This is a genomic window from Hyphomicrobium nitrativorans NL23 (genome assembly GCF_000503895.1).
Lineage (GTDB): Bacteria > Pseudomonadota > Alphaproteobacteria > Rhizobiales > Hyphomicrobiaceae > Hyphomicrobium_C > Hyphomicrobium_C nitrativorans.
In genome coordinates this window covers 2,352,699-2,581,499 of record NC_022997.1, presented here as the reverse complement: position 1 = coordinate 2,581,499, position 228,801 = coordinate 2,352,699, and the positions used below count along the sequence as shown (strand labels likewise).

Below are 228,801 nucleotides of genomic sequence, written 5' to 3'. Positions count from 1 at the left end.
ATGTTGAGGCCTTTGTTCTCCATCGCGCCCATGTTGAAGTCGGACACGGCGACGATGTTGAACACTTCGAGATCGTATTCGCGCCCGAAGCGGACTTCGTCCCACCGCATGGAGCGCTTGAGCGAATCCATCGCCCAGGCTGCACGCTCTTCCTTGCCGTGCTCCACGTAGATGTTGAGGTCGACCTTGCGCCCCGATGCGGTTTTGAATGTCGAGCCGATGCGCCCGAGATCGCCGCCGACGAGCGCGAAAAGATACGAGGGCTTGGGATGCGGGTCGTGCCACACCGCGAAATGGCGGCCTCCCTTGAGACGCCCGCGTTCGACGGGGTTGCCGTTCGCGAGCAGGATCGGCGCCGTCGCACGATCCGCTTCGATGCGGCAGGTGTAGGTCGCGAGCACGTCGGGACGGTCGGGGAAGAAGGTGATGCGGCGGAAGCCCTCCGCCTCGCATTGCGTGCAGAACACGCCGCGCGAGCGATAAAGCCCCTGCAGCGCTTTGTTCGCTTCCGGGTCGATCGTCGTCTCGACGCTGAGCGTGAAAGGACGAGCCGGCACCTTATGAATGACGAGTTCCGTTTCGGTGAGATCGTAGGCGCGCTCGGGAAGCGGCTTGCCGTCAAGTGTGATGGCGTCGAGCACGAGGTGCTCGCCGTCGAGTGCGAGCGCTGCAGCGCCCTTTTCCGCGGCCGGATTGCGCCGGATCTTGAGCTGGGCCTTAACGCGCGTCGCTTCCGGATCGAGCGCGACGTCGAGGTCGACGTGATCCACCAGATAGGCGGGCGGCCGGTAGTCTTTGAGGCGGCGGGGCGTGGCGGCGCGGTCTTCATCGGAGCTCCGGAACGACGACGTGAGAGTGCGACGTCATCCGCGGATCACGAAAAACGATGGCGTCGATTTCGCGACCGACATGACATGAGCCGGAGCACGAACGCAATGCTGGATAAAGCCGCGGCTTTCGCGTTGCCGTGAACTTATCGGTTGAGCGCGAGCACCAGTGTGCGCGGGTTGCCGCCGTTTTCGGAGATGTAGTTCTGGAACAGCGTGTTCAGGAACGAGGTCATCTCGAAGCCGATGATTTCCGCATCGCGAACCTTGTAGGCGCTGCCGCGCCGCACGATGCGCCAGCGCACGTCGTAGCTGGTGCCGCTCGAAAGCGTGATGCGGCTGTCCACAAAGGTACCCTGGGCCGTTTCCCTGGTCTGGCCCGTCATCACGGCGCGTGCGACCGGGTACTTCGGCCCTTCCGTTGCTGCGTAACGCGCGATGAAATTGACCATGCCAGCGTAATAAGCGGGCCGGTCGGACTTCTTGAGGCTGGCCGCGTAGGAGCCGAGCGCATTGATCGCAATGGACGGCACGTCGGCATGGCTGCGAATGACGCGCGCGAAATCGGCCTGTGATCCCGAGCGCTGGGCGGCGATCAGTTCGTTGGCGACGCGCTGCATGTAGGCGGCGGGCGACTGTTGTGCCGAAGCCGACATCGTGCTGGCCACGAGAACGAGAAGCGCGAGCGCCGCCGCTCCAAACACGTATGCCGCTCTGCCGTGAAACCGGCTCTGGCCAACCATCGTCATCAAATGAGCTCCCGCTGTTTCGGCGCGAACCGGGTGCCTTCCTGAGGCATACGGCTACCCCTCAATCTCTCAGCCCGCATGCGTTGTCCAGTCAAAGCCGCGCGAGCCGCGATCGTAGATCCGGGTCGGGCTTGGCTGAAGGTCCGAACGTGGAACCACCCTGTCGAGCTGCACGAGCCTAGCGGCGTCCCGGGACGAAATTTCGGCAGCCGTGAAAAGTCTTGGGTGAGCGCGCGCGTGACGAGCGGGAGAGCCTCGGCCGACGCTGGCGGCGAGGTCGTGCCGGGAGTCGAAGGTCTGTCGGGTTCGACCTCCACATCGGGGCGGATCGAGCCGTTCCGATCCGTCGCGCCCTCAAAAATCCTTCGGCAACGATAAAAAATCATGCGCTAATAATAGGTTAGGGATGAGTGCTGACCAAGCCTTCGCCCTCAAGATATCGACCGAATGCCTCTTGACACATAAACATATCTTTATATGTTTTCGAGAAACGCGGAGCAGCGCATGTCTGGAACACTCGATACGCAGGAGCTGGTGGGCGCCCTCAAGGCCGCCGCCGAGCCCACGCGTTTGCGCATCCTGCTCCTGCTCGCGGCAGGCGAGCTCAACGTCAAGGATCTCACCCAGATCTTGGGTCAAAGCCAGCCGCGCATCAGCCGGCATTTGAAGCTGCTCGCGGAGGCCGGTCTGATCGAGCGCTTCCGCGAGGGAAGCTGGGTCTATTTCCATGTCTCCGACCGCACCGAGGGGGGGCGCCTCGTTCGCCGCCTGCTGGACACCGTCGACCCGCGCGACCCCATCCTCCTGCGCGACGGCGAGCGTGCCGACTCCCAGAAGCGCGAGCGCGAGGCGACAGCGCAGGAGTATTTCCGTGCGCACGCCGCCGACTGGGATCGCATTCGCGCGCTGTATGTGTCGGAACATGCGGTCGACGCCGCCATCGTGAAAGCTTTCGACGGCGCGACGTTCGACGTCTTCGTCGATCTTGGCACCGGCACCGGCCGGATGCTCGAACTCTTCGCCGGCCGCTACACGCGCGGCCTTGGCCTCGACGTCAACCAGTCGATGCTGGCCTACGCCCGAAGCCGTCTCAAGACGGCCGGGCTTGCGGCCGCCGAGGTGCGCCACGGCGACATCTACGATCTCGCGCTGCCGGATCGTGTGGCGGACGCCGTCGTGATGCACCAGGTGCTGCACTATCTCTCGGAGCCCGCGCTCGCCGTCCGCGAAGCCGCGCGCATTCTGGCCCCCGGCGGCCGCCTGCTCGTCGTCGACTTCGCGCCGCACGAGATCGAGGACTTGCGCGCCCGCCACGCCCACGAGCGGTTGGGCTTCGAGGATCGGCAGGTCGTATCCTGGCTCAAGGATGCGGGCCTGTCCGGTGTAGAGGTGCAGAGCCTCGCGCCCGACGCCACCGATGCCCGCCAAGCCCTCACGGTTTCGCTCTGGCGGGCATCGAAACCAGACGTTGCCGTGCAACCGGCATCCAAGTCGCAGAAATTGGAACGGATCGCGCCATGACCCCGCAAACCAGCGAACGCAAAAGCCGCCTCCTCGGCGCAGGTGAGATCGACGTCTCGTTCGAGTTCTTCCCGCCGAAGTCGGAGAAGATGGAGCAGGCCCTGTGGGCCGCCATCGAACGCCTGTCGCCGCTCTGCCCGTCGTTCGTCTCCGTCACCTACGGTGCGGGCGGCTCGACGCGCGAACGGACGCACACGACGGTTGCGCGCATCATCAACGAGACGGCGCTGAAGCCTGCAGCCCATCTCACCTGTGTGGATGCAAGCCGCGAGGAAGTGGACGCCGTGGCGCAGGCCTACTGGGACGCGGGCGTTCGCCATATCGTGGCGTTGCGCGGCGACCCTGCGAGCGGTGTCGGCCAGAGTTACATCCCGACCCCGGGTGGGTATCAAAACGCGGCCGATCTCGTGGCGGGCCTGAAGCGCATTGCCAATTTCGAAATCTCCGTGGCGGGCTATCCCGAGAAGCACCCCGAGAGCGCGTCGCTCAAGTCCGACATCGACAACCTCAAGGCCAAGGTCGATGCGGGCGCCGACCGCATCATCACGCAGTTCGGTTTCGACAACACGCACTACCTGCGCTTCCTCGAACGCGCGCGCGCAGCCGGCATCTGGGTGCCGATCACGCCCGGCATCGTGCCGATCCATAGCTTCCGTCAGGTCGCGGGCTTTGCCGTGCGTACGGGGGCGAGCGTGCCGGCATGGCTGGCGCGGCGCTTCGAAGGTCTGGACGAGGATCCGGCGACAACCCATCTCGTGGCGGCAGCCGTCGCGACCGAGCAGGTGATGGACCTCGTCGACGAAGGCGTGAAATCGTTCCACTTCTACACGCTGAACCGCGCCGACCTCGTGTATGCGATCTGCCACCTTCTGGGCCTGCGCCCGCTGCGGGCGGCACCGCTCGAAGCCCGCAAAGCCGCGAGCTGAACGTTTCAGAATGTCCCGGCGCGCCGCCGCTGCGGGCAAGTCCTTCGTTTCGAACCTGAGTGGAAGACCATGAAAGTCATCGAGAGCGCGGAAGCGCTCGAAAAAGCAGCAAGCGAGCGCATCCTGATCATCGATGGCGCCATGGGCACGATGATCCAGCGCCACAAGCTGACCGAGGAAGATTATCGCGGCGAGCGCTTCAAGGACTGGCCGCGGGACGTGAAGGGCAACAACGACCTTCTCGTGCTGACGCAGCCCGCGATCATCCAGGAGATTCACGAACAGTATCTCGAAGCCGGCGCCGACATCGTCGAGACCAACACCTTCAACGCGCAGGTGATCTCGATGGCCGACTACGGCATGGAGGAGCTGTCCTACGAGATCAACGTCGCGGCGGCGAAGCTCGCGCGCGCGGCCGTCGACAAGTACAACGCGAAGACGCCGGACAAGCCGCGCTTCGTGGCGGGGGCGGTCGGTCCGACCAACCGCACGGCCTCCCTCTCGCCCGACGTGAACAATCCAGGCTACCGCAACGTCACGTTCGACGATCTGCGCGAAGCCTACAAGGAGCAGGTGCTGGGCCTGATCGAGGGCGGCTCGGACATCATCCTGATCGAGACGATCTTCGATACCCTGAATGCGAAGGCCGCCGGCGTCGCGACGCTGGAAGCGTTCGACGAGAAGGGTCTGACGCTCCCTATCATGATCTCGGGCACCATCACCGACCGCTCGGGCCGCACGCTCTCGGGCCAGACCGCGGAAGCGTTCTGGTATTCGATGCGCCACCTGAGGCCGTTCTCCATCGGTCTCAACTGCGCACTCGGCGCGGAGTTGATGCGCCCGTACGTCGCCGAGCTTTCGCAGGTCGCGAACGTGCGCATTTCCGCATATCCGAACGCCGGCCTTCCGAACGCGATGGGCGGATACGACGAGGACGCGCAAGAGATGGCGGATAAAACCGAGCCCTGGTCCAAGGACGGACTGATCAATCTGATCGGCGGCTGTTGCGGCTCCACGCCCGACCACATTCGTGAGATTGCCGCGCGCGCCGCCAAGTATCGCCCGCGCGAGATCCCCGAGATCGCACCGAAAATGCGGCTTTCGGGTCTCGAACCCTTCGTGCACGGGTGACGCAATGACAACACTCAAGTTCGAGGACCAGAAGTTTCCCGAGAACGTGACGCTCGACGATTACGCGAAGCTGGCCGAACAGTTCATTCCCGGCCGGCGCGCCATCTTCTCGATTGTCGAAGCCGCACTTCTTGAGCTTCTTGCCGACGGCCCGTCCAAGATCCTTGTCGTGGGCGCGGGCGGCGGCGAGGAAATCCTGCGCCTTGGCGCGAACAATCCGAACTGGTCGTTCGTGGGCGTCGACACCTATCAGCCGATGGTGGAACTCGCGCATCGCCGCCTCGCCGAAACGCCGGTCGGGGCCCGCGCCCGTGTGGAGACGACAACCATCGAGGCGCTCGAAGACGACGGCTTCGATGCCGCGACGTGCATTCTGACGGCACACTTCGTCCCTGACGACGGCGCGAAGGCGGCCTTCTTGAAGGCCATTCACAGCAGGCTGAAACCCGGGGCACCGCTTGCGATCGTGGATGGCGTCGGTGTCGCGGGCGAAGACAAGACCGAGCTTCTACGCCGCATCTGGAAGCGCCATGCCGTCTGCAACGGCGTCTCGCCCGACGTGGCGGAAAGCAACGCTGAGAACTTCAAAAAAGTCGCCGTGGTGTCGGAAGAGCGTGAAGAAGCGCTGCTTGCAAGCGCAGGCTTCGAGCGCTTGACGCCCATCTTCCGCGGCCTTGCCATCAAGGGCTGGCTTGCCTTCGCATAAGGCAAGCCCCTCTCGCTTTCTCCTATGAAACCAACACGGAATACCAGCCGATGACCTCTTCCGCAGCGCAATCCTTCATCAACGTCGGCGAGCGCACCAATGTTACGGGCTCTGCGAAGTTCAGGAAGCTCATCGAAGCGAATGACTACGCGGCGGCCCTGGCCGTTGCGCGCCAGCAGGTCGAAGCAGGCGCCATGGTCATCGACATCAATATGGATGAGGGCCTGCTCGATTCCGAAAAGGCAATGACGACGTTCTTGAACCTCATCGCCTCCGAGCCCGACATCGCCCGCGTGCCTGTCATGATCGACAGCTCCAAATGGACCGTGATCGAGGCGGGTCTCAAATGCGTGCAGGGCAAGGCCATCGTCAACTCGATCTCGATGAAGGAAGGCGAGGAGCAGTTCGTCGAGCAGGCGAGGAAGGTTCTCCGTTACGGCGCGGCCGTCGTCGTCATGGCCTTCGACGAAGTGGGCCAGGCCGACACCATCGAGCGCAAGGTCCAGATCTGCGAGCGCGCCTATAAGATCTTGACGGAGCAGGTCGGCTTTCCGCCGGAAGACATCATCTTCGATCCCAACATCTTCGCCGTCGCGACGGGAATCGAGGAGCACAACGGTTACGGCATCGCCTTCATCGAGGCCGCGCGCCAGATCCGCGAAAAGATGCCGCTCACCCACATTTCGGGCGGTGTCTCGAACCTGTCGTTCGCGTTCCGCGGCAACGAGCCCGTGCGCGAAGCCATGCACGCCGTGTTCCTCTACCACGCCATCAAGGCTGGTATGGACATGGGCATCGTCAACGCCGGACAGCTCGCGCTCTACGACGACATTCCGGCCGAATTGCGCGAGCTGTCGGAAGACGTCATCCTGAACCGCCGTCCCGACGCGACCGATCGTTTGCTCGAAGCGGCCCCGCGCTTCAAAGGCGACGGCAGCGGCGCTAAAGCGAAGGAGAAGGATCTCTCCTGGCGTGAGGGCACGGTGCAGGAGCGCCTCACGCACTCGCTCGTCCACGGCATCACGGACTTCATCGAAGCGGATACCGAGGAAGCCCGTCAGCAGGCCGAGAAGCCTCTCCATGTGATCGAAGGCCCGCTGATGACGGGCATGAACGTCGTCGGCGATCTCTTCGGCGCGGGCAAAATGTTCCTGCCGCAGGTCGTGAAGTCCGCGCGCGTGATGAAGCAGGCGGTTGCCTACCTGCAACCCTACCTGGAGGAAGAGAAGCGCCTTTCCGGCGTCGACCAGATGCCGGCCGCCGGCAAGGTCGTGATGGCGACCGTGAAGGGCGACGTGCACGACATCGGCAAGAACATCGTCGGCGTCGTGCTCCAGTGCAACAACTACGAGGTGATCGACCTCGGTGTGATGGTGCCGGCCGCCAAGATCCTCGAAGCGGCGAAGAAGGAGAAGGCGGACATCATCGGGCTTTCGGGCCTCATCACGCCGTCGCTCGACGAGATGTGCTTCGTTGCGGCCGAGATGGAGCGCGAAGGCTTCAGCGTGCCGCTGCTCATCGGCGGCGCCACGACAAGCCGCGTCCACACCGCCGTCAAGATCAGTCCCAACTACGAGCGCGGCCAGGCCATCTACGTACTGGACGCGAGCCGCGCCGTCGGCGTCGTCTCGAACTTGCTTTCGGAGACCGAGAGCAAGCCCTACATCGAGAACATCAAGACCGAGTACGTGCAGGTGCGCGAAAAGCACCTTGCCAACGAAGCGAGAAAGCAGCGCATTCCCATCAGCGCGGCACGCGCCAACAAGTTCGACATCGACTGGTCGCAGTATGCGCCGCCGAAGCCGAGCTTCCTCGGTACGCGCACCTTCAAGAACTACGATCTCGGAAGCCTCGTCCCTTACATCGACTGGACGCCCTTCTTCCAGACGTGGGAGTTGACGGGCCGCTATCCGGCCATTCTCGACGACAACAAGGTGGGCACCGAGGCGCGCAAGCTCTTCGCCGACGCGCGCGAATTGCTCGACCGCATCGTCGCCGAGAAGTGGTTCACCGCGCACGCGGTCGTCGGCTTCTGGCCGGCCAACGGCGTGGGCGACGACATCGAGCTTTATACCGACGAGACGCGGAAGGAGCGGCGCGCCACGCTGCACACGCTGCGCCAGCAGATCGCCCGCGATCCGAGCCGCAATCGCGCCCACACCGCGCTCGCAGATTTCGTTGCGCCGAAGGAGAGCGGCCTTGCCGATTACGTTGGTGGCTTCGCCGTCACCGCCGGGCATGGCGAGGACGAGGCGATCAACGCACATATCAAGGCGACCGACGACTACAGCCGCATCATCGCCAAGGCGTTGGCCGATCGTCTCGCGGAAGCCTTTGCCGAGGCGATGCACGCCAAGGTCCGCCGCGAGCTGTGGGGATACGGCAAGGGCGAAAAGCTCTCGAACGAGGATATGATCCTCGAAAAGTATCAGGGCATCCGCCCCGCGCCCGGTTATCCCGCACAGCCCGATCACACCGAGAAGGCCACGCTCTGGGATTTGATGCGCGTGAAGGAGGAAACGGGCATCGAGATCACGGAGAGCTTCGCCATGTGGCCGGGATCGTCCGTGTCGGGTCTCTACTTCGCACACCCCGAAAGCCATTACTTCGGCGTGGGCAAGGTCGAGCGCGACCAGGTCGAGGATTACGCCCGCCGCAAGGGCATGAGCGTGGCGGAAGCGGAGCGCTGGCTCGCGCCCGTCCTCAATTACGACGCGGTCGCCGAAGCCAAGAACGTGGCATGAGGCGCCGTCCGCAATTCTTGATTTTCGCACCGTGGGCGGCCATGCTGCATCGCAAGCGCGTGGGACACCTCGATTCTCGTGCGTGATGCGATTGTTGCGCCCTTGACCTCATATCGAAGGTCGGGTGCGTGTGATGTCGGCAGGTGGGGAAGGCCGGCTCTCGAAACTGGGGGAGAACTCACGATGCTCGGACGTCTCATTCTTCTGCTGCTGCAGATCGCCGTCGGCTGGTTCGGCACGACGGCGCTCATGAACTACATCAAATTCGGCGAGTTCCGCCTGTTCATCTTCGCGGTGGTCGCCGCAGTCGTGATCTTCCTGATCGGGATCATCGCCGCCGTCATTCTGAAAGATGTCGGTTCGCCGTCGAGCGCGACACTGAGCTGGGCGCTGGGATTTGCATTGATCGCCGCCGTGCTGTGGACATGGGGTCCGCAACTCCCGCTGCTGTCTGAGATCCCCTGGGGCCGCATCCGCGCGGAGTACGCTGTGCTCGCCTTCGCGATCCTCGGCTATCATCTGAAAAGGTAGCGGCGGCACAACAAGCGCCGTCAAAGAAAAAGGCGCGGGACCCGAGGGTCTCGCGCCTTTCCTTTTGCGTGCCCCGCACAAGCGATGCGCGGGAATGAGCTGAACCGGCTCCTGATCGGCCTCGTCTGAGAGACAGGGAGTGCTCAGACCAGTCCGATCACGATTGCAGCGAGGAAGCCGAAGGACATGAGTGCGGCGAGCACCGTCAGTCGGATCGAGAGTTCCATGCGCGACCTCCTGCCGACGGATCGGCGTTGGGGGGGACTGCTCGTCAAACACGCAGATAAAGATGCGCCGGACACGTAGGTCGGAACGTGTCCCACACACCGTTTGCAGAGTGTGCTCCGCCCGGGACGAGGCGGCCCCGGCGAGGCAGGGACCCCGCCGAGGCATAAAGTGTACGGAGCAAGATCGTTCCCTGCCAAGCGAAAATGATCGTGCGACGCAGCATGAGTGCGGGGTGCGATCCCCAAATCTGGAATGAATTTGCGCGGTTGTGGCGCCGTCCTGCGACGGGATTCAAAATTCGCTGGCTGTGAGCGTCAGCGGCCCTGGAACGCGGGCTTGCGCTTTTCGAGGAACGCCCGGCGCCCTTCCGCATAGTCCGTGCTCTCGAAACACGCGAGCACGGCGGCATCGAGTTTCGCGAAGTCGGGCTGCTCGGGATGGCGGGTGAGTTCATCGATGGCGAGCTTGGCGGCGCTGACGGTGAGCGGTGCGTTGCCTGCGATCTCGGCCGCAAGCGTTCGGACCGCGATCTCCAGCGTATCCGCATCGGTCAGCGTGTTGACGATGCCGATCCTGAGCGCTTCCTCGCCCGAAACCCGCCGGCCCGTAAACAGCATCTCCTTCACGAAGGCGGGAGCGGCGAGTGCGAGCAGAGGTTGCACCCAGCGGGCATTGTAGCCGAGACCGAGCTTCGCGGCCGGAATGGCGAACTGCGCGCGATGGTCTGCGAGCCTGAGGTCGGCGCACGCCGCGATGCCGAGGCCGCCGCCGAGACAGAAGCCGTGGATCATCGCGATCACCGGCTTGCTCGCGCCGAGAAGAGCGTCGAACGCCTCGTGGTTGAGGCGGTCGTAGTCGGCGGCGGCGGCGCCCGTGCGCGCGCTTTCGAATTCAGAGATGTCGGCCCCTGCGGAGAACGCCCGCGTCCCCGCACCGCGCAGGATGATGACGCGTACGGCGGCATCTGCCTCCGCGGCTTGAATGTGTTGCGGCAACTTGGCCCACATGTCGGCTGTGAACGCGTTCATACGGCCGGGATTGTCGGCAACGATCCAGGCGAGGGGACCCTCGATCTCAAGCCTGAGATCGGGCGGTGTGGCGGGAGTATCGGTCATGTCGGCTGGTCCTCTTCGGTACCCTCTCAATGTGCCCTTCGATGCGCTCCCGAGCAACGCGGCGCAACGCCCAAAGTATGGGCCAGGACAAAGCGCTAAAGGATTGACTAGGCCCGCCTCGGCCGATAGGCCCTCCCCATGACATGGCGAGAACCGCCTGACGCGAGGATCGGTTTGATCCATAGTTCGCATGAGGGTCCGGTCGCACGACGGCCCGCGCGTGAGACGAAGGCGGCGCACACCCGTTCGGGTCGCGGCGTACGAAGGAACAGTGGACATGAACAGTGCCAAGCAGCCGGTCCAGGCCGGAAAGGGCGAGCGGCGCACGCCCTCCCGCCGCGCTGGCGACGATCCGATCTGGCTGGCGCTCCGCAGCGAGGCGGAAGCTGCGATGGCGGCCGAGCCTGCGCTGACGGGGTTCATCTACGCAACCGTCGCGAGCCATGAGAACCTGGAAGATGCGATCTGCCATCGCATCGCGCAGCGCCTCGGCCATGCGGACGTCGACGCGGGCCTCATCGTCCAGACGTTCCGGGACGTGCTCGCGTCCCAGCCGGAACTCGGCCGCGCGTTTCGCGCCGACCTCGCAGCCGTAATCGAGCGCGATCCTGCAACGGCGCGCTATCTCGATCCCTTTCTCTATTTCAAAGGTTTTCACGCCCTCGTCACGCATCGCTTTGCGCACGAGCTGTGGCGTCAAGGCCGGCGCGACTTTGCGCTTTACATGCAAAGCCAGTCGTCGCGCATGTTCTCGGTCGACATCCATCCCGCAGCGCGTATCGGCAAGGGGTTGATGCTGGACCATGCGACCGGCATCGTGATCGGCGAGACGGCGACCATCGGCGACAACTGCTCGTTCCTGCACGCGGTGACGCTGGGCGGCAGCGGCAAGCAGACGGGCGACCGCCATCCCAAGATCGGCTCCTGCGTGCTGATCGGCGCCGGCGCCAAGGTGCTCGGAAACATTCACGTGGGAAACAGCTCGCGCATCGCCGCGGGCTCGGTGGTGCTCTCGGATGTCCCACCGCATGTGACGGTTGCCGGCGTGCCGGCGCGCATCGTCGGCCCGGCTGGCGCGGAACCCGGACGAACGATGGACCAGACGTTCGAATCCGATCCCGGGATCGGGCCCGATGATTATGCAATGCTCTAGACCGCGATCGCTTCAGGCCCTATCAGCCTGAAGCGTGAATCGCCGGTCTAACTAACGAAACCGGAGGATGACAGAGTGAAGAAGGACGAGCTGGCCAAGGTCGAGGCGTATCTGAGGAAGACATTCGGGACGAAGAACCTGTCGGTGCGGGCGCGTCCCAAGAAGGACGATAGTGCCGAGGTCTATATCGGAGACGATTTCGTCGCCGTGCTGTTCCGCGAGGAGGAAGAGGGCGAAGTGTCCTATCAGTTCCAGATGGCCATCCTTGAGATGGATCTCGAAGAGGCTTGAGGGGCACTGACGGATGGCACTTTACGACCTCGACGACACGCGCGTCGAAACCCCGGCCGACGGCAACTTCTGGGTTGCGCCCAATGCGGTCGTGCTGGGCAAGGTGCGGATCGAAACCGACGCGAGCGTGTGGTTCGGGGCGGTGCTGCGCGGCGACAACGAGCTGATCCGCATCGGCGCGCGCTCGAACGTGCAGGACGGCTGCGTGCTCCACACGGACCCCGGTTTCCCGCTCGACATCGCGGAGGACTGCACCGTCGGCCACATGGCGATGCTGCACGGCTGCACCATCGGCCGGGGCAGTCTGATCGGCATCGGCGCGGTCATCCTCAACGGCGCCAAGATTGGCGAGGAATGCGTGATCGGTGCCAACGCACTGATCCCCGAGGGCAAGGTGATCCCGCCGCGGTCCATGGTGCTCGGCTCTCCGGGCAAGATCGTACGCGAGCTCACGGACGAGGATGTCGCCCGCTTCGGCAAAGGCGCGGGCCGCTATGTCGCGAACTGGAAGCGCTACAAGGCAGGTTTCCGCCCGGCACCGTAACACCTGCCTCCGCCAGCAGGGGGACGCAGCATGCGCACCTTAAGAAGAGACCGGCGCGATAGCGCCCGGGAGCAAAGCGACCCGGCGCAAGTGCGCCGGCTATCAACCGGCACCCGCCCGTTATCCGAAGCTTCTCACAGCTTGCGTACGAAGCAAAAAAATAGAGCCGGACACGAGGGAGAATCGCGTCCGGCTCAAGGGGGAGCCCGGTTGGGGGACAAGGGCAGGGTCGCCGGGCTCGGGGGGTCGTCAGTCAGGACAAGGGTCGTGAAAACGTGAAGCGTTGAGCGTGCCGGGCGTCTTAACGCCCGTCCTGCACGCCAGCGATGGCGTCCGGCGCCGTGCGGTCGTTGACGTCGAGCGACACCCACACGCGCGGATCGAGATACGATTGGCGCATCAGAAAGTAATAGCCGGACGCATTCCAGAGGCGCACATCGTCGATTTTGTTGTCGAGCACGAAGTCGCCCTGCGAGGTGCGCGCGGTGAGCACGGCATGGCCTTCACCCTTCTCGTCGCGCACGACCGTCAGCAGAAGCGAACTCTTGGGCCAGCCGCGCTGGATCAGGATCTTTTGCTTGAGGAGTGCGTAGTCCTCGCAGTCGCCGCGATCGACGGGGAAGGTCCAGAACTCGCTGACCCCGTAAATCTCCATGTCGGTAGCCGGCGCGATGGCGTGGTTGACCCAGCGATTGACCTCGTCGAGTTCGCTCAAGCGCTCGGGCGTGGGCTGAAAGCGGATGTCTTCGATGTGGCGCGCCCGGCAGGCATCCGGGTTGCGCTCGCAGAAGCGGACGAACCCGTAGGGCGGCTGCGCGGGACCGTAGACCCGCATGAACGGAGAACTGCTGGTGTTGGTCTCAGGCACGACCACGTCCGGCATGGCACCGGCCGGTCCGGCGAAAGCGGCCATTGCCGCGATGCACATGAAAATACGCTTCATACGCGTTACCCCTACTTCCCTGTCACGCCGACCACAGTACCCTTGAAGTTTCGCGGTCCCCTGAAGTACGCCGCCAGAAATCGAGCAAAATTTGAGCTAAACTGATGCTCATGAAGTGAGAGATCGGGGTGCCCCGTTCAGCCGAAATAGCGCCGCAAAGCCTCTGGATCTGGAATGTCGAGGAATTGCACGCCAATCCCGCGGTCGTGATAACGCATGACCTTGCACCGCAGTTTCCCGAGCATCACCACATCCCCGGGCGACGGCCGCGCCTCCGTTCCGATGGAGGCGCCCGACAGTGAAACGTCGAGCACCCGGCAATCGACGGAGGAGCCGTCAGGGAGCTTCAACGTTGACGTTTTGTTGACCAGTTCGAAGCGTTTGTGCTTGCGGCCGAAGCTGTCGCCGAGCTCGGCCTTGTTGACCAGCCATGTGATCTGAGCCGCGAGCTTCTCGCGTTTGTGCTGGCTCACGCGGAAGCGCATGCCGAAGCCACCGTCGAAAAGCCGGGCCACTTCGCCCTCCAGCCCGCCGATTTCGTCGAAGTAGGCAACGATGCGCTCGCCCATCTCAACCTCGACGGGCGACATCACGGCCGCACCTCCCACCGAGATATCGTTGAGCCTGCAAGGAAACTCCTGCTTGTTGGCGCGCATGAAACGGCCAAGAAGCGCGAGGTGAAAGCGCTTGTGGCGCCTTCTGTCGGGCACGATCCTCGTGTCGAGCCGGATCGAGGAACGGATGTGATTGGCTGGACTGGCGGACATGAGCGAATTCCGGGCGGTAACGTTTGACGGCACCCCCCATGACCGAAACGGCATTTGAGCCGTTTCCGCGCAGAGGGAGTCCTAGAATGAGACAACAGGTTTAAGGAACGCCTAACCGCTGGATCAAAGTCGCACGCAGGCATGCCCGGTGCGCGCTGCGGCCCGGTGCGAGGTCGATGTCGGCGATGTTAGGAAGGATCGCGGCCGGAGGTGCCCGGTGGCGGGTGGGATCGGCCCCCAAAAAAGGTTGCCGTGCTACGGCCGCTCGGCGTCGGCCTGCGGCGCCTCGCCCACGCGTCCGCCCTGATACACGCGGAACTGCCGTCGCCCCTGGCGAACGATCCGGGCCATGCGGACATTCGGATTGAGAGCGGGCGGCGGATCCATAAAGGGCTCCCGCGACACGCCCTCCGGCCAGATCTCTTCGGCCGCAAGAAGCTTGAGCCCTCGGCGCGGGCTATGCGCGTCGGCGGCCCTGTCGTCGAGGGGAACGAGAAGACAGAGCAAGCGGTCGATCGCGTGCCCCGTGTGCATGAGCGGCAACACGATCAGCTCGAAAGACGCTGCGGCGCGAGATCCGGCCGGGGCCGCGGTGTCGGAAAGATAGCCCTCGCCGGTGAACACGCCGACGCGTCCCAGTTCGGAAATTGCGGCCAGGTGGCGTTCCAGCATGGCCCGGTCCGCTTCGCCCCAACAGGAGAGAAAGTTGCGGGTTCTGAGATCCGCGCCGAGCCAGTTGGAAACCCGGGTGCCAGCCAGGCGGAACAGGTAGGTCGAGCGGTCCGTGCGCTCCAGAATGAAGGTATCGAGCAGAAGGCCTCCAAGCTGGGCTGGCTGGATTTCGAGCCGCCTCGGCGCCCGCCGGCCGGCCCGGACGTCGTTCCAATAGGCGTAAAGGGCCTGTGTGGCACGATGTTGAAACTGAGCGACCGCTTGCACGCAATACTCCTCCGGCGCCGCAGAAGACTGCGGCCCGTGCCTTACAAGAGCGGATGCTCTCGAAATGCGGCCTGCCGGGAGAACGAAAGCGTCCCGAAAACGGCCCATGCCGTCGACAAAAGCAGCTTCCGTGCCATATGCACGAGGGAGAGCCGGAACGGACGGCGACAGGCCGGCCGAAAGCCGGCTCGTAGAGCGAAGACCCCCAATGACAGGGGTCCGAGGCCCCATGAACTGAGGAGACCTGCGTGACCCCGACGGATACGTCTCAAGAGCCCGTATTTAATGTCCCGAATTGTGTCGTCGGCGTGTTGGCTGTCCTGGTGCTGGTCCACCTGGGCCGCACCGTGCTGACGTCCGAAGGCGATTTGTGGTTCGTGCTGGCCTCAGCCTTCATCCCCGGCCGCTACGGTCCGCTCGGCGAGGTGCTTCCGGGAGGCGAGTTGGCCAAGCTCACCTCGCCCTTTACCCACATGCTCGTACACGGCGACTGGATTCATCTCGCGCTCAATTCCGCCTGGCTTCTCGCCTTCGGCGGCGCAATAGCGGCGCGCACGGGGGCGGTCCGTTTCCTCGCGTTCTTCATCCTCTCGGGGCTCGGCGGGGCGTTGGCGTTCTACATCGCCAACGAGGGCCAGATGACGCCCATGATCGGGGCGTCCGGCGCGATCTCCGGCCTCCTAGGCGGAACGCTCCGTATTCTGTTTCCGGCCATGAATAACGGGGGCTTCCGGCGTTTGCGCGAAGCGCCGCGTTCGATTCCGCTGATGCCGCTCGGGGAGACTTTGACCGACCGTCGGGTGATCGTCACCAGTGCAGTTCTGGTGCTTATAAATGTTCTGACGATCATCGGTTTTGGCGCTGCACAAAATTCAGCGGGCATTGCTTGGGAGGCGCATCTCGGTGGCTATGCGATAGGGATCTTTACTTATGGTCTTTTCGACGATGTTTCCCGCTTCGCAGATGATCCGCAACTCGACACGGATTGAAACTCTTGCGCGTTTCGGAAGTTTGCCTCACTCTTGAGTTTGTCGAGGCACGATTGTGGCTCGGCCAAAGAAGACACGAGGAAAAAAACGCTCGTGGCAGTCAGTACGCGTGAGTGAGGACGGGAGGAGAACGTCCGTCGACGGCACGGCGCGCATTGATCGACAGCGAGCGGGAGGAAACGTCATGAACGTTGCATCGATACTGAAGGCGAAAGGACGCGCGGTCACGACAGCAAGGCCGAACGCCACATTGCTGGATGTCGCCAAGAAGCTCGGCCCGAAGAAGATCGGCGCCGTGGTTGTGGTGGGCGACAACGGCCACGTTACCGGTATCATTTCCGAGCGCGACATCATTCGTGCGGTGTCGGAGCACGGTGCGGCGGCGCTGAGTATGGTGGTGTCCGACGTTATGACGCGCAACGTCATCGCATGCGGCGAAACGAGCGAGCTCGACGAGCTGATGGAGATGATGACGAAAGGCCGGTTCCGTCATTTGCCGGTGATCGAGGACGACGCGCTCGTCGGCATCATTTCGATCGGCGACGTGGTGCACCACCACGTGGCCGAGGTCGAGATGGAAGTCTCCGCCATGCGCAATTATCTCGCGACCGGCTGACGACGCCACTCTCGCTATGCAAAGGAATAGAAAACGGCGCGTTTGCCAACGCGCCGTTTTTCATTTCCGAATTAAAAACGCCGCCCGCCACAGGGAGCGTCACCCGATTGAAACGTCAATGCGCAGGCATCGCCGCTCCGCTTTCGAGCGCGCGGCGCGTTTCGAGTTCGCGTGCGAGATCCTCGATCGTGCGCTGGGCCGCCGCTTCGCCGCGCGCGATCAGTTCCTCCGCCTTATAGAAATCGAACAGACCGATTCCGTGAAGCCGCGGGCTGATCATGGCGTCCGGCGGATCGCCCGCCAGCCGCGAGCGCGCAATGCGGTCCTGCACGATGTTGAACGCATCCACCATCACCGTCGTGATGCCCGGCGTGTCGTCGCCGCGTCCCAGAATCTGCCGCTGAAGCAGGCGCCGAACCGCGATGCCGTTATTGCCGGTGACCGGCGGAACGGCTTCCATTTCGCCGTCCGACTGCGGCATGGGGTTGATGTTCGAAATGGTGCCGCGGTTCGAGATGTCGATGTTGAGATTGACGGCGATCACATACCGCGCGCCATGAGCGCGGCAGACGGAGACCGGGATCGGGTTGACGAGCGCACCGTCGAACAGCCAGCGGCCGTCCACCTTCACGGGGCGGAACACGCCGGGTAGCGCATAGGAAGCCCGCACCGCATCGACCACGCTCCCGCGCGACAGCCACACTTCGTGCCCGGTGCCGATCTCGGTCGCAACCGCGGTGAAGCTGCGCGGCAGGTCCTCGATGCGCATATCGCCGAGGTGCTTGTAAAGGCGCTCTCCAAGGCGATGGCCTGTGATGAGGCCCGTGCCGGAAAGGTTGAAATCGAGATAGCCGAGCACACGGCGCCGGGTGAGCTCCCGCGCAAAGGCTTCGAGTTCGTCGAGATGTCCGGCGACATCGCAGGCGCCGACGACGGCGCCGATGGATGTGCCTGCGATGATGTCAGGTTGAATTCCGGCCTTCTTCAGCGCGCGCAGGACGCCAATATGCGCCCAGCCTCGGGCCGCTCCTCCGCCGAGCGCAAGACCGATCTTGACGTTGCCGGCACCGTTGGTGGCAGGCATGGGGCCTCCATTCCTCCAGCCCTTCCCCCAGAGGGCGAGGCCGGCGATGATGTCTCCCTTGGGACCCGCCGCGGAAGGCGACGAACACTCCCTCCATCATAGGTGGAGCCTATCAGATGCGGATTAAAGGCCCCCTACCGAGGGCGAGACTGGGTTAAATCTCGTCGCGCGTAAGAACGAGCGTGCCGTCGGCATCCGTCGAAATCGTCCGATAGAAGCAGGAATGCGCGCCCGTGTGGCACGCCACGCCCGCGCCCGCGACATCGGCGCGAATCCAAAGCATGTCCTGATCGCAATCGACGCGGGCCTCGCGCAGGTGCAGAGTATTGCCGCTCTCTTCGCCCTTCTTCCAAAGCCGTGCCCGCGAGCGGCTCCAGAAATGCACGATTCCGGTCTCGAACGTCAGTTTCAGCGCCGTCTCGTTCATCCAAGCGAACATCAGCACCGTACCTGTGTCGTAATCGGTGACGACTGCGCCGATCAGGCCATCGCTGTCGAGCTTCGGCAGAAAGCGCGCGCCCTGCTCGACTTCGGCCTTTGCGGCGTTGCGCGCAGGGGGTGAAGGGGATGTGTCGATCATGAGTATTCCGATGCAACTCGAACGGCTGGCTCAGACGGCATATATATAGACCAGGACGGCCGGGAGCCCTATGCCTCCGGTCGTGCGGCACGAAAAAGGCATCTGACGGGAAACCCATGGCGGATCTCGACGACATCTACAACCAGAGGATTTTCGAGCTGGCGGCGGCCATGCCGCGCGCCGTGCCCCTCGATCGTCCCGATGCCGCGGCGCGCGCCCACTCCAAGCTCTGCGGTTCGACCGTCGAGGTGGAGATCAAACTCGACAGCAACCGCATCGCGGACTTCGGTCAATCGGTGAAGGCATGTCTCCTGGGTCAGGCCTCCGCGGCCATTGTCGGGCGTGAAATCGTGGGCACGAGCGAAGCGGAGTTCCGCGCCGTGGCCGACGCCATGCGGCGCATGCTGAAGGAGGGCGGCCCCGGCCGGAGGGGCGCTGGGCCGATCTCGGCCTGCTGGAGCCCGTCAAGGACTATCCCCACCGCCACGCTTCCACGCTGCTCGTATTCGAGGCGGTGGAGCGGGCGCTCGACGAGGTCGAGGCGAAACGCGGAGCGGCCACGCCAAGGCCGGGTGTCGAGGCCTGAGAACGCGGACGAGGCGAGGGCGTGCTGACATGAGTTGGACCAAGCGGCTGCTCCAAGCCCCTATTCACGCGTATCGCTGGACACTAAAGCCGCTGATGGGGCTTGAATGCCGGCATCTGCCCACCTGTTCGGAATACGCCATCGGCTCCATCGAGAAGAACGGCGCATGGCGCGGCCTGTGGCTCACGGCATCCCGCCTTTCTCGGTGTCATCCTTGGGGCAGCTCCGGCTACGATCCCGTCCCCGACATTCAGGGTGAGCAGCACACGTTTGCCCCCTGGCGCTACGGCCGCTGGAGCCGCAAGCGGAGTGTCCCGCCCTCCGAGATCTCTTAGCGGTATCCTCGTCGGAGGCGACGGCATCGGGCGTTCGCCATGTTAGGGTGCCCGAGAGTGAAGAGGCTTGAGAGGCCGGCACGTCGCGGCTTCTGAGCCCGGACGCCCTTCGAGGACGAACCGTTGAAGCGCAAGATCAGAGCCGTCCTGATGGCCGACATCGCCGCCGCGCGTTCGTCCGGTAGCGCGGACGACCCCGGCGCTCCGGTGCGCCTCGACTCCTACCGCGCCGTCGTTCGCGATGTCGTCGCCCACGGCGGCGGCGAGATGCTGACGGCGAGCGATGAAGGCGCGCTGATCGCAGCCTTCCAAAGCGCAGTCGCGGTGATGCGCGCTGCCGTCGACATGCAGGAGACCCTGCGGGCGCGCAACAAGGCGCTGTCTCTCACCGAGCGAATGGACGTACGGATCGGCATCGCCATTGCCGAGGTCCCGGCAGGCGAGGGCGAGGTGCCGCCGGAAACGCACGCTGCCGTCCGCGCCCTCGCCGACCTCGCAGCCCCCGGCGGCCTCTGCGTGTCCCAATCGTTGCGCGAGGCCGTGGCGGGCAAGCTGCATCTCGCGTTTCAGCCGGTCACGCCCGATGGCGCCGCGCTCGACGGCTTGGCGCCCGCGACCTATCGCGTCGCTGTCGGGAGTGCTGAGCCAGCCCGTCGGAAACGGGCGCTTCCGCAATGGAGTGTCGCGCCGAAACATGCCGCGTCCGTTGCGGCAGCGCTCCTGATCGGCGCGTTGGCGTGGCTCGTCCTCCCGCGTTCGGAGCCTGCACCTGAGCCGTCTGCCGATGGGCCTGCTGAAGCGGGCCTGCCTCTCCCCGGGCCGTCGAGCGCCGATGTCACCGCTGCATCCACGCCGCCCGCAGACGCACGTCCGAGCGGGACGCTCGTCTTCAAGCCCGCGCACGCACCCAACCCCTCGGCCGTGTTATCGGCCAGGAAGATGCTGCCGAATGCCTGGCGTGATTGCGAAGGCGGCGAACCGTCGAAGGCCATCGAAGGCTGCCAGCTTCTCATCGACAGCGGACTGGCGCAGGACGCCGAGCTTGCGGAGTTCCACCTGCGCCAAGGCAAGGCGCTGCGCGATCGCGGCGACTTCGACCGCGCGCTGTCGAGCATCACGACCGCGCTTTCGATTGCGCCGACGCCGGCCGCTTACGCGCTTCGCGGCACCGTGCTTTACAAGAAGCAGAACTTCGACGCCGCGATTGCGGACTACTCCGAGGCCATCCGGCGCGACGCGCGCAACGGCGAGGCTCTCAACAATCGCGCCTGGACCTACTATCGCATGGGGCGCGCACGCGACGCGCTGCCCGATGCGGATGCCGCCGTGCGGCTCCTCGCGAAGCAGGCCTACGCATGGGACACGCGCGCTCACATCCATGCAGCCCTCGGCGACCGCGAGGCCGCGATCCGCGATTTTCGCGCGGCGCTCGCCATCGATCCGGCCTATGCGGACAGCAAAGCGGGTCTGGCCAAGCTCGGAGCCCACTGAAGGCAGCCCGCTTGACTCGGCGCCCGTTTCCGAGGAAGGAAGCGGCTCCATAATCTTACGCGGATCGGTAAGCCGCGAGTGAGAGGAGCCGAACCTATGTCGGAAGCATCCGAAATTACGATCACGTTCCCAGACGGCAAGAGCCGCCAGGTCGCCGCAGGAACGTCAGGTCTTGAGATCGCAAAGTCGATTTCGCCTTCCCTCGCCAAGCGCACGGTTGCGATGACCCTCAACGGGGTGCTCTCCGACCTCGCCGACCCCATCAAGCAAGACGCCGAGATCAAGTTCGTCGCGCGCACCGACCCGGAAGCGCTGGAGCTGATCCGCCACGACGCGGCCCACGTCATGGCCGAGGCCGTGCAGGCCCTATGGCCCGGCACGCAGGTCACCATCGGCCCCGTCATCGACAACGGCTTCTTCTACGACTTCGCCAAGGCCGAGCCGTTCGAACCCGACGACATCCCGAAGATCGAAAAGAAGATGGGCGAGATCATCGCCAAGAACGCGCCGTTCACGAAGGAATTCTGGTCGCGCGACGACGCCAAGCGCTTCTTCCGCGACAAGGGCGAGCTGTTCAAGATCGAACTTGTGGACGCGATTCCCGAGGGCGAGGACCTCAAGATCTACAAACAGGGCGAATGGCTCGACCTCTGCCGTGGACCGCACATGACGTCCACGGGCGCAATCGGCAAAGCCTTCAAGCTGATGAAGTTTGCGGGCGCCTATTGGCGCGGAGACAGCACGAAGCCGCAGCTTCAGCGCATTTACGGCACCGCCTGGGCCACCGAGGATGAGCTCAAGGCCTACCTCCACCAGATCGAGGAAGCCGAGAAGCGCGACCACCGCCGCCTCGGCCGCGAGATGGACCTGTTCCACTTCCAGGAGGAAGCGCCGGGCTCCGTCTTCTGGCACCCGAAGGGCTGGACGCTGTTCCAGACGCTGATCGGCTACATGCGTCGCGCCCAACAGCGTGCGGGCTACACGGAAGTGAACTCTCCCGACATGATGGAGAAGCACTTCTGGGAGCTCAGCGGCCACTGGGAAAACTACGGCGAGAACATGTTTACGACCACGCTCCCCGACGAGCGCGTGTTCTGCTGCAAGCCGATGAACTGCCCCGGCCACGTGCAGATCTTCAAGCACGGCCTCAAGAGCTATCGCGACCTGCCGCTCAAGATCGCCGAGTTCGGTAAAGTTCACCGCTACGAGCCGTCGGGCGCGCTGCACGGGCTTTTGCGCGTGCGCCACTTCACGCAGGACGACGCGCACATCTTCTGCACCGAGGATCAGATCAAGGACGAGTGCCTCAAGATCAACGACCTCATGCTCGCGATCTATAAGGACTTCGGCTTCGAGGACATCTTCATCAAGCTCTCGACGCGGCCTGAAAAGCGCGTCGGCTCCGACGAGTTGTGGGACAAGGCGGAAGCCGCACTTTCCGACGTGCTGGAGGAAGTGAAACGCGCCTCGAACGGTCGCGTGAAAACGGCGCTGCAGCCGGGCGAGGGCGCGTTCTACGGACCGAAGCTCGAATACGTGCTGCGCGACGCCATCGGCCGCGAATGGCAGTGCGGCACCACGCAGGTGGACTTCAACCTCGCGGGCCGCCTCGGCGCGTTCTACATCGACGAGAACTCGGAGAAGAAAACGCCGGTGATGATTCACCGCGCGATGTTCGGCTCGCTCGAACGCTTCACGGGCATCCTGATCGAGAACTTTGCGGGCCACTTCCCGCTGTGGCTTGCGCCCTTGCAGGCCGTCGTCGCGCCCATCGTGTCGGATGCGAACGAGTACGCGCTCGACGTGGTGGCTGAGTTGCGCGCGGCAGGCCTGCGCGTGGACAGCGATCTCCGCAACGAAAAGATCAACTACAAGGTCCGCGAGCACAGCCTCGCGAAGGTCCCGGTGATCGTCGTCGTCGGCAAGCGCGAAGCCGAAGAACGCAAAGTCTCCATCCGCCGCCTCGGCTCCCAAGCCCAGACGGTGATGACGCTGGATGAGGCGCTGGCGTCCTTAAAGGACGAAGCGACCGCGCCTGATTTGCGCAGCAACGGAGTGGCGGGCGAAGCCAGCGTAGGCACGTGAGACGAACCTACACCGCCGCTGCGGTCTTGGGCATCTCGGCGTCCGCGCCGCTGTCGTCCTGAACGCCGAAGGCCTGTTTCACCGCCGCGCGGATCTCGTCCTCGATTGCGTCACGCTCGGCCTTGGGAAGCTCTCGAAGGCCCTCTTCGTCCAGGCCCCTGGCTTTCAGGATGCGCTCGCGAATTTTTTCTGCGGGCGTTTTCTGCGCCCAATCGAGAAACTCCTGCGCGAGAGCTTCGTTGGCCGACCGGATCGGATCTTTCTGACCATCCGGCCAGAGGCTGCCTGTCGACTTTTCACGTGTCTCGGCCGGGTCGAGGAGCCTCGCGCCGAAATCCCGCGCATCGGCGGACGTGCCCCTTGCGCTCGCGTCGGGCGGCGCGAGCGAAGGGAAAGTTGTCTCGCTGATGCGCATGATCGCCTCCTGTTTCGAGGTCAGGCTACGGAGAGAGGCGTGCACGAAGCTTACGAGGGCACCCCAAAGATGCGATTTTCCCTCGTCGCGCGCGAATAATTCCCGATCTCTCCGATACGCGTGATTGCGCGGAACGAAGGGCCCGTCCGAGGCCTTCCAGCTAGAGCACGTTCAAGTCCGATGGGCTCGCGTTTTTTCCCCTCCCCCTTGTGGGGAGGGGGCAGGGGTGGGGGGAACCCCGACAGCGAACGGTTTGGAATCCCCCCTCCTAACCTCCCCCACAAGGGGGAGGGACTGCGTTGAGTTCAATTGAAATGAACAGGCTCTAGCGTCAGCACAACGAGAAAAAAGGAACGCCCGAATGAAAACGCTGCTCGCTTCCCTTGCAATCGCAGCCCTCACGTCCGCGCAAGCGCTCGCCGGTGCCGGTGCGCCGGTTCCAGAAAAGCCCGAGGGCGGCGATCCGTCCGGACGGCCTGGTGCGATCCTCGATGCGGCGCAATGCGACGAAGCCTGGAACAACGCAACGAACGACGCCGACCATCTGACGGCCGAACAGGCCGCGCCCGTCGTCGCGAACTTCGACATGGTCGACGCGAACAGCGACGGCCGCGTCACGAAAGACGAGTTCGACGAAGGCTGCAAGAAGGGCATGGTCCAGCAGCATGCCAGCAAGCCCGGCGAGAGCGAAGGCGGGCAGACGCCCGAAGCTCCCGAGAACAAGTAACGCCGAAGCGGCCGCTGATCGTACGACGCAACGGTCGCTTCTCTTTTGAAGCCACACATCCGACAGCATCCCAGACCGAATTGCGATATCGTCCCGCGTGACACGCGCATTCGCGAGACCAGGGAGCCAGCATTGCGGATCGAACGGTTGCTCGTCATGGTGTTGGCGTGGATGCTGGCGGCACCCGCCGCAGCCTCCGAACGCACGCTGACGCTGACCTTCGGCGACAGCGTGCGCCGCTTCACGGCCGGCGCCCTGCTCGCACGGCCCGACGCGGCGTCGCTCACCGTCCCGAACGATCTCTCCTATCGCCGCGAGATGACCTACCGCGCCGTACCGCTGCTGGAGCTGATTGGCGCAGCAACGCTCGAAGGCGTGGCGACGCTCGAACCCCGCGCGAGCGATGGCTTCGTCGCCCAGATCCCGGCCGAAGACGTGAGGCGTGCGGCCGGAGGCGGGTCCATCGCGTGGGTTGCGGTCGAAGATCCCGCCGCACCATGGCCGCCCCTGCCGGGCAAGGACAGGAGTGGCGGGTCGTTCTACCTCGTGTGGCAACACCCCGAGCGCTCGAACATCGGGAGCGAGCAATGGCCCTACGCGCTCGTCGCCATCGCCGGCGTTGCGGATCCCGCACGGCGCTGGCCGCAACTGGCGGTCGATCCCGCGCTGCCCGCTACGGCCGCAGAGCGCCTGGGGCAAGCCAGCTTCATCCGCAATTGCCTGCCCTGCCATCGCCTCAACGGAGCGGGCGAGGGCGACGTGGGCCCAGATCTCGGCCGGCCGATGAAGGTGATGGAGTATATGACGCCCGCAGGACTGAGGGCGCTCGTCCGCGATCCGAAATCGGTGCGCACGTGGCCCGGGCAGCAGATGCCGGGCTTTGGCGCCGAACAGATACCCGCTGCCGAGCTCGATGCGCTCGTGGCCTTCTTGGCGCACAAGGCGCACCATTGAGCGCGGCGGATCGGGTGCGCCCCTTGGCCTCTTGCGGTGGCGCGCCGCCCCCTCGTAAAAGCCCCCCATGATACATCTCGACAACATCTCCAAGCACAATGGCCACCAGATCCTCTTCGTCGAGGCGTCGGCCGCGTTGCTCCGTGGCGAGAAGGTGGGCCTCGTCGGGCCCAACGGCGCGGGCAAGACGACGCTGTTCCGCCTCATCACCGGGCAGGACCAGGCGGACGAGGGCCAGGTCTCCGTCGACCGCAACACCACCATCGGCTACTTCAGCCAGGATGTGGGCGAGATGGAAGGCAAAAGCGCCGTCGCCGAAGTGATGGATGGCGCGGGCCCCGTCAGCGAAATCGCGGCCGAACTGGCCGGGTTGGAAGCAGCCCTCGCCGACCCCGGCCGCGCCGACGAGATGGAGGCGCTCATCGAGCGCTACGGCGAAGTGCAGAGCCGCTTCGAGGAACTCGGCGGCTACGCGCTCGAAGGCCGCGCGCGCGAGGTGCTCGACGGGCTCTCCTTCACGCAGGAGATGATGGACGGCGACGTCGGCAATCTCTCGGGCGGCTGGAAGATGCGCGTCGCGCTCGCCCGCATTCTTCTCATGCGCCCCGACGTGATGCTGCTCGACGAGCCGAGCAACCACCTGGACATCGAAAGTCTCATCTGGCTTGAGGAATTCCTGAAGGGCTACGAGGGCGCGCTGATGATGACCTCGCACGACCGCGAGTTCATGAACCGCATCGTTACCAAGATCGTCGAGATCGACGGCGGCGTGCTCACGACATATTCCGGGGATTACGAATTCTACGAAGGCCAGCGCGCCCAGAAGGAAAAGCAGCAGCAGGCCCAGTTCGACCGTCAGCAGGCGATGCTGGCGAAGGAGCTGCGCTTCATCGAGCGCTTCAAGGCGCGGGCCTCTCACGCAGCGCAGGTGCAGAGCCGCGTCAAGACGCTGGAGAAGATCGAGCGTGTCGAGCCACCGAAGCGCCGCCAATCGGTTCTGTTCGAATTTCCGTCCGCCCCTCGCTCTGGCGAGGACGTGGCGACGCTCAAAGGTGTGCACAAGAGTTACGGCAGCCGCAGCATCTACGACGGCTTCGACTTCCAGGTGCGCCGCCGCGAGCGCTGGTGCGTGATGGGCATCAACGGCGCGGGCAAGTCCACGTTGCTGAAACTGATCGCGGGCGCCTCCGAGCCGGATCGAGGAACGGTGTCCATCGGTCCCAGCGTGAAGATGGGCTATTTCGCCCAGCACGCCATGGATCTTCTCGACGGCGATCTCACGGTCTTCGAATCTCTGGAGCACGCATTTCCGCAGGCAGGCCAGGGCTCGCTCCGCACGCTCGCCGGTTGCTTCGGGTTCTCCGGCGACGATGTCGAAAAGAAATGCCGCGTGCTCTCCGGCGGCGAGAAGGCGCGCCTCGTGATGGCGCAAATGCTGTTCGATCCGCCGAACTTCCTTGTACTGGACGAGCCGACGAACCATCTCGATCTTATGACCAAGGAAATGCTGATCAAGGCGCTTGCCGAATACGAGGGGGCGATGCTGTTCGTCTCGCACGACCGGCATTTCCTGGCAGCCCTTTCGAACCGCGTCCTGGAACTGACGCCGGAGGGCGTGCACCAGTACGGCGGTGGCTATACGGAATACGTGGAACGCACCGGCCAGGAAGCCCCCGGCCTCAGGAGCTGACGCGGGAAGGGAGACGGGCGTGCGCGGAAGTTTCGAGCGCTACAGCTATCGCGCCGATCCGTCCGTCCCATCGTTCGACGATGCGGCACCCCTCATCGTCTTCGACGGGCACTGCGTTCTGTGCGCGCGCGGCGTCCAGTGGATGCTGAAGCGGGATCCCAACGGCACGAGCCGCTTCGCCGCCGTTCAAGAGCCGATCCCGCAGGCGCTTTACCGCCACTACGGCCTCGACGCCGAGCGTTTCGACACCTTCATGGTGCTCGTCGACGGCGTGCCCCATCTGCGCTGGGCCGGTGCGCTGGCGGCTGCGCGCACCATGCCCGCGCCGTGGCGCTGGCTTGGGCAAATCGGCCGCATCGTACCCAGCGTCATCGGAGATGCGCTCTACAACCTCGTGCAACGCAATCGCATCCGCTGGTTCGGACGCCACGACGTGTGCTTCCGCCCGGATGCGCACCAGTCGAACCGCGTGCTGCGCGCCTGAGGGACGCGCCTTCGCACCACGAAGACGACAAAGCCCGGGCTCTGCGCGAGAGCCCGGGCCAAAACTTGTTCTCGATAGACGAGCGCGAGAGCTTACCTGCGGTCGCGGCGATGATGCCTGTGCTTGTGACGATGCGCGCGCGGCGGCGTGCATGCCTGGCGGCCCCAAATGTACGAACGGTGCCAGCCGCGCCGGTCGCGCTGACACGATGTGTGCAGGCCATGAACCTGGATGACTTCGGAGGGAAGGGCGTTGGACGTTGCCCCGCCGGTCACGCCGAGCGGCGCAGCCTGGGCCATCGACGCAAACAGGCCAAAACAAATCGCACCGGCAGCGCCGGCAAGAATTTTTTTCATGGTCGTCTCCCTTTGTGGTTAGCCCATGGCAGGAGGCGAATCCGTCGTGGCTTTCACCCCCGGACCAACGCGGACGAATCTAACATAGAGCGGCGCGTGCGCAGACGAAAAAGTGCGTGTGCTGCCGGAACGGCACGCAGCAGAAAATCCGCAGTCCTCAGCCGCTGCGACGGAATAACTGTGGGATCGGCAAGGCCAACGGCCCGGACTCCTTGAAGGAGCCCGGGCCTACTAAAACGGTCGCCGCCCCGATCGCTCAGGGCGGCAAGCACGGTAACGCGTGACGGAAGTCTGGAAGGGAGGAAACGCAAGGGACTTCCCAGTCAGAACGCACGCGGCCCGAAAAGGTTCCCTCGTGACGGATTGTTCTTCTGCATGCCCGATGATAAGCCCCCCACCATCTGACATTCCTCCAGTTTTTGGGCAGCCGTGCAAAAAATCAATCATCGCGCAGCCGTCGTCGGGGGCGGCCCTGCAGGGTTGATGGCGGCCGAAACGCTGGCCGCGGCCGGTGCGCCCGTGACGCTTTATGAGCGAATGCCGCGTGTGGCCCGCAAGCTTCTGCTCGCTGGACGCGGGGGTTTGAACCTCACCCACAGCGAGCCGCTGGAACGCTTCCTCAGCCGCTACCGCGAGGCCGAGCCACGGTTGCGCGCGGCGATAGAGGCCTTCCCGCCGGACGCGCTCCGCGCATGGTGCGACGGGCTTGGACAGGAGACGTTCGTCGGGTCGAGCGGGCGCGTCTTTCCGCGCGTCATGAAAACCTCGCCGCTCTTGCGTGCGTGGCTCGCGCGTCTGTCGGGCCACGGTGTGGACGTCCGGCTCGGCCATCGCTGGACGGGCTGGGACGATACGGGCCGTCTCGTATTCGGGACGGCGGACGGCGAGGTGAGGGGTGAAAGCGCCTGCACGATCCTCGCGCTCGGCGGCGCAAGCTGGCCGAAGCTCGGGTCGGACGGAAGCTGGGTTGCGCCGCTCGCTGGCGCAGGCGTCGCGATTACGCCGCTCGCCCCGGCGAATAGCGGTGTTTGTATCGCGTGGAGCGACGTGTTCAAGGTGCGCTTTGCCGGAAGCCCGCTGAAGCGTATCGCGCTCCGCTGCGGCGATGAGACGGCGCGCGGCGAAGCGTTGATCACGGTGGCCGGGCTCGAAGGCGGCGCCGTCTACGCGCTCTGTCCACGGATCCGCGCCGAGATTGCGTCGAGCGGTGCAGCATCGATCACGCTCGACTTGCGCCCAGACCAGAGCCAGGCCGACATTGCCGCCCGCCTCGCCAAGCCGCGCGGCAAGCAATCTCTGGCAACGTTTCTCCGCAAAGCTCTGCGCTTCGATCCGGCAGCCATAGGCCTCTTGCAGGAGACGGCGCACCGCGCGGGCACGCCGTTGTCCGGCCTCGCACCGGATGGCGTCGCGCATCTCGTTAAATCCGTCCCGATCCGCGCCCATGCGCTCGCGCCGATTGATCGCGCCATTTCGACGGCGGGCGGCGTGTCGTTCGACGAGATCGACGAGACCTTCATGTTGCGGCGCCGCCCCGGCACGTTCGTGGCTGGCGAAATGATCGACTGGGAAGCACCCACCGGCGGCTATCTCTTGCAGGCCTCGTTCGCGACCGGCCGCGCCGCCGCGAAAGGCGCGTTAGAGTTTCTGAAAACGCGTTAGCCTTCGATCTCGCTGCGCAGGATTTCGAGTTCGAGCCAGCGCTCCTCGGCCGCGGCAAGCGCCGCCTGAACCTCGGTTAGCTCGTCCGAGACTTTCGAAAACGTGGCGCGGTCGCGCGTAAAGAGATCCGGCGCGTCGAGTGTCTTCGCAAGCGCGGCTTGCTTAGCTTCGAGCGCGGCAATCTCGCCGGGCAAAGTTTCGAGCGCGTGCTTGTCCTTGAACGAAAGCCGCCGCCGCGCGGGCTGCGCCTCTGCGGCGGTCGGCTTCTCTTTGGGCTGCGACGGCAAAGACGTGCCCTTCTCCGCTGCCTGCTTCCGCGCGAGGTCGCTGCCACGCTGGGCCAGCATATCCGCATATCCCCCGGGATACTCCGTCCAGAGCCCGTCGCCCTCCGGCACGATCACGCTCGTCACGACGCGGTCGAGAAAATCGCGGTCATGGCTGATCAGCAGCACGGTGCCCTTGTACTCGGCGAGCACCTCTTCCAGCACGTCGAGCGTTTCGAGGTCGAGATCGTTGGTCGGCTCGTCGAGCACCAGCAGGTTCGACGGCGTCGCAAGCGCGCGCGCGAGCATGAGCCGCCCCCGCTCGCCGCCCGAAAGCGCGCTGATCGGTGTCAGCCTCTGCTCGGGCGCGAACAGGAAATCCTTCATATAGGCGATGACGTGCTTGCGCTCGCCTCCGATGGACACCGTCTCTCCGCTGCCGCGCGTCAGCGCTTCCGAGAGCGTCCAGGAGGGATCGAGGCTCTCGCGTCCCTGATCGAGCGCGGCCATTTGCACGTTGGCTCCCATCCGGATCTCGCCCGCATCCGGCGCGAGCGTGCCCGTCAGCAGCGAAATCAGCGTCGTCTTGCCCGAGCCGTTGGGCCCGACAATGCCGAGCCGGTCTCCCCGCATCAAGCGGAGCGAAAAGTCCCTGACGATGGCGCGGTCGTCATACGATTTTGAAACGCCCTTGGCTTCGAGAACGAGCGCGCTCGACGTCTCGGCTTCCGCGACGGAAAGAGACGCATTCCCCTGGACGCCCCGATGATCGCGCCGTGCCTGACGCATCTTCGAGAGTTCCGCCATGCGCCGCACGTTGCGTTTGCGCCGCCCCGTCACGCCGCCGTGCACCCAATGCTCTTCCGCCACGATCTTGCGGTCGAGCTTGTGCAGTTGCGTTTCCTCGTCGGCCAGTTCCTGGTCGCGCCAGGCTTCGAACTTACCGAACGGCAATTCCACGCGTCGCGCACGCCCCCGGTCGAGCCACACCGTGATGCGCGATAGCGTTTCGAGGAAGCGGCGGTCGTGGCTGATGATGACCATCGCCGCGCGCGATTGCTGAAGCCGCCGTTCCAGCCACTCGATGGTCGGCAGGTCGAGATGGTTGGTCGGTTCGTCGAGCAGCAGGATCTCGGGCTCCGACGCGAGCGCGTGCGCGAGGGCCGCCCGTCGCGCTTCGCCGCCCGAAAGCTGCATCGGGTCGGACGCGCCGTCGAGCCCCACTTCGTCGAGCAGCATCCGCGCGAGGTGAACGTCACCGCTGTCCGCAAGCCCGGCTTCCACATAGTCGAGCGTCGTCGCATGCCCCGAAAGATCCGGCTCCTGCGCCAGATAACGCACCAGCGCTCCGGGCTGCACGAAGCGGCGCCCGCGATCCGGTTCCACCAGCCCCGCCGCGATCTTGAGCAACGTGGACTTGCCCGAGCCGTTGCGGCCAACGAGACAGATGCGCTCTCCGGCGCCCACGGAAATGTCGACGCCGTCGAGCAGCGCGGCGCCGCCGAAGGTGAGCGCGATGTCGTTGAGCTGAATGAGGGGAGCGGCCATGACGATCCGGAAGGAAGGGAGGGGTTGAAACGTTTGCGCGTCTATACAGCATGACGCGCAAACCGGAAAACCGGCGCCCGAAGTGAGCGCGGCCAGTGACTCCGGCCAGTGAGCCTGGCCTGGGTAGGATTGCGGCGGTGGGGTGTTTACTGGGTCTCGACCATCCTGCTGATGGCATCCAGCGTCGACCGGCCGAACGCGCCGTCGAGCGCGCCTCCGTAGTAGCCGCCGCTCGCGAGGCGAAGCTGAAGCTCCCGGCGGAAATCGCGCGACCAGCTCTGGCTGTTCTGCGTCATCTGCTGGAAGGTGAAGGGATAGCCCATCTCCAGCGCCCGATAAATGTAGTCGGCCGCCGTCTGGGCGCTGCGGCTGACGCCGAGCCCCTTATCGTAGAGCACGGCGATGTTGTGGATGGCGAGAAGTTGTCCCCGCTTGGCGCCTTCGTCGTACCATGTCGCCGCCGTCACGTAGTCCCGCTCTACGCCGCGCCCCGTGGAATACATGGTGCCGAGCGCGGCCATGCCGTCCGCGTCGCCCGCGTCCGCGGCGCGCTTGTACCATCGCACCGCCTGCAGGTGGTCGGCCTCGATCCCGCTCCCGCCTTCGAGCATCAAGCCGACAGCCACCATCGCCGGCGTATAGTTGGCTTCGGCCGCTTGCTTGAACAGGTTGAGCGCCTCCAGCGGATCGCGCGGCCGCCCTTCGCCGTCGCGATACATTCGCCCCAGGCGATAAACGGCGGCCACGTTTCCGGCATCCGCCGCCTTGCGGATCCAGCGCTCGGCCTCCACGACATCCTTGATCGGTGCGCCGCCCGCGAGCGCATCGCCATAGAACAGCATCCCGTTGCTGCTGCCTGCGAGCGCGGCCGTCCGGTACCATGTCAGGGCTTCCGTCGCGTCGCGCGGCACGCCGGTTCCGTTGCTATAGAGCTTGCCGAGAAACAGCATTGCGGGCGTGTTGCCGCCCTCTGCGAGGTGCCGCAATTCTCCAAGGTAGCCGGGCGCGTCGTCGGCCACGCGCCAGACACTCAGCGTCCCGTCCGTCCCCGGCTGGCGGGCCTCGATTTCCTGCACGAGTTGGCTCGTTTCGGTCACTGCGGTGCCGTCGATGGCGGTGACGAAATCGCCGAACCTCAAGCCCGCGAGCGCCGCCGGCCCGCCGGGCGTCGTTTCTGTTACGAACACACCCGTGTGCCGTCTGAGGCCGAGCGTAAACGCGAGCGTCGGATCGGTGACGCTGTCGAAGCGGACGCCGATGTAGGAGAGCGTTTCGTACCCGGGCCACGGCTCGAAGCGGATTGGCACCTCGATCGAGCGCCCGGAGAGCCGCGCGCCCTGTCCTGATGGCCCGCCCGTATCCGTCGGCGGAAACGGCAAATCGGGCATCGCAGGCGTTTGACGGCTTGCGCCGCCGCCGGGTGGCGGGAGCAGGCGGATGATGTCCCGCCCGCCATCGGCCTCCAGCACCACGGACCGCTGCCCCCAGGTGACGGCGGCCTCCGCGCTCGGGTCCGTTGCGGAAACCGGGACAGAGAGGAACAAACTGGAGGCGAGCCAAATGGCCGCTGCCAGCGCCGTGATGGACGTTCCTCTCATGGATCGAAGGCCCCGCATGTCTGGGATTGGCCTATCTCTACCGTCACCTGAAATACGGAGCAACCGAGGCGGCCCACACACGCTCCAAAGCCTTGTTTTACGGGCCCGCCCCGCGGTGGACGATGCGGCACGCCCCCTCGATTCGGCCAAAGAATACTGTAGCATCAGCGTCTTGGGGTGTGCCGAATGAACCCTGGATGCTGCGGTGGGCTTGGGGTAGGAGAAACGCGAGAGGGTTTTGTGCCGCCAAGGACGATAATGGCGTTTTGGGAGCGAAGAACGCGCAGCGGGCCGCTGCTGCGCGCGCTCTGCGTTGCGTTCGGCGTTCTGCTGGCCATCGCCGGACCGTGGAACGCCTTGGCGTTCGATGCGCGCCATATCGAGCCCAGCGTCTACAAGATCTATTCCTTCATCCCGGAAGAAGGAAACCAGTACAGCATCTCGTCCGGTTCCGGTTTCCTCGTGTCCGGCCGGCGCCAGGTCGTGACCAACGTCCATGTGGTGGAGGGCGGCGAGCGCATCTACATCGCGTTTCTCGAAAAGGGAGAGGCCAAGCTCGTCGAGGCGCGCCGCACCGAGAGCCGTCCGGATGTCGACCTCGCCCTTCTCGAAGCACGCGAGGACCTGCCGGGCATCCCGCTGACGCTTGGCGAATACGAGCCGGACAAACTTGCCGAGGTGATCGCGATCGGCTTTCCGGGCGCCGCCAACCTCAACAAGGAACTGGTGCCGGAGACGGACGTGCGCGGCGTACCGCTGACCGATCTCGAATCCACCCTGACGACCGGCATCGTCTCGCGCATGACCTTTACGAACCTGAAGCTGAACCCCGGCCAACTCGTGAGCGCGCGGACCGTCCAGCATAACTCGGCCATCAATCCCGGCAGCAGCGGCGGCCCGCTGCTCGACGCCTGCGGAAATGTCGTGGGCATCAACACACTGCAGGGCGTCAACGCACAAGGGTTGTTCTTTTCCATCCATGTGAGCGAGCTTGCCCGCTTTCTCGGGGATGCGAAGCTGCGGTACGCGTCCACCACACGTCCCTGCGCCAAGGGAGCCTTCGCCAGCGCGTTCGCTCCTTTGTTCGTGGGGCTGACCGCCGCGCTCGCGCTCGCCGCAACCCTCTTCTTCTTCCGCCGCGAGAACGCGGTTGCGGTCATCGGAGCGGCTGCGGCAAGGCTTACGAGCCATCCGTCCGTCGTTGAGGCGAGGGAACACATCCGCGGATTGATGCTTCGATTGTCTTCGGCGGGTGGCGCGCCTGCCGCGCTCTATCTGCGTCGCGAGAACGGCGGCCCCTCCCTGCGCCTCGACGCGGGCGACCGGCCGCGCATCGTGGGCCGCGGCCCCGGTGTCGACATCGTCGTGGCGGACGACACGGTCTCGAAGGTCCACGCAAGCTTGGCGTACGATCGCGGGACGCGCCGGCTGCGCGTGCGCGACCTCGGTTCGTCGAACGGCACCTTCGTGGACGGCGCGCGTGTCTCCTCCGCTGACGCGTCCATCGGCGCGCATCTGCGGCTCGGTACTGTCGATTACACGCTCGCCTTCGAGCCTGCGGAAGAAGAGGACGCGGCGGGAGGCTGGATGCTCTCGGGCTTCGATGCCTCCGGCCGCGCGGTGCAGTTTACGCTTGAGCCCACCCGTGATCCGAGAGGAAGCGCCAAGACGACCGCTTGGACCCTCGGCCGCGATCCGTCACGCGCCGATTTCGTCATCGACGATCCGAGCGTATCGTCCTTGCACGCCGAGTTCGTGTTCGAATCTGGGGACATCCTGCGTCTGCGCGATGCGGGCTCCATGAATGGTACGCACATCGACGGACAGAGCATCGGGAAGAATACGGTGACACTCGATACCGCAGGACAGGACATCGCGTTCGGCGCGGCGCGCTTGAGGCTGTCGCGGCGCGCGAGCTGATCGGCGTGCCGAAGCGTGAATCATCGGTCTCGTCAAAAGACGTAGAGCGTCCGATCCGATTCTATCGGATCGGAAACCGCTCTAGCGGTTGAGCAGCGTCGCGATCTTCCGGCGGATGGGAAGCGGCATCGACTCCACGCCGTGTTTCAGCACGCCGCGCAGTCCGCGCAAATAAAGCGTCGCATACATTTTCCCAACGGCCGAAAGCGGCAATGCCCAGTCCCGGACCTCCATGGACGTGTCCGCCCATTCCAACTTGTAGTCGTATGCAGGTGGAAGAAAATCGAAGCCGGTCATGCCCTCGGCGAGGGCGTGGCGGATACTGTCTTCCATCAAAAGAGCGCCCGCTGCCGCTTTCTCGTAAGCGAGATCGTATGTGCCGATGTGAATGGCGGAGCGGCCCTTGCAGCGCACGCCAACCTCGACCGCCGCCGTATGTCCGCCGGATTCGAGGGCCGCAACGTAGCAACCCGCCGGGTGCGTTTCGGCGCGTGAGACGTCCGCAAAGAATTGAGCGGTTCTCGGGTCCGCGAACGCCCGGGAATAGAGCCCGCGCGAGGCAAGCCAGACGCGCTTGTAGGCAAACGCGAACGCGGTCAACGCGTCCGCCTCTTGACCATGCGTGCGGTAATCGAACGCCAGGGCGCCGCGCTCTGACAGCTTGCGGCGTTGCCGGCTGCGGTTTCGCTGCGTGCTGCGCGAGTGCCGCTGGAGGAGCGCCTCGAACGTCTCGACGCCCTTCAGCGAGAGATAGGGTGCTTGTGTCTCGCCCACCACCAGCGCACCGCGCTCCGCAAGTATGGGAGCGATGTTGGAATCCTCACGCACCCGCCGCAGCCGAAGGGCGCTCGCGCCCGTCTCGCGTGCGACGAAATTCAGCGCGTCCCGCATCAGCGCTGCCCTGTCGGCTTGGGGCATATCGTCGATCAGCGCGTCGCCGTACTGACCGACGGGCTCTCCCATCCATTCGAGTTGCGTCACCGGGCCGAACCGCTCTTCCACGAGCGGCAGGACCAGGACGAGTTGCCCGTCGAGATGCGCGGTGACGATGGCGAGCTTGGGCCCGCGCTCGCCTGGCGCGGGGAGGTAGTGATTGGCCCAGTGCCAAAGCCAGTTGAAGGTCTGGAACAGGTGAATATCGCGGCCTGCCCTCTCGAACAGTGCGTTCCACGAGGCTTCGAGCGCGTCGAAGCCGTCGCGGGTTGTGACGAGATCGAGGGTTGCGCGCGACACGGTGTGCGAGACGAAGGGCGCGGATTGCGCAGCTCCACCCAAGGCCGGCCTCTCGCATGCGAGGGCGATGACTGACATGAACTCAGAGTTCCTTAACTATAGCGCGAGGGGCGGACCCTGTGCCGGTGGGGACGGCCGGCGGGCTCCGTATTCTTCCTGAGTGTCGCGGAAAAAGGCTAACGTATTCGTTACGTCCGACGCGTCACGCCTGCGCGATTTCGACCAGCGACAGGCTCACCAGCAACGCGACGAGCACCCACAGTGCGAACGCTCCCCGCCGGGTCGGGGCCGCCCGGCCCATCAGGGCCGCAACGGCGACCACGAACGCTCCGGTGAGGTTGATAACGACGAGCCCGGCGAGGCCCAGCCCCCGCGAGCCGGCCCACGCCCCCTCGATATAGGTCGCGCCCGCGATGCCGATGAGAAGCGCACCGGCGATCCGCGGCCAGAAGCCGCTTGCCGACGCGGGAAGCCCGAAGGCTCGGATCGTACTCATGGGTGCGAGCAGAAGCAGGACGCCACCGGCGAGCTTAAGGAGCGTTTCGAGCCACAGGAGCTGCTGCACGGCGGAGCCCGGATGAAGAAAAGAGATGAACCAACGGACGAGAACAGCGAAGCGGGCGCTCAACCGCCGACTTTATCTTGCTGGCTTTCCCACCAGTCGCTGGAGCCGAACGAGGGCCCCGTGTCGCCGCCGCCGCCGTCCATCCAGCCGCTAAAGAGGCCCTCTTCCTTGACGACCTGCTTCTTGGGCGCCTCGAAGTTGCCCTCCAGAAGCCGCCCGAGTTCGGTCTTGATATCGCGCGTTCTGCGGTCGGTGCAGTAGTTGGCGTCCGCACCGGCGGCCTTCGCCACACCGTTATGCGCCACGTCGTACGTTTGCTGAAGCTTCCCCATCTGCTCCGGCATCGCGCCAAGAGCCATCTCGTGCGCAAGGTAGTTCGAGCGGACCATGGCGGGATCGAAATTATAGCCGCACCTCACGGCGCGCGCCGTAACCGCGCCTGCATGAAACGCCCGTTCGCCGGGGTCGGCAACCACGCTCACCTGACCCGGCTGAGGCGCGGGGGCCGCCTCGCCGCCGAGGATCGAGGCCGTCGACACGCCACCGCCGCCCGAGCATCCGGAGAGCCCGACGGCAAGCAAAAGAAAAGGTAGCGGACGGCGAAGCATGGGGTCCCCCGAGACTGCCCAAAAACAGCGCAGGTTTGCGCCCTTTTTGGGGTGAGGTCAATGTAAGGGGCCGGTAACCCTGTGGGCAGACTTGGCGGATTTGCGCAGGCAGGAAAGGCCCGCACGCCCAAGCGCTTTCGCTACCAGTGTGCTCAGGTCAGATGGAATCGCTCCGGTTCCCCTCCCCCTGGTGGGGAGGGTTAGGGTGGGGGGAGGCCCAACAGCAGACGGTCTGGAATCCCCCCCTCCTAACCTCCCCCACGTCATGTCGGAGACATGCCTCCGGCATGATGGGGGAGGGACAGTGTCGAGTTCGTTTAAAATGAACACGCTCTAACGCATCAGGGTCCGAATGGCGTCGTCCAGACCTCCCAGCGTCATCGGAAACATCCGCCCCTCGACCAGGCGCTGAACGAGCCCGATGGACGGCGTGTAGCCCCAATGCTGCTCCGGCACCGGATTGAGCCACACGGTCTGCGGATAGGTCGCCATGACGCGCTGAAGCCACGTGCCGCCCGCTTCCTCGTTCATGTGCTCGACGGCACCACCCACGTGCGTGATCTCGTAGGGGCTCATCGACGCGTCGCCCACGAAGATCACCTTGTAATCGGACGGGTACGTATTGAGCACCTGCCACGTGGGGATCGTCTCGCTCCAGCGGCGCGCATTGTTGCGCCAGACGCTCTCGTAGAGACAGTTGTGGAAGTAGTAATATTCGAGATGCTTGAACTCGCTGCGCGCGGCTGAGAACAGCTCCTCGGCCGTCTGCACGTGCCAGTCCATCGAGCCTCCGACGTCGAAAAACATCAGCACCTTGACGGCATTTCGCCGGGCCGGGCGCAGCGCGAGATCGAGATACCCTTTGCGCGCAGAGCCCTCGATGGTGCGGTCGAGATCGAGTTCTTCGGCCGCGCCCTCGCGCGCGAAGCGCCTGAGCCGCCGCAACGCCACTTTGATGTTGCGCACGCCAAGCTCGACGTCGCCCACAAGATCGCGAAACTCGCGCTTGTCCCACACTTTGATCGCGCGCCGGTGGCGGCTCTCTTTTTGTCCGATCCGGATCCCGGCCGGATTGTAGCCGTACGCGCCGAACGGCGAAGTCCCGCCCGTGCCAATCCACTTGTTGCCGCCCTGGTGGCGCTCCTTCTGCTCTTCGAGGCGCTTGCGCAGCGCCTCCATGATCTCGTCCCAACCGCCAAGCGCCTCGATCTCGGCCTTCTCTTCGTCGGTGAGATGGAGATGCGACAGCGCCTTGAGCCAGTCTTCGGGGATCTCCGCGGTCTCCGCCTCGCTCATCAGGTCGAGGCCCTTGAAGACGTGCCCGAACACACCGTCGAAGCGGTCGAGATAGCGCTCGTCCTTCACCAGCACCGCGCGGGACAGGTAATAGAAATCCTCCACGCGCCCGCCTGCGACGTCGGCGTCCATCGCTTCGAGCAGCGTCAGATATTCCTTGAGCGTAACGGGCACGCGCGCATCCTTGAGCGCGCGGAAGAATGTCGCGAACATGAGGCTTCTCCTTCGCCCAAGCATATAAGCCGGGGCCGCGGAAAGAGAAACAAAAACAAAGAAGCCGCCCCGAAGGGCGGCTTCCTGTTTGGTTCGTGATCTCGACTTCGATTAGAAGTTGATGAGAGCACCAGCCTTGACGTACTGGAAGTCTTCAACACCACCAATCGCAGTCGCGACATTGCCGTCGTACGACAGGTGACGATAGCTGACCCAGAGCGACATGGCAGCCGCGTCGATTTCCTGCACAATGCCGAGACCCCAAACATCCAGGTCTTCATCAGCGCCGGCAGCGAAGACGCCAAGCGCACCTGCACCGTTGTCACCCGAGACGTTCAGATATTCACCGTAGAACACGGTGGCGCCGAGCGGGTTCAGGTTACGACGGAGGCCAGCCTTGATGTAGTACGTATCGGACTCGTAGGTCAGACCGTTAGCGAAATCGAGTTCGTTGTTACCGTAAGCACCGTAGACGAAGAGACCCGTCGGGATGTGCTGCAGGTAAGCGCCGATCTGGAAGTACTGCGTCTCCGGAGCATTGAAAGCGCCGAAGAAAGTATTCGGGTCGCCGTTGCCGGTGATCTCGTTATAGGCAGCAGCGACGGCGAACTTGAAGCCGTGATGCTCACCCGCATAGCGGAGAGCGACGTCCCACATGTCGTCCTCGCCCCACGAAGCGCTGGCCGAGAAGCCACCGAACGTCGGCGTGTCGTAACGGACGACGTTCTGCGTCAAGCCGTTACAGTCGCCCCAGGCGCCGCCGCCGGTGCACGCGCCGGCTCCGCCCCACGCGCTACCCGCAATGAGGAGACCCGTAGCAGAGCTACGCATGTTGAACGAGTTAACGTCGAACGCCACCCAGTTGGCAGGAACGAGCGAGCCCGAACCGTCGACGAGGATCGCGGTGTTGTCAGACGCCTGCGACTGGCGGCCGACGCTGACCTTGCCCCAATGATCGCTCTTGATGAACCAGTAGCTCTGGAGGGCGTCAAAGCCGTTCCAACCCGGAGCAGCGTTATAGGCCTGGTTAAGAGCAAGGCTCTGGTTGTTGAACGCTTCGATGTGAAGCACGTAACCAGCGCTCCAGCCCGGCGCGATGGTGGCCTGGCCGGTAAACTTCACGTGCGACGAGAGCGTGCGGCCGAGATCGCCGACATAGGCATTGCTCTCACCACCATCGTCCCAGAACGTGATCTGCTGGCCGACCCAGCCGGAAACCGTGAGCGAAACTTTGCGATTGCCCTTGCGAGCGGTGGTCGCTTCGAGTTCGGCGACGCGCTCCTCAAGGTCGGCGCAGCAGTTGCCCCCAAGGTCAGCTGCATTCGCACTCGTGGCGAGGCTGCCGGCCAGGAGGCCCGCGGCTGCCAGAGCGCTGAGGCTCAATTTATTCATAGACCTTCTCCCAATCTGCGTTGGTAATCGAGATGGCGGACGCCCTGATACTCGGTGATTTACGCAAACTAGGCCGCGCTCTACGATATTGACGGCGCGAAGATTCCCTCGGAACCGCCGCTGGCCCTGAAAGTCTGCGATTCTCCCCTGCGCAACAATCGAGCAATGCCTTTTCGGCATCGACGAGAGTGCAACTGTTGCCGCGGTGCCACGAAAGCGTGCGTGAGGCCTGGAGACTCAAGGCTTTTGTTAGGGTCTCGGTAACGAACGGCCGTGTGAGCGGCGGTTGATGGATTGGGGATAAGGCATCGCCCAGCGAAACAATCCGGCGGTATTGGAGGGAAAGCGCATGCAACGCGAGTGACGCGATTCCACGACAGCCGTGTGACAGCCTCCGCTGTTCCACGCCGACAAGAAACGCTTTATGTTTCAGCGAATGTCAGTCGCCCACGTTAGCTCCTATTATTCCCACACCTTGAACGACGATACGCGCTATCCGCAACTCGAAGGACGGATCGCGGCAGACGTCTGCGTCGTCGGCGGAGGCTTCTCCGGCATCGCCACCGCGTTGAGTCTCGTCGAGCGGGGCTTCTCTGTCGTCGTACTGGAAGCGCACCGCGTCGGATGGGGCGCGTCCGGCCGCAACGGCGGGCAGATGATCGCCGGCATCAGCGGCGAACACTGTGTCGAGCGCCACCTTGGCGATGACGGCCGCCGTCTTTTGAAGGACATTCGCTATCTCGGCCATGAGATCGTCGAAGCCCGCATCGCCAAACACGCCATCGCCTGCGATCTGAAATACGGCTGGGCCGAAGTCGCCGCCCGTCCGCGCCACATGGCCGGACTGCGCTCTTATGTGGAGGAGCGCGTCGAAGCGGGAGACGGCGATCACCTCGAAATCGTGGAAGCGTCCAGTATGGATGCCGTCGTCGGCTCGCGCGCCTATCACGGCGCCATGATCGACCGGAAGAGTGGCCATCTGCATCCGCTCAACTTGTGCCTGGGTGAAGCCCGTGCCGCGGCGGCTGAGGGCGTGAAGATCTTCGAAGGTTCGCCCGTCATATCGTTCGGCGGCGGCGCCAAGCCCTTCGCGGAAACCGCCAACGGCCGCGTCGATGCCGCGTCGGTCGTGCTTGCGGGCTTCGCCGATCCGGCGTTGCAGCGTGGCGCCCTGTCGGGTCTCGTGTTCCCGACCGGCAGCTACATCGTCGCCACCGAACCTTTGGCCGAGCGCGTGGCGCGCGAGATCATCCCGCAGGACCTCGCCATAGCGGACAGCAACGTCGTGCTCGATTACTTCCGCCTGTCGGCCGACCGCCGCCTCATATTCGGAGGCCGCGCCAACTATTCCAACCGCGACCCGCACGACATTCGTGCGACGCTGAAGCCCCGCATGGTCGAAGTCTTCCCGCAGCTTAAGGACGTGGCGCTCGATTTCGCCTGGGGCGGAAAGATCGACATCGTCTTGAGCCGCGCGCCCGCCATCGGGCGGCTGGAGCCGAACGTCTACTACATGCAAGGCTACTCGGGGCACGGCGTCAACACGACCCACATCGCGGGCGAGGTGGTCGCGGACGCCATCGCGGGCACCATGGAGCGGCTCGACCTCTTCGAGCGCATCCCCCAGGTGCGGCTCCCGGTCGGGCAATTCCTGGGAAGCCAGCTACTCGCCCTCGGGATGCTCTATTACCGGCTCCGCGACATCTTATAGAGCGCGCCTTAACCGGCAGGTTTCGGATCCGGCTCGACGGCGCCTTTTTCCCGCGCGCGATCTTCCGCCAGCCGAGTGAGCGCACCGCGCACCACGTCGAGATCGCGCAGATGCACATCGTGCTGTGCGAGCGCGATCTCGATCCCCTCTTCGCGGAACGCCTTCAGAATTCGGAACCGGAGATCCGAGCGCGCGCCGCCCACCGCCGTCACGTCGCCAACCACCGCGATCAACAGGAACTCGAGTCCGTTCGGCCCGAAGTTGTCGAGCCCGACCCAGGGCGGAGGGTGCTGCAGGATCAGCGGACACTCGGACGCCACCTTGAGCAGGACGTCGCGCACCTGTTCGGGATCGGATTGGTAACTCACGTTGACGGTGACCAGCGCGCGCCCGAGAGAGTTGCGGTGCGTCCAGTTCGTGACCGTCGCCGTGATGAGCTCGGAATTCGGCACGATCAGGCTTGCCCGGTCGAACGTCTCGATCTCGGTGGAGCGCACGGAGATACGCCGGACGAAGCCATCCTGGTTGTTGACCGTCACGCGGTCGCCCACCTTGATCGGCCGTTCGACCAGGAGAATGAGCCCCGACACGAAGTTGTTGACGATCGATTGCAGGCCGAAGCCGATGCCGACAGAGAGCGCACCGGCGACGATGGCGAAGTTCGTGATGTCGAGCCCGCCGTAGGACACGGCCACCAGCACCGCGAGGATGAAGCCGATGTACCCCACCGCGGTGCGGATCGAATTCGCGATCCCCTGGTCGATCCGCTGCGAGCGGAGCACGCCCGTATCGAGCCATTTCTGCGCAAGACGGGTTGCGAACACGAGCGCGAGGAACAGCCCGACCGCAAACAGGATGCGCGCGAGCGAAATCCGCACTTCACCGATTTCGAAACCGAAGACAGCCGCCCTGAGCCAGGAGAGCGCCTCCTGCGTGGTGTAGCCCCACGTCACGAGCAAGAGCGGGAGGGCCACCAGCGCCAGCGCGGAGTTGAGAACGACCGACGCCACGCGCCGCAGCGCCGCCGCCTGGTGCGGATCGAGCCCGAAGCTGTCCTCCAGCAACGTCTTGAGAGGGCCATCCAGCAGCGAGCGGATTGCCAGATGGATGACGAGCACCACCGCGATGGTGCCGCCCGTGACCACGACGTGGGTCGCGATGAGTCGAGCCAACCCCACGTAGCCGAGCAACGCAGCCACGAGAAGCAGGGTCGCGCCCGCGAGCGCTGGGAGCTTGATCAGATAGGGCCTCAGCGGCGAGACCGGCACATGGGGCGCGGCCGGTTCGGCGGCCGTTCCGGCGCTCGTCTGCAATCCTGGTGCGGGCGGTTGCCCCTCGGCTGTCGGTGCTGCCGCGTCACCCATTTTAAAATCGAAGGGCGTGTTGACGAGCTTGAGCAGCAACAGCGCGATGGCGATGCTCACGAACACCGTTTCCATCGCATTGACGGACAACGGGAGATAGAGGCGGCGGATGACGTCTTGCAGGATGAGATCGATCGAGAAGACGAACGCAATGCCGGAAACGATGCGGTTGAGCCGCCGCGCGGCCGGTGTCGCGATATCGACGAGGCGCCAGTCGGGCCGCTGCGGTTGCAGGACCGCCTGCGTCAGCGCCCGCACGGCGGCGAACACGGCGAGCACGACGAAAGCCTGCTGCGCGATCACGCCCACGTCGAGTGCAAGAAGCCCGAGCGTATCGAGACCGGCGGCCAGAAGTCCGATTGTGCCCAGTCCCGGCAAGGCGAGCAGCGGCGCGACCCACCCCACCGTCGCCGCTTGCTCGACGAAGCCGGGAGGAGCGATCCGCGGCGCATTGAGTTGATACCCGACAAAGCGCCGAACCAGGGTCGCAACCGCGATATAGAAGAAGAAGCTGCCGACGAGGAGCGCGCTGACCGCGAACCACTGCTGGGAGGCAGCCGCCAGCCATCCCGAAGCCGCATCCGCGATCTGGCGCCACGCGCCGGGTGAATCGTAGGCGAGCTTGTCCCACGTGCTCGCCTTGAGGGGCGAGGGGCTGCGATTGAGGATTTCCTGCGTGAAGAGATCCTGGCGGAGCTTCTGTACGTCCGTTTGAAGCTGGCGGGCGCGCACCTGCACCAGCTCGCCCGTCTTTCTCGCGCCATCGATTTCGCCCAGCATCGCGCCGAGCCGGGCGCGCTCCGCGATCACCTGCTCCGTTTCCGGCGCGGCATCGACTTCCGCGGCCGGCTTGAGCTTCTCGAACAGCTGCCGCACCGTGTCCGTTTTCGTCTTCAGCGTCGCAAGACGATCTTGAGAGGTCTGCACGAGATCGACGAGTTCGGCCCTGAGCCGCGCCAGCTCTCCATCGTTCTCCTTGTTGCGCTCGATCGATCCTTCGAGCGTTTCGAGCAGGCCCTTGAGCTCCATCATGGGCTGGCGAAGCTCTTCGAGCGATTGCAGCTCGGCGGGCGTGAGAACGGGTGCGGGTGCGGGTTCGGCCGCGACGATGGGGGGCGAGGGCGCCTCCTCTTTCGGAGGCGCCTCGGCAGGGGCCTTCGGCATTCCCGGCAGTTGCAGCGGCGAGGGCAGCGTCTGGGCAAGCGCGCGATTCTCGGCCAGGCTGACGGCGAGGCCGGAGAAAAGAACCGCGACCCCCAGGACGGCCAAGGCGGAGCGGAGCAGGAGCCGGTCTCTATACATCAATGGTCCTCATGATCGTCTCGGTCGCCCCGAGCCGGTTTCCGGTCAGTATGCCCCGATGAGATCCCGTTGTCGGCTCTGTGCGCCTTACGGGCGTAACGGAATGTGCGACGGGTACGTCGCTGCGGTCTCTTCCCCGGAAGGAGACGCCTGAGGAACGGCCGCGCGGGCGGCGATCCCGGTTTCGATCACGACATCCACGGGCCCGCCCGTCATGATCAGATGCTCGACATCGTCGCGGCGGATGAGAACGAGACGCCGCCGGTTGTCGACGTTGTACTGTTCCACGACATGGACGCGGGGCTCCCGCTTCTGCGCGAACAACCGGCCGACCGCCTCTTTCGGACTTCCGCCAGCGAGAAATGTCCGCAGCAAAAACGCGCCGACGATCATGAAAACCGCGAGCGCCATCACAACCGCGAGATAAACAAAAACGTCCAACATGAATAGTCGTCACGGTTTTTTCCGTGCGTCCTCTCAAGCAGAATGCCAGGGTCCCGTATAGCGCGGAATTTATGGCATTTTAACTCTATTGATCGAAGTGTGAATCCCACGGCGCGGGCCTTCCGCGCCCGCTCGGCAACAGGGTTTTTCCCCCTTGGGCAGATGCCTCGCCGGACCACCACACGGGCGTAGTGTAGCGTATGAGTACCAGGGTTCACATGCAGGCAACCGACGCGGCGAGCGCCGAGAATCAGATAGCTTTCGCCTTCATGAGCGAAAGCGAGCCCCGCCAATCCAAAGCCGGCCTGGCACGCGCCCAAACCCTCGACGGTGGCGTATCCGAGCCTGGCATCGTTCCGATTCTCGCCGCTGCGCTGGCGGCAGGCGCGATGGTGCTTGCCCTCGTCGCTTCGCCCGCGGGCGAGCCTCTCTTGCTCACGCTTCTGGCCGTGCTCGCGATGGCGGGCCTGTTCGCGATCTTCGGTTATGCGGCAGGCCACATCCGCATCGGTGAGCGTGTGCGCGACAACGACATGATCCGCGCATTCGCCGACGGTCTCGACGACGGCCTTCTCGTCACGCGGCGCGACGGGCGTCCGCTCTACGCCAACCGCGCGCTTGCAGAGCTTGCCGGAGCCCACGGTGCGGATGAGGTCAACGCGCTCGAAGTGCTCCTCGGTGTCGATCCGCGCGCCGCGGCTGCTTATTTCCGCCTGGAGCGTGCCGCATCGCGTGGCGAATCGCGGCGCGAGGAAATCGAGATCGCAACGCCCGGCCAGCCGCCGCGTCTGCTGCACGTCGCCCATCGCCCCTGTACGGTGCCGGGATACGAGCGCGAGCTGGGTCCGCTCGTCCTCTGGACCGTTTCGGATGTCACTGCCGAGCGCGCCCGTCAGATAAGCGCGGCCCAAACCCTCGAAGCGACCCTCGAACGCCTCGACAGCGTACCGGCCGGCCTCATGGAGGTCGATGCGCGCGGCACCGTACGCCGCCTCAACGCCACGCTGCTCCGTTGGCTCGGCATCGATCCCGTCGGTCTCTCGCAGCGCGGTCTGAAGCTCACCGACATCATGCCGCCCGACGACGCCGAACTGATCGCGAGCGCCGCCGCGGCATTTTACACGCATGGCGCCGGCGTCGATCTCGATGTCGCGCTGGAGAAAGGCGTCTCCGTTCCGCTTCGCTTCTTCGCGCGCCGCGATGCCGAGGGCGGTCTGATGATCGCAGCCTTCCGCCGCGAAGGCGGCAGCGAAAACGGCGGACCGGACACCGCGGAAATCCGCTTCGCCCGCTTCTTCCAGTCGGCGCCGTTCGGGATCGCGACGCTCGGCCCCGACGGCCGCCTCATGAGCACGAACGCAGCCTTCGCCCGCATGATTCCGGACGGTCAGACGGCGATCGGTGAGATGGCGGCGGACGTGCTCTGCCGCACCGCGGACGCCGACACGTCGACCTCGGTCTCGGCCGCCATCAAGCAGGTGCTGGCCGGCACGCCGAGCCTGACCCCGCTCGACATCACCGTGGGGCCCGAAGGCAAGTTCTCCTGCCGCCTCTACCTCGCGCCCCTTACGCAAGCGCGCGATGCACGCGAAGCGGCCATCGTCTACGTCATCGACGCCACCGAGCAGAAAGCGCTCGAAGCCCGCTTCGCGCAGTCGTCGAAGATGGAGGCGGTGGGCAAGCTGGCGGGCGGCATCGCCCATGACTTCAACAACGTGCTGACGGCCATCATCGGCTTCTCGGATCTTCTGCTCCAGACGCACCGGCCGAACGATCCTGCGCACAAGGACATCATGAACATCCGTTCGAGCGCGACGCGCGCGGCGGGGCTCGTGGCCAACCTGCTCGCCTTCTCGCGCCGTCAGACGCTGCAAGCCGAGGCGCTGCAACTGCAGGAAGCCCTTGCCGACTGGAAGCCGCTGATCAAGATCAAGCTTGGCGAGAAAGTCGACCTGCAGATGCCGACGGCACGTGACCTCTGGTACGTGAAGACCGATCGGACGCAGCTTGAGCATGTGATCCTCAATCTTGCGAACAACGCCAGGGACGCGATGCCGGACGGTGGCACGCTCACCATCGCGACGAGCAACGTCACGGAGCGCGAAAGCCGCAAGCTCGCGCACGAAGGCATGCCGCTTGGCGAGTACGTGATGGTCGAGATCTCGGATACCGGCTCGGGCATTCCGCCCGAGGTGATGGCCAAGATCTTCGAGCCGTTCTTCACCACAAAGGGCGTGGGGAAGGGCACCGGCCTCGGCCTCGCCACCGTCTACGGCATCGTCAAGCAGTCCGGCGGTTACATCTACCCCGCGAGCACCGTTGGAGTGGGGACGACGTTCCGCGTCTACCTGCCCCGCTACCTGCCCGACAACGAGGAAGAACTCGCAGCCCAGAAGACGCAGCGGCGCGGGCCCCCTCAGGATCTCACCGGATCGGGCCGGGTGCTTCTCGTCGAGGACGAAGACGTCGTGCGCTCGTTCGCCGTCCGTGCGCTCAAGCGCCAGGGCTACGAGGTGCTCGAAGCCTCCACCGGCGTCGAAGCCCTCGAAGTGATGGAGGAGGTCGGCGGCAACGTAGACATCGTCGTGTCCGACGTGGTGATGCCGGAGATGGACGGGCCTACGCTCCTGAAGGAGCTGCGCAAAAAGAACCCGTCGCTCAAGATCATCTTCGTTTCGGGCTACCCGCACGAAGCCTTCGAGACCAGCCTCGACAAAAACGAGCAATTCGCCTTCCTGCCGAAGCCGTTCTCCCTGCCCCAGCTCGCCGCTAAGGTGAAGGAACAGCTCGGAAAATAGCGGACTTGCCGCGGTTCCGAAGTTACAAGGCCGCGGCGCACCCCTCGCGCCCGCGGCCTTTCTTTCTATATGATAGGGGAAATGCCGAACGGCCCGGCACGGCTGTGAAGCTGAGGCATCTTTGGAGCGAACCTTATGAGCCCCCGGCGTGAGCCCCCGGTTATCGTCATCGACAGGCATGGCAACACCGAAACCACCGAACAACTCAGCGGTTGGCGCCGCTGGGTCGCCATGGGTGCTGGCTACCTCGTGGTGGCATTGATGGTGCTTGTCGGACTCGCGGTGGCGCTGGGTCTCGCCATGACGGTGCTGATGGTGCTGGCCGTCGCCGTTCCGCTGGCCGCCGCTCTTTGGCTCATCGCCTACGTGACCGGATACACGAAGATGTTCCGCCGCGGGAGCACCCGCTATTCGGACATGGATTGACCCGCGGATAAGCCGCCCACTTCACCTCTCCCCGGCGGGGAGAGGTCGGCTTTCGAGCGAAGCGAGGAGGCCGGGTGAGGGGGGGGGGAAGCCCCGGTTCCATCTAAGCCGACTCTAGGGAGCCGGCGGCTCCGGCGCGGCCGGTTCCGCCGGCGGAGGCTCTGGGAAATCCGGAAAATCGCCGTCGTCGGCCTTTGCCGGCGCCGCCTCGATGGCGAGCGTCGAAAGCCACGGCACAGCCGCCGCCAGGATCTTTCCGAAGGCCGCATCGAGCGCGTTCACCGCCGATTGCGAATTCGCCTCCGGAAGCGGGGCGCTTGCTTTGAACACGCGCTGCTCCGTAATTTTTCCGCCCGGACTTGCGATCTTGAGCGCGAGTTCCACGGCCGCCGTTGGCGATGGCGTCATTGTGACCGCGAACTGACGGACTTCCGCCTGAAGTTGTGCGCTGGCGTCGGGCGAGTCGAACGCAGGCCGTCCGACGGCCGAAAAGCACTTCGTGCGCTCCAGGCTTTCGATCAGCTTGCCTTGGATGACGGCCGGCGCGTTGTCCGTGAACTGCGCTTGCGCGAACGGTGCATCCGCAGGCGGATCGCCCATCACCACCACGCGGTCTGAGTTGAAGGCCATCGGAGCTGTGGGCTCGGGAATGGCGAGCTGCGGCTGCGTTGGCGCGTCGCACAGCGCTTTGTCGAAGGCCGTCAGCGTATAGATGCCGGGCTTTGCGGCACCGCCGCCTGCAAAGCGTTCGAGCCCCGCCAGAATACCGTCGATGCGCTCCGAGTTGCGCGACAGCACACTGGCAAACGCACTGAATCCCGAGATCGCCTCCTTCAGCGCCGTGCTGTTCTCGTCCATGATCTTGTCGAGCCGTTGCAGTGTCCCTCGCGCAGACTGCGTGAGGCTGAGGCTCGCATCGGGGCTTGCGGTGAGCTGCGGGATATCGCCCTCGGCGCCGCCGATCATCGCCGCATCCGCTTCGCCCCCGGTAAGACCGATGACGGGCGCGCCCGTGAGCCCCTGGAAATCGACGCTCACGACCGTATCGTAACGGATGGGCGTCGCTGGATCGACGGCGATCGTCACGTTGACGTCCTTCGGCGCATCGGGCGACAGCGAGATTTCCGTCACTTCGCCCACGCGGATGCCGTTGAAGAGCACGCTCGATCCCTTCAGCAGACCCGAGACGGGCGCTTCGAAGCGGATGCGATAGCGCTCCCGTTCGCCAAGACCGCCGGTGTTATGCAGCCAGTAGATGAATGCGAAAATTGCGAGCGTTGCCGCGAGCACAAAGGACCCGACCAGGAGATAGCGCGCCTTCGTTTCCATGTTTCTCGTGCCTCAAGGCTCTGAATTGGCAAGACGGGAGGTGAGCGCCGAGGCGCGGCGCCCGCGAAAATAGGTGCTGACCCACGGATGATCGGAGGCCAGCATGTCGGCTATCGAGCCGGTGGCGACCACGCGTCCGTCCGCGAGCGCGCCCACCCGGTCGGCAATCGTATGCAGGCTTTCGAGATCGTGGGTGATCATGAAAACCGTGAGCCCCAGCGTCCGCTGAAGCGTCCGGATCAGCGTGTCGAAGTCGCCGGCCGAAATGGGATCGAGGCCGCTCGTCGGCTCGTCGAGGAACACGAGATCGGGATCCAGTGCGAGCGCACGCGCCAGCGCCACGCGCTTGGTCATGCCGCCGGAAAGCTCGGACGGCATCTTGTGATGATCGGCCCGGCGGAAGCCCACCATGTCGAGCTTCGCAGCCGCCATCTCGTCCATCAGCCGCTGTGGCAGATCCAGATATTCGCGCATGGGAAACTGCACGTTCTGCAGCGCCGTCAGCGACGAGAACAGCGCGCCCTGCTGGAACAGCACGCCCCATCGCCGCTCGACGCTTTGGCGCTGTTCGTCCGTCGCCTGGTCGAGGCGCGTACCGAGCACCTCGATGGAGCCCGCCCGGCGCGGAATGAGGCCGATGATCGTCCGCAGCAGCACGGACTTGCCGCTGCCCGATCCGCCGACGAAACCGAAGATTTCGCCCCGCTTCACGTCGAAAGAAACGCCGTCGAGCACGGTGCGGGGGCCGAAGCCGACCACCAGATCCCGAACGTCGATGATGGGGTCCCCGTTCATGCCTTACATGTCCACCGAGGCAAAGAAGACGGCGAAGAGACCGTCGAGCACGATGACGAGGAAGATCGACTTCACCACGGACGACGTGGTTTCGAGCCCCAGCGATTCCGCGCTTCCCTTCACCGCGAGACCCTGCGCGCAGGCTACCGCTCCGATGATCAGCGCCATGAAGGGGGCCTTGATCATGCCGACTTGGAAGTGCGTGATCGAAACGGCTTCGCGCAGCCGCTCGATGTAGATGTCGGGGCTCATGCCGCCGTAGGCCCAGGCCACCAGCCCGCCGCCGTAAAGCGCGCTCATGGCCCCGAGGAAGGTCAGGATCGGCAGTGCGATCACGAGGGCCACGATGCGCGGCAGGATCAGCACATCCATGGGATCGCGCCCCATGGTGCGCAGTGCGTCGATCTCCTCTCGCATCTTCATGGAGCCGAGCTCGGCCGTATACGCGCTGCCCGATCGTCCCGCGATCATGATCGCAACGATGAGAACGCCGATCTCGCGCAGCACGAGGATGCCCACCATGTCCACTACGTAGGCATCCGCGCCGAACTTCCGGAAATGGAAGAAGCCCTGCTGAGCGATGATCGCGCCGATCAGGAACGTAATCAGCAGCATGATCGGCACGGCTTGCCAGCAGACGCGGTCCAGGTGATGCACGGTCGAGGTGAAACGGAAGCTCTTCGGGTCGGTCAGCACGCGCCCAAGCGACGCGAAGATCGCACCCAGCATGGCCGTGAAGGCGAGAAGCTGCCGGCCGAAGCGGCCGGTAGCCTCTCCAAGCGCTTCCACCTGCGCCACGAGAGTGTTCTGCTCTTTCGGCACGGGAGCCGCGTCGTGTTCGGTTCCGCGGATCTTGTCGTAGAGGCTCTGGTAGCGTTCGGGCAGCCCGTCGACGCGGGTGCCGCCGGATGCGTTGCTGCGCGCACGCACGAGGCGCTCGATCAACCACGCGCCGTAAGTGTCGAGGGCGGTGATGCGGTGCAAGGCGATGGTGAGCGGCCGGTTCGGCGGCGTCTCACGCGCGGCCTTGTCCACAAGCCCGTCGAGGCTCTTGGCGTGGGAAACCGTCCACGCGCCCTCTGCCGCGAGTTCAACCCCGTCCGGTACGGCCCTTGCGGATAGCGAAGGCGGCGCGGCCATCGATCTCTTTCCTCCCCGGGTGTCGTCTTCTTAAGTGTTTGCGCTCGATGGCACCGAGGTATGACGAAACCCACGATTCGTACTCTAAAACATAATCATGGGGCAGGTGTGCAACTGTCTTGCCCAATTCCGGGGCGATCGGGCGGGTTCACGAGGGGCTCACAGGGCTCGATGAGGTATCGCGACGCTCGCTCGGGTCGAGCCGTTGCATCTGCGGCCCGCACCACGGCGGGTGCTGGCGTCAGGGAGAGACAGCAACCCGTCGGCCGATGCCGGAATGGGCAGCCTCAGGTGTGGACCGCACTGCCGGAGCGCGAAGGATTAAGCGTGAGGGATAAGCAGAGGCAACACTTGCGACGCCCCGGCGAAATATCGGCCGCGAAAATGCCGGACGCGCGCGCGGTTCGAGAAGCAGACGGGCAGGAGGCCTAAGCGGCGTACGCGACCCAGACGTTCGGTTCTTCGTAGCGGCCGTACTGGCAGGCAACGTCGATTTCCACAGGCGTCAAGACGCCGTCCAGGACATAAGCCCCCGTCTCGTCGAACGTCTGCTTGGCCCACGTCTCCCAAAAGGGAAGCGGCTCATGAACCACCATCGACCGCTCGCAGGGACCGACCAGCTTGCCGCCCGACGACAGGTGACTTCGGAGCCACGGATCGTAAATGCGCCCTTCGTGATCGGTCCACGAGATGTAGTCGTCGATGGACACCCACGGATGATGCGCTTTCGCCGACGGACGAACCGGGGCCACCAGCCCATGCAGGCCTTTCGCCTCGGCAAGATCGAGGAGCGCGCGGATCATTTTTCGCGCATAGCCCTTCGACCGATGGATGGCGGGGACAGAGATCGCAAGCGCCCCCAGCATATTGTGGGGACCCTTCGGCTTCGCAGCGGTTTCGAGCAGCCAATCCCACCCTTCCGGCGGCAGGTCGTCGGGCCCGGAGCAAGGAACGGGGACGCAATTGGCGACCGCGACGGGATACCCCGTCTCTTCATTGACGAGGCAGAGCTGGTAGTCGGCGTATTGCTCAAGCAAGTCGGCGTAAAGCTCGTAATGGGCCCGAGTATAGTTCAGGTATCCTAACTCTCCCCAGGCCGCTTGCTCGATTGAGAGCGCGGCCTTTCTCAGGTCTGGCCTGTCGGCACGGGTACGAATGACGAGGGGAGGAGTACTCATGAACCACGCCGCGTCCTCTGCAGCAAAGCATCGAGGCCGGGACGCCTCATATGAGTGCTTAATAAAGCGTTAATGGGTAAAAATCAATCATTAATAGACGTTGTGCAGTTTTGGCACAGGGGCGAATCCAATATTAAACGTAGTTTAAAAGAAGAAGAATGCGGGTACGCCTTTGAGGGGTCTGTAAATGCTTAAGCACTAGGATTTTCCGGTGATCCGTAAAGGGTGTATTCCTCAAATGTTTTCGGTGGATACAACGCGACCTTACGAGGATGATCTCCGCCGGCTGATGGTGGGCATCCGAAGCGCAATCACTTTCTTCGGAATACTTTTGCTCGCAATCGTTGCATTCGCAGGTTGGTCAGCGAACCGCGCCGCAACCGAGACGGAGCGTGCGCTGCTCGAAAACGCGATCAACAAGAGCGTCGGGAGTGTCCTCGACGGGTTGAAGAGCGTGGCCTGGTGGGACGAAGCCGTAACGAGGATCGGCGGCGACACGGTTGATCTTCACTTTGCCGACACGGAATTTGGTCTGTTTCTCACGGAGACCTACGGCCACGACGAAGTGTACGTGCTCGACGGAAACGATCGCCCGATCTACGCCTACAAAAACGGCGCGCGGGCAGAGCCTGGCGCTTATGATCTGCGGCGTGCCGAGTTGTCGCCCGTCGTTGCCGAGGTGCGCGGTCGCCCGGAAGACTCGGGGCTGAAGGAGCGTCCGGATGAATTCGGCAGGACGCAGAGCGACTACCGGACTCTTTCGCCGGCTGCCGACATCGCCCGATGGGCGGGCCACATCGTAACCGTGGGGGATCGACCCGCGGTGGTGGGCGCCATTTCGATCGTTCCCAACATCGAGATGGCCTTGCTCAAGGGCACACCGAAGCTTCTTGTCGGGGTCGTGTACATCAAGGAAGAATTCATCTCCAAGATAGCGCGCTCCATTTTGCTGTCGGATCTGGAGTTGTCGCCCCATGCGGCGGCGAAGAGCAGCGTGCTATCCGAGCCGTTCGTGGGCGACGACGGCAAGCATGCCGGCTATCTGTCATGGACGACGCGCCGTCCTGGCCACATTCTGTTGTCGGTGATCCTGCCGCTCGTCGCGTGCGGCGTGTTCGGCGCGGGCATTCTCTCCAATCAGATGTTCAAGCGTCTGCGGCGCGCTTCCGAGGAACTGGCCCAACGCGAGGCCAAATCGCGCCATGCCTCAAGGCATGACGCTCTCTCCGGACTGCCGAACCGGATGCACATGCTCGAAAAGGTCGGCCAGTGGCTCGCGAAGGCCAATCTCAGTCTCAACGGTCGCCGGGTCGTGGCGGCTTACGTCGATATCGACAAGTTCAAGGACATCAACGACACGCTCGGTCACGAGACCGGCGACAAACTCGTCCGCGCGGTGGCGGAACGTTTACGCTCAAGGCTGAGGGCGGGCGACTTCATCGCCCGCTTCGGCGGCGACGAGTTCACCATTCTCTGCCTTGCCGAGGGCGAGCAGGGCGGCAAACATCTCGCGGAACGGATCTCGGCGGCTTTCACCGAGCCGTTCTCCATCGACGGCCAGTCTCTGCGCGTCAAAGCCTCGATCGGCATCGCCATAGCGCCCGACCACGGCACGACGACGGATGAGTTGATGCGCCACGCTGACATCGCGCTCTACGACGCCAAGCGGCAGGGCCGGGATCGAGCCATCTTCTTCACCGCCGATATGGCGCGCGACGTGGAAACGCGTCGCGCGATCGAGGTCGATCTGCGCGCGGCCATTGAGCGGGACGAACTGCGCTTGCAGTACCAGCCGATCGTGTCCTGCCGCACGGGCGAGATCGTCGGCGCCGAGGCGCTCCTGCGGTGGTGTCATCCTGAGCGGGGAGAGCTGCCGCCGTCGACTTTCATTCCCATTGCCGAGGACTCGGGCTTCATGGCCACGCTCGGCACCTGGATGCTGGATCGCGCCGCCCGCGATGCGAAGCGCTGGCCCAATCTCGACATCGCCGTCAACCTGTCGCCGCTTCAGTTCCGCCAGACCGATCTTCCGAAGATCATGAAGGGCCTCGTCGAGGCCCATGGTCTCGTGCCGCAGCGTTTCGTGCTGGAGATCACGGAAGGCGTGCTGCTCGAAGCCAACGCCTCCACCATATCGACCCTGGACGCGCTGCAGGCTATGGGCTTCCAGACCGCCCTCGACGATTTCGGCACGGGGTACTCAAGCCTCCTCTACCTGTGCAACTTCAAGTTCCACAAGATCAAGATCGACCGCAGCTTCGTGGCCAACGCGTCGAGTTCGGAGACGTCGCGCGCCATCGTGCAGTCTGTGGCCTCTCTCGGGCGCGGCCTCGGCATGGAGATCGTCGCGGAAGGCGTGGAGACGGACTATCAGGCCCAGTTGATGAGCCTGTTCGGGTGCACCGAGCTTCAGGGCTTTTACTTCTCGCGCCCGGTCGAGGTCGACCAGCTCTCGGCGCTGGTGAAGAAGTTCAAGCCCTGGCAGGGGCCCGCACCCTCGAAGCCTGCGCTGATCGAGCACACGCCCGGACCGACGAAAGCCTCTGCTTGATTTTCCGTTTCGGTTTGGCTCTTCTCGGAGCGCAAGCGATGGAGATCGCGCGGCGCGAGGCAGGACGGCGATGCAGGATCGGGACGCAGCAAGCGGGCGTGGAAACGCGGACTACGCCTGGAAAGAGTTCGATTCCGAAGCTTACTTCCAGCACTATTACGGCGAGCCGCACCCCGATGACGATCTCATCGTTCAATTGGCCGTCGCGGCCCTGAAACGCGCCCGGCCGCTTGGCGACGACCTCGACGTCGTCGATATCGGCACAGGCCCCAACCTCATTCCCTTCTTCTGCGCGCTCCCGCGGGCGCGCCGGCTCACCGCGTGGGAGTTTTCCGGCAGCAACGTGGCCTGGCTCAAGCGCGAATTCGACGGCGAGGGTCTGCGTCCGCAATGGCGGCACTTCTGGGACATCGTGCGCGAGGCCTACGGCGAAGCGGCCCCGCTGCCGGACAATCCGCTTCCCGCCCTCCGGGAGAAGTGCTCCGTGACGCAGGGATCGATCTTCGATCTCCCTCCGCGCGCGTGGGATGCCGCGACCATGTTCTTCTGCGCCGAGTCGATCACCAAGCGGCAAGACGAGTTTGAGGCCGCGTGTGCAGCCTTCGCCCGGTCGGTGCGGCCCGGCGGGACGCTCGCCGCCGCATTCCTGGCGCGCTCTGAAGGCTACTTGGTGTCGGATTATCTCTATCCGGCGCTTAACCTTTCAGCCGACGGGATAGAGCAGGTTTTCGCAGCGCATGCCGAAGGAATAGAGACTCGCGCGATCGGCATCGTCGAGCGCGAAATCCGCAGCGGCTATTCCGGCGTCGTCTTTCTCACCGGCTTGGCTCGTTGAGGGCGAGGCCTAGTCTCTGATCAAGCGCGCGCCCGATAGGTCACGGCATACACCGGCCAGAGCCCTTTAAGGCCGGAGGGAAGCTGGTCGATCACTTGCGAGATCTCGCCCGGGTCGCAGTGGTGCGCGAGCAGCGCGAAAACGTCTTTTACGATCCGTTCCACCGGCAGTGCGCGCGGCAAGAGCTTGGTCTCGATCGCCTCCAGAAACTGGTCTTTGCTCCGGATGCGTTCCGGCGTCCGCGCGGGACGCCACCCCTCGTAGTAGACCCCACGGAGCATGGTCGGCAGTTGCGCGCCGAGCTGCACGGCTTCCTCCGGAGTGAGCCGGTCCCGAAGCTGATGGAGAACGACGCGCAGGACGCTGAGCGCAATCGTCTCCGTTTCGAAGTCGGCATTGTCCCTCAGCTCTTTCAGCCATTCCTGGGTTTGCTGCACGGTATGTGCGATCGGCGCGGGTATCGTCATGGATCGTCCTCCCAAAAGTGGCGCTGTGCAGGACGCTGCCCGGCGGCGGCCCGCGCAAAATAGGGAAGCGAAGCCGCCGCCGTCCGGTTCGGAAAAGTCGTATCCTGCAAACGCCGTGGACATGGGACGCGCGATTGCGTGCCGGATCAGGCGTTGGGCGCGCTCACCGCCGCGGTGACTTCACCCGTAAGCACATGAGGCGCGGCCTGCGAGACGTCTCCCAGGCTGAGCATCCCCACAAGCCGTTTCTGCTCGTTGATGACCGGCAGCCGGCGGATCTGTTTTTGTTCCATAATGCGCAGGGCGTCGTCCAGATCTTCCATGTCACGGCAGAAGACGATGCCGTCCGTCATCACCTCGCTCGCCGTTATCGTATCGCAATCGCGACCGTCTGCCACCGCCCGGCAAGCGATATCCCGGTCGGTCACCATTCCGACGAGGCGATCGTTTTCCCCCACGGGGATCGACCCCACGTCGAGCTCTTTCATCTTGCGGGCGACTTGGGTCAGAGGCGTATCTGGGCTCACCCATTCGGCACCCTTATGCATGGCGTCTTTGACTTTCACGGCACTCTCCTCCGTTGAGACGATGAACGCGCCGGATGCCGTGTCTTCGCGAGCGGGAATGATCGGTCTTATCGAAGGCGCGGGAGACGACCGCACGAGATCGCGCTCGGGTTCCGCGAGTGGCTGCCGATCGCGCAGGCGCGACACGAGGCCGACCTCAAAGGAAGCGACGAGCCCTACTTTGGTTCCGAGATTGACGAGATGCGGCGGAGGCGGAGAGGAGGGACGAACCGGCCGAAGACTGCTCAGGGCACCCGGCCGAGCCCAGGGAGCGAGGGCACTTCGTGCGCAGGCACGGCACGCGCGAACAGAAAACCCTGGCCCATGTGGCAGCCGCTGGCGGCAAGAATATCTCTTTGCTGCTGCGTCTCGATGCCCTCCGCCAGCACGGACAGGCCCAGACATTCCGCAAGCCGGATGATGGCCGTCACGATGGCCTCTGACGCCGGATCCTGACCGAGATCGGTGACGAAACTGCGGTCGATCTTGAGCGTATCGCAGGGCAATGTCTTGAGATAGGCAAGCGAGGAATAGCCGGTTCCGAAATCGTCAACCGCAAGCCCGACACCGAGCGACTTGAGCGCCGCGAGCGTTGTCCGCGTGGCGGCGAGACTGTCCATGAGCGTCTCTTCCGTGATCTCAAGTTCGAGAAGCTCCGGCGAAAGCCTGGTCTCGCGAAGCGTAGCTGCGAGATTGCCGGCGAAATCCAGGTGACGAAACTGGCGGGGCGAGATGTTGACGGCCATGAGGTCGAGTGCGAGCCCGGAGTGACGCCACATCTTCATTTGCGCCGCAGCAACCTTCAGCATCCGGTTCCCGATGGGCACGATGAGCCCCGTTTCCTCGGCAACCGGCAGGAAGTCTGCCGGCGAAATGAGGCCGCGTTCCGGATCTTGCCATCGGATCAAAGCCTCTAGCCCGAATACCCGCCCCGTCGTCAGCGACACGAGGGGCTGATAGTGCAGCACGAATTCGTCGCGTTCGAGCGCGCGGCGCAATTGCGCCTCCATCGTTAGCCGGGTGTTGGCCACAGCCGTCAGGTCGGAGGAATAGACGCGGTAGGTCGATCTTCCAGCCGATTTGGCCTGATAGAGCGCGGCGTCTGCGTGCTGCAGAAGCTCGTCGGCACGCGAGCTGTCATTGGGAAAGAAGCTGATCCCGATGCTGGCGCCGATGTAAATTTCCTCGCCCGCGGGCAGCAGGAACGGTTCGGTGAGGCGGTCGATCACGTGCTGCGCAACGATCCCCGCCCCTTCAGGCGAGGTCTGTTCGAGAAGCACGATGAATTCGTCGCCGCCGAAGCGGGCCAAAAGGTCGTTGCTCCGGAGGCTCTCCCGGAGGCGCCGCGTGGCGAGCCTCAGGAGTTCGTCGCCTGCGCCATGGCCGAGGCTGTCGTTGACCAGCTTGAAACGGTCGAGGTCGATGAAGAGAACCGCACCCATCGCACCCTGTCGTACCGCGCGATGGAGCGCACGGTCGAGATGCGTGATCAGCAACCGGCGGTTGGGAAGTCCCGTCAGATCGTCGTGATGGGCGGCGTGATCGAGTTCGAGTTCGGATTTCTTGATCCGGCTCAGATCCGCCGTGCTCCCGATGAAATGGGTAACCCGTCCGTTCGCGTCGCGGACGCTTGAGAGTGTAAGGAGCGCCGGATAAATCTTGCCGTTCTTGCGCTTGTTCCAGATTTCGCCTTGCCAGTAGCCGTGTTCCGCAACGTGCGCCCACAATTCGCGATAAAAGGCACGCCGGTGCCGGCCGGATTGAAGCGAGCGCATGCTGCGGCCCACGACTTCCAGCGCCGAATACCCAGAGATCGTCGTGAATGCGGGATTGACCGCGATCACCATCCCCTCGGTATCGGTGACGACGATCGCCTCCTGGCTACAGTTGAAAACGGCGTTTGCCAGATTGACGACGGTCTCTGTGGGGGCGCGGTCGCTCGCTTCCTCTGCATGAGCGCTCGCCCGCGGCGTACTTAACGAGAACTGAAGCATCACCAGACGTCCCCCCTCTTCCGTATGCGGCATTTTGACTGCCGCATCTCACGCCCCGGTTAACGGCCGGCCATTTTTTCGAGAGTTTGCACACCTTCGGATTGTTTATCCGTCTACGTCGGAAGCAACCGCTTGCGAAGCGAAATCATCCGTTGGCCAAGACTTGACGCCCAACGTCAGCTTTTCGATATATCAATGAGTTGGGGTGGGTTCTGTATGTTGGCACTTGAAATCGGAGAGCTGCTTTTGCAGCTCGGGCGCGGCATGCTCGCGGAGCGGGACGACGATGGTCTCACGTCGGCGCAATGGTTTGCGCTTCGCTTCTTTTCCCGTGCCAACGTTTTCAGCCGGACGCTGTCCGGGCTCGCGGCCTACCAGGCGACGACGCGCGGCACCGCGTCCCAAACCATCAAGGCGCTCGAAAAACTCGATTACCTCATGCGGGAGAAGTCGCCGTACGACGGACGAAGCTCGATCCTCACGCTGACCGCGAAGGCGCGTGCGCGCATCGCCCGCGACCCGCTGACCTCCGTTTTCAACGACATTGATACGCTCGACAAGAAGAGACAGGAAATCCTGCGGGACATATTGCGTCACCTCGTGGGCCAGCTCGGCATGAAGGCGCGCCGTCAGGCGGTCGGAAGTTGCGGAGACTGCATCTTCCTTCTCATCCGCCGTCTCAAGGTGCAGGACAACGGGCTGCAAACGAACTTCTTCTGCAAATGCATCGGCATGCCGGTGAGCGAGAAGGAGCTTGAACTCATTTGCACGTCGTTCCAGGCGAGAATGGCCGCGCCGAGCCCGTCCGAGTAGAACGAGCCGCGACGCGGCGGCTTCCTTATAGGCTCACGGCGTAATGGCGACCTTGAGCACGCCGTCGCGCTGGTTTGCGAAAAGGTCGTATGCGTCCTCGATCTGATCGAGTTTGAAGCGGTGCGTGACAAGGCCCGAAAGATCGACCCGGCCGGATGCTACAACCTCCAGCATGCGCCGCATCCGCTCCTTGCCGCCAGGACACAGCGTGGTGCGGATCGTCGTGTCGCCGAGGCCCGACGCGAACGCATCGAGCGGGATCTTGAGATCGGAAGAATAGACGCCGAGGCTCGATAGCGTGCCGCCGGGCCGCAGGATCCTGAGGCCGGCCTCGAATGTCGATTGCACGCCGAGTGCCTCGATCGCGACGTCGACGCCGCGACCGTCCGTAATGCGCATGATCGCTTCCACAGGGTCTTCGGCCTTGAAATCGACGACGACATCGGCGCCGAGCCGTTTGGCCATCTCGATCCGTGCGGGCACGGATTCGACGGCGATAATCTTCGTCGCGCCCATCAGCTTGGCGCCGGCCGTCGCACAAAGTCCGATCGGACCCTGTGCGAACACGGCCACGATATCGCCGATCTGGACGCCACCGCGTTCCGCGCCTGAGAAGCCGGTCGACATGATGTCGGGACACATGAGGACCTGCTCGTCCGTGATCTGGTCGGGGATCGCCGCGAGGTTGGCCATCGCGTCCGGCACGCGCAGGTATTCCGCCTGACTGCCGTCGATGGTGTTGCCGAACTTCCAGCCCCCATAGGGCTTCCAGCCATGCTTCGTGCCCGCGCCGTCCTGTGCGCCGCAGCCGCAAAGGCAGGCGTTGCTCCAGCCCGACGGCGTGATCGCGCCGACGACGACACGTTGGCCTTCCTCGAAGCCTGTGACGCCCGAGCCGAGCTTTTCGATGATGCCGACCGGCTCGTGCCCGATCGTGAGCCCATTGGCGACCGGGTATTCGCCCTTGAGGATGTGGACGTCCGTCCCGCAGATCGTTGTCGTTGTGATCCGCACCAACGCATCCGTCGGTGCGATGTCTGGGATCGGCTTTTCGTCGAGAACGATGCGTCCGTTTTCGACAAAGATCGCAGCCTTCATCGTCTTGGCCATGGCACTCGCCTCCTTTGAGCGTTCGGCTCGGCGCCATCGAACCCTGGATGCCGCCGCAGACGTCGCTGTTTTAGCGAACGCGGATCGACGCCGACGTGTTTCGGATCAAAGCAGACTGCGCTTCGTGCGCGGATCGGGCGAGCGTCATGCGCACGGCAACGGGCTGTCATGCCGAACGTGCTTACCGCGAGCTTAATGCGCCGCGCTCTCAGCTCGTGCGGTCTCTCGTCGAAGGCCGTGTCGTCACATTGTCACGCAACGCGGATGTTACGTCGCCCGGTTTCGGAGGGAAGGTGCGCGATGCCAATACGCATGAGTTCCGGCAAGCTGCCGGCGCCGAGCTTGACTTTGATTTGCGACGCCGTGTTTGCGACCGTCTTGTAGGACACGTGCAACTCTTCTGCGATCAGGCCGTAGGAACGTCCGTCCGCGATAAGAGCAAGCGTCTGCAATTCGCGTAGTGTCAATGTGCTGAGCGGGTTTGCGGTGCCCCTGAGTTCCATGAACGCGAGTTCGGAGGCCACCTCGTGGCTCAGATAGCGGACGCCCTGGCGCACTTTGTGAAACGCTTTGACGAATTCCTCGGCGCATGTCGTCTTCCACAAATACCCCGTCGCGCCGACCTCTAGCGTACGTGAGATGATCACGGGGTCGGTATGCATCGAGAAGACGAGGATCGGCGTCGTCTTGTCGTGGAGGCGAAGTCGCCGGATGAACGAGATGCCGTCGAGGATGCCTGTGCGAATGGTGAGATCGGAAATGATAATGTCGGGCTTCAGCGTCCGATAGGCGCGATACGCGTCAACCGGGCTCGACGCTTCGCCGATTTCCTTCACGCCCGCAGTGCTCAGGAGTTGCTTGCAGGCTTCCATGACGATCGGGTGATCGTCGACGATCAGGGCTGTGGTCACGGGACTGATTCAATCCTCTTCGCTGAAGATCTGTCGTTGGCCGCCCGGCACGTCACCCTCCAAGCTGAGCGAGCGGGCCGGTGCACGCTGCGCGCCTGCATGAGGTTTCCAGGAGCGGAGTGAAATCTCTCCACGCCGCATGCCATCGGCTCCCGCGCCGGATGCCTCACTGAACGAACAGTAGGAGGCGGGTGGCGGCTCCACCTAGCTCCGGGTGCCCGCAAAAGCGTGGAGCCGCCCGGGCAAGTTGGATCGCGACGTGGATTGCGGTGCGATGTCGAAATGGAAACGGACGAACGCGCGCAGCGCATCGAATTTGCGAGAGATCTTGCGGGCGATGCCGTGGCGCACGGCCGCGTGGCCCCATCGAAATGCTACGTTGCGGCCCTATCGATAGAGCCATTCTGGCATATACTATGGAGCCAGACCGCGACGCTAAGTCGGTGTTCTCCCGGGAGAAATTCCCAATGCCTTTGCCATTGAGGCTTCAGCCGACGAGTCCGGTCAGCCTTCAGACCCAAATCTTCGAGCAAGTGCGCGCCATGATCCTTGAGGGGCGTCTCCGCCCCGGCGAGCGTCTTCCTGCGACGCGCACGTTGAGCGAACAGATCGGCATCGCACGCAACACGGCAGCTCTCGCTTACGAGCGCCTGACCGCCGAGGGCTACATCGAGACGCGGTCGTCCGTCGGCACGTTCGTTTCGTTCCAGATCCCGGAAAGCGCGCTCTACGCGGCGAGCCAGAACAGCCCGCCATCGGCGCGCAAACCCCGCCGGGCCATCGGCAGTCCGGTCAACCCGACGTTTCGCTGTCAGGCGGTCGTGAACCCCCACAGAGGCCGGCTCGTTGCCGATTTCTGGGTTGGGCGGCCAGACCCGGACTCGTTCCCGCGCAAGACCTGGGCGCAATTGATCGTGAAACGGCTGCGCACCGCGGGCTCCGATCTGACGGAGTACCGGGCGCAATCGGGTCTTTTCGATTTGAGGCGTGCCATAGCCGATCGGCTACGTCCGACACGCAACATCGCCACCAACGCCGACGAGATCGTCATCGTCGGCGGCTGTCAGGATGGCCTCAGTCTGGTGAGCCGGTTGATGTTGGGCCCCGGCGCCACCGCCGTGGTCGAGCAGCCCTGCTATCAGGGTGCCGCGTTCCTCTTCGAAAGTTTCGGCGCCAACGTTGTCTCCGTTCCCGTCGACGACCGCGGTCTCGATTGCAGCCTCCTGCCCGATGTCAGAAACGCCGTTGCCTACGTCACGCCCTCGCATCAATATCCGTTGGGCGTGACGCTCTCTCTCGAACGCCGGCTTGAACTCCTGGCCTGGGCCGCAGAGACGGATTCCTACATCCTGGAAGACGACTACGACAGCGACTTCCGCTTTCACGGCGCGCCCATCGCAGCCCTCAAGGGGTTGGATCGCACCGGCCGCGTGATCTATCTCGGCACGTTCTCGAAGTCCCTCGGCGCTGGTCTCCGCCTCGGTTACGTCGTCTTCCCGCCGGAACTCGTCGAGCGCGCACGCGACATGAAAACGTTGATGAACAACGGCCAGCCGTGGCTGGAGCAGGCGACGCTCGCCGACTTCATGACGAGCGGCGGCTATGAGCGTCACGTGCGGCGCATTCGCAAGCTTTACCTCTCCCGGCGCAACGCTCTGCTGGCTGCGCTCGAAAAGCATTTCCCCGGCGGCGAGATCATCGGCGACGAAGCGGGAATGCACCTGGCATGGCGCCTTCCGAGCAGCTTTCCGCCGGCACGTGAGATTGAGCAGCGCGCCATCGAGGCGGGTGTCGGCGTCTACACGTTGACCTCCGGCGCGGCTGTCGGGTTTGATACGTCCCCCGAGAACGACCGCTATCTCGTCCTCGGGTTCTCGTCGTTGACCGAACGCGAGATCGCAGCCGGAATTGCGCGCCTCGCCGAAGCCTTGGCCCCCGTCACGGATCGCAAGCACCGCCCAAAACGCCTCGTTGTCGAATGCTGATCGCGTATTGCCCGCCTATCCAAGCACGCGATCAGTGCGACGGGTACAATGCGTCGGCCCGGCCATCCGGGCCCCTCATCAAGATAGGCTAGGCCGTCCTGCGCGGGATGTCCGTAACGAACTGTGCGCCCAATTCAGCTATGCGCCCACGTCGGTAGGGCGCAGTATCGAGACGCCGAACGACGGCTGTCGATGGGTATAGCGAGCCCCGCGTCCGCTTTGATGTGCCGCTTCTCTGCAAAGACGCCCCGCGCTCAGCAGCAGGGGACATCATGACCCTTGCGAGAGCACACCCGTCTCCAGTACCCAGAGAGATGACGGCGGGCGCACCTCGCGCCCCAGCACAAAAAGCCGCCAGGTGGCCCCCATCGCGGCGTCCGCGCGAACTTTGGAAAAAACACGTGACAGCTCGCTCCCATAGGTTCTGCGTGGCGCCCATGATGGATTGGAACGATAGCTGATTGTATTCAGTTAGTTGCCTGATTTCGTGAGTAATTTTTGTGCACTGCACTGTGCAAAACCTGTGGATAACTTCGAAAAATTTCGAAGCCGTTCGTGTGCAGTTTGCGCTCACGTGAGCGCGGCTCGGCACGGCGTGAGTAGAAATTATCAGTATACGCTTTTGACCTGCAAGGGATGGAAGCCCGAAGGGCCGAGACGCTGACAGCGGCTCGGCGCGCGACAGCCCGCCCCGCGCGTCATGCCGGAGGCATGCGCTAACAGCGAGCGCGGGTGCAGCCAAACCTCACGTCATCACTCCCCGCGACCACCGCTGCGCTTCTTGGCCTTCTCCGGCATGCCGCGCGAAACCACGCCCTGCGCTTCCAGTTCCGCAATGGTCAGCGTGGCATCCTGCTGCTCAACCTCGCTCTTGCCCGGCAGCGGATAGCTGGTGGCGCCGCCGAACATGGCGCGGCCGTAGCGGTCCTTGCGCAACCATGCGCCGATGCGAAGCACGGCGTCATTTCTCGTATGATTGTAGGCGCCCCAATAGTGAGGGCGGTCTTTCTCCGGTGCCTCGTCCTTGAAGCGGTTCGGGAACAGTACCAGTTGGCGAGGGCGCAGCTGCAAGCTGCCAACGGAAGCAAGGGCGGTGGTGGTATCGGCGCCTTTAAGCAGGGCTGCTATCTGATCCATCGGCGCGGCGTTCAACGACACCGGGTCGGTACTGCCGTTGAACATAGTCATCACCTCTCCGGTCTTGGGGTCGGTGTACTCGTGGCCGAACAACGGGAATGCGTACTCCACCTTGGGTTCATCAGGCAGGCTCAGGCGCCCTTCAAACATGGGTCGCTTGTCGCCCGGTTCTTTCTCGCGAACGAGGAAGGCGATGAAGTTGCCGTGCGGTTGGGGTTCTGTTGCAGCCATGATCGGGTTCCTTTTGTTCTCCCGAAAAGCTGCGGGCCGTTGGATACAAAGTCCATACGGGCTGCTTACGAAGCGCGCAGGAATATGCTGCCATGCCAGCCGTGTATCAGCGGCGGCCTACCAAGCAACATCGCCGGGATCGAGGCTGCCGCGATCAGCGCGCTGATGGAGGACGAAGTGGATTCGGAGTTCCGCCTCGTCGAAATCGTAGACCAGCGTGAAGGGTGTGTGCGTCACAGGATAAAAGTGCAGCCCAAGTTCGGGATCGCGGATGTGGGAAGCCGGAAACCAGGCCAGGTGATCGCGAATGATGGCGTAAACTAGCGTCTTCTTTTCCTCGGCCACCGCACGACCGAAGCGTTCCTCCCCATAGGCGAGAAGTGCGTTCAGTTGATCGTTGAACGTGCGGGAAACCCGGATGGATCTCATTCGCCGTTGCGCGCCGCGCGGCGGGCGGCGAGGTATTCGTCAGTGCGAGCTTCCGCTTCATCGAGCGTCAGCGTGCGACCCGCTGCAAAATCCTTCCGGGATCGCTCTACGGCGTCGCGTTCGGCAGGCGTCAGCGAAACCGTGCGCTCCGGCTGCGCCCACGCGGTGGTCACAGCGACAAGCGTCGCCAGCTCATCCTCCCGCAAACGGGGGAGGTTCTTGGCAATGGCGTTGATGGCGTCCGTCCGTGACATGGCTGGCATGATACCATATCCAGCCGCCCCGAAAAGAGGCGCCTGGTTATCGAGCCTTTGCAGGCTTATTCGGCTTGCCTGGGGATGAAAAACGCCGCTGCGGGCGTGCTGGACGCGGCGCCACATTTGTCAGTGCCGTGGATAGGCCGAGCACAGATGACTGCCACTGGGGGCGCCGCTGTTGCCGCTGGACGCGGGCGTCATCAATCGCTGCGCGCACGTCTTCCTTTGTAAGCAGGCCGATGCTGTGAAACGCACGCGCGATGTCCACGGCGTCCACGTCGAACACGGTGCTGCGGTGACGCTCTGAAGGCGTGAAGTATTGAAGCTGTGAAGGCAACGCGTCGACAGCGCGCGCGAGATGTTTGGCGGATGCCGTGAGGCCGAGGCTGGAGAGCTTGGCATAGCCGTGGGCGTTGCCGACGACGTGGCCCTTGCCCTTCGTTTCCAGCGCCACGCCGTGCTGGGCGAGGATGTCCTGCATATCCTCCGGCGTGGCGTCCATGGTGAGGTCTTCGGACAGGCGTTCGCCCATCACGCGGGCCTGGGCCTTTGACCATTGCGGCCGGAGTGTCGGCGCACCGCGTTTCCCGGCATAGGTAGCCGGTGAGTCCGGCAGCTGCGGAAGGGTGTCGGTCACGTCCGGGTTGAACGTGTGCGCCGGAACGAACGCGAAGCCGTGCGCGTCGGCTAGCTCCCGCATGATGCGGTCGAGGCGGGCGAAGTCCTGTGATGTTTTCCATGCCCGGCCGGTGTCGGGATGCACGCGGTTGAGCAGGATATGCAGGTGAGGGTGGGGCTTGTCGCCATGGCCCATGACAAGCGCCTGATGCTCGGCGAGGCCCGTAAGCTGTAAGGTCTGCCGGGCCACGTCCTGCATGGCCTCCGGCGTCGGCCGTTCGTTAGCGTGCCACGCAATCATCAGGTGATAGGCGGCCTTGCGCGTGCGCGCCGACAGCTGCGCGGTTGCCTCCATGTATTTTGCGGCCAACTCTGGATCGTCGGTTGGCAGGTTCTGTGTGAACACCCAAGCGACACGCTTGGGATGAGGGTTGCCGGACTTTCCGCGCACGAGGTAACGGGCCAACGCATGAAAATCGTTGGCGGGCGGCGCGATCTTGGCCAGCATCGCTCACAGCGCGCGGGCGAGTGTGTTGATACGGTCGAGGCAAGTGTGCAACTCGTCGGCGCTGACGGCGACCAATCCGGCGTTCGCTTGGCGCGTGAGCTGGTTGAGGTTGTTGCCGATGCGGATGAACTGCCGGAGCAGGGCCGCATCGGTGCCGCGTCGCCGGGGCAGCTCGGCCCGTTGTGCCTTGAGATGGGCGGTCAGGATCAAGCGCGCGAGCGCTGACACGGTGATGCCGCGCGTGGAGGCCTCGGCAGACAACGTCACGAAAGATGCCTCAGCCAATCGGATGCGCACATAGCAAGGCAGCGGTTCCTTCGCGTCATCCAATCCCTTGCGGTATCCGCGCCGTGGCATCCGTTGGCTTTCTCTTCGGGACGGGGAGTGGGGCCGTGGCCCCGCAGTCACGCGCGGCATCGGCGCGCCTTTGATCCCATTTTGTGGTCAAAGGCATACCTCGCCCCGTCCCTCCTACCCTTCCCGAACTGACCTGCTGCATACAAGTCGGCTGCCTGTGGCGTGTGCAATGCTTTGCCGCGACGTTGCCGAAACCGCTCATCCTGAAATCTGCCACCGGGGGGCTTCACGCCCCCCGAACCCCCCGTGGGATATTTGAAACCAATGAAGGCCCGCATTGTATACAGCGGAAGCTGTGGGCAGGCGGCGTGCGCGCGGTGCCCGTCGATGGTAAGATCCGGATGCGGTACAGCCGGGGACGGCGATGACCGTACCAATGAAACAGCGCCCGCTTGTTTTTCAGGTGGGCGCCTTTGATTTCGAGAGCGAAAGAGCCAGCGCGCCGACATGACGCTTTTCCTCGACACCGAGTTCAACGGCTTTGGTGGCGCGTTGATTTCGATTGCGCTGGTGTCCGACAACGGTGGGCGGGAAAGCGAGTTCTACGGCGTGCGGGAGTTGCCCGACCAGCTGGCGCCGTGGGTTGAGGCGAATGTTCTGCCCGTCCTCGGAAAGAAGCCGGAGCCGGACACGGTATTGAGACGGCGGCTGGTGGAGTTCCTGCACGGGCACGCGGGGCAAACAATCATCGCGGATTGGCCGGAAGACCTGATCCATTGCTTGGGGCTGCTGTGCCCGTCTCCGGGACGCGCCTACCGCATCAACTTAAATTTGCGCCTGATTAAGGCCACGGAGGAACTGCCGTCCGAGGTGCCGCACAATGCGCTTTCGGACGCGCGGGCCTTGATGCGCTGGTATCAGTCCGGCGCGACATGAGGTTCTAACGGGCGGTCTGGCGCCGCTGGCTTGTGAAATCCTTCCCTGTGAAATCCGCGCTTGGCCGTGTGATGTTTGGCGGCGTCGTCATGAACGCATGTGCGTAGGCTTGGCGTCGCGGGGCAGGCGCGCGGCCGAAGTCGGCAGGGTTGGCTGTGTGAAGCGCGGCGATGCGCTCGAACGGCACCGCCTTCAAGTCGTCAGGTTCCGCACCAACTTCGGCGGCAAGCTCCAGCAGCACATGCTTGGCCCATGCGCGCATCGTGTCGTCGGGCTGGGGATATGTCGTCGGCGCGGTATCCATATGGAACGACCACGCGATGCCATCGGCCGCCGGTTCAATCCAGCACTCTATGCTGGCCTTGCCGCCGAGATAGATGCGGCGGTGGCCCTGAGCATTGCGCGTGTGCGTGACAATCATGCTGTGAGTCTGGAACGGCCGTGGCGCGGGCGGCAATGCCAGATGGTCATTCGGTAAGCGGCGTGTAGTGGCTGGATATCGGTTCCGGCGGTGGCCTGTGGCAAGGCTGCACGCTTGCCGAAGCCCGCGCCTTGCCGGGCTGTTTCTTCGGAGCCGAACCGTCGCGGGGGCCATACCCTCCGGGGCGCCTCAGCGCGGCCCCCGCGAGGGATCGGCGGAGATGCAGCCAGCGGGGGTGTTTCTTTGGTGAGAGCCCGAGCGGAGGCGTGGGCGACAGGTCGCGCGTGTCTAGTTTGCAACAGGCCGATAGGAAGCGCGCTGACGAAGCGCTCGCAGGGTCGCACGACAACAACTTTCTTGTTAATAAGTTGTTAAGTTTCTGTGTGCGTTTCGGGGGTTGTTAGGTGGTAGCTACGGGATTTTATGGGGATGACGGATAAACGCTAAGTCATTGATTTTATGGCGCGCCGTACAGGACGAAACTGGGTACCGCTATGACATTGCAAGCCATTTATAATTTCATCTCACCTCTAAAGTGATGCCTCCGCCCGTGGGGCTCGCTTCCGGCGGACATCGGTTGGGATGTCCCTGAGGCATTGAATGCCGTGGCACAGCAGACCTGCTTCATGCGAGTGTCCTTCAAGAGCAACGCAACCAAAAAAACTTATGGGAATGAGCGACCGGATCGAGTGGATCAGCGTCGGCCTCAGTGCTTTGGCACTGGTTGGGGTCATGGTGGGCTTTGCTGGAGTCCACGTGGGTGTCGAGAGCCTAGCCTCGACCGGCTTTGGTCTCGTCTATCTCGCAGGTGGACTTCCGGCAACGTGGCGCGCTGTTGTTGAACTTTGGCGCGAGCGCACTCTTGATATCGATCTTCTAATGGTCATTGCGGCACTGGCGGCGGCAGCAGTGGGCGCACCGGCGGAAGGCGCGATCCTGCTGTTCCTGTTTAGCGTCTCGACCACATTGGAAACGCTGGCCATGGGCCGCGCCCGGCGCGAAGTCGCAGCACTCGTGGCGCTCAGACCCGAAACCGCGCTTCGTAGGACTGCGTTGGGCGGTATCGAGGAGGTGAGGATCTCGGGGCTCAGGGTCGGCGACGTGCTGGTTGTGCGGCCGGGCGCCAAGATCCCAGTTGACGGCGTTATCCTCAGCGGCGACGGCCACCTCGATGAATCGAACGTCACCGGTGAATCGATGCCGGTGCGCAAAGCCGCCGGGGCGAAAGTTTTCGAGGCCACGGTCAACCACAGTGCGGTCTTGGAGATGCGCGTCACCGCCACTTCCGGTGACAGTACGATCGCGCGCATGATCCGGCTTGTCACGGAGGCGCAAGCCGCACGCGCACCATCGGAGCGGTTCAGCGCGTGGTTCGGCCAGCGTTACACAGTGGCCGTGCTGGTCGGTTCAACATTGATCCTGGCTGTGCTCCTCGGCCTGGGGCGGGAATGGAACGAAGCGATCTATCGCGCGGCGGTGGTCTTGGTTGCAGCCAGTCCCTGCGCGATCGTCATCAGCGTTCCCGCAGCGATTCTCTCCGCACTCTCGGCGTCGGCAAGAGGCGGTGTGCTTTTCAAAGGTGGCGCGGCACTTGAGAGTTTTGCCGCGGTCACTCAATTCGCGTTCGACAAAACCGGAACGTTGACGACCGGCCGGCCCGAGGTAACTGCCATCGTCTCGCCGGTAATGCCGGAGGACGAGTTCCTGAGGCTCCTGGCTGGATTGGAGGCACATTCCGAACATGGCATTGCCGCGGCGGTTCGCCGTGAAGCTGAGCGGCGCGCGCTCACGCCTGCCGACATGGCGGACGTGACCGCACATCCGAGCGAAGGCATTACCGGACGGGATGCGGCGGGTATGGTCTGGGCCGGCAATCCGCGCATGGTGGCGCGCATGGGCGGCGATATATCGGGTGCCGCCTTCAACGCTATTACCGCCGGCGCGGAAACCGTGATCTGGATGGGGCGCGACACTAGCGTTCTTGGGGCCGTCACGGTCGCCGACGCCGTTCGAGGCACCTCGCGCGAAGCCCTTGATGCCCTTCGAGAAGCGGGGACTACCCGGATCACGATGATGACCGGCGACCGACGGCCTGTCGCCCTGCGTGTGGGCAAGGAGCTTGGACTGTCCGCAGAGGATATCGAGGCCGATCTCCTGCCGCACGACAAGGTCCGGCTTGTTGATGCCATGACGAGGGCGGGCAAGGTTGCCTTTGTCGGCGATGGGGTCAACGACGCGGCTGCTCTGGCGAGGGCGGACGTCGGTATAGCGATGGGCGCGGCGGGCAGCGACGTGGCTGTTCAGGCCGCCGATGTCGCATTGTTGTCGGAAGACATGGCGCGTTTGGCTGCCGCGCACAAGCTTGCGCGGCGGACGGCGCGTATCATTCGCCAGAATCTGACGTTCGCGATCGGGGCGATGCTGGTGCTGGTGTCCGGCGCGCTGTTGTTCGAGCTGCCGTTGCCGTTGGCTGTCGTCGGTCATGAGGGCGGCACGGTCTTGGTCGTGCTCAATGGCCTGCGCCTGCTTTTCGATCCAATCCGTGGAGATGGACGGTCATCGAAGGCCTCCGCAGAGGCTCGTAAGATTGAAGCGCAGGTGAGCCGCGAACTCCAGTCCGAATCATGAGCGGGGCCCACGACTTCGGCGCAGCGGTGATCTGGAAAGGCATGGCCTACGTCCAGCAAAGCGTCAGGCGTGTTCGCTGGGCGCTGTACGGTTATCGGAAACGGAAAGGGCGCAAGACGGCATAGCCATTCCGCACGCGGCCCGTTGGCTGGCGGATTTTGTGCCAGCGACATGGAGCGCGCAAAAATCCGCCGCCACGTGCCTAACACTTCTCACAAGGGACTGTGGTTGGTCGCACGGCTTTGGTGCGCGCTCCTCCTCCGGTCGCCTCCTCCTCGTCGGCCTAAGGGCCGCCTCGTCGTCGGCGCCCGTCGTCGTCACACGCCCCGGCATTTTGCGACGTTACGGCGTACTACTTGTATCAAGTGAAGGGGCGCGGGCGACCGACAGCACGCGCGCTTCCTTCGAGTTTAGCTTTTCCGGCAGAACAGCACGGCGACGTTTTTGGGGCGGGTTTCGGCACCGCCTGTGTTGGCAACGGTGATAGTGTGCGTATGGTCTCCCGTCGTGTTGGTTCCTCCTCCCATGCCGCCCTGGTTGCTCGACATCATGGCTCCGCCCGTTCCACTTCCCAGCGTTCCGAAGTTTCCGTGAACAAGCGTATGTGCGTGCGCACCCGCATTGGCGGCCGTTGCCGTATGGTTGTGGTTTGTCAGTTCATCCGCCTGCGTATGGCCCGGCGCGCGGGTGCCTGCGGGGTCGTTGCCCGCGCCGTTGTCTATCCCACGCAAAAACCGTCCGCGCGCGGGGGTGTATTCCGTCCAGCCGGAGGGACAGGCGGTGGCATCGAAGGCCATCACCGCACCGCTGGGCACCCCGCCGCCGCCCACGAAGTTGAAGGCCCTGCCTTCCGCATAAAGCTGGGCGATGGTCTTGCCCGTGCATCCGGCGACATTGCCCCAACCCGCTGTATTGATGATGGAGTGCCAACTGCCGTCGTTATTGAATTGCACTTGGTAGCCGACATCGTTCGCCCCGGCATTGTAACCATAGACCCCTGGGCTTCCGGCAGATGTCGCAATCAATGTGACGATACTCGTACTTCCCGCCGCCGAACTGCAATTCAAGGCATCCGGCCAGTTGGGCACCATGGTGGAAGCATCACCGTTGCCGATGTCGAGCCATTGGGTTCCGTCGCACACTTTCATTTGCTTGGTGGCGCTGTCGTACACCATGGCGCCTTCGGTGTTGGACACCACGTTGGCGGCTGGCCCCATGGCGGCCCTGCCGCCGGAAGCCTTCATCTGGATGACGGTGTCTTGCGTGCTGCCCACAGGAGCAGCTGGACAAGCAGCATATGAGCTTGAAGAAAAACTCACGAATGCGGCGACCACAACCATAGTTGAATGGACTGAAGAAATGAGGACCGACGGCCAACGCATGCTGACAGGTTAAAGGATATTCCGAAGCACTTCGAGGCGGCTGCATGAACCGAAGGCAGAAATATAGATGCGCCGCGCATGTGCGTGATGTGTGCGGAAAAAATTTCAAAAGGGCCGTGTTCTGAAAATTCTGAGAAGTGTTCTGTAAAAAGTGTTCTGAGATGTTCTGTTCTATATAGAGGGCGCGACCAATTCTGCGTAACCCCGCGACCAATTCTGCGTAGGGCGGGCCTCGAAGCGCGACCAATTCTGCGTAGGGGCGCGACCGATTCTGCGTAGGCACCATGCTAAGTGATTGAAGATCGGCGGATGACTTGTCCACAGGGCGCGACCAATTCTGCGTAGGCGGGCACTATCGTTTGCGCAGCGGAGGCAGATAGAGGGCGTCGGGGCCAGCCGGTGACACTGTCATGCCCGCCTCAGTGAGCTTTACAGGCAGTTTTGGGAACACATCCAAGACGTCCTTCAGGTCGTCGGCGAAACCACGCTTAAAATCGCGTTGGCGGCCGTAGTCGCCTCCGAACTGTTCGGCAAGCGCGTTCCATGAGATCGGCAACGGCTGCCTCAGGCGGTGGAGCCGGTAGTTGAACCAGAAATACATATCCAGCTTGCGGGCCGAGCCTGCGAACGCGCGCACGGCTTCTGCGCGGATCGGCAGCGCGTGCTTGGCCAGCGTCGTGTAGAAATCCATGCTGAACGTGAGCGTGGACGGCCACAGCATCATCTGGTCGGGGCTGGTGGGGAGCCACACGTCGATGCGCGAGAACGGCATGCCTTGGTATTCGACAGCATGGCGACCGTCCCACATGCCGACGCTGAGCTTGCAGGCGGCCAGCGCGTTGATCTGTTCCTTGAATGCTTGCAGCGTACCCTTCTTGCCGCCGGTGACCGGAAAGCCCATGTCGCGGATGAACCCGGTGAGGCTATCCGCAACTTCAATGGTTGGGCCTTGTTGTCGGATAGCTTCCGAGCACAGGTGCATCAAGAGCAAGCGAGCTTTAGGGCCGAAAGGCAGCGGTTGCTCTATGCGGTTGCCGGTTTCTGGATTACGCAACTTGCCCGCTTCCACGACGAGCGACATGCGGCCTTGCTTGCGCTCATATTCGCGGACGGACAGGGGCTGGCGGCTATAGGGCAAGCCGCACATGGCCAGTACGGAATGAATGTGCCGCAGGTCGTCGGCGTCGGTTGGGGTGTCTTCGAGTTTGCGGCGGACAAGTTCACGGCGGCGCGCATCACGGGAAAGGCTGGCTAGCTTGTCGCGGCTTGCCTGCTTTTGCGAAAGTTCCATCCTCTTAAACTCGAAGCCCGGCGTTTCGCGCGCCATGTCCAGCTCGGCGACAAGATCGGCATCGCGGATTTCAACGTCGAACGTCATGCAACCGCGCTCTTGTCGTGCTTGCGGAAGAAGTCATTGAAAGCTTCAACGCCCATATCCTGAACGGAGCATTCCTTATCCAAGCCAATCAGGTGAAGTTGGCGAAAGGCTTCGGCGCTGATCCAAACCGTGACCGCGCGGCGGCCTACCCGCGTGGCCACCTGCGGTTTTGCGCGCGTCGCAGCCGCTGCGGGTTGTGGGGCGGCAGGCTGGGTGGCCTCGGTTCTTCCCTGAACCCCCATCATCGCTTCCCGCAGTTTGTTGTGGCTCATTGTCTTCACCTCCTCATTGCTTCGTGTCTTCACTCCTTCACCCCCTCATGTCTGCGTGCTTGCGTGTCAGCGTGAAGAGTTGACGGATTTCCTGCGCGGAACGGCCGGACGGCTCGAACTCGACGACACCTTTCCCTTCGGTCAGCGATTTGATGAAGGCGACACGGCTACCGATGCGCACCGGCAGAACCGGCAGGCCGTAATCCGCCAGTGCCTCGGCAGCCATTTCGGTGAGGGAGCTTCCGGCCTTGCAGCCGTTCAAGACGAAGACGGCCGGACGCGCCGCCAGCTTGGCAATGTTCACGGTGTCCGCCACCGCATCGAGGTCAAGACTGGATGGCTGGCACGGGATGATCAGCAGGTCGGCCGCCTTGGCAGCGATGAGAGAGGCGCTTTCCGACTTCGGCGCGGTGTCAATGAATGCAAGCGCAGCGTCGCCGTCGCGCGCTTGGGCAAGAAGCGTGGCGAGGTTCGGTGCGTGGCCGCTGACGATGACGGGATTGCCGTCCTTGCGGAGGCGTGCCCATCGTGACGCACTCTGCTGCGGATCGAGGTCGATGACGACCGTGGAAAGATTGGCGCGGGCGGCCGCGATGGCCAAGTTGAGGGAAAGCGTGGTCTTACCGGAGCCGCCTTTCTGGGAGAGGAGTGCAATTGTCTTCACCCCTTCACGCTGACACAGCCGCAACGTGCGGTGAAGTCATCGCACCACGCACGTGCCCTTTCCGAGAGCACTCACGTGAGTGATTTAAGGAGCTAGCGGCCGAACGTGCGCGAGGCAGAACGCCCAAGGCAACGATGGCTGCTGTCTATTTGGGCTGTTGGGATGGAGGCCCGGTCCCGCATTCTTGAATTACGAAGCGGAAACGCGGTTGCCACGCCTTGCCCGGCTTGCAACGTAGCTTGGGCGAAGGTGCGTGTAGCGTTGCAGCATCTTCCAGTCGCGGTGGCCGGACACGGAGGCCACCGCCGGAATATCCCAATCCGCTTCGAACAGGCGGCTGATGCCTTCGTGGCGCAGGTCATGGAAGTGCAGGTCGTCAATCTGCAACTCGATGCAGGCCCGCCGGAAGGCCGCGCCGATGGAGCGCGCACAATAGGGGAAGATGGCACCCTTCGGTGACACCCACTGCATCTGCTCGTCAATAAGCGTCACCGGGTCAAAGCCTGCATCGGAGATAAGCGGCACGACTTGGTTGTTGGATGCCTTGTCGCGCGGGTGTTTGCGTTGGCGGATGAGCACCGTGCGCTCGTCGCGGTTGAAGTCTTCATAGAGGATGCGGGTGATTTCATCCTGCCGCATGGCGGTGGCGACCGCAAACTTGACGATGCGCTCCATGGGAATGACCAAGCGCGGCCGGAAGCGGAAGAAGGCAAGCAGGCGGTTGAGTTCATCGGCGGTGGGGCGGCGCTCGCGCTCAACGGACTTCCCGACCAAGCCCAACCGCACCAGCGCACCACGGCCGAGCCGCAGATCTTCCATGGGCACCTTGTGTCCGTAGATTGAGGAGGCGTGTTCGAAAACGGTGCCGATAAAACTCAAGTCGCCGGAGAGCGTGGACGGCCCGGCACCTTCTTTGGCGCGGCGGCGGCCGAACTCGATCACCCGTTCGCGCGTGAAGTTGGCAACCTTCACCTTGCCAACGTCGCGGTCGTCTTGAAGCCGGAGTAGGGCGCATTCCTTGCTGCGCTGGGCAGCTTTGCCGACCTCTGCCATGTCGTCGAGGTGCAGCTTGATGAACTCGCCCACGGTGTCCGTTTTAATGGAGTCACGGGCGGTGGGCGTTTGCCCGCGCTCGATGCAGTCCTGCTGCTCTGTGGCCCATCGCAGGGCCTGGGATTTGAGCTTAAAGGTCTTCGAGATCGATTTCTGGCGATGGCGCAGTTGTGCCCGCCAGTTGCCGGAGGGTAGCTTGACGATGCTTGCCATGGCTGTGTGTCCAATTCCTTATTGGATGCATCCGCGATGCGCGCCGTTCGTGCTCACGCCGTGCTCACGTGAGCAATTCCGTGAGCGTGGAGGCTAAAAACACCTGATGGCAGGCGAGAACATCTGCGAACAAGCGTGAGCACGTTCACGTTTCATGCTTTTGAACTATATAGGAAAATGCGTGCAATCTCAATCGCATAGGTTCTGCGTGGCGCCCATGATGGATTGGACGGACCGGCATTGCCGGCACTTCCACCGTCTCCTGTCCCGGAACGCGAGGCTCTATACGGAGATGGTCACGGCCGAAGCTGTCATCCACGGCGACCGCGCGCGCTTGCTCGGCTTCGGCCCGGAGGAGCATCCAATCGCTCTACAACTCGGCGGCTCCGATCCGGAAAAGCTCGCCCACGCCGCGAGCATCGGCGAAGCCGAGGGATACGACGAGATCAATCTCAACGTCGGCTGCCCGTCGCCGCGCGTGCAGGAAGGCTGCTTCGGCGCCGCGCTGATGGCGGAGCCCGCGCGCGTCGCCGCATGCGTCGCGGCGATGGCGTCGCGCGTCTCCACTCCGGTCACGGTGAAGTGCCGCATCGGCATCGACGACCAGGACAGCGAAGCGGATCTCACGCGGTTCATCGAGGCCGTGTCGGATGCGGGCTGCCGCCTCTTCATCGTGCACGCGCGCAAGGCGTGGCTGGACGGTCTCTCGCCGAAAGAGAACCGCGAAATTCCGCCGCTCGATTATGCACGTGTCTATCGCCTGAAGGCTGCGCGCCCCGACCTCACTATCGTGATCAACGGCGGGATCGAGAGCCTCGACGAAGCAACCAGCCACCTCGAACACGTGGACGGCGTGATGGTCGGCCGCGCGGCCTATCAGACGCCTTACCTGCTTGCCGACGTCGACCATGTGCTCTTCGGCGCCGATGCGCCCCCACCTGCGCGCGGCGACGTGTTGACACGCCTCGTTCCCTACGTCCGCGAGCACATCGCCCGGGGAGGACGTCTCAATTCCGTGACGCGTCATATTCTGGGCCTCTATCACGGCCAGCCGCGCGCGCGCGTATTCCGCCGCTACCTTTCCGAAAACGGTGTCGGTGAGGGGCCAGGGATCGACGTGCTGCTCGATGCGATCGCAATTGCCGAGGGCCGGCCGCGTGACGCAGACGAAGCGGTAGAGACTGCTGCGTTCGCGGCAGAGTAGCGCGGGGGCTCAACCATGGAACTCGCGCTCGCCAACGGCGACCTTCTCTGGCTCGTGCTGGCGCTGCTTGTCGGCGGCCTCGCGACGGGCTTCCTCGCCGGTCTGCTCGGCATCGGCGGCGGTGGCGTGTTGGTGCCGGTGCTCTTCGAAACGTTCACGTTTCTCGACGTCCCCGAAAGCATTCGGATGCATCTCGTGTTGGGCACGTCGTTCGCCGTCATCGTGCCGACCGCGATCTCGTCCTTCCGCGCACATCGCAGCAAGGGCGCCGTCGATATGGACGTGCTCCGCCGCCTCGCGCCGTTCGTGATCGCGGGCGTGCTGGTCGGCATCGCGCTCGTGTCGGTGGTCTCCGGCTCAGCGCTCAAGTGGGTTTGGGTCGTGTGCGGCTATATCTTGGCAATCAAGATGGCGCTGGGCCGCGAGGATTGGAGGATCGCGAGCGACGTTCCAAACAATGTGCCCATTCGCATCGCCGCGTTTTCCATTGGCCTGGTGTCGACGCTCATGAGCATCGGCGGCGGCATGTTCCTGGTGGCACTGTTCACGCTCTGCGGCTGGTCGATCCTCAAAGCGGTCGCCACGTCGAGCGGCTTCGGTCCCATCATCGCGGTGCCGGGGCTGATCGGGTACGTGTGGGCCGGCTGGGGCAATCCCGAGCTTCCCGCCATGTCGCTCGGCTTCGTGAGCCTCATTGGCGCCGCGATCATCATTCCGATGAGCGTGCTGGCAGCCCCGATCGGCGTCCGCGTCGCGCACGGCATTTCGCGTCGCGCGCTGGAGCTGGCGTTCGCCGCGTTTCTTGCGCTCGTTGCGACGCGGCTTCTCGTGTCGATGATGTAATGCGCCGCGCAGCTATTTGATTTTGTGGTAGGCGATCTCGGCCGCGTCTCTCCCCGCGCGCGACAATCCCGGATAGCCCTGCGCGCGCCAGAAGGCCCAGCCGCCGACGATGCCGCCTGCCGTGATCGCGACGGCGGTCGCGAGCGATTTGGCATCCGCGGCGGTGACGGCGTATGCGATGCCGACACCCAGCCCGAGCACGAATCCGATCCCGATATCGGACCACCCGCGTGGAATGGAGAGCAATCGCGCGAGATCCGAAAGCACGACCGTTGGAATGTAGAGCGCGAGCGCGAGCGTTGGCAGCACAGGGATGGCGAGCAGGAACAGCATCGGTCCGGACTGGAAGAAACGGCTTTCCACCCCGCTCAGAATGAACAGCACGGCGAGAAACGTCGTCGCGCCCGAGAGGCAGGCATAGGCATAAGCCTTTCCACGGGAGGCCGCGGTGCCGACATCACGCGCGATGGCATCTGCCGCCTGTGCTGCGGCTTCCGCAGTGCGGGCCTCGGGGCGGCCAGAGACGGTCGGTTTGCGCACGGAAGCAGGACGGACGCGCGGTGACGCATCGACGCCGCGCCGGCCGAACGTACCCGAGTTCGCGGATTGTTTTGCCAAGGCCATCCGGGGCTCCTGCATGCGGTCATGGAGGCGCAAGCGTGCGCCCGCGCGCACCTCGATCCGATTAACGGACGGGCGCGCCCGCCGTGCGAAGCTTTGGGCTGGTGAAGACGCCCTTAATGCCCGCGCTCAGATTTTCTGATTGTAGTCTCCGACCTCGGGGAACGCCGCGAGACGGGCCTCGATATCGCGGAACATCGCGATCTTGTTCTCTTCCGACACGGGGCTCTCGACCACGATCACGAGTTCCGGCTTGTTGGAAGAGGCGCGAACGAGACCCCACGTCCCGTCTTCGAGCGTCACGCGCACGCCGTTCACGGTCACCAGGTCGCGGATCTTCTGCCCGGCGACTGTGCCGCCGTTCTTCGCCAGCGCTTCGTAGTCCGCGACCACGCGCTCGACAACGCCGTACTTCTTCTCGTCGTCGCAGTGGGGCGACATGGTGGGCGACTGGTAGGTTTTGGGCAGCGCGCGGCGCAGATCCGCGATTGTCTTCCCCTCCGCGCGTTCCAGCATGTCGCAGACCGCGAGCGCAGCCACGAGGCCGTCGTCGTAGCCGCGCCCCAGCGGCGGTTGGAAGAAGAAGTGACCGCTCTTCTCGAAGCCCACGAGCGCCTTCTGCTCGAACGTGTAGCGCTTCATGTAGGAATGCCCGGTCTTCCAGTAGAGCGTTTTTGCGCCGGCCTCCTGAAGCACCGGGTCGGTCGCGAAAAGACCGGTCGACTTGACGTCGGCAACGAACACCGGGTTCTTGTGAATGGCTGCGATGTCGCGCGCCAGCATCACACCGACAGTATCGGCGAAAATCTCGTGCCCTTCGTTGTCCACCACGCCGCAACGGTCGCCGTCGCCGTCGAAGCCGAAGCCCACGTCCGCCCCGTTCGCCACGACCGCTTCCGCGATGGCGTGCAGCATCTTCATGTCTTCGGGGTTTGGATTGTAGCGCGGGAAGCTGTGGTCGAGTTCGGCGTCGAGCGGCACGACCTCGCACCCGACCGCTTCGAGAACCTTCGGCGCGAACGCGCCCGCCGTGCCGTTTCCGCACGCGGCGACGACCTTGAGCGGACGCTTGAGCCGAGGGCGGTCCGCGAGATCCTTCATGTAGCGCTCGGCGAGGTCCGGCAGGAAGTGGTAGCGCCCGCCATCAGATGGCGCGAAGTCGCCCGAAAGCACGATCTCCTTGAGGCGTCCCATTTCGTCGGGTCCGAACGTCAGCGGGCGCGCAAGCCCCATCTTGATGCCGGTCCAGCCATTGTCGTTGTGGGAGGCGGTCACCATCGCGACGCCTTCGACGTCGAGTTCGAACTGCGCGAAGTAGGCCATCGGCGAGAGCGCAAGCCCGATGTCGAACACCTCGAATCCTCCGGCCAGCAAGCCCGTCATCAGCGCCTGCTTCACGGATGCGGAATACCAGCGGTAGTCATGTCCCACGACGATGCGCTTCGCGACGCCGTACTCGTCGAACACGCGCGCCATGCCGAGCCCCACGGCATTGAGCCCCATCAGGTTGATCTCGTTAGGGAACAGCCACCGTGCATCGTATTCGCGAAAGCCTGTGGGCTTCACGAGCGGCAGCCGCTCGAAGTCGGCGGTGTTGGGGACGAGATCGGCACGAGGCTTGGGAAACATCGGATGACCTTCATAAACGCGACCGCACCGGGCTGCGGCGGACCGGCATGTGGGAACGCTGAAATTGCGGCAGAAAGCCGGGCGGACAGAAGAACCCCCGGCGGGCGGTGGCGGTTATGCACCATGTGCGGGCCGGTTTGCCAGCGCCACGCCGGGCTTAAATGCCTGAAAGGGTCAAAAGGTTCGGTGGCCCGCACGCGCGGTCTATTCGACCAGAAGCAGCCGGCCCTGGCTGATATCCACGCGCCGAAGCTCGCCCAGAAAGCTCATACCGAGCAGGGTCTTGCCAAGCCGGCCGCGCTCTGAGACGACGCCGCGCACGTTCCGCACCGTGATCCGCCCGATGCTCACCCGGTCGAGTTCCACCGGCGCCACTGCCGCCGTGCCGTTCGCCGTCTGCACGCGCGCCGTGAAATCGGACGGCCTGAGGTTGAGGCCGAGCCGTTCGGCATCTTCATAGGTCAATGCAACCATGGATGCGCCGGTATCGACAAGCACGTCGAGCGGCCGGCCATTGATTTCGGCGCGGGCGTAATAATGGCCATCGCGGCTGGCTTTGAGTTCTTCGGTGCCGCTGCGAAGCGTGTTTGGCTCGCCCGCCGGTTCGCGCGTCGCAACCGCCTCGGCGACGACAGGCTCTGACCCAAGTCCGATTGCATCCGACAGGGCGGTGCGCAGGGTGTCATAGTAGAGCACGCCCACGACCAGAATGCCGGCCGCGGCGCCCCAGCTTGCAAGCTCGCTCAGAAGCGATCGTGCGCCGGACGAAAGTGCCATGGGTGGAACGCTCTCCGTCGCAGGTGCCGCGCTGTTCACGGCGCTGTGGGCATGCCTCCCGGCGACGCGAAGCTTCCAAGGGTCAGGACGTGCCCCGGAGCGTCAGGAAGTCGCCGGAAAACTCATACGAGCGCAAACGCTTTAAGAAACTCATACCGAGGAGGTTCTCGTTCAACGCGCCGGGCTGCGAGACGAGAGCGTCCACGTCCCGGACTTCGAGCGGCCCGACCGAGATCGTGCGCAGCCGCACCGGCGCGGCATAGGCCGTGCCGTTCGCGGTCGATACCGGCGTCGTAAAGGAGAGGTTCTGAACGTCGATCCCGATCCGCTCCGCGTCTGCAGGTTTGAGAACGACCGTTGACGCACCCGTATCGACGAGCATCGACAGCGCCACGCCGTTGGCCGTGCCGCGCGCCACGAAATGACCGTTCTCCTGCCGGCGGATGCGCACGGCCAGTTCGCCCGAAGGCGACGTGCTGACGAGGATCGAATGCCCAGGTGGCAGCACTTCGCCGGCGACGCGGTAGGCGACGGCGCGCAGGTCCTCCCGATAGCTGTACCCAACGATCAGGAGCAGCGCGAGCCCGAGCCAGGCGCCGGCATGACGCAGCGCCTCGCGTGCGCGGCCGCGATAGTCGCCTGAGAGGAATGCGAGATAGAGCCCGACGAGCGCGAGCATGGCGAGCGCATACGGCCAGCGGTCGCCCGCTTCGGCGAGCAGGCTGCCGGAATCGCCGCTGAGGCTCCAGAAGACCACGACCAGCGCGGCGAGGATGGCGAGCAGAACGGCCAGCATGACCTAAGAGCTCGCTTGGGCGAGCTTGGGGCGCGTCTTGAGCGCCAGCATGATCGCGCGGCGTTCCGCGTCCGAGTAGGACGACCAGAGCGCGATCTCGTGGCGCGAGCGGCGGCAGCCCTCGCAGAGACCGTCGCGAGGGTCGATGGCACAACGCTTGATGCAGGGAGAGTCCATGCGTTCCCTTAGCCGTGGGCGGGTTGTCGATGAAGCGGACGTTCCGCCTAATCTAGGCAGTCCCGCCCGTGGCCTCAATCCCCTCCAAGGCACGTGCGCGCAAGGCCCGCATCGGCCACGCAGGATGCCGCCCGACCGATCCCGCGATTTTGGAGTGCGTCAGGCCACCCGCGTGGGCCGCAGCGGGGAGGGCGGCCGCGGCGTGACCTTGAGGCGCGGCTTGCGCGTCGGCGGCGGCGTGGGCTGGCGATGACGCTCCGCGCCGAGCGGCTGCAACGGCGCCACCGTGGCGAGCACGCGCTTCGGCGGCAGGAAGACGCGAACCTCCGTGCCCTTGCGCAACTCGGACGAGAGGTCGAACGTACCGCCGTGAAGCTCGATCAGGCTCTTGACGATCGGCAATCCAAGCCCCGTTCCGCCTTCTGCCGTCTCGTGGGCGAGAGAGCCCTGTCCGAACGCCTGCAAGACTTTCGGGATCTCGTCCGCCGGGATGCCGGGCCCCGTGTCGCGGATGATGAGGATCTGCCCGCCGTCGGCGGCCTGACCCACCGCGAGCGAGACGCGCCCGCCCTTAGGCGTGAACTTGATGGCGTTCGAAAGCAGGTTGAGACAGATCTGGCGCATGGCGCGCACGTCCACCCACACCTGCGGCAGATCGGAATCGATCTCCATCGAGACTTCGAGCCCCTTGCTGTCGGCCCGGAGCGTGAGGAGGCGCTGGCAGTCCTGCGCAATGTCCCCGAGGTGCGCGCGCTCCTCCACGAGTTCGTAGCGCCCCGCCTCGATGCGCGAGAGATCCAGGATCTCGTTGATGAGTTGCAGCAGGTGGCGGCCGCTGTCGTAGATGTCGTTCGCATACTCGCGATAAACCGGCGCCGAGTGCTGGCCGAACATCTCGTCCTTCATCACTTCCGAGAAGCCCATGATCGCATTGAGCGGTGTCCGCAGTTCATGGCTCATGGTGGCAAGGAAGCGGGATTTTGCCTTGCTGCCGGCTTCCGCACGGCGGCGCGCTTCGTCGGAGACGAGCTTTTCCTCGTGCAGCTCTGCGATCAGCATGTCCTTTTCCGCGCGGAACGCCAGCATTTGCAGCGTCGTCTGCCGGATGCCCTTCGCGAGGAAGACGAAATAGATATGCACGCCCACCGCCATCGCGGCGAGGGCGTAATAGAAAGGCTCGCCCATCATGATGAGACGCGTCGAAACGGCGATCGTCATGGGGATGGTGCCGACGTAGAGCAGGCTCATCATGGGCGACGTGAACGTCATGCGCACGGCGAGCAGCACGATGAGGGAGGCGAAGATGAACACGTGCGAGGAAAACGGCTCGCTGCCGCCCGCGCCCATGCCCACCAGCGCGAAGCCCGCCCAGACCACGCCGCAAAAGAGTTCGGCCAGAATGAACCTGCGGCGCCAGAGCTTGAGGTCGCTATCGTGGCGCGCGTGCGCGACGAAGCGGCGGCAAAGCTCCAGCAGGATCACTTTGGACGCGATGACCAGCGTGAGCCAGAGCGAGCCTTCGAACCACGGCGCCCAGAACATGGAGGCGAGCGCGAAGATCGCCGCGAGCGCCCAGATCGTCACCGCCGCCGAGAGCTCGTTGCGGGCAAACAGGCCCATCAGCTCGAACTCGAACTCGGGTTTGATGTCGCCGCCGCGCGTCAGCCGGTCGCGCGCAGCCTTGACGTCTTCGTCGGCGCGCTTGCGCGCGGCGTGACGGCTCCTGAGCTCGGCGAGAATTTGCGATCGTGTGTCGTTGTCCATGCGTCCGCCGCGCAGCTTTCACGACGGCCCTTTTCCGCTTCGAGCCTTCCAAACCGGGATCTTGTCGCGGGCCGTGGGCGGGTATAGGTCGTGGATCTGCCCATCGTCACTGTCTACAGAATTCGCTAACGATCCCTTTATCCCCGGATCGCGCGCGAACGGCGCTGTTCCCCGGGGAACAGGAAGCGACGCGCCGATATGGCAGGCTTTGGGGTTAAGATGGAGCAAGCAAGGCGAGGCGGAGCGGGCATGAAGTTAACCGTAATCGGATCGAGCGACGCCTTCGGGTCCGGAGGGCGGCTTCAGACCTGCTTCCATGTGGCGTGGAGCGGCGGCGAGTTCCTGATCGATTGCGGCGCGACCTCTCTCATCGGGCTTGAGCGCGAAGGGATCGATCCGAACGGCATCTCGACGATCTTCATCTCGCACCTCCACGGCGACCACTTCTCGGGGCTCGTCTGGTGGCTGATCCACGCACTCCACGTCGCAAAGCGCACGGTCCCGCTCACCGTCGTCGGCCCGGAGGGCATAAAGGAGCGCTTCGAGGCGGCGGCCGAGGCGCTGTTCCCGGGCGCCACCGCCAACCCGCGGCGCTTCGACCTCGCCTTCCGAACCTATAGAGATTTCGTGCCGCTGGACGAGCGGGGCGTCCGCGTGACGCCGTTCGTCGTGAGCCATCCGTCCGGCGCCACCTCCTACGCGCTCCGCTTCGAGGTCGACGGCAAGGTTCTCGCCTTCTCGGGCGATACCGAATGGGTCGAGACCTTGCTTCCCACCGCGAACGGCGCCGATCTCTTCATCTGCGAATGCTTCGGATTCGAGATGGAGGCCCGCTATCATCTCAACTGGCGGACAATCGAACCCAATCTCGGAAAGCTCGGTGCGAGGTCGGTTCTGCTGACCCATCTCGGTCCCGAAGCGCTGGCAAACCGCGAGCGCATGATCCATCCCATCGTGGCCATTGCGGAAGATGGCCTCCGCCGCGACATCTGATCCGGGAAGGAGAGAAACCTCACGTGACGAGTGCGCTTGACCGGCTCACGCGCGACATCCGCCGATGCCGGCACTGCTTGGAGGCGCCGAAGGGCGCGCCGTTGCGCCACGAGCCGCGTCCCGTCCTTCGCGTCAGCCGCACCGCGCGCCTCGCCATCGTCGGCCAGGCACCGGGCACGCGCGTCCATGCTTCGGGTGTTCCGTTCACCGATCCGTCAGGCCAGCGGCTCCGGTCCTGGATGGGAGTCACGGAGGAGGAGTTCTACGACACGCGCCGCATCGCCATCGTTCCCATGGGTTTCTGCTTTCCGGGACAGGACGCGCGCGGGGCCGACTTGCCGCCACGCAGCGAATGCGCGCCGTTGTGGCGTCCGCGCCTGTTCGCCCTGCTGACACAACTCGATCTCGTGCTGCTGGTCGGCAGCTACGCACAGCGCTGGCATCTGGCGGAGCGGCCGGCTGCGAGTCTCGGCGAGACCGTGCGCGATTGGCGGAGCTTTCTTGCCCGCCCCGGCGGATCGCCGCGCTATTTCCCGCTGCCGCATCCGTCGTGGCGCAACAATGCCTGGCTCGCACGCAACCCCTGGTTCGAGGCCGAGCTGCTGCCGGATCTCAAGCGCGAGGTCGCGCGCCTCATCCGGCCGAACGGTGAAAAGTAATCGCAAATTACCGCTTGACCGGATCGCGAGAACAAACTTTTCTTGCGCCATCCCTAAATTGAGAAATTTCATTCTACGATGGCGGTCCACATGCTCGACGAAATGGACGTCAAGATACTTGCGATCCTGCAGCAGGATTGCACGCGGCCCGTGGCCGAAATCGGCAAGGAGGTGGGCCTTTCGACCACGCCCTGCTGGCGGCGCATCCAGAAGCTGGAAGAACTCGGCGTCATCAAGCGCCGCGTCGCCGTTCTCGATCCCCAGAAGGTGAACGCGGGCGTCACCGTCTTCATATCGATCAAGACCGATAAGCACAGTCTGGCGTGGCTGGAACGCTTTCACGCTGCGGTGGCCGAGTTTCCCGAGGTGGTCGAGTTCTACCGCATGTCGGGAGATGTCGATTACCTCCTGCGCGTCGCAGTGCCGGACATCGCGGCTTACGACGTCTTCTACAAGAAGCTGATCACCGAGGTCGAAATCGCAAAGGTCTCGTCCGCGTTCGCGATGGAGGAGATCAAGCACACCACTGCGCTACCGCTGACATTCGCCCGCCCCGCGTCCGAGAAGCGCCGCGGCAGTTAGGCTGTGACGCAGCCAACGACCGGATGTGGCTGGGCACGGGCCTCCCTACGCAAGCATGACGAATGGAATACGTGAGGCGCGCGCGGGCCGCGCTCGTTCCTCCTGTCCTTTGCCCACGGCTTTTCAAAAACAAAGAAGCCGCCCCGAGGGGCGGCTTCCTGTTTGGTTCGGTCTCTCGACTTCGAATTAGAAGTTAATGAGAGCGCCTGCCTTGATGTACTGGAAGTCTTCGACGCTCGTACCCAGCGTGGCGAGGTCGCTGTCATCATAAGAGAGATGACGGTAGCTGACCCACAGAGACATGGCAGCGTTGTCGATCTCCTGCACGAGGCCGAGGCCCCACACATCCATATCGCCGCTGAAGCCGCCCGCGCTCTCGTCGACGTTCAGGTACTCACCGTAGAGCACCGTGTGGCCGAGCGGAGTCCAGCGCTGACGGAGACCCGCCTTGACGTAGTAGGTGTCGGATTCAAAGCCGACGCCACCGCCGAAGTCGAGGTCGTTGTTGCCGTAGGCGCCGTAAACGAACAGGCCGGTGGGCACGTGCTGGAGGTAGGCGCCAGCCTGGAAGTACTCAGTCTTCGGCGCGTCGAAGCCGGGCTGGTTCCACCAGTTCGGGAAGCCGCCGCCAGTGATTTCGTTGTAGGCAGCCGCTGCAGCGAACTTGAAGCCGCCGAACTCACCCGCATAGCGGAGAGCGACGTCCCACATGTCGTCCTCGCCCCACGAAGCGCTGGCCGAGAAGCCACCGAACGTCGGCGTGTCGTAACGGACGACGTTCTGCGTCATGCCGTTACAGTCGCCCCAGGCGCCGCCGCCGGTGCAGCCACCGACCGAGCCCCAGGTGCGATAGTTGGCGCCTGTGGTCGCTTCACGCATGTTGAACGAGGCGACATCGAACGCCACCCAGTTGGCGGGAACGAGCGAGCCCGAGCCGTCGACGAGGATTGCGGTGTTGTCAGACGCCTGCGACTGACGGCCGACGCTCAGCTTGCCGAGGTTCTCGGAGCGGATGAACCAGTAGCTCTGGAGAGCGTCGAAGCCCGACCAGTTGCCGTAGTCCTGCGTCTGACCGAGGCTGTTCTGGTTGAACGCTTCGATGTGCAGCACGTAACCTGCGGTCCAGCCCGGCGCGATCGTGGCCTGGCCGGTGAACTTCACGTGCGAAGCGAGCGTCTGCCCAAGGTCGCCGACGTACTGGTTGGTCTCGAAACCATCGTCCCAGAACGTGATCTGCTGGCCGACCCAGCCGGAAACCGTGAGCGAAACCTTGCGATTGCCCTTGCGAGCCGTGGTCGCCTCGAGTTCAGCGATACGCTCCTCAAGGTCGGCGCAGCAGTTCCCCCCGAGGTCAGCTGCGGACGCACTGGTAACGGAGAGACCTCCAGCGAGGAGGCCGGCCGCCGCCAGGGCGCATAGGCTTGTCTTTTTCATTTACCTTCTCCCGTCTACTAACTTCGAAACGGGCGCTTGACGCTATTGCTCTACGCCACGCGCACATTAAACTCTTCGACCAGCGGCAGCACGACGTGCCGAATCACCGCTTGGCCGAGATACTACGCAGAACTCTCGCGGCCGGGAAACGGCGAAGATGCCCTATCCAGAGGAATCGCCTAGCGATGTGGCGTGATTGCCACGTGTGGCGTTGGGGCGCCAATGCGCTGATATTGCATCAGTTTTGTGAAGAAGTTTGACGAATATCGATCGTTGACACCGTTCAGTTGCGCACGACTCCTCGCCCTGAGTTTTCCACATGCTGCTCCGTTCGGGAGAATTTCCCGCCGATCCGGGTGTGCTGCCGTGCAGTGAACCGGAAGCGATGTTGCAGGGATGTGCTCGCATAGGTTGTGCATTGCCATGGCTGCGCGCAAGACGATGGAGGATCGTTAACGCTCTTCAAGAGCGAGCGCGATGGAACGGCAAGCCCAGCGATGCCACCCATTATATGGGCGCACACATGGAGAGGAGGCTGGCGCCGTCTTCGCCGATGCGACGCCCGCACAAAGTTTCTCGGAGCGCCGCGCGGAACCAGACGCCTGGGTAAATGTTGCCACATTCGACGGCTACGAGCTTAGAGCAACACGGGAAATACTGATTCCTTGACTTCACTCGCTGGCGTGCAACGTGGGGATCATCCGATCGTGCGGATTGGCCGATGGCCGAGCGTTCGTCCGGATGGGGTGTCTCGCCGGTTGGGGACTTTCCGAAACGTGACAATTCATGACTGATGATCCTGGCAGGGGCGCGAGCCCCGATCGGCGTGGCGTGCTGATCGGAGCGGGCGCATGGGCAGCCGTCGCGACGCTCGCGGCGGATAGCCTCGGCATGGCCGCGTATGCGGGCGGCGACGCGCCCGCGGCGCCGGCGGAAGCGGCTGCGCCGGTGGAATCTTTCGCGGAGGATCACGTGCGCAAGCTGGCGGAAAAGCTGGCGGCCGGAGATTTCGTGAAGCCGAAGGCCGACGTGACGGAGCCCTTCAACGCTCTGACGCCCGAACAGTATCGGGATATCCAGCTCAGGCCGGAAGCGACCGTATGGCGGGGGGAGGGCCTCGGCTACGAGGTGCGTCCTCTGCCGCTCGGCTGGATCTACGACGCGCCGGTCGAAATCTGGGTGGTGAGCGGGGGCGAGACGCAAAGCCTCATCGCAGACGGCGCGAGCTTTTCCTTCGGTCCTTCCATCGAGAAGGCGCCGGACGCCGCGCCCTTCGGGTTTTCGGGTTTTCGCATCTCGGGGCTTCTGAACAGAGCCGACGCGCTCGATGAATTCGTCTCGTTCCAAGGCGCGAGCTATTTCAAGGCGGTCGGGCAGGGGCAGCGCTACGGGCTTTCGGCGCGCGGGCTTGCCGTCGATACGGCCCGGCCCGGCGGCGAGGAGTTTCCCCTGTTTCGCGCCTTCTGGATCGAACGGCCTCAGCCGGGTGCGCGGGAGGTCCTGATCCATGCGCTGCTCGACAGCCAGAGCGTCGCGGGTGCCTACAAGTTTATCGTCCGCCCCGGCCGCGAGACTGTGATCGATGTGGAGGCGACACTCTATCCCCGCCGCGCGCTCACGCATGTCGGGATCGCGCCGCTCACGAGCATGTACTATGTCGGGTCTGCCCAGCGGCGCATCGAGGGGGATTATCGGCCGGCCGTGCACAACAGCGAGGGGCTCGCGGTCGTGAACGGCCATGGCGAGCGGCTCTGGCGGCCGCTGACCAATCCGAAGATGCTGCAGACGAGCGCCTTCGTCGACAAGGACCTCAAGGGCTTCGGCTTCATTCAGCGGAACCGTGCCTTCGCGACGTTCCAGGATGTCGATGCGCGTTTCGATCGCAGGCCGGCAGCATGGGTCGAGCCGCAGGGGGGCTGGGGCGACGGATTTGTCGAGTTGATCGAGATCCCCGTCGTCGAGGAGATCCACGACAACATCGTCGCCTACTGGAAGCCGGCGCAAACGCTCGAACCCGGCACCGGCCACAAATTCGCCTACCGCGTGACATGGGGCGACAACATTCCGGCCGTATGGTCGGGAGCGTGGGTTTCGCAGACGAGGGTCGGCGCGGGGCGGGGCGCCAATACCGTTCAGTTCGTCGTCGATTTCGCCGGGCCGTCGCTCGGCGATCTTGCCGAGTTGCCCACGGCCGACCTTGCGGCCAGCCCGGGTGCGACATCGAATCTCGTCGTGCAACGGTTGCCGGAGGCGCAGGGTCTCAGGGTGAGGTTCGAGCTCAATACCGCGGGAACAGACCTTATCGAGTTGCGTTTAGGCCTCAGGGTGGCGGAGCAGCTGATCTCCGAAAGTTGGCTCTATCGATGGACAAGAGCATGATCGCTGACGAACTCGTGCGCGATAACGGACGTTCGGCGGCTAGCGACGCTCGCGTGGCCCGGCCGCTCCCGCTCGCTCATCTCGATGCGAGCGATCCGGCTCTTCTGCCGGAAGGCACTCCCGTCGAGATGCCGGAGCAGGACTTCTCCGCCCAGGTCGCCCGCCGGTGGCCGCGCCGCCGCGGTCCCTCCATTCCGCGCACCGCGGTGTTTCTCGGTGCCGGCCTGATGACGGCCGCGTTCGCGCACGAACTCTACGGCGTGCTTTCGTCGGCGCAGATGACGCCGCTTCAGTTGATCTTCCTCGTGCTCTCGACCATGACATTCGCATGGATTTCGGTCGGCACGCTGTCGACGGCGCTGGGTTTCCTGCCGCTGTTCGCCGGCGAGAAGGCGGACACGATCCATATTCCTGATGCGGACGGTCCGCTCGAACGGCGGACGGCGCTTCTTTTCCCTGTTTACCACGAGGACCCCGCCCGCATCGCGGGCACGATCTCCGCCGTCGCCGAGGAGCTTTCTTCGCTCGGCAAGGCGACGCATTTCGACGTGTTTCTCCTCTCCGATACCCGCGGCGCGGAAGAGGGGATGCGCGAAGAGGCGGCGTATGCGCAGCTTGCCGCGCGCCTCTCCGGGCGGGTGAACGTCTATTACCGCCGGCGGATCGAGAACACCGGCCGCAAGGCCGGCAACATCAAGGACTGGGTCGAGCGCTTCGGCGGCGCTTATGAGACGTTCGTTATTTTCGATGGCGACAGCGTGATGTCGGGCGTGGCCCTCGTGCGGCTCGCCCGCGCGATGGAGGCCGACCCGTCGGCCGGTTTGATCCAGACCGTTCCCCGCCTCATCGGCGGTCACACGCGCTTGCAGAAGCTGATGCAGTTTGCGGCCAACATCTATGGCCCCGCCGCTGCTGCGGGACTTGCTTTCTGGGGACGCGACCAGGGCAACTACTGGGGCCACAACGCCATCATCCGGACGCGTGCGTTCGCGGGCTCGGCGGGGCTTCCGGCTCTTCCCGGTGCGGCGCCGTTTGGCGGCCATATTATGAGCCACGACTTCGTCGAGGCGATGCTGCTCGCGCGCTCGGGTTGGGGCGTGCACATGGCGCCCTCGATCGAAGGATCGTTCGAGAGCATGCCGCCGGGGCTCACCGATCTCATCGTACGCGACCGGCGCTGGTCGCAGGGGAACCTCCAGCATCTGGCGCTGATCGGAAAACGCGGCGTGCCGGCGATGGGCCGGGTGCATCTGACGATGGGCGCGCTCGCCTATCTCGTGTCGGCGATCTGGGCTGGCGTTCTGGTGGTCGGGCTCGTGCTCGCGCTGCAAGGCCAGCAGATGCTGCCGAGCTATTTCACGGACGCAAAGACGCTGTTTCCGATCTGGCCGGTGACCGATCCGGGCGCTGCGATGCGGCTCTTCCTGGCGACGATGGCGGTCGTGTTGCTGCCGAAGGCGCTGGGGCTTGTGCTCGAAATCAAGCGTGCCCGGATGGCGCGGGAGCGCGGCGGTTTTCCGCGCGCCGTAGCTGGCGTGACGACGGAAACCGTGTTCTCGATGCTGCTCGCGCCGATCATGATGATGACGCAGACGGCGTCCGTGCTGCAGATCCTCGCCGGGCGCGACTCCGGCTGGAAAGCACAGCGGCGCGACGACGGCGCGATCGGGCTTGTCGAGTCGCTTCGTCTGCATTCGATTCACATGCTGGTCGGTGCCGGCGTGGCCTACATTTGCTGGTCGACGTCGCCGGGTCTTCTCATCTGGACCGCACCCGTGCTGCTCGGACTTATGCTGTCCGGGGTTCTCAACTGGATGACGGCGCAACGGGCCGGGCCGATGTTTTCGAGTGTGCTCTCCACGGCGGAAGATCGCTCGCCTGCGCCGACGGTCGTGCGTGCGAACCGTCATGCCGAGGCCTGGGAAGGAGAGCTGACGCAGCCGGTGATCGCGCTACCGCCCGTTCCGGCGGTGAAGCAGAACCGCGCCGGGCGTTGGCAGCGCAGGGCCGCCTTCGCAGCGAGCCCGGCGCGGGAGTAGCCTAAGCGCAAACGCGAATTCAGAAGGCGGCCGGGATTGATCCGGCCGCTTTTTTTATGCGCGCTACGTGGCCGCTTGTCCTGGACGGCGCAGCAACTCCGGCAGGAGATCGCGGACGCGCACGGGTTCGGCATCGAGGAACGGCAGCGGGCGCGTCACCTCGATGGCGGCCGTGCCGATGCGGGCGGTCAGCGCGCCGTTGAAGACGCCTTCGCCGAGGCGGCGCGAGAGACGGCGCAGGAGATCCTGGCCGAGGAATTGGCCGACGAGATCGTCGGTAAGCGCGAGGCCGCCGGTCGCCACGATGTGCGCGATCACCATGCGCGCCAGGCGGAACGCGCCGAGCCCGCCAGGGCGCCCGCCATAGAGTGTGGCGAGGCTTTTGAGCAGGCGCAGGTTCTCGACCGTGACGAACAGCATGCCCACCCAAACCATCGGGCTCATGGCCGTGACGACGGAGACGCGCTTGGCGGACTTGACGACGAGGCGGCGTGCGACGGCATCGAGCGGGGCGAGCAATTCCCGGTCGGCGAGGCGCAGGAGATCGCCGGGATCGCGCACGTCGCCTGCATGATCGCGGAGGCGCGCGAGGTTCCACGCCAGGTCGCGCCGGCCGCGGAAGGCCGAGGCGAGGGCGGCAACGGCCTCCCGCTCCCCTGCGCGGTCCTGCGTTGCGAGCGCTGTTTCCGCGTCGCGCCTGAGACGTGTCAGGCGGCCAAGGCGCACGAGGCCGATCAACTCGCGCCCCGCCATGACGAGGCCCGTCGCGAGGATGACGGCAAGGAGCGCGGTCGCGATCCAGCCGATCCAGTCTTCACGCGCGAGCGCGGCCGAGACGAAGTTTGCGAAACTGACCATGATGGCGAGGCCCGCGAGCGCGGCCACGGCGGAGAGGAAGAGCCCGCCGACGCTGGTGCCGGGCTCCCGCCCGGCGGCCGTTCCCACCGCGGCGTCGGGTGGTGCGATCTCGTCAGGCGGCGCGGCCTCGGGTGCGTCCGCGACGAGCTTGGGATCGTCGGGCGCAAAGACGCGCGGACGCCGGGTCTCGGTCATGGCAGCCAATCTCCGATCAGGAAGTCCAGCGCGCGGTCGAGGCGAATGTGGGGAGGCGACGGCATTTCGCCGGACGCTTGCGTCGGCAGAAGGCGCGGCGGGCGGAAACGCGGGAACGCCGTGTCGAGCATGGATTTTCCGGAGAGCACGGCGGCCGGGTCTTCCGGCAGGTCGCCGGGAAAGATTGCGACCTCGCGCTGGCCATCGAAGCGCTCGCCGGAGACGGTCTCTCCGGGGAGCGGCACGCCGACGATACACGGCAGCGCGTTGCCGCCGTCGCGGATCTGGGCTTCGCGCGTGGCACGCAAAGCGGCAAGCGCCATGACGCGCGTTTCGGCGCCCGCTTCGCCCGCGCGTGCAGCCGCGCGCTGCGTGAGGAGGCGCAGGATCGCTTCGAGCCGGTCGTGGCTCGTGTGATGGATGTGATCGGCTTTGGTGGCGGCGAACAACAGCCGGTCGATGCGCCGCGCGCCGACGAGGCTCGCGAGCCAGCTCGCGACGCCGGGGCGAAAGGCGCCGAGCACGGAGGCCAGTGCGCTTTCGAGTTCGGCCACGCCCTCCGGGCCGCCCGCGAGCGCGCCCAGCACGTCGACGAGCACGATCTGCCGGTCGAGGCGGCTGAAGTGGTCGCGGAAGAAGGGCCGGACGACGTGGGCGACGTAGCTGTCGTAGCGGCGCGCCATCATCGCGTGGAGGCTGCCGCGGCGTGGCGTTGCATCGTGGGGTACGTCGAGCGGAAAGAAGGTGAGAAGCGGCGAGCCTTCGAGGTCTCCCGGCATGAGAAAGCGCCCGGGACCGAGGGTGGCGACGGCGGCGTCGCGGCGCGCATCCGTCAGATAGCGGGTGAAGAGCTGCGCGCCGGTGAGCGCCGTCTTTTCGTCTTCCGATGCATCGGGATCGAGTGTCGCCAAGTACGTGAGCCAATCGCGGGCGGTCGTCTCACGGGAAGGAAGGCGCGCGCGTTCGAGCGCTTCGCGCGACCAGTCGGCGTAGTTTTGGTTCAGCATGGCGAGATCGAGCAGCCATTCGCCGGGATAGTCGACGATGTCGAGGTTCAGGCGGCGGATGCCGAGCGAGCGTCTCAGCCAATGCTCCGGCGTGAAGGCGAGCGCGACGCGAACCTCGGAAATGCGGCGCGTGCTTTCAGGCCAGTCGGGCGGGGCGGCACTCAGCGCGGCGATGTGGGCTTCGTAATCGAAGCGGGGGATTTCGTCGTCGGGCTGCGGTTCGAGATTTGCCGACATGAGGCGGCCGTCGGCATAGGGCGCGAAGAACGGCAGCCGTCCGCCTTGGGTGAGATTGCGGATCAAGGTGGTGATGAACACCGTCTTCCCGGATCGGGCGAGGCCGGTCACGCCGAGACGCAGCGAAGGCGTCAGGTAATCCGCGATCCGGTCGCCGGTGCGAGTCCAGGTGTCGGTGACGGTCAGGGAAAGGTCGCGGACGTCCAAGGGAAACCTCATGAGGTGCTTCCCTACGTAGGCTCGGCGCTGCCGTGCCGCAAGCTTGGAGAGTCCGTTCTGCTTGTTCTTGCCCTGCGTGCCGTCTCAGCCGTGGAACACCACGACGACGCCTGCGCCGATCACGACGAGCCCCATCATCACGATGGTGGCGTTTCTCAGAAATTCGGCCATGCTCACTCCAGCGGGTGTGTCCGGCCGCGTGCATGTGCGGCGACATTAGCCGGAGGTTCTACGAGGCGGCGTGTGAACGGGAGCTGAAGGTGTGCCGGCTACGCGGCGTAGCTCCGCCGCGGCGTACGGAAGGGGGACGCGAACTTGAGCCCGATCGCATTGTCACGCTTCCACATGACGTCGCAGTCGACCTCTTTGCCATCGCTCGGGATGTAGAGCGTGAGGCGGTTTCTCAGAAGCGCAGGCTTGACGCTGCCGTCCCAGATTTCGACGCACGCTCCAAGGGCGGTGACATCGCGCAGCGTGCAGGCGCGGGGCGTCAGCATGCCCTTGGACACAATAAATCCGTCGAGAAGGCGCTGGCGCTTGCGGGTAAGCGCGCGATTGTTGTTAGTCCGGGGCGGTTGGCGCCGCTTGGGCTTGTTGGCGGGCGCGCCGCCTAATCCGATGGCCGCGGCGATCTTTTGAAAAAGGCTCATGGCAATCACGCAGATAAGGGCCGCCCGACGGGCGTTGTCCAGTGGGCTGAATAATACAGGACTTCATTTAACGACCCGCTAACGGGACGGCGGGCGCGGGGATGGTTCGTGCCTCCGCTTATTCGCCCTTGCGGCGGCTCATGAAGGCCAACCGCTCGAACAGGTGCACGTCCTGCTCGTTCTTGAGGAGCGCTCCCGCAAGCGGCGGGATGAGCTTGCGGCTTTCAGTTTCGCGCAACACAGCCGGATCGATGTCCTCGTTCATGAGCAGCTTCAGCCAGTCGAGGAGTTCCGACGTGGACGGCTTCTTCTTGAGGCCCGGAACGTCCCGCAGACTGTAGAAGATGCGCAGCGCGTCCCCAACCAGTCGGTTTTTGAGGTCGGGGAAGTGGACGTCGACGATCTGCTGCATCGTCTCGGGGTCGGGGAACTTGATGTAGTGGAAGAAGCAGCGCCGCAGGAAGGCGTCCGGCAGTTCCTTCTCGTTGTTGGAGGTAATGATGACGATCGGGCGCTGGCGGGCGCTCACCGTTTCGCCGGTCTCGTAGACGAAGAACTCCATGCGATCGAGTTCGAGAAGCAGGTCGTTCGGGAATTCGATGTCGGCCTTGTCGATCTCGTCGATGAGCAGCACGGGGCGCGCGTCGGCGACGAAAGCCTCCCACAGCTTGCCGCGCCGGATGTAGTTGCGGATGTCCTTCACGCGCTCGTCGCCGAGTTGGCCGTCGCGAAGGCGCGAGACGGCGTCGTACTCGTAGAGCCCCTGCTGGGCCTTGGTCGTCGACTTCACATGCCATTCGATGAGCGGGGCGCCGAGGGCGCGGGCGACCTCCTGGGCCAGCACGGATTTTCCGGTGCCCGGCTCTCCCTTGATCAGCAGCGGCCGCTCCAGCGTGATGGCCGCGTTCACGGCGACGGTAAGGTCTCGCGTGGCGACGTAGGAACTGGTGCCTTCGAAGCGTGTGGGGCCGGTCGTCGTCATGAATGGAAAACCTCCGTGGCGAATGCGGTCGTCTTAGGCGGAGCGCCCGCACGGGGCAAGGAATGAGGGGTGCGGGGGAGGGCCGCAGCGCGAACGGTCTCTGCAACCCGTCACGGCCGCGATCTCGTGCCGATAGCGCTCAGAGCCGGGAAACCATAGCGCTCCCCGAGACTTAGGCCGCCCGGTCCTTCCCCTGTCTTTTTACGCATAAACGGCGGATTTTCTTGACAGAAGCGGCCTCTGCCGCCAAGAGAGCGTCGCCGGAGCCAAGGAGTGCGGACGTTCAGTCACGCGGGGGCGTGACGGCGGCACTGGTGTTCGCGGCAGGCCCACGATTGGGAGGCCCTAAATGAGCAAGCGCGCCACGTCGAAGCCGGTCAAGAAGAAGACCGCCCAGAAGCCTGCGCCGAGGCCGCCCGCGAAATCAGCATCCGCGAAGCCTAAGACGACCAAGGCTGCCCGTGCGCCCGCCAAGAAGGCGCCCGCCAAAAGTCCGGCGAAAAAGGCGGTAGCCAAAGCCAAAGCACCCACAGCCAAGACCAGCGCGCCAGCGAAAAAACCGACTCCGAGCGCGACCAAACCGAGGACCCGGGCCATCGACAAAGCTCAAGACAAGAAGTTGACCAGCAAGACCAGCAGCTCTGAAATCGTGCTCCCGCCCGATTACCGGCCGTCGGAAGACGAGCCGTTCATGAGCGAAAAGCATCGGATGTATTTCCGCCAGAAGCTGATGAACTGGAAGGAAGAGATCATTCGCCAGACGAAGGAGACGCTGGCGGGGCTCCATGAGGATTCGACCCAGCACGCGGATCTGGCCGACCGGGCGACGTCGGAAACGGACCGGGCGCTGGAACTCAGGGCGCGGGATCGGCAGAGGAAGCTGATCGCCAAGATCGATGCGGCGCTGGCGCGGATCGAGGACGGCTCCTACGGCTATTGCGAGGAGACGGGCGAGCCGATCGGGCTGCGCCGGCTCGATGCGCGGCCGATCGCGACGCTCTCGCTCGAAGCGCAGGAACGCCACGAGCGGCGCGAACGCGTCTACCGGGAAGACTGATTTCCGGCTTTTCAGGATTGCGGTTCAAGTGCGCGGGGCAGCCAAATGGCGAGCCCCGCGTTCGTGTTATGCGCGGCGGTTTTTAAGCCGGGTCAGTCCTTCTTGCCGCCGACGGCGTCGAGCAGGCTGTCGAACATGTCGTTCGCCGTCGAGAACACGGCCGCGTTGGCGCGATAGGCGTGTTCGGCTTCCTTCATGGAGACGAGGCCTTCGACGGGGTTGCCCACGGGCAGCGCGCCGATGCGGACGCCGCGTCCGACCTCGACGGAGGGCGGCGCTTTCGGGACGTGCTTGATCCCCTCGACCGCGACCACCATCGCGGACCCCTCCAGCTTCTTGAGCTGGGCGGCCAAGCCTCGGCTGGCGATGGCGTAGACGGGAAGCATGAAGCGGCGGCTCTGTGAGAGGACTCAGACCGCCATCATGGCAGACCGCAATTAACAGGCTGTTAATGAATTCGTTCGAGCTGTAGACGAAACAGAACAAAACATGTACATAGAATCCAACGCCGAGTCGCCGGACAATCCTTAACATGCCATAAGGTGCCACATGACCAAGCCGCAGTTGCGTGTCGTCGAAGGGGGAGAGATGGACAAGTCACAGGCACTCGCTGCCGCGTTAGCGCAGATCGACAAGCTTCACGGCAAGGGCTCCATCATGCGTCTGGGGGCCGCCGACAAGATCGATATCGAGGCGGTGTCGACCGGGTCGCTGGGGCTCGATATTGCGCTGGGTATCGGCGGGCTTCCCAAGGGCCGCGTCGTCGAGATTTACGGGCCCGAGTCTTCCGGAAAGACCACGCTGACGCTTCAGGTGATCGCAGAAGCCCAGAAGAAGGGTGGAATCTGCGCCTTTATCGATGCGGAGCACGCGCTCGATCCCGGGTACGCCCGGAAGCTTGGGGTCAAGATCGAGGATCTTCTTATTTCGCAGCCGGACACCGGCGAGCAGGCCCTGGAGATCGCAGACACCCTCGTGCGCTCGGGCGCCATCGACGTGCTCGTCGTGGACAGCGTGGCCGCGCTGACACCGGAGGCCGAGCTTAATGGCGAGATGACGGATCTGCAGCCGGGCATGCAGGCGCGCCTGATGAGCAAGGCGCTGCGCAAGCTCACAGCCTCGATCAACAAATCGGGCACGATGGTGATCTTCATCAACCAGATCCGCATGAAGATCGGCGTGATGTTCGGCAATCCGGAGACGACGACAGGCGGCAACGCGCTCAAGTTCTATTCGTCGGTGCGCCTCGACATCCGCCGCATCGGGCAGATCAAGGAGCGCGAGGAGACGGTCGGCAACCAGACGCGCGTCAAGGTGGTCAAGAACAAGGTGGCGCCGCCCTTCAAGCAGGTCGAGTTCGACATCATGTACGGCGAGGGCATCTCGAAGACCGGCGAGTTGGTCGACCTCGGCGTCAAGGCGAACATCGTCGAGAAGTCGGGTGCCTGGTACGCCTACGATGGCCAGCGCATCGGGCAAGGCCGGGAAAACACCAAACTGTTCCTCAAGGAGAACCCGAAGATCGCGGCTGCTATCGAGACGGCGATCCGGGCGAATGCGGGCCTGATCGTCGACAAGATGCTGACGGAACCCGATACGGGTGCGAATGCGGACGGTGAGGAGCCGGACGAGGATGGCGTGCTGCCCGATACGGATACGCCGGACGACGGCTCCGCGAAGAAAGGAGCCCGCGCCGCAAAGCGCTGAAGGCTCGGCTCTTGCCCTGGGACCGTACGGCTTTATGGCTGGCGGCTGGTCTCCTGGTGCGGCGGGTGGGCGGAGCTGCGAGTGTTGCGAGGTTTTGGGGAAGCGCCGGGACGGCATGATCCGTCCGGGCGCTTTCGTCCGTTCCGGTGCTCTTGTCCGTTCCGCGCGTCTTCTGTTCTGGACAGGGCCCGGCCTTTGTGGACAGTGCCGGAACGGGTCGCTAAAAGCGGCCTCTGGCAGCATATTTCCCCGTATCCCGGCGCGCCGAGAGAACCTTCGGCGGCACGATCGTCCGGCCGGGCGGGACACATCGAGAGCATCAGATGACTGGCGTCAACGAGATCAGACGGGCGTTCCTGGACTACTTCCGGGCGGAGGGGCACGAGGTCGTGCCGTCTTCGCCGCTCGTGCCCCGCAACGACCCGTCGCTGATGTTCACGAACGCGGGCATGGTGCAGTTCAAGAACGTCTTCACCGGCCAGGAGACGCGGCCCTATGTGCGCGCGGCCTCGTCACAGAAGTGCGTGCGGGCGGGCGGCAAGCATAACGACCTCGACAACGTCGGCTATACGGCGCGCCACCACACGTTCTTCGAGATGCTCGGCAACTTCTCGTTCGGCGACTACTTCAAGGAGCGCGCGATCGAGCTTTCGTGGCGGTTGATCACCAAGGAATTCGGCATCGACCCGGCGCGGCTCTCCGTCACCGTCTATCATGAGGACGACGAGGCGCACGCGATCTGGAAGAAGCTCACCGGCTTCGGCGACGACAAGCTGATCCGCATCGCAACGAAGGACAACTTCTGGCAGATGGGCGACACGGGTCCATGCGGGCCCTGCACCGAAATTTTTTACGATCACGATCCGGACGGGAAGAAGGGCATTCCAGGCGGGCCGCCCGGCTCGGCGGATGCGGACGGCGACCGCTTCATCGAGATCTGGAACCTCGTGTTCATGCAGTACGAGCAGCTCGCGTCGGGCGAGCGTGTCGACCTGCCGAAGGCGTCTGTCGATACCGGCATGGGCCTCGAACGTATCGCGGCGGTGCTGCAGGGCACGCACGACAACTACGAGATCGATCTCTTCCGCCACCTGATTGCGTCGATCACGGACGAGTGCCGCAAGCTGGGCGCGCCGGATGCGCCCGAGGGCGTAGACGTGAAGCCTGCCCGGCGTGTGATCGCCGATCACTTGCGCGCGACGAGCTTCCTAATCGCGGACGGCGTGCTGCCGTCCAACGAAGGGCGCGGGTACGTGCTCCGCCGCATCATGCGCCGCGCGATGCGCTATGCGCATCAGCTCGGCTGCAACGATCCTCTGATGTACCGGCTCGTGCCGTCGCTCGTGCGCGAGATGGGGACCGCTTATCCCGAGCTTGGCCGCGCCGAAGCGCTGATCACGGAAACGCTCAAGCTCGAAGAGACGCGCTTCAAGAAGACGCTCGGCAATGGGCTCAAGCTGCTTGGCGAAGCCTCCGAAACGCTCAAGGCGGGCGACGTGTTTCCGGGCGATGTGGCGTTCCGCCTTTACGATACATACGGTTTCCCGCTCGATCTCACGGAGGATGCGCTCCGCGCGCGCGGGATCGGCGTCGACACGGCTGCCTTCGATGCCGCGATGGCGAAACAGAAGGAGGAAGCGCGCCGGGCCTGGAAGGGGTCCGGGGAAGCCGCGACCGAAGAGATCTGGTTCGAAATCAAGGACGCGACAGGGGCGACTGAGTTTCTCGGCTACGACACGGAAATTGCAGAGGGCGAGATCCGCGCGCTCGTCAGCGGCGGCAAGCCGGTGAAGACGCTGAAGGTGGGGGACGAGGGCGCGATCGTCGTCAACCAGACGCCGTTCTATGGCGAGAGCGGCGGTCAGGTCGGAGACCGGGGCGTGATCCGCGGCGCCAAGGGCGTCCTGTTCCGCGTGACCGACACGCAAAAGAAGCTCGGCGATCTTTTCGTGCATGTCGGGCGCGTGGAGAAGGGCACCTTCAAGCCGGGCGACGCGGTTGAACTCGAAGTCGATCACGCGCGCCGGGCGGCAACGCGCAGCCATCATTCTGCGACGCATCTCATTCACGAGGCGCTGCGGCAGGTGCTCGGCACGCATGTTGCGCAGAAGGGGTCGCTTGTTGCGCCAGACCGTTTGCGTTTCGACTTCGTGCATCAGAAGGCGATGACGGCCGACGAGATTGCGGAAGTCGAGCGGCTGGCCAACGCGGTGGTGCTGGAAAACGAACCCGTCGAAACGCGGCTGATGGCGCTCGAAGACGCGAAGGCGTCGGGGGCGATGGCGCTGTTCGGCGAGAAGTACGGCGACGAGGTGCGTGTCGTTTCGATGGGCCGTCTTGCCGGCGGCGAGCGGGCAAAGGGCGAGCCCGGCTCGAATAAGGCGTGGTCGGTGGAGTTGTGCGGCGGCACGCACGTGCGTCGCACGGGCGACATCGGGCTTGTGAAGGTGATCGCGGAAAGCGCGAGCGCGGCGGGCGTGCGGCGCATCGAGGCGCTGACGGGCGAGGGCGCGCGCGCGTATCTGGCGGACGCCGATCAGCGCCTCAAGGACGCGGCGGCCGTGCTCAAGACGCGGCCCGACGACGTCATCGAGCGGCTCCGCGCGCTTGTCGAAGAGCGCAAGACGCTGGAACGGCAGCTTGCCGATGCCAAGCGGCAGATTGCGCTTGGCGGGGGGAGCGGAGGCGGCAACGCCGATGCCGGTGCCGGGATCACCGAGATCGGCGGCCGGAAGTTCCTCAGGCTGTCCGTTGCGGGCGTCGAGATGAAAGACCTCAAGGCGATGGCGGACGACGGCCGCGCCAAGGTGGGGTCAGGCATCGTGGCGATTGCCAACAATTCTGCCGACGGCAAGCTCGGTATCGTCGTGGCTGTCACCAACGATCTCGCGAAAGAGATCAATGCTGTCGACCTCGTGCGCGTGGGCTCGGAAGCGGCCGGCGGCAAGGGCGGCGGCGGACGGCCCGACATGGCGCAAGCCGGCGGGCCCGACGGAAGCAAGGCCGACGAGGCGCTGGCAGCCATCGAAGCCCGCATCGGCGCGGGCGCATAACCGCACCTCCGCGGCCGTCAGACGAGGTCGATTTCGCCCGCCACCTCGTGGCGGAGATCCGTGTTCTCTGCGGTCAGGACCATTTTGACCTTTAGCGAGCCGGGGCCTTTGAGCCCCCGCTCGCGGACGATGCGCTCGATTTCCTGTTGCGAGGAAACGCCGACCTCCTTGAGGAAGCGGCGGAGCGACAGATTGAACGTTTCGTTGTGCATGGCGATCTCCCGGGCTCGTACGAGAAACACCGGAACCTGGCTGCGGGTTTCGTTCCGATGTATCGCCTTGAGCGAGCCGGAATGGAAAAAGGCAGCCGATCCTCGGACCGGCCGCCTTTCGATGTCTCGTGTTCGCGTTTGAAACGCTACGCCGAAGCGGCCCTGTCGAGCAGCTTGGCGAGCGTGGTGTGCACTTTGGCGATGGCCTCGTCGCAGGCGATGTAAGCGGGCGTTGCGTTGCCCCAATTCTGATTGCGAACCTCGTCGATCATCTTCGTGCCCTGCGACTGGACGTCGGAGAGCGCGGAAGCGAGTTCTGCGGCGAGCATCGAGCTGCCGGAGGCGCGGGCGACGGTTTCGGCCTCTGCAATGACGTTGCCCTGAGCAAGCTGCGGGGACGTGGACGGCGCGGGGATGGCCCCGAGCAGGATCTGGGCAAGCTGGCGCTTCCATGCGAGCACTTCGGAGCCCGTACGGATGAGAGCCGGATGGCGGATTGGAAGCTCGACGTTCTCGAAGGCGCGGCGCAGGATGACGTCACAGCCGTCGAGGCGTTCGCCGATCTTCTGCACCTCGTCCTTGCTCTTCACGGCCTTCTCGGAAATGCGGACGACGTTCTGCGTGATCTCGGTGGTGGCGGCGCGCTGCTGTTCGAGCACATTGGAGAGGCCGCGGATGCGGTCGGCCACTTCGGCGACCTCGTCGCCCATGCTCTCGATGATGGTGCCGACCTGCGTGACGACGGCGCTGCCGGAGGTGACCGATTTCAGGCTGTCGGTCACGGCGTGGGCGATTTCGCGCATCTCGCGGGTGAGCGCTTCGACGCGCGAGCGGATCTCCTGCGTGGCCTTGCCGGTCTCGACGGACAGCGTCTTGACCTCGGCGGCGACGACGGCAAAGCCGCGGCCCGCTTCACCTGCGCGGGCGGCTTCGATGGTGGCGTTGAGGGCGAGGAGATTGGTCTGGCGTGCGATCGAGTCGATGGAGGTTGCCATCTCGCCGATCTGGTCGACGGCGCTCTGAAGCACGGAAACCTGCTCGCCGATCTTGCTCGACTGCGCCTGGATGTTGCTCATGGCCTCGATTGCGGCGCGGCTGTCGTTGATGCAGCTCCGCATGGTGTCGCGCGCGTTCTCCGTCTGCATCGCGCTTTCGGCCGAGACGGTCGAAAGCTCGGCGATGGAGGTGGCCATCTCTTCGACAGCGCTCGAAATCGAGACGGTCGACTGGGCGACCTCGCTGAAATCATGCGACAGCCAGCCGATGTTGATGGCGGCTTCGGACGCTTCCCGGCCGAGGCTGGACGCCAGCTTGACCTGGTTGGTGTTGGCGGTCTTGACGAGGTCGACCAGGCGATCGAGCGCTGCGCCCACGTTGCCCGGGACCGGAACGTTTTGCTCAAGCTTGCTGCGGATCAGCGCTTCGAGCGCATCGACGAGCTGCTGCTCGTGTGCGGCCGTATGCGCGGCCGGTTGGCCAGCAGATTGAGGGGGTGCTTCGTCAGAGCGGCGCATTGCAAACACTTGATCGTCTCCATTCCCGGGGCAAACTTGGAAGGCCGCTGCTAGCGCGGCTATTCAGGGCAGAAAGGTAAAGAACAGCGATTAAAGTTCGTTTAATTACGGACAGTGCGGATGCTGATCGTGCCCGTCTGCATTTTGAAAAAAATCGTCCGTGTTTCAATTGCTTGGCGGAGGGCGCCCAAATTTTCGAACATTCGAACGGGCGTCCGCGGTGCTCGCGCGTGGGTTGGGCGGTTCCCACACCGGACGGCAGGGATGGCGGCGCGGCAGACTGTTTCGGGCGACATAGATTTCGTATGCAACTTCTTCGGCAGGGCTCGCGGCTTGTTGATCTCTATTCGGACTTATAAGCTCGCGTCTTCGGTCCATCTCCCTCGATCGGTGAGCGTTACCAATGACGTTATCGGCTTCTTTCGGACGCCCGGTGCAGTTTGCGTGCGGGGTGGCGCGGCGGATCGGTCAGGGTATGGCCGCGTGCATTGTTGGGCTGGCGATGCTGTCAGGCGCGGTGCCGGCTGGGACGGCGGCTTCCCATAACGACACCGCGCGGGTATTGGCCGGCCTTGCGCCATCGGCCGGCTCTCCGCTCGAAAGCCTCTCGCAGCAGGCGGCGTGGCAGTCGCACGCGAAATATTTCGACCGCGCGTGGACGGATCTGGAGCAGCGGCAACTCGGGAAGATCCGTGCGTGGTCGATGCGCTACGTCGAGGAACGCAGGCCCGTCGTCTTCTACATGTTTTCGGGACCGGATTTCCTTTATGCCGATACCTTCTTCGAGGGTGCGGACACGTACGTCCTCTCGGGGCTGGAGCCGGTCGGTCCGGTGCCGGATCTCGCGGGGCTGACGCCGCGCCAGCTCGGACAGGAGCTGAGGGGGCTGCAAGGCTCTCTGAACTCGGTGCTGTCCTTCAGCTTCTTCATTACGAAGAAGATGAAGACGCAACTCAGCGCCGGTCGGCTCACGGGGACGCTGCCGCTCCTCTATACGTTTCTCGCGCGGAGCGGAAAGACGGTGAAGAACACGACGCTCGTATCGCTCCGTCCCGACGGTACGGTGACGGCGCTTCAAGGGCCGATCGAGAACGGGCACAGCGCCGGCGTCAGGATCACGTTCTCGAAAACGAGCGCGGTGGCCGGAGCGCGCGACCAGACGCTCTACTACTTCAACACCGATCTTTCGAACCGGGGGCTCAAGTCGAGCGGGTTCCTGACCTTCTGCAAGGGGCTCGGAGAGGGGGACGGTCTCGTCAAGAGCGCCTCCTATCTGTTGCATTCGGACAACTTCACCGACATCCGTACGTTTCTGCTCGAACATACGACGACGCTCGTGCAGGACGACTCCGGCGTGCCGCTCCGCTTCTTCGACGCCGGCACGTGGCGTCTCAAGCCGTTCGGCCGGTATCTGAAGCCGCTCGGGATTTTTCCCCGTGCGTACCAGCGGGATATGCAGGACCTCTATGCCAAGGGGCCGACCGAGCCGCTGGACTTCGGCATCGGGTACCGATGGCGGCCGAAGGAATCCAACCTGATGCTTGCCGTGCGCCGGCCGGCGCTCCGGGCCGACGCCGCGCCTTAGCTCTCTGGCGGGCGATCTCCCGCGCGCCCGGCGGGGCTTTGCCTCCCTCCCGTCACCGTTGTACCGTACGGCCCGTTTGTCCGGGGGCTTTCCGTTTGTATGCTGTCTAGGAGGATGAAGTGGCCACCGTCGTCACCGTGCACGGGACCTATGCGCATTCGGGGGGCACCGCCGAGGCGCTTCAAATCGGCGGGGAGGGAACCGCTGAGTGGTGGCAGCAGAACGGCGCGCTTGCCCGCGATCTCAAGACGTATGTGACGGGCAGCGCCGATGGGCGCCTCGATTTCGTCCCGTTCACGTGGAGCGCCAACAACAGCGAACTCGACCGGCGGCGGGGCGGCTCCGAACTTCTGAAGCTTCTGAGAAGCCTTGACGAGAAGGAAGAGCCGTACGCCGTGGTTGGACACAGCCATGGCGGCTCCGTCATTTCCGCGGCCTTGATCGAAAGCGTCGCGCGGGGGAAACCTCTCACGCATCTCAAGCGGTGGGTGACGGTCGGAACCCCGTTCGTGGGCATGCGCAAGGAGCGGTTCCTGTTTTCGCGCGTTTCGCTCACCGGGCAGGTGATCTTCGTCGCCTCGCTCATGCTGTTCATGATGTTCTTGTTCTTCGTTGCGGGCGAGCTTTTGAGCGGCGGCTTCGACGTCGGCCCCGAAGGCTATTCCGGCCTGCTGTTCTCCGGCACGATGATGTCGCTGCCGATTTTGTTCTACTACGTCGTGTTCCGATACCTCGATCATCGCAAGCTGATCGGCTACAGCCGCGGCACGGCGGGAAAAGCGCGCGCAGCGTATGCTGACAAATGGCTGCCACTCGTCCACAAGGACGACGAGGCCGTCCACGGGTTGCGCTATCTGCCCAAGGCGGAACTCCACTTTTTCGAGGACGACTTCGCGGCCGGTACGCTGACGAAGGCGTCCATCGTGGCGCTGCCGCTGATCTATCTCATGATCGTGATGTCGCCCAAGATCATGCTTGGGCTTTCGGACTTCTTGCAGGACAAGGTTTATGGCGTGCAGCGTTTCGTCGGCCCCAGTGTCGGTGTCGAGCAGAACAACGCCAACCAGGCGCGCGACGAGCTTCGCCGCTTCAATCGTAGGATCCGTGAGGCCGATGAGCAGGCGGAGCGTGGCGGGCTCGAACCGGCCAAGGCAGAAGACGCCCGCAGGCGGGGCATGGAGTTGCGCCGGGAGATGCGCGCCAAGCGCCGGCAGATCGAAATCAAGTTTCCCGAGTTCGTCAATGCGGAGCGTGCGCAACGCTTCAAGGAGCGCTTCCTTGAGCGCGATGGCCGTGTGTGCTTCGGCGGGCGGCTTTGCGGAAGCGGGCGCGATTACATCCTGAATAGCAAACTTCTGTTCCATGTCGTGACCGACGAACTCACGGCCGCGGTCGTCAACGAGGACATGCTCGGCGGCACACACGGCAACATCCTGCGGCTTGCGACGCCTATCGTGCTGGTGCCGGTGGCGTTTGCGTTGCTCGCGCTCGGCGTGCTGGCGCTCATCCAATATGCCGCCTCGCACCTCAGCGTGTACGTGAGCCGGGCGCTCAACCGGATGACGCGTGCGGAAGTGAAGAGGTCGTCGTTCGGAAACGATACCGACGGTGAGGTCGTCGTAGGCGCGGACTACGGGCCTTCGTGGCTCGATCCGGTGACGTGCATCCTGCCCGAGGCGGTCAGCGACAAGATCTCCGATCACAGCAACGCCATGATGGCGCAGTCGGTCTCCAAGTTCCGCAGCGCGATCAGCACGCTCGCCTTCTCGGAATCCGAGGACCGGAAAGCGGGCCTCGTCGCCAGCTATCTGTCGTGGAAGGAGCTCGTCCACACCTGCTATTTCGATGTGGACGAGTTCCGCAGGATCGTTGCTCACGCGATAAGCCAATCGGAGGGGTTCGCGCCCACCGAGGCGTTCCGGCAGGACGGCTCATACGCGGCGACGGAGAGCTGGGTCGCCGCGCTCGGCCGCCCGCTCGATCCCGACATGCCCGAGACCGGGCTTGCGGTAGACGGCGCGCCGCCGACGCCGCAAACGTTCCCCGCGTGACCGTTAGAGTCTGTTCATTTCAAACGAACGCGACGCCATTCCTCCCCCTTGTGGGGGAGGTTAGGAGGGGGGATCGCAGACCGTCTGCTGCCGGGCTTCCCCCATCCCTAACTCCTCCCCACGTCCATGCGGAGCATGGCTCCGCCATGACGGGGAGGGGAAAACGCGAGCCCATCTGGTCTGAACATGCTCTGGCGTCGGGATCAGGTCTTGATTTCCAGGAACTGAATTTCGGGATTGCGCCCCGCATTGTAATTCAGCGTGAAGATCGAGGACGGGATGTAGACGTGGTCGCCGTCGAGATCGGTGGCCACGCTCGACCGATTGGCGGCAATGAACGCCTTCAATGCTGCCGGGTCGTCGGAGCGGATCCAGCGAACTGCTTCGCATGGCGCGGGATCGAAATCGGTCGCGAGGCCGTACTCGTGCTTTAGGCGGTCGGCGAGCACATCGAGCTGAAGCGCGCCGATCACGCCGACGATGGGCTGTGTGCCGTCCACGGGGTTGAACACTTGCACGACGCCTTCCTCGGCCATTTCGCGGACGGCGTCCTTGAGCTTCTTGGCCTTGATGGCGTCTTCCAGACGGATGCGGCGCAGGATCTCGGGCGCAAAGCTCGGGATGCCGAGAAAGGTGATGTCCTCGCCTTCGGTCAGCGCATCGCCGATGCGCAGCACGCCGCGGTTCGGAATACCGACGACGTCGCCCGCGAAGGCTTCTTCCGCGAGAGAGCGGTCCTGCGCGAAGAAGAACTGAGGCGCAGAGAGCGCCATCGTCTTGCCCGACCGCACGTGCTTGACTTTCATGCCGCGCGTGAGCTTGCCCGAGCAGACGCGCATGAAGGCGATGCGGTCGCGATGGTTCGGGTCCATGTTCGCCTGGATCTTGAAGACGATGCCCGTCATGGCGGGCTCTGTCGCGACGACTTCTCGTGTGGCGGCGCGCTGGGAGAGCGGTGGCGGAGCGTGTGTCTTGAGCGCGTCGAGCACGTCGCGGACGCCGAAGTTCTTCAAGGCGGACCCGAAGAACACGGGCGTGAGCGTGCCGTGGCGGAAGGCATCGAGATCGAAGCGTCCGCAGGCTTCGGCGGCGAGATCGATCTCCTCGCGCCAGCGCGTGTGCGCGTCGCCTTCGAGCAGTTCGGCGAACAGCGGATCGTCGGGACCGGAGACGGGTTGGCCGTCGTAGTCCTCGTCGAGGCGGCGCACGCGCGGTTGATAGAGGTCGTAGGTGCCGCGGAAGCTGCGGCCCTGCCCGATCGGCCAGACCATGGGCGCGGTGTCGAGAGCCAGCGTCTTCTCGATCTCGTCGAGCAGGTCGAGCGGATCGCGCGCTTCGCGGTCCATCTTGTTGATGAAGGTGACGATGGGGATATCGCGCAGACGGCAGATCTCGAACAGCTTCTGCGTTCGCGTTTCGATGCCGCGTGCCGCGTCGATCACCATGATCGCGCTATCGACGGCGGTCAGCGTGCGATAGGTGTCGTCGGAGAAGTCCTCGTGGCCCGGCGTGTCGAGCAGGTTGAAGACGGCGCCGTCGTATTCGAAGGTCATGACGGAGGTCGCGACGGAAATGCCACGCGACTTTTCGATGGCCATCCAGTCCGAGCGCGTCGAGCGGCCGTCCTTCTTGGCTTTGACCTGGCCGGCAAGCTGGATCGCACCGCCGAACAGCAGCAGCTTTTCGGTCAGCGTGGTTTTGCCCGCGTCGGGGTGCGAGATGATCGCGAAGGTGCGGCGGCGCTCGATCTCGTTGGCGAGACGGCTTTTCGCCGGGCTGGCCGTGGCGGCCGCCGAGGGTTCGTTGCTCATGATCCTGTCCAGGATGTCGGTTTGGCGGGGGTATAGCACCGTTTGCGGGGGGCGTAACCCTTAGGGTCCCCTTCCCGCTCCCCAGTGGAAGGCTTTGCGTAGATCTTCGCCCGCCGTAAATATGCAGGTGTGTCTGGATCCCGGCTTACGCCGGGATGACGGTCTTCATTGGATCGGCGCCAAACCCCAAAATTCCGTCACACCGGCGAAGGCCGGTGCCCAGATACATCTGTAATGTCCGCAAAGCCTTCCACTGGGGAGAGGTGAGACGGCGCCGCGGGTGCTAGGCGAGCTCGGCCAGGATGCAGCGCAGCACGCCGTAGTCGAAGCGGCCGTCGAGGGCTGCGTGGGCGGGGCCGAGCTTGCCGGTTTCCAGAGTATCGAGGCGCTCGAAGGCGGCGTGGATTTCGTCGAGGTCCCCGGGGTCGAGGTCGAGCACGTCGTCGGCTGCGATCACACCAGCTTCGATCGCTTCGGCGAGGTGCGTATAGATGGTGCCGATTTCGAGCCCGCGCTCGGCGGCGATGCGCTCGGCGTCTTGCCCAGCGAGATGCAGGGCGAGCGTCTGGTTGACGGTGGCCGAGAGGCGGTTGTCGAGCGTGGGGTGCGGCTTGAACTGCGAAATAACGCCGAGGAAGGCTGCGCCGTAGCGTTCGATCTTGCGCGCGCCGAGGCCGGTAATGCCATGCAGGCTGTCCTCGTCGGCTGGGCGCTTGGCCGCAAGCTCTGCGAGCGTTTTGTCGTGGCAGATGACGTAGGGCGGCAGGCCCGCTTCCGTCGCGAGGCGGAGGCGGAGCGCGCGGAGCGCGTCGTAGAGCGCGCGGTCGGCGCCGGTGACGGTGCTTGCGGCTGCGGACGCACGCTTCTCGCGTGACTTTTTCTCCCGCGCGGGCGCGAGGCGCATCCGGAACGTCTCCTCGCCGCGAAGAAGCGGGCGTGCCTCTTCTGTGAGGGCGAGCGTTCCGTGGCCTTCGTCGTCGGTCACAAGCAGCCCACGCGCGACGAGCTGGCGGAAAAGGCTGCGCCAGACGGCGGCGTCCTCGGTCTTGCCGATGCCCCACACCGAGAGCCGGTCATGGCTGTTGCGGATCGCGCGCTCGTTGTCCTTGCCGGTGAGCACGTCGATGAGATAGCCGACGCCGAAGCGCTGCTCGGTGCGGTAGACGGCCGAGAGTGCCTTGCGTGCCAGCTCCGTGCCGTCGGTGGTCTGGGGCGGATTGAGGCAGTTGTCGCAGTTGCCGCACGGCTCGGCGCGGGTTTCGCTGAAATAGGCGAGGATGAGCTGGCGGCGGCAGCTCGTGGTCTCGCAGAGCCCGACCAGGGCGTCGAGTTTCTGGCTTTGCGTGCGCTTGTAAGCGTCCGATCCCTCGCTCGCATTGATCCAGTGCTTCTGCTGGACGATGTCCTGCATTCCGTAGGCGAGCCAGGCGTTGGCGGGTTCGCCGTCGCGGCCCGCGCGGCCGGTCTCCTGGTAGTAGGCTTCGAGGGAGCGAGGCAGATTGAGGTGCGCGACGAAGCGGACGTCCGGCTTGTCGATGCCCATGCCGAAGGCGATGGTCGCAACCATGACGATGCCGTCTTCCTTCAGGAAGCGCGCCTGATGCTCGCGGCGGAGTTCGGGCGGCAAGCCCGCGTGATAGGCCAGCGCCGGGCGTCCCTTGCGGTTCAGCCAATCGGCCGTTTCTTCGACGGACTTGCGCGAGAGGCAGTAGACGATGCCGGCATCGGCGGGATGCTCGGCCGAAAGAAACGACCAGAGGCGCTCGCGGGCGCTCATCGAGCCCATTTCCGCAATCGTGTAGCGGATGTTCGGCCGGTCGAAGCTTGCGACGAAGCGATGCGCGCGTTCGAGCGAGAGTTCGCGGGCGATCTCGTCGCGGGTGCGGTCGTCGGCGGTGGCGGTAAGCGCGATACGCGGCACGCGCGGAAACCGCTCCGCGAGAATGCGGAGCTGGCGGTACTCGGGCCGGAAGTCGTGGCCCCATTGCGAGACGCAGTGCGCTTCGTCGATGGCGAAGAGGGCGATGCTGGCGCGTTCGAGCAGGGAGAGCGTGCGCTCCTGCACGAGCCGCTCCGGCGCGACGTAGAGGAGGTCGAGATCTCCGGCGATCAGGGACTGTTCGATGGCCGCCTGCTCGCGCCAATCCTGGGACGAGTTGAGGAAGGCAGCGCGCACGCCCGCTTCGCGAAGCGCGTCGACCTGATCCTGCATCAGCGCGATGAGCGGCGACACGACGAGGCCGGTGCCCGCGCGGACAAGCGCGGGGATCTGGTAGCAGAGCGATTTGCCGCCGCCGGTCGGCATCAGCGCCAGCACGTCTCCACCGCTGAGCAGGGTTTCGATGATGCCTGCCTGATGCAGGCGGAAGGCCTTGTAGCCGAACACGTCCTCAAGCACGTGCTGCGCCTCGGCGAGGGAGCTTGCCGAGGGTGCGAGATTCGTTGCTGCGGGTTCGGGGCGCCTCAAGGCGGCTGGCGGCATGCTGGAAACCCCGGAGGCGCTTTCGACGGAGCGCCGGGTGCGGTTGCTCATGGCACCAGTGCTAGCCCGATTCTCAAGGGGCTGGCCGCTTCTGGGGCATCACGCCTGGGGATTTCGGGCCGTGGCGCGGCGTGCTTCGAGACCTTAGATTGAGGCAGCGTCAGGGGCCCCATTTCACCCCACCCTCCGTGGCGCCACTCGTCTGGAGGGGGGCGGCCCCAATATGCCGAATAAGGCCGCAGGGCTTCTGACGCACTCTACCCCCATTTTTCCATGCGGCCGGCATTCCGATCGGGGAGTTGCGGTCGCGCCACATCCGTCCGTGAAAGCCCGCTTATGAGGTTTTGTGACGGCCGTAATTCGTCACCGCACGGCAGAATCACATTAACCGAGGACTGACGATATTGGTTTCCTTTGGTTGAATGATTGATTCTGGGGATGGGGCTTATGCGGCATGCTCGATACTTGAAGTCGATGGCAGGGGGCTTGCCCCTCGTGATGGTCAGCCTGTTCGCGGCCCCCGGTATGGCGCAGGCGCAGGTGGCGTGTTTCGATCCTTCGGCAACACCCTTCCCGGTCTACTATTATGGTTGCGAGGAAGCAGGCAGCGGTACCGCCGCGACCGGACAGCAGCTCCAATCCATAGGCGAAGGCTTCGTCCAGCAGCAGCTCAACCTTGCGCCGGGCGGGTTCGCGAGCCCGACGGGGCGGCTGCGCCATACGAGCCACGACGGGATGCGCGACAAGGTTTCCGGCTTCAACACGCTCGCCTATGATATCGACGAAGGGTCCGTCCTCGGCAACGTCAACTACGATCTCCCCGGGACGTATTTCGGCGGCAAGGTGCGCATCAACGCGATCGTCGGGTACGGTTGGATGACGCAGGATTCGGCCCCACCCGCCGCGGGCGTCGTCGGGCACAAGACCGATATCGACTCCGTCTTCTACGGCGGCAGCTACATGTGGAGCCAGGGCAACTTCTACACGTTGTCGATGATCATCGGCGTGAGCGGAGAGGCTGACGGTCGCGGTGTCGGCGGCGTGAACTACGAGTACGATCTGTCCGGTTATTTCACCAACAGTGTCGTCGGCTACACGTTCCAGCTTCCGGACACGTGGCGGTTCGACCTGCGCGGCGCGCTTGGCCATTACGACGTGAGCACGGACCGCTTCCGGGCCCCGGATAACCAGAATCCCGGCGCTTTTCCGAATGGTGCCATCATCAAGGGCGTCTCCGAAGCCTGGAGCCTGTCGCTGACAGGTACGTTGTTCACGATCCTCGAAGTCGATGGCGGTGGTGTGCTGCGGCCCTACATCCTCGGCGGCTACAAGCGCGTCGTCGACGAGGACATCGAGATCAAGGGCGACTTCACGGCCGACTTCGAGCAGGCGCAGGATTACGGCCGCGTTGAGCTCGGTATGGATTACGTTCAGGGCAACCTGACGTACGGTGCTTCCACCTACACCGAATTCTCCGCCGACGAGAGCACCATCGGCGCGCGGCTCGGCGTTTCTGTGAAGCTCCAGTAACGCGACGGAACGGCCGGATTGCTTGGTTAAGAACGGGCGGATGCACAAAGGTGCGTCCGCCCTTTTTCTTGTTTTAGGCGCCTTTGGAGCGGGACCTGTTTCCAAGGGAACAGACCGTGGCTAAGGCCCTGTGGCTCATAAGGGATCAGCGTGTGCGGGCCGGGCGGCTATGGCTTCGCCTGCCGGTGGTCCCGCACGTCTCACCCCCTCTGGCCAGAATTCGTCCGTTGGGGTACATTAGACCGATAGTCTGGAGGTTCCGATGCCGACGCATTTTTTCAAGTCGAGGGCCTTTTTCAGCTCTGCGTTTCTCTGCTCCGGCCTGGCGGCTTTCGGCCTCGCGCTTATCGCCCCGGCTGTTTCCAACGCGGCGCGTGCCGAGGGCGCTCCGTCCGTCCAGCAGATCATCGATGCGCTCAAGCCTCGCAAAACGCGGGGGCTCTCCGTGAAGCCGACGCAAGCGGAGATCGAGCGGGCTCAAGTGATCGACGACTTGAGATCCAAGGCTGCAACGCGCGCGCTGTCCGTGCCTGAGCGTACTCAGCTCGCCGAGGCGGCAAGCGACAAGCCGATGCTGGATCTCGTGATCTATTTCGGATTCAACTCGGACAAGATTTCCCCGCGTTCGCGCGACGCGCTTCAGTCGCTGGGCAAGGCGCTGGAGGACGACACGCTGAAGGATGCCGCCATCATGGTAGCCGGCCATACCGACGCGACCGGGCGCTCCGAATACAATCAGAGCCTGTCCGAGCGCCGGGCCGATGCCGTGCGGAACTATCTGAGCGACAATTTCAATCTGTCGAAGAGCAACTTCACGGTGGTCGGTTACGGGTTCGAGCGCCTTAAGGATCCTGCGGCGCCGAAGTCGGGCGTCAACCGGCGCGTGCAGATCGTCAATCTGACAGACGGCAAGACGGCGTCGGCGGCTCAACCGTAGGCGGCCGGCGATGGCTCGGGACGAGCGTTCAGCTCCTTCAGGGCCGATCTTTGAAAGTGGCCTCGAAAGGAGTGTGCCTCATGCGTTTGAGCACCCAATGCCTCTCCCTTCTTGCGGCGGCTTTGATGTTGCCGGTTGCGGCCATGATTGCGCCGGCCGACGCCGCGCCGCAGCGAAGGCTCGCCCTCATCATCGGGAATTCCGGCTACCAGAACGTCGCGGAACTGACCAACCCGGTCAACGACGCCAACGACATCGCCGAGAAGCTTCGTCACCTCTCGTTCGACGTGATGCTGGGCACGGATCTCACGCGCGACCAGATGCACGAGGCGTTCGAAACGTTTTCGGAGCAGCTCAAGCCCGGCGACGTGGGGCTATTCTTCTACGCAGGCCACGGCATTTCGCTTTCGGGCGAGAACTTTCTCATTCCTGTCGATATGCCGGGTGAAATTCAGGTCGAGAACGAGGAGAAGAGCCGGGAGGCGCTGGATGCGCACCTCGTCAACATCTCCACGATGATCGAGCCGCTGCAGAAGGCCAAGCTCGGCATGGTGTTCCTGGATGCCTGCCGCAACACGCCCTCGCAGGAAGAACTGGGATTGCAGATCGTTGCGCAGGACGGCGCGACACGGAAGGTGCGGGCGCTCGCATTTCATCGGGGCATGACGAAGCTTAACGTGTCTGCGGCGCCGACCAGCGGCGCGTCGGGCATTTTCCGCGCGTACGCCACGCAGCCGAATAACGTTTCCGACGACGGCGGCGGCCGCAACAGTCCGTTCACCAAGGCGCTGCTCCGTCATCTCGGCACGCCGGGCGTGGACGTCCACCAGATGATGGTGAAAGTGCGCCGCGACGTTGTGGCCGATACGTCTGGCCGTCAGGTTCCGTGGGAAGAGAGCGCGCTGACGGACGCCTATTATTTCATGCCGTCGGCGCCGGGCATGGCGGCTCCGCTTTTGCCGACGCACCGTGGCGACGGCGCCGGAAGCAGGAGCCAAGGCAGCAAGAAGGCGCAGACGCCGCGGAAGAACAGGGGCAGCGCCAGCCGCACGAGGCCGCCGAAACAGGCGCGGCGCAGCGGCCCGCCGCCGGGCCTGGGTGCCGGTGTGGGCATGGGCTTCTAGAGTCTGTTCATTTCAAACGAACGCGACGCCATTCCTCCCCCCTTGCGGGGGAGGTCAGGAGGGGGGGGGCGCAGACCGTCTACTGCCAGGCTTCCCCCCACCCCTAACCCCTCCCCACGTCCATGCGGAGCATGGCTCCGCCATGACGGGGAGGGGGAAAAGCGAGTCCATCTGGTATGAACATGCTCTAGAGCGTTCTGATAAGACTATGAAATTGAAAAAGGCGCGTCCGCAACGGCGCGCCTTTTTTGGTCTCGGCTCTCGTCTTGGCCCGATGCCGCGCGCCGATGCCTATGGCGGCGCGCCGAGCCTGCGCAGACCGTCCCTGCTGCTGGTGTAGCCTGCATCGAGCTGGAGCGCCTTGCGATAGTCGCGGATCGCTTCCGGCGTTTTGCCGAGCTCTTCGAGGATATGGGCGCGCGTGTCCCAGATATAGGCTTTCGAGCCGTCGAACTGGATGGCACGGTTGGCGTCCTCCAATGCGCGGTCCGCGTCGCCGGCTTTGTAATACGTCCAGGCGCGGTTGTTGAGCGCTTCGGCGGATTGAGGCTTGAGCTTGAGCGCTTCGTCGAAATCGGCGACGGCTTCGAGATAGTCGCCCTGATCGTAGTGCGCGATGGCGCGGTGCTGATAGGTGTCGGCTGCCGGTTTCAGCTCAATCGAGCGCCTATAGTGCTCGATGGCCTGGGCCGGCTCTCCCTTGTCGCGCAACGCGCGGGCATACTTGTAATGGATGATGGCCTGATCGTCGGGAGTGAATCCTGCCGTGTCGATCAGCCCCTTGCAGGCGTTGAGCGCCACATCTGCGTCGGTGCTCTCCTGGCAGTCCTTCCACTGCCGGGTCAGGACATAGCGGGAGGCGAGCGGAGTGGGCGGCGTTCTCGTCGGCCCAGCGTTCCCGTCGAGGGTCGCGATGGCGTCCTCCACGTTGCGCTCGATCGAAGTGGCCTGTTCTTCCGTCCTGGCGGGCGCAGGGGACGGAGTGGCCGGTTCTGTGGGCGTGTCCGGTTCGGGTTCCTCTGCTGCCGCGACTTGGGTGGTCGCCGGTGAAGGACCTTCGTTTGCCTCGGGCTCGGTCGCGACGAGCCCGACGCCCTCAAGGACGGAGCGGGGCGTATATTCGTAGGCATAGGCTCCGACGACCGCGAGGCCGAGAACGGCGAGACCAGCCGTGACCAAACGGGAATTGCGATCGGCTGGAGCGCGGGCGGAGCTTGCGGGCGTTATCTCGCCGTCCGCATCGTCGCCTTGGCCATGGGCGGACGGCGGCTCGTCGAGGGCGAGCGTGTAGGCGTGGATCCGCTCCGGAATGTTCTTCAAGGTTTGCGGGCCGGCGTCGGCGAACGTGAGATCCATCTTGCTTGCGACCGCTTCGTGCACGGAACGCGAGATACAGACGCCGCCGGGTGGCGCGACCGATTCCAGGCGCGCGGCGACATTGACGCCATCGCCAAGAAGGTCGCCGTTTTCCCGCTCGACGACATCGCCGATGGTGATCCCGATGCGGAAATTCATGTGCCGGCTGGGCGGGTAGGCGAGGTTGCGCGCGCGGAGGCTCTCCTGAACATCGACAGCGGCACGGACCGCTTCGACCGCGCTTTCGAATTCGGCCAGGATCGCGTCGCCTGCCGTGTTGAAAATTCGCCCGCCGCCCCGCTCCACGAACTCCGCGAAGACCGTGCGATAGGTTTCGAAGCGCCTCAGCGTCTCTTCTTCGTCCTCGGCGATCAGCCGGCTATAGCCGGCAATGTCTGCTGCGAGAATGACCGCAATTTTCCGTTTCAAGCGCGCCCTCACGTGTCATCGTCCGAGCCTGGACGAGTTTTCCATAAAGTGCGTGCACGAAGCAAGCGGGAGCGGAGGCCGGAGCAGGGCGGGGCTGCCGCTCTCATCCCTTCGCGCGGGCGACGATCTCGCCGTCCTCCTTGGTGAACGTCCCGATGTCCGGGTTCGGCAGGATGTCGAGGACGGTCTCCGAGGGGCGGCAGAGGCGGGCGCCGCGGGGTGTGACAACGATCGGCCGCTCGATCAGGATCGGGTGGGCGAGCATGAACGCGACGAGATCGTCGTCGCTCCATTTCGGATCGTCGAGGCCGAGGGTGTCGTAGGGTGTTCCCTTGCGGCGCAGGATCGCGCGGACCGGAACGCCCATCAGGCGGATGAGTTCTTCGAGGGTCTCGCGGCTTGGCGGGTTTGTCAGATATTCGACGATTTCCGGCTCTTCGCCGCTTTGGCGGATCATGGCAAGTGTGTTGCGCGAGGTTCCGCAGGCGGGGTTGTGGTAGATCGTGATTTCAGATGCCATGGTCTGGACGGCGCTCCCGTGTTCTCTGTTCCGCTCATAGCATGGCGGGGCGGTCAGTTTCATATGTGCAGCATCCCGGCAGAGGAGCTTGCGTTGACACTCATCGATCGCGTTCATGCGCCTGGCCCGAGGGTAGTGGGTCCCGGCGATCCGCTCTTGAGCGTTCGTGGCGTGCGGAAATCTTATGCGACACCGCAAGGCGAGATTTCGGTGTTGAAGGGCGTCGATCTTTCGCTTGCAGCGGGTGAAAGCCTTGCGCTGCTTGGCGAGTCCGGCAGCGGCAAGAGCACGCTGCTTCATCTCGTCGGAGGCTTGGACGAAGCCGATGACGGCGAGATCGCCATCGAAGGCGCGGCGATGACGAAGCGGCCCGACGCGGAACGGGCCGCGCTGCGGCGTGCGCGGATCGGCATCGTGTTCCAGCAGTTCAATCTCGTGCCGAGCCTCACGGTTGAGGACAACATCGCTTTTCAGGCGCGCATCGCGGAGCGGTTCGACGCTGCATGGCACGACGAGTTGATCGGGCGCCTAGGGCTCGGCGATCTCAGATCCCGCTATCCGGAGCAGCTCTCCGGCGGGCAACAGCAGCGCGTCGCCATCGGACGTGCACTCGCCGTTCGGCCGCGCCTGTTGCTGGCGGACGAGCCGACGGGAAATCTCGATGAAGCGACCGGCGACGACGTGATGGATCTTGCGCTCGACCTCGTCGCGCGTACGGGGTGCGGGTTCCTGATGGCGACGCACAGTACGCGGCTAGCGGCGCGCCTCGACCGGCGCGTTGCGCTCGCCTCGGGCGTTCTGGTGTCGACGTGAAACAGGTTTCATCGTGAGCCAAGCTTTCTGGACCTTCGCGGCGCTTCTGAGTCACTGGCGCCGTCATCGTGCGAACTTCGCGACGGTGATGGTGGGGCTTGTGGTTGCCACCGCGCTGTGGAGCGGCGTACAGGCGCTGAACAGCCAGGCGCGGCAGAGCTACGACCGTGCGGCGCGGCTCGTCGGCGAAGCGGGTGCGCCCGCACTTGTGAGCGCGCAGGGCGCGTTCGTCAGCCAAGAGCAGTACGTCGCGCTGCGGCGCGCCGGGTTCAAGGTCTCCCCGGTGCTGGAAGGCACGGTGCGGATCGGCGGTGCGGCGTATCGGCTGGTTGGGATGGAACCGCTCACGCGGCCGGGCGGGGCGGTGTTGACCGGGCTCGAAAACGCGAGCGATCTCGAAGGCTTCCTTAGGGCGCCCGGGCAGACGCTCGCCGCGCCGCAAACGCTGGCCGATCTCGGCGCGGCGGCGGGCACGCGGATCAAAACGGATCAAGGGACGCTGCTGCCGCCCGCGGTGGGGCAGCACACGGTGGCGCCCGGTCTTGTCGTCGTCGATATCGGGATAGCGCAGGCGGTGCTCGGGCGGCCGGGGCAACTGACCCGGCTGATTGCCGCGTCCGATGCCGCACTGGACGAGGCGGCGCTTGCGGCCGTCGCCGGAGATGCGCTTCGCATCGAGGCGCCGGAGGAGACGGGCGATCTCGCGCGGCTGACGGAGAGCTTCCACCTCAATCTCACGGCGTTCGGGCTGCTCGCGTTCATTGTTGGGCTTTTCATCGTGCACGCTTCGATCGGGCTCGCGTTCGAACAACGTCTTGGAACGGTGCGCACGCTCCGGGCATCGGGTGTGTCGCTCTCGACGCTGGTTGTGGTGTCGATCTTTGAAGTGTTGTTGCTCGCGCTTGTTGCCGGCGTGATCGGAATGATCTGCGGCTACGTGATCGCGGCCGTTCTGCTTCCCGACGTGGCGTTGAGCTTGCGCGGAATCTATGGCGCGGATGTGGGACGCACGCTCGCGCTCGAACCTCGCTGGTGGGTGTCGGGGCTCGGCATGGCGCTTTGCGGCGCGCTGATCGCGTCGGCGGCGAGCCTCGTCAAGGTTGCACGGATGCCGGTGGTTGCGCTCGGGCGGCCGCTTGCGTGGCGGGAGGCGCACGAGGCGATGCTTCGGCGTCAGGGTGTTGTTGCGGTGCTCTGTCTCACGATTGCGCTCATGGCGTTTGTCCTGGGCGAAGGGCTGGTCGCGGGCTTCGTGGTGATTGCGGGCGTTCTGCTCGGCGCGGCGCTGCTGCTTCCGCTTGGGCTCGTGGCGCTTCTCCGCCTCGGGGAAGGCGCGTCGCAGGGGGCGCTTGCGCGCTGGTTCTGGGCGGATACGCGCCGCCAACTCTCGGGGCTTTCGTTGGCGCTGATGGCGCTTCTGCTCGCGCTTTCGGCCAACGTCGGCGTCGGTACGATGGTGGAGGGGTTCCGCAAGACATTCACCGGCTGGCTCGACGAGCGGCTCAATTCGGAGATTTACGTCACGGCCACGGATGCGGCGGCGGGACGGCGCATTGCGGATTGGCTCGAACGCGAAAAAGCCGTGACGGCCGTCCTGCCGGTGTGGCGGACGGAAACGCGGATCGGGGCATGGCCGGTTGATATCTATGGGCTGCGCGATCATGCAACGTACCGCGATCATTTCTCGCTGCTGTCGGCAATGCCCAAAGCGTGGGACCGCGTAAGCGAGGGAACGGGCGTGCTGGTGAGCGAGCAACTCGCCCAACGGATGTCGTTCGGCCTGGGCACCGAGATCGCGATCCCGACGGACGAAGGGCTTTGGAAGGTTCCCGTCGTCGGGATCTTTGCCGACTACGGCAATCCCAAAGGGCAGGTTCGCATCGGCGTCGATCATCTCGTGCGGCATTGGCCGGATGCACGGCGCACGCATTACAGCGTCAGGACCGCGCCGGACGCTGCGGCATCCGTCATCGAGCGCATGCGCGCAGCGTTCGGTGAAGGATTGGCGCAGGTCTCGGACCAGGCCGCGCTCAAGTCGATGTCGCTTCGCATCTTCGAGCGTACGTTCGCGGTGACGAGCGCGCTCAACACGCTGACGCTGATCGTTTCGGGCATCGCGCTTTTTGCGAGTTTGCTCACGCTCGCGGATGTGCGGATCGCGCAGCTTGCGCCGGTGTGGGCGCTCGGTGTCACGCGGCGGCGGCTTGTGGATCTCGAAGTCGGCAAGGTGCTGGTGCTGGCGGCGATGACGGCGGTGCTCGCGGTTCCTCTCGGGCTGCTGCTCGCATGGTGTCTCGTGGCGATCGTCAACGTGCAGGCGTTCGGCTGGCGGCTGCCGTTCCACGTATTTCCGCTGCAGTGGGGCGTCGTGCTGGTTCTCGCGCTGATCACGGCATTCGTGGCCGCATTGCTGCCGGTGCTGCGCCTTTCACGCACCGCGCCCGCCGATCTTCTCAAGGTGTTCGCCAATGAGCGTTAGATCGAAAACTGTGATATGGCGCGTTGTGGTGTGTTGTCTGGGCGCCCTCGCAGGTGGCGGCGTCTGGGCCGCGGGCGGCGGCGGCTTCGCCGGGCTCGGCGAAGAGGCCACGGGCTTTGCCGAGGTTACGCCGGGGCGCACATTCTTCTTTCCCGCCGACCTCGGCGCGCATCCCGATTATCGCATCGAGTGGTGGTACGTGACGGCGAACCTCAAGGATGCGGCGGGCGAGGATTACGGCGTGCAATGGACGCTGTTTCGCCAGGCGCTGGAGCCGGGACCGCAACGCGAGGGCTGGGCCAGCCAGCAGGTGTGGATGGGCCACGCCGGATTGACGAGCCGCGAGACGCACCGCTTTTCCGAGGCCGTTGCGCGCGGTGGTATCGGACAGGCCGGCGTGAGCGCGCAACCGTTTGCGGCTTGGATCGACGATTGGACGTTTGCGAGCGACAGTACGGCCGGTGACGGTCTCGCGTCGGCCACGCTCTCCGCAACGGGCGCGGACTTCTCCTACGCGCTGACGCTGAAGAGCGTGCGTCCGATGGTGCTCCAAGGCGACAACGGATACAGCGTCAAATCCGATCATGGGCAAGCGTCCTACTATTACAGCCAACCTTTCTTCGACGTGAGCGGACGCGTGACGCTCGATGGGCGCGAGATCGACGTTACGGGCCGCGCCTGGATGGATCGCGAATGGAGCAGCCAGCCGCTCGCGCCAGGGCAGAAGGGATGGGACTGGTTCTCCCTGCACTTGCCGGATGGCGAGAAGCTGATGCTGTTCCAGCTTCGCAGCGACACCGACGCGCCGTTCTATGCGGGAACGTGGATCGCAGCCGGCGGACACGCGACACCGCTCGACCGCGGCGACATCGTGCTCGTGCCGCTTCGCACGCATGACGTTGCGGGACGGCAGGTGCCGGTGGAATGGTCCGTCGAGATCGAGAGCCGCGGATTGCGTATCGCGACGACGCCGCTCAATCCGGAAAGCTGGATGGCAACGAGCTTCGCCTATTGGGAGGGCCCGGTGCGCTTTACGGGCACGCATGATGGTGAAGGGTATCTTGAGATGACGGGATATTGAGCGTGTGTCTCGACGCGAGATGCGCCGCTCCCATGTGTCGTCCCGGCCAAGTGGACCCCGGCCCTGAGCCGGGGGGAACGCAGAGCCGGGACCCAGGGGAAGCTTCTGTCGCGAAATGTTGCGTCTTCGACGAGTTTTGCGCTGGGTCCCGGCGCTCCGCTTCGCTGCGGCCGGGATGACAGGGGGGAAGGGGTGTCAGCGCGTTTTCTGCCCCGTCGCGCGCTGGGCGGTGGCGGTCGTCACCTCCACCTCGTCGCCCTCGCGCAGAAGGGCGTTCGGGCTCAGGATCACGCGATCCTGTTCCGTGAGCCCGGCGACGATCTCGACGCGTTCGCCGAAATCGCGACCGACTGAGACCGGACGAAATGCCACCGTGCCCTCGTCGTTCACGACGGCGACTTTCTGGCGGCCATCGCGCGTGACGAGTGTGTTGGTCGGCACGCTGACGGGCATCCGGTCGCGCGCGACGTCGAGGCTGACGAGGCCCGTGAGTCCGGCCGGGATGCGTTTCTCGGGGTTGGCCATCATGAGCTCGGCGCGCATGGTCGAGGAGGCCTGGTCGATCAGGCCCGCGCTGCGCACGACCTTGGCTTCGAACGTTTCGCCGGGCAGCTCTGCGAAGGTGACGCGCGCCGCCCCGCCCGGCCGAACCTTGAGGGCTGCGGTCTGCGGGATGTCGATTTCGACGCGCAACTCGTCGAGGCGCGCGATGCGGAACAGCGGGCCGCTCGCCTGGGCATCGCTCGTGGTGATGCGGTCGCCCCGCTCCACAGCGCGGGCAACGACGGTTCCGGCGAACGGCGCGCGAAGCGTGAGGAATCCCTGGATCTCTTCCAGGCGGCGCACCTCGGCTTCGGCGGCTGAGAGATCGGCTTCCGAGACGCGCTCGGTCGCGATGCGTTCGTCGCGGGTCTGTTCCGAGAGGTGTCCCTGGGTGACGAGCGTTTCCGCGCGGCGTGCGTTGACGCGTGCGAAATCCAGGCGCGCGCGGGCCTGCCGGATGGCTGCGCGGGCGCGGGCAAGCTCCTGCGTCACTTCCGGCGCGTCGATGACGAGCAGGACGTCGCCTTCGGCCACCCTGTCGCCGATGTCGACGTTGCGTTTCTGGACGATGCCGCTCGCGCGGGCGCCGACGACGGCTTGCTCCGCGGGGGCGGTGCGGCCGGTCAGCGTGATGCTCCCTGCTTCGCGCAGGATCTCCGGGTTGACGACACGGACGCTCGGTGCGGGGTTTGCGGCTTTCGCGAGGGCAGCGGGCGGCTGCGCGGCGGTTTCCGTGTAGGCCAGCTTGCAACTCGCGAGGAGGAAGACGCCGGAGACGGCCGCGATGGACAGCAGTCCGGAGGAGGTGACAAGGGCAAGGCGGGACAGCGTCATGGCTTTTTCTCTCATCCGCTCGTGGCCAGCTCATGGCCGCGCCCTTTGGGGTTTGCGGTCTCGATGTCGTCGATGTCTCTTTTGGGGCGTGCGCGCGCGAGCAACGCAAACAGGAACGGCACGAACGACAGCGTCGCACAGGTGCCGAGCAACAGACCGCCGATGACGGCGCGGCCGAGCGGCGCGTTCTGCTCGCCGCCTTCGCCCGCGCCGAGCGCCATGGGCAGCACGCCCGCGATCATGGCGATGGCGGTCATCATGACGGGGCGAAGGCGCGTCTTGGTGGCATCGATGGCGGAGGCGAGCGGCGTCATGCCGTTGGCCAGGTTATCGCGGGCGAAGCTCGTGACGAGCACCGAGTTCGCCGTCGAGACGCCAATCACCATGATGAGGCCGGTGAGAGCGGGAACCGAAAGCGGCGTGCCCGTGACGTGGAGGGCGATGAGGGCGCCGGTGATGGCCACGGGAAGGCCGCTCATGGCGATGAAGGGTAGCAGCCAGGATTGGAAATTGACGACCATCACCAGATAGACGAGCACCGCCGCAAGCACGAGCCCACCCGCCATCTCGGCGTAGGCTTGCGTCATCGAGCGGGCTTGGCCTGCGACCTCGATGCGGTTGCCGGGTTTCAAGCGTGGTTGGATGTCTGCGATGACGGCGGCCACGTCGCCATAGACGCCGCCGAGATCGCGGCCCTCGACGTTGGCGAGCACGGTGAGCGTCGGCATGAGCGTGGTGCGGTCGATATTGGCGGGCACGTGGCGCACCTGGAGGCTCGCGACCGTGCGCAGCGGCACCGTGCGTCCGCTCGCGGCAGAGCGCACGGGCGTGTTCATGAGCTGCTCGATGTCGACGAGATGGGACGGCGGCGCCACGATCTGCACCGTGTAGGCCGCGCCTTGCACCGGGTCGCTCCAGAAGCTTGGCGTCACCGTGCCCGCCGTGCCGAGCGTCGAGAGGATGGCCGTCGAGGCGTCCTGTGGCGTGATGCCGATTTGCAGGGCGCGGACGCGGTCGATCTCGATGTAATAGCTCGGCAGGTTGGAGACCTGACGGAGCGCAACGTCCACGGCGCCCGGAACGGTGCGTATGCGTTCCTGCAACTCGCGCGCGGCTTCGGCATTGCCCAGCCGGTCGCGTCCGATGAAGCGGACTTCGATGGCGGTTTGTGCGGAGCCCGCCAGCGTCTGCGCGGTCGCGTCGGCGGGCCGGAAATAAACCGTGAGCTGCGGGAAGCGCTCGCGCAGCATGGCACGGATGGCAGATGCGTGGGCGGCGGTCGATGTTCGCTCCCGGCCAAGCTGGATCAGGATCTCGCCGTCGAACGAGCCGATCACACCGCTCTCGATCCAGCCGAGATTGATCGGTTCGGGCGGCCCGATGTTTTCGGCAATGAAGCCGATTTCGTGCGCGGGGACGACCTCGCGAATGGCGCGCTGGACATCTGCGAACTTGCGTGCCGTTTCCTCGACGCGCAGGCCCGGATCGGCGCGCACGTAGAGGCGGATCATGCCCGCGTCGGTCTCGGGGAAGAACTCGCTTCCCAATCGCGTTGCTGTCCATCCGCCGACGGCCACGACGGCAGCGAGGGCCACGAACGGCACGGCCTTGCGGCGGGTGAGGGCGTCAACCGACGCACCCATGCGCTCCGCAAGGCGCGTGATGGCGCGTTCGAGAGCCGCATGCCAGCGAGGCCCGGTGTGCTCTCCCGGCGCACCGCTGTGCGGCTTCAGAAGCATCATCGCGAGCGACGGGACGAGCGTGCGGGAGAGCAGGTAGGACGCAATCAAGGCGAAGATGACGGCGAGCGCGAGCGGCTTGAAGACGAAGGCGGCCGTGCCCGTGAGCAGGAACAGCGGCGAGAAGACGATGCAGATCGCCGTCGTCGAGACGAACTCGGGGAAGGCGACTTCGCTCGCGCTTTTCAAGACCGCTTCACGCAGCGGCACGCCGCTTTCGAGATTGCGGTTGATGTTCTCGATCTCGACCAGCGCGTTGTCGACCAGGATTCCGATGGCGAGCATAAGCCCGCTCAACGTCATGATGTTGAAGGTCTCGCCCGCAAACGCGAGGCCTGTGACGGAGGCGAGGAGCGCGAGCGGAATGGAGGTCAGCACGATGAACGACGAGCGCCAGCTTCCCACGAAGACGAGGACGACGAACGCGACCAGAAGCGCCACGATCACCGCCTTGCCGATGACGGAGTTGAGCGCGTTCTCGACGAACACCGACTGATCGAAGATGGGCGCGATGGTGACGCCCTCCGGCGCCGCCGCGCGCAGCTCCGGCATTCGGCGGTGAATTTCGCGGATGATGTCGACGGTCGACGCGTTGCCGAGTTTCAGGATCGAGACGAGCACCGCGTTCTGCCCGTCGAGGCGGGCGATATTTGTCTGCACGGCCTGGCCGTCGCGGACGCTTGCGACATCGGAGACCTTGATGCTGCGGCCTTCGACCGACCGCAGCGGCAGGTCGGCGAAGGTCTCGATTGTCTCGGGGCTAGCGTTGGTGGTGATGAGAATTTCCCGTGCGCCGGTGCGGAGTGCGCCCGACGGCAGCGTGAGGTTCTGAGTGGCGACGGCGGCTGCGATGTCGCTAGCGGAAAGGCCGTAGGCTTGCAGCTTGTCGGGGTCGAGGTCGATCATGACCTGACGCGGTGCGCCGCCGTACGGCAAAGAGAGGCGCAGGCCGCGGATGGACTGGATCTGCGCACGAAGCTGAAGGCGTGCGTAGTCGAACAGCGCGCCGTCGTTCAGCGTGTCGGAGGCGAGCACGAGCTGCAGCACCGGAACGGACGATGGCACATAGGGAATGATCAACGGCGGCATGGTGCCGGGCGGCATGCGGCGCAGGATGGTCTGGCTGACGGATGTGACCTGCGCGAAGGCATTGGTAACGTTGGTGCCGGGCTGGAACGCGACGCGTACGATAGCCACGCCGTTCAACGTCTCCGAGCGCAGTTCGCGGATGTTGTCGACGTTGTTCATGATGGCGAGCTCGCTGAACGAGGTCACCTTGCTCGCCATCTCGGGCGCGTTGAGTCCCTGGTAGGTCCAGATGAGGTTGATGGCCGGAATGTTGACGGGGGGCAGGATGTCCGTCGACATGCCGCGCATTGAAAGGCCGCCGAACAGGAACAGCAGAATGGCCATGACACCGACGGTGTGGCGGTGTGCGATGGCGTAGCGGACGATCCACATGCCCGGTCGGATCCTTATTTCGAGGCTCGCGCCGCTGCGAGCCAAGGGCGAAGCCCGCATCGTTGCAGGCTTGAGAGCTGGGACCACGACGGCGTCTCCAGTGAATAATCAGGGATATACCGAATTTCGGTGACAGGCGAGCGTCCGCGCGGTCGCGCTCAGGACATCACCCTAAGGTGATGCGAAAACACGCTTCAAGGGTTCTGGTTCAATCGGGAATGCCGCCAATTTGGCGGATTATCGATCAGTCGGCTGCGGGCCTGACTGCGAAACGGATCGTGTCGGTGGGCACACCATAGACTTGCACGGAAAACGGGCCGGCCGCGATCTCGAAGCGCACGCTTTTGCGCAACTCGTCGCAGTGGGGCGAGCCGGTGTGGGCGGTCGCTTCGAGAGCTTTGCCGCCTTGCACGACATCGATCCAGCCGCTCGTCGAGATCGCGACCTGGTAATGGCCTTCCTTGATGTCTTTGAAATGGATGACACCCGCGAAGCGCTTGGCGTCGTCCGGCTTCGGGGTGCTGGTGGGTGGAGCGGGCAGCTCGACACTTGCGGAGGGGCGCAACTGCACGCGGATGGCTTTGTCGGTCGGAGGCGTTGCGAACGTGTCGCCCGATTTCAGCGGAAGGGCGTCGTTCGCGCGGAACCATGCGCGCTCGGTTTCGAGCGGCCAGATGAATTCGGTGCAGGTGCTTTCCTTTTTCTGAGCACCGCCGTGGCCCTGCTCGTGCGCATAACCGGCCGGAGCGAGCGCGCCGACGACCACTGCGCCTGCGAGCAGAAGACGAAATCGGGACATGCGGTCACTCCATGATTTCTTTTATCAGGCGACGCCGATCATAACGTCGGACGCCTTGATGACGGCGGATGCCGTCATGCCGTTTTCGAGCTTCAGGTCGTCGACCGCCTCGTTGGTGATCGAGGCCGTGATGGTCGTGCCGCCGACGTCGATCTTGACATGGGCCGTGGTGGCGCCCTTCACGATCTCCACGATTTTTCCCTGAAGGACGTTGCGTGCGCTGAGTTTCATGGAGGGTTCCTTCCGCCTGGCGTTCTATATTCTTACATATATAACGCCAGGCGAATTTGAAAGAGCGACGTCAGAACTTCACGCGCGCGTTGGCGAAGAATTGGCGTCCGGCCTCTGGGAAGCCTTCCACGAGCTCATAGTCCTCGTCGAACAGGTTCGTGACGCCGATCGCGGCCGATGCGTTGTCGTTGAACCGATATTCGGCCTGCACGTTTGCGAGCGCATAGCTGCCCGTCTCGATGAAGGTACGCGTGCGTCCGCTTGAGACGATGCTGTAGCGGTCGCTGGCGAGCGCAAGGCTCGGCGTCAGCGTGAGGTTGGGGAGGACATCCCAGGACAGGTAAAGGAAGGCCTCGTGGTCCGGCGTTCCCTCGGGCTTCGTGCCGGGTGTGATGTAATCGTAGCTGCGGTTCAGGTAAGTGTAGTTGCCGCCGACGCGCAGGCCCGGTGCGATGTCCCAGTCGACCGAAACCTCGAAACCGTAATGCTCGCCGGTCACGTTCTGGTTCTGGGAGAGGATGGCTCCGTCGGAGGGACGGATGATGTAGGCCGATTGGATCGAGTCTTCGAGGTCGGAGTAGAAGACGGCGCCTGACACGCGCGCCTGACCGAAGAACGTTTCGGTCGCGCCGATCTCGTAGTTGGTCGAACGTTCCGGTGCGAGGTCCGGGTTCGGAACGGCGTATCCGAAACGCTCGCTATAGCGCTCGAATACGGTTGCGAAGCGCGTGCGGCTGGAGACGGTTGCGTGGGCGCTGCCCGTATCCGAGAAGCGGTAGATCGCGCCGCCTTGATAGTTCCAGGCGTCGACTGTCGTCGTCTGGCGATTGAGGAAAGCGCCGTTGCGGAAATCGTTGGCTTCTTTCACGTCGAGATAATCGTAGCTCAGGCCCGCGATGATATCGAGGTTGCGGGCGGCGTGGAACGTGTTCTCGATGGCGAACGACCAAGTGTCTTCCACGTTGCCGTGCCACGGCTCCGTGAACGTCGCCGGGTTGTCGGGAGCCTGGATATTACGCTCACTGTGATCGTCGCGACGGTAGTGGATCGCGCCCTTGAGTGTGTTCATTGGAATGAGCTCGGTGCCCATCTCGACGAAGCCGCCGTAAGCGAAGTCGTCATAGTCGCTGTTGAACGTGGGGTTGAACATGCGCTGCGACGAGAAGGTCGCGTCGTCGAAAGAACTCAGGCGGTTCTCGAACGTGTTGTAATAGACGTTGGTTTTCACATAGGACGCGCTGCCAAGCTGGGTCTTCGAGAGCCACGACAGGCTCTGGATGTCCCACCACGGCCACTGCCAGTAGCGCTGCGTTTGAAGTTGCTCTTTGGCGACATGGAGCGGGGCGTTCTTGCGGCCGCTCTGGGTCGTGTAGTTGATGCTGTACTCGTCCGTCGCGTTCGGCGTGATGCCGATCTTGGCGTTGATGCGCCAGTCGCGGAAATCCGAGTTCTCACGGATGCCGCCATTCTCGTAGGGGAAGCGCGCGTCGAACGGCGTGGACTGGCGCGGACGGAAATCGTCCGACACGTTGAAATGATCCTGATCGACGATGGTGCCGCTGATCTGCGCGTAATAGCCTTTCTGGCGCGTACCTGCGTAGGCGTAGCTGCTCCACTGGTTCAGATCGTTGATATCGCCCGTGGTCACGATGCCGGCGCGGCCTTCCGCTTCGAAGGCCTTGGTGGGTTTGCGGCTGACCATGTTGATGGCGCCGCCCATGCCGCCGGGCCCGTTGAGCACCGAGACATAGCCCTTCTGAATCTGGATCTCGGCGAGATCCGGCGTCAGGAAGCGGTTCATGTCGAGGCGGTTGTCGGCCGGAAGATAGACGCGCACCCCGTCGATGGAGAGTGGCACGCGAATGCGGTCGAAGCCGCGCACGTAGATGTCGCGCTCGTTGCGCCGCCCGCCCGTGGTGTGGGCGGAGACGCCGGGGGCGATGCTCACGGCTTCGTCGAGCGACTGCTTATTATAGGTCCACATGGCCTCGTTGGTGATGGTCGATCCACCGACCATATCGATCTGGCCGAGCGTGAAGGCGCCGACGCTCCCGCGGCCAGAGCCGCCGTCTCCTTCGAAGGATGCGCCGTCGTCGATCACCACACCGGGGGCCGGGGATGACGTCTGGCGCGTCGCGCGGCTTTTGCGGCGGATGGGCTCCGAGGGCGATTGAACGACGATGGGCGGCAGTGGCGTCGCCTCGTCGGCGGTGACGTCGCCGCCTGCTGTGGTGGCGGCAGCGTTCTGAGCGAGTGCCGGCGATGCGATGCCCGCACAAAGACCGGCCGCGGCCATGGCCGCGAGCATTTTTTTGGACATTTGTCCCCCCTAATGAATGCGGCCCTTTTGGGGCCTCAGTCCCCTTAATGTTATATTCATGCGAATATAGCGTAGGGCAAGCACTATTTTCCGATCGGTCGATTGACGGCTTCAATGGAAGTCGCGGCTCTTGATGGGGATGCTGTCGTGCGACGCCGGAGGCGAGGTCGCGGCCGCTTCCGCCAAACGTTCCGGATCGTGCAGATGCGCAAGCTCGCCCGAGAGATCGAAGAAGCTTTCGGCGAGGACGTGAATGACAATGCCGGCGCGCTGCACACGGCCTCTTACGCCGAGAAAGCGCGCGGACATGACCGTGCGGCGGTTGGCGGCGAAGATCTTCGGCCAGACGATGACGTTGGCGATCCCGGTTTCGTCTTCGAGGGTGAGGAAGACGACCTTCTTGCCGCCCGGCATCTGGCGCGTGAGCACGAGTCCCGCGATGGCGATGCGCCGGTTGTGGGCTGTGCGTGCTGCGTCTCGCAATTCTTCGCTGGATATGACGCCTCGCCGGACCAGACGTGGACGAAAGAATGCAACAGGGTGCGCCTTGAGCGAAAGGCCGGTCGTCACGTAATCCTCCGCCACGTGCTCGGAGAGCGGCATGGAAGGAAGCGTCGTCTCGGGCTCGGTGAAGAGGTCGTCGCTGACGTGCGGCGCGAAGAGCGGAAGCGGTGGCGCGTCGGGTGCGGACGGTGCGGTCGTGCGCTGGCTCGTGCCTTCGCCCGCGAGGCCGATGCTTTCGAGGCGTCGCGCCGACCAGAGACCGCGGCGGCGATCCAGGCCGAGGGAGCGCAGCGCGTCGGCAGCGGCGAGGCGTTCGACCGTGCCGCGGGGCAGACCTGAGACGGCGGCGAAACGTTCGAGGCTCGCATAGCCGTTGCCACGTGTGGCGACGATCCGTTTTGTATCGGCCTCGCTCATGCCGTCGATCTGTCGGAGGCCGAGCCGCACGGCGAAGCGGTGCGGACCCTCCGAGGCGGGCTCCAGCGTGCAGTCCCATGCGCTGAAGTTGACGTCGGGCGCGCGGACTTCGACGGCGTGCTCGCGTGCGTCGCGCACAAGCTGGGCGGGTTGATAGAAACCCATCGGCAGGCTGTTCAGGATCGCAGCGCAGAACACATCCGGATAATGGCACTTAAGCCAGGCGGAGGCGTAAACGAGGAGCGCGAAGCTCGCGGCGTGGCTTTCCGGAAAGCCGTATTCGCCGAAGCCTTCGATCTGACCGAAGCAGCTCTCGACGAATTCGGGATCGTAACCGCGCGCGGTCATGCGCTGAATGAACTTGTCGCGATATTTATGGACGTTGCCGTTGTGGCGGAAGGTGGCCATGGCGCGGCGGAGGCCGTCCGCTTCGTCGGGCGTGAACTCGGCGGCGGTGATGGCGATCTGCATCGCCTGCTCCTGGAACAACGGCACGCCGAGCGTGCGGCTCAGCACCTCCTTGAGCTCATCGGGATTGTGAGGCGGCGCGGGTGAGGGGTAGGTGACCTCGTCGGGATTTTGGCGCCGCTTCAGGTAGGGGTGCACCATGTTGCCCTGGATCGGGCCGGGCCGCACGATGGCCACCTCGATGACGAGGTCGTAGAACTCTTTCGGCTGCAAGCGCGGCAGCATCGACATCTGCGCGCGGCTCTCGACCTGGAACACGCCGATGGAATCCGCTTTTTGAAGCATCGCGTAGACGGCCTTGGCGTCGTCGGTGTCCTCTCCCGGGAGGGTCGCAAGCGTCAAAGGCCTGTCGTAATGCGTCTTGAGGAGATCGAGACCGCGCCTGAGACAGCTCAGCATCCCGAGCGCCAGCACATCGACCTTCATGAGGCCGAGCGTGTCGATGTCGTCCTTGTCCCATTCGATGAAGGTGCGATCCGCCATGGCGGCCTTGGAGATGGGCACCGTTTCGTCGAGGCGGCGGCGCGTGAGGATGAAGCCGCCGACGTGCTGGGAGAGATGGCGCGGAAAGCCGATCAACGCGCGGGCGAGCGTGACGGCCCGATGGATCTGCGGGTTCGCCGGATCGAAGCCGGCTTCGCGGATGTGCGTGTCGGGGAGGCCGTCGGCGTGGCTGCCCCACACCGTCTTGGCCAGCGCCGCGGTGACATCGGGTGTGAGGCCGAGCGCCTTTCCGACATCGCGGATGGCGCGGCGCGAGCGGTAATGAATGACGGTGGCGCAGATGGCGGCGTATTCGCGGCCGTAGCGTTTGTAGATGTACTGGATCACCTCCTCGCGCCGCTCATGCTCGAAGTCGACGTCGATGTCGGGCGGTTCGCCGCGTTCCACGGAGATGAAGCGCGCGAAAAGCAGCTTGCTTTCGTTGGGGTTGACCTCCGTGATGCGGAGGCAATAGCAGACGGCGCTGTTGGCGGCCGAGCCGCGGCCCTGGCAAAGGATGCCTTCGCGGCGCGCGAAGCGCACCACGTCGTGGACGGTGAGGAAGTAACGCGCGTAGTCGAGTTGGGCGATGATGCCGAGCTCTTCGAGGACGCGCGCGCGAACATCGTCGGGGATGCCGTGCGGATAGCGGTCTCGGGCGCCGCTCCAGGTCAGGTCTTCGAGATGCTGCTGGGCCGTCTTTCCGGGCGGAACGGGTTCGTCGGGGTACTCGTTCTTGAGATCCCCGAGCGAGAAGCGGCAGGCGTCTGAGATCTCGATGGTGCGTGCGATCGCGTCGGGGAAGGATGAGAACAGGCGCGCCATCTCGGCGGGCGGCTTCAGGTGGCGTTCGGCGTTTGCGGCGAGGCGGAAGCCGGCCTCGTGGATCGTACATGTCTCGCGGATGCAGGTGAGCACGTCGGCGAGCGGGCGGCGCGTGGGCGTGTGGTAGTGCGCGTCGTTCGTCGCGACGAGGGGTGTGCCGGCGCGGCGGGCCAGTTCGCTGAGCAGGCCGAGGCGGCGCGGCTCGTCGCCCCGGTAGCGGTGCGCGCCCGCAAGATAGCTGCGCCCCGGTGCGATGCGGGCGAGGCGTTCGAGGCGTTCTGCGAAGCTGGCGGTGAGCGTGTCGGGCGGCAGCGCGATGAGGATCTGGCCGTCGGGCGCTGCGAGGATGTCCTCGAAGCCGATGTGGCATTCCGTGTGCTCGCCTTTTCCGGTCTTTCCTTTGCCGTTCGTCAGGAGCCGGCAGAGGCGCGCATAGGCTTCGCGGTCGGTGGGGTAGGCGATGGCTTCGAATCCGTCCACGGTGACGAGTCGGGTGGCGACGATCAGCTTCACCGCATTCCGCTTCAGCGTTTCCTGTTTTTCTTTCTCCTGCTTCTTCCATTCGTCGTAGGCGCGCACGACCCCGGCGAAGCTATTGCGGTCTGCGATCGCGAGGGCGTCGAGGCCGAGCGCTTCGGCAGCCGCCACCATTTCCGCGGGATGAGATGCGCCCCGCAGGAACGAGAAGTTGGTGGTGACGGCGAGTTCGGCGTAGCGGGTCATGGTCCTGTGCTCGGGAGAAGTTTGGGGCTCACGGAAAGAGGCCGTGCACGAACCAGCACGCGGCGGCTGTTTCGCGGCCGGGAATGCCCTCGCGGTAGAGCCAGAGCCGGCGGCCGGTCGCGTCTTCGACGAGGTAATAATCGCGCGTCGGTGCATCCGCGCCCTCCCGCCACCATTCGGCGGCGATGCGCTCCGGCCCCTCTGCGCCCGCGACCGTCGAAAGCGTGCCGCGCCAGCGGATGCGCAGCGGCGGGCCGTCGGGGACGAGGGCGACGACGCTCGCAGGTTCGGGATGCGCGAGCAGGAGGGGAGGGCGCGGTTGTACAGTTTCGAGCGCGGGCCAGGCCGATGTTTCGTCCGGCGCGATGCAGGAGATCTGGCTGCGTTCAGGGACGTGACTTTCGGCGGGCGCCAGATGGCGGACGCTTTGCGGGCCGAGGCGCTGACGCAGGGCGTCGTGAAGACGCGTACAGCGGCGCGCTCTTTCCGTTTCGTCCGACCGCGCGAAGGTGCGTTGGCGCGGCGCCATTGCCTCGGCCACGGTGACGGAAAGACGGAGCGTCTCGAAGCCGAAGCCTGCTTCGAGGCTTCGCGCATGCCGTTCGAGGCGGAGACGGAGGAGGCGCGCGACGTGCTCGGGGCTCCGGGTCGGAAGTGCGAGACCGAGCGGAACCTCGTGCGCGACGCCGTCGACGCGATAGAGAGTGAGCCGCAGAGCGCGTGCGCCTCTGCCGTCCGCTTCGAGGCGGGGCACGAGATCGCCCATCAAGCGCGTTGCGACGGCGACGATAGCCTCCTCGCTGTCGATGGGTTCGAGCAGCGTGCGGCCTTGCGTGTATGCGGACGGAGGACTGAGAAACGCCAGCGGTTCGGGTGCGCGGCCGAGCGCCCGGTCGAGGCGAAGCAGAAACTCCTTTTCGAAGCGCGCGGCGAAGGGCGCGCGGTTCTGGCCGATGAGCGTGCCGACGCGTTTCAGGCCGAGGCGGCGCAGGGCAGCGGCGGTTGCGGGATCGAGGCGGAGCGCTTCGACGGGTAATGGAGCGAGAGCGTCGGCTTCCGTTCCCGCCTGCAGGATCGGGCGGTTTGTGCGCGCAAAATGCGCGAGTGCCCAGGCGGCGCCAGGCGTCTCTGCAACGGCGAGGCGCGCCGGAAGAGCGGCGGCAGCAAGGCGCTTTGCGAGATCCGCGAGCAGGTTTTTTTCTCCGCCCAGGAGGTGCGCTGCCCCGGTGATGTCGAGGAAGAGGCCGTCGGTTCCGCTCTCGGCTTCGAAGAGCGCGACGGAGGGCGTGTAGCGCGTGGCCCAATGTGCGAGACGTTCGAGTGCGGCCGTGTCGGCGGTGGGATCGGCTTCGCGCACCTGCAGGCTACCCAGGCGTGCGCGCGCGTCAGCAAGGCGCATGCCGGCGACGAGACCGGCATCTGCCGCAGCCGGATTGACGGCGACGATGCGAGGGGCCGTTTCCGACGCTTCGGCGATGACGAAGGGCCGCGTGGGATCAACCGGCGCGCGCGGCGGGTGCTTCCGCTCCGTCGCACGTAGTTCCCGCTGCTCTGCCGAGAGCCGGCGATGCACCGGCCACTGCGGCAGCCAGAGCGAAACGATGCGTGGCATGATCGAACTCCAACACCCAGTCTCCCGGCCGTCCGTTGCGGCACCGTTCGAGCGTGACATGCCAGCGCCAAGCCGCCACCAGACCGAAGCGGTCGCGTGTGGCCGGAGCCCGGCCGATGCGCCAGCGCGTGGTGGCCGTCGGGACAGGCGCGATGCCGTCCGGCCGCAGAAGCAGCAGCGGCAGGCCGGCTTCGCGGGCCGTGTGATGCAATCGCTGGCTCGTCTTGAGATCGATTTTGCCGCCGAGCACGCTCGCAACAGCAGCGGGACCATCGGCGCGGAGGGCTTCCTCCGTGGCCCAGAGGGCTTCGGCTTCGTCCGTGGTTTCGACCAGCGTCAGACGTGCGGGGGCGAGGCCGAATGCGTTGAGGCCCGCGCCATGGGGACGCCCGCACCGCATGAGCTTCTTCGCGGCGAGCAGGAGAAGCAGCGGCGTTTTCTCCGGCATCCGGCCGAGGAGCGCGAGCATGAAGCCGAAGGCCGAAGGCAGGTCGGCTTCCGTGGCAGGCGCGATCTCGTGAAGCGTCCCGAAAGCCAGTCCGCCGTGCGGGAGGTGGCGGTCGAGCGCCGGGACGCCGAACGAAAGAGCGTCATGCTCTCCTTTCGGCACGCCCTCCAGGCGGGCAAGCTGCTGGCGCAGCGCGCGCACGGCGGCCGCGCGCGCCGTTTCGTGAGGCATCGGGCTTTCTCCGGTGGGTTCAAACAGGTCCAGAGAAAGAATAGAACAAAATGGGAACATTTCAAGAGGCAATGCCCCTTCACAGGCCGGTCAGGCTCAGGCAAGGTCGAAGCGCTTGAACCTCCGTATACCTCCGACCGAATTGAGCCGTGAACCAACGCCGATCCCGTAAAACGAAGCGCGAGCAGCAGCCTGGCTATACGCCGCCGCGAACTTTTCCGCGACCCAAGGAACTGCCCCCGCCCAACGTCTTTTTCGTTGCGCTCATTGCCATCGTTGGCGCTCTCGGTGTGATGTCCGTCTATGGCGTGGGGTACATTCTTTACGATATCTGGACGATCGCGGCGAAGGAAAACCTCGTGCGCACGCTCCCCGACGTGCGCGGGGTGGCGCCGGGAGAAATGGCAATTCTCGACGGGCGCATTTCGGCATCCGAGCCCGCCCGCTACAAAGAATTCGTCGCCTACATTCGCGAACGCCAACGGGGCGGCGGCGTGCGGAGCATCAGTTGGATCGAGGTGATTGATCAGGCAAAACCGCTCATTGAGGTGGAGGCCGGGTCGCGCACCTACAAACTCGCGAACGAGACGTATACCTTCGATCGACTGCTACCGGATTGGACGGATGCCATGCGGATCGACGAGGGGCCGACCGCGACGAGAAGTGCGATCACGATCCAAGGCATCGTTACTCAGTCGCCGGTGATGGCCATCGGCCGTCTTGTGTCCGCAGCGGGGGGCGGGCTCGGATTTCATGCCGACAGCATCGTGGCCCTTTCGCGCGCCGAGTATGCGGACCGGCTTGAGCGCCAGCGGCTCTTCAACTGGAGTTTCGCGGGTGTTTTGGCGCTGTTGGGACCGCTTTTGATCCATCTGTGCTGGCAGGGCGTGCGCCGGATCATGGGATGGTGAGGGTGTGTACCCGAAGCCTCCGGGCGGCTGCGAGTGCTTCCGTCATTCCGTCGAGCAGGGAACCGAGACCGTCGTGCCGGTGGAGGCAATGAAGCGGGTGCACGTTTCGACGGTGGTTGCGACGCTCCGTTCCTGTCCCGCATCGTCGCTCGTCACGATCCCGGCTGTATCCGTCGCGGGCGGGGGTGCCGCCTTGCGCGCGCGAGCCTCCTGAACCTGACGGGCTTTGCGCTTCTGGGCGGCTGCGCGCATCTGCATCGCCTTGCGGGCACGTGATTGCTTCGCTGCCGACTTTTTCAAGACGCTCGCTTTAGCTCCGTGACCCGGGCTGCAGCCTGCGCCCGCGGCCGACATCTGGACGGCGGCAAGAAACAAGGTCGAGAGAAGGATGGCGATCGCTTTGAACAGCATTGGGCGTCTCCCATGATCCGGGGAGCGGTCCCCGTTTGGACAGCTCCATCACGGGGACCTTGCCAGCGCTCGTTCCTCATCTCTGTCCCGGCCGGAACACGAGGGAAGAGTTTTTCTGCGGCCCTACATGCCCTCGGGGCGGTAAGCGCCCGGCGGGATCAAGCCCACGACATAGGCGTGATGAAGCGCGTCGAGCTGTGCCCACAGGACGTTGCATTTGAATCGAACGGCTTCCACGCAGGCGTCCTGCAGTTCGCGGGTCGTCGCATAGGTTTTCACGAATTCGAGCGCGAAGGTGGCGTCGCGCGGGGCCTGCGAGAGACGGCGCTTGAAATAGGCCATGACGTCGTCGTTGACGAAGCCGTAGTTGGCCAGCATGCCGGCGATGCGCTCGCGGTGGATCGACGGCGCAAACAGCTCCGTGAGAGACGAGGCGGCCGCCACCACCAGCGGCTGCTCGACGACGAACCGCACGTAGGCTTCGACGGCAAAGCGCGTGGCGGGCAACGCACCCTTCATGCCTGTCACGTAATCGCGGTCGAGCCCGAGACAGTCCGTGAGCACGAGCCAGCGTTCGATGCCGCCTTCCTCTTCCGGCGGCGTGCCGTCGTGATCGTGGATACGGTGGATCCATTCGCGGCGCAGCGCGCGGTCGTGCGTACGGCTCATGAAGGCCGCGTCCTTGCGCGGGATCGCCTCCTGGTAGCAGTAGCGGTTGAGCGCCCAGGCCGCGACTTGCCCTTTCGAAAGCTTGCCGCCGTGCAGGAGCTTATGGAAGGGGTGAAGATCGTGGTAGCGCTCGGGTCCGACGGCGCGAAGTGCTGCTTCGAATTCGGCCGGGTTCCAGGGATTGTCTGCGGCTTCGATCTTTCTCACGAACTCGTTCATGGGCGCTCCTCCTCGCAATGGCCTCTGCCTTCGCGGCAGCGTGTTGCGGGCAGGATGCCGATGGCGAGGCATGTAGACTTGATCGCGGTCAAAACCGCGGATCACGCGGCGTTCAAAGCTACGTGTGCTCTTTTTTCGTTCTGCGGACGCAAGCTGAAAAAGGCATCGATCAAGGGGGGGCTTTGTGGATGGCCGCGGCAGTCCATGCGGAGCATGGCTCCGCCTTGACCCGCGGGGGTGCAGTCGCGCCCCGAGCCCTTCGGGCTGGAGTTCGTTCGGGCGCAATCCTGCCCTAGGCTCCAAACCCAATCAGGACGGCATCACGACGCGAGGGCTTTTGTTCGGCTGGCAGGAGCGAGGTCGCAGCAAACCTCTATGGTTTGCAAAACCTTGCGTCGTGCTGGAAGCACGCCTCCGGCATGAAGCGCTCGACCGATGCGTAGGCATCGCTCTTCGCGCTTCTCCTGGCCCTCGATCAATCTTATCTCATCGTGACGCCATCCTGATTGGGTTTGGAGCCTAGACTTACCAGTCGGCCGTCGCCCAATCGATGGTTTGGAAATCTGTGACCAGGGCCGCGACGTTGCCGTCCGCGTCGAAGCCAAACCACGACGCGTAGAAGCCGTCGCCCCATCCGCTGTGAAACATAATCGCGTTGGCGTCGCCCAGATCGAGGTCGAGCAGGAACGAGTAGGGGCCGATGACCTTCGGACCGTTCGCTTCGCCTTCGGTCTGCCAGTCTTCCCACGCATCGGGATTGGCATCGAGAAGTTGGCCGGCCGCTTTGCTCGCCACGGGATCGAAGAACGCGCCGGTTCCTGCGTCCACGCCGTAGCCGAAGATCTCGTCGTTTTTCAGCGTGGAGAGGCTCTGGCCTTCAGGCACGGCGAGCGACCAGCGCACGACGGGTGTTGCCGAGAAATCCACACGCGCGAATGCGACGCGAACACCCCCGCGCGGAAACTCTCCGACGGCGAGGCGCACGGGAAACACGCCGCGCGGCACCGCTTCAGCAAAGGGTTTGGCATCGCTGAGGGCAATGAAGGGGTCCGCGGCCGAGATGCGTCCGCTCGGAAGTTTCAGCGTGCCCGCTTCGACGGTCCTGAAGGGCACCGTTTCGACGACAGTCTCGCCGTTGAGCGTGGTCCGTGTCGCGACGGTAAAGCCCGGCGTGAACGCTTTCTCGAAGGCCGCCGTGTAGGCAGGCGGGTCGCCGGGCGCCGCGACGGCGCGCGCCGCCGGAAACAGCCCGGCAAGTGCGGCACCCAGAGCCGTGACGATCCGCTTCAGCATCCGGATCCCCGATCAGGCGGCTGGCTTCGTCATGGCCTTTTTCAGGTTCTCGTCGATCTTGTCGAGGAAGCCCGTCGTCGACAGCCACGTCTGGTCGGGACCGACAAGCAGCGCGAGATCCTTCGTCATGAAGCCCGCTTCGACGGTGTCGACGCACACTTTCTCCAGCGTGGCCGAGAAGCGGGCGAGATCGTCGTTGCCGTCGAGCTTGGCGCGATGGGCGAGGCCCCGCGACCAGGCGAAGATGGAGGCGATGGAATTGGTGGAGGTCTCCTTGCCCTTCTGGTGTTCGCGGTAGTGACGCGTGACCGTGCCGTGGGCGGCTTCGGCTTCCACCGTCCGGCCGTCGGGCGTCATGAGCACGCTCGTCATCAGACCGAGCGAGCCGAAGCCTTGCGCGACGGTGTCGGACTGCACGTCGCCGTCGTAGTTCTTGCAAGCCCAGACATAGCCGCCGGACCACTTCAAGGCGGACGCAACCATGTCGTCGATCAGGCGGTGCTCGTAGACGATCTTCTTGGCTTTGAAGGCGTCCGCGAACTCCGCATCGAAGACGTCTTGGAAGATGTCCTTGAAGCGGCCGTCGTACACTTTGAGAATGGTGTTCTTGGTCGAGAGGTAGACCGGATATCCGCGTCCGAGCCCGTAGTTGAACGAGGCCCGCGCGAAGTCACGGATGCTGTCGTCGAGATTGTACATGGCGAGCGCGATGCCGCTCGACGGAGCCTTGAACACCTCGCGCTCGATGACCTCGCCATCTTCGCCCTCGAAGCGCATCGTGAGGCGGCCCTTGCCGGGGAACTTGAAATCCGTCGCGCGGTACTGGTCGCCGAAGGCGTGGCGGCCGATGACGATGGGTTGAGTCCAGCCGGGCACGAGGCGCGGCACGTTGCGCGCGATGATGGGCTCGCGGAAGATCACGCCGCCCAGGATGTTGCGGATGGTGCCGTTCGGGCTCTTCCACATCTCCTTCAGCTTGAACTCTTCGACGCGCGCTTCGTCGGGCGTGATCGTCGCACACTTGACGCCGACGCCGTGCGTCTTGATGGCATTGGCGGCGTCGATGGTGATCTGGTCGTTGGTCTTGTCGCGGCTTTCGACGCCGAGGTCGTAATATTCAAGGTTCAGGTCGAGATAGGGATGGATCAGCTTGTCCTTGATGAGCTGCCAGATGATGCGTGTCATCTCGTCGCCGTCGAGTTCGACGACCGTGCCGGTCACCTTGATTTTCTGCATGAAACACGTGCCCTTGCGGTGGGAGGATTCGTTTGGGCCGACCTTAACCGCAGGTGTGCGATGCAACAAGCGGTGCGACGCGCGCCATTAGTTGGAGCTCTCGACAAAGCCGTCCGGCTCGGGCCACTCGTCGATGACGACTGCTGGGATTGTCTGTTTCCCTTGAAGGTAGGCCCGTGCGATGCGGTGGGCTCCATCCAGAACCTCACCCTTGGCCGTCATGATGATCGGATAGTTCAAATCAGCAGCGAAGATGTCACGCGCGCGCTCGGCGACTTTGCGGACCGTCGGCCGAACGTCCTTTGGGCCACCGAACCAAACGATGTCATCCAGGATATTCAGGTCCTCAAGTGGCATGGAAACTTGATGTTTTCCTTGCGCCGCCGCCCAAAGCGTTGACGTCCGCCAGAACGGGACGGACCCGTCGGGACGCGGAGCACCATAGAGAACCCTTTCGGCAGGTTTCGTCATTGAACAGAACCCCGAGGCTCATGCATGTGGTCAAGGAGCGCCTGCGGCAGAGGGAAGACTCCGGCCATACGGCCTATCCTGCAAAACCGCCCTCGTCGAGGAAGCGCTGTTCCTCCGGGGTGGTCTTTCGTCCAAGAATTGCGTTTCGATGCGGGAAGCGGCCGAACTGGCGGATGACGTCGCGATGGATCTCGGCGTATGCGAGCACTTCACCGCCGAGCGGCGTGAACAGCGCGACCGCGCGCTCCTGTTCTTCCAAATCTTCGGCGTGTTCGAAGGGCAGGTAGAAGAATGCGCGTAAATCGCTATCCACTGCTGTGTCGTGGCCCGCCTCGATGGCGGCTTTGGCGAGCGCGAGCGCCTTGGCGTCGGTCGCGAACATGCGGGGCGTGCCGCGGAACGCGTTGCGCGGGAACTGATCGAGCAGGATCATGAGCGCGAGCGCGCCTTCGGGCGTCGCACTCCACGTATCGAGATCGCCTCGCGCGGCTTTCTCGTGCAGCGCAAGGCCGCGGACCGTGAATTCGCGGTCGAAGTCGTCGGCCTTGGCGAACCAGCGCTTCGGCCCCGCGTCCCGCCAGAAGGCCACGACATCGGCGGCAGTAGAAAACGGCGTTGTCATCGGGCTCCTCCATTTCCGGTCGCACGATAGCCGTAGCATCGCGAAGCGGTAAGCACTACTCGCTAAGTCAGAATTAACGCGTCAGATGGGACATCATTGCTCTTCGGTGTTAAGCCCCTGCCATGACAAGCGTCGAAACATTTTCGCGGGACATCGAGATCCTTGCCGAAGCGGGCGAGCGCGTGCCGACCGTCGTCTCGCACGGGCTTTCGGTCGCTCAACTCGTGCATGCCTGTCACGAGAAGACCATCGACGACGGGCTTGCCGCCGTCGGCGCCTCCGATCTCGACCGCGCGGCGTTCGATCACATCCTCACCTATTGCGCCGAGCTTCGCTGCGAAGCGGATAACGCCACCTGTCCCGGCTGCAAGCGGCGGACGGAAGCCCACGGCATCCATTCGCTCGACGACTTCATCGCGCGGCACAAGGAAATCGTCGTTGGAGACGGCGCGGTGCGGCTTCTCGGCCAAGGCACCGAGACGCTCGCGACGCCCGCGCTTGCCGCACTGGAAAAGACGTGGTCCGGCGAGAACTATTGGTTCTGGGCACGGCGCGTGTTGCGCAAACTGCGTCATGGCATCCGGCGTGCGCACATCGCGGGCGAGGCCGTTGCGGGGCCGGGAGAAACGCCGGCCGTCGTTCTCATGGAGCCGCAACTCGCCGACAATATCGGCATGGTTGCGCGCGCGATGGCGAACTTCGGCCTCGACGATTTGCGCCTCGTTGCGCCGCGCGACGGATGGCCCAACGAAAAAGCGCGCATCGCGGCCTCGGGCGCCAACTACGTCATCGACGACGCTGTCGCATATCCGTCATTGGAGGCTGCGATTGGTGATGCCACCTTCGTGGTGGCGACGACCGCGCGTCAGCGCCCGCTCAAAAAGCCGGTGCTGACGCCGGAGCAGGCGATTGCTGCGCTGCGGGAGCGAATCGTGCGGGGCGAGCGCTGTGCGATCCTGTTCGGGCGCGAGAGAAACGGACTTGAGACGAGCGAACTGGCCAATGCCGACGCGCTTGTCATGATCCCCGTCAATCCGCGCTTTGCTTCCCTCAATCTTGCCCAGGCCGTTTTGCTCATGGGCTATCAGTGGGTGCGCGAAAGCGGTAAAGGAACGTTGGGGCGGGTCACGACGTACGAAACGCCTGTTTCGACGGGGCTTAATCTTGGAACGGATCGGCCGGCAAGCAAGGAGCAGCTTCTAGGCTTCTTCGCTCATCTGGAATCCGAACTCGATCGGCTCGGTTTCTTTAAACCGATGGAAAAACGCCCTTCTGTGGTCCAAAACTTGAGGACAATGTTCACCCGGATGGAGCTGACGGAGCAGGAAGTCCGGAGCCTTCGTGGTATAGTTGCCACTCTGGCTCTTGGCAAAGGTCGCGGGCGCAAGCCGTCCACATAGGCCGCCATGATCTTGCCAGGATTTAAGCAGAGCGATGCCCGCAAACCCGGCATAAGCCAGGGCCCCGGTGGCGAACGGTGCAGTGGCTCGTGACAGATAACAAAATGAGAGCTGAGCAGGGGCGAAGGATGCGGACGATGATCATGGCGATGAAGCGGACATGGGTCGGCGCGGCTTTGATGGCCGGCGCAGCGACGATGGTCCCGATGACGGCGGACGCGAGCGACGGCGAGCTCAGCGACCGCTCCGTGCAGGTGTTCATGGAATATGCGTGGTCGCTGACCCCGCAACAGTACAGCAAGCAGGACGGCACGGTCATTATCGTAGATAAGTCCAAGCCGGATCAGGCGATGGTGCCGGTCGACGTTGCGCGCGAAGTGATCCGTGTGGGCCGTATCTCGGCGCACGCGCAAGTTTGCAACCTTGCCGAGGAGCAGGTGCTGAACCATCGCTCGCTCATGCGCCGCGAGCTTGAGCGGAAAAAGTGGAGCGATCAGCAGACGCTCTATATCAACCAGCTTCACCTCACGACCGTGATGCTGCTCACCGGCAAGATCCGGCTGGTCGAGAAGGACGGCGACAAGGAAGTGGTGGTCGACGAGACCAAGGCGCCGCAGCAGACCTGTTCGGACGAACAGCGCGAGAAGGTTCGCGCTCTGATCACGGCCTACGTACAGTCCGGCCCGGCTCTCGCCTCGAACGATCGCGGCGCTGCCGCCGCGGCAACGAACGCGCCGGTCGAGCAGGAATAGAGGTCTTTACCTTCTTCCGACTCAAGCTGCGAGAAGCTTCGCTCAAGACGCGTCGTGCTATGTGGATGGCCGGCGCAGTCCATGCGAAGCATGGCTTCGCCATGACCGCCGGGCGCCCTTGACGCCTGAGGCCCTACGGGCCTGGATTTTCGAACCTAGGCCAAATCGCGGAGCGCTGTCGCTTAACCACTTCGACCGCAGCCGACCGGGCTGCGGGCGCGGGGCGCGACTGCGCCCCCGCGGCGAGTGCCGCGGCCATCCACAAAGCACAAGGCTTGTTGAGCGAAGCCTCTCTCAGCTTGAGTCGGCAGATGGTTAAAGATTGACGCGCGGAGACAGCTCGACTATGAAGCCCCGATGACGCGGGCCGTTTCGGCCCGCGTTCTCTATTGCGCACCCGCGGCAGGCCCACCTTTCGGGCCTGGCCTGTCGGCCCCCACCGGAAACGGCGTGAGGCAGAGGAGGGGCGCTCCAGGCTTTATTCCATCAGCAACTCTTGGAGTGCCGTTACAATGACCAAGCGCATCCGCGCCAAGCATAAGATCGACCGCCGCCTCACCGAGAACATCTGGGGCCGGCCGAAGAGCCCGCTCAACAAGCGCCAGAGCCGCCCCGGCCAGCACGGCGAGCGCCGCGTCTCGAAGCTTTCGGACTTCGGCCAGCAGCTTCGCGCCAAACAGAAGCTCAAGGGCTACTACGCCAACCTTTCCGAGCGCCAGTTCCACCGCCTTTACGTCGAGTCGAGCCGCGCCAAGGGTTCGACCTCGGAGCACCTGATCGGCCTTCTTGAGCGCCGCCTCGACGCCATCGTCTACCGCTCGAAGTTCGTGCCGACCGTGTTCGCCGCGCGCCAGTTCGTGTCGCACGGCCACGTGTCCGTGAACGGGCAGCGCGTGACGGTTCCGAGCTACCGCGTTCGCATCGGCGACGTGATCGAGGTGAAGGAGAAGTCGCGTCAGCTTCCGCTCGTTCTCGAAGCGATCAAGAGCGCCGAGCGCGACATCCCTGATTATCTCGAAGTCGACCAGAACAAGCTGACCGCGAAGCTCTCCCGCGTGCCGGCTCTTTCCGACGTGCCCTATCCGGTCACGATGGAGCCGAACCTGGTGGTCGAGTTCTACTCGCGCTAATCGCGTTTCAGCGATCGAAATTCAGAAGGCCGGCTCGCGAGAGCCGGCCTTTTCGTTTTTGGGGATTTTCGTATCGAGCCGTACCCGTGCCGCTACCGGATCGGGCCGCTGATGACGGTCACCTTGATCTTCGCGACGCCCTTCTTCTTGAAGCCGAGTTCCTCGGCGGCGGCGCGCGAGACGTCGAGCATGCGGCCCTTTCGATAAGGCCCCGAATTGTTCACGCGCACGAGAAGCTTCGTGCCGTTTTTCTCCAGCAACAGAATGGTGCCGTTCGGATAGACCGGGCTCGCTGCGTTGTCCGGCAGGTCTGGCCGGTGCTCCTCGCCGGACGAGAGGCGAGTGCACGGATTGAATTTGTCGACCTTGCAATCGTCGTAATAGGACGAAACGAGCACTTCCTCGTGGCCGACCAGTTTTTCCATCTCGTCCAGCGTTTTCACGCGGTGGCAGACCTTGTTGTAGCAATAGGTCTTGCCCGGCGTTTTGGCGGCGGCGGTGTCGGCATATGTGACGAAGGCCGCGCCTGCCAGCGCCGCCACGGCGAAAAAGGCGCGCCAAGGTGCGTGCGTCGTCATCCGGCGTTGTTCCCCGAAACTGTTCCCCGAAGAGCAGAACCAAACGCGCGATTCTGAGCCGAAGTATGGCCGGGGCCCGTCGTCCACGGATTTGAAGGGGCCTGCGGCGACGGGGTGCGGCTTCGCGTGGAACAAGCGGGCGGTTTCGTTCGTCCATTTATACGAATCGCTGTGCCGCGCACGGAGGTGCGCCGATTGACGGAGGATCTCGCGTGAGCAAGCGCCCTCTCGCCCCGACCGTCGTGTTCGATCTCGACGGAACGCTGGTCGATACCGTGGCGGACATCGCCGCTGCACTCGACCTCGCGCTCGCGCCTTACGGATGTAAGGCGACGAGCAGCGAAGAGGCGGCCGCCATGATGGGCGATGGCCTCTCGGGTTTCTTCTGGAAAGCGATGGTGGCGAAGCGCCTTGATCTCCCGGCGGACGACGCTGCGCTCGTCTATCAGCAGTTCCTGGCCGCCTACCGGCGAACGCCGGTGAGCGGATCGCGCACGTATCCGGGTATCCGGGATCTGCTCGAAGAGATCCGCGATTGCGGTGCGCACACGGCGGTGTGCACCAACAAGGTCGAGGACATCGCGATGGAGATCCTGACGCGGCTCGACCTCGTGGGGCTGTTCGATGCCATCGTCGGCCACGTGGGCGACAGGCCGAAAAAGCCGGATCCCCTGACGCTGATCGAAGCGATCGGCTCAGCAGGCGGGCGGCGCGAACGCGCGATCATGATCGGCGACACGGGCGCGGATGTCGGAGCCGCGATTGCCGCGGGCATTCCGGCGATCCTCGTGTCGTACGGCTACAGCCACGTGTCGACGCGTGCGCTTCAGACGTATGTCCACGTCGATAGCGTGGACGAACTCCGCGGAGCGGTGCTGCACTTCATGGCCGCCGGAGACCGGCGCGTGCGCTCGCAGGTGTACCGCTGACGCATTACGCCGGGCGATGTCGCCGTGCAGGGTTCGTCGGCAGCGTGACGGTTGGCGCCTGATCGCTGTCCGTTGACGGTCCGTCCGCTGCGACACGTGTTTCTGTCCGCTTGCTTGGAGCCTCGGGCGTCCGGCGTGCGGCCGGCACCGTATTCGCCCAGCCGTACGCGAGCATGGTGATGATGGCGGAGGCGGCGAAGAAGTAGACGCCCGGCAGCACGGTCGCTTCCGTATAGCCCGACGAATTCACGTAAAAGATGAGAAGGGCCAGCACCATCACGTCCGTCATGGAATAGCGGCCGAGCCATTCCATCGTTGCGATGGACTTCTTGCGGAACTCGGGCGGGATGTCGGGCGATGTTACCAGCGTCAGCAGATAGAACAGCTTCAGGAATGGGAAGAGGATCGAAAACAGGAACAGCACGACGGTGAGGAAGTACTCCTCGTTCTCGAACAGCGCCCAGATGATCGTCGCGATGGAATGCTCGTTCGTCCACACGTAGATGGTCGTAAAGCGGATCACGGGCAGGATCACGCCGAGCACGAAGAACACCGTGGCCACGATAATCAGGAACGACAGCACGAAGTTGCGGAACGGCGAGATATGCCGCGCCATCAGCGTTTGCGTCGTTGGCTCCTGAGGCGGCGGGCGCGCTGTCAGCCCTTCGTTGCGCAGCCACGCGTACGATAGGATCATCAGCACGACGGCCGCCGTGAAGTAATACACGCCCGACAGACTGGCCGCGTCGTAGACGCCCTGCGCCTTGATGAAGAAGATCGTGAGCGCGAGCACGAGCACGTCGTGCATGGACCACTTGCCGAGCCATTCGAGCGCTTTGAGGCGCGTATGCTGGCGCGTCAGCTCGGCTGCGGGAAGCGTCGAGAGCAACAGCAGATAAAGCAGCTTCAAGACAGGCAGCACAATCGAGAAGACGAACACGGTGAGGCCGAGGAACGTCTGGCCGTCGCGGATCAGCACCTCGACGGTCGACAGCAGCGAATGCTCGGTCGTCCAGAAGACGTATTTCGTAAGCCGCATGATCGGCAGCGAAATGCCGAGCGCAAGGCAGACGGCGGCGCCGATGATGGCGAGGCTCAACAGAAATCGCCGCCCCCCCAAACGCATCGATGATCCCTACTTTTGCCGGCTATTGTCGCGCCGAGTAGAAGTGGCGCGAACGGCTTTTTTTGTTCGGATACAAGCTTCCCGCCGCTTGTGTCACCCAACAAAAAACAGCAATACCAGCGGCGCGTCAGCGCCCGGGAGCAAGGCGACCCGCGGCAAGTGCCGCGGCTATCCACGCGGCATCCGCTCTCTGTCGAGCAAGCTTCCCGCCGCTTGTGTCACCCAATAAAAATGCAATCACCCATGATTGCTGTGCGGGATGCCCTTTTCGTGGATCAGGGTGTGGAGTTCGCCGGCCTGGAACATCTCGCGCACGATGTCGGCGCCGCCGATGAACTCGCCTTTCACGTAAAGCTGCGGGATCGTGGGCCAGTTGCTGTAAGTCTTGATGCCTTCGCGCACGTCCTGGTCGTCCAGCACGTTCACGTCCTGGAAGGGGACGCCGAGGTGGAGAAGGATCTGGGCGACCTGGGCCGAGAAGCCGCACTGGGGAAACTGGGCGGTGCCTTTCATGAACAGCACCACGTCGTTGGATTCGATGGTCTTCTTGATGGCCTCGTGGGCGGCGGATTCGCTCATGATCGGGTCTTCCTTGATTTAGCCCCGCCGCTGACGGCGGAAATATGCACTGCTCGGGCTAGATGTGGCGTGGGGTTGGCCGTTGTCAATTGCACTGGTCAATCGGGCGGCGATTGGGTCGTCAGCGCCAGCGCGTGAAGCACGCCGCCCATGCGCCCGCCGAGGGCGTCATAGACCATCTGGTGCTGTTGGACGCGGCTTTTGCCCTTGAAGGCACGCGTCACGACGCGGGCGGCAAAGTGGTCGCCGTCTCCGGCAAGATCCTGGATTTCGACGGTGGCGTCCGGGAACTTGGCCTTGATCAGGCTTTCGATCTCGCGCGGGTCCATAGGCATGAGGCGGTGGGTACTCCGTTTGAAAAGGCTAGACCATGATCGCATCGGACCCAATCAGTCCGAAGCGTGAATCATCGGTCTCATCAAAGAGATAGAGCGTCCGATCCGATCCCATCGGATCGGAAAACGCTCACGAGGCCACCCGTTTGGGGGCGGCCTCGCGAGATTACCGTGCCTGCAGGGGGAGGGAAAGGCCGCCTCAGGGAGACGGGGTGGCGCAGGGACCGATGATGGCTGGCTGCTCGATGCTGCCCGTCTCGATGGCGGATTTCGCGGTCGCGATCTGGATCGCGGGCGGCTCGATGGTGCTCGTCGATGCGATCAGCGGCGCGAGGCGCCCGAGCGTGGTCCACATCGGCTCGTCGGTCGCGCGGGCCTGGGAGATCAAAGTTTCCGCTTCGCGGGTGGCGGCGGCCAAACCGTCGCGCGCCTTGTTGGATGCGATCTCCTGCAAGCGCGTTTCGCGGGCCGTCCGATAGGCTGCGAGCGACCGGCGGATTTCCGTGTTGCGCTCGGCGGTGAACGCCATCATGTGGCTGTCGTCGAGGCGGTAGGGCGCGGTTTCGGTTGCGCGGCGCCGATCGTAGGCGCGGGCTGCAAGCTCGCGGGTGAGCAGAGCGGCGCGATCGCGTTCGCGGGCTTTCGCGGCTCGCTGCATGGAGCGTGCGATTTCGCCGTTACGCTCCATCGTGAACAGGATCGTCTGGATTTTCGCGTGGATCTCGCTCGTCTCCGCGAGCGTCGGCAGGGCGACCGCGTCGCCGGCGTGGCTCGGCGATTGCTGGTCGAGCGATAGGGGGATCAGGGCTGCAGCGAGCAGGCCCAAGGTTGTCGCTTTACGCATAACTCACTCCACTCAAGCGATGGCTTGGGAGGGATTATGGCGCATTTGAGTTAAATTATTCGCACATCGAATTCTTTCATATCATTGATAATATTACATATTTCTAGCATATGTAAAGGTTCTGTTTAGGCTGTTCTCCGGTTTGCAGGGCCGCGCAGGGAATGTCCGCGCGCGGTCTTGGCGAGACTTGGCGCTCCATCGAGGGCATGCGAAGACAGCGTGAGGCTCAGGCAAGGACGTGATGGGGCATGGCACAGCGCGACAAGTTCTACATCAACGGTGAGTGGGTCGCCCCCGTCGAGGGCGGACGCTCGTTCCCGGTCGTCAATCCGGCCACCGAAGAGGTGATGTACGAGATCGCGCTCGGCTCCGCGGCGGACGTGGATCGGGCCGTTGCCGCCGCCCGCGCCGCGTGGCCCGCCTTCGCCGCGACAACGCGCGAAGAGCGGCTCGCACTGCTTGAGCGGGTGATGCAAGTCTACCGCAAGCGCATGAAAGACATTGGCCGCGCAATCTCGGACGAGATGGGCGCGGCACAGCCCTTCGCGGAGCGCATTCAGGCCGGTGCGGGCCTCGGCCAGATCATGACCGTGTACGACGCGCTCAAGACGTATCCGTTCGAGGAACGCCTCAGAAGCGCGATGATCACGCGCGAGGCTATTGGCGTCGCGGGGATGGTGACGCCGTGGAACTGGCCGCTCAACCAGATCGGCTGCAAGGTCGCGCCTGCGCTTGCGGCGGGCTGCGCGATGATCCTGAAGCCTTCCGAATACACGCCGACGTCGGCGCTTATCTTTGCTGAAGTTCTGGACGAAGCGGGCGTGCCGCCCGGCGTGTTCAACCTCGTCAACGGGCTTGGGCCGGATGTGGGCGTCGCGCTTTCCTCGCATCCCGATATCGACACGATCTCGTTCACGGGATCGACGCGGGCGGGCATCGACGTTGCAATCCGCGCCGCACCGACGGTGAAGCGTGTGAGCCAGGAGCTTGGCGGCAAGTCGCCCAACATCATTCTGGCCGATGCCGACTTCGAGAAGGCCGTCACGGGCGGTGCCCGTCACTGCTTCAATAACGTCGGTCAATCGTGCAACGCGCCGACGCGGATGCTGGTGCCGGCCGACCGCATGAAGGACGCCGCGCGGATCGCGGCGGGCGTTGCCGATAGCCTCAAGGTGGGCGATCCGAACGAGGCGGGCACCGATCTCGGCCCTGTCGTGAACAAGACGCAGTGGGAGAAGATCCAGAAGCTCATCGAGACCGGCGTCGAGGAGGGTGCAACGCTTGCGGCTGGCGGTCCGGGCCGTCCGCAGGGGCTCAACAAAGGCTTCTTCGTCCGCCCCACCGTGTTCGCGGACGTTCAACCCGACATGACGATCTCGCGCGAGGAGATCTTCGGCCCCGTGCTCTCGATCATTCCCTACGCGAGCGAGGACGAGGCGGTGCGCATCGCCAACGACACGCCCTACGGCCTTGCGGGCTACGTTTCGTCCGGCGACGTCGCGCGCGCGCGCGATGTGGCGCGCCGGATCCGCGCGGGCAACGTGAACATCAACGGCGCGGGGAACGAACAGCACGCGCCCTTCGGCGGCATGAAGCAATCCGGCAACGGGCGCGAGTGGGGCCGCTTCGGCATCGACGAGTTCGTCGAGGTGAAGGCGGTGAGCGGCTGGGGATTTGAGGATTAGGGGGCGCGGCGCATACCGTATTGCGGCGTGTCTTAGAGCGGCAATCATCGCAGAGGGCGTGCGCAAGCGCTGGAGACCTTATCATGCAGGCCACACACCGCTTTTCCTTCCTCTCCCTTGCAGTCCTTTCCGTAGGGATGTCGCTCGCCTGGGTATCCGCTGCGCCCGCCCAGCCGCCGTCGCCATCGGCGCCCGGATCGTCTGCTGCGGTTGAGGAGGATCTGACGCTTGTCGTGGGGACGCGGTTCGTTTCGCCAGAGACGGACGGCGTCTCGCCCAAGGCGCAATTCACCGACGCGCGCATTGCGCTATCTGCGTTCAACGCGACCGATCACTGCGTGGATCAGCGCGCGCTTGAGCTGGCCATGGAGTACTTCAACAGCCTCGGCCCCACGCTCGGCAGGGCCGGTCACTATTATTTCGTGCCCGATGCCGAACTCGCGAAGGCCGCGTCCATGTGCGAACGGCAGCACGGACAACCGCCGCGGGCGTGGGTCGAAGCCAAAACGCGCGTCATCGCGTTCGGACGGATCGTGCCCACCGCCGACGCGCCTGCGCTGGAACGCTCCATCCGGTGATGCAACGGCCGATGGCACGTCATCGGCACCGTCGTTTTATTTGCCGAGGCTCGACGTTGCTCCGCGGATCGCGCCGCCGATAAGCCCGCCTATTGCGCCCGTGAAGACGCGAACCGTGCCAGCCATGCTTGAGGCAAAGCCACCCGCGACGGCTTGGAGTTCGGCATCTGTCAGATAGCCCTCGTCGGCACGAGCGATTTCGGCTTCAATCGCCTGCGAGGGGGCGTTCGCATTCTTGTCGACCATTGTCTGTGTCTCGATAGTTGGTTGTTAGCGCTTCGCGGGGCCGTTGAAGCCTGCGCGGACGCCGTCCATCCCGCCTTCGAACGCACCGACCGCGACGTCCTTGACGAATTTTCCAACACTGGTCACGGCGCCGATAATGAAGCCGCCGGCGACGGCATCGAGTTCGGCATCCGTCAGGTTTTCGTGGGCAGCGCTTGGGGCGCCGTCTTGGTTGCCGTTCGTGAGATCTGTCATTTGATGATCCGTCTCTTCCTGCGCATGATGCGTGGTGGCCTGACAGGATCATGACAAATCTGCCGAGAGGCGTTTGCCTGGACGTCCAAGAATATTTTCAGAACGTCCAATCGTTCGCAGCGGCAGAGACCCGTTCGCGCAGAACGCGTCCCCGCGTTGCCGTGTCGCCGTCAGACGTGGCCGATGAACGGCTTTTGACGCAGGAAGCGCCCAGTCTCAAGACTGTCGAGGATGAAGCTCGCGACCTCGGCGCGGGTGACGGACGTCAATTGCAGCGCGTCCGGGATGTCCGTGTGGACCTGCCACGCGCCGGTCCCTGCCTTGGCGGCGAATGGCGCGGGTCTGATGATGGTCCAATCCAAATTGCTCCGCTCGATGATGTCTTCTTGCCGGTCCTTGTCAGCATAGCGGTTTCGCGTGAAGAGCGGGTAGATGACGGCGTTGTAAAACCAGCCGCCGTGGCCCTTGCTGTCGCCGGCCCCAACCCCCGTCACCGCGATCAGGCGTCTCACACCAGCAGCGTTCATCGCGCCGATGACCGCCTTTGTGCTCTCAGAGAACAAGGTCGTGCGGCCGATCCTGTCGACGCCGAGACACAGCACGACGGCGTCGTGACCGGCGACGTGCCGCCGCAGAAAGGCTTCATCGGTGGGTGAGCCGACGACGATGCTGACGGCCGCGCTTGACGTCAGTTTGTCTGGCTTGCGGGTTTGCGCGGTCACGCAGTGTCCGCGCGCAACGGCTTGCTCCAGCAAACAGGACCCCACGCCACCCGATGCGCCCAGCACAAGCAATCGCATAGCGTCTCCGATCTTCGCCGGAAAAGCGAAACGCGCTCTACGGCCTGGGAGCCTACAACTCGCCCGCCATGTACTGCGGCAGCCAGCTCTCGTTGATCTCCGCGAGGTCCGAGAGCGGCAGCGGGTCTTCGCCCTTCAACACGATGGAATCGCCGCCGGTACGGCCGACGATGCGGGCGGGAAGGGCCAGCAGGCGCGCGCGCTCGATCACTTCCTCGGCCTTTGCGGGATCGACGGAGAGCACGTAGCGGCCCTGGTCCTCGCCAAACCAGATCGCGTGGTGGGGGAGCTTGCCTTCGTAGGCGAACAACTCGACGCCGAGGCGTGCGCCCGTCACGGGATCGAGGGAGGCGAGCGCCATCTCCGCAATCGCCACCAGCAGCCCGCCGTCCGAGACGTCGTGCACCGCCGACACCTTCTTCTCGCGGATCAGCGCGCGCACGAGGCGGCCCGCCTTGATCTCGTCGGCGAGGTCGACCGGGGGCGGTGCGCCTTCGAGCTTCTCGCAGATAATCTCCTGATAGAGCGACTGGCCGAGCCAGCCCTGCTCGCGGCCGATGGCGATCAGGAGATCGCCGTCGCGCTTCAGGCGGATGTCGGCCATGAACGCGATGTCGGGGATGAGGCCGACGCCGCCGATGGCCGGAGTGGGCGGGATGCCGACGCCGTTGGTCTCGTTGTAAAGCGAGACGTTGCCCGACACGACGGGATAGTCGAGCACGCGGCAGGCTTCCGCCATGCCTTTTACGGAGCCCACGAACTGCCCCATGATCTCGGGCCGCTCGGGGTTGCCGAAATTCATGTTGTCGGTGATGGCGATGGGATCGGCGCCGACGGCGGTGAGGTTGCGCCAGGTTTCGACAACGGCCTGCTTGGTGCCCATCTCCGGGTCGGCCGCGACATAGCGGGGAGTGACGTCGCAGGTGGCGGCGATGCCCTTCTTCGTGCCGTGCACGCGCACGACGGCGGCGTCGCCGCCCGGTCGGCCCACGGTGTCGCCCATCACCATGTGATCGTACTGTTCCCACACCCAGCGGCGCGAGGCGAGCGCGGGCGCGCCCATCATCGTCTTCAACGCGTTGAGATTGCCGTTCGGCGCCTTGACCCACTGCGGCAGCACGGGCTGCGGGGGAACGTGCGCAAACCACGGACGCTCGTAGATCGGCGCCGAGTTCGCGAGCACCGGCACCGGAAGATCGGCTTCCACCTTGCCCTTGTGCGTCACAACCATGCGGCCGGTGTCTGTGGTGACGCCGATGACGGCGAAGTCGAGGCCCCATTTCGTGAAGATCGCTTCGGCCTCGGGCTCGCGGCCGGGCTTCAGGATCATGAGCATGCGCTCCTGGCTTTCCGAGAGCATCATCTCGTAGGCCGTCATGTTCTCTTCGCGCTGAGGCACGTGGTCGAGGTTCAGCTCGATGCCGACGCCACCCTTGTCGGCCATTTCGGACGTCGAGGACGTGAGGCCCGCAGCCCCCATGTCCTGGATCGCAATGATGGCATCCGAAGCCATCAGCTCCAGGCAGGCTTCGATCAACAGTTTCTCGGTGAAGGGATCGCCGACCTGCACGGTCGGGCGCTTCTCTTCCGATTTGTCGTCGAACTCGGCAGAGGCCATCGTCGCGCCGTGGATGCCGTCGCGTCCGGTCTTCGAGCCCGTGTAAACGACGGGAAGGCCGACGCCCTTGGCGGCGGAATAGAAGATCTTGTCCGTCTTCGCGAGACCGACGCACATCGCGTTGACGAGGATGTTGCCGTTGTAGCCTGCGTTGAAGTTCACTTCGCCGCCGACGGTGGGCACGCCCACGCAATTGCCGTAACCGCCGATGCCGGAGACGACGCCCGAGACGAGGTGGCGCGTCTTCGGGTGCGAAGGATCTCCGAAGCGCAGCGCGTTCAAGTTCGCGACCGGGCGCGCGCCCATCGTGAACACGTCGCGCATGATGCCGCCGACGCCCGTTGCCGCGCCCTGGTAAGGCTCGATGTAGGACGGATGGTTGTGGCTCTCCATCTTGAAGATGGCCGCGTCGCCGTCGCCGAGATCGACCACGCCCGCGTTCTCGCCTGGGCCCTGGATCACCTTGGCGCCGGAGGTCGGCAGCGTCTTCAGCCAGAAGCGGCTCGACTTATAGGAGCAGTGCTCGCTCCACATGACCGAGAAAATGCCAAGCTCCGTCATGCTGGGCTCGCGGCCGAGGATCTTGAGCAGGCGCTGATATTCGTCGGGCTTGAGCCCGTGCGCGGCGACGACCTCGGGGGTGATCTCGGGGGGTGCGGTATCCTGCATCTCTGGCTTTCGGGTCTCTCGCGGGGAAGGCTGTCGCCTGAGGCTACAGGTCCTGTAACCGTGGGCTCCATCTGACGCGGAGCTTATAGCGGCTGCCGCCGCGCTTGTCGCTTCCGGGACGGCCTTCTTCGCTGCGCGCTTCATCGCATCCTCGAAATGGATATGCTCCGGAGAGGGATTAGAAAGCGCCGAGCCGTTCGCAAGGCGGTGCGACATCTGAGTTAATGCGACAGTACCGCGCTGCACAAAATCGGCCGCTGCTATGCAGCATTATCAATTTTCTCCGCCGAGTCATGCCGTTATGGTCTTCCTCAAGCTGGCAATGAGGGCGCAGGGTACCCGGTCGGCGATCATCAGAACTTCCCTGGCAACTAGGAGCACAACCATGTTGAAAGCGACAAAGCGCATTGCATTGGTGAGTGTGTCGGCCCTTCTGGCCGCTGGTGCCGCTCTGGCAGGATCTGGCCTTCCGGCCGATCGTGGCAGTGACCATGAGATCATGTCTCCGAAGCGGGGCCTTTCGCTCGCCATTGGCGGTAAGCAGACCGTGACCTACTTCGAGACGCTCAACAACGCCTGTCATCTGACGGTCGTTCTTGCCGAAACGGAGGGCGACGCCTTCGTCGCCGGTCCGGGCACCCGGATCGTCGTTCCCATCAGCCAGGGGACCGGGTTCAAGCTCGATACCGCGTCTGGTGCATCCGCCGAGTTCTTCTGCGGCCCCGGTGCGGAACGGATGAGCGCGCGCGTGTTCGACCGTGCGCCCTACAAGTCGTAAGCGATTAGCGCCGTTTCCTCCTTAATCGGTGCCACGCGGAAGAAGGCGGGAGAGAAATCTCCCGCCTTCTTTCTTTTTGGCCTGACACAAGCTGAAGCAGGCTTCGAATAAGGGGCGCGGTGCTTTGTGGATGGCCGGGCCACTTGGCCCGGATCGCCTTGCTCCCGGGCTGCTTCCGCAGCCGTCTTTTTTGGGCTGACACAAGCTGAGGGAAGCTTCGTTCAAGGAGCGTGGTGTTGTGTGGAGGGCCGGCGCACTTGCGTCCAAGCGGAGCTTGGCTTCGCCAAGACGGGGCGCAGTCGCGCCCCGAGCGCTGCCGCGTTGTTTTTCGTCCGGCCTGTGCATTTCCCGCAGGGCTGGCGCGCTTCTGCCGCACTCGCCTTTGTCGGGGCGCGGCGCTATATGAGGGGCACACGAACAGTTGAGGGGTCGCCACTCCGAGCCAAATCCGGCCCGGAGCGATCCCAGGTTCGAAATTTGGAATGAAGAGAGATCGCAAATGAAAGCCGTGTTGCTCGCGCTTCTGCAGGTTTGGTCCGCTCCGGACCGGAGCCGCAAACAGCGCTGAGTTCGGCCAGCCCGGTGAGATGCCGGGCTCCGGAACTCACCTTGCCTCAGGCAAGAGAAATGGTGGGGACGAGCCGAAAGGTTCGTCCCTATTTGCGTTTTAGCCCCATGACGAAACGTCAAGCCGCCGCTTCCAGCGTGCTCAGGAGCGCGCTCTCGAAGATGCGCCGGCCGTCGGTACCGCCGAGGATCGCGTCGTAAAGGCGCTCGGGGTGGGGCATGAGGCCCAGGATGCGCCCGGTCTCGTCCGTGATGCCCGCGATGTTGCGCTGGGCGCCGTTGATGCCGGTCTCCGGCGAGACGTTGCCCTCCCGGTCGCAATAGCGGAACGCAACGCGGCCTTCGCCTTCGAGCCGGTCCAGCGTCTCGGAATCGGCGAAGAAGTTGCCTTCTGCGTGCGCGACGGGCATCCGGATCACTTCGCCCGGCCGGTAGCACTTGGTGAAGAAGCCCTTGTCCGTCTCGGCCTTCAGATAAACGTCGCGGCAGATGAAGTGGAGCGAGGTGTTGCGCATCAGGACGCCCGGGAGCAGGCCCGACTCGCACAGCACCTGGAAGCCGTTGCAGATGCCGAGGACGGGCGTGCCCTTCTTCGCCTTCTCGACCACGTCGCGCATGATCGGCGAATGCGCCGCCATGGCCCCGCAGCGCAGATAGTCGCCGTAAGAGAAACCGCCCGGCAGCACGATCAGGTCCGACGCGGGCACGCTTGCGTCGCCATGCCAGACCATTTTCACCGGGAAGCCCGTGATGGCTTCGAGCGCGACCTTGACGTCGCGGTCGCAGTTCGAACCGGGGAAGACGATGACGGAGGCGCGCAGCATGGGTTCGGCTCTACTTTCGTTTTCGCAAGGACCATGATCGCGTAGGACCCTATCAGTCCGAAGCGTGAATCATCGGTCTTAAAACTCAGGGCGTGAGCGGCGATTTCTCTCGCTTGCGCTCTTCGACCTCGACGCGGGAGGCGTTGGTCATTTCCGTGTCTCCGGACTTCATATCGTTCATCAGGATGGTGAACTGGCCGGAGTTGCCAAATCCGCATCCCTTGCTGTCGGCCGTCCACACGTCCGTCACCTGCTTGCGCTGGGTGCGCTGGACGACGGCAGGATGAGCGGCGTGATCCGGCGTCGTGATGAAGATACGGGCGATCCAGCGATCCGGCTCAGACACCGTCACGAAATCGAAGCCGCCTTCGTGGCCGGTCTCCGCACCGGGGAGGGCGGTCGCGTAGAAGCGGAGGCCCTCGTAGCCAAGCTCGCAATCGAGATTGGGCGGTGCCGCACGAACGGCCGCGGGCGAGACGAGAAGTGCGCTCGCCAACGCCAACGCCAAGGCCCAGCAGCGGCGCGGCCCCATCAAGGCGCCAGCTCGTAGGTGTAGTTTTCGATCACTGTGTTCGCCAGCAGGTCGCGGCACATCCGCTCGACTTCCGTGCGGGCCTGCTCCTCGCTCATGCCGGCGACATCGACCTCGATGTACTTGCCCTGGCGGACGTCGTTGACGCCGTCGAAGCCGAGCGCGCCAAGCGCGTTCTGGATGGCCTTGCCCTGCGGGTCGAGGACGCCAGGCTTCAGCGTCACCTTGATACGGGCCTTCATCGGATATTCCTCAAGTTGTCATCACGGCCTCATGCTGGAGCCATGCTTTGCATGGACCGGCGGCGAAAGCCGGAGCACCGCGCCGAACCCAGGAACAGCTTCTATCGCAAAATATCGCGTCTTCGACGAGTCTTGCGCTGGATCCTGGCGATGGGTCCCGGATAAGGCTTCGGCTTTTACGCCTCAGCCTTTCCGGGATGACAAGGGCACTAGTTCGGCTTGCCGGTGGGGTTGGACGCCACCAGCACCGGGCCGATGCCCTTCGGCGGGCGGTTCTCGGTCAGCACCCCGAGGCGGCGCGCGACTTCCTGGTAGGCTTCGAGCACGCCACCCAGGTCACGCCGGAAGCGATCCTTGTCGAGCTTGTCGCCCGAGGAGATGTCCCACAGGCGGCAGCAGTCGGGGCTGATCTCGTCGGCCAGCACGATGCGCATCTGCTCGTTGTCCCACAGGCGGCCGAACTCCACCTTGAAGTCGACGAGGCGGATGCCGATGCCGAGGAAGAGGCCGACGAGGAAGTCGTTCACGCGCAGCGCGAGCTGCATGATCTCGTCGATCTCCTGCGGGGTGGCCCAGCCGAACGCCGTGATGTGCTCTTCCGAGACCATCGGGTCGTTCAGGTTGTCGGCCTTGTAGTAGAATTCGATGATGGACCGCGGCAGCTGCATGCCCTCTTCGAGGCCGAGACGCGCGGAGAGCGAGCCGGCGGCCACGTTGCGCACGACGACCTCAAGCGGAATGATTTCCACTTCGCGGATCAACTGCTCGCGCATGTTGAGACGCTTCAGGAAGTGCGTCGGCACGCCGATCTCACCGAGACGTTGGAAGATGTACTCGGAGATGCGATTGTTGAGCACGCCCTTGCCTTCGATCAGCGCGTGCTTCTTTGCGTTGAACGCTGTGGCGTCGTCTTTGAAGTGCGCAATGAGGGTGCCGGGCTCGGGGCCTTCATAGAGCACCTTTGCCTTTCCCTCGTAGATCCGACGCCGCTTGTTCATCGATCCTGGTCCTTTGACGATCACGCTCATGCTCAGACTTATCTCTAGGAGAAGGGACGTTCCGCCCCGTTGAGCCAACCCCTTTATCTTGCAGCGAGTTTTTTTGGAATCTCGTCTTGGCGGGGGTCGGCCGGACGCATAAAAAACATGTCCGGACACTAGCCGAACGAGGGTTGAGAAACAATCTAAACGAGGGGTCAGAGCCCCCTCAAGGTTACGGGTCAGGCAAGCCGTTGATTTGTCTGCCACGTCGGGTTAGGGCTCGCGGGTTAAGGGTCTGCGCTGGACCCATACAACACATGTTTCACGTGGAACAAAGGCGGAACATGCGTCTTTGCCACAGCCTTGCGGAGAGGGTCATGACGACGTTCCAAGATCGCGAAAAAGGGTTTGAGAAGAAATTTGCCCACGACCAGGACCTGAAGTTTCGCGCCGAAAGCCGGCGCAACAAGGCGCTTGCCGAGTGGGCGGCAGCACAGCTCGGCATCACGGAAGTCGAAGAGTATGTGAAGGCCGTACGCAAGGCGGACCTCGCCGAGGCAGGTGACGATGACGTGGTGCGCAAGGTGAAGGCGGACTTCGATCAGAAGGGCATCGCGATCAGCGAAGACGACATCCGCGCGAAGCTCTCCGAATTCCTCGCGCAGGCGGTGACCGAGATCGAGGCCAGCAAGTCGTAGTTTCGCCAGCACGGCCGCATGAACAGCTACGGCGGGTTTCGCACATGCGAAGCCCGCCGTTTTGTTCGATAGCGTGCGTTACGCGTGCGGACGCTGCGCGCGATCACGCCTCCAGCGTTCTCAGGAACGCCCCGAACCTCAACACGCCGTCCGGCCAGGGCCCATGTCCAGACGCGCTGTTGACGTGGCCGACGTCTCCGGCTTCCACCAGCGTGGATCCCCAAGCCTCGGCAAGCGCGTTGGCGCGGTCGAGCGAGCAATAAGCGTCGTTCGAGGAGGCGATCATGACCGAAGGGAACGGAAAAGCCTTCTTCGGCAACGGCGCGAACCCGCTCGCCGTGCCGTCGAGGGAGAGACCCTCCGTGTCGGGCCAGGCGCTCGCGTTTTCCACGTCGGCAGGGGCGACGAGGAATGCGCCCGAGAGAAAGCCCTTGGGGATGCGTTCGGCCACATGAGCGACGGCCGCCACGCCCAGGCTGTGGGCGACGAGCACGACGGGGCGGTTGCTCGCGACCGTCGCATCGATGATGCGGCCGACCCACGCCTCTCGCTCGGGCGCAAACCAATCGTCCTGCTCGACGCGGCGCGCGGTCTTGAGCGTGCGCTCCCAGCGGGACTGCCAATGGTCGGGACCCGAGCTCGACCAGCCGGGAACGATGAGGATGTCGACGTCAGATGTGCGCATGGGGCCTCATGTAGCAGCGAAACGCCGGCGCGCAAGGGGCGCGGCTTCCGTGTCGCGCGGTGCGGCGCGGAGGTTATCGAGGATCATGAGGCCGACCGCCGCGAGCAGGACCGCAGTCTGTGCGTAAGGGAAGAGAGTTGCGGCTGAGGTAAACAGCACGAGCAGCAGGATCGCGGGTGCAGCGGCGGCGACGTTGACGCGCTCTCCCGGCGGCTGAAAGCTCCTCCTGCGGGCAAGCACAATAGCGGCGGTGGCGAGAGCCGTTAGCGGGAGGTTCAAGTTGAAAGCGGCGGTCGATACGAAGTCCGCCCTATCAGGGGCTGACAGCACAATAGGAAGCAGGAATGCCGTGAGAAGAAGGCTCACGATGGCTCCGGCGACGAGGGGCGACCAGATCAATTCTGGCGCATTCGAGAGAGGAGGCCTGGCGTTGACGAGGGTGGCGAGCGCGGCTATTGCGGCCGCTAGGACACCGAACCGTAAGGCGACGTTTCCAAGGTAATTCTCAGGGCTGAGCGCTCCCGTCGCGAGCAGCGGGAGCTGGGCCAAAAGGGGCTGCAGGAATGCTTCGGCCTGGATTGCGCCAAAGAGGACCCAGAGCCCGTAACCGATCCCGCGCGCCGTGATCCATGACGCGAGCAAGACGACGATCAGGGTGGCGCCCAGGAACGAGGTGATCGCGCCTGCATGGAATTGCCATCCCGGCGAGACGATCAATCCCGGTATCGCGCCGAGCGATGACGCGACGCCGTAGGATTGCAGGCTGGCGAGCACGAGCGCAACGACGATAGCGGCACGCCATAGCCTTGCATTTCCGGCAGGCGTCGCCGCCCATCGGCGAAGACGCGGAGAGGCGCACATCGCGCTTTCCGCCAAAATAAGCGCCGTCAGCAGGGGTGTGATCCCGAGCGCCATAATGGATGTCATCCGAGAGCCGCCGAGTGCGGCGAGATCGAGACCCGGCAGGGGAATCCATTGGCCGATGCGAAACACGGCGAGAGCCAGGAGCGTGACGGCGATGCGGCGGAGAAGCGTGCTTCTGTCGGCGGGCGCGAGGGAGGGGGCTCTGGTCATTCGGCTTTTCAGTCTGTGCTGTCCGTTTTGAGCGGCATTGAGAATGGATCGAAACCTTGCCGCGACGCCAGAGCGAAGTTCCGCGTGGCGCCGACACATGTTCGGACGATCATGGCCTTCGCCAGGGCGGCGGTGCGGCGGCGCGCTCGCAGGCTCGGTTGCCTATTCCGCGGACGAGGTTGGCGGCTGCTTGCGCTGGCTGTCGCCCCACGTGAAGAGGCCGACGCCGAGCAGCACGAGCGCAGCACCGAACGCGTCTGGGGCCGTGAACGGTTCGTGCAGGATCGCGATGGCGAGCCCGATGGTGACGAGCGGCGAGACCGTCGCGATCATGGAGACGGCCTGAGACGAGACGCGCGCGAGGCCCGCGCTGATCAGAAACGTCGGCAGGACGGTCGCGACGATGGCGCAGCCGAAGGCAAGCCAAAGGAAGCGCGGCGTGGCGGTGAAATCGCCGCTTCCGAAGACGACATGATGGAGTACGCAGAAGACGCCGGCGGATGTCAGCGCAATGCTCGTGAAGAGCGCCGGCCCCAGGCGCAAGATCACGCGCTTGGCGAGGATCTGGTGCCACGCGAACGAAATCGCGGCACCGAGAACGAGGGCCGTGCCGAGGGCCGTGTCGCGTCCGCCCACCGGGAAATCGACGGCGAACACGACGCCGAGGCCGGCGTAGGTCACGACGGCGGCTGCGACGCCGAACGCCGTGATGGCTTCGGCATAGAACAGTGCGCCGATGATCATCACGAAGATCGGGTAGGTGAACAGCACGAGGCGTTCGAGGCTGGCGGAGATGTATTGAAGCCCCGCAAAGTCGAAGGCGGACGCCATGTAATAGCCGACGAAACCCACGAAGCAGGCCCAGGCGACGCTGGTCCCATCGGGTGCGGGTTCGCCTTTCGCCAGGCGCTTCGCCAAGGCCCAGAGACCGATGGCGACGAACACCGGGGTCGCGAAGATCATGCGGTAAGCAAGGAACAGCGAGGCGTCGAGCTGATCCTGATAGGCGAGCTTGATGAAGATCGCCTTGGTCGAGAAAAAGGCTGCGCCGAGGGCGGCACAGCCATATCCGACAAGGGTGGTCAGCGGGCGGTTCATGCTTGGGCGACCCCATGAGTGCGCCGGTAGGGCCGAGCCCGCGCGGGCGAAGCTCGTTATGCTTCGCCGAAGACCCGCGCGAAAATGGTGTCGACGTGCTTGAGGTGATAGCCGAGGTCGAAGAGGGCTTCGAGTTCGGCTGCGGGCACTTTCGCCGTCACGTCCGCGTCCGCCTTGAGCTCGGCCAGGAAATCGGCGCCGTGCTCCCATGTCTTCATCGCGTTGCGCTGGACAAGGGCGTACGACTCCTCCCGCGAGGCGCCGGCCTGCGTGAGTGCGAGCAGCACGCGCTGGGAATTGTGCAGGCCCCCGAGCTTGTCGAGGTTCTTTTGCATGTTCTCGGGGTACACGACGAGCTTCTCGATGACGCCCGCGAGGCGGTTCAGTGCAAAATCGAGCGTCACGGTCGCATCGGGGCCGATCATGCGCTCGGCGGAGGAGTGCGAGATGTCGCGCTCGTGCCAGAGCGCCACGTTCTCCATCGCGGGCAGCGCGTAAGCGCGCACCATACGGGCGAGGCCGGTGATATTTTCCGTCAGTACCGGATTTCTCTTGTGCGGCATGGCCGACGAGCCCTTTTGACCGGCCGAGAAGAACTCTTCGGCTTCGAGCACCTCGGTGCGCTGAAGATGGCGGATCTCGGTCGCAAGCCGCTCCATCGACGAGGCGACGACCGCGAGCGTCGCGAAAAACATGGCGTGACGGTCGCGCGGGATGACCTGCGTCGAGACCGGCTCCGGTTCGAGGCCGAGTTTCTCCGCGACATAGACTTCCACCGAGGGATCGATGTTGGCGAAGGTTCCAACGGCGCCCGAAATAGCGCAGGTGGCGACCTCGCGGCGGGCGGCGACGAGGCGTTCGCGGTTGCGGGCGAATTCCGCGTACGCGAAGGCGAGCTTGACGCCGAATGTCGTCGGCTCGGCATGGATGCCGTGGCTTCGGCCGATGGTGACGGTGTTCTTATGCTCAAGCGCGCGCGCCTTCAGCGCGGCGAGCAGGCGGTCGACGTCGGCGATCAGCAGGTCGGCGGCACGGACGAGCTGCACGTTGAGGCAGGTGTCGAGCACGTCCGACGAGGTCATGCCCTGGTGCACGAAGCGCGCTTCCGGTCCCACGAGTTCGGCCAGGTGGGTGAGGAATGCGATGACGTCGTGCTTCGTGACAGCCTCGATTTCGTCGATGCGCTGAGTGTCGAAGACGGCCTCGGAGCCCTTCTCCCAGATCACGCGTGCCGCATCCTTCGGCACGATGCCGATCTCGGCCATGGCGGTGGCCGCGTGGGCCTCGATCTCGAACCAGATGCGGAAGCGTGTCTCGGGCGTCCAGATGGATGCCATTTCAGGGCGCGTATAACGGGGAATCATTTTGATCTCTTTGGGCTCGAAGCGTGGGAAGGGCCTAGCAGAGGGGGCGCGCCGCTTCAATTGCGGGGCAAGGCCGCGTGTCCGGAGGTGCCGCGGTCCAGGACGCCGGTTGCGACATTATGTCGTGTCGCTGTCATGTGACGGCGCGGAGAGGGCTTTCACGGCCGGAATTCCAGGCTATTCAGCATTCTGCAGGTTTTAGAGTGCACCGCAAAATTCTTTCCGCATTTCCAGGACGTAAACTTTGAAAAAGGACTGTGAGTCAGGTTGGTAGAAATTGCTGCGGCGCATTCGCCACAGTCGCGTGATGCAATATTGCGCAACAATACGTGAGCAGGAAGCGCCGCTATCGGGCCATATTCCGGTGTTTGATCAAGCCTCACGCCAAGGGAAGACACGAGCTGGAAACACAACTGTTGCGAATTTGTCATCACAAACTCGCCCCGATCCAGGTAATCTGAACACGTAATGCCGATCCCATACCGGGGTTTGAAAGTTTAGTAACCAAGTATGGATTGTCTTTGCGCCGGGATCTGACGCGAATGCCGGACAAAATACGCGGCGAAACCAGAGGTAAGGAGATATGACGGAACAAATGCAGGCGGAGATTGCTGAGCTCAATCATCGTCTTGAGGAACTCGACGACCCCCGCCGGTCTTACGCCTTGGTGCTGGAGCGCATCCGCTCCTATCGCAGCCGCGGTCAACAGGTGCCCGAGCCGCTCACGCTCATGGAGCGTCGTTTGGCCCGCGAATGCCTGATCGAATCCCAGGGACGCTGATCCTCAATCCATTTTGAACGTCGCGACGCCGATTGAGCAGCGCGTTGCGCATGTCGGGGTCCGGGCTCGATAGGGAGCCCGCTCTCGAATGCTTCGCCGGCCGCCAAACCTTTTGCTTGCCGGCGGCTCTGGCCATTGTTGGTTGGCCACTGCGCTGGCCATGCTTTGAAAACGAATGGGCCGGCGGGTTTATTCCCCGGCCGTGGCGTGAACGATGGCCCTCGGCGTTCGGTTCCACGCAAGCCGCTACCGTTCCCGCACCCAACCGACGGCTGCTGCCGACGCCGGTACGAACGCGTCCCCCACCAGATCCCCATTTTTGTCGAAGCGGAGAACGCCCAGCGTGCGCGTCTCGATAGGCGTGTCGCGAAGCGCGCCGCCGACGGATTTCGCGTCTGTTGTGCCCATGCGCCCTGCCATCGCGAGCCAGGCTTCGAGCGCGGCCTGCGCGCGGGCTGCGGAGCCGTGATGTGGGCCGCTGATGACGGTCGCGGGGTGCCTTCGGCGTCCGCGCCGGACGCGAGCGCATGCGGATTCGATGGCAGGAGGACGTGAATGGGATTGGGCGTCCGCCGCGCGATGTCCGCAAAGCCGGGTGTGGCGAGGCTGTCCGTGCCGAGAAACGGGATGGTGGGGCCGTTCTCGGCCAAGCCGGCCGCGACGATGGCGGCTTCGTCGGGAAAGCCGGCAAAGAAAACGGCCTCGGCGCGCGCGGCGCGAATCTCTGTGACGATTTCCGGATAGTCGCGTTTTCCCGCGACGATGCCGAGATCGACGATCGAGCCGACGTTGGCTGCGTCCAGGATGGCTTTCGTGCGGGTTGCGATGGCGCGGGCGTAGGCGGTGCGGTCGTGGACGATGGCGACGCGCCCGGCGGGTGCATGTTGGATCAACCAGCGCGCGGCCGCGTCGCCCTGCCGGTCGTCGCGTCCCGCAAGGCGCAGGACGAGCGGGTCGGCCGCGCCGCCCTTCGTGACGTCGGGATGGCGCGCATCGACGGCGATCAGAAGCACGCCCGCCTGGCGGTAGAGGGCCGCGGCCCTCGTTGCCGCGCCGGAGCACGGGTGGCCGATGACGAGGGCGGGGCGGTCCTGGATCAGGGATGCGGCAGCCTGCTCGGCCGTGGCGCCTGAGCAGGCGTCATCCGCGACGACGAGCGTGAGCCGCTTGTCCGAGAGCCCGCCGGACGTGTTGGCCTCCCGGATCGCCGCTTCGAGCGTGCTTCGCATCGCGCGGCCGATGGGGGCCATCGGCCCCGAGAGCGGCGCTGCGAGACCCACGCGGATGTCCGCCGCGGCTGGCAGATCGAAAACGAAGAGCGCCAACGTACTTGTGGCCACGTGCATGGCGAGGCGGCGTAAGCGCCTGCGGCACAAGAGAGAAAGGCTCCCGCGCCACATGCCCGCTCGCTCCTCGATCTCGGCCGTTTCCGGCGTCGTCAGTTCTCGACGAAGCCGATGGTGCCGTCCGCCTGCGTCTTCCACGTGTACATCACATAGTCGATGCGCGTGACGTCGCCCTTGTCGTCGAAGGAGATGTCGCCGATCACGGTTTTGTAGGTCTTGCCGCCGGTCCGCAGTTCGTTGGCCACGGCTGCGGGATCGAGCGAGCCGATATCGGTCGCGGCCTGGGCGATGACCTGCACGGCGGCGTAGGAGTAGAGCGTGTAGGATTCGGGCCGGAAGTTGCGGGCTGCGAACTTCTCCAGCACCGCCTGAGCCTCGGGGCGTTTCTGCGGATCGGGGCCGAACGTCATCAGCGTGCCTTCGGTGCCCGGGCCGCCGAGGGCCGCGAATTCGTTGGTGGCGATGCCGTCGCCGCCCATCAGGACGGCATTGACGCCTGCGGCGCGCATCTGGCGCAGGATTGCGCCGCCTTCGGTGTGAACGCCGCCCCAATAGACGAGATCCGCGTTCGACTGGCGGATCAGCGACACGAGGGCGGAGAAGTCACGCTCGCCCGTGTTCACGCCTTCATAGAGCACCTCCTGAATGCCGAGGCCGTTCATGACCTTCTTGGTCTCGTCCGCGAGGCCTTTTCCGTAAGTCGTCTTGTCGTGGACGATGGCGACGCGCTTGTCCTTGAAGTGCTGGGCGATGTATTCGCCCGCGACCTTGCCCTGCTGGTCGTCACGGCCGCAGATCCGGAACACGTTGGTCAGGCCGCGCTCGGTAATGCGCGGGTTGGTGGAGCCTGGCGTGATCATGAGAATGCCGTTCTCGGCGTAGACGTCGGACGAAGGCTCGGTGACGCCGGAGTTGAAGTGGCCGATGACGAAGCTCACGCCCTCGCCCACGAACGTGTTGGCGACCGAGCGGCCCTGCTTGGGGTCGCCGGCGTCGTCACCGAAGATCAGCTCGATCTGCTGGCCGTTGAGGCCGCCCGCCGCATTGATGTCCTGCACGGCCTGGTCGGCGCCGTTGCGCAACTGGGCTCCGAACACGGCGTCGCGCCCGGTGAGCGGTCCGGCAAGGCCGAATTTGAGCCGCTGCTCGCTTTCCCCACACGATGCCAGCGCCAGGGCGACACAAAGGGCTCCTGCAAATCTCATCAGGCGCATGAAACGTTCTCCTTCCGGCATCGGCGCGGCGCGGCGCGTTCCCCGTGCGGCGCAATCGAGTTGTGGCGACGTTGTCCCTCGAAAACGAGGCGGAGTCACGCCCTTCGGCGTTCGTCCTTCGGGGTGGTCTCTTGAGTGAGACCGATGATTCACGTTTGAGGCTGATGAGGGCCTGAAACGATCATGGTCTGGATTTCCAAGTCATAGGGCTCGTGCGGACAAACATCCACGGATATTGCTCCGTGATGTGACGGGTGCGGCGGACGCGATGGGCGATGAGCCCGATCGCGATGAGGATCGCAGCGTCGATGGCGTAGCTCGCAAGCGAGAGCAGCTCGGCATCGAACAGGGCATAATGGAGGAAGCGGACGGCGGCGGCTATCAGCAGCGTATAGGCTGCGACCGGCCACAACTCGCCCCAGCGTTCCGCCACCGCTTGCCCCGTGCGCCATGCGGCCCCGCCGCCTGCCGCCAGTGTCAGAAGCAGGAAGGGCACCACGCTTCCGTTGGGCGGGAGCGCGTAGCCGAGCATTGCGAGAACGTTTTCGAGCATGTGCGTCGCCTCCTAATGCCGTCCGCCTTCGAGATAGGCTTGGCGGATTTCGGGTTTGGCGAGCAGTTCGCGGCCGGAGCCGGTCATCGTAATCGCACCGTTGACCATCACATAAGCGCGATGCGCGAGTTTCAGCGCGTGAAAGGCGTTCTGCTCCACGAGGAAGATCGTCATGCCTTCCGCGTTGAGATCGGCCAACGTCGAGAAGATCTGTTTGACGATCAGCGGTGCGAGGCCAAGCGACGGCTCGTCGAGCATCAGGAGCTTGGGGCGGCTCATGAGCGCGCGGCCGATGGCCAGCATCTGTTGCTCGCCGCCCGAGAGTGTGCCCCCGCGTTGGGTCAGCCGCTCCTTGAGACGGGGAAAAAGGGTGCAGACGCGTTCGAGGTCGGCGTCGAACGTATCGCCGCCGGTCAAGGCCGCGCCCATCTGCAGGTTTTCGAACACGGTCATGCGCGGGAAGATGCGGCGTCCCTCAGGCACCTGCGCGATGTTGAGCCGGGCGATGTGGTGCGTCGAGAGATGCGCGATGGGCCGGCCGTCGAAGCGGATCGTGCCTTCGCGCGCGCGCGGATTGCCGAAGACCGACATCATGAGCGTGGATTTACCCGCACCGTTGGCGCCGATCAGGGTGACGATCTCGCCGCGGTTGACGTCGAGCGAGACGGTTTTGAGCGCCTGGATGTTGCCGTAGAAGGCCGAGACGCCGTCGATGGCGAGAAGAGGGCCGCTCATGGCTTGAACTCCTCGGTGACGGCGGCCACCGCCTCGGCTTCCTCCTCGTCCTCCACGCCGAGATAGGCGGCGATCACCTTCGGATCGTTCTTCACGGCGTCGGCCGTGTCGTCGGCGATCTTCGTCCCGTACTCGATCACGACGACGTGGTCGGAGATGTCCATCACCACGCTCATGTCGTGCTCGATGAGCAGGATCGAGACGCCCGTTTGCGCGCGGATGCCGCGAAGCAGGCGCGTCAGCTCCGCGCTTTCGCGATTGTTGAGACCGGCGGCCGGCTCGTCGAGGCAGAGCAGCACGGGATTGGTGCACATGGCGCGCGCGATTTCTAGCCGGCGCTGCGCACCATAGGGTAGTTCGCCCGCCGGCATATCGGCGCGGTCCGTGAGGTCCACGACGTCGAGCCAGGCGCGCGCGAGGTCGAGCGCCTTCTTCTCGGCCGCGCGATAGCTCGCAAGGCCGAGCAAACCCGCCATGCTGAGCTTGGACGCGCGCATCAGCGTCTTGTGCTGTGCGACGATGAGGTTTTCGAGGACGGTCATGCCGGGAAAAAGGCGAATGTTCTGGAACGTGCGCGCGACGCGGGCGGTGGCTGAGATCTCGTGGTCGCTCATGCGTTCGAGCAGGAACAGCTCGGGCTTCTCGCCGTGGGTGTGGCGACGGTCGGAGCCGGTGAGCGCGTCGATGGCGTCGGGCCTCGCTGCGCCGCCGTGGGCGAGCGCAATACGCCCGCTGGTGGGTTTGTAGAAGCCGGTGATGCAGTTGAAGACCGTCGTCTTGCCGGCGCCGTTCGGGCCGATCAGGGCCGTGATGTCCCCGCGCCCCACCGTGAACGAGAGATCGTTCACGGCGACGAGGCCTCCGAAGCGCATGGAGAGGTGATCGACAACGAGGAGGGGATCTGTTTTCCAGCGCATGGTTCAGGTCACTCCGCCGGAACGGTGACGGGGCCGGTGCGCGGTGGCGGCTCGGTGCCGAGCCGCACGCTCGGCTCACGCGAGGCGATGAGCCCCTTCGGCCGCCAGACCATGATCATGACCATCGCTAAGCCGAACAGCAGCATGCGGTATTGCGTGGGGTCGAAATCCTGGCCGAAGATGCGCTTCAAGACGGTGAGCTCGCGCAGGAGCTCCGTCCCGCCGATCATGACGACGGCGGCGATTGCGACGCCCATCATATTGCCGAGGCCGCCGAGCACGACGATGGCGACGAGCACCGCGCTCTCCATGAAAACGAAGCTTTCCGGGCTGATGAAGCCCTGGCGGCTTGCGAAGAACGCGCCGCCGAGCCCGCCGAAGAACGCGCCGGCCGCCATGGCGGAAAGCTTGGTCTTCGCGATGGAGATGCCGAGCGAGCGGCAGGCGATCTCGTCCTCGCGCATCGCTTCCCACGCGCGCCCGACAGGCAATGTGCGCAGCCGCGTCGTCACCCAGTAGCAGAGCACGACGAGCGCCAGGATCAAGTAAAACAGGAAGAACAAGCGGTAGAGCGGCGAGGGGGGCAGCCCCAAGGCGGTCGCGATATTGTTCGGCCCCATCGTGAACGTGTAGCCCGCAATGGATGGAGCCGGGATGCCGGAAACCCCTGCATAGCCGCCTGTCACCGGCACCCAATTCACCAGCACGAGGCGGACGATTTCGGCAAAGGCGAGCGTGACGATGGCGATGTAGTCGCCTCGCAGACGAAGCACGGGAAGCCCGACGATGAGCGCCCAGAAGGCGGCCAAAATTCCCGCGAGCGGCAGCAGGATCCAAAACGAGAGCCCGAACGTCTTCGCGAGCAGCCCTGTCGAATAGGCGCCGACCGCGTAGAACGCGACGAAGCCGAGATCGAGAAGCCCTGCAAAGCCGACAATGACGTTCAGGCCCCAAGCCAGGAGAATGTAGATCAGGATCTGGATGCCGAAATTGTCGATCCATTTGACGGCGCCCGCATTCCCCGTCGCGACCAGCACCAGAAACGGGTAGGCGATGAGGAAGACAAGCCCTACGCGCGGCAGTTCGCGGATGATGGGGTGAGGCGGGGCCGTGCTCATCACGGTGGTGAGCGGCGCGCGCTCGGCCCCGGCGGGGCGGAGAATGGCGATTGCGAACGTGATGATGAAGGCTGCGCCTGCAAAGAGTGCGGCGAGCCACCAGCGTTGCTCAAGGACGAGCTGGTTGGAGAGGTTGACGCGCGTCAGGAAAATGACGATCGGAAACGAAAGTCCGAAGGTGACGAGGGCCGCAAGCAGGGCCTTCTTGATGGCGTCCCCCAGCGGTCCCATGGAGCCTAAACCTTCTCGACGTCAGGGCGTCCGAGAAGGCCGGACGGCATGAAGATGAGAACGATGGCGAGGATCGAGAACGCCGCGACGTCCTTGTAGTCGATCGAGAAGTAGGCCGACCAGAACGTCTCGATGAGGCCGATCAGGAGCCCGCCCAGGACGGCGCCCGGGAGAGAGCCGATGCCGCCGAGCACGGCTGCAGTGAACGCCTTGATGCCGGGGACGAAGCCGTCGGAGAAGCTCACGACGCCGTAGTAGGTGATCCACAGAAGCCCCGCGACGGCGGCGAGCGCGGCCCCCATGATGAAGGTGAGCGAGACCGTCCGATTGACGTCGACGCCGAGGAGGGCGGCCATTTGCCGATCCTGCTCGCAGGCGCGCTGTGCGCGGCCGAGCGGCGTGCGCTGGACCACATACCAGAGGATGGCAAGCAGCGCGGCCGTCACCACCATGATCAGGAGCTGCTTTTCCGCGAGCGTGACCGTGCCGGCACCCATCGGAATGACGAGGACGTTCGAAAGGATGGGTTCGAGCGACTTGTTGTTCGGGCCCTGCATGAGCTGGACGAAATTCGACAGGAAGATCGACATGCCGATAGCCGAGATCAGCGGAGCCAGCCGGAACGAGCCTCGCAAGGGCCGATAGGCCAATCGCTCGATGACCCAGCCCCAGAGGCTCGTCAGCGCCATGCCGAGCACGAGCACGATGAGAAGCGCAAAGCCGATGGCGGCGATGCCGAGGATCTGAGTGAGGATGAGGAAGAGGATCAGCGCGATGAAGGCCGACACCATGAAGACGTCGCCGTGGGCGAAGTTCACCATGCCGATGATGCCGTAGACCATCGTGTAACCGATGGCGATGAGGCCGTAGATGGAGCCAAGCGTAAGCCCGTTGATGAGCTGCTGGAGGAAATAATCCATACGGCGGCCTGCCCCCAAGTTTGGCGCTACGAACGGGTTCTCATGCGGAGAGCCGTTCGATGGCTGCACGCCCCCGCGCGCAGTTTCGTAGCCCTCGCCGGGGAGCGCTTGTTCCCCAAAATCCCGGCTTGTGATTTCGTGAGCCTATCGGTCCCGCGAGTCACTGAAAAACCCGTGGACTCTAGCGTGGGCGACACCAAAGGGAACCGATTTTTCGCCCTTTCCCTGCGTTGCGCGCCCGTCGGGCACACATGCTGTGGATTTAGGCAGAGAGATCGCTACCTAGATCAGATTATGGCTGCCGTCGCACCAGGGCTCGTCGTCGGTGGCTTTGCAGCCGCACAGATTGAACGTGCCGGTGGAAGGGGCGACAAACTTCAGCGGTTCGAGCCCCGTGTCCTTGTGCCTGCCGTCGCAGAAGGGCTGCTTTTCCGAGCGCCCGCATCGGCAATACCAATACGCTTTTCCCTCGGCCAGATCGACTTGATACGGACCTGTCTGTGCGACGATGGGTTCTTCGGCCATGGCGCGCGCCCCTTTTTAATGTCTTCGGTACCGGCTTTCGGCGTACCGGCTTCAAGCGGCGCGGGCAAGCCCTGTGGGTGCGATATTTTCCGGTCGCGGTCGGTCGAATCGAAATGGGGCGGTGGCTGGCAGCATCGTCCGTCACGCGACCGTGAGCTGATAGCGCTCGATGGTGATGCCGCCGTCGTCGTCATGCCAGGCGACGCGGAGTTCGCCGGAGCCGGGCACCTTCATATGAAATGCGAGAAACGGGTTCGCGGAAATGCCCGGCCCCAGCTCGGCCTTGAACACCAGATCGCCCTCGAAGTGGGCGGTCACGGTGTGAATGATGTTGCGCGCGACGCGCCGGCCTTCCGCATCCGTACGATTGCCCGTTTCCATGACGTGGGTGATGAGGGCGCGGATTTCGATGATGTCGCCGACAGCGGCGGTCTCGGGCAGGCGAACGCGGGGCTTGGAAGGGCTCATCATGCTCACCCTTCTCCGCAGCCGCCGATGCCGACGTGGACAACCTGGCGCGCGACGAGGTGCGTGTTGGCGGAGGTGACGGCGACGGCAATCACCTCTTGCGTCTTTGCGAGCCTCATCCGCCCCTGGACGGCGGCCTGACCGGAAAGCGGCGTGAAATGAAAGGTCGCGACGCGGGCCTGCGGGTTCTGCGTCGAGAAGAGATGGATTTGCGTCACGTAATCCTCGGCCGTCATCGGGCTTTCGACGCCGATGCGATAGGGCACGATTGTGCCGTTTTCGGCCTCCTCCGGAAGCTCCAGCGTAAGGGCTCCGTCTTCGACGAGGGTAGCGTTGCCGATGATTTCGCCGAACGCTTTCTCGAACTGCGCCGTGGGTATCAGTGGCGCGGGATCGGCGAGGGCGGCGGCCGCGCGGTCGGAGACGACGCCGCCCGCACATGCGTCGCTTGATGCGAGCGCGCCCGTGACAGCGGCGGCGGCGCCCGTCACGAGCAACGCGCGGCGGTCGATGTGTTGAGGCGGTTGTCTCGTCGCGGACGTCACGATTGGCTTTTCACTCCTGTCGGCGGGGCCAAGCCTCGCGGTCATCGTGCTTTTCGGCATCCTTTCGGACTGCTAGCATGGGAGCAAAAGAAGGTGCAAATCATGTGGCTTCCATCGCGCGGCGGTTGGGGAGAAGCAGCAAGGGTTGCGGTGGCGCTGGTCCTCGTGGCGTTTGCAGCCGTGTTGCCGGCTGTGGCTGGCGAGCGGAGCACCGACGTCGAGTTGATCATGGTGGACGATCCAGCGTGCCGTTTCTGCCAGAAATGGAACGAAGCGGTCGGCAAGGGCTATGCGAAAAGCCCGGAAGGGGCAGCCGCGCCGCTCAAGCGTGTGCCGCGCGGGGCGCCTGAGCTTCAGGGGCTCGCTCCCGTCATCTATACGCCGACCTTTATCGTGATGGATGGCGGCGGGGAAGTGGGCCGCATCTCCGGCTATTCGGGGCCCAGCTATTTCTATTCCGATCTCCGGGATATTCTAGCGCGTGCCGGCCATTTGCGTGGCTCTTGATCTCAACGCCATGGAGGCGCGCGGCCAATGCGCGATGTGATCCGTCGTGAAATGACCCGCCGTGCGGTCACGGCAGGACTTGCCGCCTTGCCGTTGTTCGGTGCGGCCGGTGCGCGTGCCGCGTCGGCAGCGCGTGTCGTGATCGTCGGCGGCGGAGCGGGCGGGGCCACGGCCGCGGTGACGCTTAAACGCGCAGTGCCGCTGCTGGAGGTCACGTTGATCGAGCCCGAGCAGGATTATACGAGCTGCTTTCACTCCAACCACTACCTCGGCGGGTTCGTGCCGGTCGAACGGATTACGCACGGATACGGTGGCCTGTCCGCTCTCGGCATCACGCTGGTGCGCGACCGTGCCGTGGGGTTCGACTTTTCGAACCGCGAAGTGCGAACGGAGGGCGGCGCCAGCATCGGATACGACCGGCTGGTGGTGGCGCCCGGCATCGGGTTCAAGAAGGACGAGATCGAAGGCTATGACGACGCGGCCCGCGAGGTGATGCCGCACGCGTGGTCCGGGGGCGTGCAGGTGCGGGCGCTGCGGTCGCAGATCGAGGCGATGGAGGACGGCGGTCTCGTCGTCATCGCGCCGCCGCGCAATCCCTATCGCTGTCCGCCGGGGCCTTACGAGCGCGCCTGCCTCATTGCGCACCACCTCAAGCTCACCAAGCCCAAGAGCAAGGTGATCGTGATCGATCCGAAAATGGCCTACTCGAAACAGGCCGTCTTCGAGGAGGGGATCGCAAAATACTACAAAGGTATCCTCGAAGTTCACCTGACGAACGACCTCGACGATATGGCGCTGCAACGCGTGGATGGTCTGACCGGGGAACTCGTCACCAAATCCGGGGACGTCTTCAAGTCAGCCGTGGCGAATGTCATTCCCGACCAGACGGCGGGCAAGATTGCGCTCGATGCCGGGCTGACAGACAAGAGCGGGTGGTGCCCGGTCGAGTTTGCGACATTCCGCTCGACGCTTGCGGAGCATGTCTACGTCGTTGGCGATGCGGCCGTTGCCGCCGACATGCCGAAGTCCGCCTATTCCGCCAGCGACCAAGCACGGACGGTGGCCGGCCATATCCTCGCGGATCTCACCGGCACGCCGCGTCCGCCCGCTGTCTACCGCAACACGTGCTGGTCGATGCTCGCGCCCGACGACAGCGTCTGGATCGGCGCCGATTATGCGCCTGGAGAGTTTCGCGGACGGCCGGTGCTGGTCCCGCGCGACAGCTTCATCTCGGCGCCTGGCGAACCGGCGAGTGTGCGCAAAGCGACCTACGACGGTGGGATCGCCTGGTACCGGACGCTGACGGACGAGATGTTCGCGAAGGCCGGCGTGCGGAACTGAAAAGCGCACGCACCGTTCTTTGTCCGTGATGTCGACACCTTGCGTTTTTCCCTGGAAATACAACGCTGCTCACCGGCCTGCTCAGGACATATCCACAGCCGTCCGATCTTGCCCGCTCTCTCAGAGGGAAACGCTTTAACATTCTCCGCGTATCGTGCGGCGGCGTGGTGGATTTCCGACGTGGCGATCCGGGTGAAAAGGGGGCGTGAATGCTTGGGGCCTCTGCAACACAAGGTGGGCTCGCGTCCGATCGGTCGCCGGGTTTTCTAAGGCGCGATCCGCGCCAGGCCCGGTGAGCCGCGAGCGGAGACTTCGATGACGGTGATCCTGCTCCTGATGGTTCTTGTCGCCGTTGCGGTGGCGCTCGGCATGTTGCGTGCCGCGCCCTGGCAATGGGCGGTGGCGCTCGGCCTCGTGACGCTCTCCTGGCAGTCGGGCCTTTTTCACGGCACGCCCTCCGTGCCTCATGTGGGTTTCCTCGGCTTTTTCGTGTGGCTCGCGATCGCGGCGCTGGGCGCTCTCTCGATCCCGAACGTTCGAAGGACACTCGTCACGGAGCCTGCGTTCAAACTCGTCGGCCGCGTTCTGCCGAAGGTGTCCGATACGGAACAGCAGGCGTTGAATGCGGGAACGGTCGGTTTCGACGCCGAGATCTTTTCGGGCACTCCGGACTGGACCAAGCTGCGCGCCGTGCCGCCCATCGTGCTGACGCCGGAAGAGCGCGCATTCCTGGATGGGCCGACGACAGAACTCTGTCGCATGATCGATCACTGGAAGATCCGCCACACGGATCGGCGGATGCCGCCCGAGATCTGGGGCTTCGTGAAGGCGCACGGCTTTCTCGGAATGCTGATTTCGAAGGAACACGGTGGACTGGGTTTCTCCGCGCAGGCGCAATCGCTGATCCTTGGTATGATCGCGTCGCGGTCACCGGATGTCGTAACCATCGTGATGGTCCCGAATTCGCTCGGGCCCGGAGAGCTGATCGAAAAGTACGGTACCGACGAACAGAAGAGCCATTACCTGCCGCGGCTCGCGCGGGGCGAGGAGGTGCCGTGCTTCGCGCTGACGGGGCCGACATCCGGCTCGGATGCCGCCACCATGCGCGACATCGGCATCGTGACGATGGGCGAGCACGAGGGCCGACAGACGGTCGGCATCCGCGTCTCGTGGGACAAGCGCTACATCACGCTCGGGCCTGAGGCGACGCTGCTTGGCCTCGCGTTCCGCCTTTTCGATCCGGACAAGGTCCTGGGGGAAACGGAAGACATCGGCATCACGGTCGCGCTCATTCCGACAACGCATCCGGGCGTGAAGATCGGCCGGCGGCATCTGCCGTCGGGCGCGGCGTTTCCGAACGGACCCAACTGGGGCACGGACGTTTTTATTCCCATGGATTGGGTGATCGGCGGCGAGGCCATGGCCGGCCAGGGCTGGCGGATGCTCATGGAGTGTCTCGCGGCAGGGCGCGCAATTTCGCTACCGTCATCGGCGACGGCGGGCGCGAAAGCGATGCTGCGGTTCAGCACGGCCTATGCACGCATCCGCAGGCAGTTCGGGCTCTCCATCGCGCGGATGGAAGGCGTCGAGGAGCCGCTCGCGCGTCTCGTCGAGACGGCTTACGTGAACGAAGCCGCGCGCGCGGTCACGGCCGCGATGGTTTCGCGTGGCGAGCGGCCGTCGGTCATCTCCGCGCTCATGAAATACCAAACGACGGAGCGGATGCGCCGCGCCGTCAACGACGCCTTCGACATCCACGGGGGCCGCGCGATCTGCGACGGGCCGTCGAACTATCTGCAGTCGGCCTACCAGATGGTGCCGGTGGGGATCACGGTCGAGGGCGCGAACATTCTGACGCGCACGCTGATCACGTTCGCACAAGGCGCGCTGCGCTCCCATCCCTATCTCTATCGCGAGGTGCAGGCGGTTCAGAACCCCGACCGCGAGACGGGGCTTCAGGATTTCGAGGACGCGTTTCTCGGGCATATCTCGTTCTCGATCTCGAACGTCACCGGCGCGTTCTTTCACAACCTGACGCTCGGTTTGTTCGCCGAAGTGCCGGAGCGCGCGCAGGGGCTCGAAGCGATCTATCGGCAACTTTCGCGCGCCTCGCGCAACTTCGCGCTCGTGGCGGACATGACTGTGGCGCTGCTCGGCGGCGGGCTCAAGGTGAAGCAGAAGCTCACGGGGCGGCTCGCCGACGCGCTTTCGGAAATCTATCTCGCATGCTGTGTCGTGAAGCGCTTCGAGGACGACGGGCGGCCGGAGGCCGACCGCGCCATCGTCGCCTTCGCGGTGACGAACGGGCTCCATCGCTACGAGGAGGCGATGCGCGGCGTGGTCGAAAATTTCCCGAACCCGGTCGCGCGGGGTTTGTTGCGCGTGCTCGTGTTCCCGTTCGGACGGCACTACTATCCGGCGCCCGATGCGCTCGGCTCGCGGATCGTGCGGCTTGCGATCGAGCCGGGCGAGGTGCGCGACCGCCTGACCCGCGACATCTACATTTCCGGTGATCCGGACGATCCGACAGGGCTACTCGAAGTGGCGCTGAAGAAGGTCGTTGCCGCGGAGGCCGCCGAGAAGAAGGTCGAGCGGGCTATTCGTGCGGGCATCGTGCGGCGCTATCATGGCCGCGACTGGATCGGAGAGGCGGCCGATGCCGGCACCATCACCGAGAGCGAGGCGCAGCTTTTACGTGAGGCGGAGGCGCTGACCCAGCGGGTTATCGCGGTCGACCACTTTGCGCCTGAGGATTTGATGCCCAATTATCGGGAGGCTCAGCCTCCGGGCCTGGGCCACAACGTGCGCGCCGCCGCGGCCGGCGCGGACCAATCGTAATGGGAGACGCGACCGATGGCGCATGAGACCGAAGCGGCGCTTGGCGAAACGGCGACGACGCCGGTTTTCCGGGATTGGCGATATTCCGTCGATCTCGAAGGGATCGGCTGGGCCGTGTTCGACCGTGAGGGGCAGAGCGCCAATGCGCTTGGCACGCGGCCGCTGGAGGAGCTTGCCGCGATCGTCGCGCTGGCCGAAGAGGGGGCGCGCGCGCGGACGCTCACCGGCCTCGTCATCCTATCCGGCAAGGAAAAGGGCTTCATCGTCGGCGCCGACATCAACGAGTTCGACGGGTTCACGTCGGAATTCGAGGTGATCGAACGCTTGCGCCCGGTGCTGGCGCTGTTCGACCGTATCGAGCGTCTGCCGGTTCCGGTCGTTGCAGCCATTCATGGCGTGTGCGTGGGCGGCGGGCTCGAACTGGCGCTCGCCTGCCACTACCGGATTGCGACGCGCGACGAGAAGACCCGCGTCGGGTTTCCCGAGGTCAAGCTCGGCATCTTCCCCGGCTGGCACGGCACGGTGCGCTCGATCCGCCAGGCGGGCCCCGTGGCGGCCATGCAGGCGATGCTGACGGGAAGCATGATCGGCGCAAGCCGTGCGCGCGGCATGGGCCTCATCGATCAGCTCGTCGCGACGCCGGATATGCTGCGGTGGGCGGCGCGCAAGGCCATTCTGCAAAAGCGCAAGTCGAAGCCCGCGGGGCTTGCCAAGTCGCTGCTCGCGCGCTGGCCCGCGCGCACGCTTCTGGTGAAGAAGATGCGGGACGCGACGACGAAGAAGGTACGCGAGGATCATTATCCCTCGCCCTTCCGTCTCATCGATCTGTTCGAGGTGCACGGCGGCGATCCGCAAGCGCTCAAGGCTGCGGAGACGCGCTATTTCGCGCCGCTTCTGATTTCCGATACCTCCCGCAACCTGCGGCGCGTGTTCAAGCTCTCCGAACTTTTGAAGGCTCAGGCGCCGAAGACGCAGGCCTGGAAACCGCTCCGCGTGCATGTGATCGGTGCGGGTACGATGGGGGCCGACATTGCGGGGTGGTGCGTCGCGAACGGCATGGAAGCGACGTTGCAGGATCTCTCGGAAGAGGTGATCGCGAAGGGCATCAAGGCGCAGGGGCGGGTGCTCAAGCGCCGCTTCAAGACGAAGGCGGCACTCGCCGCGGCGAAGGCGCGCCTCATCGCGGACGCGGCCGGCGACGGCGTGGTGCATGCCGACGTCATTATCGAAGCCATCGTGGAGCGGCTCGACGTCAAGCAGGAGCTGTTCCGCGCCCTCGAAGGCCGGATCAAGCCGGACGCATTGCTCGCGACCAACACCTCGTCGCTCGAAATCGAAGCCATTGCCGAGCCGCTTCAGGACCCTGGCCGCCTGATCGGCATCCACTTCTTCAATCCCGTAGCGCAGATGCCGCTCGTCGAGGTGGTGCGCGGTGCCGCGAGCCGCGAGGACGAAGTGCTGAAAGGCGCGACGTTCGTCACGGCCATCGGCAAGTTCCCGCTGATCACGAAGAGCGTGCCGGGCTTCCTCGTGAACCGCGTGCTCGCGCCCTACATGATGGAGGCGATGGCGCGCATCGAGAAGGGCGAGGAGAAGGAGCGCATCGACGAAGCCGCGCGCGCGTTCGGCATGCCGATGGGCCCCATCGAGCTTGCGGACACCGTCGGGCTCGATGTCTGCGCGCATGTCGGCAAGATCCTGGGACTTTCGCCCGAGGGCTCGCATCTCGACCGGCTGGTGGCTGCGAAGAAGCTCGGCAAGAAAACGGGCGAGGGGTTCTATGTCTGGAAGGACGGCAAGCCCGACAAGGGCTTCAAGGACTACACGCCGCTCGAACTCGAACGGTTTGGGCGCATCCTGATCGAGCCTTTGATCCGCGAATCCGAACGCGCCCTTGCCGATGGCGTGGTGGAGAGCGCGGATCTCGTCGATGCCGGTGTGATCTTTGGCACCGGCTTTGCGCCGTTCCGTGGTGGCCCCTTGCACTACAAGGCGAGCCTTGAGGCGCGCGATGAGGTTCCGGCGGAAGCTGCCGAGTAACGAGACGGTTGACCGCGCCCCGAAGACGAGCGGCGCAGAGGGAGTTCATGAGAGATGGGTGATCGACTGAGACGCGTCGGAATCGTGGGCGGCGTGCGCACGCCCTTCTGCCGTTCGAACACGTTCTATGCCGACCTCAGCAACCTGGACCTGATGACGGCGGCGCTCAACGGGCTGGTCGACAAGTACGGGCTCCGCGGCCAGCACATCGACGAAGTGGTGGGTGGCGCGGTCGTCAGCCATTCGAAGGACTACAACCTCGCGCGCGAAGCGGTGCTCGGAACCAAGCTCGCGCCCTCGACGCCGGGCGTCACGATGCAGCAGGCGTGCGGCACGAGCCTGCAGGCAGCGGCGATGATCGGCGCCAAGATCGCCTCGGGCGAGATCGAGTGCGGGATCGCGGCGGGCTCCGACACGACGTCGGATGCGCCCATCGTCTTTTCCAAGAAGTTTTCGAGCCGCCTCGTGCAGCTTCCGCAGCAGAAGACGGCGATGGACCGCGTGCGCGTGTTCAAGGGCTTCAGCCCCGCTGAACTCGCGCCGCAGCCGCCGAACGTGGCCGAGCCGCGCACGGGCCTCACCATGGGCCAGCATTGCGAATTGATGGCGCGCGAGTGGAAGGTGGGCCGCGCCGAGCAGGATCGCCTCGCGTTCGAAAGCCACCGTAAGGGCGCGGAGGCGTATCGCACGGGCTACATGGACGATCTTCTCGTGCCGACGGCGGGTGTGTTCCGCGACAACAACCTGCGCGAGGATATCAGCCTCGACAAGCTCGCGACGCTCAAGACCGCGTTCGACAAGTCGGACAAGGGCACGCTGACGGCCGCCAACTCGACGCCGATGACGGACGGCGCGGCCACCGTGCTGCTCGCGAGCGAGGAGTGGGCTGCCGCGCGCGGACTTCCGATCCAGTCGTTCCTGACCTACACGCAGACGTCGGCCAACAACTTCGTGGCGGGCGAAGGGCTCCTGATGGCGCCCACGATTGCCGTCGCGAAGATGCTGCGGCGGGCCGGCCTCACGCTCCAGGATTTCGATTTCTACGAGATCCACGAGGCGTTCGCCGCGCAGGTGCTGGCGACGCTTAAGGCGTGGGAAGACCCCGCGTACAATCGCACGCATCTCGGGCGCGACGTACCGCTCGGCCCCATCGACCGGGCGAAGCTCAACGTGAAGGGCTCCTCGCTCGCGTTTGGGCATCCCTTTGCGGCGACGGGTGCGCGGGTGTTGGGAAATCTTTCGAAGCTGCTTGCCGACAACGGCGGCCGCGGGTTGATCTCCATCTGCACGGCGGGCGGCATGGGCGTTGCCGCGATCCTCGAAAGCGCCCGCCAAGCCGAGGCCAGCGCCGCGGCCTGATACGGATCGGACAATGGACGGCGGCCGCGAGGCCGCTTTCCGAGGGTTCGCGACGCCTGGAGCCGTTCCGATTTAATGGAATCGCGGAACGGCTCTAAGTTTTTTCTTTATCGTGCTTCTTATCGGAAAACCGTTTTCCCACTTTTCCGGAAGCACTCTAACGGCGTCTCAAGCGCCGGGTTTCGTCTTGGATTTTTCGACCTCTTCCGCCTTCAGCTCCTTTTTCGAGAGCTTGCCGATCATCGTTCGTGGCAGCGTGTCGCGGAATTCGATATCGGCCGGCATCTCGATCTTGGAGAGCTTGGCTTCGAGATGTTTCATGAGGATCGCCTTGGTGGCTTCCTCGCCGTCCTTGAGCTTCACGAAGGCTTTCGGTGCTTCGCCGCGGTACTTGTCGGCGATGCCGACGACGATGACTTCCTCGACGGCGGCGTGCTCGTAGAGCGCTTCCTCGACGCGGCGCGGATAGACATTATAGCCGGAGCAGATGATGAGGTCCTTGATCCGGTCGACGATGAAGAAGAAGCCATCCTTGTCCATGACGCCGACATCGCCCGTGCGGACGAACTCGCCCACGAACTGATCCTGCGTATCCTGCGGGCGGTTCCAGTAGCCCTTCATCACCTGAGGACCTGCGACGCAAACCTCGCCCCGTTCGCCTTGCGGCACCTCGCGTGTGGGATCGGTGAGGTCGCGCAACGAAACGATCGTCCCCGGGAGAGGAAGGCCGATCGAGCCGCTTTTCACGGGGCCGTCGAGCGGGTTGCACGTGACGACGGGCGAGGTCTCCGAGAGGCCGTAGCCTTCGACCAGCGCGCAGCGCGTGACCGCCTCGAACCGCTCCTTGATTTCCAACGGAAGTGCCGCACCGCCCGAGATGCAGAACTTGAGGCTCGTCAGGTCGTAGGATTTGATGTTCGGGTGGTTCAGGATCGCGTTGAAGAGGGTCGGCACGCCCGGCATGAGGGTGGGGCGATGCTTGGTGATCAGATCGAGCGCGTCGGAGAGCGTGAAGCGCGGCATGAGGATCTGTTCGGCCGCGATCCTCACGCCGAGGTTCAGGACCACCGTCATCGCGAAGACATGGAAGAACGGAAGGACGGCGAGCACCTTCTCCTGGCCCTGGACCAAAGCCGGCGCCCAGCGGACGATCTGCTCAACGTTCAGATAAACGTTGGCGTGGGTCAGCATCGCGCCCTTGGGGGTGCCTGTCGTGCCGCCAGTATACTGCAGCACGGCGATGTCGGTTTCGGGATCTATGGGGACGGGCGTGAACGTGTCGGGATCGGCCAGCACCTCGGCTTCGAGGCGGATGACGTCGCGGGCCTGGGACGCTTTCGGGCGCGCCAGCTCTTTCGATTTGAACAGCTTGAAGAGAACCGCCTTGGTGGCGGGCAGGAGCGCGGGGAAGGAGCAGACGACGGCGCCCTTCAGCACCTTGTCTGTCAGGAGGCGCTCGACCTTCTCGAACAGGATCTTGAGATCGAGCGTCACCATCAGCTCGGTCTCGCTGTCCTTCACCTGGAAGGTGAGTTCGTCCAGCGAATAGAGCGGGTTGTAATTGACGACGACGCCCCCGGCCTTGAGGACGGCGAAATAGTAGACGATGAACGTCGGGCTGTTGGGCAGGAAGAGGCCGACCTTGGTTCCTTTGATGACGCCCAGAGCCTGGAGGCCGGCGGCTGCGCGATCCACGAGGTCGGCGATCTCTCGATAGGTGAGGCTCGAACCCAGAAAATTCGCACAGGGACGGTCCGGGTGCTCCGCAGCGGCCGTCTCGATGAGGCTGAACAGGGGCCGCGGCGCTGCCGCCATGGTCCACTGGACGTCCTTGGGGTAGCTTCTGAGCCAGGCATAGGCATGAGGGGCGGCGGCGCCTCGGGCCGTCTCAGTGCTCACCATCGACCGTTCTCCCGGTGATTGCCTTGAGGGGGGCTTTTCCCGCAGGCGTGGCCGGGGCGATCCCAAGCCGTCCCGCGTCCCAGTGCCGCGCTCCGGCCAGGGCCTTTGCCATCCTCCGGGCAAGCATTATCTTTAAATGTTCAAGACGCTGAGCGTCGTTAGCGGACATTGAACACTTTTTTGGCTTCTTCGCCTAGGCCACATGCCGTTAACGGTGTGGGCGCCGTGGCGTTCAGATGTGGCGTAAGTTTCTGTTTTAGAGTCTGATTCACGGGTTTGGTTTAGAGACATCACACCCGGTGTCGGGGGGCGGTCCTGCGGTTCGGCGCTGAAACGCTGTGCCTGATGGAACTTCGCACCGCCTCCGGATCTGAGAAGAAGAGGCTTGTGCCGGCCGGTCACCGGGGGGGTATCCCCTCGGCTGGACTTCAGCCTGGTTTAAGGATATGTGACGCCCAAGCTTGTGATGATTGCAGCCCTGATCTACTTAAGTGTGCAATGACTTAAGTCGAATACACCGGGGTCCCTGCAAGTCGCGTTGGGCAGGGTTTGGAGAGCAAGATGGACGAAGTCGCAACCAAAATCATTGAGATTCTCAAGAAGCATATGAAGGAACCGAGGGACGACATCTCTCTCTCGACCGCTTTGACGGATCTCAAGATCGAGTCACTTGATCTTGCGATGATTGTCTTCGACATCGAAGATACATTCGGTATCGAGATCCCCTACAACGCCAACGAGGACGTCGGCGACTTCAAGACGGTCGGCTCGGTCGTCGACAAGGTTAAGGACCTCATGGCCGCCGGTCCCGCAGCGGCGAAAGCCTGATAGCGCGAATTCCATTGGCGCTTGAGGCGCGCGCCGAGGCTACCTCGCAGGTAGCCTCGCGGCGGCGTGTGCCGTGTATTGCTTACAGCCTGGGAATGAAATGATGACAAAGGGCAACGGCACACGTCGTGTGGTCGTAACGGGTCTCGGCGTAGTCACGCCGATCGGCCTCAACGTGGCGGACTTCTGGTCCAGCATGAAGGCCGGCAAGTCCGGCGTCTCCGAGCTCGGAGGATTTCCGCTCGAAGATCTCAAGATTCTGATCGCCGCGCAGATCAAGGGATTCGATCCCAAGGTCCAGCTCAAGGGCTACAAGCGCGACAAGATCATCATGCACGCGGATCGCTATTCGTGGTTCGCGGCTGCGGCAGCCGCCGAGGCGGTGGAGCAGTCGGGCCTGGAATTCCCGCTCGAAAATCCGTATCGCACGGCGTGCATCATCGGATCGGGCGCGGGCGGTCTCACGACGTTCGAGAACGCCTATCGCGACCTCTTCATTCACAACAAGCGTGCCACCAACCCGCTCACGCTGCTCCGGATCATCGGCTCGTCCGCGTCTGCACACGTCGGCATCGAGTACGGCATCAAGGGCCCGACGTTTGCCACGTGCTCGGCATGCTCGACGGCTTCGCACGCCATCGGCATCGCGCGCGATTACATCCAGAACGATCTCGCGGACGTGGCCATCGCGGGCGCGTCGGAGTCGGTTATCAACTACGGCACCATGAAAGCGTGGCAGGCCCTGCACGTGCTCTCGCCGCAGGGCTGCTTCCCCTTCGCGAAGAAGCGCAACGGCACCGTGCTCGGCGAAGGCGCGGGCATTCTCATCCTTGAGGAATATGAGCACGCGAAGCGCCGCGGCGCGACGATCCTGGCAGAACTCTCCGGTTACGGCATGGCGTCCGACAGCCAGGACATGGTGAAGCCGACCGTCGAAGGTCCGAGCTTCGCGATGAACATGGCGCTGGAGGATGCCGGGATCGAGGCGTCGGAGATCGACTATCTCAACGCGCACGGCACCGCGACGCGCGACAACGACATCAACGAGACCCGCGCCATCAAGGAGGTGTTCAAGAACGCCGCCTCGAAGCTTGCCATCTCGTCCACCAAGTCGATGACGGGTCACGCGCTCGGTGCGGGCGGCGGCATCGAAGCCGTGGCGTGCATCAAGGCGATGCAGGAAAACTGGGTTCCCCCCACCATCGGTCTCGACGAGGCCGATCCCGAGTGCGACCTCGACTACATCCCGAACGAGGGGCGCAATCTCACGGTCAATTATGCGATGTCGAACTCGTTCGCGTTCGGTGGGCTCAACGCCGTGATCGTGTTCGGGCCGCCGCCGGCCTGACGTCCGGCATGCCATCCGCGTGGCCGTAAAGCGTTCAAAGCGTGTGGAAATGTTCCACACGCTACGAAAGCCTTGAAGGATGGCCCATCAGGTGAGAAGCTGTGCTCCGACGGTTGCTTGGCGTGCCTGAAGGTGCGCAGGCTGCTCATGCGGTCTTCGCTCGCGAGTGGAACGACGAGCGGGTCCGCGCCGTCCAATAAGGGCTCGGGAGGCTTTGGTGCGGCAGATACTCATCAAGGCGGGGAAAGTGACCATCCGTGCGCGGCTGTTGGCAACGCCGACGGCCGACCGCATCTGGGATGCATTGCCGATTCATGGCGCGGTGCAGACCTGGGGCAAGGAGGTCTACTTCCGCACGCCGGTTTCGCACGACACAGAGCCCGATGCGCGCCTCGTCGTGAGCAAGGGCGAGATCGCCTTCTGGCCGGATGGGGACGCGATCGCCATCGGCTTCGGCCCGACGCCGATCTCCAGGCGCGGCGAGATCCGCTTCACGAACAAATGCAACGTATGGGCGATTGCGCTCGACGATGTCGACCAGCTCAAGGGCGTCTACGCGGGCGAGCAGGTCTCGGTCGTGGAGTCCGAGGGGGACAGCCAAGCCTGGACCAAGCGCGCCCCGCCTCGCGCGTCGCGGCGCACCAGCCGGCAGGGGCTTGACGGCGCGGGCTGCTGATCCGCCGGATCGCGGTCACAAGTCTTTCGAGATCGACAAACGAGAAGACCGGGGCGTGGAGAGCCACCCCGGCCGGACGCTCCCGATTGCCCGGGAGCGATGAACGACTGCTGGCCGCGATTAGCGGGCGGCGACGCGGCGCTCGACTTCCGACTTCGAGACTTCGCCGGCCTTGATCAGGGCCGTGACGCAGCGGTTCGACAGGTTGTGACCGTTAGCGCGCATGCACTTGCGCACGCCCGGCGTGCCGAGGCCATGCTGGCTGCAATAAGAGTAGTAATCCGAGGCGCAGGCCATCTTGACGCCGAGGCTGACGGCTGAGGCCTGCTGGGGGACGGCGATCGCGAGGACGGCTGCTGCTGCGGCGAGGGCGGTGCGGAAGCTCTTGCTCATCGGGGTCATGGCTCTCTCTCCATCGTCCTGTGTGTTTCGATGGAGAGACTTTGCGCCCTATGCCGCGCCCCCGCTGTTCCCGGAGGAACGGCCAAGAATTTTTTCGAAACTGACGACGGAGCAGCACGCCGCTTGGCTCCGGCCCGCGGCTGTCAGCCTGCCGTGGCGGGGTTGAGGCCGACCATGCCGGGGAGACGCTGGGAGAGTTCGTCCAGCTCCGCCTTGTCGATCCGGAAGAATATGTTCCGGGCCATGCGGCGGCGCAGTTCCGCATCAAGCTCGCGGGTGAGCAAAATGACGGGAACGTCGCCGGGCGGATAGAGCTGGGCGGAGCCGGTGACTTTGAAGTCCATCACGTGCTCGTAGAAGCTCTGCCACTTGGTTTGCGTGGCGACGATGAGGTGACGCGCGTCGAGCGCGATGCACCCCATGACGCCGGCCCGGATGGCCGCGGCGTAAAGGCGGGCGCGATAGCGCGTGTTGGTAATCTCGGGATCGATGGAGAGGCGCGACAGCTCGACGATGGGACCCTTGGCGTTCGCCTTGAGCGCCTCGATCTCCGGATACACCTTTTCGCACGGGAGGGCCGGACCGTCGGTCCCGGGAACGTAAAGGCTGATCCGAAGTGTGGCGATGCAGGCGCCGCGGCGGTAAAGCGCCGCCACCAGCGTCGTGCCGAGATCGTCGTAAGCGTCGGTGTAAATCTCGAACGGGGAGGGCTCGATCAGGCCGGCGTGAACATAACCCCGATAGCGGAGCGCAAACGCTTCGCGCCGATTGTCTGCACACGCATACCACGCCGTGCGAACGACCGAGTCCGATTGGTCCGCTTCGTTAAAAGCGGCCTCGTATTGAGCATGCGGCTTCACGTGAGCGTCCCGATTGTGTGACGAGGAGAGGATCCTGTCGCCAGATCCCTCAGTACCCCTGAACGTTTATCAGATAATTGAGTTCCTGTAAGGCAGCACGCTCTTTTCTTGAGACCAAATGTCACGGATCTGACAAACACCGCGGCCGTCCGGCGACGGACGAAGTGTTCCTCCGGACGTTGGCATTCGATGGGCATGGTCGCCTGAGCAAGAGGTCGTCTGTGCAACGCGTGGTGGGCCCGCCAGGACTCGAACCTGGAACCAGGCGGTTATGAGCCGCCAGCTCTAACCATTGAGCTACGGGCCCGCCCTTGCCGCAATGGGCCGTGAGTCGAACCTCTATACCAGAGTTCGCGCGCGGTTCCAGCGGCCGTGCGCGGGGACGTTCGGCCTTCATTCCTCCCTCATGGTTCCGTATGCGGGACCTTCGATACCTCAGGAGGAGCCCCATGCATCTGATGACGTCTTTCAAACCCGCCGCCGTGTTGTCTGCCTTTCTCCTCCTTCTCCCGGCCAGCCCGATATTTGCTCAGGACAAGCCCATGGATCGTCTGATTACCGTATCTGCAACCGGCTATGCGTCGGCAGAGCCCGATCGGGCGCGGATATCGACCGGCGTCGCGGCGGACGCGGCAACTGCACGCGAGGCGCTTTCGGCAAATTCGGAAGCGATGAAAGCGGTGATCGCGGGGCTCAAGGAGAGCGGCATCGACGCCAAGGATATCCAGACCAGCATGTTCAATGTCGAGCCGCGCTATACGCATCCGCGCGACGGGACCGCGCCCGTGATCGACGGCTATCGCGTCTCGAACCAGGTCGAGATCGTCGTGCGCGATCTCGCCTCTCTCGGCGGCCTCCTGGACAAGCTCGTGACGCTCGGCGCCAACCAGATGCACGGTCTTGCGTTCGAAGTCAGCGAAGCGGACACGCTGAAGGATTCCGCGCGCAAGGAAGCGGTTGCGAATGCGCGCCGCCGCGCGGAACTTCTGGCGGGTGCGGCGGGGGCCGAAGTCGGCGATGTCGTGACGATCACGGAGGAGGTGCAATTCGACGGACCGCGCCCGATGGCGATGCGCGCTTCGGTGGCAAAGGAAGCCGCGCCCATCGAGAGCGGAACGGCCACGCTCGAAGCGCGCGTGACTGTGACGTGGCGGTTGAAATAAGCCGCGTTGTCGAACGCAACGCGACAGCGATCAATGACGGCCCGGGGGCGTTCACCTTTCGGGCCGTTTTCGTACGTTGCGAAAACGCTGCTCGTGGCTGTTCACTTCGGCAGGCGCGCAATGAGGCTCGACGTATCCCATCGGCCGCCGCCCATCGCCTGCACCTCGGCGTAATAGCGGTCGACAAGCTCGGTGACGGCAAGGGTGGAGCCGTTGCGCTTGGCTTCGGCGAGGCAGATCGCGAGGTCCTTTCGCATCCAGTCCACCGCGAAGCCGAAATCGAAACGGCGCTCGTGCATCGCCTGCCAGCGGTTCTCCATCTGCCAGGATTGGGCCGCGCCCTTCGAGATGGTGTCGATGACGGCCGCGATGTCGAGCCCCGCGTTCTCCGCGAAGGCAATCGCTTCCGAGAGCCCCTGCAAGAGACCGCCGATGGCGATCTGATTGACCATTTTCGCAAGCTGGCCGGACCCCGCGGGCCCCATGAGGCGGACGGCCTTGGCGTAGTTGCGGATCACCGGCTCGGCGGCGTCGAAGGCCTCCGCATCGCCGCCGCACATTACGGTGAGCTGGCCCGCTTCGGCGCCGGCTTGCCCGCCGGAGACGGGCGCATCGACGAAGCCCAGGCCCTTCGCCTTTGCAGCCGCATACAGCTCGCGGGCCACATCGGCGGAGGCCGTGGTGTGATCGACGAAGATCGCGCCGGGGCGCATGGTCGCGAATGCGCCGCTCTCGCCGATGGTGACTTGGCGCAGGTCGTCGTCGTTGCCGACGCAGGCGAAGACGAAATCGGCGTCTTTTGCCGCGTCCGCCGGGGTTGCGTGATGGGTTCCGCCGTACGCGTTAACCCACGCCTCGGCTTTCGTCTGGGTGCGGTTATAGACCGCAACGCTGTGCGCACCGCGCGTTAGCAGATAGCCGGCCATGGGGGTGCCCATGACGCCCAATCCGATCCATGCGACCTTTGCCATGCGCGTTGCCCCTGTTCCTTGTCCGCCGGCCGTTGTATCGAATTCGGTCCAAACATCAAAGCATAAGACCGATGGCCGATCAGACACCCGAAACACTTCCGACCGTCACTCTCGCCGACATCGAGCGCGCCGCGCGCGTAATCGAAGGCGCGGTGGTGCGCACGCCCTGCGACCGCAGCCACACCCTCAGCCACGATCTCGGCGCCGATATCTGGTTCAAGTTCGAGAACCTGCAATTCACGTCCTCCTACAAGGAGCGCGGCGCGCTGGTGAAGCTGTCGTCGCTTTCGGAGGAGGAGCGCAAACGCGGCGTCATCGCCATGTCGGCCGGCAATCACGCGCAGGGCGTTTCGTATCACGCGGGGCGGCTCGGCATTCCGGCGACCATCGTGATGCCGGAAGGCACGCCTGCGGTGAAAGCGGAGAATACGCGGCGTTGGGGTGCGCACGTCATCCTCAAGGGAAAGACGCTGGAGGAGGCGGCAGAGTTCGCTCATGCCTACCGCGAGGAGCATGGGCTGGTGTTCGTGCATCCCTACAACGATCCCTTGGTGATCGCGGGGCAGGGAACCGTCGCGCTCGAAATGCTCGAAGCCGTGCCGGATCTCGATGCGTTGATCGTGCCGGTCGGCGGAAGCGGGCTGATCGCGGGCATGGCGACGGCCGCCAAGGCGATCAAGCCCGGCATCGAGGTGATCGGCGTCGAAGCCGCGCTCTATCCGTCGCTCTACAACAAGGTGAAGGGCACGCATTTGCCGACGCGGGGCGATACGCTGGCGGAGGGTATCGCGGTGGCGCAGCCGGGGCCTATTCCCGGCGCCATCGCGGCGGCGCTCGTCGACGACGTGGTGCTGGTGAGCGAGACCGACCTCGAACGCGCGACGTTCGCGCTGCTCATGATCGAGAAGACGGTCGTCGAAGGCGCGGGCGCCGCGGGTCTCGCCGCCATCATGGCCGACCGCGAGCGCTGGAAGGGCCGCAAGGTCGGACTGCCGCTCACGGGCGGCAACATCGATCCGCGGCTGCTCGCAAGTGTGCTGACGCGGGAGCTTGCGCGCGAGGGGCGGCTGTCGCGCCTCACCATCGACATCCCCGACCGGCCGGGTGAACTGTCGCGCGTTTCGGGGCTGGTGGGTCAGGCTGGCGCCAATATCGTCGAGGTTTATCATCAGCGCGTGTTCACGGATCTCCCCGCACGCGGGACGGAACTCAATCTCGTGATCGAGACGCGCGACCGCACCCAGTTGCAGGCTGTGCTGACGCAACTCGAAGCGGCTGGCTATCGCGTGCTCGTGAAGGCGGCGCAGGCGGGAGCGTAAGGCGCTTTCCGATTTTCCGGGACGGCACAATAGCCGGGCTTCCCGCGTTTGGCGGCGGAGCACCTCGAAGCGAGGTGTTGCGTCAGCTCAATGCGAGGATGCCATGGAGAGCCTGTTGGCCGTCGACTGGACGGGGATGTTCGTCCCAAATCTGGGACTGCTTGAGGTCGTCCTGCGCGGAAGCCTGATCTATCTCGCACTCTTCGTCATCCTGCGCTTCATGGCTCGCCGGCAGGCAGGGCGGTTGGGGCCTGCGGATCTGCTCGTCATCGTGCTGATCGCGGACGCAGCCCAGAACGGGCTTGGCGACTATTCGTCGGTCAGCGAAGGCGTGGTGTTGGTGCTTACCATCGTGGCGTGGGAGTACACGATCGACTGGGCGGCGTGGCGGTTTCCAAAGCTAAGGCCGATCCTGACGACGCCGTCCGTCAAGATCGTCGAGAACGGCGCCGTGATCGACGAAGCCATGCGGCGCGAGATGCTGACCGGCGAAGAGCTGATGAGCCAGCTTCGCCAAAACGGTGTCGAGCGCCTCGAAGAGGTGCGTGTTGCGCGGCTCGAAGGCGACGGGCGGCTCAGCGTGCTGAAGCGCACGAGCGCTTAACTCAAACGCTGTCATCCCGGCCGAGCGTCGCACCGCGACGCGAAGAGCTGGGTCCCGGATCGCGCTAAGCGCGTCCGGGATGACACCAGGTGGGTGAGGGGTCAGCGGCCTTCGCGCCACCAGGCCATGGCCATCAACGCCAAGAGTGCTGCGAGTGCGATCAGGCCGTTGAACATCGGCGTGAGCTTCACGCCCTTCGTCAGAAAGGCTTCACGGTCGGCGAGCCCCATCCAGCCCGAACCCGCCATCACGCGTCCGCCCGTCATCATGGCCACGCGCGGCAGCGTCACGGCATCGCCCGCTGTCGTTGCGTCGGTGCGCGTCCAGAAGACACCGCCCCCCGTCTTGTCGGTGAGCGGCTTCAGCTTGTCGGCGGTCGCGACGACCTCGCTCATTTCGCGCGGGTCTTCGACGCCGGCATGCGCGACGGCGGTGAGGGGGCCGGCCGGTCCCTGCGTCTCGGCTTTGTAAAGGCCGGGCAACTTCACATCGATCATGGCTTTCCAGACGCCAGGCCGGTCGCGTTCGAGCACCACATCGCTCCGCTCGCCGCCGGGCGCGGACATCGTGACGGGCCCGACCTGGTCTTCGAGCGTGCGCCGTTCGAGCGTGACCTTGAGCCCCCGTGCGGACGCGAGCAGGCGTTCCTCTTCGAGATCCGGCTCCTTCATGAGCCAATGAGACAGACGGCGCAGCAGATCGGTGTGCGGGCCGCCGCCGTCGTAGCCGCGCGCCCAGAGCCACGCGTGATCGGACAGGAGAAGCGCGACGCGTCCCGTCCCGCGCCGGTCGAGCACGAGCAGCGGCTGATCCTGCGCGCCTTCCATCACCGGCCGCCCACGGTCGAGCCGCACTTCCGCCTGGCGGAACCAGTGGCCCCAGGTGGCGGGGCGGTCTGGGCCGATCGTGTTGGCGCCAGGGAGGCCCTGCGTCACCGGATGGCGCAACCCTTCTTCCGTAATGCGCGCGCGGAACGGCTCCTCGATGACGCGGCCGGTGGGGGCTGCCGGAAGCACGGGCGAGAGCGGCGTGCGATAGAGGCTCGTCATGCCCGCGTAGTCGTCTCCCGCCGCGACCAGCACTGCGCCGCCGTTCTCCACATAGCGGGCGATGTTGTCGTAGTAGATGAGCTGGAGAATGCCGCGATGCTCGTAGCGGTCGAAGATGATGAGATCGAAGTCGCGGATGCGATCCGAGAACAGCTCCTTGGTCGGGAACGCGATCAGCGAGAGCTGATTGATCGGCGTGCCGTCCTGCTTCTCGGGCGGACGCAGAATGGTGAAGTGCACGAGGTCGACGGCGGCGTCCGACTTCAGCAGATTGCGCCACGTGCGCTCGCCCGCATGCGGTTCGCCCGAGACGAGAAGCACGCGCAGGTTTTCGCGCACGCCTTCGGCAACGACGACGACGCGGTTGTTCGCGGGCGTCAGCTCGCCCGGCGCGGTTTCGAGCTCCACCTCGACGATGTTGGTGCCCGCGTGCGGGAACGGCATCTCGATGGTAACGGGGCGGTCGATCTCCGCGCTCACCTGCTGGTCGGGGCGGCCCTCCCGGCGGACATTGAGCGTCACCGGCCCGGTCGCGCGGCTTGTTTTTCCGGTCTCGCGCACGGCAAGCTCGATCTCGCGGGATTGGCCGACGAGCCCGTAGCGTGGGGCTTCGAGAATTTCGATGCGGCGGTCGAACTCGTCGGGCGTGCCTGTGAGCAGCGTATGCACGGGCGCGTTGAAGCCGAGGGCGGCGGCTTCCTTCGGCACATCGTGCACCTGGCCGTCGGTGATCATGATCACGCCCGCGATGCGGTCGGGCGGGGTATTGGTGAGCGCTTCGTTGAGGGCGGCGAAGAGCTGCGTGCCTTGCGCGGTGCCGCTCTCGCCGCCTGAGGCGCTAAGCCACTTCACTTCGAGGTTCTTGATGCCGCCAAGGCGCGCTTCGAGATTGGCGCGGATCGCCGCGCGCTGTTCGGGGCGCTTGTCGAGCGCCTGGCTCGTGCTCTCGTCCACGACGACGAGGGCGATGTTGGCGAGGCTCTCGCGTTCTTCTTCGCGCAGCGTCGGGTTGAGGAGTGCTGCGAGAAGTGCGGCGACGGCGGCCGCGCGCCAGAGCGCGCCACGGCTTCTGCGCGCGATAAGGATGGCCAGCAGCACGCACGCGGCAGCCGCCGCCGCCCACAGAAGCGGGACGGGCACGAGCGGCGCGACTTCGATCGACCAGTTCAACAGTTGCTCCTTGCCGGGCCGTTACGGTCCATCATTGCCCGAGCCGTTCGAGCAGGGCCGGGATGTGCACCTGGTCGGCTTTGTAGTTGCCGGTGAGCGCGTGCATCACGATGTTGATGCCGCTCCTGAGCGCCATTTCGCGCTGGCTTTCGCCGCCGGGGACGACGGGGTAAAGCGGCCGTCCGCGGGAATCGAGTGCCCAGGCGGCGGCAAAATCGTTCGACGTGATGAGGATGGAGCTGACGCCGTCGGCCTGGCGAGCACGTCGCCCGCCCGTTTCGGTGCCGGCTTCGGCTTCGCCCCCCGTGCCGGCTTCGACCCAGAGCTGACCGCCTTCCCAGCGTCCGGGGAACGAGCGCAGAAGGTAGAACGACTTCGTCAGCACGTGGTCTTCGGGCACAGGTTCGAGTCGCGGCACGTCGAGCTGACCGACGAGCCGCTGCAGCGATCCGTTGCGTCCCTCGAAGCCGCTGCCCGAGGGAACGCCGGTGCCGAAATCGCGGGTGTCGAAAATGATCATGCCACCCTGTTTCATGTAGGCGTCGATCTTGGCGAGCGTCGCTTGAGGCAGCGCTTCGGCGTCGGTGAGTACGGGCCAATAGAGCACGGGGAAGAAGGCGATCTCGTCCGCGACGATGTCGACCCCCATCGGCTCGCCGGGCTCGACGGCCGTGCGCACCGCGAGAATACGCGACAATCCCGAAAGCCCGGCCTGGCTCGTCGCGTCGGCCGTCGCGTCGCCCGTCAGCACGTAGCCGAGCGTGACGTTCCCGGTTGCCTTCTGCGCCACCTCGGCGCTCGGCGGCGGTGCGTTGGGCTGAAGCTGCGCGATGGCCGCATCCGGCAACAGCGCGACGCTCGCTGCGCCCGCTGCGGCAAGGAGCGCGCCTGCGGCAACCGATCGGCGGCGGACGCCGAGACGGGATGCGAAGGCTGCAATCACGCCGAGAAGAACGAGAACGGCCACGATGTCGGCGAACACGAGCGCGAGCGAAGCGGTGAGAAGATACGGCGCGAGCGGCGTCGAAGGTTGCGTGTCGTAGAGCATCTGCGAGACCCCACTCGGACGGGACGGGAGGGGGGCGAGCGTGCTGTCCGCTTCGAGGACGTTGAGCGCGCGCGGAGACCCTTGCGCGCCATAGTAGCCCGGCGGATGCTGAAGGCTAGCCTTGACGGCGGCGAGACGCTCGGAGGGGATCGCTTCGGCCGTCGGCGGCGGCGCGCGCAGAATGCCGTATCCGTCGAGCGTCTGCACCGGCGCAAAGGCTTCGAGGTTGGCGGTCTGATTGGCGACCGTCGCGGACGTATCGGGCGCCGCGCCCTCGGCGGCTGCCGGCGGCGCAAGGCTGCCGAGCGCGGTGACGCGGCGCAGCATCTCGACGAACAGGCCCGACATCGGCAGGTTCGACCAGTCCGAGTTCGCCGTAACGTGGAACAAGACGACCTGGCCCGCGCCGTGCGAGGCCGCGGTCACCAGCGGCGTGCCGTCGCCGAGGCGCGCCCAGACTTGAATATCGGACGTGAGGCGCGCCGGGTCGGCGAGCACCTGGCGCGAAACGGCGACGTCCTTCGGCACGGGGATGCCGGCGAAGAGGCTCGATGAATCGAAATCCGCAAGCGGTTGCGGGCTGGACCACGAGAGCGCGCCGCCGAGCGTGCGCCCGCCGACGCGGAGCTCTACGGGAAGGAGATCGTCGCCGCCGCTTTCGAGGCGTGGCCCCGCGAAGCGCACGAGCACGCCGCCGGATTTCACCCACTCGTCGACGCGGGCTTTGATGTCGCCCGCGAGCGTACCGATGTCGGCGAGCATGAGAACGCTTGCACGTTGTTTCAGAACCGTGTCGATGCCGTCGGCGAGGTTGAGATCCTGCGGGCGGACGATCTCGGCATAGGGTTGAACGGCCTTCTCCAGATAGAAGAGCGGGGCGAGTAGCGGCTGCGCCTGCTCCTGGCGTTCGCCGGAGATCATGCCGACGCGCTGCCATTGCGAGCGGCCGTCGAGCAGGCTCACGGTGCCGGCCGAGCGCTCGGCGGAGATATCGAGGCGCGTCACCTGATTTCTGAGTTCGAGCGGAAGCTCGAACGTGACGCTGGTCTCCGTGGCGCCGGGTGCAAAGGAGAACGTCGCCTCGCCAAGGCGCTGGCCGCGTGCGGAGACGGCATCGATGCGGCCTGCGCGCGCGGGGCCGTCCGGTGCGGAGCACGCGGGCGACGAGCTTGCCGTCGGCGCCGACGGTGGCCGCGAGCCCGAGCGGTTCCTCGCCCGCGATGTCCTCTGCGATAGCGAGCGTGCCGCCGTCAGCAAGGCCTTCCAGACCCTCGGCAAACGTAGCCGCATCCTTCGCGTGGTCGATCCCGTCGGTGAGCCAGAGAATGCTGGGGCCGGTCGCGTCGGTTGCGGCGAGGGCGTCCTTGAGAGAGGCCAGCGTTGCGGCGCGATCCGGCGCGAAGGGACGCGGTTCGAGGGCTGCCAACGTGGCGCGCGCTTCCGCGGGCGCTTCAAGTTTTAGCGTGCGCGTCTTCGCGGCAGGCGCTGTTTCGGCGACGATGACCGGGCGGCCCTGGCGCTGCGCCTCCGCGATCATTTCCTCCGCGAGCGCGCTGCGCCGGTCCCATCCGTTGGCGGCGGCCCATCCGTTATCGATGGCGAGGACAACGGGGCCGCTGCCGGTGAGGGCGCGCTCGCGCGTCGGGTTCAGAACGGGCTCCGCCAGCGCGAGAATGATGAGCGCTGCGGCGAGAAGGCGGATGAGCAGGAGCCACCACGGCGTTTTGGCAGGCGTCTTCTCCTGGTTTTCGATGCCGACGAGAATGCGGGTCGCCGGAAATTCCACCTGCTTGGGACGCGGGGGAACGGTGCGCAGCAGCCAATAAATGAGCGGCAGTGTGCCAAGCGCCGCGAGAAGCCACGGATTGAGGAATGCGAGGGCGCCGATGCTCATGATCGGCCCTCTGCGTGTTGGGCGGCCGCTTGCTCGGAGGACTGCTGCCAGCGATATCCGCCGTCGCGGCCTTCGAGGCGCATGATGAGGGTCAGGAGCGGCTCGGTCGGCGGGCGGTCCGTATGGTGCACCATGAACGACCAGCCGAGGCGCGTCGCAAGCGCCTGCACCTCGTCGCGGTGAGCTTTGAGACGGGCCTGATAGCGATCGCGAAGGCTTTCGGCGCGATCCGCGATCCAGGTTTCGCCCCCTTCGATCCCGAGAAACTCCGTGCGGCCCTCGTAGGGTAGCGTTTCCTCTGCCGGATCCAGCACCTGGATCAGATGCCCCGACGCGCCGCTTGCTGCGAGCGTTTCGATGCTTTCGCGGATCTGCTCGATGGGGTCGAGGAAGTCGGAGAACAACAGCACGCCGGAAAAGCGGCTGACGCGCGCGTGCGAGGGCTGTCCGCTCGCGAGCAGCGGGCTATCGGTGTGCGAGGCGATGGCTTCGGCGAGACGCGTCGATGCGCGCCGGCTCGCGTAGGGTGGCGTGATGCCGAGAAGCCCGACGCGTTCGCCGCCGCGCACGAGCAACTCGGCCGCGGCCAGCATGAGCACGAGCGCGCGGTCGCGCTTGGTGGTGGTTGCGAGATGGCTCTGGAAGGCCATGGAGGGGGAGAGGTCCGGCCACAGCCACAGCGTATGGGCGGCCTCCCACTCGCGTTCGCGCACGTACAGGTGATCGGAGCTCGCGGAGCGGCGCCAGTCGATCAGTTGGGCCGAATCCTGCTGCTCGTAGGTGCGGAACTGCCAGAAGGTTTCGCCGGGTCCCGAGCGGCGGCGGCCGTGAATGCCGTGGGCGACCGTCTGCGCGATGCGGTCGGCTTCGATCAGGAGGTCGGGCAGGCGCTCGGCGACGGCATGGGCGTCGCGTTCGAGACGGAACACGCCGGGAAGGGCCTGGCCTGGGAGGTGCCCGCGGGGCGCCGCCATGCCGGTTACTCCAGCGCTTGGGCGAGGCGGGCGATCAGTTGACCCAGCTCCTCGCCCTCGGCGCGAGCGGCGAAGGAGAGCGCCATGCGGTGCTTGAGAACGGGCTCCGCCAGTTCCACGACGTCGTCGATCGAAGGAGCGAGGCGCCCGTCGATCAGCGCCTTGGCCCGCACGGCAAGCGTGAGCGCCTGACTGGCGCGCGGGCCGGGGCCCCAGGCGATGAGGCGATCCGTTTCAGCGTTGGCGCCGGTGCCGGGCCGGGCCGAGCGCACGAGCTTCAGGATCGCTTCCACGACCTTGTCCGGCACCGGCATCTGGCGCACGAGGCGCTGAATGGCCATCAGGTCGCCAGCCGAGAGGACGGTTTCGACAGCGCGATCGTCGGTGCCTGTGGTCGCGTACAGCATCCGGCGTTCGGCGGCGAGATCGGGATAGGTGACGTCGATCTCCAGCAGAAAGCGGTCGAGCTGGGCTTCGGGGAGAGGATAGGTGCCTTCCTGCTCAAGCGGGTTCTGCGTTGCCAGCACGTGGAACGGCTGGGGCACGTCGTGGCGCTGGCCCGCGACCGTCACGTGGTGCTCCTGCATCGCCTGCAGAAGCGCCGACTGGGTCTTGGGCGAGGCGCGGTTGATCTCGTCCGCCATCAGGAGCTGGGTGAAAATGGGGCCTTTGATAAAACGGAAGCTGCGCCGCTCGCCCGGCGTGTCTTCGAGCACCTCGGAGCCGATAATGTCGGACGGCATGAGGTCGGGCGTGAACTGAATGCGCTTGGCATCGAGGCCGAGCACGCGGCCGAGCGTTTCGACGAGCAGCGTCTTGGCGAGACCGGGCACGCCGATGAGAAGCGCATGTCCGCCCGAGAGAATGGTGATCAGCGAGCGCTCGATCACGACATCCTGGCCGAAGATGACGGAGGCGGCCGCCTTGTGGGCGCGCTTCACGCGTTCGGCGGCGGCTTCGAGCCGCGGAACGATGGTTTCGTCGGTCTGGATGACAGTGCTCATAGGATCGCCGCTCACGATTTGCAGTGGACCGCCGCGCAGAGTGGAAAGAGAAAGAGCAGGGGCGGGCCTTGTCTGATGCTTTTGTTCGCGATGTGACCGGCTCGCAGGGGGGCTGGTCAAGTTAAACCTAGGTAAGACACGTCGGGAAATCACCTTTATTGCGCTGAAACGGCAATCTTTCCGGTGCGTTTTTCGCTTGATCAGGACGCGTATTGGCAAACGAAGTCGCGCAACCGATGTTCCGGGCGCGCAAAGAACGAGACGGTATGACGGCATGGACAGGCTTGCAGATCTTCTGAAGCACGCGGAGGGCGAGGCTCCGGCGCCGGTGGAGCGCTGGAATCCGCCGTACTGCGGCGACATCGGGCTCGAAATCCTGCGAGACGGAAGCTGGCAGTATCAGGGAAGCCCGATCCGCCGCCCGGCGATGGTGAAGCTCTTTGCGCGCGTGCTGCGGCGCGACGCGGACGATCGGACCTATCTCGTGACGCCCGTAGAAAAGATCGACATCGCGGTGGCCGACGCGCCGTTCATCGCCGTGGAGATGCAAGTCGAGGGCGCGGGAGAGACGCAGTCGCTCGTGTTTCGTTCCAACGTTGACGACGTGGTGCGGTGCGGGCCCGAGCATCCGCTGCGTTTCGCCGTCGATGGGGTGGGGAGGCGTTCAAGCCTTACGTCCATGTGCGCGGCCGGCTCGAAGCGCTTGTTGCGCGCGCCGTCGTCTACGATCTCGTGGCGCTGGCCGCGCCAGGTCCGGACCGCGGCCCGCTCGGGATCTGGAGCGGCGGGGCGTTTTTTCCGCTGCCTTATTAGCTCATCTCGACGACTGCGCGGCCGCGGCTTTGGCGGGCGGGGCTTCCTTTCTCTTCGGCGGCGGAATGACCGTTGCGGCGGCTTTCAGTTTCTTTGCCGCTTCCTCCTGCTCGGCTTTGGTTTCCGTGCCGTCCGGCCCCCACCGCTGCTCGCACCGGCGATGGATGAAACGATTGATCGAACGGATCAGCGGCCGATGGAAAACGCCGAGCGTGTCTTCGAGCTGGGCGGCGGTCCAGACGGTCGCGCGCACGTCCACAGGGCCTTCGATCTTTTCGAGGTTGATCCAGACTTTATCGGCCTTGCCGTGCTTGAATTTGAGCTTGGGCGCCACCGTCATGGCGACGGGGCGCTCTTCGCCCTCCCGCACCACGACGCAGCTCACGTCATGAGCGGGCACGCGAACGGTGTGTTTGCTCTGGGTGAGGGCTGCGATGATGTCGGCACGCGAGAGCGCGACGTCGACGGTGCAGCGCGCGTCTCCGAAGCCCCAGGACATGCCTTTGCTTTTGCCGCCCTCAAGCGAGGATTGTGCCCATGTCTTCTGAAGATCGCAGGCGAGATCGTCGCCGGCCGACTCTTTGCCGAGAATCATCGCGCAGATTTTTTTCTCGCACGACTTGATGGCCGCGTCCTCGCCGGGCGGCACCTCAAGCGTGTGGGCCGCGCCCGTCTCGGCCGCAAAAACTGCGAGGAGGCCCGCCGCGAAGCCTGCGCGCCATCCGGAGAGAGGGCTTGGGACGCTGCGGCTCGGCATGAGGTCCTTTCCCTTAGGCTCCAAACCCAATCAGGATGGCATCACGACGCGAGGGCTTTTGTTCGGCTGGCAGGAGCAAGGTCGCAGCAAACCTCTATGGTTTGCAAGACCTTGCGACGCACCAGACGGGCAAAAGAGCCGCGCGGCTCCGCCGTGAGACAAGATTGATCGATGGCGGCGTCGAACCGCTCGACCGATGCGTAGGCATCGCTCTTCGCGCTTCTCCTGGCCCTCGGCCAATCTTGTCTCATCGTGACGCCATCCTGATTGGGTTTGGAGCCTAGACCTTGGTCTCGTTTGGCCTTTTGTCCAGATTGGCAAAAGCACACGATGCTGGCACCCGATTGCGCCTGTATTTGGGCTTACGCGAAACTGGCGGAGCGCCCCCATTATGGCGCTTCTCTATCGGCCCATTATGGAGGTGGACTTGATGAACCGGGGGGCTTGGGCTACCAAGTGGCAACAGTTCAAATAAGTTCAAATGAACGAACGGGAGGATTTTATGAGCGTTGATACTTCGGGCGGTCATCCGGCAATGGACTACGCCGAGCATAACCGCACGTATCAGAACTTCCTCGCCTGGGCCAAAGTCGGCGTGGTGTTCTGCGTCGTCCTGCTTGCAGGCATGGCCTACTTCCTCGTCTAGCCCCGCTTTCCACGCGCACCTCTCGGTTCGTTTCGAGCGCTGATCCCAGCGCTCTTCGCGCTAAGTGGTGGCCGCTCTCAGTCACGCGGATTTCACACGGTCGGAAGATTTCACACTGTGGGTCTGGCCGGCCGTCTCGCGGGGTTCTCCCGCGGGAACGTGTCTACGGGATGCTTCGATGGTGACGATTGCTGTGACGGCCGAAGGGCCGGACGAGCCCCGGGTGGCCGTCTCGCCGGAAACGGTGAGGAAGCTCACGGGCCTTGGCGCGACGGTGCGGGTTGAAACCGGCGCGGGCCGCAGGGCACGGTTTTCTGACGACGCCTTGAAGGCTGCGGGTGCGGAAATCGCATCGACGGCGGCCGAAGCCGTATCGGGGGCGGACGTTCTGCTCAAGGTGCGGCGGCCTTCCGTGGACGAGGTCCGCGGGTTGAAGCCGGGGGCCGTCGTCGCCGCCATCCTCGATCCTTACGACAGGGCTGGCCTCGATCCTCTCGCGGGCACCAACGCGAACCTTTTCTCCATGGAGTTCATGCCGCGCACGACGCGCGCCCAGTCGATGGACGTGCTGTCGAGCCAGGCGAACCTCGCGGGCTACAAGGCGGTCGTCGACGCCGCGTCTCTGTTCGGCCAGGCGCTGCCGATGATGATGACGCCGGCGGGCACCGTTCCGGCGACGAAGGTGTTCATCATGGGCGTTGGCGTTGCGGGCCTTCAGGCGATCGCAACGGCGCGCCGCCTCGGCGCCATCGTGTCGGCAACGGACGTGCGGCCTGCCACCAAGGAGCAGGTGGCGTCACTTGGCGCGAAGTTCGTAGCCGTCGAGGACGACGAGTTCAAAGAGGCGCAGACGGCGGCCGGCTATGCCAAGCCGATGTCGGCGGAATATCAGGCCAAGCAGGCCGAGTTGATCGCCGACCACATCAAGATCCAGGACATCGTCATCACGACGGCGCTGATCCCCGGCAGGCCGGCGCCGCGTCTCATCACGCGCGCGATGGTGGACAGCATGAAACCGGGTTCCGTGATCGTCGATCTTGCGGCCGAGCGCGGCGGCAACTGCGAAGCCACCGTGCCGGGCGAGACGGTCGAGGTGTCGGACGTGAAAATCGTCGGGCCGCTCAATCTCGCGGGTACGATCCCGGTCAACGCGTCGAGCCTCTATGCGAAGAACCTCTATGCCTTCCTCGAACTCTTTTTCGACAAGAAGGACAAGTCGTTCCGCATCGATTGGGACGACGATATCGTGAAGGGCACGTTGGTCGCGCGGGATGGACAGATCGTTCACCCGAGCCTTGCCCCGCAATCCGCCTGAGGAGCCACACGATGACCCGTCACTCTCCCTGCGCGCAAAAATCCAAACCATCTTCGACGGATCGGCCGGGCGAGACAGCAGATCTCGCGCGCCGCGTGCTGCGCGCCGGCTACGCGGTTGCGGCCGCGGCCGTTCTCGTGCCGACGGCCGCATTTGCGGCCGAGGGTATGGGTGGAGCCGTCGATCCCTCCGTCTACCGGCTCATGGTCTTCGTCATGGCGATCTTCGTCGGCTACTACGTGGTGTGGAGCGTGACGCCCGCGCTGCATACGCCGCTGATGAGCGTCACCAATGCCATCAGCTCGGTGATCGTGGTAGGCGCGCTGCTCGCTGTCGGCGTCGAACTCGTGACCGACGGCACGACGGCGGCGCGCGTGTTCGGGTTTCTCGCGCTCGTGATGGCGTCGGTGAACATCTTCGGTGGCTTCCTCGTCACCAGCCGAATGCTCGCCATGTACAAGAAAAAAGACAAGACCGGGAAGTAGAGGGGACGCCGTCCAATGACTCCCAATATCGCTGCCTTCCTCTACCTGGTCTCCGGTGTGCTGTTCATCATGGCGCTCAGGGGGCTCTCCCATCCCGAGTCGAGCCGCAAGGGTAACGCCTACGGCATGATCGGCATGGCCATCGCCGTGTTGACGACGCTTGCCGTCTCCAGCCCGGATCAGGCGCTCACGTGGGCGCTCATCATCGGCGGTATCGGCATCGGCGGCGCGGTCGGCGCCGTCATCGCCAAGAAGATCCCGATGACACAGATGCCGGAGCTCGTCGCCGCGTTCCACTCACTGGTCGGCATGGCGGCGGTATTCGTGGCGGCGGCCGCGCTCTATGCGCCGGAAGCTTTCGGGATCGGCACGCCGGGCAACATTGGCGCGCTGAGCCTTGCGGAAATGGGCGTCGGTCTCGCCATCGGCGCGATCACCTTCACCGGCTCCGTCATCGCCTTCGCGAAGCTTTCGGGGCGCATGTCGGGCGCGCCCATCATGCTGCCGGCGCGTCATCTCATCAACCTCGCGCTGTTCGCTGCGATGGCCTTCCTGATTTACCGCTTCTGCATGTCTGGCGGCGATACGACGACGTTCTGGATCATCACGGCGCTCGCGCTCGTATTCGGCATCCTGATCATCATTCCGATCGGCGGCGCGGACATGCCGGTCGTGGTGTCCATGCTCAACTCGTATTCGGGTTGGGCGGCAGCCGGCATCGGCTTCACCGTCGGCAATATCGCGCTCATCATCACGGGCGCGCTCGTAGGCTCGTCGGGTGCGATCCTCTCCTACATCATGTGTAAGGGCATGAACCGCAGCTTCATCTCGGTGATCGCGGGCGGCTTCGGTGGCGAGACGGCAGGTCCCGGCGGCGGCGGCGGCGAACAGAAGCCCGTCAAGCTTGGCTCGGCCGAGGATGCGGCTTACGTGCTCAAGAACGCCTCCAAGGTGATCATCGTACCCGGATACGGCATGGCGGTGGCCCAGGCACAGCACGCGCTGCGCGAGATGGCGGACGCGCTGAAAAAAGCGGGCGTCGAGGTGAAGTATGCGATCCATCCGGTTGCGGGGCGCATGCCGGGGCACATGAACGTGCTGCTCGCGGAAGCGAACGTGCCCTACGACGAGGTGTTCGAGTTGGAGGACATCAACTCCGAATTCTCGCAAGCCGACGCCGTATACGTGATCGGTGCCAACGACGTGGTGAACCCGGCCGCGGAAGACGACAAGACCTCGCCGATCTACGGGATGCCCGTGCTTCAGGTGTGGAAGGCCGCAACCGTCTTCTTCAACAAGCGCTCGCTTGCCTCCGGATACGCCGGCATCGATAACCCCGTCTTCTATCGCGACAACACCGTCATGGTGCTCGGCGACGCGAAGAAGATGACGGAAGAGATCGCGAAGGCGTTGAGCCACTAACAGAGTGGGATGGCGGGCGTGAAAATCGGGTATCGCCAGCTTCTGGACGACGCAAACGCCCAAATCGAAACGTTTGGCGCGGAAGATGTTCACGCCTTGCGGGAGCGGGGCGAAGTTCTGCTCGTCGATCTGCGCGACAGGCGTGAGCTTGAGCGCGATGGGCGTATTCCGGGGGCCTTTCATTGTCCGCGCGGGATGCTGGAATTCTGGATCGATCCTGAGAGCCCGTACCACAAGCCGGTTTTCGCCGAACCGCACCGCTTCGTGTTCTACTGTGCGAGTGGGTGGCGCTCAGCCCTCGCGACGCGCACGGCGCAGGACATGGGGCTTCAGCCGGTCGCGCATCTTGCGGGCGGCTTCACCGCGTGGCGCGACGCCGGATTTCCGATCGAGCCCGTGCTGGCGAAAACGTAGCGGGCCCGTGGATATCCGCAGCCTCCGGCCCTGTGCGCACGTGGCGGTATTTGCGTGCGGCAATGTTATCCCCGTGGCGGGGAGATCGAAATAACTCTAGCCTGCGTAGACAAAGGGTCATCGAACCCTTTGGAAGAGAGCCCTTGAGGTCGCGCATGAAGGCCTTCGCGCTTGCCCTCGGTATCCTGGCGGCGTTGCTCGGCGGGCGTTCCACCCTGGCGGGCGGCGCGTTTGAGGCCGAGCCCGTCATCGGCGGCGTCTCGATGGCGTGCCGGGATTTTCGCGGGCGCATCGTCCAGACGCTTCACGCGCCGCTCAGAGGCGACGTGGGTCGCGCAACGTTCATTTCGGCCGTGCCGGTGATTGCGCTCGATCCCGCGCGCCTCGCGACGTTGCCCGAAAAAATGCAGATCTTCTTCTATCAGCACGAGTGCGCGCATCACGTGCTGGCGCACATCATCAATCCGACCATCGAAAGCGAGCGGGAGGCGGATTGCTGGTCCATCGACCGTGGCCGCACGGCCGGGCTTTTCACGCGCGCAGATGTCGAGGCGTTCGCCCCGTTTCTCGCGCATAGCCGCGGCTCGGCCTTCGGGCACTTGCCGGGTCCGGAGCGTCATGCCTACCTTTTGGCATGCTTTGACGCTCCGGATCGTTCGCAGGCCGCATACAATCGCTGAGTTCAGCGGGCGGCGGTCGATGTCGCGTGATACGTGACCATCAGCAGCGCGAGAAGAACGGCAGACAGCAATCCGGCGAACGTGCCGAGAAGGATGGCCGAGGGCGGCGTTGCGATGTGGTTCGCGATGTCGTGGGCGGCGAGGCTGCCCGCGATGGATGCGATCGCGGCGTTGACCACGACCACGCCGGGGACCTTCGAATCGTCAGGGCCGACGCCGGCGCCGAGAAACACGGCCTTGTAGCGCGCGATTGAGGCGACGATCGTTGCGATCAATCCGGCGGAGATCGCGAGGGTTCGCGTGCCGGTGATGATGCCGCCCAAAAACAGGCCAACGAGGGCGCCAACCGCTGTCGCGATCAGAAGCAGAATGATGATGCTCATAGACGTCTTGCCGCTCACGGCTGCCATATACGTGTCTCCCCTTGTTTCTCTTGACGAATACGAGAATCCGCCAGCCGTGCACCGTAAACAGTGTTCTTGATCTTGGTCAATGCGCTCGGCGTGCAGAGCAATACTGGGAGGGGCAAAGGGAGACACGCCGCGTCAGCGCGTTCGCGTCGGGACGACGATCCGCTGGCCGACTTCGATCCGATCCGACGTCAGGCGATTGGCCACGACGATATCGTGAAGCGGGACGCGATGATGGCGCGAGATGCTGTACAGCGTGTCGCCCTCGCGGACTTCGACGACGTGGGGCCCGGCTGGACGCGGGGGCGTGTGGGCGGCCGGCGGAGCGCCTGCGCTGCGCGGGGGAGCGCCGGCGCCCGTGATGAACGGAGACGGCTGCTGCCAGCGGGCGTTCGGGTCATAGGTCGCATTCCCGCTCCGGCTGCTGCCGCCGAGGCTTGCGGTTTGAATGCCGTTGGAGGCTGGCCGGTAGCCGGCGTCCGCCATATGGCGCGGGGTCGGTGTGCCGGGATCGACGTACTGACGGGGAGCGTGGGCGGAGCGGTGAGGAGCGGCGTTGTAGGGGCGGCCGTAGGCCGACCCGTCCGGATACGTGCGCTGCGGCGACGCATAGACGTTTTCGTGCGGGCGCGGCGAGAGGCTTGATGTGGTGAGCGAGCCCTGGGAGCCGCTGGAACTGCAACCGGCGAGTGTGGCCGCAAGGCCTGCGATGGCCAAAGCGCCCCGGTAAAGGGGGCGGGAACGGAAACGCATGACGAGATACTCCGCTAACGCATACAACCTCAAGAAGCGCAGGTTTTGGTTAACGGAGCTTTAAGCATATGGGCGCGCGCCGACGATTTCGCGTGCTAACGTTCGCCGCCGGCGAGCGTAAGGGCGAAATACGGGGAGAGCTGAGGTTTGGGACTGATAGTCAAACTCGCGGTCGGTGCCGTGCTGGCCGTCGGCGTCCTGGCGCTGATGGTGCCGAGGGTCGAGCGGCGGCTCATGTACTTTCCGACACCCGCATATCTCTCGCCGGTTGAAGCCGGACTTGCCGGCGTGCAGGAAAAGGTCCTTGCGACAGCGGATGGCGAGCGCGTGATGGCGTGGCATGCGCCTGCAAAGCCGGGCCGGCAAACGGTTCTCTATTTCCATGGAAATGCGGGCGCGCTCGATTCCCGGGCCGAACGCATCGCGCGCTACACGGCGCACGGGTTCGGCGTCTTCATCATGACGTATCGCGGCTTTGCCGGCAGCAGCGGACACCCGTCCGAAAGGGCCAATGTGGCGGATGCACAGCTTGCGTTCGACACGCTCGTCGGGCTCGGCGTCGACCCGTCCGACATCGTCGTTTGCGGGGAATCGCTGGGGACGGGCGTCGCAACCCAGGTTGCCGCAACTCGGCCCGTCGGCGGGCTGGTGCTGGAGGCGCCCTATACGTCGATGGTGGACCTCGCCGCGCTGCATTATCCGCTGCTCGCGCTGCCGGGACGGCTTTTCATGCGCGACCGCTACGACACGCGCCGGCACATCGCATCCGTCTCGGCGCCGATGCTGATCATCCATGGAGAGGCGGACGGGATCATCCCCGTCGCGATGGGGCACGAGCTTCACGCGCTCGCGGCCGGGCCGAAGACGATCCGGACGTTTCCGGGGGCAGGACACGCAGACCACGTCATGTTCGGATCGCTGGATGTGGTGCTCGCGTGGATCGGGGCCCTCAAGGAGGGGCGGTTGCGGGCAGGGTAGGACGCGCACTGCGGTGTGCGATTTCGCGGCTTCAATCCCGCAACGAAGAGAACTACTGTCCGGGCCATGACACGCGGAAAGTTCATCACGTTCGAAGGGGGAGAAGGCTCCGGCAAGTCGACCCAAGCCGGGCGTCTCGCTGCGCGACTGCGCGAGGCCGGGGCCGAAGTTGTTCTCACACGCGAGCCGGGTGGCACGCCGCTCGGCGAGCGTGTTCGCGAGGTGGTGCTGGAAGCGGTACCGGAACCCGTGACGGAGCTGTTGCTGTTCGCCGCCGCGCGCGCGGAGCACGTGGCAAAGGTGATCAGGCCCGCGCTATCGCACGGCACATGGGTGGTGTCGGACCGCTTCATGGATTCGACGCGGGTCTATCAGGGGATGCTGGCGGGCGTGTCGCCGGGGCTGATCGCGGCGGTGGAATACGAGAGCGTGAGGCCCACGTTTCCCGATCTCACGCTCGTGCTCGACCTGCCGCCCGAGGTCGGTGTCGCGCGGGCGGTTCAGCGCGGGGCGCTCTCGCGGTTCGACGCGGCGGACAACACCTATCACCTCAACCTGCGCGAAGCCTTTCTGGCCGTGGCGCGCTCGGAGCCTGAGCGCTGTGTCGTGATCGACGCCAACCGCGATGCGGACGCCATCGCGGACGACGTCTGGCGCGCCGTCGATGAGCGGCTGCTCGCCGGAGTACGTTAGCGATGGCGCGGGCGCCGATGCTGCAGGAGATCGAGGACCTGCCGGAGGCCGACCGCCTCGACGGGTTTCCGCATCCCCGAGCCGCGCGCCACGTCTATGGCCACGAGGGGGCTGAGGCGTTGCTCGAAGCGGCGTTCGCATCGGGGCGGATGCATCACGGCTGGCTTATTGCGGGCGCGGACGGCATCGGCAAAGCGACACTCGCCTATCGCTTCGCGCGCTATCTGCTGGCCGATCCGGCCGAGCGCACGCCCGGCTCGCTCGACATCGATCCCGGTACGCGAGCCGCGCGGCAGGTGCTCGCGCTTTCGCATCCCGGACTGCTGATCATTCGCCGCGGCTGGGATCCGAAGGGCAAGCGGTTTCCGGCGACGATCCCGGTGGACGAGGTGCGGCGCCTGAAATCTTTTCTCGGGCGCACGAGCGAGGACGGGGCGTGGCGCGTCGTCATCGTCGACCGGGCGGACGAACTCAATATTGCGGCCGCGAACGCGCTTCTGAAGTCGCTCGAAGAGCCGCCGGCGCGCACCGTGTTTCTGCTCATCTCGTCGGCACCGGGACGGCTTCTGGTCACCATCCGCTCGCGGGTGCGCACGCTCGATCTCGCGCCGCTGGGCGACGAGGCGCTCAAGCGGGCGGTGACGCAGGCCTTTTCGGCGAGCGGCGAGGAAGTGGGAAGCGGAATGCCGTCGCCGTCCGAATGGGAGCGGCTGGCGCGGCTATCGGGCGGGAGCGCGCGCCGCCTGATCGCGCTTCACGCGGCGAAGGGGCTCGCGCTTTCCGACCGCATCGCGGCCCTGCTCGACACGTTGCCGAAGGTGGACTGGGCGGCGGTACATACGCTCGGCGACGAACTCTCCGGGCAGGCGGCCGAACAGCGGTTCGTGCTGTTCTTCGAGCTTCTGATGGATGCGGTTGCGCGCCTCGTCGCGGCGGAGGCCCGGGGCGAGGGATCGGACGATGAGCGGGCCCTTGCGGCGCGGCTGATCGGGCCGGCGCGGCTTGCCACGTGGGCCGGCTTGTGGGAAAGAGTGGCCGCGGCGCGGGCCGAGGCGGCCGCCCTCAACCTCGACCGCAAGGCCCTGATCCTGGACGTCTTCTCCCGGCTCGGGGCGGCGGCCCGCAGTTAAGCCGGTCCCGTCCGAGGCCAGCCCACACCGATCCGGTTCCTGCCGCTGGACGAGACGTTCCGAGAGGTCCCATGAGCGGGCGTACGAAATTCTACATCACGACGGCGATTTCCTATCCGAACGGCGTGCCCCATATCGGGCATGCGTACGAGGCCATCGCAACCGACGCCATCGCGCGGTTCGAACGGCTGGACGGGCGCGACGTGTTCTTCCTGACCGGGACCGACGAGCACGGCCTCAAGATGAAGCAGACGGCCGCCAAGGAAGGCCTGACGCCGCTGGCGCTGGCCGACCGCAACGCGGCGCGCTTCGTCGAGATGGTGGAGATGCTCGGCATTTCGAACGACGATTTCATCCGCACGACGGAGCCGCGCCACTATGAGGCGTGCGCGGAAATCTGGCGGCGGATGGAAGCGGCGGGCGACATCTTCACGAAGAAGTACGGTGGCTGGTACTCGGTGCGCGACGAGACCTACTACAAGGAAGCCGAAACGGAAGTGCGCGACGGCGGTGTGCGCTATGCGACGCCCACAGGGACGCCTGTCGAGTGGACGGAGGAGGAGACGTTCTTCTTCCGGCTTTCGGCCTACGAGGAGCGTCTGCTCAAGCACTATGAGGACAATCCCGATTTCATTCTGCCCGTGGAGCGCAAGAACGAGGTCGTGAGTTTCGTGAAGAGCGGGCTCGAAGACCTCTCGATTTCGCGCTCGACGCTCGATTGGGGCATTCCGGTGCCGGATGCGCCGGGGCACGTGATGTATGTGTGGGTGGATGCGCTGACGAACTACATCACCGCAACCGGCCTCCTGAACACGCCGCAAGGCGAACGCGCCGGTTACTGGCCAGCCGACGTGCACGTGATCGGCAAAGACATCGTGCGCTTTCACGCGGTCTACTGGCCCGCGTTTCTGATGTCGGCGGGGATCGACCTGCCGAAGCGGATCTTCTCGCACGGAATGGTTCTCAGCAAAGGCGAGAAGATCTCGAAGTCGGTCGGCAACGTGGTCGATCCGTCCGATCTCGTGCGCGCGTACGGCCGCGATCAGTTGCGCTACTTCCTTCTGCGCGAAGTCATGTTCGGCCAGGACGGCAACTATTCGCCGGAAGCGATTGCAAACCGCATCAATGCGGATCTCGCGAACAATCTCGGCAATCTCGCGCAGCGCTCGCTGTCGATGATCTTCAAGAACTGCGACGGGAAGATCCCGGAACCGGGCGCGTTCACGGCAGAGGATCAGGCGCTGCTCTCGGCGGCGGACGCGCTTTACGGCCTTGCGCGCGGGGCCATGGATCGGCAGGCGATCACGCCCTACCTCAACGCGGTGTGGGCGGTGATTGCGGATGCCAACGGTTATTTCGCCGCTGAAGAGCCGTGGGCGAAGAAGAAGACCGACCCGGCGCGTATGGGCACGATCCTTTACGTGACGGCGGAGGTCGTGCGCCAATTCGGCATTCTCGCACAGCCCGCGATGCCGGAGCTTGCGGCCAAGCTCCTGGATCTGCTTGCGCTCGATGAGGCGGATCGCGTGTTCGCGAAGCTCGGGATCGCTGGCCGTCTCGCGCCCGGCACCGCGATCCCCGAGCCCAAGGGCGTGTTCCCGCGCTATGTCGATCCCGAGGAGGCGGCGAAGGCCGACACCCCGCCGAAGCAGAAGCCCCAGAAGGGCGGCAAGGCTCCTAAGTCCGAGACCTAACGCGATGCTTGTCGATCATCACTGCCATCTCGATTTTCCCGATTTCGCGCCCGATCTCGACGGCGTGGTGGTGCGCGCCAAGGCGGCGGGCGTCCGCACGATGGTGACCATCTCGACGCGTATCCGCAAGTTCGACCGGGTGCTCGCCGTCGCCGAGCGCTTCGACGACGTCTGGTGCTCGGTCGGCACGCATCCGCACAACGCGCACGAGGAACTCGACATTCCAACCGCCGAGATCGTGCGGCTGGCGCAGCATCCCAAGGTGGTCGCCATCGGCGAAGCGGGGCTCGATTATCACTATCAGCATTCGACGCCCGGCGCGCAGGCGGAAGGCTTCCGCAACCACATCGCCGCCGCGCGCGAGACGGGGTTGCCGCTCGAAATACATAGCCGGGAAGCGGACGCGGACATGCTGGCGATCTTGAAGGACGAGCATTCGAAGGGCGCGTTTTCGGCCGTGCTGCATTGCTACACGGGCGGCCATGACCTTGCGCTCGGCGCGGCGGATTTGGGGATCTACGTCTCGTTCTCGGGCGTGATCAGCTTCAAGAAGACGGAAGCGCTTGCCGAACTCGCACGCGCGTTGCCGCTCGACCGGCTTCTGGTCGAGACGGACGCGCCCTATCTTGCGCCGGTGCCGTATCGGGGCAAGACCAACGAGCCCGCCTACGTCGTGCATACGGCGGCGGCGCTCGCGCGCATCCGCGGGATTTCGGAAGCGGAGATCGCGAAAGCGACGACAGACAACTTCTTCCGCCTCTACACGAAGGCCCGGCGACCGGCCGGCGTCGAGAGCGCAAGCACATGAGCTTCCGGTTCACGATCCTCGGCTGCGGATCCTCGGGCGGCGTGCCGCGTATCGGCTCCATGTGGGGCAAGTGCGATCCCGCCGAACCGAAGAACCGCAGGCGTCGTTGCGCGTTGCTGGTCGAAAAGCGCGGGCCGCGCGGTACCACGAGCGTGCTCATCGACACGCCGCCGGATATTCGCGAGCAGTTGCTCTCGGTGCGCGCCGAGGCGATCGATGCGGTGCTGTTCACGCACGATCACGCCGATCACACGCACGGGATCGACGATCTCCGGATGGTCGCCTACGCCATGAAGGGGCGCGTCGCGTGCCACGCGGATGCGGTGACGGCGGAAAGCCTCGTGCGCCGCTTCAGCTACTGCTTCGAAACGCCGAACGGCTCGACGTATCCCCCAATCCTGACGATGGACACGCTCGCTCATGGCGCGCCCGTTCGCATTGAAGGCGCGGGCGGCGCGATCGAGGCGCTGCCCATCCGCCAGTTCCACGGCGACATCGAAACGCTCGCGTTCCGGTTCGGGGGCGTGGCGTATTCGCCGGATGTGTCCGCGCTGCCGCTCGATTCCGAGCCGCTGCTGACGGATCTCGATCTCTGGATCGTGGACGCGCTGCGCTACTCGCCGCATCCGAGCCACTTCTCCGTCAAGGAGGCGCTGTCGCACATCGAGCGGCTGCGCGCGAAACGGGCGATCCTGACCCACATGACGGGCGACCTCGATTACGCGGCTTTGAAGCGCGAGTTGCCCGAAACCGTCGAGCCCGCCTACGACGGCATGGTGATCGAGGTCTGAGAGGGAATCTCCTCTCCTCCTTGTCATCCCGGCTCTGCGTTCCGCTGCGCTTCACTTGGCCGGGATGACAGCGGGTCGGGGTCAGGTGGTTTCGCTCGCGGCCTGTTCCGCGGACGGCTTCGCGTTCGGCGTGAAGCGGACGAGGCTGGCATTCGCCTTCATGTCGGGGAGCAACAGCGGGAGCGCGAAGGCCGCGACGTCAGCCGGATCGGTCAGCAGATCCTTGTTCTCGCCAGGGAAGGCCTTGACGCGCAGCCCCGTCCGCATCGAGCCCGGATCGAGCAGGTTGACGCGCACGGGTGTATTGGCGCACTCGGCGGCGTACGTCCGTGCGAGCGCTTCGAGGCCCGCTTTCGACACCGCATAAGGCCCCCAGTAGGCGAGATCGCCTTTCGCTTCCTCCGCCGTGACCATCAGAACGCGGGCCGCGTCCGACCGCTTCAACACGGGATCCAGCGTGCGGATCAGGCGCCAGTTGGCCGAGAGATTGATGTCGATGACGGCGTCCCAGGCATCCGCGGTGACGTGCGGAAGCGGCGAGAGCGATCCCAGGATGCCGCCGGCTGCGACAAGAATATCGAGCTTGCCCCAGCGCTGATAGATGAGGGGGCCGAGTTGATCGAGTTTCTCCTGCGCCCTCAAATCGAGCTTCACGATGGTCGCGGTGCCGCCTACGGCACGGATCTCGTCGTCGAGATCTTCGAGTGCGCCCGTCGAGCGGGCGGCGACGACGACGTGTGCGCCTTCACGAGCGAGCGCGAGTGCGATGGCCCGGCCAAGCCCGCGCGACGCGCCGGTGACGAGGGCGACGCGATCCTTGAAACGCTGCTGCTGGCGCTGAGGCATGAAGACCTGACGATTGGAAGCCCGGCGCCCTCGTTATCCCACCTCGGCCAAGAGCGAGAGCTGGCGTGCGCTCGCCTGTCCGTTCTGGTCGGTGAGATCGGTCGGGTATTCGCCGGTGAAGCAGTGGTCGGTGAACTGCGGCGCGTGCGCGTCGCGGCCTTCGTAGCCCACGGCACGGTAGATGCCGTCAACCGAGAGAAAGGCGAGGCTGTCCGCGCCCATGAAGGCGCGCATGCCCTCGATGTCGTAGTTGGCAGCGAGCAGCGAGGCTTTGCTCGGCGTGTCGATGCCGTAATAATCGGAATGCGTGATCGGGGGCGAGGAAATGCGCATGTGCACTTCGCGCGCGCCCGCTTCGTACATGAGCTGCACGATTTTCTTCGAAGTGGTGCCGCGCACGACGCTGTCGTCGATGAGGACGATGCGCTTGCCGCGGATCACGCCCGCGTTCGCCGAGTGCTTGAGCTTGACGCCGAGCGCGCGGATCTGCTGCTCGGGCTCGATAAAGGTGCGGCCGACGTAGTGGTTGCGGATGATGCCGAGTTCGAAGGGAAGACCGGATTCGCGCGCGTAGCCGATGGCGGCGGGCACGCCCGAGTCGGGGATCGGCACGATGACGTCGACATCGGCAGGGGCCTCGCGTGCAAGCTCGACGCCCATATGCTGGCGGACGTCGTAGACGGAGCGGCCGCCGATGATGCTGTCGGGGCGGGCGAAGTAGATATATTCGAAGATGCACGGGCGCGCCGGGCGGGGCGGATAGGGCCGGTGGCTTTCGAGGCCCGCGCTCGTGATCACGACGACTTCGCCGTTCTCCACTTCGCGCACATATTCCGCGCCGACGATGTCGAGCGCGCAGGTCTCGGAGGCGAGCACCCAGGCCTCACCCAGCTTGCCGATGACGAGCGGGCGGATGCCGACCGGATCGCGCGCGCCGATCAGCATGTCGTTGGTGAGGGAGACGAGCGACCACGCGCCCTCGATCTGGCGGGTGGCTTCGACGAAGCGCTCGACCATGCCGCGGCGCTTGGAGCGCGAGAGCAGGTGGAGAATGACCTCGGTGTCGGACGTCGAGGGGAAGATCGCGCCCGAGCCGATCAGTTCGCGGCGCAATGTCAGCGCGTTCGTGAGGTTGCCGTTGTGCGCGACGGCGATGCCGCCGGTGTCGATGTCCGCGTACAGAGGCTGGACGTTCTTGAGAGCGGGTTCGCCCGTCGTCGAATAGCGATTGTGGCCGACCGCCATGGAGCCCTGCAGGCGGTGAATGACGTTGGCTTTGTTGAAGTTGTCGCCGACGAGGCCCAGGTGGCGCTCGGCGTGGAACTGTTTGCCGTCGTAGCTGACGATGCCCGCGGCCTCCTGGCCGCGGTGCTGAAGCGCGTGCAGCCCGAGCGCGGTGATGGCCGCGGCGTCCGGATGCCCAAAAACACCGAAGACCCCGCATTCCTCGCGGAGTCTGTCGTCACCCATCCGGCTGAGGCCGAAATCAGGAAAGGGCTCGCACTCGCCGCTTTTGGCGCGATCGTGCGTCATGGCTGCCTCCCGCTCAAAGCATCCGCCGCAAAACGTCATAGAGACCGATGATTCACGCTTCAGGCGGATAAGGCCTGAAGCGATCATGGTCTTGCCGACCAGCCCGCCAGGACGCTCTCCGCCGTTCGAGAGCCCCGGCCGCTGGATGGCCGGAATATATGATAATCGCGCGACCGTTAAAGAGCTTTGTTCAGGATGTCGCGGACTTGTCGCACCCGATGTGTTTTCGGCCGCGACGTATCCACTAAGGCTCTGAAATTTCAGGCTCGCCAGTCGGCTCGGGTTGCGCCTGCTCGGGCTGGGCCTGGGGCAGGGAGGTCGGCATGTAGGTTTCGAGGGCTGCGCGGATGCTGTTGCCGGTCCCCTTGATGTAGGGGGTCGAGATCGCATCCCGCACCCAGGGCAGGTGATTCTGCTCGTCGGGCACGAACGACGCGTAGAACATATAGGGAATAACAACCAGCAGGAAACCGCGCGCGAGGCCGAACAGGAAGCCCAGGATGCGGTCCACCATGCCGACGCTGCTGTCGAGGATGGCATCCGAGATGCGCGCCGTGATCAAGTGCACGACGATCAGCACAATCAGGAAGATAATAGCGCCGATGGCGATCTGGGCGACCGCTACCTGGGTGCCCATCTGGGCGGCCATGTCTTCCGCGATCTGCTTATGGCTCAGCACGAAATAGAGCGTCGCGCCGGCAGCAGCGATCCACGACAGGATGGACAGGAGCTCGCGCGTCAGGCCCCGGTACATGGCCAGGAGCGCTGAGATGAAGCAGACCGCGATCAACGCGGCGTCGAGATAGGTGAGCGGCCCGATCATGGTCGCGGCTCCTCGGCTGTCGGACGCGGCAAAAGCCGGATTTGTGTGTTTCCCCGCCCGTTCAGTCGCATGTGGAGAGGTCCTCTGCAAGCGCCTTGAGGTGGGGAATGCGCCGCAGTTTGAAGCGGGCGACTTTGGCTGGGGCTTCACCGGCTGCGGGCATGACGGCGCTGGTAAAGCCGAGTTTGGCGGCTTCCTTGAGGCGCGCGGCCGTGTGGGGGGCTGCGCGCACGGCGCCGGAGAGCGAGATTTCGCCGAAATGGATCTCTTTCGGATCGAGGGCGCGCCCCGCCAGCGAGCCGATCAAGGCGGCGGCGGCTGCAAGGTCGGCGGCGGGCTCGACGATCCTGAGCCCGCCTGCGACGTTGAGATAAACGTCGTGGTTGGCGAAGGACACGCCGCAGCGCGCTTCGAGCACCGCGATCAGCATGGCGAGCCGGCTCTGTTCCCATCCCACGACCGCGCGGCGCGGCGTGCCGAGGCCCGAGGGTGCGACGAGGGCCTGGATCTCGACCAGGATCGGGCGCGTGCCCTCCATACCGGCGAACACAGCGGTGCCGGGCGCACTCGAATCGCGCTCGCCCAGGAACAGCTCCGACGGGTTCGCGACTTCCCGCAAACCTGAGCCCGCCATTTCGAAGACGCCGATCTCATCCGTCGCGCCGAAGCGGTTCTTGGTGGCGCGGAGGATGCGATAACTGTGGCCGCGGTCGCCCTCGAAGGAGAGGACCGTATCGACGACGTGCTCCACGGCCTTCGGCCCCGCGATCTGTCCTTCCTTCGTCACGTGGCCGACGAGAAGGAGCGCCACGCCCGCCTGCTTGGCGTAGCGCACGAGCGATTGGGTGGAGGCGCGAACCTGGCTCACCGAGCCGGGAGCGGCTTCGAGGGCGTCGGACCAGAGCGTCTGGATGGAATCGATCACGACGAGATCGGCGGCGCGCTCGTTGTGGAGCGTCGCGAGAATATTCGAGAGGCTCGTTTCGGCGGCAAGCGCGACGGGCGCGTCCGCGAGGCCGAGCCGCTGCGCGCGCAGGCGCACTTGGGCCGAGGCTTCCTCGCCCGAGAAATAGAGCGCGCGGCGGCCGGCGCTGGCCAACGCGGCGGTGAGCTGGAGAAGCAGCGTCGATTTTCCGATGCCGGGCTCGCCTGCGATCAGCAACACGGAGCCGGGCACGAGGCCGCCGCCCGTGACGCGATCCAGCTCGGCCATGCCGGTGAGGAAGCGCGGGGCTTCCTCCGGCGCGCCGGACAGGCTTTCGAGCACAAGAGCCTTGCCTTTGCTGGCGCCCGCCATGCCGGAACCGGGCGGAGCAGCGGCAATAGCTTCCTCGACGATAGAGTTCCAGTCGCCGCAGGCCGCGCATTTGCCCGCCCAGCGCGCGGCGACGGTGCCGCAGGTCTGGCAGACGAATTGGGATTTGGCAGGTTTGCCTTTGGCCATTTTAGCCGCCTCCGCCCACGTAATGCCGCGCGAAGCGCGTGCCGAGACGCGTGAGCACCTCGTAACCGATGGTTCCGCCAGCCTGTCCCATGGCTTCGACGGTGAGGCCGGGGCCGACGAGGGTGGCGAGATCGCCGGGGGCGATGGCCGCTGCGATGTCCGTCACGTCGGCGGTGATGAGATCCATGGAGACGCGCCCGACGATGGGGGCTGCCTCGCCGTGGATCGCGATGACGCCGCCTTCGCGCTCCGTGCTTGCGCTCAACGCCCGCGCGATGCCGTCCGCATACCCCGCCGAGATGACCGCAAGCCGCGTCGGACGTGCGGCGCGCCACGTGGCCGAGTAGCCGACCGGATCTCCGGGCGAGAGCGTGCGCACCTGAAGTACGCGCGCTTCCACGGTCACGGCGGGCCGAACGGGCGTCGGACCGCCTTGGAAGGCCTGGCCGCCATAGAGCGCGTAGCCGGGGCGCACGAGGTCGTAATGGAAGCGCGCGCCGAGCATCAGCCCGTCGGACGCGGCGAGGCTTGCGGGCGTTGGCGGAAGAAGCGTGCGCAGGCGGTCGAAGTTGGACCGCTGGGTTTCGTTGTGCGGGTGGGCGGGATCGTCGGCGCAGGCCAGGTGGCTCATGACGAGGCGGAGGTCGATGCCGTCGAGGCGTGCGGGGGCGCTGGCGAGCGTGCGCACGTCGTCTTCCGAGAGGCCCAGCCGGTTAAGCCCGCTGTCGATCTGGAGCCCGGCTGGCAAGCGCTTTCCGGTGCGCGTGGCTTCGGCGGACCACACGGCCAGTTCTTCGAGGCTGGTCAGAACGGGTGCGATATCGTTGGCGCTGAAAACGGACGCCGCTCCGGGAAGCAGGCCGTCGAGCGCGAACAGGCGCGCGTCCGGGGCGAAGCGGCGCGCGGCTTCTGCTTCGTCGGGAGTGGCGATGAAAAATGTGCGGCACCCGGCGCGGGCGAGCGCGGGGACCACCTTGATGGCGCCAAGGCCATACGCGTCGGCTTTGACCACGGCGCCGCATTCGGCAGGCGTCACGAGCGCGCCGAGCGCGCGCCAGTTGTCGGCGATCGCGTCGAGGTCGACGGTGATGACGCCGGTCGCGCCGGGCGGGAGATCGGGTGGTGCGGTCATGACGCGTGCCGATTCCCCTCCCCCTTGTGGGGAGGGGTTAGGGGTGGGGGGAATCGCGACAGCCGATGCTGCGGCGTCCCCCCCTCCCTGACCCTCCCCCACGAGGGGGGAGGGAATGGTGCGCCGGCAGGGTTCGTCACTCGTAGCGCTCGGGCAGCCGGTCGTCGTGGGCGAGGTTGCCGAAGCGCGTGAACTGGCTTTCGAACGCGAGCTGCACCGCGCCCACGGGACCGTGACGCTGCTTGCCGATGATCACCTCGGCCTTGCCGCTGACGGCCATCATCTTCGCTTGCCAATCGTTGAACTCCGGCGTGCCTTCGCGCGGTTTGGTCCGCTCGACGTAGTATTCCTCACGGAACACGAACATGACAACGTCGGCGTCCTGCTCGATAGAGCCGGATTCGCGGAGGTCCGAGAGCTGGGGCCGCTTGTCCTCGCGCTGCTCGACCTGACGCGAGAGCTGGGAGAGCGCGATGATCGGCACCACGAGCTCCTTTGCCAAGGCCTTGAGACCCGTCGTGATTTCCGTGATTTCCTGCACGCGGTTGTCGCCGCGCTTGGAGGAGCCGGACAGAAGCTGCAGGTAGTCGACGATCAGGAGATCCAGGCCCTTCTGCCGTTTGAGCTTGCGTGCGCGGGCTGCGAGCTGCGCGATGGAGATGCCGCCGGTCTGGTCGATGAAGAGCGGTGCGACGCTCATGTCCTTCGCAACGCCCGAGAGCTTGCGGAACTCGTTGTCGGTGATCATGCCGCGGCGGATCTTCTCGGACGCGATCTCCGCCTGCTCGGACAGGATACGCGTTGCGAGCTGCTCGGCGCTCATTTCGAGCGAGAAGAAGCCGACACGCCCGCCGTCGATGACTTTTTCGGTGCCGTCCGGCAGCGTTTCCGAGCGGAACGCCTTGGCGACATTGTAGGCGATGTTGGTGACGAGCGCCGTCTTGCCCATCGAGGGACGTCCGGCGAGGATGATGAGGTCCGACGACTGCAATCCGCCCATGCGGTTGTCGAGGTCGTTGAGGCCGGTCGAAAGGCCGGAGAGATGGCCGTCCCGCTCGTAGGCAGCGGCCGCCATGTCCACGGCGTGCGTCAGCGCCGTGCCGAAGCTCATGAAGCCCTGGCCGTACTTGCCGCGCTCGGCGAGATCGTAAAGGCGCGTTTCGGCTTCCTGGATCTGGCTTTCGGGCGGGAAGTCGATGGGTGCGTCGTAGGCCGAGTTCACCATATCCTCGCCGAGGACGATGAGATGGCGGCGCACGGCGAGGTCGTAGACGGTGCGGCCGTAGTCCTCAGCGTTGATGATCGTCGTCGCGCTGGTGGCGAGGCGGCCGAGGTACTGCGGCACGGTCAGGTGCGCATCGATCGGCTCGGCGTTCTCGAAGAAGGTCTTGAGCGTGATCGGCGTCGCCTGTTTGCCGGCCTGGATCATCTTGCCCGCCGTCTCGTAGATCTGCCCGTGTAGCGGATCGAAGAAATGCGACGGCTCAAGGAACGCGGACACGCGGTCCATCGCCTCGTTGTTGATCAGGATGGCGCCGAGCAGCGCCTGCTCGGCCTCGATGTTGTGGGGCGCCTCGCGAAACGACACGGGCGTATCGGCGCGGGCAGCCTGGCGGAGCTGATCGGTCTGGAGAGGGGCGGGGTTTGTCATGCGCGCACCCTAGCCCGGCGGGTGAGTCGAGGGGAGTTGCAAGAGGGGCGGAGACGAGGCTTCCCCCGTTACCCACATGCGCAAAATTTGGCGCTTGAGTGGGGCGAATCTGATGCCGAAAAAAGGTGTGGGCTGCGCAACTTGATGAAGGCAGCGGCGGCCTGAAACGATCCGAGGCCGAAAGCTCCTGCTTCCGGCCCCGGATTGTAATGTTTCGTTCCGTAAGACTTGGCGTTTTTACGCCTTGTCCTCGTCCGCTGCTTCGCCTTCGTCGGCGGCGGGCGCTTCGTCCTCGTCCTCAAACTCAGCGTCGGGATTGAAGGTCTCGATCTCGATGGCTTCGTCCTTGATCACGGTGACGTCTTCGCCACGCGCCTGACGCTCGGCCTCGTCCTCGGTGCGGGCGACGTTGATCGTCACCTTCACCTGGACCTCGGGGTGAAGCGAGATCGTGACGTCGTGGAGGCCAAGCGTCTTGATCGGACGCTCAAGCACGACCTGGTTGCGGTCGATCGTGAAGCCGCCTTGGGTCACGACCTCGGCGAGGTCGCGCGTGGATACGGAGCCGTAGAGCTGCCCGGTGTCGCCGGCCGAGCGGATGGCGGCGAAAACCTTGCCACTGAGCTTTTCGGCGACGGCTTCGGCTTCCTTCTTCTGCTCAAGGTTGTTGGCTTCGAGCTGGGCGCGCTGACTTTCGAACTGCTTGAGGTTTTCAGCCGTTGCGCGGAGCGCCTTCTTCTGCGGGAGCAGGAAGTTGCGCGCGTAGCCGTCGCGGACGCTGACGACGTCGCCCATCTGGCCAAGGCGGCCGATGCGTTCGAGTAGAATGACCTGCATGACAAAATCTCCTTTGAATTCTCGAATGTTCTAGGTGTTTGGATGCGTGGGCGGCGAGGGCGGCAGATGGGATCGCTCCCGCAGCCGGAAGACTGTTTCGGCAAGGCCGAGGATCGCGATGACGATGGCGATCCAGATGTTGACGATGAGGAGTGTGGCGTAGAGAGCCCACAGCGCGAAGGGACGCCAGGGCTTGGTGCGCGAGATGTAGTGAACGACCGCGAGGCCGAGCAGGACGTAAGCGACGAAGAGCCCGCCTGTGGCAGCGGACGCCGCAAGACCGGGAATTCCGGGCAGCATGGTCAGCACGAGGGCTGCGCCGAACGCCAGCGGCGTTCCCGGTGGATAGGTGATGGCGGCAAGATCGGGCCAGGGCCGCGCGAGTTGCCCCGAGGCCCGCGTGACGCGCCCGGCAAGCCAGAGATTGAACAGCAGGCTCGACATCCACGACATGGCGGAAGCGGCGGGGAGCACGGCGAGCGCGATTTCGGAGAGGGCCGCAAGTTCGGCTTCGCCGATCTGTCCTTCGGCCTGAGGCATCCCGGCCGTGACGGCCGCTTGCATGAATTCGCCGAGCGTCTTGCGGAGGCTTTCGACGTCCCCTCCGAGGAGAAGCATGGAGGCGGCGGCCATCGCAGCGCCCATCCCGGCAGCCCACAGGATCAGCCGCCCGGTGGGATACCATTCGAGGCCCGAGCCGTCGTCCTCGGCGCCGTCGTCGCTTTCGTGGATGGGGCGTGAAAGAAGGGCGAAATAGGTCAGCGCCACCATCGGCACGACCTGGGTCAGCGCGAACGCCAGCGCGACGAGAGGGCCGGCGGTGAGAAAGACGATGGCGCTGCCGACGCCGCCCGCGAGCGCACCCGCTCGCCAGCCCCATCCGAGGCCGGCAAGCGCAATCGGAAGCGGCGTGATGAATAGGAGAAGGAAGCGGATGAACATCGGCCCCGTGGTCGCGGAGGCGAAAACGATCGCCGCGACCAATCCGAGGCCGGCACCTGCCAGGGCAAAAGATCTCATCGTCGAGCTGTCCCGCAATCGCTGCGGTTAGGGAGAGGGGCGATACGCCCGCTCACCCAACCATTTCGGAAAGCGCCCGCGCGCGACGGCGCGGGCCAATCCGGTTTTACTTCAGAACGTAGGGCAGAAGGCCGAGGAAGCGGGCGCGCTTGATGGCGCGGGCCAGCTCACGCTGCTTCTTCGCCGAGACGGCCGTGATCCGCGAGGGGACGATCTTGCCGCGCTCGGAGATGTAACGGCCGAGCGTGCGGACGTCCTTGTAATCGATCTTCGGCGCCTGATCTCCCGAGAACGGGCAGGTCTTGCGGCGACGGTGGAACGGCCGGCGGGCGGCGATTTCTTGAATCTGGCTCATGATCAGCCCTCCGAGTTCGTGTTGCCGCTGTCGTCACGCGGGGGGGCNCGGGGGACGGGGCCGCGCGAGTCGCCGCTTCACGGGGCGGGCGGGCGCGGAACGTCGAGCCGCCTTCGCGGTCGCCGCCACGCGGGCCGCCACGGAAACCGCCGCGGTCGCCGCCACGGAAGCCACCGCGGTCGCCGCGCTCATCGCGGTCCTGCTTACGCATCATGATGGACTGCTCGGCCTCGTGCTCCTCGACGCGCAGCGTGATGAAGCGGAGGATGTCCGTCGACAGGCTCATGCGGCGCTCCATCTCGGCCACGGCGGCCGAGGGGGCGTCGATGTTGAAGAGCGCGTAGTGCGCCTTGCGGTTCTTCTTGATCTTGTAGGCGAGGCCCTTGAGGCCCCAGTATTCGCTCTTGGTGATCTTGCCGCCGCCCTCGGTGATGACGTCGGTGAATTCTTTCTGAAGCGCCTCGACCTGCTGCGGGGAGACGTCCTGGCGTGCCAGGAAGACATGCTCGTAAAGGGGCATGTGCGGCCTTTCCGTTCGATGTTGACCGTGCTTTTGCAGCGCGGGTTACGAGAACCGCCTCGGCGCATAGCCCCTTATGGGCCCCGAAAAGGCCCAAAGGCACCCAAAGAGCGTTGACACCGGGGAACGGGCAATTGCCCTGCCGCGAGAGCCGAAAATAGCTCCGCAGCCCCGTTCAGCCACCGACCGAAGCGCGTAACGGCGCGACTTATACGGGATTTGGGCGCGGAGGCAAGGGGAGGCCAGTAAATCTATCGTCGGGTGTCGGGCTGAAACTCGGAAACGGGGATCGACCGGCTTTTCGTGTGCTGCTCGTAGGCTCGGAGGCAATCCGAGCGGCAATCGATCCATCTCCCGCTCGGCAGCCTCACCTCCTCGTCGAGCCTCTTTTTTCCAACTGGCTGGGGTTGCGAGGTCCGAATGACGTAAAAAGGCTCGTATTTGCGTGTGGAGAGGCTCAAGCCGTTTTTGGTTACGATTGCCCCCGTGGAGACGGCTTTTCGTGGCACAAGGCCCCAATCCCAGGCCAGAGCCAACGCCATACAGAGCGCAAATCCTGCCAGGACAGCAAGAATACGGTAAACGATCTTTGCGGCTGTTTCTTCGCTGATCAATTCGGACCCCAGGCTTTCTCGTAGGCCGCGAGGCAGTCGTCGCCTTCGCATTCGGCCCAGCGGCCGTTCGGGAGTTCGACCTCCCAGACCTCCTCCTCCAGCAGTTTGCCGGGGCCGGGGGTCTTGTGCGGCGCCTTGCGGGATGCCCGGAGATATTTGCGGGTGTTCAGTACTGTGCCATCGCCAGTCTGAATCGTGCCCGTGGCCACGACCTGCGCGCGAGGGAGCCAGCCCCACTGAGTCGCGAGGATATAGGCCACGACGAGTGCGACGATCCCTCCGAGCAGCCAGGCCATGCGTATCTTTCGCCTCATTCGACGTGCCCTTGCAGGGTTACGCGGACATTAACCCCGAATGGAGAGCCACGCATGAGCGGCAAGCCCCGCGCCCCAGCCGAGGATGACCCAGTGGACCCACCAGCGGCCGCCGCCGTACCAGTCGACGAAGATCAGAAGTAGAATGACGGCTGCATAGATCGCGCCGTGAATGAGGACGCCGTCGCGCCGCAGGTCGTCCATCGCTGCCATCGGAGTCTCCTTGAGGTAAAAGGCATTTAGAGAAGAAGCCCCGCCGGCTCCAGATGTTCCTCTCCAGCTTCGCGCGTCAATGCGGGTCTTGACAAGCGCGGGCAGGACATGTCGAAAGCGCCGGGCGACCACCTCCCGATCTCCGACACGACGCACATGGGGAGCGGGCAGAGCATCGGCAATCGGAAAATCAGAAGGAGCGGGCGTGGCACGCGCATTCTTATTCCCCGGGCAGGGAAGCCAGGACGTCGGCATGGGCCGGGAACTGGCCGAGACGTTCTCTGTCGCGCGCGAGGTGTTCGATGAGGTGGACGAGGCGCTTGGGCAGAAGCTCTCTCTCATCATGTGGGAGGGTCCCAAGGAGACGCTCACGTTGACCGAGAACGCGCAGCCCGCGCTGATGGCGGTTTCGATGGCGGCGATGCGGGTGCTCGAACGCGAAAAGGGCGTGAAGCTCGCGGACGTCGCGAAGTATGTTGCCGGACATTCGCTCGGCGAATATTCGGCGCTCGCCGCCGCCGGCACGTTTTCTCTTGCGGACACGGCGCGGCTCTTGAAGCTGCGCGGGCAGGCCATGCAGGCGGCGGTTCCGGTCGGTCAGGGCGCGATGGTCGCGCTGCTCGGCGTCGGGCTCGACGTTGCCGAGAAAGTCGCAGCGGAAGCGGCGCAAGGCGACGTGTGCCAAGTCGCGAACGACAACGAGCCGACACAGGTCGTGCTCTCGGGTTCCAAGACGGCGATCGATCGCGTGGCCGAGATCGGCAAAGCGCACGGCGTGCGCCGCGCGGTGCCGCTACCTGTTTCCGCCCCCTTCCATTGCGCGCTGATGCAGCCCGCTGCCGACGCGATGGCGGAAGCCCTCGCCAGCGTGGCGATGAATGCACCCGTCGTGCCCGTCGTCGCCAACGTGCGGGCGGAAGCGATCACCGATCCCAACGAGATTCGCCGCCTGCTGGTCGAACAGGTGACGGGCACCGTGCGCTGGCGCGAATGCGTCGGCTATCTTGCCGCGAACGGCATCTCGCACGTGTTCGAGATCGGATCGGGCAAAGTGCTGGCCGGGCTCGCCAAGCGAATCGACAAATCGTTCGAAGCCGACAGCGTCGGCACACCGGCGGATATCGACGCCGTGATTTCCAAGCTTTCCTGAGGCCTAGCGTCTCTCGTTCCTAGAAGGATTGCACAACATGTTCGATTTGACCGGCAAGACGGCGCTCGTCACGGGCGCGACCGGCGGCATCGGCGAGGGCATCGCACGGGCCTTGCACAAGGCCGGAGCGACGGTCGCGATTTCCGGACGCCAGGTGGACAAGCTCGAAGCTTTGAAGGGCGAACTCGGCGAGCGTGTGCACGTGGTGCCCTGCGATCTCGCGGATCGCGCTCAAGTCGGCAAGCTGATCGATGAGGCCATCGCCGCCCTCGGTCGCGTCGACATCCTCGTCAACAACGCGGGCCTCACCAAGGACAATCTCTTCATGGTGATGAAGGACGAGCAGTGGGACGACGTGATCGCCGTCAACCTGACGTCTACGTTCATGCTCTCGCGTGCTGCGGCGCGTCATATGCTGCGCTCGAAGACGGGCTATGGCCGCATCATCAACATCTCCTCCGTGTCGGGCGTTTTCGGCAATCCGGGCCAGGGCAACTATGCCGCTTCCAAGGCCGGCATGATCGGCATGACGAAGTCGCTGGCTCGCGAGGTCGCCAACCGCGGCATCACGGCGAACTGCATTGCGCCCGGCTTCATCACGACCGCGATGACGGACGCGCTGAACGACAAGCAAAAGTCCGAGATCTCTCAACACATCCCGGCGCAACGCTTCGGCACGCCCGAGGACATTGCCGCCGCCGCTCTTTACCTTGCCAGCAACGAGGCCGGTTACATGACCGGGCAAACGCTGCATGTGAATGGCGGTATGGCTATGATCTGAGGGGCCTTTTGGCTATGGTCGCGCGCTGGCGGACGAGGGCCGCAACCGCGGGGCGAAATGCCGCTGGCACCTCCACGCGTGTGGGCGCTTAGGGCATAGGGCCGGAAGCTGGCCAAGGCCTGGGAGATATGTTAACGAGCCTCGTTTTTTTGCTGCGCAGCTCTTGGAAAGGCCCTAACGATCAACGCTCACGCGCTGTCGTCCGGGAGTAGCCTAGACGGCGCCGCCAGAACGGGATCGCACGAAATCCAGACGCGATCCGGCCGCGAGCCCGGTGGACGACGGGATCCGAGATACACTTAGCAACCGCAAATCAGTACAGAGAGACACGAGGGGAAGACGATGAGCGATGTCGCAGAGCGCGTGAAGAAGATCGTGGTTGAGCACCTTGGCGTCGAAGCCGAGAAGGTGACCGAGAACGCGAGCTTCATCGACGATCTGGGCGCGGACAGCCTGGACACGGTCGAACTGGTGATGGCCTTCGAGGAAGAGTTTGGGTGCGAGATCCCGGACGACGCGGCAGAGCACATCCTGACCGTCGGCGACGCTGTGAAGTTTCTCGAAAAGAACGCCACGGCTGCCTGACGGCGCACGGACCGCTTAGTCTCACGAGCTTAAACCTTGAGGCGCAGGCGCGCCTCGGGTTGAAGCCGGCGCTCTCGCCATTACGGCCAAGGCGGCGGTTCTCGGAAACCGGGCGGCTCAAGGAAGAGGAGCGGGCGACGCCGGCGTGCCGCGCTCCCGGCATGTGGAACCGAGGGCGCGAGGCGTGTTTGCCTCTTCGTCCCGCGGGCCGGGGCCTCTACTCTCTCCACCGGCAGAACGGATTCGAGAGATATGCGCCGCGTCGTCATCACTGGTCTTGGTCTCGTGACACCCGTCGGCTGCGGGGTCGAGGCCGCATGGGCTAATCTGCTCGCCGGCAAAAGCGGCGCACGCAGGATCGAAGAATTCGATACTTCCGACTTGTCGTGCCAGATCGCGAGCTTCGTGCCGCGCGGAGACACGGCGGAGGGCAAGCTCAATCCCGACGATTGGATGGAGCCCAAGGAACAGCGCAAGGTCGACGATTTTATTCTCTATGCCGTCGCGGCTGCCGATCAGGCGATTGCCGATTCGGGTTGGAAAACCGACACGGCCGAGAAGCAGGAAGCCACCGGCGTTCTCATCGGTTCGGGGATCGGCGGCCTTTCCGGAATTGCGGACGCCTCTCTTCTGCTGAACGAAAAGGGCGCGCGGAGGATCTCGCCGTTCTTCATCCCCGGCCGCCTGATCAATCTCGCGGGCGGCTATGTTTCGATCCGTCACGGGCTCAAAGGGCCGAACCATGCGGTCGTCACCGCGTGTGCAACGGGGACGCACGCCATCGGAGATGCCGCGCGTCTCGTGGCGCTGGGAGACGCCGACGTGATGGTGGCGGGCGGCACGGAAAGCACGATCTGCCGCATCGGCATGGCGGGCTTCATCGCATGCCGCGCGCTTTCGACAGGCTTCAACGACCGCCCTGCGGAGGCTTCGCGTCCCTACGACAAGGATCGCGACGGCTTCGTGATGGGCGAGGGTGCGGGCGTCGTCGTGCTCGAAGAGTACGAGCAGGCCAAGGCGCGCGGCGCGAAGATCTACGCCGAAGTCATCGGCTACGGCATGTCGGGCGACGCCTATCACATCACGGCACCGTCCGAGACGGGCGACGGCGCGTTCCGCTGCATGAAGGCGGCGCTCAAGAGCGCTGGGCTCACGCCGAGCGACATCGACTACATCAACGCGCACGGCACCTCGACGCCGATGGGCGACGAGATCGAGCTCGGCGCCGTCGAACGGCTGTTCGGCAATTCGCAGGGGAAGGTCTCGATGTCGTCGACCAAGTCGTCGATTGGGCATCTCCTGGGGGCGGCGGGAGCGGTCGAGGCCATCTTCTCGGTGCTGGCGCTGCGCGATCAGGTGGCTCCGCCGACGCTCAACCTCGCCAATCCTTCCGTCGAAACCGCCATCGATCTGGTGCCGCACACGGCGCGCAAACGGGAGATCAACACGGTTCTCTCGAACTCCTTCGGCTTCGGCGGTACGAACGCTTCGCTCGTTATGCGCAAGGTGGCTTGAGCCGAATCCGCAAGGTCACCTGAGGCCGACCGGGTTTTGCCACAATCGCGCTGTCACGTCGGCCATTCCGCTGGCCAGCGCAGAACGGGGTGTGCTGGCATGGCGGGACTGATACGCGATACGGGAGCTGGCTGATGAGCAACATTCGCCGGGATGGAGCGCCGACGCTGTCGCGGCGCGACGGCCTGAGGCCGCGCAGTCCCGCCGAAGCGCTGGAGCCCGGACGGGCGCCGCCGCGGCCGCGCGGCGTACGTCAGAGGCGCGAGTCGCGCGTCGTGCGCGGCTTCGCCCGTGTCGTCAGCAGCGTGTTCACCCTCGCGCTTGTCGGGATGCTCGTGCTCGGCGGTTTGACGGTGTTCGTCGGGCACGTTTACAGCCGCCCCGGACCGCTGACTGTCGCGCAGACCGTCGTCGTGCCCAAGGGTGCGAGCAGCAACGAGATCGCCGACGACCTGGAGCGCGAAGGCGTGATCTCCAGCCGCTGGGCGTTCATGGTCAGCTACCTCGTCCAAAGCCGGACGCGGCCCGGCGAGGTGATGCTTCGGCACGGCGAATATCTCTTCAAGCCGCAGGTCTCGGTCCGCGAGGTGCTCGAAATCCTTTCCGAAGGAAAGTCGGTGCAGTATCGCGTGACGATCCCGGAGGGGCTCACGAGCCAGCAGATCGTCGAGCGGCTGATGCGCGAGGAAAACCTCGTCGGCGAAATCTCGCAGATCCCCGTCGAGGGATCGTTGATGCCCGAGACCTACAGCATCGAGAACGGCATGGAGCGGCAGGAACTGATCCGGCGCATGCAGCTCAAGCAGGAGCAGGTGCTGGAAAAGGCATGGGAACGGCGTAGCCCCGACCTTCCGATCTCGACGCCGCAGGAAGCGGTGGTGCTGGCTTCGATCATCGAGAAGGAAACGGGCCGCGCGGACGAGCGGCAGCGGATTGCGGGCGTGTTCGTGAACCGTCTCGCGAAGAACATGCGCCTGCAGTCGGACCCCACCATTCTCTACGGGATCTTTGGCGGTGCGGTGCAGTGGGGCAAGCCGATCCTTCAATCGGAGAAGGACGCGAAGAACGCGCACAACACGTATCAGATCAACGGATTGCCGCCGACGCCGATCTGCAACCCAGGGCGACCCGCGCTCGAAGCGGCCCTCAATCCCGCCGCGCACGAAGACGTTTTCTTCGTGGCCGACGGTACGGGCGGGCATATCTTCTCGAAGACCTATCAGGAGCATCAGGCAGCCGTTTCCAAATGGCGGGAGATCGAGCGCGAGATGCGCGCGCGCCAGGCGGCGTCGGCATCCGAGACGGAAGCCGCCGCACCCGAGGCAGGCGCGGCCGCCGGTGAGGCTTCGGGCGAGGCGAAGGGCATTCCGGTGACACAGGTGATCAACGCGTCGGAGCCGGATGACGAGGCGGCAGAGCCTGCGGGTTCGGCGTCTTCGATCCCGATGCCCGTCCGCAAACCGAAAAACTAGAGCCA

The 228,801-nt window shown here is 64.7% G+C and carries 204 protein-coding genes, 1 tRNA gene and 6 pseudogenes (1 of these 211 cut by a window edge); 87 read left to right on the top strand and 124 right to left on the bottom strand.

Translation table 11 applies throughout. The features are described from left to right. Positions 1-770, bottom strand: partial view of an aminopeptidase N gene (gene pepN, locus W911_RS11995; RefSeq protein WP_023787812.1) — the 5' portion only. Its footprint begins 1,822 nt before the window's first position; 770 of the gene's 2,592 nt are visible here — the first part of the coding sequence; it begins with the start codon at positions 768-770; its stop codon lies beyond the left edge, outside the window. A 203-nt stretch (positions 771-973) separates the two neighbouring features. Beyond that, entirely contained in the window at positions 974-1,576 is a 603-nt protein-coding gene (locus tag W911_RS11990) for an ABC transporter substrate-binding protein (protein ID WP_023787811.1), read from the bottom strand. A 504-nt stretch (positions 1,577-2,080) separates the two neighbouring features. Between W911_RS11990 and W911_RS11985 the strand changes: the two genes are divergently transcribed. From W911_RS11985 to W911_RS11960, 6 genes and pseudogenes are all read left to right on the top strand, one after another. After that, positions 2,081-3,097, top strand: a complete 1,017-nt coding sequence (locus W911_RS11985; protein WP_023787810.1) for an ArsR/SmtB family transcription factor — start codon at positions 2,081-2,083, stop codon at positions 3,095-3,097. Continuing rightward, on the top strand, positions 3,094-4,023 hold the full coding sequence (gene metF / locus W911_RS11980; RefSeq protein WP_023787809.1) for a methylenetetrahydrofolate reductase [NAD(P)H]: 930 nt from the start codon (positions 3,094-3,096) through the stop codon (positions 4,021-4,023). The genes W911_RS11985 and metF overlap by 4 nt, the downstream gene beginning before the upstream one ends. A gap of 69 nt (positions 4,024-4,092) precedes the next feature. Then, positions 4,093-5,145 (top strand): annotated as a pseudogene (locus W911_RS11975) (homocysteine S-methyltransferase family protein); the annotation flags it as partial. Between the two features lie 13 nt (positions 5,146-5,158). Continuing rightward, positions 5,159-5,860: a class I SAM-dependent methyltransferase gene (locus tag W911_RS17450; protein ID WP_023787807.1), complete on the top strand. Its 702-nt coding sequence runs from the start codon at positions 5,159-5,161 to the stop codon at positions 5,858-5,860. Between the two features lie 53 nt (positions 5,861-5,913). Continuing rightward, a pseudogene (metH, locus tag W911_RS11965) lies at positions 5,914-8,604 on the top strand (methionine synthase); the annotation flags it as partial. 183 nt (positions 8,605-8,787) lie between these two features. Then, positions 8,788-9,135 (top strand): hypothetical protein, encoded by a 348-nt coding sequence (locus tag W911_RS11960; RefSeq protein WP_023787805.1) that lies wholly within the window; start codon positions 8,788-8,790, stop codon positions 9,133-9,135. 542 nt (positions 9,136-9,677) lie between these two features. On the opposite strand, the gene W911_RS11955 is transcribed toward W911_RS11960, so the two are convergent. Further along, positions 9,678-10,478, bottom strand: coding sequence for an enoyl-CoA hydratase (locus W911_RS11955; protein ID WP_023787804.1), 801 nt, complete (start codon positions 10,476-10,478; stop codon positions 9,678-9,680). A gap of 277 nt (positions 10,479-10,755) precedes the next feature. Between W911_RS11955 and cysE the strand changes: the two genes are divergently transcribed. The 3 genes from cysE to W911_RS11940 all read left to right on the top strand — a co-directional run bounded on the left by cysE (position 10,756) and on the right by W911_RS11940 (position 12,466). Then, positions 10,756-11,631, top strand: coding sequence for a serine O-acetyltransferase (gene cysE, locus W911_RS11950; protein ID WP_023787803.1), 876 nt, complete (start codon positions 10,756-10,758; stop codon positions 11,629-11,631). A gap of 75 nt (positions 11,632-11,706) precedes the next feature. Beyond that, complete coding sequence (locus W911_RS11945) at positions 11,707-11,922, top strand: DUF3126 family protein (RefSeq protein WP_023787802.1); 216 nt, start codon at positions 11,707-11,709, stop codon at positions 11,920-11,922. Between the two features lie 13 nt (positions 11,923-11,935). Beyond that, entirely contained in the window at positions 11,936-12,466 is a 531-nt protein-coding gene (locus W911_RS11940; protein WP_023787801.1) for a gamma carbonic anhydrase family protein, read from the top strand. A gap of 301 nt (positions 12,467-12,767) precedes the next feature. On the opposite strand, the gene W911_RS11935 is transcribed toward W911_RS11940, so the two are convergent. The 3 genes from W911_RS11935 to W911_RS11925 form a co-directional block, all read right to left on the bottom strand. Then, on the bottom strand, positions 12,768-13,409 hold the full coding sequence (locus tag W911_RS11935) for a transglutaminase-like cysteine peptidase (RefSeq protein WP_023787800.1): 642 nt from the start codon (positions 13,407-13,409) through the stop codon (positions 12,768-12,770). 137 nt (positions 13,410-13,546) lie between these two features. Beyond that, positions 13,547-14,176, bottom strand: coding sequence for a PilZ domain-containing protein (locus W911_RS11930; protein ID WP_023787799.1), 630 nt, complete (start codon positions 14,174-14,176; stop codon positions 13,547-13,549). A 255-nt stretch (positions 14,177-14,431) separates the two neighbouring features. Beyond that, positions 14,432-15,115 carry a PAS domain-containing protein gene (locus W911_RS11925; RefSeq protein ID WP_023787798.1) on the bottom strand — a complete coding sequence of 228 codons (684 nt, stop codon included), beginning with the start codon at positions 15,113-15,115 and terminating at the stop codon, positions 14,432-14,434. 248 nt (positions 15,116-15,363) lie between these two features. On the opposite strand from W911_RS11925, the gene W911_RS11920 reads away from it, so the two are divergent. Both W911_RS11920 and W911_RS11915 read left to right on the top strand, forming a co-directional pair. Beyond that, the gene (locus W911_RS11920) at positions 15,364-16,104 is read left to right on the top strand and encodes a rhomboid family intramembrane serine protease (RefSeq protein WP_023787797.1); all 741 of its coding nucleotides are present in this window, start codon (positions 15,364-15,366) and stop codon (positions 16,102-16,104) included. A 184-nt stretch (positions 16,105-16,288) separates the two neighbouring features. Further along, positions 16,289-16,720 carry a CBS domain-containing protein gene (locus W911_RS11915; RefSeq protein WP_023787796.1) on the top strand — a complete coding sequence of 144 codons (432 nt, stop codon included), beginning with the start codon at positions 16,289-16,291 and terminating at the stop codon, positions 16,718-16,720. Positions 16,721-16,835: 115 nt separating this feature from the next. On the opposite strand, the gene W911_RS11910 is transcribed toward W911_RS11915, so the two are convergent. Next, complete coding sequence (locus W911_RS11910) at positions 16,836-17,804, bottom strand: patatin-like phospholipase family protein (protein ID WP_023787795.1); 969 nt, start codon at positions 17,802-17,804, stop codon at positions 16,836-16,838. A 154-nt stretch (positions 17,805-17,958) separates the two neighbouring features. Further along, positions 17,959-18,384, bottom strand: a complete 426-nt coding sequence (gene hisI, locus W911_RS11905) for a phosphoribosyl-AMP cyclohydrolase (RefSeq protein WP_023787794.1) — start codon at positions 18,382-18,384, stop codon at positions 17,959-17,961. A gap of 116 nt (positions 18,385-18,500) precedes the next feature. Between hisI and W911_RS11900 the strand changes: the two are divergent. The 4 genes and pseudogenes from W911_RS11900 (at position 18,501) to thrS (ending at position 22,881) form a co-directional block, all read left to right on the top strand. Beyond that, positions 18,501-18,970 (top strand): annotated as a pseudogene (locus tag W911_RS11900) (iron-sulfur cluster assembly scaffold protein). 29 nt (positions 18,971-18,999) lie between these two features. Continuing rightward, on the top strand, positions 19,000-19,305 hold the full coding sequence (gene yidD, locus W911_RS11895) for a membrane protein insertion efficiency factor YidD (protein ID WP_023787793.1): 306 nt from the start codon (positions 19,000-19,002) through the stop codon (positions 19,303-19,305). Between the two features lie 123 nt (positions 19,306-19,428). After that, the gene (locus tag W911_RS11890; RefSeq protein WP_023787792.1) at positions 19,429-20,796 is read left to right on the top strand and encodes a tetratricopeptide repeat protein; all 1,368 of its coding nucleotides are present in this window, start codon (positions 19,429-19,431) and stop codon (positions 20,794-20,796) included. Between the two features lie 96 nt (positions 20,797-20,892). Then, a complete protein-coding gene (thrS, locus tag W911_RS11885) occupies positions 20,893-22,881 on the top strand; it encodes a threonine--tRNA ligase (protein WP_023787791.1) in 1,989 nt (662 codons plus the stop codon). 7 nt (positions 22,882-22,888) lie between these two features. Here thrS and W911_RS17445 read toward each other — a convergent pair whose 3' ends face one another. Next, positions 22,889-23,296 carry a hypothetical protein gene (locus tag W911_RS17445; protein ID WP_023787790.1) on the bottom strand — a complete coding sequence of 136 codons (408 nt, stop codon included), beginning with the start codon at positions 23,294-23,296 and terminating at the stop codon, positions 22,889-22,891. A gap of 361 nt (positions 23,297-23,657) precedes the next feature. Here W911_RS17445 and W911_RS11875 point away from each other — a divergent pair, with 361 nt between their 5' ends. The 4 genes from W911_RS11875 to W911_RS11860 all read left to right on the top strand — a co-directional run bounded on the left by W911_RS11875 (position 23,658) and on the right by W911_RS11860 (position 27,151). Beyond that, the gene (locus W911_RS11875; RefSeq protein WP_023787789.1) at positions 23,658-24,023 is read left to right on the top strand and encodes an EF-hand domain-containing protein; all 366 of its coding nucleotides are present in this window, start codon (positions 23,658-23,660) and stop codon (positions 24,021-24,023) included. A 132-nt stretch (positions 24,024-24,155) separates the two neighbouring features. Next, positions 24,156-24,977 (top strand): c-type cytochrome, encoded by an 822-nt coding sequence (locus W911_RS11870; protein WP_023787788.1) that lies wholly within the window; start codon positions 24,156-24,158, stop codon positions 24,975-24,977. A 67-nt stretch (positions 24,978-25,044) separates the two neighbouring features. Continuing rightward, the gene (locus W911_RS11865) at positions 25,045-26,667 is read left to right on the top strand and encodes an ABC-F family ATP-binding cassette domain-containing protein (protein ID WP_023787787.1); all 1,623 of its coding nucleotides are present in this window, start codon (positions 25,045-25,047) and stop codon (positions 26,665-26,667) included. Between the two features lie 19 nt (positions 26,668-26,686). Further along, positions 26,687-27,151 (top strand): thiol-disulfide oxidoreductase DCC family protein, encoded by a 465-nt coding sequence (locus W911_RS11860; protein WP_023787786.1) that lies wholly within the window; start codon positions 26,687-26,689, stop codon positions 27,149-27,151. 92 nt (positions 27,152-27,243) lie between these two features. On the opposite strand, the gene W911_RS11855 is transcribed toward W911_RS11860, so the two are convergent. Further along, a complete protein-coding gene (locus tag W911_RS11855) occupies positions 27,244-27,507 on the bottom strand; it encodes a hypothetical protein (protein WP_023787785.1) in 264 nt (87 codons plus the stop codon). 429 nt (positions 27,508-27,936) lie between these two features. On the opposite strand from W911_RS11855, the gene W911_RS11850 reads away from it, so the two are divergent. Beyond that, entirely contained in the window at positions 27,937-29,169 is a 1,233-nt protein-coding gene (locus W911_RS11850; protein WP_023787784.1) for a TIGR03862 family flavoprotein, read from the top strand. Here W911_RS11850 and W911_RS11845 read toward each other — a convergent pair. Both W911_RS11845 and W911_RS18180 read right to left on the bottom strand, forming a co-directional pair. Next, positions 29,166-30,983, bottom strand: coding sequence for an ABC-F family ATP-binding cassette domain-containing protein (locus tag W911_RS11845; RefSeq protein WP_023787783.1), 1,818 nt, complete (start codon positions 30,981-30,983; stop codon positions 29,166-29,168). The genes W911_RS11850 and W911_RS11845 overlap by 4 nt on opposite strands. A gap of 146 nt (positions 30,984-31,129) precedes the next feature. Next, complete coding sequence (locus W911_RS18180) at positions 31,130-32,581, bottom strand: PDZ domain-containing protein (RefSeq protein WP_023787782.1); 1,452 nt, start codon at positions 32,579-32,581, stop codon at positions 31,130-31,132. A gap of 258 nt (positions 32,582-32,839) precedes the next feature. Here W911_RS18180 and W911_RS11835 point away from each other — a divergent pair, with 258 nt between their 5' ends. Continuing rightward, the gene (locus W911_RS11835) at positions 32,840-34,501 is read left to right on the top strand and encodes an FHA domain-containing protein (protein WP_023787781.1); all 1,662 of its coding nucleotides are present in this window, start codon (positions 32,840-32,842) and stop codon (positions 34,499-34,501) included. 81 nt (positions 34,502-34,582) lie between these two features. On the opposite strand, the gene W911_RS11830 is transcribed toward W911_RS11835, so the two are convergent. The 5 genes from W911_RS11830 to W911_RS11810 all read right to left on the bottom strand — a co-directional run bounded on the left by W911_RS11830 (position 34,583) and on the right by W911_RS11810 (position 39,808). Next, on the bottom strand, positions 34,583-35,812 hold the full coding sequence (locus tag W911_RS11830; protein ID WP_041316507.1) for a GNAT family N-acetyltransferase: 1,230 nt from the start codon (positions 35,810-35,812) through the stop codon (positions 34,583-34,585). Between the two features lie 124 nt (positions 35,813-35,936). Beyond that, positions 35,937-36,362, bottom strand: a complete 426-nt coding sequence (locus W911_RS11825; protein WP_023787779.1) for a hypothetical protein — start codon at positions 36,360-36,362, stop codon at positions 35,937-35,939. Then, complete coding sequence (locus tag W911_RS17435) at positions 36,359-36,907, bottom strand: hypothetical protein (RefSeq protein WP_023787778.1); 549 nt, start codon at positions 36,905-36,907, stop codon at positions 36,359-36,361. The genes W911_RS11825 and W911_RS17435 overlap by 4 nt, the downstream gene beginning before the upstream one ends. Before the next feature lie 333 nt (positions 36,908-37,240). After that, entirely contained in the window at positions 37,241-38,416 is a 1,176-nt protein-coding gene (locus tag W911_RS11815) for a vWA domain-containing protein (protein ID WP_023787777.1), read from the bottom strand. Positions 38,417-38,527: 111 nt separating this feature from the next. After that, entirely contained in the window at positions 38,528-39,808 is a 1,281-nt protein-coding gene (locus tag W911_RS11810) for a porin (RefSeq protein ID WP_023787776.1), read from the bottom strand. 424 nt (positions 39,809-40,232) lie between these two features. Here W911_RS11810 and W911_RS11805 point away from each other — a divergent pair, with 424 nt between their 5' ends. Further along, positions 40,233-41,519: an NAD(P)/FAD-dependent oxidoreductase gene (locus tag W911_RS11805; RefSeq protein ID WP_023787775.1), complete on the top strand. Its 1,287-nt coding sequence runs from the start codon at positions 40,233-40,235 to the stop codon at positions 41,517-41,519. An 8-nt stretch (positions 41,520-41,527) separates the two neighbouring features. Here the strand turns inward: W911_RS11805 and W911_RS11800 are convergent, their stop codons facing one another. Both W911_RS11800 and W911_RS11795 read right to left on the bottom strand, forming a co-directional pair. Beyond that, positions 41,528-44,185, bottom strand: coding sequence for a DUF3772 domain-containing protein (locus W911_RS11800; RefSeq protein WP_023787774.1), 2,658 nt, complete (start codon positions 44,183-44,185; stop codon positions 41,528-41,530). Positions 44,186-44,272: 87 nt separating this feature from the next. Next, positions 44,273-44,629, bottom strand: a complete 357-nt coding sequence (locus tag W911_RS11795) for a flagellar biosynthetic protein FliO (protein WP_023787773.1) — start codon at positions 44,627-44,629, stop codon at positions 44,273-44,275. Between the two features lie 200 nt (positions 44,630-44,829). Here W911_RS11795 and W911_RS11790 point away from each other — a divergent pair, with 200 nt between their 5' ends. Together W911_RS11790 and W911_RS11785 are read left to right on the top strand one after the other, a co-directional pair. Next, complete coding sequence (locus W911_RS11790; protein ID WP_244438511.1) at positions 44,830-47,427, top strand: ATP-binding protein; 2,598 nt, start codon at positions 44,830-44,832, stop codon at positions 47,425-47,427. A gap of 135 nt (positions 47,428-47,562) precedes the next feature. Further along, positions 47,563-47,853: a hypothetical protein gene (locus tag W911_RS11785; protein ID WP_023787771.1), complete on the top strand. Its 291-nt coding sequence runs from the start codon at positions 47,563-47,565 to the stop codon at positions 47,851-47,853. Between the two features lie 114 nt (positions 47,854-47,967). Here W911_RS11785 and W911_RS11780 read toward each other — a convergent pair whose 3' ends face one another. From W911_RS11780 to W911_RS11765, 4 genes are all read right to left on the bottom strand, one after another. Beyond that, positions 47,968-49,182 (bottom strand): ABC-type transport auxiliary lipoprotein family protein, encoded by a 1,215-nt coding sequence (locus tag W911_RS11780; RefSeq protein WP_023787770.1) that lies wholly within the window; start codon positions 49,180-49,182, stop codon positions 47,968-47,970. A gap of 12 nt (positions 49,183-49,194) precedes the next feature. Continuing rightward, positions 49,195-49,977 carry an ABC transporter ATP-binding protein gene (locus tag W911_RS11775; RefSeq protein WP_023787769.1) on the bottom strand — a complete coding sequence of 261 codons (783 nt, stop codon included), beginning with the start codon at positions 49,975-49,977 and terminating at the stop codon, positions 49,195-49,197. A gap of 3 nt (positions 49,978-49,980) precedes the next feature. Further along, positions 49,981-51,117 (bottom strand): MlaE family ABC transporter permease, encoded by a 1,137-nt coding sequence (locus tag W911_RS11770; protein ID WP_023787768.1) that lies wholly within the window; start codon positions 51,115-51,117, stop codon positions 49,981-49,983. A gap of 428 nt (positions 51,118-51,545) precedes the next feature. Continuing rightward, positions 51,546-52,295 carry a GNAT family N-acetyltransferase gene (locus W911_RS11765; RefSeq protein ID WP_041316505.1) on the bottom strand — a complete coding sequence of 250 codons (750 nt, stop codon included), beginning with the start codon at positions 52,293-52,295 and terminating at the stop codon, positions 51,546-51,548. Between the two features lie 331 nt (positions 52,296-52,626). Between W911_RS11765 and W911_RS17430 the strand changes: the two genes are divergently transcribed. Beyond that, positions 52,627-54,846 (top strand): bifunctional diguanylate cyclase/phosphodiesterase, encoded by a 2,220-nt coding sequence (locus W911_RS17430; protein ID WP_158412862.1) that lies wholly within the window; start codon positions 52,627-52,629, stop codon positions 54,844-54,846. A 70-nt stretch (positions 54,847-54,916) separates the two neighbouring features. Continuing rightward, positions 54,917-55,681, top strand: a complete 765-nt coding sequence (locus tag W911_RS11755; protein ID WP_023787765.1) for a class I SAM-dependent methyltransferase — start codon at positions 54,917-54,919, stop codon at positions 55,679-55,681. A gap of 20 nt (positions 55,682-55,701) precedes the next feature. Here W911_RS11755 and W911_RS11750 read toward each other — a convergent pair whose 3' ends face one another. The 3 genes from W911_RS11750 to W911_RS11740 all read right to left on the bottom strand — a co-directional run bounded on the left by W911_RS11750 (position 55,702) and on the right by W911_RS11740 (position 58,708). Beyond that, positions 55,702-56,148: a DUF2267 domain-containing protein gene (locus W911_RS11750; protein WP_023787764.1), complete on the bottom strand. Its 447-nt coding sequence runs from the start codon at positions 56,146-56,148 to the stop codon at positions 55,702-55,704. A gap of 146 nt (positions 56,149-56,294) precedes the next feature. After that, positions 56,295-56,714 carry a CBS domain-containing protein gene (locus W911_RS11745; RefSeq protein WP_041318557.1) on the bottom strand — a complete coding sequence of 140 codons (420 nt, stop codon included), beginning with the start codon at positions 56,712-56,714 and terminating at the stop codon, positions 56,295-56,297. Positions 56,715-56,959: 245 nt separating this feature from the next. Then, on the bottom strand, positions 56,960-58,708 hold the full coding sequence (locus W911_RS11740; RefSeq protein WP_023787762.1) for a putative bifunctional diguanylate cyclase/phosphodiesterase: 1,749 nt from the start codon (positions 58,706-58,708) through the stop codon (positions 56,960-56,962). Positions 58,709-58,924: 216 nt separating this feature from the next. On the opposite strand from W911_RS11740, the gene W911_RS11735 reads away from it, so the two are divergent. Then, positions 58,925-59,521, top strand: a complete 597-nt coding sequence (locus W911_RS11735) for a MarR family winged helix-turn-helix transcriptional regulator (protein WP_023787761.1) — start codon at positions 58,925-58,927, stop codon at positions 59,519-59,521. Between the two features lie 33 nt (positions 59,522-59,554). On the opposite strand, the gene W911_RS11730 is transcribed toward W911_RS11735, so the two are convergent. Beyond that, a complete protein-coding gene (locus tag W911_RS11730; RefSeq protein WP_023787760.1) occupies positions 59,555-60,631 on the bottom strand; it encodes an NAD(P)-dependent alcohol dehydrogenase in 1,077 nt (358 codons plus the stop codon). Between the two features lie 251 nt (positions 60,632-60,882). Further along, positions 60,883-61,542, bottom strand: coding sequence for a response regulator transcription factor (locus W911_RS11725; protein ID WP_023787759.1), 660 nt, complete (start codon positions 61,540-61,542; stop codon positions 60,883-60,885). A 467-nt stretch (positions 61,543-62,009) separates the two neighbouring features. Here W911_RS11725 and pdxR point away from each other — a divergent pair, with 467 nt between their 5' ends. After that, complete coding sequence (pdxR, locus tag W911_RS11720) at positions 62,010-63,527, top strand: MocR-like pyridoxine biosynthesis transcription factor PdxR (RefSeq protein ID WP_023787757.1); 1,518 nt, start codon at positions 62,010-62,012, stop codon at positions 63,525-63,527. Between the two features lie 753 nt (positions 63,528-64,280). Here the strand turns inward: pdxR and W911_RS11715 are convergent. From W911_RS11715 to mobC, 5 genes are all read right to left on the bottom strand, one after another. After that, a complete protein-coding gene (locus tag W911_RS11715; protein WP_023787756.1) occupies positions 64,281-64,895 on the bottom strand; it encodes a hypothetical protein in 615 nt (204 codons plus the stop codon). Between the two features lie 117 nt (positions 64,896-65,012). Then, positions 65,013-65,324: a hypothetical protein gene (locus tag W911_RS11710; protein WP_023787755.1), complete on the bottom strand. Its 312-nt coding sequence runs from the start codon at positions 65,322-65,324 to the stop codon at positions 65,013-65,015. Beyond that, positions 65,321-65,587 carry a hypothetical protein gene (locus W911_RS11705; protein ID WP_144083586.1) on the bottom strand — a complete coding sequence of 89 codons (267 nt, stop codon included), beginning with the start codon at positions 65,585-65,587 and terminating at the stop codon, positions 65,321-65,323. The genes W911_RS11710 and W911_RS11705 overlap by 4 nt, the downstream gene beginning before the upstream one ends. Positions 65,588-65,624: 37 nt before the next feature. Continuing rightward, a complete protein-coding gene (locus tag W911_RS17425; RefSeq protein WP_023787753.1) occupies positions 65,625-66,707 on the bottom strand; it encodes a relaxase/mobilization nuclease domain-containing protein in 1,083 nt (360 codons plus the stop codon). 3 nt (positions 66,708-66,710) lie between these two features. Further along, complete coding sequence (gene mobC, locus W911_RS11695) at positions 66,711-67,064, bottom strand: plasmid mobilization relaxosome protein MobC (protein ID WP_023787752.1); 354 nt, start codon at positions 67,062-67,064, stop codon at positions 66,711-66,713. A gap of 447 nt (positions 67,065-67,511) precedes the next feature. Here mobC and W911_RS11690 point away from each other — a divergent pair, with 447 nt between their 5' ends. Continuing rightward, positions 67,512-67,940, top strand: coding sequence for a hypothetical protein (locus W911_RS11690; protein WP_023787751.1), 429 nt, complete (start codon positions 67,512-67,514; stop codon positions 67,938-67,940). Positions 67,941-67,944: 4 nt separating this feature from the next. On the opposite strand, the gene W911_RS11685 is transcribed toward W911_RS11690, so the two are convergent. Beyond that, positions 67,945-68,361, bottom strand: a complete 417-nt coding sequence (locus tag W911_RS11685; RefSeq protein WP_023787750.1) for a hypothetical protein — start codon at positions 68,359-68,361, stop codon at positions 67,945-67,947. 672 nt (positions 68,362-69,033) lie between these two features. Between W911_RS11685 and W911_RS11680 the strand changes: the two genes are divergently transcribed. Continuing rightward, positions 69,034-70,989: a heavy metal translocating P-type ATPase gene (locus W911_RS11680; RefSeq protein ID WP_081717853.1), complete on the top strand. Its 1,956-nt coding sequence runs from the start codon at positions 69,034-69,036 to the stop codon at positions 70,987-70,989. 410 nt (positions 70,990-71,399) lie between these two features. Here W911_RS11680 and W911_RS11675 read toward each other — a convergent pair whose 3' ends face one another. The 5 genes from W911_RS11675 to W911_RS11655 form a co-directional block, all read right to left on the bottom strand. Further along, positions 71,400-72,233 carry a hypothetical protein gene (locus W911_RS11675; RefSeq protein ID WP_041316502.1) on the bottom strand — a complete coding sequence of 278 codons (834 nt, stop codon included), beginning with the start codon at positions 72,231-72,233 and terminating at the stop codon, positions 71,400-71,402. Between the two features lie 490 nt (positions 72,234-72,723). Next, positions 72,724-73,749, bottom strand: a complete 1,026-nt coding sequence (locus W911_RS11670) for a replication protein RepA (RefSeq protein WP_023787747.1) — start codon at positions 73,747-73,749, stop codon at positions 72,724-72,726. Continuing rightward, positions 73,746-74,021, bottom strand: coding sequence for a ribbon-helix-helix domain-containing protein (locus W911_RS11665; RefSeq protein ID WP_023787746.1), 276 nt, complete (start codon positions 74,019-74,021; stop codon positions 73,746-73,748). The genes W911_RS11670 and W911_RS11665 overlap by 4 nt, the downstream gene beginning before the upstream one ends. A gap of 37 nt (positions 74,022-74,058) precedes the next feature. Beyond that, positions 74,059-74,685, bottom strand: coding sequence for a ParA family partition ATPase (parA, locus tag W911_RS11660; RefSeq protein WP_023787745.1), 627 nt, complete (start codon positions 74,683-74,685; stop codon positions 74,059-74,061). A 189-nt stretch (positions 74,686-74,874) separates the two neighbouring features. Then, a complete protein-coding gene (locus W911_RS11655) occupies positions 74,875-75,951 on the bottom strand; it encodes a tyrosine-type recombinase/integrase (RefSeq protein ID WP_023787744.1) in 1,077 nt (358 codons plus the stop codon). Positions 75,952-76,132: 181 nt separating this feature from the next. On the opposite strand from W911_RS11655, the gene dusA reads away from it, so the two are divergent. After that, positions 76,133-77,155, top strand: a complete 1,023-nt coding sequence (dusA, locus tag W911_RS11650; protein ID WP_425277569.1) for a tRNA dihydrouridine(20/20a) synthase DusA — start codon at positions 76,133-76,135, stop codon at positions 77,153-77,155. A 15-nt stretch (positions 77,156-77,170) separates the two neighbouring features. Continuing rightward, complete coding sequence (locus tag W911_RS11645; RefSeq protein WP_023787742.1) at positions 77,171-77,998, top strand: sulfite exporter TauE/SafE family protein; 828 nt, start codon at positions 77,171-77,173, stop codon at positions 77,996-77,998. A 12-nt stretch (positions 77,999-78,010) separates the two neighbouring features. Here W911_RS11645 and W911_RS11640 read toward each other — a convergent pair whose 3' ends face one another. From W911_RS11640 to W911_RS11615, 6 genes are all read right to left on the bottom strand, one after another. Further along, positions 78,011-78,622 (bottom strand): hypothetical protein, encoded by a 612-nt coding sequence (locus W911_RS11640; RefSeq protein ID WP_023787741.1) that lies wholly within the window; start codon positions 78,620-78,622, stop codon positions 78,011-78,013. A gap of 126 nt (positions 78,623-78,748) precedes the next feature. After that, positions 78,749-80,248, bottom strand: coding sequence for a phosphomannomutase/phosphoglucomutase (locus tag W911_RS11635; protein ID WP_023787740.1), 1,500 nt, complete (start codon positions 80,246-80,248; stop codon positions 78,749-78,751). Positions 80,249-80,452: 204 nt separating this feature from the next. Beyond that, positions 80,453-81,025, bottom strand: a complete 573-nt coding sequence (locus W911_RS11630) for a retropepsin-like aspartic protease family protein (RefSeq protein WP_023787739.1) — start codon at positions 81,023-81,025, stop codon at positions 80,453-80,455. Positions 81,026-81,107: 82 nt separating this feature from the next. Further along, positions 81,108-81,821, bottom strand: a complete 714-nt coding sequence (locus W911_RS11625; protein WP_023787738.1) for a retropepsin-like aspartic protease family protein — start codon at positions 81,819-81,821, stop codon at positions 81,108-81,110. Positions 81,822-81,824: 3 nt separating this feature from the next. Beyond that, entirely contained in the window at positions 81,825-81,998 is a 174-nt protein-coding gene (locus W911_RS11620; protein WP_023787737.1) for a DUF1289 domain-containing protein, read from the bottom strand. Positions 81,999-82,157: 159 nt separating this feature from the next. Beyond that, positions 82,158-83,762, bottom strand: a complete 1,605-nt coding sequence (locus W911_RS11615; protein WP_023787736.1) for a sensor histidine kinase — start codon at positions 83,760-83,762, stop codon at positions 82,158-82,160. A gap of 249 nt (positions 83,763-84,011) precedes the next feature. Here W911_RS11615 and W911_RS11610 point away from each other — a divergent pair, with 249 nt between their 5' ends. The 3 genes from W911_RS11610 (at position 84,012) to W911_RS11600 (ending at position 85,996) form a co-directional block, all read left to right on the top strand. Beyond that, positions 84,012-84,755, top strand: a complete 744-nt coding sequence (locus W911_RS11610; protein ID WP_023787735.1) for an MBL fold metallo-hydrolase — start codon at positions 84,012-84,014, stop codon at positions 84,753-84,755. 23 nt (positions 84,756-84,778) lie between these two features. After that, positions 84,779-85,414, top strand: coding sequence for a uracil-DNA glycosylase family protein (locus W911_RS11605; protein WP_023787734.1), 636 nt, complete (start codon positions 84,779-84,781; stop codon positions 85,412-85,414). 90 nt (positions 85,415-85,504) lie between these two features. Next, complete coding sequence (locus tag W911_RS11600) at positions 85,505-85,996, top strand: Lrp/AsnC family transcriptional regulator (RefSeq protein ID WP_041318540.1); 492 nt, start codon at positions 85,505-85,507, stop codon at positions 85,994-85,996. Positions 85,997-86,182: 186 nt separating this feature from the next. Here the strand turns inward: W911_RS11600 and W911_RS11595 are convergent, their stop codons facing one another. Further along, positions 86,183-87,430: a porin gene (locus tag W911_RS11595; protein ID WP_023787732.1), complete on the bottom strand. Its 1,248-nt coding sequence runs from the start codon at positions 87,428-87,430 to the stop codon at positions 86,183-86,185. A 786-nt stretch (positions 87,431-88,216) separates the two neighbouring features. Here W911_RS11595 and W911_RS11590 point away from each other — a divergent pair. Further along, complete coding sequence (locus tag W911_RS11590) at positions 88,217-89,809, top strand: OpgD/OpgG family glucan biosynthesis protein (RefSeq protein ID WP_023787731.1); 1,593 nt, start codon at positions 88,217-88,219, stop codon at positions 89,807-89,809. Beyond that, positions 89,806-91,848, top strand: a complete 2,043-nt coding sequence (gene mdoH / locus W911_RS11585; protein WP_244438509.1) for a glucans biosynthesis glucosyltransferase MdoH — start codon at positions 89,806-89,808, stop codon at positions 91,846-91,848. The genes W911_RS11590 and mdoH overlap by 4 nt, the downstream gene beginning before the upstream one ends. 63 nt (positions 91,849-91,911) lie before the next feature. On the opposite strand, the gene W911_RS11580 is transcribed toward mdoH, so the two are convergent. The 5 genes from W911_RS11580 to W911_RS18770 form a co-directional block, all read right to left on the bottom strand. After that, positions 91,912-92,901 (bottom strand): YcjF family protein, encoded by a 990-nt coding sequence (locus tag W911_RS11580; RefSeq protein WP_023787729.1) that lies wholly within the window; start codon positions 92,899-92,901, stop codon positions 91,912-91,914. Next, entirely contained in the window at positions 92,898-94,364 is a 1,467-nt protein-coding gene (locus W911_RS11575) for a YcjX family GTP-binding protein (RefSeq protein WP_023787728.1), read from the bottom strand. The genes W911_RS11580 and W911_RS11575 overlap by 4 nt, the downstream gene beginning before the upstream one ends. A gap of 269 nt (positions 94,365-94,633) precedes the next feature. After that, complete coding sequence (locus W911_RS11570) at positions 94,634-95,014, bottom strand: hypothetical protein (protein WP_023787727.1); 381 nt, start codon at positions 95,012-95,014, stop codon at positions 94,634-94,636. A 118-nt stretch (positions 95,015-95,132) separates the two neighbouring features. Next, complete coding sequence (locus W911_RS11565; RefSeq protein ID WP_023787726.1) at positions 95,133-95,996, bottom strand: AAA family ATPase; 864 nt, start codon at positions 95,994-95,996, stop codon at positions 95,133-95,135. Positions 95,997-96,341: 345 nt separating this feature from the next. Next, the gene (locus W911_RS18770) at positions 96,342-96,593 is read right to left on the bottom strand and encodes a hypothetical protein (protein ID WP_244438507.1); all 252 of its coding nucleotides are present in this window, start codon (positions 96,591-96,593) and stop codon (positions 96,342-96,344) included. A gap of 94 nt (positions 96,594-96,687) precedes the next feature. Between W911_RS18770 and dksA the strand changes: the two genes are divergently transcribed. After that, positions 96,688-97,053, top strand: a complete 366-nt coding sequence (gene dksA / locus W911_RS18765) for an RNA polymerase-binding protein DksA (RefSeq protein WP_051388803.1) — start codon at positions 96,688-96,690, stop codon at positions 97,051-97,053. Positions 97,054-97,145: 92 nt separating this feature from the next. Here dksA and W911_RS11550 read toward each other — a convergent pair whose 3' ends face one another. Beyond that, complete coding sequence (locus tag W911_RS11550) at positions 97,146-97,439, bottom strand: flagellar basal body rod C-terminal domain-containing protein (protein ID WP_023787724.1); 294 nt, start codon at positions 97,437-97,439, stop codon at positions 97,146-97,148. 163 nt (positions 97,440-97,602) lie between these two features. Here W911_RS11550 and recA point away from each other — a divergent pair, with 163 nt between their 5' ends. Together recA and alaS are read left to right on the top strand one after the other, a co-directional pair. After that, a complete protein-coding gene (gene recA / locus W911_RS11545; protein ID WP_041316499.1) occupies positions 97,603-98,760 on the top strand; it encodes a recombinase RecA in 1,158 nt (385 codons plus the stop codon). A 323-nt stretch (positions 98,761-99,083) separates the two neighbouring features. Continuing rightward, a complete protein-coding gene (gene alaS, locus W911_RS11540; protein WP_023787722.1) occupies positions 99,084-101,813 on the top strand; it encodes an alanine--tRNA ligase in 2,730 nt (909 codons plus the stop codon). Positions 101,814-101,830: 17 nt separating this feature from the next. Here the strand turns inward: alaS and W911_RS11535 are convergent, their stop codons facing one another. Together W911_RS11535 and W911_RS11530 are read right to left on the bottom strand one after the other, a co-directional pair. Continuing rightward, positions 101,831-102,025 (bottom strand): DUF6494 family protein, encoded by a 195-nt coding sequence (locus W911_RS11535; protein WP_023787721.1) that lies wholly within the window; start codon positions 102,023-102,025, stop codon positions 101,831-101,833. Positions 102,026-102,171: 146 nt separating this feature from the next. Beyond that, positions 102,172-103,539, bottom strand: coding sequence for a methyl-accepting chemotaxis protein (locus W911_RS11530; RefSeq protein WP_023787720.1), 1,368 nt, complete (start codon positions 103,537-103,539; stop codon positions 102,172-102,174). A 403-nt stretch (positions 103,540-103,942) separates the two neighbouring features. On the opposite strand from W911_RS11530, the gene W911_RS11525 reads away from it, so the two are divergent. Both W911_RS11525 and W911_RS11520 read left to right on the top strand, forming a co-directional pair. Then, positions 103,943-105,124, top strand: coding sequence for a hypothetical protein (locus W911_RS11525; protein WP_201768815.1), 1,182 nt, complete (start codon positions 103,943-103,945; stop codon positions 105,122-105,124). Between the two features lie 119 nt (positions 105,125-105,243). Further along, positions 105,244-107,175, top strand: coding sequence for a lipase family protein (locus tag W911_RS11520; RefSeq protein WP_023787717.1), 1,932 nt, complete (start codon positions 105,244-105,246; stop codon positions 107,173-107,175). Positions 107,176-107,378: 203 nt separating this feature from the next. Here W911_RS11520 and W911_RS11515 read toward each other — a convergent pair whose 3' ends face one another. Further along, entirely contained in the window at positions 107,379-108,986 is a 1,608-nt protein-coding gene (locus W911_RS11515) for a peptide chain release factor 3 (protein ID WP_023787716.1), read from the bottom strand. A gap of 283 nt (positions 108,987-109,269) precedes the next feature. After that, positions 109,270-111,468 (bottom strand): DNA helicase RecQ, encoded by a 2,199-nt coding sequence (gene recQ / locus W911_RS11510; RefSeq protein ID WP_041318524.1) that lies wholly within the window; start codon positions 111,466-111,468, stop codon positions 109,270-109,272. A gap of 447 nt (positions 111,469-111,915) precedes the next feature. Here recQ and W911_RS11505 point away from each other — a divergent pair, with 447 nt between their 5' ends. The 3 genes from W911_RS11505 (at position 111,916) to W911_RS11495 (ending at position 115,059) form a co-directional block, all read left to right on the top strand. Next, on the top strand, positions 111,916-112,998 hold the full coding sequence (locus W911_RS11505; RefSeq protein ID WP_144083585.1) for an autotransporter outer membrane beta-barrel domain-containing protein: 1,083 nt from the start codon (positions 111,916-111,918) through the stop codon (positions 112,996-112,998). A 262-nt stretch (positions 112,999-113,260) separates the two neighbouring features. Beyond that, positions 113,261-113,935: an OmpA family protein gene (locus W911_RS11500; RefSeq protein WP_023787713.1), complete on the top strand. Its 675-nt coding sequence runs from the start codon at positions 113,261-113,263 to the stop codon at positions 113,933-113,935. A gap of 80 nt (positions 113,936-114,015) precedes the next feature. Continuing rightward, positions 114,016-115,059 (top strand): caspase family protein, encoded by a 1,044-nt coding sequence (locus W911_RS11495; RefSeq protein WP_023787712.1) that lies wholly within the window; start codon positions 114,016-114,018, stop codon positions 115,057-115,059. Between the two features lie 291 nt (positions 115,060-115,350). On the opposite strand, the gene W911_RS17840 is transcribed toward W911_RS11495, so the two are convergent. Beyond that, complete coding sequence (locus W911_RS17840; protein WP_023787711.1) at positions 115,351-116,844, bottom strand: tetratricopeptide repeat protein; 1,494 nt, start codon at positions 116,842-116,844, stop codon at positions 115,351-115,353. A gap of 103 nt (positions 116,845-116,947) precedes the next feature. Further along, on the bottom strand, positions 116,948-117,364 hold the full coding sequence (gene arsC / locus W911_RS11485) for an arsenate reductase (glutaredoxin) (RefSeq protein ID WP_023787710.1): 417 nt from the start codon (positions 117,362-117,364) through the stop codon (positions 116,948-116,950). Positions 117,365-117,535: 171 nt separating this feature from the next. Between arsC and W911_RS11480 the strand changes: the two genes are divergently transcribed. The 3 genes from W911_RS11480 to W911_RS11470 are packed head-to-tail and all read left to right on the top strand — an operon-like array spanning position 117,536 to position 121,737. Further along, positions 117,536-118,177 carry an ABC transporter ATP-binding protein gene (locus W911_RS11480; protein ID WP_341872095.1) on the top strand — a complete coding sequence of 214 codons (642 nt, stop codon included), beginning with the start codon at positions 117,536-117,538 and terminating at the stop codon, positions 118,175-118,177. A 13-nt stretch (positions 118,178-118,190) separates the two neighbouring features. Further along, positions 118,191-120,656: an ABC transporter permease gene (locus W911_RS11475; protein ID WP_023787708.1), complete on the top strand. Its 2,466-nt coding sequence runs from the start codon at positions 118,191-118,193 to the stop codon at positions 120,654-120,656. After that, positions 120,646-121,737 (top strand): lipocalin-like domain-containing protein, encoded by a 1,092-nt coding sequence (locus tag W911_RS11470; RefSeq protein ID WP_041316497.1) that lies wholly within the window; start codon positions 120,646-120,648, stop codon positions 121,735-121,737. Before W911_RS11475 ends, W911_RS11470 begins: the two co-directional genes overlap by 11 nt. Positions 121,738-121,932: 195 nt before the next feature. Here W911_RS11470 and W911_RS11465 read toward each other — a convergent pair whose 3' ends face one another. The 8 genes from W911_RS11465 to W911_RS18175 all read right to left on the bottom strand — a co-directional run bounded on the left by W911_RS11465 (position 121,933) and on the right by W911_RS18175 (position 135,375). Continuing rightward, positions 121,933-123,114 (bottom strand): efflux RND transporter periplasmic adaptor subunit, encoded by a 1,182-nt coding sequence (locus tag W911_RS11465; protein ID WP_023787706.1) that lies wholly within the window; start codon positions 123,112-123,114, stop codon positions 121,933-121,935. An 11-nt stretch (positions 123,115-123,125) separates the two neighbouring features. Next, on the bottom strand, positions 123,126-126,314 hold the full coding sequence (locus W911_RS11460; RefSeq protein ID WP_023787705.1) for an efflux RND transporter permease subunit: 3,189 nt from the start codon (positions 126,312-126,314) through the stop codon (positions 123,126-123,128). 244 nt (positions 126,315-126,558) lie between these two features. Next, a complete protein-coding gene (locus tag W911_RS11455) occupies positions 126,559-127,113 on the bottom strand; it encodes a hypothetical protein (protein ID WP_023787704.1) in 555 nt (184 codons plus the stop codon). Positions 127,114-127,137: 24 nt separating this feature from the next. Continuing rightward, a complete protein-coding gene (locus W911_RS11450) occupies positions 127,138-127,344 on the bottom strand; it encodes a TOBE domain-containing protein (RefSeq protein WP_023787703.1) in 207 nt (68 codons plus the stop codon). 70 nt (positions 127,345-127,414) lie between these two features. Then, entirely contained in the window at positions 127,415-129,664 is a 2,250-nt protein-coding gene (locus tag W911_RS11445) for a TonB-dependent receptor plug domain-containing protein (RefSeq protein ID WP_023787702.1), read from the bottom strand. A 111-nt stretch (positions 129,665-129,775) separates the two neighbouring features. Further along, positions 129,776-133,084 (bottom strand): error-prone DNA polymerase, encoded by a 3,309-nt coding sequence (locus W911_RS11440; protein ID WP_041316495.1) that lies wholly within the window; start codon positions 133,082-133,084, stop codon positions 129,776-129,778. Positions 133,085-133,112: 28 nt separating this feature from the next. Next, positions 133,113-134,696: a Y-family DNA polymerase gene (locus W911_RS11435; protein WP_023787701.1), complete on the bottom strand. Its 1,584-nt coding sequence runs from the start codon at positions 134,694-134,696 to the stop codon at positions 133,113-133,115. Beyond that, complete coding sequence (locus W911_RS18175) at positions 134,581-135,375, bottom strand: ImuA family protein (protein ID WP_023787700.1); 795 nt, start codon at positions 135,373-135,375, stop codon at positions 134,581-134,583. The genes W911_RS11435 and W911_RS18175 overlap by 116 nt, the downstream gene beginning before the upstream one ends. Before the next feature lie 149 nt (positions 135,376-135,524). On the opposite strand from W911_RS18175, the gene W911_RS11425 reads away from it, so the two are divergent. Further along, entirely contained in the window at positions 135,525-136,286 is a 762-nt protein-coding gene (locus tag W911_RS11425; RefSeq protein ID WP_023787699.1) for a hypothetical protein, read from the top strand. 42 nt (positions 136,287-136,328) lie between these two features. On the opposite strand, the gene W911_RS11420 is transcribed toward W911_RS11425, so the two are convergent. The 6 genes from W911_RS11420 to W911_RS11395 form a co-directional block, all read right to left on the bottom strand. Next, a complete protein-coding gene (locus tag W911_RS11420; RefSeq protein WP_023787698.1) occupies positions 136,329-136,697 on the bottom strand; it encodes a hypothetical protein in 369 nt (122 codons plus the stop codon). Between the two features lie 123 nt (positions 136,698-136,820). Next, on the bottom strand, positions 136,821-137,585 hold the full coding sequence (gene pqqC, locus W911_RS11415; protein ID WP_023787697.1) for a pyrroloquinoline-quinone synthase PqqC: 765 nt from the start codon (positions 137,583-137,585) through the stop codon (positions 136,821-136,823). A gap of 525 nt (positions 137,586-138,110) precedes the next feature. Continuing rightward, complete coding sequence (locus W911_RS11410; protein WP_023787696.1) at positions 138,111-138,878, bottom strand: DUF4241 domain-containing protein; 768 nt, start codon at positions 138,876-138,878, stop codon at positions 138,111-138,113. 12 nt (positions 138,879-138,890) lie between these two features. Continuing rightward, on the bottom strand, positions 138,891-140,114 hold the full coding sequence (locus tag W911_RS11405; RefSeq protein WP_023787695.1) for an NADP-dependent isocitrate dehydrogenase: 1,224 nt from the start codon (positions 140,112-140,114) through the stop codon (positions 138,891-138,893). Positions 140,115-140,201: 87 nt separating this feature from the next. Then, positions 140,202-140,471, bottom strand: coding sequence for a ParB N-terminal domain-containing protein (locus tag W911_RS11400; RefSeq protein ID WP_023787694.1), 270 nt, complete (start codon positions 140,469-140,471; stop codon positions 140,202-140,204). Between the two features lie 187 nt (positions 140,472-140,658). After that, positions 140,659-141,207 carry a DUF924 family protein gene (locus tag W911_RS11395; RefSeq protein ID WP_023787693.1) on the bottom strand — a complete coding sequence of 183 codons (549 nt, stop codon included), beginning with the start codon at positions 141,205-141,207 and terminating at the stop codon, positions 140,659-140,661. 122 nt (positions 141,208-141,329) lie between these two features. On the opposite strand from W911_RS11395, the gene W911_RS11390 reads away from it, so the two are divergent. From W911_RS11390 to rpsD, 3 genes are all read left to right on the top strand, one after another. After that, positions 141,330-142,607 (top strand): RNA methyltransferase, encoded by a 1,278-nt coding sequence (locus W911_RS11390; protein WP_023787692.1) that lies wholly within the window; start codon positions 141,330-141,332, stop codon positions 142,605-142,607. Positions 142,608-142,735: 128 nt separating this feature from the next. After that, positions 142,736-143,359, top strand: a complete 624-nt coding sequence (locus W911_RS11385; RefSeq protein ID WP_023787691.1) for a hypothetical protein — start codon at positions 142,736-142,738, stop codon at positions 143,357-143,359. A 512-nt stretch (positions 143,360-143,871) separates the two neighbouring features. Then, positions 143,872-144,489, top strand: a complete 618-nt coding sequence (gene rpsD, locus W911_RS11380) for a 30S ribosomal protein S4 (RefSeq protein ID WP_023787690.1) — start codon at positions 143,872-143,874, stop codon at positions 144,487-144,489. Positions 144,490-144,581: 92 nt separating this feature from the next. On the opposite strand, the gene W911_RS11375 is transcribed toward rpsD, so the two are convergent. Continuing rightward, a complete protein-coding gene (locus W911_RS11375; protein ID WP_023787689.1) occupies positions 144,582-145,067 on the bottom strand; it encodes a septal ring lytic transglycosylase RlpA family protein in 486 nt (161 codons plus the stop codon). A gap of 212 nt (positions 145,068-145,279) precedes the next feature. Here W911_RS11375 and W911_RS11370 point away from each other — a divergent pair, with 212 nt between their 5' ends. Then, positions 145,280-145,996, top strand: a complete 717-nt coding sequence (locus tag W911_RS11370) for an HAD family hydrolase (protein WP_023787688.1) — start codon at positions 145,280-145,282, stop codon at positions 145,994-145,996. 4 nt (positions 145,997-146,000) lie between these two features. Here W911_RS11370 and W911_RS11365 read toward each other — a convergent pair whose 3' ends face one another. From W911_RS11365 to W911_RS11350, 4 genes are all read right to left on the bottom strand, one after another. Next, on the bottom strand, positions 146,001-147,095 hold the full coding sequence (locus tag W911_RS11365) for a paraquat-inducible protein A (RefSeq protein WP_244438505.1): 1,095 nt from the start codon (positions 147,093-147,095) through the stop codon (positions 146,001-146,003). Positions 147,096-147,359: 264 nt separating this feature from the next. After that, entirely contained in the window at positions 147,360-147,701 is a 342-nt protein-coding gene (gene grxD, locus W911_RS11360; protein WP_023787686.1) for a Grx4 family monothiol glutaredoxin, read from the bottom strand. Between the two features lie 98 nt (positions 147,702-147,799). Next, positions 147,800-148,036, bottom strand: coding sequence for a BolA family protein (locus W911_RS11355; RefSeq protein ID WP_023787685.1), 237 nt, complete (start codon positions 148,034-148,036; stop codon positions 147,800-147,802). Positions 148,037-148,235: 199 nt separating this feature from the next. After that, complete coding sequence (locus W911_RS11350) at positions 148,236-148,880, bottom strand: hypothetical protein (RefSeq protein WP_023787684.1); 645 nt, start codon at positions 148,878-148,880, stop codon at positions 148,236-148,238. Between the two features lie 248 nt (positions 148,881-149,128). Between W911_RS11350 and W911_RS11345 the strand changes: the two genes are divergently transcribed. Beyond that, complete coding sequence (locus tag W911_RS11345) at positions 149,129-150,565, top strand: aldehyde dehydrogenase family protein (protein ID WP_023787683.1); 1,437 nt, start codon at positions 149,129-149,131, stop codon at positions 150,563-150,565. 83 nt (positions 150,566-150,648) lie between these two features. Then, positions 150,649-151,143 (top strand): hypothetical protein, encoded by a 495-nt coding sequence (locus W911_RS11340; protein WP_023787682.1) that lies wholly within the window; start codon positions 150,649-150,651, stop codon positions 151,141-151,143. Between the two features lie 36 nt (positions 151,144-151,179). Here the strand turns inward: W911_RS11340 and W911_RS11335 are convergent, their stop codons facing one another. The 4 genes from W911_RS11335 to purL all read right to left on the bottom strand — a co-directional run bounded on the left by W911_RS11335 (position 151,180) and on the right by purL (position 154,710). Further along, positions 151,180-151,389 (bottom strand): hypothetical protein, encoded by a 210-nt coding sequence (locus tag W911_RS11335; RefSeq protein ID WP_023787681.1) that lies wholly within the window; start codon positions 151,387-151,389, stop codon positions 151,180-151,182. A gap of 24 nt (positions 151,390-151,413) precedes the next feature. Then, positions 151,414-151,623: a hypothetical protein gene (locus tag W911_RS11330; RefSeq protein ID WP_023787680.1), complete on the bottom strand. Its 210-nt coding sequence runs from the start codon at positions 151,621-151,623 to the stop codon at positions 151,414-151,416. 170 nt (positions 151,624-151,793) lie between these two features. Further along, positions 151,794-152,423, bottom strand: coding sequence for an NAD(P)-dependent oxidoreductase (locus tag W911_RS11325; protein ID WP_023787679.1), 630 nt, complete (start codon positions 152,421-152,423; stop codon positions 151,794-151,796). A 52-nt stretch (positions 152,424-152,475) separates the two neighbouring features. Next, a complete protein-coding gene (purL, locus tag W911_RS11320; RefSeq protein ID WP_023787678.1) occupies positions 152,476-154,710 on the bottom strand; it encodes a phosphoribosylformylglycinamidine synthase subunit PurL in 2,235 nt (744 codons plus the stop codon). 385 nt (positions 154,711-155,095) lie between these two features. Between purL and W911_RS11315 the strand changes: the two genes are divergently transcribed. Next, the gene (locus W911_RS11315; protein ID WP_023787677.1) at positions 155,096-155,488 is read left to right on the top strand and encodes a hypothetical protein; all 393 of its coding nucleotides are present in this window, start codon (positions 155,096-155,098) and stop codon (positions 155,486-155,488) included. A 686-nt stretch (positions 155,489-156,174) separates the two neighbouring features. On the opposite strand, the gene purQ is transcribed toward W911_RS11315, so the two are convergent. The 4 genes from purQ to purC form a co-directional block, all read right to left on the bottom strand. Then, positions 156,175-156,879: a phosphoribosylformylglycinamidine synthase subunit PurQ gene (purQ, locus tag W911_RS11310; RefSeq protein ID WP_023787676.1), complete on the bottom strand. Its 705-nt coding sequence runs from the start codon at positions 156,877-156,879 to the stop codon at positions 156,175-156,177. 85 nt (positions 156,880-156,964) lie between these two features. Then, positions 156,965-157,411 (bottom strand): hypothetical protein, encoded by a 447-nt coding sequence (locus W911_RS11305; protein ID WP_023787675.1) that lies wholly within the window; start codon positions 157,409-157,411, stop codon positions 156,965-156,967. Further along, entirely contained in the window at positions 157,411-157,653 is a 243-nt protein-coding gene (purS, locus tag W911_RS11300) for a phosphoribosylformylglycinamidine synthase subunit PurS (protein WP_023787674.1), read from the bottom strand. The genes W911_RS11305 and purS overlap by 1 nt, the downstream gene beginning before the upstream one ends. Positions 157,654-157,862: 209 nt before the next feature. Beyond that, on the bottom strand, positions 157,863-158,651 hold the full coding sequence (gene purC / locus W911_RS11295; protein ID WP_041318478.1) for a phosphoribosylaminoimidazolesuccinocarboxamide synthase: 789 nt from the start codon (positions 158,649-158,651) through the stop codon (positions 157,863-157,865). Positions 158,652-159,010: 359 nt separating this feature from the next. On the opposite strand from purC, the gene W911_RS11290 reads away from it, so the two are divergent. Continuing rightward, a complete protein-coding gene (locus tag W911_RS11290; protein ID WP_023787672.1) occupies positions 159,011-159,331 on the top strand; it encodes a DUF1476 domain-containing protein in 321 nt (106 codons plus the stop codon). 103 nt (positions 159,332-159,434) lie between these two features. On the opposite strand, the gene W911_RS11285 is transcribed toward W911_RS11290, so the two are convergent. The 14 genes from W911_RS11285 to W911_RS17415 all read right to left on the bottom strand — a co-directional run bounded on the left by W911_RS11285 (position 159,435) and on the right by W911_RS17415 (position 172,950). Beyond that, positions 159,435-160,016 carry an RBBP9/YdeN family alpha/beta hydrolase gene (locus W911_RS11285; RefSeq protein ID WP_023787671.1) on the bottom strand — a complete coding sequence of 194 codons (582 nt, stop codon included), beginning with the start codon at positions 160,014-160,016 and terminating at the stop codon, positions 159,435-159,437. A gap of 6 nt (positions 160,017-160,022) precedes the next feature. Further along, complete coding sequence (locus W911_RS11280; protein ID WP_023787670.1) at positions 160,023-161,090, bottom strand: preprotein translocase subunit SecY; 1,068 nt, start codon at positions 161,088-161,090, stop codon at positions 160,023-160,025. A 162-nt stretch (positions 161,091-161,252) separates the two neighbouring features. Beyond that, positions 161,253-162,188, bottom strand: coding sequence for a DMT family transporter (locus W911_RS11275; protein WP_023787669.1), 936 nt, complete (start codon positions 162,186-162,188; stop codon positions 161,253-161,255). Positions 162,189-162,244: 56 nt separating this feature from the next. Beyond that, positions 162,245-163,552, bottom strand: coding sequence for an adenylosuccinate lyase (purB, locus tag W911_RS11270; RefSeq protein ID WP_023787668.1), 1,308 nt, complete (start codon positions 163,550-163,552; stop codon positions 162,245-162,247). 702 nt (positions 163,553-164,254) lie between these two features. Further along, complete coding sequence (locus W911_RS17420; protein ID WP_158412861.1) at positions 164,255-165,679, bottom strand: branched-chain amino acid ABC transporter substrate-binding protein; 1,425 nt, start codon at positions 165,677-165,679, stop codon at positions 164,255-164,257. Between the two features lie 92 nt (positions 165,680-165,771). Further along, a complete protein-coding gene (locus tag W911_RS11260; RefSeq protein ID WP_081717708.1) occupies positions 165,772-166,893 on the bottom strand; it encodes a branched-chain amino acid ABC transporter substrate-binding protein in 1,122 nt (373 codons plus the stop codon). 181 nt (positions 166,894-167,074) lie between these two features. Next, on the bottom strand, positions 167,075-167,446 hold the full coding sequence (locus W911_RS11255) for a DUF6867 family protein (RefSeq protein WP_023787665.1): 372 nt from the start codon (positions 167,444-167,446) through the stop codon (positions 167,075-167,077). Positions 167,447-167,458: 12 nt separating this feature from the next. Further along, entirely contained in the window at positions 167,459-168,181 is a 723-nt protein-coding gene (locus W911_RS11250; RefSeq protein ID WP_041316491.1) for an ABC transporter ATP-binding protein, read from the bottom strand. Further along, the gene (locus W911_RS11245; protein ID WP_051388549.1) at positions 168,178-169,098 is read right to left on the bottom strand and encodes an ABC transporter ATP-binding protein; all 921 of its coding nucleotides are present in this window, start codon (positions 169,096-169,098) and stop codon (positions 168,178-168,180) included. Before W911_RS11245 ends, W911_RS11250 begins: the two co-directional genes overlap by 4 nt. An 8-nt stretch (positions 169,099-169,106) precedes the next feature. Then, positions 169,107-170,447, bottom strand: a complete 1,341-nt coding sequence (gene livM / locus W911_RS11240) for a high-affinity branched-chain amino acid ABC transporter permease LivM (protein ID WP_023787663.1) — start codon at positions 170,445-170,447, stop codon at positions 169,107-169,109. Between the two features lie 5 nt (positions 170,448-170,452). Next, positions 170,453-171,367 carry a branched-chain amino acid ABC transporter permease gene (locus tag W911_RS11235; RefSeq protein WP_023787662.1) on the bottom strand — a complete coding sequence of 305 codons (915 nt, stop codon included), beginning with the start codon at positions 171,365-171,367 and terminating at the stop codon, positions 170,453-170,455. Between the two features lie 282 nt (positions 171,368-171,649). Continuing rightward, complete coding sequence (locus W911_RS11230; protein WP_023787661.1) at positions 171,650-171,892, bottom strand: CDGSH iron-sulfur domain-containing protein; 243 nt, start codon at positions 171,890-171,892, stop codon at positions 171,650-171,652. 141 nt (positions 171,893-172,033) lie between these two features. Next, positions 172,034-172,363 carry a thiosulfate oxidation carrier complex protein SoxZ gene (gene soxZ / locus W911_RS11225; RefSeq protein ID WP_023787660.1) on the bottom strand — a complete coding sequence of 110 codons (330 nt, stop codon included), beginning with the start codon at positions 172,361-172,363 and terminating at the stop codon, positions 172,034-172,036. 2 nt (positions 172,364-172,365) lie between these two features. Further along, a complete protein-coding gene (locus W911_RS17415) occupies positions 172,366-172,950 on the bottom strand; it encodes a thiosulfate oxidation carrier protein SoxY (RefSeq protein WP_158412860.1) in 585 nt (194 codons plus the stop codon). A gap of 57 nt (positions 172,951-173,007) precedes the next feature. Between W911_RS17415 and W911_RS11215 the strand changes: the two genes are divergently transcribed. From W911_RS11215 to W911_RS11195, 5 genes are all read left to right on the top strand, one after another. Continuing rightward, complete coding sequence (locus W911_RS11215; RefSeq protein WP_144083584.1) at positions 173,008-173,412, top strand: thioredoxin domain-containing protein; 405 nt, start codon at positions 173,008-173,010, stop codon at positions 173,410-173,412. A gap of 27 nt (positions 173,413-173,439) precedes the next feature. Continuing rightward, on the top strand, positions 173,440-174,753 hold the full coding sequence (locus tag W911_RS11210; RefSeq protein ID WP_023787657.1) for an NAD(P)/FAD-dependent oxidoreductase: 1,314 nt from the start codon (positions 173,440-173,442) through the stop codon (positions 174,751-174,753). 315 nt (positions 174,754-175,068) lie between these two features. After that, the gene (locus W911_RS11205) at positions 175,069-177,591 is read left to right on the top strand and encodes an acyl-CoA dehydrogenase (protein ID WP_023787656.1); all 2,523 of its coding nucleotides are present in this window, start codon (positions 175,069-175,071) and stop codon (positions 177,589-177,591) included. Positions 177,592-177,606: 15 nt separating this feature from the next. After that, on the top strand, positions 177,607-179,631 hold the full coding sequence (locus tag W911_RS11200) for a 3-hydroxyacyl-CoA dehydrogenase NAD-binding domain-containing protein (RefSeq protein ID WP_023787655.1): 2,025 nt from the start codon (positions 177,607-177,609) through the stop codon (positions 179,629-179,631). Positions 179,632-179,685: 54 nt separating this feature from the next. Further along, positions 179,686-180,990: an acetyl-CoA C-acetyltransferase gene (locus W911_RS11195; RefSeq protein ID WP_023787654.1), complete on the top strand. Its 1,305-nt coding sequence runs from the start codon at positions 179,686-179,688 to the stop codon at positions 180,988-180,990. A 168-nt stretch (positions 180,991-181,158) separates the two neighbouring features. On the opposite strand, the gene W911_RS11190 is transcribed toward W911_RS11195, so the two are convergent. Then, complete coding sequence (locus W911_RS11190) at positions 181,159-182,892, bottom strand: long-chain-fatty-acid--CoA ligase (RefSeq protein WP_023787653.1); 1,734 nt, start codon at positions 182,890-182,892, stop codon at positions 181,159-181,161. A 561-nt stretch (positions 182,893-183,453) separates the two neighbouring features. Here W911_RS11190 and W911_RS11180 point away from each other — a divergent pair. The 3 genes from W911_RS11180 to W911_RS11170 all read left to right on the top strand — a co-directional run bounded on the left by W911_RS11180 (position 183,454) and on the right by W911_RS11170 (position 185,744). Next, positions 183,454-183,720 (top strand): acyl carrier protein, encoded by a 267-nt coding sequence (locus tag W911_RS11180; protein ID WP_023787651.1) that lies wholly within the window; start codon positions 183,454-183,456, stop codon positions 183,718-183,720. A 103-nt stretch (positions 183,721-183,823) separates the two neighbouring features. Continuing rightward, on the top strand, positions 183,824-185,068 hold the full coding sequence (locus W911_RS11175; RefSeq protein ID WP_051388548.1) for a beta-ketoacyl-[acyl-carrier-protein] synthase family protein: 1,245 nt from the start codon (positions 183,824-183,826) through the stop codon (positions 185,066-185,068). A 217-nt stretch (positions 185,069-185,285) separates the two neighbouring features. Next, the gene (locus tag W911_RS11170) at positions 185,286-185,744 is read left to right on the top strand and encodes a cyclophilin-like family protein (protein WP_244438503.1); all 459 of its coding nucleotides are present in this window, start codon (positions 185,286-185,288) and stop codon (positions 185,742-185,744) included. Positions 185,745-185,864: 120 nt separating this feature from the next. Here W911_RS11170 and W911_RS11165 read toward each other — a convergent pair whose 3' ends face one another. From W911_RS11165 to W911_RS11155, 3 genes are all read right to left on the bottom strand, one after another. Next, on the bottom strand, positions 185,865-186,146 hold the full coding sequence (locus tag W911_RS11165) for a hypothetical protein (RefSeq protein ID WP_023787648.1): 282 nt from the start codon (positions 186,144-186,146) through the stop codon (positions 185,865-185,867). A gap of 143 nt (positions 186,147-186,289) precedes the next feature. Continuing rightward, entirely contained in the window at positions 186,290-187,006 is a 717-nt protein-coding gene (locus W911_RS11160) for an N-acyl amino acid synthase FeeM domain-containing protein (protein ID WP_023787647.1), read from the bottom strand. 231 nt (positions 187,007-187,237) lie between these two features. After that, a tRNA-Ile gene (locus tag W911_RS11155) sits at positions 187,238-187,313 on the bottom strand. A 235-nt stretch (positions 187,314-187,548) separates the two neighbouring features. On the opposite strand from W911_RS11155, the gene W911_RS11150 reads away from it, so the two are divergent. Then, positions 187,549-188,169: an SIMPL domain-containing protein gene (locus tag W911_RS11150; protein ID WP_244438501.1), complete on the top strand. Its 621-nt coding sequence runs from the start codon at positions 187,549-187,551 to the stop codon at positions 188,167-188,169. A gap of 101 nt (positions 188,170-188,270) precedes the next feature. Here the strand turns inward: W911_RS11150 and W911_RS11145 are convergent, their stop codons facing one another. Beyond that, complete coding sequence (locus W911_RS11145) at positions 188,271-189,140, bottom strand: NAD(P)-dependent oxidoreductase (protein ID WP_023787645.1); 870 nt, start codon at positions 189,138-189,140, stop codon at positions 188,271-188,273. Between the two features lie 71 nt (positions 189,141-189,211). On the opposite strand from W911_RS11145, the gene W911_RS11140 reads away from it, so the two are divergent. Together W911_RS11140 and W911_RS11135 are read left to right on the top strand one after the other, a co-directional pair. Next, complete coding sequence (locus tag W911_RS11140) at positions 189,212-190,459, top strand: threonine ammonia-lyase (RefSeq protein ID WP_023787644.1); 1,248 nt, start codon at positions 189,212-189,214, stop codon at positions 190,457-190,459. 103 nt (positions 190,460-190,562) lie between these two features. After that, the gene (locus W911_RS11135; RefSeq protein ID WP_023787643.1) at positions 190,563-191,063 is read left to right on the top strand and encodes a DUF421 domain-containing protein; all 501 of its coding nucleotides are present in this window, start codon (positions 190,563-190,565) and stop codon (positions 191,061-191,063) included. Positions 191,064-191,164: 101 nt separating this feature from the next. Here the strand turns inward: W911_RS11135 and W911_RS11130 are convergent, their stop codons facing one another. Further along, positions 191,165-193,282, bottom strand: a complete 2,118-nt coding sequence (locus tag W911_RS11130) for a membrane protein (RefSeq protein WP_023787642.1) — start codon at positions 193,280-193,282, stop codon at positions 191,165-191,167. Between the two features lie 31 nt (positions 193,283-193,313). After that, on the bottom strand, positions 193,314-195,335 hold the full coding sequence (locus W911_RS11125) for a DUF4159 domain-containing protein (protein WP_244438499.1): 2,022 nt from the start codon (positions 195,333-195,335) through the stop codon (positions 193,314-193,316). A 31-nt stretch (positions 195,336-195,366) separates the two neighbouring features. Between W911_RS11125 and W911_RS18760 the strand changes: the two genes are divergently transcribed. Beyond that, a complete protein-coding gene (locus tag W911_RS18760; RefSeq protein WP_244438497.1) occupies positions 195,367-195,792 on the top strand; it encodes a hypothetical protein in 426 nt (141 codons plus the stop codon). Positions 195,793-196,029: 237 nt separating this feature from the next. Here the strand turns inward: W911_RS18760 and W911_RS18755 are convergent. From W911_RS18755 to W911_RS11115, 3 genes and pseudogenes are all read right to left on the bottom strand, one after another. After that, a pseudogene (locus W911_RS18755) lies at positions 196,030-196,224 on the bottom strand (BatA domain-containing protein); the annotation flags it as partial. Continuing rightward, positions 196,221-197,198 carry a DUF58 domain-containing protein gene (locus W911_RS11120; protein ID WP_023787641.1) on the bottom strand — a complete coding sequence of 326 codons (978 nt, stop codon included), beginning with the start codon at positions 197,196-197,198 and terminating at the stop codon, positions 196,221-196,223. The gene W911_RS11120 and the pseudogene W911_RS18755, both read right to left, overlap by 4 nt. 5 nt (positions 197,199-197,203) lie before the next feature. Further along, complete coding sequence (locus W911_RS11115; RefSeq protein ID WP_023787640.1) at positions 197,204-198,202, bottom strand: AAA family ATPase; 999 nt, start codon at positions 198,200-198,202, stop codon at positions 197,204-197,206. A gap of 274 nt (positions 198,203-198,476) precedes the next feature. Between W911_RS11115 and W911_RS11110 the strand changes: the two are divergent. Then, positions 198,477-199,015, top strand: a pseudogene (locus W911_RS11110) (DUF1285 domain-containing protein). Between the two features lies 1 nt (position 199,016). On the opposite strand, the gene W911_RS11105 reads toward W911_RS11110, so the two are convergent. Next, positions 199,017-199,772: a hypothetical protein gene (locus tag W911_RS11105; RefSeq protein WP_023787637.1), complete on the bottom strand. Its 756-nt coding sequence runs from the start codon at positions 199,770-199,772 to the stop codon at positions 199,017-199,019. A gap of 502 nt (positions 199,773-200,274) precedes the next feature. On the opposite strand from W911_RS11105, the gene W911_RS11100 reads away from it, so the two are divergent. The 6 genes from W911_RS11100 (at position 200,275) to W911_RS11075 (ending at position 204,734) form a co-directional block, all read left to right on the top strand. Then, positions 200,275-200,418: an aa3-type cytochrome c oxidase subunit IV gene (locus W911_RS11100; RefSeq protein WP_023787636.1), complete on the top strand. Its 144-nt coding sequence runs from the start codon at positions 200,275-200,277 to the stop codon at positions 200,416-200,418. A 178-nt stretch (positions 200,419-200,596) separates the two neighbouring features. Next, positions 200,597-201,733 (top strand): Re/Si-specific NAD(P)(+) transhydrogenase subunit alpha, encoded by a 1,137-nt coding sequence (locus tag W911_RS11095; protein ID WP_023787635.1) that lies wholly within the window; start codon positions 200,597-200,599, stop codon positions 201,731-201,733. Between the two features lie 11 nt (positions 201,734-201,744). Beyond that, complete coding sequence (locus W911_RS11090; RefSeq protein WP_023787634.1) at positions 201,745-202,218, top strand: NAD(P) transhydrogenase subunit alpha part 2; 474 nt, start codon at positions 201,745-201,747, stop codon at positions 202,216-202,218. A gap of 15 nt (positions 202,219-202,233) precedes the next feature. Then, positions 202,234-203,640, top strand: coding sequence for an NAD(P)(+) transhydrogenase (Re/Si-specific) subunit beta (locus tag W911_RS11085; protein WP_023787633.1), 1,407 nt, complete (start codon positions 202,234-202,236; stop codon positions 203,638-203,640). Between the two features lie 18 nt (positions 203,641-203,658). After that, the gene (locus W911_RS11080; RefSeq protein ID WP_425277568.1) at positions 203,659-204,054 is read left to right on the top strand and encodes a rhodanese-like domain-containing protein; all 396 of its coding nucleotides are present in this window, start codon (positions 203,659-203,661) and stop codon (positions 204,052-204,054) included. 155 nt (positions 204,055-204,209) lie between these two features. Further along, positions 204,210-204,734, top strand: coding sequence for a hypothetical protein (locus tag W911_RS11075; RefSeq protein WP_023787631.1), 525 nt, complete (start codon positions 204,210-204,212; stop codon positions 204,732-204,734). A gap of 2 nt (positions 204,735-204,736) precedes the next feature. Here the strand turns inward: W911_RS11075 and W911_RS11070 are convergent, their stop codons facing one another. Together W911_RS11070 and W911_RS11065 are read right to left on the bottom strand one after the other, a co-directional pair. Beyond that, positions 204,737-205,144, bottom strand: coding sequence for a hypothetical protein (locus tag W911_RS11070; RefSeq protein WP_023787630.1), 408 nt, complete (start codon positions 205,142-205,144; stop codon positions 204,737-204,739). A 135-nt stretch (positions 205,145-205,279) separates the two neighbouring features. Further along, positions 205,280-205,897 carry a LysM peptidoglycan-binding domain-containing protein gene (locus W911_RS11065; protein WP_023787629.1) on the bottom strand — a complete coding sequence of 206 codons (618 nt, stop codon included), beginning with the start codon at positions 205,895-205,897 and terminating at the stop codon, positions 205,280-205,282. A gap of 147 nt (positions 205,898-206,044) precedes the next feature. Between W911_RS11065 and W911_RS11060 the strand changes: the two genes are divergently transcribed. The 6 genes from W911_RS11060 (at position 206,045) to W911_RS11035 (ending at position 211,991) form a co-directional block, all read left to right on the top strand. Beyond that, positions 206,045-206,875 carry an alpha/beta hydrolase gene (locus W911_RS11060; RefSeq protein ID WP_023787628.1) on the top strand — a complete coding sequence of 277 codons (831 nt, stop codon included), beginning with the start codon at positions 206,045-206,047 and terminating at the stop codon, positions 206,873-206,875. Between the two features lie 66 nt (positions 206,876-206,941). Next, positions 206,942-207,568, top strand: coding sequence for a dTMP kinase (tmk, locus tag W911_RS11055; RefSeq protein ID WP_023787627.1), 627 nt, complete (start codon positions 206,942-206,944; stop codon positions 207,566-207,568). 2 nt (positions 207,569-207,570) lie between these two features. Continuing rightward, complete coding sequence (locus tag W911_RS11050) at positions 207,571-208,698, top strand: DNA polymerase III subunit delta' (RefSeq protein WP_023787626.1); 1,128 nt, start codon at positions 207,571-207,573, stop codon at positions 208,696-208,698. Between the two features lie 71 nt (positions 208,699-208,769). Beyond that, a complete protein-coding gene (metG, locus tag W911_RS11045) occupies positions 208,770-210,392 on the top strand; it encodes a methionine--tRNA ligase (RefSeq protein ID WP_023787625.1) in 1,623 nt (540 codons plus the stop codon). A 4-nt stretch (positions 210,393-210,396) separates the two neighbouring features. Then, positions 210,397-211,200: a TatD family hydrolase gene (locus W911_RS11040; RefSeq protein ID WP_023787624.1), complete on the top strand. Its 804-nt coding sequence runs from the start codon at positions 210,397-210,399 to the stop codon at positions 211,198-211,200. Further along, positions 211,197-211,991 (top strand): MBL fold metallo-hydrolase, encoded by a 795-nt coding sequence (locus W911_RS11035; RefSeq protein WP_023787623.1) that lies wholly within the window; start codon positions 211,197-211,199, stop codon positions 211,989-211,991. The genes W911_RS11040 and W911_RS11035 overlap by 4 nt, the downstream gene beginning before the upstream one ends. Before the next feature lie 81 nt (positions 211,992-212,072). Here W911_RS11035 and W911_RS11030 read toward each other — a convergent pair whose 3' ends face one another. The 12 genes and pseudogenes from W911_RS11030 to W911_RS18370 form a co-directional block, all read right to left on the bottom strand. Further along, positions 212,073-212,837, bottom strand: coding sequence for an SDR family NAD(P)-dependent oxidoreductase (locus W911_RS11030; RefSeq protein WP_023787622.1), 765 nt, complete (start codon positions 212,835-212,837; stop codon positions 212,073-212,075). Between the two features lie 33 nt (positions 212,838-212,870). After that, the gene (gene purF / locus W911_RS11025) at positions 212,871-214,370 is read right to left on the bottom strand and encodes an amidophosphoribosyltransferase (protein ID WP_023787621.1); all 1,500 of its coding nucleotides are present in this window, start codon (positions 214,368-214,370) and stop codon (positions 212,871-212,873) included. Between the two features lie 244 nt (positions 214,371-214,614). Then, entirely contained in the window at positions 214,615-215,193 is a 579-nt protein-coding gene (locus tag W911_RS11020; protein WP_023787620.1) for a CvpA family protein, read from the bottom strand. 61 nt (positions 215,194-215,254) lie between these two features. Further along, positions 215,255-216,637 carry a DNA repair protein RadA gene (radA, locus tag W911_RS11015; protein WP_023787619.1) on the bottom strand — a complete coding sequence of 461 codons (1,383 nt, stop codon included), beginning with the start codon at positions 216,635-216,637 and terminating at the stop codon, positions 215,255-215,257. A 1-nt stretch (position 216,638) separates the two neighbouring features. Continuing rightward, positions 216,639-217,769: an alanine racemase gene (gene alr / locus W911_RS11010; RefSeq protein ID WP_023787618.1), complete on the bottom strand. Its 1,131-nt coding sequence runs from the start codon at positions 217,767-217,769 to the stop codon at positions 216,639-216,641. A 136-nt stretch (positions 217,770-217,905) separates the two neighbouring features. Then, positions 217,906-219,420: a replicative DNA helicase gene (locus W911_RS11005; RefSeq protein ID WP_023787617.1), complete on the bottom strand. Its 1,515-nt coding sequence runs from the start codon at positions 219,418-219,420 to the stop codon at positions 217,906-217,908. Between the two features lie 237 nt (positions 219,421-219,657). Further along, on the bottom strand, positions 219,658-220,257 hold the full coding sequence (gene rplI / locus W911_RS11000) for a 50S ribosomal protein L9 (RefSeq protein WP_023787616.1): 600 nt from the start codon (positions 220,255-220,257) through the stop codon (positions 219,658-219,660). 30 nt (positions 220,258-220,287) lie between these two features. Then, complete coding sequence (locus tag W911_RS10995) at positions 220,288-221,277, bottom strand: DUF2232 domain-containing protein (protein WP_144083583.1); 990 nt, start codon at positions 221,275-221,277, stop codon at positions 220,288-220,290. 106 nt (positions 221,278-221,383) lie between these two features. Beyond that, the gene (gene rpsR / locus W911_RS10990; RefSeq protein WP_023787614.1) at positions 221,384-221,632 is read right to left on the bottom strand and encodes a 30S ribosomal protein S18; all 249 of its coding nucleotides are present in this window, start codon (positions 221,630-221,632) and stop codon (positions 221,384-221,386) included. A 298-nt stretch (positions 221,633-221,930) separates the two neighbouring features. Continuing rightward, positions 221,931-222,152 (bottom strand): annotated as a pseudogene (rpsF, locus tag W911_RS19030) (30S ribosomal protein S6); the annotation flags it as partial. 610 nt (positions 222,153-222,762) lie between these two features. Beyond that, complete coding sequence (locus tag W911_RS10975) at positions 222,763-223,080, bottom strand: hypothetical protein (protein ID WP_144083582.1); 318 nt, start codon at positions 223,078-223,080, stop codon at positions 222,763-222,765. 30 nt (positions 223,081-223,110) lie between these two features. Beyond that, the gene (locus W911_RS18370) at positions 223,111-223,293 is read right to left on the bottom strand and encodes a 2TM domain-containing protein (protein ID WP_023787610.1); all 183 of its coding nucleotides are present in this window, start codon (positions 223,291-223,293) and stop codon (positions 223,111-223,113) included. 205 nt (positions 223,294-223,498) lie between these two features. Between W911_RS18370 and fabD the strand changes: the two genes are divergently transcribed. From fabD to mltG, 5 genes are all read left to right on the top strand, one after another. Beyond that, entirely contained in the window at positions 223,499-224,443 is a 945-nt protein-coding gene (fabD, locus tag W911_RS10965; RefSeq protein ID WP_041316485.1) for an ACP S-malonyltransferase, read from the top strand. Positions 224,444-224,480: 37 nt separating this feature from the next. Beyond that, positions 224,481-225,224, top strand: coding sequence for a 3-oxoacyl-[acyl-carrier-protein] reductase (gene fabG, locus W911_RS10960; RefSeq protein ID WP_023787608.1), 744 nt, complete (start codon positions 224,481-224,483; stop codon positions 225,222-225,224). A 342-nt stretch (positions 225,225-225,566) separates the two neighbouring features. Further along, complete coding sequence (locus W911_RS10955; protein ID WP_041316483.1) at positions 225,567-225,809, top strand: acyl carrier protein; 243 nt, start codon at positions 225,567-225,569, stop codon at positions 225,807-225,809. Between the two features lie 252 nt (positions 225,810-226,061). Further along, a complete protein-coding gene (fabF, locus tag W911_RS10950) occupies positions 226,062-227,324 on the top strand; it encodes a beta-ketoacyl-ACP synthase II (protein WP_023787607.1) in 1,263 nt (420 codons plus the stop codon). Positions 227,325-227,458: 134 nt separating this feature from the next. Then, entirely contained in the window at positions 227,459-228,796 is a 1,338-nt protein-coding gene (mltG, locus tag W911_RS10945) for an endolytic transglycosylase MltG (protein ID WP_023787606.1), read from the top strand. The last annotated feature ends 5 nt before the right edge of the window (positions 228,797-228,801 follow it).

Excerpts from the sequence above, each read along its gene's own strand:
- W911_RS11990 (WP_023787811.1), bottom strand. The coding sequence starts at position 1,576 with ATGACGATGGTTGGCCAGAGCCGGTTTCACGGCAGAGCGGCATACGTG.
- W911_RS11985 (WP_023787810.1), top strand. The coding sequence starts at position 2,081 with ATGTCTGGAACACTCGATACGCAGGAGCTGGTGGGCGCCCTCAAGGCC.
- metF (WP_023787809.1), top strand. The coding sequence starts at position 3,094 with ATGACCCCGCAAACCAGCGAACGCAAAAGCCGCCTCCTCGGCGCAGGT.
- W911_RS17450 (WP_023787807.1), top strand. The coding sequence starts at position 5,159 with ATGACAACACTCAAGTTCGAGGACCAGAAGTTTCCCGAGAACGTGACG.
- W911_RS11960 (WP_023787805.1), top strand. The coding sequence starts at position 8,788 with ATGCTCGGACGTCTCATTCTTCTGCTGCTGCAGATCGCCGTCGGCTGG.
- W911_RS11955 (WP_023787804.1), bottom strand. The coding sequence starts at position 10,478 with ATGACCGATACTCCCGCCACACCGCCCGATCTCAGGCTTGAGATCGAG.
- cysE (WP_023787803.1), top strand. The coding sequence starts at position 10,756 with ATGAACAGTGCCAAGCAGCCGGTCCAGGCCGGAAAGGGCGAGCGGCGC.
- W911_RS11940 (WP_023787801.1), top strand. The coding sequence starts at position 11,936 with ATGGCACTTTACGACCTCGACGACACGCGCGTCGAAACCCCGGCCGAC.
- W911_RS11935 (WP_023787800.1), bottom strand. The coding sequence starts at position 13,409 with ATGAAGCGTATTTTCATGTGCATCGCGGCAATGGCCGCTTTCGCCGGA.
- W911_RS11930 (WP_023787799.1), bottom strand. The coding sequence starts at position 14,176 with ATGTCCGCCAGTCCAGCCAATCACATCCGTTCCTCGATCCGGCTCGAC.
- W911_RS11915 (WP_023787796.1), top strand. The coding sequence starts at position 16,289 with ATGAACGTTGCATCGATACTGAAGGCGAAAGGACGCGCGGTCACGACA.
- W911_RS11910 (WP_023787795.1), bottom strand. The coding sequence starts at position 17,804 with ATGCCTGCCACCAACGGTGCCGGCAACGTCAAGATCGGTCTTGCGCTC.
- hisI (WP_023787794.1), bottom strand. The coding sequence starts at position 18,384 with ATGATCGACACATCCCCTTCACCCCCTGCGCGCAACGCCGCAAAGGCC.
- yidD (WP_023787793.1), top strand. The coding sequence starts at position 19,000 with ATGAGTTGGACCAAGCGGCTGCTCCAAGCCCCTATTCACGCGTATCGC.
- thrS (WP_023787791.1), top strand. The coding sequence starts at position 20,893 with ATGTCGGAAGCATCCGAAATTACGATCACGTTCCCAGACGGCAAGAGC.
- W911_RS17445 (WP_023787790.1), bottom strand. The coding sequence starts at position 23,296 with ATGCGCATCAGCGAGACAACTTTCCCTTCGCTCGCGCCGCCCGACGCG.
- W911_RS11875 (WP_023787789.1), top strand. The coding sequence starts at position 23,658 with ATGAAAACGCTGCTCGCTTCCCTTGCAATCGCAGCCCTCACGTCCGCG.
- W911_RS11865 (WP_023787787.1), top strand. The coding sequence starts at position 25,045 with ATGATACATCTCGACAACATCTCCAAGCACAATGGCCACCAGATCCTC.
- W911_RS11855 (WP_023787785.1), bottom strand. The coding sequence starts at position 27,507 with ATGAAAAAAATTCTTGCCGGCGCTGCCGGTGCGATTTGTTTTGGCCTG.
- W911_RS11845 (WP_023787783.1), bottom strand. The coding sequence starts at position 30,983 with ATGGCCGCTCCCCTCATTCAGCTCAACGACATCGCGCTCACCTTCGGC.
- W911_RS18180 (WP_023787782.1), bottom strand. The coding sequence starts at position 32,581 with ATGAGAGGAACGTCCATCACGGCGCTGGCAGCGGCCATTTGGCTCGCC.
- W911_RS11835 (WP_023787781.1), top strand. The coding sequence starts at position 32,840 with ATGGCGTTTTGGGAGCGAAGAACGCGCAGCGGGCCGCTGCTGCGCGCG.
- W911_RS11830 (WP_041316507.1), bottom strand. The coding sequence starts at position 35,812 with ATGTCAGTCATCGCCCTCGCATGCGAGAGGCCGGCCTTGGGTGGAGCT.
- W911_RS17435 (WP_023787778.1), bottom strand. The coding sequence starts at position 36,907 with ATGCTTCGCCGTCCGCTACCTTTTCTTTTGCTTGCCGTCGGGCTCTCC.
- W911_RS11815 (WP_023787777.1), bottom strand. The coding sequence starts at position 38,416 with ATGTTCGCGACATTCTTCCGCGCGCTCAAGGATGCGCGCGTGCCCGTT.
- W911_RS11810 (WP_023787776.1), bottom strand. The coding sequence starts at position 39,808 with ATGAATAAATTGAGCCTCAGCGCTCTGGCAGCCGCGGGCCTCCTGGCC.
- W911_RS11805 (WP_023787775.1), top strand. The coding sequence starts at position 40,233 with ATGTTTCAGCGAATGTCAGTCGCCCACGTTAGCTCCTATTATTCCCAC.
- W911_RS11800 (WP_023787774.1), bottom strand. The coding sequence starts at position 44,185 with ATGTATAGAGACCGGCTCCTGCTCCGCTCCGCCTTGGCCGTCCTGGGG.
- W911_RS11795 (WP_023787773.1), bottom strand. The coding sequence starts at position 44,629 with ATGTTGGACGTTTTTGTTTATCTCGCGGTTGTGATGGCGCTCGCGGTT.
- W911_RS11790 (WP_244438511.1), top strand. The coding sequence starts at position 44,830 with ATGAGTACCAGGGTTCACATGCAGGCAACCGACGCGGCGAGCGCCGAG.
- W911_RS11785 (WP_023787771.1), top strand. The coding sequence starts at position 47,563 with ATGAGCCCCCGGCGTGAGCCCCCGGTTATCGTCATCGACAGGCATGGC.
- W911_RS11780 (WP_023787770.1), bottom strand. The coding sequence starts at position 49,182 with ATGGAAACGAAGGCGCGCTATCTCCTGGTCGGGTCCTTTGTGCTCGCG.
- W911_RS11775 (WP_023787769.1), bottom strand. The coding sequence starts at position 49,977 with ATGAACGGGGACCCCATCATCGACGTTCGGGATCTGGTGGTCGGCTTC.
- W911_RS11770 (WP_023787768.1), bottom strand. The coding sequence starts at position 51,117 with ATGGCCGCGCCGCCTTCGCTATCCGCAAGGGCCGTACCGGACGGGGTT.
- W911_RS11765 (WP_041316505.1), bottom strand. The coding sequence starts at position 52,295 with ATGAGTACTCCTCCCCTCGTCATTCGTACCCGTGCCGACAGGCCAGAC.
- W911_RS11755 (WP_023787765.1), top strand. The coding sequence starts at position 54,917 with ATGCAGGATCGGGACGCAGCAAGCGGGCGTGGAAACGCGGACTACGCC.
- W911_RS11750 (WP_023787764.1), bottom strand. The coding sequence starts at position 56,148 with ATGACGATACCCGCGCCGATCGCACATACCGTGCAGCAAACCCAGGAA.
- W911_RS11740 (WP_023787762.1), bottom strand. The coding sequence starts at position 58,708 with ATGCTTCAGTTCTCGTTAAGTACGCCGCGGGCGAGCGCTCATGCAGAG.
- W911_RS11735 (WP_023787761.1), top strand. The coding sequence starts at position 58,925 with ATGTTGGCACTTGAAATCGGAGAGCTGCTTTTGCAGCTCGGGCGCGGC.
- W911_RS11730 (WP_023787760.1), bottom strand. The coding sequence starts at position 60,631 with ATGGCCAAGACGATGAAGGCTGCGATCTTTGTCGAAAACGGACGCATC.
- pdxR (WP_023787757.1), top strand. The coding sequence starts at position 62,010 with ATGCCTTTGCCATTGAGGCTTCAGCCGACGAGTCCGGTCAGCCTTCAG.
- W911_RS11715 (WP_023787756.1), bottom strand. The coding sequence starts at position 64,895 with ATGGCTGCAACAGAACCCCAACCGCACGGCAACTTCATCGCCTTCCTC.
- W911_RS11710 (WP_023787755.1), bottom strand. The coding sequence starts at position 65,324 with ATGAGATCCATCCGGGTTTCCCGCACGTTCAACGATCAACTGAACGCA.
- W911_RS11705 (WP_144083586.1), bottom strand. The coding sequence starts at position 65,587 with ATGCCAGCCATGTCACGGACGGACGCCATCAACGCCATTGCCAAGAAC.
- W911_RS17425 (WP_023787753.1), bottom strand. The coding sequence starts at position 66,707 with ATGCTGGCCAAGATCGCGCCGCCCGCCAACGATTTTCATGCGTTGGCC.
- mobC (WP_023787752.1), bottom strand. The coding sequence starts at position 67,064 with ATGCCACGGCGCGGATACCGCAAGGGATTGGATGACGCGAAGGAACCG.
- W911_RS11690 (WP_023787751.1), top strand. The coding sequence starts at position 67,512 with ATGACGCTTTTCCTCGACACCGAGTTCAACGGCTTTGGTGGCGCGTTG.
- W911_RS11685 (WP_023787750.1), bottom strand. The coding sequence starts at position 68,361 with ATGATTGTCACGCACACGCGCAATGCTCAGGGCCACCGCCGCATCTAT.
- W911_RS11680 (WP_081717853.1), top strand. The coding sequence starts at position 69,034 with ATGAGCGACCGGATCGAGTGGATCAGCGTCGGCCTCAGTGCTTTGGCA.
- W911_RS11675 (WP_041316502.1), bottom strand. The coding sequence starts at position 72,233 with ATGAAGGCTTCCGGCGGCAGGGCCGCCATGGGGCCAGCCGCCAACGTG.
- W911_RS11670 (WP_023787747.1), bottom strand. The coding sequence starts at position 73,749 with ATGACGTTCGACGTTGAAATCCGCGATGCCGATCTTGTCGCCGAGCTG.
- W911_RS11665 (WP_023787746.1), bottom strand. The coding sequence starts at position 74,021 with ATGAGCCACAACAAACTGCGGGAAGCGATGATGGGGGTTCAGGGAAGA.
- W911_RS11655 (WP_023787744.1), bottom strand. The coding sequence starts at position 75,951 with ATGGCAAGCATCGTCAAGCTACCCTCCGGCAACTGGCGGGCACAACTG.
- W911_RS11645 (WP_023787742.1), top strand. The coding sequence starts at position 77,171 with ATGGAACTCGCGCTCGCCAACGGCGACCTTCTCTGGCTCGTGCTGGCG.
- W911_RS11640 (WP_023787741.1), bottom strand. The coding sequence starts at position 78,622 with ATGGCCTTGGCAAAACAATCCGCGAACTCGGGTACGTTCGGCCGGCGC.
- W911_RS11635 (WP_023787740.1), bottom strand. The coding sequence starts at position 80,248 with ATGTTTCCCAAGCCTCGTGCCGATCTCGTCCCCAACACCGCCGACTTC.
- W911_RS11630 (WP_023787739.1), bottom strand. The coding sequence starts at position 81,025 with ATGGCACTTTCGTCCGGCGCACGATCGCTTCTGAGCGAGCTTGCAAGC.
- W911_RS11625 (WP_023787738.1), bottom strand. The coding sequence starts at position 81,821 with ATGCTGGCCGTTCTGCTCGCCATCCTCGCCGCGCTGGTCGTGGTCTTC.
- W911_RS11620 (WP_023787737.1), bottom strand. The coding sequence starts at position 81,998 with ATGGACTCTCCCTGCATCAAGCGTTGTGCCATCGACCCTCGCGACGGT.
- W911_RS11615 (WP_023787736.1), bottom strand. The coding sequence starts at position 83,762 with ATGGACAACGACACACGATCGCAAATTCTCGCCGAGCTCAGGAGCCGT.
- W911_RS11610 (WP_023787735.1), top strand. The coding sequence starts at position 84,012 with ATGAAGTTAACCGTAATCGGATCGAGCGACGCCTTCGGGTCCGGAGGG.
- W911_RS11600 (WP_041318540.1), top strand. The coding sequence starts at position 85,505 with ATGCTCGACGAAATGGACGTCAAGATACTTGCGATCCTGCAGCAGGAT.
- W911_RS11595 (WP_023787732.1), bottom strand. The coding sequence starts at position 87,430 with ATGAAAAAGACAAGCCTATGCGCCCTGGCGGCGGCCGGCCTCCTCGCT.
- W911_RS11590 (WP_023787731.1), top strand. The coding sequence starts at position 88,217 with ATGACTGATGATCCTGGCAGGGGCGCGAGCCCCGATCGGCGTGGCGTG.
- mdoH (WP_244438509.1), top strand. The coding sequence starts at position 89,806 with ATGATCGCTGACGAACTCGTGCGCGATAACGGACGTTCGGCGGCTAGC.
- W911_RS11580 (WP_023787729.1), bottom strand. The coding sequence starts at position 92,901 with ATGACCGAGACCCGGCGTCCGCGCGTCTTTGCGCCCGACGATCCCAAG.
- W911_RS11575 (WP_023787728.1), bottom strand. The coding sequence starts at position 94,364 with ATGAGGTTTCCCTTGGACGTCCGCGACCTTTCCCTGACCGTCACCGAC.
- W911_RS11570 (WP_023787727.1), bottom strand. The coding sequence starts at position 95,014 with ATGAGCCTTTTTCAAAAGATCGCCGCGGCCATCGGATTAGGCGGCGCG.
- W911_RS11565 (WP_023787726.1), bottom strand. The coding sequence starts at position 95,996 with ATGACGACGACCGGCCCCACACGCTTCGAAGGCACCAGTTCCTACGTC.
- W911_RS18770 (WP_244438507.1), bottom strand. The coding sequence starts at position 96,593 with ATGGCCCGGGTCCTCGGTTTGGTCGCGCTCGGAGTCGGTTTTTTCGCT.
- dksA (WP_051388803.1), top strand. The coding sequence starts at position 96,688 with ATGAGCGAAAAGCATCGGATGTATTTCCGCCAGAAGCTGATGAACTGG.
- W911_RS11550 (WP_023787724.1), bottom strand. The coding sequence starts at position 97,439 with ATGCTTCCCGTCTACGCCATCGCCAGCCGAGGCTTGGCCGCCCAGCTC.
- recA (WP_041316499.1), top strand. The coding sequence starts at position 97,603 with ATGACCAAGCCGCAGTTGCGTGTCGTCGAAGGGGGAGAGATGGACAAG.
- alaS (WP_023787722.1), top strand. The coding sequence starts at position 99,084 with ATGACTGGCGTCAACGAGATCAGACGGGCGTTCCTGGACTACTTCCGG.
- W911_RS11535 (WP_023787721.1), bottom strand. The coding sequence starts at position 102,025 with ATGCACAACGAAACGTTCAATCTGTCGCTCCGCCGCTTCCTCAAGGAG.
- W911_RS11530 (WP_023787720.1), bottom strand. The coding sequence starts at position 103,539 with ATGCGCCGCTCTGACGAAGCACCCCCTCAATCTGCTGGCCAACCGGCC.
- W911_RS11525 (WP_201768815.1), top strand. The coding sequence starts at position 103,943 with ATGACGTTATCGGCTTCTTTCGGACGCCCGGTGCAGTTTGCGTGCGGG.
- W911_RS11515 (WP_023787716.1), bottom strand. The coding sequence starts at position 108,986 with ATGAGCAACGAACCCTCGGCGGCCGCCACGGCCAGCCCGGCGAAAAGC.
- recQ (WP_041318524.1), bottom strand. The coding sequence starts at position 111,468 with ATGCCGCCAGCCGCCTTGAGGCGCCCCGAACCCGCAGCAACGAATCTC.
- W911_RS11505 (WP_144083585.1), top strand. The coding sequence starts at position 111,916 with ATGCGGCATGCTCGATACTTGAAGTCGATGGCAGGGGGCTTGCCCCTC.
- W911_RS11500 (WP_023787713.1), top strand. The coding sequence starts at position 113,261 with ATGCCGACGCATTTTTTCAAGTCGAGGGCCTTTTTCAGCTCTGCGTTT.
- W911_RS11495 (WP_023787712.1), top strand. The coding sequence starts at position 114,016 with ATGCGTTTGAGCACCCAATGCCTCTCCCTTCTTGCGGCGGCTTTGATG.
- arsC (WP_023787710.1), bottom strand. The coding sequence starts at position 117,364 with ATGGCATCTGAAATCACGATCTACCACAACCCCGCCTGCGGAACCTCG.
- W911_RS11470 (WP_041316497.1), top strand. The coding sequence starts at position 120,646 with ATGAGCGTTAGATCGAAAACTGTGATATGGCGCGTTGTGGTGTGTTGT.
- W911_RS11465 (WP_023787706.1), bottom strand. The coding sequence starts at position 123,114 with ATGACGCTGTCCCGCCTTGCCCTTGTCACCTCCTCCGGACTGCTGTCC.
- W911_RS11460 (WP_023787705.1), bottom strand. The coding sequence starts at position 126,314 with ATGTGGATCGTCCGCTACGCCATCGCACACCGCCACACCGTCGGTGTC.
- W911_RS11455 (WP_023787704.1), bottom strand. The coding sequence starts at position 127,113 with ATGTCCCGATTTCGTCTTCTGCTCGCAGGCGCAGTGGTCGTCGGCGCG.
- W911_RS11450 (WP_023787703.1), bottom strand. The coding sequence starts at position 127,344 with ATGAAACTCAGCGCACGCAACGTCCTTCAGGGAAAAATCGTGGAGATC.
- W911_RS11445 (WP_023787702.1), bottom strand. The coding sequence starts at position 129,664 with ATGTCCAAAAAAATGCTCGCGGCCATGGCCGCGGCCGGTCTTTGTGCG.
- W911_RS11440 (WP_041316495.1), bottom strand. The coding sequence starts at position 133,084 with ATGACCCGCTACGCCGAACTCGCCGTCACCACCAACTTCTCGTTCCTG.
- W911_RS11435 (WP_023787701.1), bottom strand. The coding sequence starts at position 134,696 with ATGCCACGCATCGTTTCGCTCTGGCTGCCGCAGTGGCCGGTGCATCGC.
- W911_RS18175 (WP_023787700.1), bottom strand. The coding sequence starts at position 135,375 with ATGCCTCACGAAACGGCGCGCGCGGCCGCCGTGCGCGCGCTGCGCCAG.
- W911_RS11420 (WP_023787698.1), bottom strand. The coding sequence starts at position 136,697 with ATGCTGTTCAAAGCGATCGCCATCCTTCTCTCGACCTTGTTTCTTGCC.
- pqqC (WP_023787697.1), bottom strand. The coding sequence starts at position 137,585 with ATGAACGAGTTCGTGAGAAAGATCGAAGCCGCAGACAATCCCTGGAAC.
- W911_RS11410 (WP_023787696.1), bottom strand. The coding sequence starts at position 138,878 with ATGCTGAAGCGGATCGTCACGGCTCTGGGTGCCGCACTTGCCGGGCTG.
- W911_RS11405 (WP_023787695.1), bottom strand. The coding sequence starts at position 140,114 with ATGCAGAAAATCAAGGTGACCGGCACGGTCGTCGAACTCGACGGCGAC.
- W911_RS11400 (WP_023787694.1), bottom strand. The coding sequence starts at position 140,471 with ATGCCACTTGAGGACCTGAATATCCTGGATGACATCGTTTGGTTCGGT.
- W911_RS11395 (WP_023787693.1), bottom strand. The coding sequence starts at position 141,207 with ATGACAACGCCGTTTTCTACTGCCGCCGATGTCGTGGCCTTCTGGCGG.
- W911_RS11390 (WP_023787692.1), top strand. The coding sequence starts at position 141,330 with ATGACAAGCGTCGAAACATTTTCGCGGGACATCGAGATCCTTGCCGAA.
- W911_RS11385 (WP_023787691.1), top strand. The coding sequence starts at position 142,736 with ATGCGGACGATGATCATGGCGATGAAGCGGACATGGGTCGGCGCGGCT.
- rpsD (WP_023787690.1), top strand. The coding sequence starts at position 143,872 with ATGACCAAGCGCATCCGCGCCAAGCATAAGATCGACCGCCGCCTCACC.
- W911_RS11375 (WP_023787689.1), bottom strand. The coding sequence starts at position 145,067 with ATGACGACGCACGCACCTTGGCGCGCCTTTTTCGCCGTGGCGGCGCTG.
- grxD (WP_023787686.1), bottom strand. The coding sequence starts at position 147,701 with ATGAGCGAATCCGCCGCCCACGAGGCCATCAAGAAGACCATCGAATCC.
- W911_RS11355 (WP_023787685.1), bottom strand. The coding sequence starts at position 148,036 with ATGCCTATGGACCCGCGCGAGATCGAAAGCCTGATCAAGGCCAAGTTC.
- W911_RS11350 (WP_023787684.1), bottom strand. The coding sequence starts at position 148,880 with ATGCGTAAAGCGACAACCTTGGGCCTGCTCGCTGCAGCCCTGATCCCC.
- W911_RS11345 (WP_023787683.1), top strand. The coding sequence starts at position 149,129 with ATGGCACAGCGCGACAAGTTCTACATCAACGGTGAGTGGGTCGCCCCC.
- W911_RS11340 (WP_023787682.1), top strand. The coding sequence starts at position 150,649 with ATGCAGGCCACACACCGCTTTTCCTTCCTCTCCCTTGCAGTCCTTTCC.
- W911_RS11335 (WP_023787681.1), bottom strand. The coding sequence starts at position 151,389 with ATGGTCGACAAGAATGCGAACGCCCCCTCGCAGGCGATTGAAGCCGAA.
- W911_RS11330 (WP_023787680.1), bottom strand. The coding sequence starts at position 151,623 with ATGACAGATCTCACGAACGGCAACCAAGACGGCGCCCCAAGCGCTGCC.
- W911_RS11325 (WP_023787679.1), bottom strand. The coding sequence starts at position 152,423 with ATGCGATTGCTTGTGCTGGGCGCATCGGGTGGCGTGGGGTCCTGTTTG.
- purL (WP_023787678.1), bottom strand. The coding sequence starts at position 154,710 with ATGCAGGATACCGCACCCCCCGAGATCACCCCCGAGGTCGTCGCCGCG.
- W911_RS11315 (WP_023787677.1), top strand. The coding sequence starts at position 155,096 with ATGTTGAAAGCGACAAAGCGCATTGCATTGGTGAGTGTGTCGGCCCTT.
- purQ (WP_023787676.1), bottom strand. The coding sequence starts at position 156,879 with ATGCTGCGCGCCTCCGTCATCGTCTTCCCCGGTTCGAACTGCGACCGC.
- W911_RS11305 (WP_023787675.1), bottom strand. The coding sequence starts at position 157,411 with ATGGGGCCGCGCCGCTGCTGGGCCTTGGCGTTGGCGTTGGCGAGCGCA.
- purS (WP_023787674.1), bottom strand. The coding sequence starts at position 157,653 with ATGAAGGCCCGTATCAAGGTGACGCTGAAGCCTGGCGTCCTCGACCCG.
- purC (WP_041318478.1), bottom strand. The coding sequence starts at position 158,651 with ATGAACAAGCGGCGTCGGATCTACGAGGGAAAGGCAAAGGTGCTCTAT.
- W911_RS11290 (WP_023787672.1), top strand. The coding sequence starts at position 159,011 with ATGACGACGTTCCAAGATCGCGAAAAAGGGTTTGAGAAGAAATTTGCC.
- W911_RS11285 (WP_023787671.1), bottom strand. The coding sequence starts at position 160,016 with ATGCGCACATCTGACGTCGACATCCTCATCGTTCCCGGCTGGTCGAGC.
- W911_RS11280 (WP_023787670.1), bottom strand. The coding sequence starts at position 161,090 with ATGACCAGAGCCCCCTCCCTCGCGCCCGCCGACAGAAGCACGCTTCTC.
- W911_RS11275 (WP_023787669.1), bottom strand. The coding sequence starts at position 162,188 with ATGAACCGCCCGCTGACCACCCTTGTCGGATATGGCTGTGCCGCCCTC.
- purB (WP_023787668.1), bottom strand. The coding sequence starts at position 163,552 with ATGATTCCCCGTTATACGCGCCCTGAAATGGCATCCATCTGGACGCCC.
- W911_RS17420 (WP_158412861.1), bottom strand. The coding sequence starts at position 165,679 with ATGCACGTGGCCACAAGTACGTTGGCGCTCTTCGTTTTCGATCTGCCA.
- W911_RS11260 (WP_081717708.1), bottom strand. The coding sequence starts at position 166,893 with ATGCGCCTGATGAGATTTGCAGGAGCCCTTTGTGTCGCCCTGGCGCTG.
- W911_RS11255 (WP_023787665.1), bottom strand. The coding sequence starts at position 167,446 with ATGCTCGAAAACGTTCTCGCAATGCTCGGCTACGCGCTCCCGCCCAAC.
- W911_RS11250 (WP_041316491.1), bottom strand. The coding sequence starts at position 168,181 with ATGAGCGGCCCTCTTCTCGCCATCGACGGCGTCTCGGCCTTCTACGGC.
- W911_RS11245 (WP_051388549.1), bottom strand. The coding sequence starts at position 169,098 with ATGCGCTGGAAAACAGATCCCCTCCTCGTTGTCGATCACCTCTCCATG.
- livM (WP_023787663.1), bottom strand. The coding sequence starts at position 170,447 with ATGGGACCGCTGGGGGACGCCATCAAGAAGGCCCTGCTTGCGGCCCTC.
- W911_RS11235 (WP_023787662.1), bottom strand. The coding sequence starts at position 171,367 with ATGGATTATTTCCTCCAGCAGCTCATCAACGGGCTTACGCTTGGCTCC.
- W911_RS11230 (WP_023787661.1), bottom strand. The coding sequence starts at position 171,892 with ATGGCCGAAGAACCCATCGTCGCACAGACAGGTCCGTATCAAGTCGAT.
- soxZ (WP_023787660.1), bottom strand. The coding sequence starts at position 172,363 with ATGATGAGCCCTTCCAAGCCCCGCGTTCGCCTGCCCGAGACCGCCGCT.
- W911_RS17415 (WP_158412860.1), bottom strand. The coding sequence starts at position 172,950 with ATGACCGCGAGGCTTGGCCCCGCCGACAGGAGTGAAAAGCCAATCGTG.
- W911_RS11215 (WP_144083584.1), top strand. The coding sequence starts at position 173,008 with ATGTGGCTTCCATCGCGCGGCGGTTGGGGAGAAGCAGCAAGGGTTGCG.
- W911_RS11210 (WP_023787657.1), top strand. The coding sequence starts at position 173,440 with ATGCGCGATGTGATCCGTCGTGAAATGACCCGCCGTGCGGTCACGGCA.
- W911_RS11205 (WP_023787656.1), top strand. The coding sequence starts at position 175,069 with ATGACGGTGATCCTGCTCCTGATGGTTCTTGTCGCCGTTGCGGTGGCG.
- W911_RS11200 (WP_023787655.1), top strand. The coding sequence starts at position 177,607 with ATGGCGCATGAGACCGAAGCGGCGCTTGGCGAAACGGCGACGACGCCG.
- W911_RS11195 (WP_023787654.1), top strand. The coding sequence starts at position 179,686 with ATGGGTGATCGACTGAGACGCGTCGGAATCGTGGGCGGCGTGCGCACG.
- W911_RS11190 (WP_023787653.1), bottom strand. The coding sequence starts at position 182,892 with ATGGTGAGCACTGAGACGGCCCGAGGCGCCGCCGCCCCTCATGCCTAT.
- W911_RS11180 (WP_023787651.1), top strand. The coding sequence starts at position 183,454 with ATGGACGAAGTCGCAACCAAAATCATTGAGATTCTCAAGAAGCATATG.
- W911_RS11175 (WP_051388548.1), top strand. The coding sequence starts at position 183,824 with ATGACAAAGGGCAACGGCACACGTCGTGTGGTCGTAACGGGTCTCGGC.
- W911_RS11165 (WP_023787648.1), bottom strand. The coding sequence starts at position 186,146 with ATGACCCCGATGAGCAAGAGCTTCCGCACCGCCCTCGCCGCAGCAGCA.
- W911_RS11150 (WP_244438501.1), top strand. The coding sequence starts at position 187,549 with ATGGATCGTCTGATTACCGTATCTGCAACCGGCTATGCGTCGGCAGAG.
- W911_RS11145 (WP_023787645.1), bottom strand. The coding sequence starts at position 189,140 with ATGGCAAAGGTCGCATGGATCGGATTGGGCGTCATGGGCACCCCCATG.
- W911_RS11140 (WP_023787644.1), top strand. The coding sequence starts at position 189,212 with ATGGCCGATCAGACACCCGAAACACTTCCGACCGTCACTCTCGCCGAC.
- W911_RS11135 (WP_023787643.1), top strand. The coding sequence starts at position 190,563 with ATGGAGAGCCTGTTGGCCGTCGACTGGACGGGGATGTTCGTCCCAAAT.
- W911_RS11120 (WP_023787641.1), bottom strand. The coding sequence starts at position 197,198 with ATGGCGGCGCCCCGCGGGCACCTCCCAGGCCAGGCCCTTCCCGGCGTG.
- W911_RS11115 (WP_023787640.1), bottom strand. The coding sequence starts at position 198,202 with ATGAGCACTGTCATCCAGACCGACGAAACCATCGTTCCGCGGCTCGAA.
- W911_RS11105 (WP_023787637.1), bottom strand. The coding sequence starts at position 199,772 with ATGCCGAGCCGCAGCGTCCCAAGCCCTCTCTCCGGATGGCGCGCAGGC.
- W911_RS11100 (WP_023787636.1), top strand. The coding sequence starts at position 200,275 with ATGAGCGTTGATACTTCGGGCGGTCATCCGGCAATGGACTACGCCGAG.
- W911_RS11095 (WP_023787635.1), top strand. The coding sequence starts at position 200,597 with ATGGTGACGATTGCTGTGACGGCCGAAGGGCCGGACGAGCCCCGGGTG.
- W911_RS11090 (WP_023787634.1), top strand. The coding sequence starts at position 201,745 with ATGACCCGTCACTCTCCCTGCGCGCAAAAATCCAAACCATCTTCGACG.
- W911_RS11085 (WP_023787633.1), top strand. The coding sequence starts at position 202,234 with ATGACTCCCAATATCGCTGCCTTCCTCTACCTGGTCTCCGGTGTGCTG.
- W911_RS11075 (WP_023787631.1), top strand. The coding sequence starts at position 204,210 with ATGAAGGCCTTCGCGCTTGCCCTCGGTATCCTGGCGGCGTTGCTCGGC.
- W911_RS11070 (WP_023787630.1), bottom strand. The coding sequence starts at position 205,144 with ATGGCAGCCGTGAGCGGCAAGACGTCTATGAGCATCATCATTCTGCTT.
- W911_RS11065 (WP_023787629.1), bottom strand. The coding sequence starts at position 205,897 with ATGCGTTTCCGTTCCCGCCCCCTTTACCGGGGCGCTTTGGCCATCGCA.
- tmk (WP_023787627.1), top strand. The coding sequence starts at position 206,942 with ATGACACGCGGAAAGTTCATCACGTTCGAAGGGGGAGAAGGCTCCGGC.
- W911_RS11050 (WP_023787626.1), top strand. The coding sequence starts at position 207,571 with ATGGCGCGGGCGCCGATGCTGCAGGAGATCGAGGACCTGCCGGAGGCC.
- metG (WP_023787625.1), top strand. The coding sequence starts at position 208,770 with ATGAGCGGGCGTACGAAATTCTACATCACGACGGCGATTTCCTATCCG.
- W911_RS11040 (WP_023787624.1), top strand. The coding sequence starts at position 210,397 with ATGCTTGTCGATCATCACTGCCATCTCGATTTTCCCGATTTCGCGCCC.
- W911_RS11035 (WP_023787623.1), top strand. The coding sequence starts at position 211,197 with ATGAGCTTCCGGTTCACGATCCTCGGCTGCGGATCCTCGGGCGGCGTG.
- W911_RS11030 (WP_023787622.1), bottom strand. The coding sequence starts at position 212,837 with ATGCCTCAGCGCCAGCAGCAGCGTTTCAAGGATCGCGTCGCCCTCGTC.
- purF (WP_023787621.1), bottom strand. The coding sequence starts at position 214,370 with ATGACGCACGATCGCGCCAAAAGCGGCGAGTGCGAGCCCTTTCCTGAT.
- W911_RS11020 (WP_023787620.1), bottom strand. The coding sequence starts at position 215,193 with ATGATCGGGCCGCTCACCTATCTCGACGCCGCGTTGATCGCGGTCTGC.
- radA (WP_023787619.1), bottom strand. The coding sequence starts at position 216,637 with ATGGCCAAAGGCAAACCTGCCAAATCCCAATTCGTCTGCCAGACCTGC.
- alr (WP_023787618.1), bottom strand. The coding sequence starts at position 217,769 with ATGACCGCACCACCCGATCTCCCGCCCGGCGCGACCGGCGTCATCACC.
- W911_RS11005 (WP_023787617.1), bottom strand. The coding sequence starts at position 219,420 with ATGACAAACCCCGCCCCTCTCCAGACCGATCAGCTCCGCCAGGCTGCC.
- rplI (WP_023787616.1), bottom strand. The coding sequence starts at position 220,257 with ATGCAGGTCATTCTACTCGAACGCATCGGCCGCCTTGGCCAGATGGGC.
- W911_RS10995 (WP_144083583.1), bottom strand. The coding sequence starts at position 221,277 with ATGAGATCTTTTGCCCTGGCAGGTGCCGGCCTCGGATTGGTCGCGGCG.
- rpsR (WP_023787614.1), bottom strand. The coding sequence starts at position 221,632 with ATGAGCCAGATTCAAGAAATCGCCGCCCGCCGGCCGTTCCACCGTCGC.
- W911_RS10975 (WP_144083582.1), bottom strand. The coding sequence starts at position 223,080 with ATGAGGCGAAAGATACGCATGGCCTGGCTGCTCGGAGGGATCGTCGCA.
- W911_RS18370 (WP_023787610.1), bottom strand. The coding sequence starts at position 223,293 with ATGGCAGCGATGGACGACCTGCGGCGCGACGGCGTCCTCATTCACGGC.
- fabG (WP_023787608.1), top strand. The coding sequence starts at position 224,481 with ATGTTCGATTTGACCGGCAAGACGGCGCTCGTCACGGGCGCGACCGGC.
- W911_RS10955 (WP_041316483.1), top strand. The coding sequence starts at position 225,567 with ATGAGCGATGTCGCAGAGCGCGTGAAGAAGATCGTGGTTGAGCACCTT.
- fabF (WP_023787607.1), top strand. The coding sequence starts at position 226,062 with ATGCGCCGCGTCGTCATCACTGGTCTTGGTCTCGTGACACCCGTCGGC.
- mltG (WP_023787606.1), top strand. The coding sequence starts at position 227,459 with ATGAGCAACATTCGCCGGGATGGAGCGCCGACGCTGTCGCGGCGCGAC.